Annotated in this window: 224 protein-coding genes and 1 tRNA gene (2 of these 225 only partly in view); 92 read left to right on the forward strand and 133 right to left on the reverse strand. The window is 72.6% G+C overall.

All coding sequences use genetic code 11. The annotated features are described in order from the left end of the window. Positions 1-264: the 3' portion of a hypothetical protein gene (locus MRBLML1_RS00775; RefSeq protein ID WP_364509990.1), read on the forward strand. 180 nt of this gene lie to the left of the window's left edge; only the last 264 of its 444 coding nucleotides appear in the window; the start codon falls outside the window, past its left edge; it ends in the stop codon at positions 262-264. A 269-nt stretch (positions 265-533) separates the two neighbouring features. Here MRBLML1_RS00775 and MRBLML1_RS00780 read toward each other — a convergent pair whose 3' ends face one another. From MRBLML1_RS00780 to MRBLML1_RS00825, 10 genes are all read right to left on the reverse strand, one after another. Continuing rightward, a complete protein-coding gene (locus tag MRBLML1_RS00780) occupies positions 534-1,091 on the reverse strand; it encodes a lytic transglycosylase domain-containing protein (protein WP_364509991.1) in 558 nt (185 codons plus the stop codon). A 346-nt stretch (positions 1,092-1,437) separates the two neighbouring features. Then, the gene (locus MRBLML1_RS00785) at positions 1,438-2,763 is read right to left on the reverse strand and encodes a PhoH family protein (RefSeq protein WP_364509993.1); all 1,326 of its coding nucleotides are present in this window, start codon (positions 2,761-2,763) and stop codon (positions 1,438-1,440) included. A 192-nt stretch (positions 2,764-2,955) separates the two neighbouring features. Further along, on the reverse strand, positions 2,956-3,684 hold the full coding sequence (gene trmB / locus MRBLML1_RS00790; RefSeq protein ID WP_364509995.1) for a tRNA (guanosine(46)-N7)-methyltransferase TrmB: 729 nt from the start codon (positions 3,682-3,684) through the stop codon (positions 2,956-2,958). A 113-nt stretch (positions 3,685-3,797) separates the two neighbouring features. Continuing rightward, entirely contained in the window at positions 3,798-4,991 is a 1,194-nt protein-coding gene (gene tuf / locus MRBLML1_RS00795) for an elongation factor Tu (protein ID WP_364509997.1), read from the reverse strand. 70 nt (positions 4,992-5,061) lie between these two features. Next, positions 5,062-7,185, reverse strand: coding sequence for an elongation factor G (fusA, locus tag MRBLML1_RS00800; RefSeq protein ID WP_364509999.1), 2,124 nt, complete (start codon positions 7,183-7,185; stop codon positions 5,062-5,064). 74 nt (positions 7,186-7,259) lie between these two features. Continuing rightward, entirely contained in the window at positions 7,260-7,730 is a 471-nt protein-coding gene (gene rpsG, locus MRBLML1_RS00805) for a 30S ribosomal protein S7 (protein ID WP_028654596.1), read from the reverse strand. 1 nt (position 7,731) lies between these two features. After that, entirely contained in the window at positions 7,732-8,106 is a 375-nt protein-coding gene (gene rpsL / locus MRBLML1_RS00810) for a 30S ribosomal protein S12 (protein ID WP_056708632.1), read from the reverse strand. Between the two features lie 211 nt (positions 8,107-8,317). Then, complete coding sequence (locus tag MRBLML1_RS00815; RefSeq protein ID WP_364510004.1) at positions 8,318-9,775, reverse strand: NCS2 family permease; 1,458 nt, start codon at positions 9,773-9,775, stop codon at positions 8,318-8,320. Beyond that, on the reverse strand, positions 9,772-11,163 hold the full coding sequence (locus MRBLML1_RS00820; RefSeq protein WP_364513080.1) for an MFS transporter: 1,392 nt from the start codon (positions 11,161-11,163) through the stop codon (positions 9,772-9,774). Before MRBLML1_RS00820 ends, MRBLML1_RS00815 begins: the two co-directional genes overlap by 4 nt. Next, positions 11,067-11,516, reverse strand: a complete 450-nt coding sequence (locus tag MRBLML1_RS00825) for a MarR family transcriptional regulator (protein ID WP_364510006.1) — start codon at positions 11,514-11,516, stop codon at positions 11,067-11,069. The genes MRBLML1_RS00820 and MRBLML1_RS00825 overlap by 97 nt, the downstream gene beginning before the upstream one ends. 81 nt (positions 11,517-11,597) lie before the next feature. Between MRBLML1_RS00825 and MRBLML1_RS00830 the strand changes: the two genes are divergently transcribed. Together MRBLML1_RS00830 and MRBLML1_RS00835 are read left to right on the forward strand one after the other, a co-directional pair. Further along, a complete protein-coding gene (locus MRBLML1_RS00830; protein ID WP_364510009.1) occupies positions 11,598-11,885 on the forward strand; it encodes a DUF2530 domain-containing protein in 288 nt (95 codons plus the stop codon). Continuing rightward, positions 11,878-12,513 carry a class I SAM-dependent methyltransferase gene (locus MRBLML1_RS00835; RefSeq protein ID WP_364510012.1) on the forward strand — a complete coding sequence of 212 codons (636 nt, stop codon included), beginning with the start codon at positions 11,878-11,880 and terminating at the stop codon, positions 12,511-12,513. Before MRBLML1_RS00830 ends, MRBLML1_RS00835 begins: the two co-directional genes overlap by 8 nt. Here MRBLML1_RS00835 and MRBLML1_RS00840 read toward each other — a convergent pair. Beyond that, entirely contained in the window at positions 12,485-13,261 is a 777-nt protein-coding gene (locus tag MRBLML1_RS00840; protein ID WP_364510014.1) for a DUF3027 domain-containing protein, read from the reverse strand. The two genes, MRBLML1_RS00835 and MRBLML1_RS00840, sit on opposite strands and share 29 nt — an antisense overlap. Positions 13,262-13,331: 70 nt before the next feature. On the opposite strand from MRBLML1_RS00840, the gene MRBLML1_RS00845 reads away from it, so the two are divergent. After that, the gene (locus MRBLML1_RS00845; protein ID WP_364510017.1) at positions 13,332-14,750 is read left to right on the forward strand and encodes an MFS transporter; all 1,419 of its coding nucleotides are present in this window, start codon (positions 13,332-13,334) and stop codon (positions 14,748-14,750) included. Between the two features lie 13 nt (positions 14,751-14,763). Here MRBLML1_RS00845 and MRBLML1_RS00850 read toward each other — a convergent pair whose 3' ends face one another. Beyond that, positions 14,764-15,159: a cold-shock protein gene (locus MRBLML1_RS00850; protein ID WP_364510020.1), complete on the reverse strand. Its 396-nt coding sequence runs from the start codon at positions 15,157-15,159 to the stop codon at positions 14,764-14,766. A 123-nt stretch (positions 15,160-15,282) separates the two neighbouring features. Here MRBLML1_RS00850 and MRBLML1_RS00855 point away from each other — a divergent pair, with 123 nt between their 5' ends. After that, a complete protein-coding gene (locus MRBLML1_RS00855) occupies positions 15,283-15,870 on the forward strand; it encodes a GNAT family N-acetyltransferase (protein ID WP_364510022.1) in 588 nt (195 codons plus the stop codon). Between the two features lie 4 nt (positions 15,871-15,874). On the opposite strand, the gene MRBLML1_RS00860 is transcribed toward MRBLML1_RS00855, so the two are convergent. The 3 genes from MRBLML1_RS00860 to MRBLML1_RS00870 are packed head-to-tail and all read right to left on the reverse strand — an operon-like array spanning position 15,875 to position 19,556. After that, positions 15,875-17,080: an RDD family protein gene (locus tag MRBLML1_RS00860; protein ID WP_364510025.1), complete on the reverse strand. Its 1,206-nt coding sequence runs from the start codon at positions 17,078-17,080 to the stop codon at positions 15,875-15,877. Positions 17,081-17,106: 26 nt separating this feature from the next. After that, complete coding sequence (locus tag MRBLML1_RS00865) at positions 17,107-18,711, reverse strand: FHA domain-containing protein (RefSeq protein ID WP_364510027.1); 1,605 nt, start codon at positions 18,709-18,711, stop codon at positions 17,107-17,109. Further along, complete coding sequence (locus MRBLML1_RS00870) at positions 18,708-19,556, reverse strand: PP2C family protein-serine/threonine phosphatase (RefSeq protein ID WP_364510030.1); 849 nt, start codon at positions 19,554-19,556, stop codon at positions 18,708-18,710. The genes MRBLML1_RS00865 and MRBLML1_RS00870 overlap by 4 nt, the downstream gene beginning before the upstream one ends. 189 nt (positions 19,557-19,745) lie before the next feature. On the opposite strand from MRBLML1_RS00870, the gene MRBLML1_RS00875 reads away from it, so the two are divergent. Continuing rightward, entirely contained in the window at positions 19,746-21,878 is a 2,133-nt protein-coding gene (locus MRBLML1_RS00875; protein WP_364510033.1) for a helicase-associated domain-containing protein, read from the forward strand. A 9-nt stretch (positions 21,879-21,887) separates the two neighbouring features. Further along, positions 21,888-23,552: a DNA repair helicase XPB gene (locus MRBLML1_RS00880; RefSeq protein WP_364510035.1), complete on the forward strand. Its 1,665-nt coding sequence runs from the start codon at positions 21,888-21,890 to the stop codon at positions 23,550-23,552. On the opposite strand, the gene MRBLML1_RS00885 is transcribed toward MRBLML1_RS00880, so the two are convergent. From MRBLML1_RS00885 to MRBLML1_RS00905, 5 genes are all read right to left on the reverse strand, one after another. Further along, a complete protein-coding gene (locus MRBLML1_RS00885) occupies positions 23,535-24,077 on the reverse strand; it encodes a Uma2 family endonuclease (protein ID WP_364510038.1) in 543 nt (180 codons plus the stop codon). The two genes, MRBLML1_RS00880 and MRBLML1_RS00885, sit on opposite strands and share 18 nt — an antisense overlap. 164 nt (positions 24,078-24,241) lie before the next feature. Further along, the gene (gene lon / locus MRBLML1_RS00890) at positions 24,242-26,578 is read right to left on the reverse strand and encodes an endopeptidase La (RefSeq protein WP_364510041.1); all 2,337 of its coding nucleotides are present in this window, start codon (positions 26,576-26,578) and stop codon (positions 24,242-24,244) included. A gap of 67 nt (positions 26,579-26,645) precedes the next feature. Next, on the reverse strand, positions 26,646-26,918 hold the full coding sequence (locus tag MRBLML1_RS00895) for a DUF2087 domain-containing protein (RefSeq protein WP_364510044.1): 273 nt from the start codon (positions 26,916-26,918) through the stop codon (positions 26,646-26,648). 29 nt (positions 26,919-26,947) lie between these two features. Next, positions 26,948-27,250, reverse strand: coding sequence for a chorismate mutase (locus tag MRBLML1_RS00900; protein WP_364510047.1), 303 nt, complete (start codon positions 27,248-27,250; stop codon positions 26,948-26,950). Further along, the gene (locus tag MRBLML1_RS00905) at positions 27,247-27,672 is read right to left on the reverse strand and encodes a ribosomal protein L7/L12 (RefSeq protein WP_364510049.1); all 426 of its coding nucleotides are present in this window, start codon (positions 27,670-27,672) and stop codon (positions 27,247-27,249) included. Before MRBLML1_RS00905 ends, MRBLML1_RS00900 begins: the two co-directional genes overlap by 4 nt. Before the next feature lie 46 nt (positions 27,673-27,718). On the opposite strand from MRBLML1_RS00905, the gene MRBLML1_RS00910 reads away from it, so the two are divergent. The 6 genes from MRBLML1_RS00910 to MRBLML1_RS00935 all read left to right on the forward strand — a co-directional run bounded on the left by MRBLML1_RS00910 (position 27,719) and on the right by MRBLML1_RS00935 (position 32,578). Beyond that, positions 27,719-29,071 carry a TrpB-like pyridoxal phosphate-dependent enzyme gene (locus tag MRBLML1_RS00910; protein WP_364510052.1) on the forward strand — a complete coding sequence of 451 codons (1,353 nt, stop codon included), beginning with the start codon at positions 27,719-27,721 and terminating at the stop codon, positions 29,069-29,071. Positions 29,072-29,075: 4 nt separating this feature from the next. Then, positions 29,076-29,558, forward strand: a complete 483-nt coding sequence (locus MRBLML1_RS00915; RefSeq protein ID WP_364510054.1) for a GNAT family N-acetyltransferase — start codon at positions 29,076-29,078, stop codon at positions 29,556-29,558. A 94-nt stretch (positions 29,559-29,652) separates the two neighbouring features. Beyond that, positions 29,653-30,834 (forward strand): RtcB family protein, encoded by a 1,182-nt coding sequence (locus MRBLML1_RS00920; RefSeq protein ID WP_364510057.1) that lies wholly within the window; start codon positions 29,653-29,655, stop codon positions 30,832-30,834. A gap of 49 nt (positions 30,835-30,883) precedes the next feature. Further along, positions 30,884-31,498, forward strand: coding sequence for a hypothetical protein (locus tag MRBLML1_RS00925; protein ID WP_364510060.1), 615 nt, complete (start codon positions 30,884-30,886; stop codon positions 31,496-31,498). A gap of 38 nt (positions 31,499-31,536) precedes the next feature. Further along, entirely contained in the window at positions 31,537-31,911 is a 375-nt protein-coding gene (locus MRBLML1_RS00930; RefSeq protein ID WP_364510062.1) for a hypothetical protein, read from the forward strand. A gap of 43 nt (positions 31,912-31,954) precedes the next feature. Beyond that, entirely contained in the window at positions 31,955-32,578 is a 624-nt protein-coding gene (locus MRBLML1_RS00935; protein WP_364510065.1) for an alpha-ketoglutarate-dependent dioxygenase AlkB, read from the forward strand. On the opposite strand, the gene MRBLML1_RS00940 is transcribed toward MRBLML1_RS00935, so the two are convergent. The 4 genes from MRBLML1_RS00940 to MRBLML1_RS00955 all read right to left on the reverse strand — a co-directional run bounded on the left by MRBLML1_RS00940 (position 32,575) and on the right by MRBLML1_RS00955 (position 35,324). Further along, the gene (locus MRBLML1_RS00940; RefSeq protein WP_364510068.1) at positions 32,575-32,973 is read right to left on the reverse strand and encodes a VOC family protein; all 399 of its coding nucleotides are present in this window, start codon (positions 32,971-32,973) and stop codon (positions 32,575-32,577) included. The genes MRBLML1_RS00935 and MRBLML1_RS00940 overlap by 4 nt on opposite strands. A gap of 4 nt (positions 32,974-32,977) precedes the next feature. Beyond that, a complete protein-coding gene (locus tag MRBLML1_RS00945) occupies positions 32,978-33,769 on the reverse strand; it encodes a 3'(2'),5'-bisphosphate nucleotidase CysQ (RefSeq protein ID WP_364510070.1) in 792 nt (263 codons plus the stop codon). A gap of 203 nt (positions 33,770-33,972) precedes the next feature. Continuing rightward, a complete protein-coding gene (pth, locus tag MRBLML1_RS00950) occupies positions 33,973-34,566 on the reverse strand; it encodes an aminoacyl-tRNA hydrolase (RefSeq protein ID WP_364510073.1) in 594 nt (197 codons plus the stop codon). 104 nt (positions 34,567-34,670) lie between these two features. Further along, positions 34,671-35,324 (reverse strand): 50S ribosomal protein L25/general stress protein Ctc, encoded by a 654-nt coding sequence (locus MRBLML1_RS00955; RefSeq protein ID WP_364510076.1) that lies wholly within the window; start codon positions 35,322-35,324, stop codon positions 34,671-34,673. A 266-nt stretch (positions 35,325-35,590) separates the two neighbouring features. Between MRBLML1_RS00955 and MRBLML1_RS00960 the strand changes: the two genes are divergently transcribed. Then, positions 35,591-36,763: an ATP-binding protein gene (locus tag MRBLML1_RS00960; protein ID WP_364510079.1), complete on the forward strand. Its 1,173-nt coding sequence runs from the start codon at positions 35,591-35,593 to the stop codon at positions 36,761-36,763. A 15-nt stretch (positions 36,764-36,778) separates the two neighbouring features. On the opposite strand, the gene MRBLML1_RS00965 is transcribed toward MRBLML1_RS00960, so the two are convergent. The 7 genes from MRBLML1_RS00965 to MRBLML1_RS00995 form a co-directional block, all read right to left on the reverse strand. Further along, a complete protein-coding gene (locus MRBLML1_RS00965; protein WP_364510082.1) occupies positions 36,779-37,759 on the reverse strand; it encodes a ribose-phosphate diphosphokinase in 981 nt (326 codons plus the stop codon). A gap of 34 nt (positions 37,760-37,793) precedes the next feature. Continuing rightward, positions 37,794-39,275: a bifunctional UDP-N-acetylglucosamine diphosphorylase/glucosamine-1-phosphate N-acetyltransferase GlmU gene (glmU, locus tag MRBLML1_RS00970; protein ID WP_364510085.1), complete on the reverse strand. Its 1,482-nt coding sequence runs from the start codon at positions 39,273-39,275 to the stop codon at positions 37,794-37,796. A 24-nt stretch (positions 39,276-39,299) separates the two neighbouring features. Then, positions 39,300-39,941 carry a response regulator transcription factor gene (locus MRBLML1_RS00975; RefSeq protein ID WP_364513082.1) on the reverse strand — a complete coding sequence of 214 codons (642 nt, stop codon included), beginning with the start codon at positions 39,939-39,941 and terminating at the stop codon, positions 39,300-39,302. Positions 39,942-39,952: 11 nt separating this feature from the next. Next, positions 39,953-41,185, reverse strand: a complete 1,233-nt coding sequence (locus MRBLML1_RS00980; protein WP_364510088.1) for a sensor histidine kinase — start codon at positions 41,183-41,185, stop codon at positions 39,953-39,955. Beyond that, a complete protein-coding gene (locus tag MRBLML1_RS00985) occupies positions 41,182-42,510 on the reverse strand; it encodes an ABC transporter permease (RefSeq protein ID WP_364510091.1) in 1,329 nt (442 codons plus the stop codon). Before MRBLML1_RS00985 ends, MRBLML1_RS00980 begins: the two co-directional genes overlap by 4 nt. Then, positions 42,507-43,256, reverse strand: a complete 750-nt coding sequence (locus tag MRBLML1_RS00990) for an ABC transporter ATP-binding protein (protein ID WP_364510093.1) — start codon at positions 43,254-43,256, stop codon at positions 42,507-42,509. Before MRBLML1_RS00990 ends, MRBLML1_RS00985 begins: the two co-directional genes overlap by 4 nt. A gap of 100 nt (positions 43,257-43,356) precedes the next feature. Further along, positions 43,357-44,013, reverse strand: a complete 657-nt coding sequence (locus MRBLML1_RS00995) for an enoyl-CoA hydratase-related protein (protein WP_364510096.1) — start codon at positions 44,011-44,013, stop codon at positions 43,357-43,359. A gap of 33 nt (positions 44,014-44,046) precedes the next feature. On the opposite strand from MRBLML1_RS00995, the gene MRBLML1_RS01000 reads away from it, so the two are divergent. Next, positions 44,047-44,955, forward strand: coding sequence for an NAD(P)H-binding protein (locus MRBLML1_RS01000; RefSeq protein WP_364510099.1), 909 nt, complete (start codon positions 44,047-44,049; stop codon positions 44,953-44,955). A gap of 3 nt (positions 44,956-44,958) precedes the next feature. On the opposite strand, the gene MRBLML1_RS01005 is transcribed toward MRBLML1_RS01000, so the two are convergent. After that, positions 44,959-45,648: a type II CAAX endopeptidase family protein gene (locus MRBLML1_RS01005; RefSeq protein WP_364510102.1), complete on the reverse strand. Its 690-nt coding sequence runs from the start codon at positions 45,646-45,648 to the stop codon at positions 44,959-44,961. Positions 45,649-45,685: 37 nt separating this feature from the next. Between MRBLML1_RS01005 and MRBLML1_RS01010 the strand changes: the two genes are divergently transcribed. The 3 genes from MRBLML1_RS01010 (at position 45,686) to MRBLML1_RS01020 (ending at position 48,842) form a co-directional block, all read left to right on the forward strand. Beyond that, on the forward strand, positions 45,686-46,705 hold the full coding sequence (locus MRBLML1_RS01010; RefSeq protein WP_364510104.1) for a hypothetical protein: 1,020 nt from the start codon (positions 45,686-45,688) through the stop codon (positions 46,703-46,705). An 81-nt stretch (positions 46,706-46,786) separates the two neighbouring features. Then, positions 46,787-48,697 carry a hypothetical protein gene (locus tag MRBLML1_RS01015; RefSeq protein WP_364510107.1) on the forward strand — a complete coding sequence of 637 codons (1,911 nt, stop codon included), beginning with the start codon at positions 46,787-46,789 and terminating at the stop codon, positions 48,695-48,697. 70 nt (positions 48,698-48,767) lie between these two features. Next, positions 48,768-48,842: transfer RNA gene (locus MRBLML1_RS01020), tRNA-Gln, on the forward strand. Positions 48,843-48,903: 61 nt separating this feature from the next. On the opposite strand, the gene MRBLML1_RS01025 is transcribed toward MRBLML1_RS01020, so the two are convergent. From MRBLML1_RS01025 to MRBLML1_RS01055, 7 genes are all read right to left on the reverse strand, one after another. Beyond that, a complete protein-coding gene (locus MRBLML1_RS01025; RefSeq protein ID WP_364510110.1) occupies positions 48,904-49,398 on the reverse strand; it encodes a hypothetical protein in 495 nt (164 codons plus the stop codon). Between the two features lie 86 nt (positions 49,399-49,484). Further along, the gene (locus MRBLML1_RS01030; RefSeq protein WP_364510113.1) at positions 49,485-50,633 is read right to left on the reverse strand and encodes an acyl-CoA dehydrogenase family protein; all 1,149 of its coding nucleotides are present in this window, start codon (positions 50,631-50,633) and stop codon (positions 49,485-49,487) included. Between the two features lie 20 nt (positions 50,634-50,653). Further along, positions 50,654-52,162, reverse strand: a complete 1,509-nt coding sequence (locus MRBLML1_RS01035) for a metallophosphoesterase (protein WP_364510116.1) — start codon at positions 52,160-52,162, stop codon at positions 50,654-50,656. Between the two features lie 3 nt (positions 52,163-52,165). Continuing rightward, positions 52,166-53,143 (reverse strand): 23S rRNA (guanosine(2251)-2'-O)-methyltransferase RlmB, encoded by a 978-nt coding sequence (gene rlmB / locus MRBLML1_RS01040; protein ID WP_364510119.1) that lies wholly within the window; start codon positions 53,141-53,143, stop codon positions 52,166-52,168. Between the two features lie 77 nt (positions 53,144-53,220). Beyond that, the gene (cysS, locus tag MRBLML1_RS01045; protein WP_364510121.1) at positions 53,221-54,630 is read right to left on the reverse strand and encodes a cysteine--tRNA ligase; all 1,410 of its coding nucleotides are present in this window, start codon (positions 54,628-54,630) and stop codon (positions 53,221-53,223) included. A 192-nt stretch (positions 54,631-54,822) separates the two neighbouring features. Continuing rightward, positions 54,823-55,557, reverse strand: a complete 735-nt coding sequence (locus MRBLML1_RS01050) for an SDR family oxidoreductase (RefSeq protein WP_364510123.1) — start codon at positions 55,555-55,557, stop codon at positions 54,823-54,825. A 1-nt stretch (position 55,558) separates the two neighbouring features. Next, entirely contained in the window at positions 55,559-57,088 is a 1,530-nt protein-coding gene (locus MRBLML1_RS01055; RefSeq protein ID WP_364510125.1) for a molybdopterin-dependent oxidoreductase, read from the reverse strand. Positions 57,089-57,120: 32 nt separating this feature from the next. Here MRBLML1_RS01055 and ispF point away from each other — a divergent pair, with 32 nt between their 5' ends. After that, positions 57,121-57,612, forward strand: coding sequence for a 2-C-methyl-D-erythritol 2,4-cyclodiphosphate synthase (gene ispF, locus MRBLML1_RS01060; RefSeq protein WP_364510128.1), 492 nt, complete (start codon positions 57,121-57,123; stop codon positions 57,610-57,612). A 52-nt stretch (positions 57,613-57,664) separates the two neighbouring features. Continuing rightward, a complete protein-coding gene (locus MRBLML1_RS01065; protein WP_364510131.1) occupies positions 57,665-58,597 on the forward strand; it encodes an alpha/beta fold hydrolase in 933 nt (310 codons plus the stop codon). A gap of 10 nt (positions 58,598-58,607) precedes the next feature. Here MRBLML1_RS01065 and nirD read toward each other — a convergent pair whose 3' ends face one another. Then, positions 58,608-58,970, reverse strand: a complete 363-nt coding sequence (gene nirD / locus MRBLML1_RS01070) for a nitrite reductase small subunit NirD (protein ID WP_364510134.1) — start codon at positions 58,968-58,970, stop codon at positions 58,608-58,610. Between the two features lie 93 nt (positions 58,971-59,063). On the opposite strand from nirD, the gene MRBLML1_RS01075 reads away from it, so the two are divergent. Next, complete coding sequence (locus tag MRBLML1_RS01075) at positions 59,064-59,777, forward strand: IspD/TarI family cytidylyltransferase (protein ID WP_364510137.1); 714 nt, start codon at positions 59,064-59,066, stop codon at positions 59,775-59,777. A gap of 89 nt (positions 59,778-59,866) precedes the next feature. On the opposite strand, the gene MRBLML1_RS01080 is transcribed toward MRBLML1_RS01075, so the two are convergent. Both MRBLML1_RS01080 and MRBLML1_RS01085 read right to left on the reverse strand, forming a co-directional pair. Beyond that, entirely contained in the window at positions 59,867-60,451 is a 585-nt protein-coding gene (locus tag MRBLML1_RS01080) for a hypothetical protein (protein ID WP_364510139.1), read from the reverse strand. A gap of 33 nt (positions 60,452-60,484) precedes the next feature. Further along, a complete protein-coding gene (locus tag MRBLML1_RS01085; RefSeq protein ID WP_028654642.1) occupies positions 60,485-60,970 on the reverse strand; it encodes a CarD family transcriptional regulator in 486 nt (161 codons plus the stop codon). Positions 60,971-61,232: 262 nt separating this feature from the next. Here MRBLML1_RS01085 and MRBLML1_RS01090 point away from each other — a divergent pair, with 262 nt between their 5' ends. The 3 genes from MRBLML1_RS01090 to MRBLML1_RS01100 all read left to right on the forward strand — a co-directional run bounded on the left by MRBLML1_RS01090 (position 61,233) and on the right by MRBLML1_RS01100 (position 63,776). Further along, positions 61,233-62,237 (forward strand): UbiA family prenyltransferase, encoded by a 1,005-nt coding sequence (locus MRBLML1_RS01090; protein WP_364510143.1) that lies wholly within the window; start codon positions 61,233-61,235, stop codon positions 62,235-62,237. A 133-nt stretch (positions 62,238-62,370) separates the two neighbouring features. After that, a complete protein-coding gene (locus MRBLML1_RS01095; protein ID WP_364510146.1) occupies positions 62,371-63,030 on the forward strand; it encodes a hypothetical protein in 660 nt (219 codons plus the stop codon). Then, on the forward strand, positions 63,030-63,776 hold the full coding sequence (locus MRBLML1_RS01100; protein ID WP_364510148.1) for a phosphoglyceromutase: 747 nt from the start codon (positions 63,030-63,032) through the stop codon (positions 63,774-63,776). Before MRBLML1_RS01095 ends, MRBLML1_RS01100 begins: the two co-directional genes overlap by 1 nt. A 111-nt stretch (positions 63,777-63,887) precedes the next feature. Here the strand turns inward: MRBLML1_RS01100 and MRBLML1_RS01105 are convergent, their stop codons facing one another. After that, complete coding sequence (locus MRBLML1_RS01105; protein ID WP_364510151.1) at positions 63,888-64,442, reverse strand: TetR/AcrR family transcriptional regulator; 555 nt, start codon at positions 64,440-64,442, stop codon at positions 63,888-63,890. Positions 64,443-64,558: 116 nt separating this feature from the next. On the opposite strand from MRBLML1_RS01105, the gene MRBLML1_RS01110 reads away from it, so the two are divergent. Beyond that, positions 64,559-66,007, forward strand: a complete 1,449-nt coding sequence (locus tag MRBLML1_RS01110) for an MFS transporter (RefSeq protein WP_364510154.1) — start codon at positions 64,559-64,561, stop codon at positions 66,005-66,007. 24 nt (positions 66,008-66,031) lie between these two features. Here MRBLML1_RS01110 and phoU read toward each other — a convergent pair whose 3' ends face one another. Then, on the reverse strand, positions 66,032-66,685 hold the full coding sequence (gene phoU, locus MRBLML1_RS01115) for a phosphate signaling complex protein PhoU (RefSeq protein WP_364510157.1): 654 nt from the start codon (positions 66,683-66,685) through the stop codon (positions 66,032-66,034). Between the two features lie 122 nt (positions 66,686-66,807). On the opposite strand from phoU, the gene MRBLML1_RS01120 reads away from it, so the two are divergent. The 3 genes from MRBLML1_RS01120 to MRBLML1_RS01130 all read left to right on the forward strand — a co-directional run bounded on the left by MRBLML1_RS01120 (position 66,808) and on the right by MRBLML1_RS01130 (position 69,724). Then, positions 66,808-68,028: a sensor histidine kinase gene (locus tag MRBLML1_RS01120; protein WP_364510159.1), complete on the forward strand. Its 1,221-nt coding sequence runs from the start codon at positions 66,808-66,810 to the stop codon at positions 68,026-68,028. Further along, a complete protein-coding gene (locus MRBLML1_RS01125) occupies positions 68,025-68,702 on the forward strand; it encodes a response regulator transcription factor (protein ID WP_364510162.1) in 678 nt (225 codons plus the stop codon). The genes MRBLML1_RS01120 and MRBLML1_RS01125 overlap by 4 nt, the downstream gene beginning before the upstream one ends. A gap of 77 nt (positions 68,703-68,779) precedes the next feature. Continuing rightward, positions 68,780-69,724, forward strand: coding sequence for a DMT family transporter (locus tag MRBLML1_RS01130; protein ID WP_364510165.1), 945 nt, complete (start codon positions 68,780-68,782; stop codon positions 69,722-69,724). On the opposite strand, the gene MRBLML1_RS01135 is transcribed toward MRBLML1_RS01130, so the two are convergent. Then, positions 69,706-70,647, reverse strand: coding sequence for a DMT family transporter (locus MRBLML1_RS01135; RefSeq protein ID WP_364510168.1), 942 nt, complete (start codon positions 70,645-70,647; stop codon positions 69,706-69,708). The two genes, MRBLML1_RS01130 and MRBLML1_RS01135, sit on opposite strands and share 19 nt — an antisense overlap. Before the next feature lie 67 nt (positions 70,648-70,714). Between MRBLML1_RS01135 and MRBLML1_RS01140 the strand changes: the two genes are divergently transcribed. Both MRBLML1_RS01140 and MRBLML1_RS01145 read left to right on the forward strand, forming a co-directional pair. Further along, a complete protein-coding gene (locus MRBLML1_RS01140; protein ID WP_364510170.1) occupies positions 70,715-71,131 on the forward strand; it encodes a YciI family protein in 417 nt (138 codons plus the stop codon). 62 nt (positions 71,132-71,193) lie between these two features. Further along, entirely contained in the window at positions 71,194-72,372 is a 1,179-nt protein-coding gene (locus tag MRBLML1_RS01145) for a fibronectin type III domain-containing protein (RefSeq protein ID WP_364510173.1), read from the forward strand. 3 nt (positions 72,373-72,375) lie between these two features. On the opposite strand, the gene MRBLML1_RS01150 is transcribed toward MRBLML1_RS01145, so the two are convergent. Together MRBLML1_RS01150 and mshA are read right to left on the reverse strand one after the other, a co-directional pair. Then, the gene (locus MRBLML1_RS01150) at positions 72,376-72,891 is read right to left on the reverse strand and encodes a YbjN domain-containing protein (RefSeq protein ID WP_364510175.1); all 516 of its coding nucleotides are present in this window, start codon (positions 72,889-72,891) and stop codon (positions 72,376-72,378) included. Further along, on the reverse strand, positions 72,888-74,171 hold the full coding sequence (gene mshA / locus MRBLML1_RS01155) for a D-inositol-3-phosphate glycosyltransferase (RefSeq protein ID WP_364510178.1): 1,284 nt from the start codon (positions 74,169-74,171) through the stop codon (positions 72,888-72,890). Before mshA ends, MRBLML1_RS01150 begins: the two co-directional genes overlap by 4 nt. A gap of 83 nt (positions 74,172-74,254) precedes the next feature. On the opposite strand from mshA, the gene MRBLML1_RS01160 reads away from it, so the two are divergent. Continuing rightward, positions 74,255-74,995: an SDR family oxidoreductase gene (locus tag MRBLML1_RS01160; protein WP_364510180.1), complete on the forward strand. Its 741-nt coding sequence runs from the start codon at positions 74,255-74,257 to the stop codon at positions 74,993-74,995. Here the strand turns inward: MRBLML1_RS01160 and MRBLML1_RS01165 are convergent. Continuing rightward, entirely contained in the window at positions 74,949-76,103 is a 1,155-nt protein-coding gene (locus MRBLML1_RS01165; protein ID WP_364510183.1) for a nucleotidyltransferase family protein, read from the reverse strand. The two genes, MRBLML1_RS01160 and MRBLML1_RS01165, sit on opposite strands and share 47 nt — an antisense overlap. A gap of 241 nt (positions 76,104-76,344) precedes the next feature. Here MRBLML1_RS01165 and MRBLML1_RS01170 point away from each other — a divergent pair, with 241 nt between their 5' ends. Genes MRBLML1_RS01170 through MRBLML1_RS01180 form a run of 3 tightly spaced genes read left to right on the forward strand, consistent with a single transcriptional unit; the run spans position 76,345 to position 77,954 of the window. Continuing rightward, positions 76,345-76,776: a lasso peptide biosynthesis B2 protein gene (locus MRBLML1_RS01170; RefSeq protein ID WP_364513085.1), complete on the forward strand. Its 432-nt coding sequence runs from the start codon at positions 76,345-76,347 to the stop codon at positions 76,774-76,776. A 1-nt stretch (position 76,777) separates the two neighbouring features. After that, positions 76,778-77,683, forward strand: a complete 906-nt coding sequence (locus tag MRBLML1_RS01175) for a hypothetical protein (protein ID WP_364510186.1) — start codon at positions 76,778-76,780, stop codon at positions 77,681-77,683. Beyond that, entirely contained in the window at positions 77,667-77,954 is a 288-nt protein-coding gene (locus tag MRBLML1_RS01180) for a PqqD family protein (protein ID WP_364510189.1), read from the forward strand. The genes MRBLML1_RS01175 and MRBLML1_RS01180 overlap by 17 nt, the downstream gene beginning before the upstream one ends. A 12-nt stretch (positions 77,955-77,966) precedes the next feature. Here the strand turns inward: MRBLML1_RS01180 and MRBLML1_RS01185 are convergent, their stop codons facing one another. After that, positions 77,967-78,656, reverse strand: coding sequence for an aspartate/glutamate racemase family protein (locus MRBLML1_RS01185; RefSeq protein WP_364510192.1), 690 nt, complete (start codon positions 78,654-78,656; stop codon positions 77,967-77,969). 67 nt (positions 78,657-78,723) lie between these two features. Here MRBLML1_RS01185 and typA point away from each other — a divergent pair, with 67 nt between their 5' ends. Then, positions 78,724-80,631, forward strand: a complete 1,908-nt coding sequence (gene typA, locus MRBLML1_RS01190) for a translational GTPase TypA (RefSeq protein WP_364510195.1) — start codon at positions 78,724-78,726, stop codon at positions 80,629-80,631. Positions 80,632-80,841: 210 nt separating this feature from the next. Beyond that, entirely contained in the window at positions 80,842-81,924 is a 1,083-nt protein-coding gene (locus MRBLML1_RS01195) for a hypothetical protein (RefSeq protein WP_364510198.1), read from the forward strand. A gap of 297 nt (positions 81,925-82,221) precedes the next feature. Here MRBLML1_RS01195 and MRBLML1_RS01200 read toward each other — a convergent pair whose 3' ends face one another. Then, positions 82,222-82,707, reverse strand: coding sequence for a hypothetical protein (locus MRBLML1_RS01200; RefSeq protein ID WP_364510201.1), 486 nt, complete (start codon positions 82,705-82,707; stop codon positions 82,222-82,224). A gap of 19 nt (positions 82,708-82,726) precedes the next feature. Beyond that, positions 82,727-83,068 (reverse strand): DUF2200 domain-containing protein, encoded by a 342-nt coding sequence (locus MRBLML1_RS01205; protein ID WP_364510204.1) that lies wholly within the window; start codon positions 83,066-83,068, stop codon positions 82,727-82,729. A 256-nt stretch (positions 83,069-83,324) separates the two neighbouring features. Here MRBLML1_RS01205 and MRBLML1_RS01210 point away from each other — a divergent pair, with 256 nt between their 5' ends. The 5 genes from MRBLML1_RS01210 to MRBLML1_RS01230 all read left to right on the forward strand — a co-directional run bounded on the left by MRBLML1_RS01210 (position 83,325) and on the right by MRBLML1_RS01230 (position 88,292). Continuing rightward, complete coding sequence (locus MRBLML1_RS01210) at positions 83,325-84,947, forward strand: flavin-containing monooxygenase (protein ID WP_364510207.1); 1,623 nt, start codon at positions 83,325-83,327, stop codon at positions 84,945-84,947. Position 84,948: 1 nt separating this feature from the next. Continuing rightward, on the forward strand, positions 84,949-86,151 hold the full coding sequence (locus MRBLML1_RS01215; RefSeq protein ID WP_364510210.1) for a CaiB/BaiF CoA transferase family protein: 1,203 nt from the start codon (positions 84,949-84,951) through the stop codon (positions 86,149-86,151). After that, positions 86,144-87,070, forward strand: a complete 927-nt coding sequence (locus MRBLML1_RS01220) for an alpha/beta hydrolase (RefSeq protein WP_364510213.1) — start codon at positions 86,144-86,146, stop codon at positions 87,068-87,070. Before MRBLML1_RS01215 ends, MRBLML1_RS01220 begins: the two co-directional genes overlap by 8 nt. Before the next feature lie 60 nt (positions 87,071-87,130). After that, complete coding sequence (locus tag MRBLML1_RS01225) at positions 87,131-87,871, forward strand: FadR/GntR family transcriptional regulator (RefSeq protein ID WP_364510216.1); 741 nt, start codon at positions 87,131-87,133, stop codon at positions 87,869-87,871. Positions 87,872-88,007: 136 nt separating this feature from the next. Then, entirely contained in the window at positions 88,008-88,292 is a 285-nt protein-coding gene (locus MRBLML1_RS01230) for a GIY-YIG nuclease family protein (protein WP_364510219.1), read from the forward strand. 216 nt (positions 88,293-88,508) lie between these two features. On the opposite strand, the gene MRBLML1_RS01235 is transcribed toward MRBLML1_RS01230, so the two are convergent. The 4 genes from MRBLML1_RS01235 to MRBLML1_RS01250 are packed head-to-tail and all read right to left on the reverse strand — an operon-like array spanning position 88,509 to position 92,403. Further along, entirely contained in the window at positions 88,509-89,312 is an 804-nt protein-coding gene (locus MRBLML1_RS01235) for an amidohydrolase family protein (RefSeq protein WP_364510221.1), read from the reverse strand. A gap of 16 nt (positions 89,313-89,328) precedes the next feature. Beyond that, positions 89,329-90,078: an SDR family NAD(P)-dependent oxidoreductase gene (locus MRBLML1_RS01240; protein WP_364510224.1), complete on the reverse strand. Its 750-nt coding sequence runs from the start codon at positions 90,076-90,078 to the stop codon at positions 89,329-89,331. Then, the gene (locus tag MRBLML1_RS01245; protein ID WP_364510226.1) at positions 90,078-91,205 is read right to left on the reverse strand and encodes an acyl-CoA dehydrogenase family protein; all 1,128 of its coding nucleotides are present in this window, start codon (positions 91,203-91,205) and stop codon (positions 90,078-90,080) included. Before MRBLML1_RS01245 ends, MRBLML1_RS01240 begins: the two co-directional genes overlap by 1 nt. A 43-nt stretch (positions 91,206-91,248) precedes the next feature. After that, positions 91,249-92,403, reverse strand: coding sequence for an acyl-CoA dehydrogenase family protein (locus MRBLML1_RS01250; RefSeq protein WP_364510228.1), 1,155 nt, complete (start codon positions 92,401-92,403; stop codon positions 91,249-91,251). 101 nt (positions 92,404-92,504) lie between these two features. Between MRBLML1_RS01250 and MRBLML1_RS01255 the strand changes: the two genes are divergently transcribed. From MRBLML1_RS01255 to MRBLML1_RS01270, 4 genes are read left to right on the forward strand one after another with little or no spacing between them, the layout of a single operon-like run. Beyond that, positions 92,505-93,701, forward strand: a complete 1,197-nt coding sequence (locus MRBLML1_RS01255; protein ID WP_364510231.1) for a thiolase family protein — start codon at positions 92,505-92,507, stop codon at positions 93,699-93,701. Positions 93,702-93,724: 23 nt separating this feature from the next. Further along, complete coding sequence (locus MRBLML1_RS01260; RefSeq protein WP_364510234.1) at positions 93,725-94,483, forward strand: SDR family NAD(P)-dependent oxidoreductase; 759 nt, start codon at positions 93,725-93,727, stop codon at positions 94,481-94,483. Then, positions 94,480-95,268 carry a crotonase/enoyl-CoA hydratase family protein gene (locus tag MRBLML1_RS01265; protein WP_364510237.1) on the forward strand — a complete coding sequence of 263 codons (789 nt, stop codon included), beginning with the start codon at positions 94,480-94,482 and terminating at the stop codon, positions 95,266-95,268. Before MRBLML1_RS01260 ends, MRBLML1_RS01265 begins: the two co-directional genes overlap by 4 nt. A 16-nt stretch (positions 95,269-95,284) precedes the next feature. Further along, a complete protein-coding gene (locus MRBLML1_RS01270) occupies positions 95,285-96,241 on the forward strand; it encodes a zinc-binding dehydrogenase (RefSeq protein ID WP_364510240.1) in 957 nt (318 codons plus the stop codon). A 101-nt stretch (positions 96,242-96,342) separates the two neighbouring features. On the opposite strand, the gene MRBLML1_RS01275 is transcribed toward MRBLML1_RS01270, so the two are convergent. From MRBLML1_RS01275 to MRBLML1_RS01315, 9 genes are all read right to left on the reverse strand, one after another. Beyond that, positions 96,343-97,359, reverse strand: a complete 1,017-nt coding sequence (locus tag MRBLML1_RS01275; RefSeq protein ID WP_364510243.1) for a hypothetical protein — start codon at positions 97,357-97,359, stop codon at positions 96,343-96,345. 166 nt (positions 97,360-97,525) lie between these two features. Next, positions 97,526-99,493 (reverse strand): FAD-dependent oxidoreductase, encoded by a 1,968-nt coding sequence (locus MRBLML1_RS01280; protein WP_364510247.1) that lies wholly within the window; start codon positions 99,491-99,493, stop codon positions 97,526-97,528. Next, positions 99,490-99,957: a MaoC family dehydratase gene (locus tag MRBLML1_RS01285; RefSeq protein ID WP_364510250.1), complete on the reverse strand. Its 468-nt coding sequence runs from the start codon at positions 99,955-99,957 to the stop codon at positions 99,490-99,492. Before MRBLML1_RS01285 ends, MRBLML1_RS01280 begins: the two co-directional genes overlap by 4 nt. Beyond that, positions 99,957-101,123, reverse strand: a complete 1,167-nt coding sequence (locus MRBLML1_RS01290) for an acyl-CoA dehydrogenase family protein (protein ID WP_364510253.1) — start codon at positions 101,121-101,123, stop codon at positions 99,957-99,959. The genes MRBLML1_RS01285 and MRBLML1_RS01290 overlap by 1 nt, the downstream gene beginning before the upstream one ends. Then, entirely contained in the window at positions 101,120-102,412 is a 1,293-nt protein-coding gene (locus tag MRBLML1_RS01295; RefSeq protein WP_364510256.1) for a hypothetical protein, read from the reverse strand. Before MRBLML1_RS01295 ends, MRBLML1_RS01290 begins: the two co-directional genes overlap by 4 nt. 56 nt (positions 102,413-102,468) lie before the next feature. Beyond that, on the reverse strand, positions 102,469-103,512 hold the full coding sequence (locus MRBLML1_RS01300) for a zinc-binding dehydrogenase (RefSeq protein WP_364510259.1): 1,044 nt from the start codon (positions 103,510-103,512) through the stop codon (positions 102,469-102,471). Next, positions 103,512-104,393, reverse strand: coding sequence for an HpcH/HpaI aldolase/citrate lyase family protein (locus MRBLML1_RS01305; RefSeq protein ID WP_364510262.1), 882 nt, complete (start codon positions 104,391-104,393; stop codon positions 103,512-103,514). Before MRBLML1_RS01305 ends, MRBLML1_RS01300 begins: the two co-directional genes overlap by 1 nt. After that, positions 104,393-106,060, reverse strand: coding sequence for an AMP-binding protein (locus MRBLML1_RS01310; protein ID WP_364510265.1), 1,668 nt, complete (start codon positions 106,058-106,060; stop codon positions 104,393-104,395). The genes MRBLML1_RS01305 and MRBLML1_RS01310 overlap by 1 nt, the downstream gene beginning before the upstream one ends. Beyond that, the gene (locus MRBLML1_RS01315; protein ID WP_364510267.1) at positions 106,057-106,851 is read right to left on the reverse strand and encodes an enoyl-CoA hydratase/isomerase family protein; all 795 of its coding nucleotides are present in this window, start codon (positions 106,849-106,851) and stop codon (positions 106,057-106,059) included. Before MRBLML1_RS01315 ends, MRBLML1_RS01310 begins: the two co-directional genes overlap by 4 nt. Before the next feature lie 93 nt (positions 106,852-106,944). Between MRBLML1_RS01315 and MRBLML1_RS01320 the strand changes: the two genes are divergently transcribed. Further along, entirely contained in the window at positions 106,945-108,021 is a 1,077-nt protein-coding gene (locus tag MRBLML1_RS01320; protein ID WP_364510269.1) for a zinc-binding dehydrogenase, read from the forward strand. A 141-nt stretch (positions 108,022-108,162) separates the two neighbouring features. Here the strand turns inward: MRBLML1_RS01320 and MRBLML1_RS01325 are convergent, their stop codons facing one another. From MRBLML1_RS01325 to MRBLML1_RS01410, 18 genes are all read right to left on the reverse strand, one after another. Continuing rightward, positions 108,163-108,558, reverse strand: coding sequence for a Zn-ribbon domain-containing OB-fold protein (locus MRBLML1_RS01325; RefSeq protein WP_364510272.1), 396 nt, complete (start codon positions 108,556-108,558; stop codon positions 108,163-108,165). Between the two features lie 5 nt (positions 108,559-108,563). After that, positions 108,564-109,724 (reverse strand): thiolase family protein, encoded by a 1,161-nt coding sequence (locus MRBLML1_RS01330; protein WP_364510275.1) that lies wholly within the window; start codon positions 109,722-109,724, stop codon positions 108,564-108,566. Continuing rightward, positions 109,721-110,200 carry a hypothetical protein gene (locus MRBLML1_RS01335; protein ID WP_364510277.1) on the reverse strand — a complete coding sequence of 160 codons (480 nt, stop codon included), beginning with the start codon at positions 110,198-110,200 and terminating at the stop codon, positions 109,721-109,723. The genes MRBLML1_RS01330 and MRBLML1_RS01335 overlap by 4 nt, the downstream gene beginning before the upstream one ends. After that, on the reverse strand, positions 110,197-110,793 hold the full coding sequence (locus MRBLML1_RS01340; RefSeq protein WP_364510279.1) for an FAS1-like dehydratase domain-containing protein: 597 nt from the start codon (positions 110,791-110,793) through the stop codon (positions 110,197-110,199). Before MRBLML1_RS01340 ends, MRBLML1_RS01335 begins: the two co-directional genes overlap by 4 nt. Then, a complete protein-coding gene (locus MRBLML1_RS01345) occupies positions 110,790-112,013 on the reverse strand; it encodes a CaiB/BaiF CoA transferase family protein (protein WP_364510282.1) in 1,224 nt (407 codons plus the stop codon). The genes MRBLML1_RS01340 and MRBLML1_RS01345 overlap by 4 nt, the downstream gene beginning before the upstream one ends. Then, positions 112,010-113,236 carry a CoA transferase gene (locus tag MRBLML1_RS01350; protein WP_364510285.1) on the reverse strand — a complete coding sequence of 409 codons (1,227 nt, stop codon included), beginning with the start codon at positions 113,234-113,236 and terminating at the stop codon, positions 112,010-112,012. Before MRBLML1_RS01350 ends, MRBLML1_RS01345 begins: the two co-directional genes overlap by 4 nt. After that, on the reverse strand, positions 113,229-113,444 hold the full coding sequence (locus MRBLML1_RS01355; protein ID WP_364510287.1) for a ferredoxin: 216 nt from the start codon (positions 113,442-113,444) through the stop codon (positions 113,229-113,231). The genes MRBLML1_RS01350 and MRBLML1_RS01355 overlap by 8 nt, the downstream gene beginning before the upstream one ends. Next, positions 113,444-114,643 (reverse strand): cytochrome P450, encoded by a 1,200-nt coding sequence (locus MRBLML1_RS01360; RefSeq protein ID WP_364510289.1) that lies wholly within the window; start codon positions 114,641-114,643, stop codon positions 113,444-113,446. The genes MRBLML1_RS01355 and MRBLML1_RS01360 overlap by 1 nt, the downstream gene beginning before the upstream one ends. Before the next feature lie 34 nt (positions 114,644-114,677). Further along, positions 114,678-116,186, reverse strand: coding sequence for a TRAP transporter large permease (locus tag MRBLML1_RS01365; RefSeq protein ID WP_364510292.1), 1,509 nt, complete (start codon positions 116,184-116,186; stop codon positions 114,678-114,680). After that, positions 116,183-116,791: a TRAP transporter small permease gene (locus tag MRBLML1_RS01370; RefSeq protein WP_364510295.1), complete on the reverse strand. Its 609-nt coding sequence runs from the start codon at positions 116,789-116,791 to the stop codon at positions 116,183-116,185. Before MRBLML1_RS01370 ends, MRBLML1_RS01365 begins: the two co-directional genes overlap by 4 nt. Positions 116,792-116,851: 60 nt before the next feature. After that, a complete protein-coding gene (dctP, locus tag MRBLML1_RS01375; protein WP_364510298.1) occupies positions 116,852-118,135 on the reverse strand; it encodes a TRAP transporter substrate-binding protein DctP in 1,284 nt (427 codons plus the stop codon). 121 nt (positions 118,136-118,256) lie between these two features. Then, a complete protein-coding gene (locus MRBLML1_RS01380; protein ID WP_364510301.1) occupies positions 118,257-120,593 on the reverse strand; it encodes an arylsulfatase in 2,337 nt (778 codons plus the stop codon). Next, positions 120,590-120,850, reverse strand: a complete 261-nt coding sequence (locus MRBLML1_RS01385; RefSeq protein WP_364510304.1) for a DUF202 domain-containing protein — start codon at positions 120,848-120,850, stop codon at positions 120,590-120,592. Before MRBLML1_RS01385 ends, MRBLML1_RS01380 begins: the two co-directional genes overlap by 4 nt. Before the next feature lie 6 nt (positions 120,851-120,856). Beyond that, positions 120,857-121,231: a YidH family protein gene (locus MRBLML1_RS01390; RefSeq protein ID WP_364510307.1), complete on the reverse strand. Its 375-nt coding sequence runs from the start codon at positions 121,229-121,231 to the stop codon at positions 120,857-120,859. Beyond that, entirely contained in the window at positions 121,228-122,013 is a 786-nt protein-coding gene (locus MRBLML1_RS01395; RefSeq protein WP_364510310.1) for an SDR family NAD(P)-dependent oxidoreductase, read from the reverse strand. Before MRBLML1_RS01395 ends, MRBLML1_RS01390 begins: the two co-directional genes overlap by 4 nt. 17 nt (positions 122,014-122,030) lie before the next feature. Then, the gene (locus MRBLML1_RS01400; protein WP_364510312.1) at positions 122,031-124,154 is read right to left on the reverse strand and encodes an acetate--CoA ligase family protein; all 2,124 of its coding nucleotides are present in this window, start codon (positions 124,152-124,154) and stop codon (positions 122,031-122,033) included. 3 nt (positions 124,155-124,157) lie between these two features. Then, positions 124,158-125,024, reverse strand: a complete 867-nt coding sequence (locus tag MRBLML1_RS01405; protein ID WP_364510315.1) for an SDR family NAD(P)-dependent oxidoreductase — start codon at positions 125,022-125,024, stop codon at positions 124,158-124,160. Then, positions 125,021-126,472 carry an aldehyde dehydrogenase gene (locus MRBLML1_RS01410; RefSeq protein ID WP_364510318.1) on the reverse strand — a complete coding sequence of 484 codons (1,452 nt, stop codon included), beginning with the start codon at positions 126,470-126,472 and terminating at the stop codon, positions 125,021-125,023. Before MRBLML1_RS01410 ends, MRBLML1_RS01405 begins: the two co-directional genes overlap by 4 nt. Before the next feature lie 110 nt (positions 126,473-126,582). Here MRBLML1_RS01410 and MRBLML1_RS01415 point away from each other — a divergent pair, with 110 nt between their 5' ends. The 3 genes from MRBLML1_RS01415 to MRBLML1_RS01425 all read left to right on the forward strand — a co-directional run bounded on the left by MRBLML1_RS01415 (position 126,583) and on the right by MRBLML1_RS01425 (position 129,464). Then, positions 126,583-127,812 carry an NAD(P)/FAD-dependent oxidoreductase gene (locus MRBLML1_RS01415; RefSeq protein ID WP_364510321.1) on the forward strand — a complete coding sequence of 410 codons (1,230 nt, stop codon included), beginning with the start codon at positions 126,583-126,585 and terminating at the stop codon, positions 127,810-127,812. Further along, entirely contained in the window at positions 127,809-128,261 is a 453-nt protein-coding gene (locus tag MRBLML1_RS01420) for a nuclear transport factor 2 family protein (protein WP_364510323.1), read from the forward strand. Before MRBLML1_RS01415 ends, MRBLML1_RS01420 begins: the two co-directional genes overlap by 4 nt. A 177-nt stretch (positions 128,262-128,438) precedes the next feature. After that, complete coding sequence (locus MRBLML1_RS01425) at positions 128,439-129,464, forward strand: type IV toxin-antitoxin system AbiEi family antitoxin domain-containing protein (protein WP_364510326.1); 1,026 nt, start codon at positions 128,439-128,441, stop codon at positions 129,462-129,464. A 152-nt stretch (positions 129,465-129,616) separates the two neighbouring features. Here the strand turns inward: MRBLML1_RS01425 and MRBLML1_RS01430 are convergent, their stop codons facing one another. Then, a complete protein-coding gene (locus MRBLML1_RS01430; RefSeq protein ID WP_364510329.1) occupies positions 129,617-130,630 on the reverse strand; it encodes an LLM class flavin-dependent oxidoreductase in 1,014 nt (337 codons plus the stop codon). Between the two features lie 72 nt (positions 130,631-130,702). Here MRBLML1_RS01430 and MRBLML1_RS01435 point away from each other — a divergent pair, with 72 nt between their 5' ends. Next, positions 130,703-131,146: a nuclear transport factor 2 family protein gene (locus MRBLML1_RS01435; RefSeq protein WP_364510333.1), complete on the forward strand. Its 444-nt coding sequence runs from the start codon at positions 130,703-130,705 to the stop codon at positions 131,144-131,146. 16 nt (positions 131,147-131,162) lie between these two features. On the opposite strand, the gene MRBLML1_RS01440 is transcribed toward MRBLML1_RS01435, so the two are convergent. From MRBLML1_RS01440 to MRBLML1_RS01450, 3 genes are read right to left on the reverse strand one after another with little or no spacing between them, the layout of a single operon-like run. Then, a complete protein-coding gene (locus tag MRBLML1_RS01440) occupies positions 131,163-131,984 on the reverse strand; it encodes an SDR family NAD(P)-dependent oxidoreductase (RefSeq protein ID WP_364510336.1) in 822 nt (273 codons plus the stop codon). Positions 131,985-131,992: 8 nt separating this feature from the next. Further along, on the reverse strand, positions 131,993-133,105 hold the full coding sequence (locus MRBLML1_RS01445; RefSeq protein ID WP_364510339.1) for an NAD(P)H-dependent flavin oxidoreductase: 1,113 nt from the start codon (positions 133,103-133,105) through the stop codon (positions 131,993-131,995). Between the two features lie 2 nt (positions 133,106-133,107). Next, positions 133,108-135,153, reverse strand: a complete 2,046-nt coding sequence (locus tag MRBLML1_RS01450; RefSeq protein ID WP_364510342.1) for an acyl-CoA dehydrogenase family protein — start codon at positions 135,151-135,153, stop codon at positions 133,108-133,110. Between the two features lie 94 nt (positions 135,154-135,247). Between MRBLML1_RS01450 and MRBLML1_RS01455 the strand changes: the two genes are divergently transcribed. Then, positions 135,248-137,200 carry an FAD-dependent oxidoreductase gene (locus MRBLML1_RS01455; RefSeq protein ID WP_364510345.1) on the forward strand — a complete coding sequence of 651 codons (1,953 nt, stop codon included), beginning with the start codon at positions 135,248-135,250 and terminating at the stop codon, positions 137,198-137,200. Positions 137,201-137,299: 99 nt separating this feature from the next. Here the strand turns inward: MRBLML1_RS01455 and MRBLML1_RS01460 are convergent, their stop codons facing one another. Next, positions 137,300-138,064: an SDR family oxidoreductase gene (locus MRBLML1_RS01460; protein WP_364510348.1), complete on the reverse strand. Its 765-nt coding sequence runs from the start codon at positions 138,062-138,064 to the stop codon at positions 137,300-137,302. Positions 138,065-138,105: 41 nt separating this feature from the next. Between MRBLML1_RS01460 and MRBLML1_RS01465 the strand changes: the two genes are divergently transcribed. The 6 genes from MRBLML1_RS01465 (at position 138,106) to MRBLML1_RS01490 (ending at position 145,409) form a co-directional block, all read left to right on the forward strand. After that, the gene (locus MRBLML1_RS01465; protein ID WP_414691226.1) at positions 138,106-140,016 is read left to right on the forward strand and encodes a 2-oxoacid:acceptor oxidoreductase subunit alpha; all 1,911 of its coding nucleotides are present in this window, start codon (positions 138,106-138,108) and stop codon (positions 140,014-140,016) included. Beyond that, the gene (locus MRBLML1_RS01470; RefSeq protein WP_364510354.1) at positions 140,013-140,981 is read left to right on the forward strand and encodes a 2-oxoacid:ferredoxin oxidoreductase subunit beta; all 969 of its coding nucleotides are present in this window, start codon (positions 140,013-140,015) and stop codon (positions 140,979-140,981) included. Before MRBLML1_RS01465 ends, MRBLML1_RS01470 begins: the two co-directional genes overlap by 4 nt. Beyond that, on the forward strand, positions 140,978-141,625 hold the full coding sequence (gene npdG, locus MRBLML1_RS01475; protein WP_364510357.1) for an NADPH-dependent F420 reductase: 648 nt from the start codon (positions 140,978-140,980) through the stop codon (positions 141,623-141,625). The genes MRBLML1_RS01470 and npdG overlap by 4 nt, the downstream gene beginning before the upstream one ends. Positions 141,626-141,795: 170 nt before the next feature. Next, positions 141,796-143,013, forward strand: a complete 1,218-nt coding sequence (locus tag MRBLML1_RS01480; RefSeq protein WP_364513088.1) for an MFS transporter — start codon at positions 141,796-141,798, stop codon at positions 143,011-143,013. A 7-nt stretch (positions 143,014-143,020) separates the two neighbouring features. Further along, on the forward strand, positions 143,021-144,055 hold the full coding sequence (locus MRBLML1_RS01485; protein WP_364510360.1) for a TIGR03617 family F420-dependent LLM class oxidoreductase: 1,035 nt from the start codon (positions 143,021-143,023) through the stop codon (positions 144,053-144,055). A gap of 10 nt (positions 144,056-144,065) precedes the next feature. Beyond that, positions 144,066-145,409, forward strand: a complete 1,344-nt coding sequence (locus MRBLML1_RS01490; RefSeq protein ID WP_364510363.1) for a class I adenylate-forming enzyme family protein — start codon at positions 144,066-144,068, stop codon at positions 145,407-145,409. Between the two features lie 132 nt (positions 145,410-145,541). On the opposite strand, the gene MRBLML1_RS01495 is transcribed toward MRBLML1_RS01490, so the two are convergent. From MRBLML1_RS01495 to MRBLML1_RS01515, 5 genes are read right to left on the reverse strand one after another with little or no spacing between them, the layout of a single operon-like run. After that, entirely contained in the window at positions 145,542-146,321 is a 780-nt protein-coding gene (locus tag MRBLML1_RS01495; RefSeq protein WP_364510366.1) for an enoyl-CoA hydratase-related protein, read from the reverse strand. Beyond that, positions 146,311-146,901, reverse strand: a complete 591-nt coding sequence (locus tag MRBLML1_RS01500) for a rhomboid family intramembrane serine protease (protein ID WP_364510369.1) — start codon at positions 146,899-146,901, stop codon at positions 146,311-146,313. Before MRBLML1_RS01500 ends, MRBLML1_RS01495 begins: the two co-directional genes overlap by 11 nt. After that, the gene (locus tag MRBLML1_RS01505; RefSeq protein WP_364510372.1) at positions 146,898-147,368 is read right to left on the reverse strand and encodes a hypothetical protein; all 471 of its coding nucleotides are present in this window, start codon (positions 147,366-147,368) and stop codon (positions 146,898-146,900) included. The genes MRBLML1_RS01500 and MRBLML1_RS01505 overlap by 4 nt, the downstream gene beginning before the upstream one ends. After that, positions 147,365-148,180: a dihydropteroate synthase gene (gene folP, locus MRBLML1_RS01510; RefSeq protein ID WP_364513091.1), complete on the reverse strand. Its 816-nt coding sequence runs from the start codon at positions 148,178-148,180 to the stop codon at positions 147,365-147,367. Before folP ends, MRBLML1_RS01505 begins: the two co-directional genes overlap by 4 nt. A gap of 38 nt (positions 148,181-148,218) precedes the next feature. Next, complete coding sequence (locus MRBLML1_RS01515; RefSeq protein ID WP_364510375.1) at positions 148,219-149,109, reverse strand: glucosyl-3-phosphoglycerate synthase; 891 nt, start codon at positions 149,107-149,109, stop codon at positions 148,219-148,221. A gap of 134 nt (positions 149,110-149,243) precedes the next feature. Between MRBLML1_RS01515 and MRBLML1_RS01520 the strand changes: the two genes are divergently transcribed. Then, positions 149,244-149,423: a hypothetical protein gene (locus tag MRBLML1_RS01520; protein ID WP_364510377.1), complete on the forward strand. Its 180-nt coding sequence runs from the start codon at positions 149,244-149,246 to the stop codon at positions 149,421-149,423. Here the strand turns inward: MRBLML1_RS01520 and MRBLML1_RS01525 are convergent. From MRBLML1_RS01525 to rfbA, 3 genes are read right to left on the reverse strand one after another with little or no spacing between them, the layout of a single operon-like run. After that, the gene (locus MRBLML1_RS01525) at positions 149,395-150,228 is read right to left on the reverse strand and encodes an N-acetylmuramoyl-L-alanine amidase family protein (RefSeq protein WP_364510380.1); all 834 of its coding nucleotides are present in this window, start codon (positions 150,226-150,228) and stop codon (positions 149,395-149,397) included. The two genes, MRBLML1_RS01520 and MRBLML1_RS01525, sit on opposite strands and share 29 nt — an antisense overlap. Next, positions 150,225-151,229 (reverse strand): UDP-glucose 4-epimerase GalE, encoded by a 1,005-nt coding sequence (gene galE, locus MRBLML1_RS01530; protein WP_364510383.1) that lies wholly within the window; start codon positions 151,227-151,229, stop codon positions 150,225-150,227. The genes MRBLML1_RS01525 and galE overlap by 4 nt, the downstream gene beginning before the upstream one ends. Positions 151,230-151,255: 26 nt before the next feature. Further along, entirely contained in the window at positions 151,256-152,131 is an 876-nt protein-coding gene (gene rfbA, locus MRBLML1_RS01535; RefSeq protein ID WP_364510386.1) for a glucose-1-phosphate thymidylyltransferase RfbA, read from the reverse strand. 64 nt (positions 152,132-152,195) lie between these two features. On the opposite strand from rfbA, the gene rfbB reads away from it, so the two are divergent. From rfbB to manA, 3 genes are read left to right on the forward strand one after another with little or no spacing between them, the layout of a single operon-like run. Further along, positions 152,196-153,194: a dTDP-glucose 4,6-dehydratase gene (gene rfbB / locus MRBLML1_RS01540; RefSeq protein WP_364510389.1), complete on the forward strand. Its 999-nt coding sequence runs from the start codon at positions 152,196-152,198 to the stop codon at positions 153,192-153,194. A 2-nt stretch (positions 153,195-153,196) separates the two neighbouring features. Beyond that, positions 153,197-154,585, forward strand: coding sequence for a bifunctional dTDP-4-dehydrorhamnose 3,5-epimerase family protein/NAD(P)-dependent oxidoreductase (locus tag MRBLML1_RS01545; RefSeq protein ID WP_364510391.1), 1,389 nt, complete (start codon positions 153,197-153,199; stop codon positions 154,583-154,585). Between the two features lie 4 nt (positions 154,586-154,589). After that, positions 154,590-155,771: a mannose-6-phosphate isomerase, class I gene (gene manA, locus MRBLML1_RS01550; protein WP_364510394.1), complete on the forward strand. Its 1,182-nt coding sequence runs from the start codon at positions 154,590-154,592 to the stop codon at positions 155,769-155,771. Between the two features lie 96 nt (positions 155,772-155,867). Here the strand turns inward: manA and MRBLML1_RS01555 are convergent, their stop codons facing one another. From MRBLML1_RS01555 to MRBLML1_RS01565, 3 genes are all read right to left on the reverse strand, one after another. Continuing rightward, entirely contained in the window at positions 155,868-156,170 is a 303-nt protein-coding gene (locus tag MRBLML1_RS01555) for a DUF2516 family protein (protein WP_364510397.1), read from the reverse strand. Between the two features lie 91 nt (positions 156,171-156,261). Next, positions 156,262-156,852 carry a hypothetical protein gene (locus MRBLML1_RS01560; protein WP_364510399.1) on the reverse strand — a complete coding sequence of 197 codons (591 nt, stop codon included), beginning with the start codon at positions 156,850-156,852 and terminating at the stop codon, positions 156,262-156,264. Between the two features lie 4 nt (positions 156,853-156,856). Beyond that, complete coding sequence (locus tag MRBLML1_RS01565; protein ID WP_364510402.1) at positions 156,857-157,288, reverse strand: helix-turn-helix domain-containing protein; 432 nt, start codon at positions 157,286-157,288, stop codon at positions 156,857-156,859. Positions 157,289-157,444: 156 nt separating this feature from the next. Here MRBLML1_RS01565 and cysC point away from each other — a divergent pair, with 156 nt between their 5' ends. Further along, positions 157,445-159,304, forward strand: coding sequence for an adenylyl-sulfate kinase (gene cysC / locus MRBLML1_RS01570; protein ID WP_364510405.1), 1,860 nt, complete (start codon positions 157,445-157,447; stop codon positions 159,302-159,304). Continuing rightward, positions 159,301-160,296 (forward strand): sulfite exporter TauE/SafE family protein, encoded by a 996-nt coding sequence (locus MRBLML1_RS01575; RefSeq protein WP_364510408.1) that lies wholly within the window; start codon positions 159,301-159,303, stop codon positions 160,294-160,296. The genes cysC and MRBLML1_RS01575 overlap by 4 nt, the downstream gene beginning before the upstream one ends. Before the next feature lie 203 nt (positions 160,297-160,499). Here the strand turns inward: MRBLML1_RS01575 and MRBLML1_RS01580 are convergent, their stop codons facing one another. Both MRBLML1_RS01580 and MRBLML1_RS01585 read right to left on the reverse strand, forming a co-directional pair. Next, positions 160,500-161,666 (reverse strand): nucleotide sugar dehydrogenase, encoded by a 1,167-nt coding sequence (locus tag MRBLML1_RS01580; protein WP_364510410.1) that lies wholly within the window; start codon positions 161,664-161,666, stop codon positions 160,500-160,502. A gap of 96 nt (positions 161,667-161,762) precedes the next feature. Beyond that, the gene (locus tag MRBLML1_RS01585) at positions 161,763-162,539 is read right to left on the reverse strand and encodes a DUF4143 domain-containing protein (protein ID WP_364510413.1); all 777 of its coding nucleotides are present in this window, start codon (positions 162,537-162,539) and stop codon (positions 161,763-161,765) included. A gap of 100 nt (positions 162,540-162,639) precedes the next feature. Here MRBLML1_RS01585 and cysD point away from each other — a divergent pair, with 100 nt between their 5' ends. Together cysD and MRBLML1_RS01595 are read left to right on the forward strand one after the other, a co-directional pair. Further along, positions 162,640-163,554, forward strand: coding sequence for a sulfate adenylyltransferase subunit CysD (gene cysD / locus MRBLML1_RS01590; protein WP_364510416.1), 915 nt, complete (start codon positions 162,640-162,642; stop codon positions 163,552-163,554). Then, entirely contained in the window at positions 163,554-164,813 is a 1,260-nt protein-coding gene (locus MRBLML1_RS01595) for a sulfate adenylyltransferase subunit 1 (RefSeq protein ID WP_364510418.1), read from the forward strand. Before cysD ends, MRBLML1_RS01595 begins: the two co-directional genes overlap by 1 nt. Positions 164,814-164,864: 51 nt before the next feature. Here the strand turns inward: MRBLML1_RS01595 and MRBLML1_RS01600 are convergent, their stop codons facing one another. From MRBLML1_RS01600 to MRBLML1_RS01615, 4 genes are all read right to left on the reverse strand, one after another. Then, positions 164,865-165,809 (reverse strand): YgfZ/GcvT domain-containing protein, encoded by a 945-nt coding sequence (locus tag MRBLML1_RS01600; protein ID WP_364510421.1) that lies wholly within the window; start codon positions 165,807-165,809, stop codon positions 164,865-164,867. Continuing rightward, the gene (locus MRBLML1_RS01605) at positions 165,806-166,273 is read right to left on the reverse strand and encodes an adenylyltransferase/cytidyltransferase family protein (RefSeq protein WP_364510424.1); all 468 of its coding nucleotides are present in this window, start codon (positions 166,271-166,273) and stop codon (positions 165,806-165,808) included. Before MRBLML1_RS01605 ends, MRBLML1_RS01600 begins: the two co-directional genes overlap by 4 nt. Continuing rightward, on the reverse strand, positions 166,270-166,671 hold the full coding sequence (locus MRBLML1_RS01610) for a Fur family transcriptional regulator (protein WP_364510427.1): 402 nt from the start codon (positions 166,669-166,671) through the stop codon (positions 166,270-166,272). The genes MRBLML1_RS01605 and MRBLML1_RS01610 overlap by 4 nt, the downstream gene beginning before the upstream one ends. A 118-nt stretch (positions 166,672-166,789) precedes the next feature. Continuing rightward, positions 166,790-167,284, reverse strand: coding sequence for an FABP family protein (locus MRBLML1_RS01615; RefSeq protein ID WP_364510430.1), 495 nt, complete (start codon positions 167,282-167,284; stop codon positions 166,790-166,792). 55 nt (positions 167,285-167,339) lie between these two features. On the opposite strand from MRBLML1_RS01615, the gene MRBLML1_RS01620 reads away from it, so the two are divergent. The 4 genes from MRBLML1_RS01620 (at position 167,340) to MRBLML1_RS01635 (ending at position 172,070) form a co-directional block, all read left to right on the forward strand. After that, entirely contained in the window at positions 167,340-168,449 is a 1,110-nt protein-coding gene (locus MRBLML1_RS01620; protein ID WP_364510432.1) for a nucleotidyltransferase family protein, read from the forward strand. After that, entirely contained in the window at positions 168,446-170,113 is a 1,668-nt protein-coding gene (locus tag MRBLML1_RS01625; RefSeq protein WP_364510435.1) for an ABC transporter ATP-binding protein, read from the forward strand. Before MRBLML1_RS01620 ends, MRBLML1_RS01625 begins: the two co-directional genes overlap by 4 nt. 120 nt (positions 170,114-170,233) lie before the next feature. After that, a complete protein-coding gene (locus MRBLML1_RS01630) occupies positions 170,234-170,362 on the forward strand; it encodes a hypothetical protein (RefSeq protein ID WP_364510438.1) in 129 nt (42 codons plus the stop codon). A gap of 10 nt (positions 170,363-170,372) precedes the next feature. Further along, positions 170,373-172,070: an asparagine synthase-related protein gene (locus tag MRBLML1_RS01635; protein WP_364510440.1), complete on the forward strand. Its 1,698-nt coding sequence runs from the start codon at positions 170,373-170,375 to the stop codon at positions 172,068-172,070. Here MRBLML1_RS01635 and MRBLML1_RS01640 read toward each other — a convergent pair. From MRBLML1_RS01640 to MRBLML1_RS01650, 3 genes are read right to left on the reverse strand one after another with little or no spacing between them, the layout of a single operon-like run. After that, the gene (locus MRBLML1_RS01640) at positions 172,067-172,900 is read right to left on the reverse strand and encodes a hypothetical protein (protein ID WP_364510443.1); all 834 of its coding nucleotides are present in this window, start codon (positions 172,898-172,900) and stop codon (positions 172,067-172,069) included. The genes MRBLML1_RS01635 and MRBLML1_RS01640 overlap by 4 nt on opposite strands. Beyond that, complete coding sequence (locus MRBLML1_RS01645) at positions 172,897-173,157, reverse strand: PqqD family protein (RefSeq protein ID WP_364510446.1); 261 nt, start codon at positions 173,155-173,157, stop codon at positions 172,897-172,899. The genes MRBLML1_RS01640 and MRBLML1_RS01645 overlap by 4 nt, the downstream gene beginning before the upstream one ends. Then, on the reverse strand, positions 173,154-173,576 hold the full coding sequence (locus tag MRBLML1_RS01650) for a lasso peptide biosynthesis B2 protein (protein WP_364510449.1): 423 nt from the start codon (positions 173,574-173,576) through the stop codon (positions 173,154-173,156). Before MRBLML1_RS01650 ends, MRBLML1_RS01645 begins: the two co-directional genes overlap by 4 nt. 43 nt (positions 173,577-173,619) lie before the next feature. Between MRBLML1_RS01650 and MRBLML1_RS01655 the strand changes: the two genes are divergently transcribed. The 3 genes from MRBLML1_RS01655 to dtd all read left to right on the forward strand — a co-directional run bounded on the left by MRBLML1_RS01655 (position 173,620) and on the right by dtd (position 175,488). Next, entirely contained in the window at positions 173,620-173,982 is a 363-nt protein-coding gene (locus tag MRBLML1_RS01655; protein ID WP_364510451.1) for a DsrE family protein, read from the forward strand. 115 nt (positions 173,983-174,097) lie between these two features. Further along, complete coding sequence (locus MRBLML1_RS01660; protein ID WP_364510453.1) at positions 174,098-175,042, forward strand: class I SAM-dependent methyltransferase; 945 nt, start codon at positions 174,098-174,100, stop codon at positions 175,040-175,042. Positions 175,043-175,059: 17 nt separating this feature from the next. Beyond that, on the forward strand, positions 175,060-175,488 hold the full coding sequence (gene dtd, locus MRBLML1_RS01665; RefSeq protein WP_364510456.1) for a D-aminoacyl-tRNA deacylase: 429 nt from the start codon (positions 175,060-175,062) through the stop codon (positions 175,486-175,488). A 79-nt stretch (positions 175,489-175,567) separates the two neighbouring features. On the opposite strand, the gene MRBLML1_RS01670 is transcribed toward dtd, so the two are convergent. The 6 genes from MRBLML1_RS01670 to MRBLML1_RS01695 form a co-directional block, all read right to left on the reverse strand. Beyond that, positions 175,568-176,011, reverse strand: coding sequence for a DUF4395 domain-containing protein (locus MRBLML1_RS01670; RefSeq protein WP_364510459.1), 444 nt, complete (start codon positions 176,009-176,011; stop codon positions 175,568-175,570). Next, positions 176,008-176,457 carry a TlpA family protein disulfide reductase gene (locus MRBLML1_RS01675; protein ID WP_364510462.1) on the reverse strand — a complete coding sequence of 150 codons (450 nt, stop codon included), beginning with the start codon at positions 176,455-176,457 and terminating at the stop codon, positions 176,008-176,010. Before MRBLML1_RS01675 ends, MRBLML1_RS01670 begins: the two co-directional genes overlap by 4 nt. A gap of 66 nt (positions 176,458-176,523) precedes the next feature. Then, complete coding sequence (locus MRBLML1_RS01680) at positions 176,524-176,832, reverse strand: DUF1416 domain-containing protein (RefSeq protein ID WP_364510465.1); 309 nt, start codon at positions 176,830-176,832, stop codon at positions 176,524-176,526. A gap of 3 nt (positions 176,833-176,835) precedes the next feature. Further along, positions 176,836-177,684 (reverse strand): sulfurtransferase, encoded by an 849-nt coding sequence (locus tag MRBLML1_RS01685; RefSeq protein WP_364510467.1) that lies wholly within the window; start codon positions 177,682-177,684, stop codon positions 176,836-176,838. Positions 177,685-177,822: 138 nt separating this feature from the next. Continuing rightward, positions 177,823-177,975 (reverse strand): putative leader peptide, encoded by a 153-nt coding sequence (locus MRBLML1_RS01690; RefSeq protein WP_364510469.1) that lies wholly within the window; start codon positions 177,973-177,975, stop codon positions 177,823-177,825. Between the two features lie 15 nt (positions 177,976-177,990). Next, entirely contained in the window at positions 177,991-179,826 is a 1,836-nt protein-coding gene (locus MRBLML1_RS01695) for a DUF4012 domain-containing protein (RefSeq protein ID WP_364510472.1), read from the reverse strand. 111 nt (positions 179,827-179,937) lie between these two features. Here MRBLML1_RS01695 and MRBLML1_RS01700 point away from each other — a divergent pair, with 111 nt between their 5' ends. Continuing rightward, on the forward strand, positions 179,938-181,329 hold the full coding sequence (locus tag MRBLML1_RS01700) for a polysaccharide biosynthesis tyrosine autokinase (RefSeq protein WP_364510475.1): 1,392 nt from the start codon (positions 179,938-179,940) through the stop codon (positions 181,327-181,329). Positions 181,330-181,377: 48 nt separating this feature from the next. Here the strand turns inward: MRBLML1_RS01700 and MRBLML1_RS01705 are convergent, their stop codons facing one another. After that, positions 181,378-182,160, reverse strand: coding sequence for a class I SAM-dependent methyltransferase (locus MRBLML1_RS01705; protein WP_364510478.1), 783 nt, complete (start codon positions 182,158-182,160; stop codon positions 181,378-181,380). A 104-nt stretch (positions 182,161-182,264) separates the two neighbouring features. Here MRBLML1_RS01705 and MRBLML1_RS01710 point away from each other — a divergent pair, with 104 nt between their 5' ends. Beyond that, complete coding sequence (locus MRBLML1_RS01710; RefSeq protein WP_364510480.1) at positions 182,265-183,116, forward strand: TylF/MycF/NovP-related O-methyltransferase; 852 nt, start codon at positions 182,265-182,267, stop codon at positions 183,114-183,116. Positions 183,117-183,180: 64 nt separating this feature from the next. On the opposite strand, the gene MRBLML1_RS01715 is transcribed toward MRBLML1_RS01710, so the two are convergent. The 3 genes from MRBLML1_RS01715 to MRBLML1_RS01725 form a co-directional block, all read right to left on the reverse strand. Further along, entirely contained in the window at positions 183,181-183,921 is a 741-nt protein-coding gene (locus MRBLML1_RS01715; RefSeq protein ID WP_364510483.1) for an SDR family NAD(P)-dependent oxidoreductase, read from the reverse strand. Further along, on the reverse strand, positions 183,918-184,154 hold the full coding sequence (locus tag MRBLML1_RS01720; RefSeq protein WP_364510486.1) for a hypothetical protein: 237 nt from the start codon (positions 184,152-184,154) through the stop codon (positions 183,918-183,920). The genes MRBLML1_RS01715 and MRBLML1_RS01720 overlap by 4 nt, the downstream gene beginning before the upstream one ends. Positions 184,155-184,224: 70 nt before the next feature. Further along, entirely contained in the window at positions 184,225-185,070 is an 846-nt protein-coding gene (locus tag MRBLML1_RS01725; protein ID WP_364510489.1) for a methyltransferase domain-containing protein, read from the reverse strand. Positions 185,071-185,132: 62 nt separating this feature from the next. Here MRBLML1_RS01725 and MRBLML1_RS01730 point away from each other — a divergent pair, with 62 nt between their 5' ends. Then, entirely contained in the window at positions 185,133-185,828 is a 696-nt protein-coding gene (locus tag MRBLML1_RS01730) for a hypothetical protein (RefSeq protein ID WP_364510492.1), read from the forward strand. A gap of 43 nt (positions 185,829-185,871) precedes the next feature. Then, positions 185,872-186,855, forward strand: a complete 984-nt coding sequence (gmd, locus tag MRBLML1_RS01735; RefSeq protein ID WP_364510497.1) for a GDP-mannose 4,6-dehydratase — start codon at positions 185,872-185,874, stop codon at positions 186,853-186,855. Between the two features lie 42 nt (positions 186,856-186,897). Here gmd and MRBLML1_RS01740 read toward each other — a convergent pair whose 3' ends face one another. Next, positions 186,898-187,551 (reverse strand): CatB-related O-acetyltransferase, encoded by a 654-nt coding sequence (locus MRBLML1_RS01740; RefSeq protein WP_364510500.1) that lies wholly within the window; start codon positions 187,549-187,551, stop codon positions 186,898-186,900. Positions 187,552-187,649: 98 nt separating this feature from the next. On the opposite strand from MRBLML1_RS01740, the gene MRBLML1_RS01745 reads away from it, so the two are divergent. The 6 genes from MRBLML1_RS01745 (at position 187,650) to MRBLML1_RS01770 (ending at position 193,785) form a co-directional block, all read left to right on the forward strand. Beyond that, positions 187,650-188,459: an FkbM family methyltransferase gene (locus MRBLML1_RS01745; RefSeq protein ID WP_364510503.1), complete on the forward strand. Its 810-nt coding sequence runs from the start codon at positions 187,650-187,652 to the stop codon at positions 188,457-188,459. After that, positions 188,456-189,658: a glycosyltransferase family 61 protein gene (locus tag MRBLML1_RS01750; protein ID WP_364510506.1), complete on the forward strand. Its 1,203-nt coding sequence runs from the start codon at positions 188,456-188,458 to the stop codon at positions 189,656-189,658. Before MRBLML1_RS01745 ends, MRBLML1_RS01750 begins: the two co-directional genes overlap by 4 nt. A 103-nt stretch (positions 189,659-189,761) precedes the next feature. Next, positions 189,762-190,745, forward strand: a complete 984-nt coding sequence (locus tag MRBLML1_RS01755; protein ID WP_364510509.1) for an NAD-dependent epimerase/dehydratase family protein — start codon at positions 189,762-189,764, stop codon at positions 190,743-190,745. After that, positions 190,745-191,938 carry a glycosyltransferase family 4 protein gene (locus tag MRBLML1_RS01760; protein WP_364510511.1) on the forward strand — a complete coding sequence of 398 codons (1,194 nt, stop codon included), beginning with the start codon at positions 190,745-190,747 and terminating at the stop codon, positions 191,936-191,938. The genes MRBLML1_RS01755 and MRBLML1_RS01760 overlap by 1 nt, the downstream gene beginning before the upstream one ends. 134 nt (positions 191,939-192,072) lie before the next feature. Continuing rightward, a complete protein-coding gene (locus MRBLML1_RS01765; protein ID WP_364510514.1) occupies positions 192,073-192,777 on the forward strand; it encodes a sugar transferase in 705 nt (234 codons plus the stop codon). Between the two features lie 12 nt (positions 192,778-192,789). Further along, a complete protein-coding gene (locus MRBLML1_RS01770) occupies positions 192,790-193,785 on the forward strand; it encodes a GDP-mannose 4,6-dehydratase (protein ID WP_364510516.1) in 996 nt (331 codons plus the stop codon). On the opposite strand, the gene MRBLML1_RS01775 is transcribed toward MRBLML1_RS01770, so the two are convergent. Then, positions 193,762-194,832: a glycosyltransferase gene (locus MRBLML1_RS01775; protein ID WP_364510519.1), complete on the reverse strand. Its 1,071-nt coding sequence runs from the start codon at positions 194,830-194,832 to the stop codon at positions 193,762-193,764. The two genes, MRBLML1_RS01770 and MRBLML1_RS01775, sit on opposite strands and share 24 nt — an antisense overlap. Positions 194,833-194,952: 120 nt before the next feature. Between MRBLML1_RS01775 and MRBLML1_RS01780 the strand changes: the two genes are divergently transcribed. Further along, complete coding sequence (locus tag MRBLML1_RS01780; protein WP_364510521.1) at positions 194,953-195,630, forward strand: methyltransferase domain-containing protein; 678 nt, start codon at positions 194,953-194,955, stop codon at positions 195,628-195,630. Between the two features lie 64 nt (positions 195,631-195,694). Here MRBLML1_RS01780 and MRBLML1_RS01785 read toward each other — a convergent pair whose 3' ends face one another. Together MRBLML1_RS01785 and MRBLML1_RS01790 are read right to left on the reverse strand one after the other, a co-directional pair. After that, entirely contained in the window at positions 195,695-196,891 is a 1,197-nt protein-coding gene (locus MRBLML1_RS01785) for a hypothetical protein (RefSeq protein ID WP_364510524.1), read from the reverse strand. 10 nt (positions 196,892-196,901) lie between these two features. Next, positions 196,902-198,203 (reverse strand): oligosaccharide flippase family protein, encoded by a 1,302-nt coding sequence (locus tag MRBLML1_RS01790; protein ID WP_364510527.1) that lies wholly within the window; start codon positions 198,201-198,203, stop codon positions 196,902-196,904. Positions 198,204-198,327: 124 nt separating this feature from the next. Between MRBLML1_RS01790 and MRBLML1_RS01795 the strand changes: the two genes are divergently transcribed. Further along, positions 198,328-199,215: a sulfotransferase domain-containing protein gene (locus MRBLML1_RS01795; protein WP_364510530.1), complete on the forward strand. Its 888-nt coding sequence runs from the start codon at positions 198,328-198,330 to the stop codon at positions 199,213-199,215. A gap of 22 nt (positions 199,216-199,237) precedes the next feature. On the opposite strand, the gene MRBLML1_RS01800 is transcribed toward MRBLML1_RS01795, so the two are convergent. The 4 genes from MRBLML1_RS01800 to MRBLML1_RS01815 form a co-directional block, all read right to left on the reverse strand. Further along, positions 199,238-200,134 carry an FkbM family methyltransferase gene (locus tag MRBLML1_RS01800; RefSeq protein ID WP_364510533.1) on the reverse strand — a complete coding sequence of 299 codons (897 nt, stop codon included), beginning with the start codon at positions 200,132-200,134 and terminating at the stop codon, positions 199,238-199,240. Positions 200,135-200,173: 39 nt separating this feature from the next. Beyond that, entirely contained in the window at positions 200,174-201,553 is a 1,380-nt protein-coding gene (locus tag MRBLML1_RS01805) for an O-antigen ligase family protein (protein WP_364510536.1), read from the reverse strand. A gap of 50 nt (positions 201,554-201,603) precedes the next feature. Further along, positions 201,604-202,389, reverse strand: a complete 786-nt coding sequence (locus MRBLML1_RS01810) for an FkbM family methyltransferase (protein ID WP_364510538.1) — start codon at positions 202,387-202,389, stop codon at positions 201,604-201,606. Between the two features lie 138 nt (positions 202,390-202,527). After that, entirely contained in the window at positions 202,528-202,803 is a 276-nt protein-coding gene (locus tag MRBLML1_RS01815) for a MoaD/ThiS family protein (RefSeq protein WP_364510541.1), read from the reverse strand. A 133-nt stretch (positions 202,804-202,936) separates the two neighbouring features. On the opposite strand from MRBLML1_RS01815, the gene MRBLML1_RS01820 reads away from it, so the two are divergent. Beyond that, positions 202,937-203,671 carry a response regulator transcription factor gene (locus MRBLML1_RS01820; RefSeq protein WP_364510544.1) on the forward strand — a complete coding sequence of 245 codons (735 nt, stop codon included), beginning with the start codon at positions 202,937-202,939 and terminating at the stop codon, positions 203,669-203,671. A gap of 18 nt (positions 203,672-203,689) precedes the next feature. Here the strand turns inward: MRBLML1_RS01820 and MRBLML1_RS01825 are convergent, their stop codons facing one another. Then, on the reverse strand, positions 203,690-205,237 hold the full coding sequence (locus tag MRBLML1_RS01825; protein WP_364510547.1) for an FMN-binding glutamate synthase family protein: 1,548 nt from the start codon (positions 205,235-205,237) through the stop codon (positions 203,690-203,692). 67 nt (positions 205,238-205,304) lie between these two features. Between MRBLML1_RS01825 and mshD the strand changes: the two genes are divergently transcribed. From mshD to MRBLML1_RS01840, 3 genes are read left to right on the forward strand one after another with little or no spacing between them, the layout of a single operon-like run. Then, positions 205,305-206,174, forward strand: a complete 870-nt coding sequence (gene mshD / locus MRBLML1_RS01830; protein WP_364510550.1) for a mycothiol synthase — start codon at positions 205,305-205,307, stop codon at positions 206,172-206,174. 30 nt (positions 206,175-206,204) lie between these two features. Further along, positions 206,205-210,899, forward strand: a complete 4,695-nt coding sequence (locus MRBLML1_RS01835) for a hypothetical protein (RefSeq protein WP_364510553.1) — start codon at positions 206,205-206,207, stop codon at positions 210,897-210,899. Then, on the forward strand, positions 210,881-211,468 hold the full coding sequence (locus tag MRBLML1_RS01840; RefSeq protein WP_364510556.1) for a hypothetical protein: 588 nt from the start codon (positions 210,881-210,883) through the stop codon (positions 211,466-211,468). The genes MRBLML1_RS01835 and MRBLML1_RS01840 overlap by 19 nt, the downstream gene beginning before the upstream one ends. Before the next feature lies 1 nt (position 211,469). Here the strand turns inward: MRBLML1_RS01840 and MRBLML1_RS01845 are convergent, their stop codons facing one another. Continuing rightward, positions 211,470-212,501, reverse strand: coding sequence for an alpha/beta hydrolase (locus tag MRBLML1_RS01845; RefSeq protein WP_364510559.1), 1,032 nt, complete (start codon positions 212,499-212,501; stop codon positions 211,470-211,472). A 78-nt stretch (positions 212,502-212,579) separates the two neighbouring features. Here MRBLML1_RS01845 and MRBLML1_RS01850 point away from each other — a divergent pair, with 78 nt between their 5' ends. The 3 genes from MRBLML1_RS01850 (at position 212,580) to MRBLML1_RS01860 (ending at position 216,557) form a co-directional block, all read left to right on the forward strand. Beyond that, a complete protein-coding gene (locus MRBLML1_RS01850; RefSeq protein WP_364510562.1) occupies positions 212,580-214,739 on the forward strand; it encodes an RNA degradosome polyphosphate kinase in 2,160 nt (719 codons plus the stop codon). Between the two features lie 164 nt (positions 214,740-214,903). Further along, positions 214,904-215,521, forward strand: coding sequence for a DUF47 domain-containing protein (locus tag MRBLML1_RS01855; RefSeq protein ID WP_364510565.1), 618 nt, complete (start codon positions 214,904-214,906; stop codon positions 215,519-215,521). 7 nt (positions 215,522-215,528) lie between these two features. Further along, positions 215,529-216,557 (forward strand): inorganic phosphate transporter, encoded by a 1,029-nt coding sequence (locus MRBLML1_RS01860; protein WP_364510568.1) that lies wholly within the window; start codon positions 215,529-215,531, stop codon positions 216,555-216,557. Between the two features lie 9 nt (positions 216,558-216,566). Here the strand turns inward: MRBLML1_RS01860 and MRBLML1_RS01865 are convergent, their stop codons facing one another. The 6 genes from MRBLML1_RS01865 to MRBLML1_RS01890 form a co-directional block, all read right to left on the reverse strand. Next, the gene (locus MRBLML1_RS01865; protein ID WP_364510571.1) at positions 216,567-217,307 is read right to left on the reverse strand and encodes a response regulator transcription factor; all 741 of its coding nucleotides are present in this window, start codon (positions 217,305-217,307) and stop codon (positions 216,567-216,569) included. Positions 217,308-217,357: 50 nt separating this feature from the next. Next, complete coding sequence (gene pstB, locus MRBLML1_RS01870; protein WP_364510574.1) at positions 217,358-218,137, reverse strand: phosphate ABC transporter ATP-binding protein PstB; 780 nt, start codon at positions 218,135-218,137, stop codon at positions 217,358-217,360. Between the two features lie 11 nt (positions 218,138-218,148). After that, positions 218,149-219,207, reverse strand: coding sequence for a phosphate ABC transporter permease PstA (pstA, locus tag MRBLML1_RS01875; protein ID WP_364510577.1), 1,059 nt, complete (start codon positions 219,205-219,207; stop codon positions 218,149-218,151). Beyond that, positions 219,204-220,172, reverse strand: a complete 969-nt coding sequence (gene pstC, locus MRBLML1_RS01880) for a phosphate ABC transporter permease subunit PstC (RefSeq protein ID WP_364510580.1) — start codon at positions 220,170-220,172, stop codon at positions 219,204-219,206. Before pstC ends, pstA begins: the two co-directional genes overlap by 4 nt. Before the next feature lie 93 nt (positions 220,173-220,265). Then, positions 220,266-221,360: a phosphate ABC transporter substrate-binding protein PstS gene (locus tag MRBLML1_RS01885; protein ID WP_364510583.1), complete on the reverse strand. Its 1,095-nt coding sequence runs from the start codon at positions 221,358-221,360 to the stop codon at positions 220,266-220,268. A gap of 157 nt (positions 221,361-221,517) precedes the next feature. Further along, a complete protein-coding gene (locus MRBLML1_RS01890) occupies positions 221,518-222,387 on the reverse strand; it encodes an NUDIX hydrolase (protein ID WP_364510586.1) in 870 nt (289 codons plus the stop codon). A 53-nt stretch (positions 222,388-222,440) separates the two neighbouring features. Here MRBLML1_RS01890 and MRBLML1_RS01895 point away from each other — a divergent pair, with 53 nt between their 5' ends. Continuing rightward, positions 222,441-222,877: the 5' end (the start) of a hypothetical protein gene (locus MRBLML1_RS01895; protein WP_364510588.1), read on the forward strand. Its footprint extends 634 nt past the window's final position; the window shows 437 of its 1,071 coding nt (coding positions 1-437); it begins with the start codon at positions 222,441-222,443; its stop codon lies off the right edge, out of view.

Here is a 222,877-nt window from a genome sequence, read left to right on the forward strand (position 1 = left end):
TCGCAGAAGAACGGCTTCGCCCAGGAGATGACCGTCGCCATCACCTTCCCCAGCGCCACGTTCGAGGCGGAGGCGCTCCTCGCCACCGCTCGCGCCGTGTGCGGTGCGGTCGACCGCACCGACACGGTGTTCGTCGAGGTCGCCGACGCCCCCACCGGCCATCCCCTGGACCTGGCGCCGCTCGTCGCGGGGACCCCGCTGGACACGCCGTACGACCCGACCGCGGTGCGGATCGAGGTCACCGACGACTGCCCCGCGCTCTGAGCGCGCCCCGGCGGGCGGTGCCCCTACGCGAGCCGATCGCAGGCAGGGCTGAGCGAAGACACGTGCGTGCCCAGGGCGCTCCAGCCGGCTTCGCGGGAATCACGGGCGCCGCAGCGCAGGGAGCGACGCAGGAGCGACCGGAGCGCAGGCGGACGGGACTTCGCGCGGGACGGCAAGTCTTGCCGCCAGGCGGACGGCACCACCTACGCAAGCCAACCGCGGCGCGGCAGCGTGTCAAGCGAAGCGCCGACACGCTCGCGCCATCCAGCTCAGTACCAGTTGTGGCTCTCGCTGTGGCCCCACGCGCTGCAGGGCGAGCCGTAGCGGCTCTGGATGTAGCCCAGCCCCCACCGGATCTGGGTGGCGGGGTTGGTGGCCCAGTCCGCGCCGGCCGACGACATCTTCGAGCCGGGCAGGGCCTGCGGGATGCCGTAGGCGCTGGAGCTCGGGTTGTCGGCGTTGACCCGCCAGCCGGACTCGCGGGTCCACAGCGAGTCGAGACAGCTGAACTGGTCGGCGGAGAAGCCGAACTCCGAGAGCAGCGCGCGGGCGATGTCGCGCGGGTCGGAGTCGGAGAGCTTGCGCTCGTCGGTCATCGCGGAGCCGGTGGCCTGGGCGAGGCTGGCGGTCTTGGCGGGGTCCGCCTCGGGACGGCGGTCCGAGCGGGACACGACGGCGTCACGGCGCTCGGTGCTGGCCGCGGGGACGGTCTGCCCGGCGGTGCCGACGGCGTCGATGTCAGCGCTGGCGGCCGGCGCGGTCGTGCCGTTGCCGAGGACACCGGCGGTCACCGAGACACCGGTGACGGCGACGGCCACCGACGACATGACGACCACGTTGCGGGCTGCCTTGCGAGGGGCTTCGGCGAGATGGGCATGCTTCGGCGCTCCGCGGTGCTTGGGCGCGGGCTTGGCGTGCTTCGACAAAATTCTCGACTTCGGGCTCGACGTCAGGACTCAGGTCACCGCCCGATCGGGCCCGACTTCCTCGTCGTCACCGCCGGCGACCAGCGTCCACCATGCCTGAGCCCCTGGCGAGGTGCAAACCGAACCGCGACATCGGTCCGCCTTGTTTCGACATTCCGCATCCCGTCCGTCCCACGCGTCACATCCGCCCCGCGACGTACGACGCCCCGGCGGACCAGGTCCGCCGGGGCGTTCGTGCGCGGGTGGGTCAGACCACCACGTTCTCCAGCATCTCGGTGACCAGCGCCGCGATCGGCGACCGCTCGGAGCGGGTCAGCGTGACGTGCGCGAACAGCGGGTGCCCCTTGAGCTTCTCCACCACCGCGACGATGCCGTCGTGCCGCCCGACCCGGAGGTTGTCGCGCTGCGCGACGTCGTGGGTCAGCACCACCTTGGAGTTGGCGCCGATCCTGGAGAGCACCGTGAGCAGCACGTTGCGCTCCAGCGACTGCGCCTCGTCGACGATCACGAACGAGTCGTGCAGCGAGCGCCCACGGATGTGCGTCAGCGGGAGCACCTCGAGCATCCCCCGGTCGAGGATCTCGTCGACCACGTCGCGGGAGGTGAGCGCACCGAGGGTGTCGAACACGGCCTGGCCCCAGGGCGACATCTTCTCCGACTCGCTGCCGGGCAGGTAGCCCAGCTCCTGCCCGCCCACCGCGAAGAGCGGGCGGAACACGACGACCTTCTTGTGCTGCTGGCGCTCCATGACGGCCTCCAGACCGGCGCACAGGGCCAGCGCGGACTTGCCGGTGCCGGCCCGGCCGCCGAGCGAGACGATGCCGACCTCGGGGTCGAGCAGCAGCTCCAGCGCGACCCGCTGCTCCGCGCTGCGGCCGTGGATGCCGAATGCCTCCCGGTCACCACGGACCAGGTGCACCTGCTTGCCCGGGCCGACCCGGCCCAGCGCGGTGCCACGCTCGGACAGCATGACCAGGCCGGTGTGGCAGGGCAGGTCCCGGGCCTCGGCGAGGTCGAGCGTGCCGTCGTCGTACAGCTCGTCGAGGTGGTCGGCCGACACGTCCACCTCGGTCATGCCGGAGTAGCCGGTGTCGGAGTCGCTGATCGCCTCGCCGCGGTACTCCTCGGCGTCCAGGCCCACCGCGGACGCCTTGATCCGCATCGGCAGGTCCTTGGAGACCAGGGTGACCCGGTGCCCCTCGTCGGCGAGGTTGCGCGCGACAGCCAGGATCCGCGTGTCGTTGTCGCCCAGCCGGAAGCCGGAGGGCAACGAGGCCGCATCGGTGTGGTTCAGCTCGACGCGCACCGAGCCGCCGTCCTCACCCACGGGGACGGGCGTGTCGAGGCGGCCGTGGCTGACCCGCATCTCGTCGAGCATCCGCAGGGCGCTGCGCGCGAAGTACCCGAGCTCCGGGTGGTGCCGTTTGCCCTCCAGCTCCGTGATCACCACGACGGGGAGGACGACCTCGTGCTCCTCGAAGCGCCGGAGCGCCGCGGGATCGGCCAGCAGGACGCTGGTGTCGAGGACGTAGGTACGGCGCTGCGTGCTGGCCTGGGCCTTCGTGTTCGCCACGATTCACCTCACCGGACCGCGCGCCCGTCAGGGCCGCCCGGCCCTATCCCTTGAAGACGGACCGGGTTGCGCAGTCGTGATGGTTCACGTCGGGCCTCCCGATGTGGCCGGCTTCCCCACCTGCCACTGACTCGGAAGGTACGCCCGCCGCCGGGCCGGGACGGGCGCCACGCCGCACCGCGGAGGTTAATGTCAGATGACGCGCCGGTACGCCAGGTCGGTGATGACGCGGTCCTTGGCACGCCCCTTGCGCTCGAACTTGGTGACCGGCCGCTCGGCCCACCGCTCCACGACGCCGCCCTCGAGCAGCGGCTCCGCGTCGAGCACCTCGACCATCTGCTCGGCGTACTCCGCCCAGTCGGTCGCCAGCCGCCACAGTCCGCCGCCCGCGAGCCGCGAGGCGAGCAGCCGCGCGTTCTCCTCGTTGACCAGGCGGCGCTTGTGGTGCCGGGCCTTGTGCCACGGGTCGGGGAAGAAGGTCCACAGCTCCGCGACGTCCTGCTCGCCGAACAGGTGCTCCAGCGTCCACACGGCGTCGACGCTGCAGAAGCGCACGTTGCTCGCTCCGGCCTCGCCCACCCGCCACATGCTCTCGGCCACGCCGGGCACCCAGACCTCCAGCGACAAGATGTTGTACGACGGACGCGCGGCGGCCAGCGCCGCCGTCGCCTCCCCGACACCCCCGCCGATCTCGACGATCATCGGGGCCTCGCGGCCGAACCACCGCGACCAGCTGAAGTCGTCCGCCTCGACCGCCTCGTCCGGGATCACCCACTCCTCGGCGTGCTGCGCCCAGCCCCGCTCCTGGCGGGGCGAGGAGAGCCGGCTCCCGCGACGGGCGTAGGTCAGCACCTCGCGCACCGGCCGGCCGTCGTCGGTCAGCTTGTGGTGGGGGCGGGCGGGGCGTACTCCGTCGTTCACCCGCCCATTCTCCCGGCACGGGCACCGCGCTCAAAAAGCAGGAAGCCCCACCGCCCGAAGGCAGCGGGGCTTCCCCGAAGCAGGTCAGATCCGGTGGATCGGGCCTGCCGAGATCACTTGGTGATCTTCGTGACCCGGCCGGCGCCGACGGTGCGGCCACCCTCACGGATCGCGAACTTCAGGCCCTCGTCCATGGCGATCGGCTGGATCAGCTCGACCGTCATGTCCGTGTTGTCGCCCGGCATGACCATCTCCGTGCCCTCGGGGAGGGTCACGACGCCGGTCACGTCGGTGGTCCGGAAGTAGAACTGCGGACGGTAGTTGTTGAAGAACGGCGTGTGACGGCCGCCCTCCTCCTTCGAGAGGATGTAGACCGAGGCCTCGAAGTTGGTGTGCGGGGTGGTGGTGCCCGGCTTCACGACGACCATGCCGCGCTCGACGTCCTCGCGCTTGGTGCCGCGCAGGAGCAGACCGACGTTCTCGCCCGCCTGGCCCTCGTCGAGCAGCTTGCGGAACATCTCGACGCCGGTGACGGTCGACTTGATCGCGGTGTCGCGGATGCCGATGATCTCGACCTCCTCGTTCACCTTGACGATGCCGCGCTCGATGCGACCGGTGATGACGGTGCCACGACCGGTGATCGTGAAGACGTCCTCGACGGGCATGAGGAACGGCTTGTCGATCTCGCGCTCCGGCTGGGGGATGTACTCGTCGACGGCCGACATGAGCTCGGCCACCGAGTCGCCCCACTTGGCGTCGCCGTTGAGGGCCGGGAAGGCCGCCACGCGGACGACCGGGACGTCGTCACCCGGGTACTCGTACTCGGAGAGGAGCTCGCGCACCTCCATCTCGACGAGCTCGATGAGCTCCTCGTCGTCGACCATGTCGCACTTGTTGAGCGCGACGACCAGGGCGGGGACGCCGACCTGGCGCGCGAGCAGCACGTGCTCACGGGTCTGCGGCATCGGGCCGTCGGTCGCGGCCACCACCAGGATCGCGCCGTCCATCTGCGCGGCACCGGTGATCATGTTCTTGATGTAGTCCGCGTGACCGGGGCAGTCGACGTGCGCGTAGTGGCGCGCCTCGGTCTGGTACTCGATGTGCGCGATCGAGATCGTGATGCCGCGCTGGCGCTCCTCGGGAGCCTTGTCGATCTGGTCGAACGGCGAGGCCTCGTTGAGGTCCGGGTACTTGTCGTGCAGAACCTTCGAGATCGCCGCGGTCAGCGTCGTCTTGCCGTGGTCGATGTGACCGATCGTCCCGATGTTCACGTGCGGCTTGGTCCGCTCGAACTTCGCCTTAGCCACTGGGGGCTCCTCCTGGTGTGGTTGTTACTTGACTCGTACTAAAGGGGTGGTGCCGAGGGCCTGCGGGAGATTACTCGCCGCGCGCCTTCTTGATGATCTCGTCGGCGATGTTCGTGGGAACCTCGGCGTACGAGTCAAACTCCATCGAGTACGACGCCTGACCAGAGGTCTTGGACCTCAGGTCGCCAACGTACCCGAACATCTCGGACAGCGGCACGAGGGCTGCCACGACGATGTCGCCGTGACGCTCCTCCTGCGCGCGGATCTGGCCGCGACGGCTGTTGATGTCGCCGATGACCGTGCCGAGGAAGTCCTCGGGGGTGGTCACCTCGACGGCGAACATCGGCTCGAGGAGGCACGGGTTCGCCCGGCGGGCGGCCTCCTTGAACGACTGGATGCCGGCGATCTTGAACGCGAGCTCGGAGGAGTCGACGTCGTGGTAGGCGCCGTCCTCGAGGGTGAACTTCACGTCGACCATCGGGTAGCCGGCGAGCACGCCGAACTCCATGGCCTCCTGGCCGCCGTTGTCGACGGACGGGATGTACTCGCGCGGGACGCGGCCACCGGAGACGTTGTTGACGAACTCGTAGCCCGCACCGAGACCGGTCTCGGGGTCGGTGTTCGGCTCCAGCGAGATGACGACCTTCGCGAACTGACCCGAACCACCGGTCTGCTTCTTGTGCGTGTAGCTGTGGTTCGACACGGTGCCGCGGATGGTCTCGCGGTAGGCGACCTGCGGCTTGCCGACGGTGGCCTCGACCTTGAACTCGCGCTTCATCCGGTCGACGAGGATCTCCAGGTGGAGCTCGCCCATGCCGGAGATGATGGTCTGGCCGGTCTCCTCGTCGGTCTTGACGACGAAGGTCGGGTCCTCCTCGGCGAGACGCCCGATGGCGACACCGAGCTTCTCCTGGTCGGCCTTGGTCTTCGGCTCGATGGCGACCGAGATCACCGGCGCCGGGAAGGTCATCGACTCCAGCACGACCTGCTTGGACGGGTCGGAGAGCGTGTGCCCGGTGCGGGTGTCCTTGAGGCCCATCACGGCCACGATCTGGCCGGCGCCGACCGACGCGATCTCCTCACGCTTGTTGGCGTGCATCTGGTAGACCTTGCCGATCCGCTCCTTGCGGCCGTTGCTCGCGTTGAGCACGGTCGCGCCGGCCTCGAGCTTGCCCGAGTAGACGCGGACGAAGGTCAGCTTGCCCAGGTGCGGGTCAGCGGCGATCTTGAACGCGAGCGCGGACAGCGGCTCGTCGCTCGACGGCTGGCGGACGACCTCGTTCTCCTCGGTCTCCTCCGCGCCCGGCTTGTGGCCGACGATGGCGTCCACGTCGAGCGGCGAGGGGAGGTAGTCGACGATCGCGTCGAGCAGGGGCTGGACGCCCTTGTTCTTGAACGCGGTGCCGGTGAGGATCGGGTTGACCTTGTCGGCGAGCGTCGCGCGACGGATGGCGGCCTTGAGGGTCGGCACGTCGAACGTGTCGCCGTCCTCGAGGTAGACCTCCATGATGTCGTCGTCGGCCTCGGCCAGCGTCTCGACGAGCTTCTCGCGGTACTCGGCGGCCTTGTCGGCCAGGTCCGCGGGGATCTCCTCGACGACGTAGTCCTCGCCCTGGGCGGTCTCGCCGCGCCAGACCTTGGCGTTCATCTCGACCAGGTCGACGACGCCGATGAAGTCGCCCTCGGCACCGATCGGGATCTGGAGGATCAGCGGGGTGGAGTTCAGCTTCTGCACGATCGAGTCGACGACACGGTAGAAGTCCGCACCGGTCCGGTCGAGCTTGTTGACGAAGCACATCCGCGGGACGGCGTACTTGTTGGCCTGGCGCCACACCGTCTGCGACTGGGGCTCCACACCGGCGACACCGTCGAAGACCGCGACGGCACCGTCGAGGACGCGCAGCGAGCGCTCGACCTCGACCGTGAAGTCGACGTGCCCGGGGGTGTCGATGATGTTGATCTGGTGCTTCTTCCACCAGCAGGTCGTCGCGGCGGACGTGATCGTGATGCCGCGCTCCTGCTCCTGCTCCATCCAGTCCATCGTGGCGCCGCCGTCGTGGACCTCACCGATCTTGTAGGTGATGCCGGTGTAGAACAGGATGCGCTCGGTGGTGGTGGTCTTGCCGGCGTCGATGTGCGCCATGATGCCGATGTTGCGGACGACGTTCAGGTCCGTCGTGATGTCGACTGCCACGTTGGTCAGCGTTCCTTAGGTTTGGGATGGGGTGACGGGACGGGCACCGCCTGTGGCGGGCCCGCCCCGGAAGATCACCAGCGGTAGTGGGCGAATGCCTTGTTGGACTCGGCCATCTTGTGCGTGTCCTCGCGCTTCTTCACCGCGGCACCGAGGCCGTTGGCGGCGTCGAGGATCTCGTTCTGCAGGCGCTCGGCCATGGTCTTCTCGCGACGCTCCTGGGCGTAGCCGACGAGCCAGCGCAGCGACAGCGTGGTGCCGCGGTTGCCCTTGACCTCGACCGGGACCTGGTACGTCGCACCGCCGACGCGGCGGGACTTGACCTCGAGCGCGGGGCGCACGTTGTCGAGCGCGCGCTTGAGGGTGATGACCGGGTCGGTGCCGGTCTTCTCGCGGGTGCCCTCCAGAGCGGCGTACACGATCCGCTGAGCAACCTGCTTCTTGCCGTCCTGCAGCACCTTCGAGACGAGCTGGCTCACCAGCTGCGACCCGTAGACCGGGTCGACGTCGATGGGGCGCTTCGGCGCGGGGCCCTTGCGCGGCATGTCAGCTCTTCTCCTTCTTGGCGCCGTAGCGGCTGCGAGCCTGCTTACGGTTCTTCACGGCCTGGGTGTCCAGCGCGCCGCGGATGACCTTGTAACGAACACCGGGCAGGTCCTTCACACGACCGCCACGGACGAGCACGATCGAGTGCTCCTGCAGGTTGTGACCCTCACCCGGGATGTAGGCGGTGACCTCGACGCCGCTGCTCAGCCGCACACGGGCGACCTTGCGGAGGGCGGAGTTCGGCTTCTTCGGGGTGGTGGTGTAGACGCGGGTGCACACACCGCGTCGCTGGGGCGAACCCTTCAGGGCAGGCGTCTTGCTCTTGGACACCTTGTCCTGGCGGCCCTTGCGGACCAACTGGTTGATGGTGGGCACCTGGTGGTTCCCTTTCGGTTTGTCTGCACGGCTCGGCGACCTGCCGGGCTCGGGATGATGCTTGCTGCGTGCCGGATGTTGATCCCCGTGGCAACGCCCGGAACCGGGCTCTGACCTGAGGGCATGCTCGACGTGCCGGGTAGCCCCAGACACGAGAATCGAGATTACCGGCCGCTCAAAGGAGGGTCAAAATGCCGGAGCGGCCGGGATCTCAGGTCAGCCAGCGGGTGATCGGGTCGATCGCGAAGTAGATCACGAACAGGGCGGCGACGCCCCACAGCAGCGGGTGCAGCTCGCGGGCCTTGCCACGCACGACCTTGAGGAAGACGTAGGCGACGAAGCCGGCGCCGATGCCGACGCTGATGGAGTAGGTGAACGGCATCAGCACGATGGTCAGGAACGCCGGGATCGCGATCTCCAGGTCGGTCCAGTCGATGCCGGTGATCTGCTGCATCATCAAGAAGCCGACCAGGACCAGCGCCGGGACGGCGGCCTCGGACGGGATCATCGCGACGAGCGGCGCGAGGAAGATCGTGACCAGGAAGAGCAGACCGGTCACGACCGAGGCGAGCCCGGTCCGGGCGCCCTCGCCGACGCCCGAGGCCGACTCGATGTACGACGTGTTCGACGAGACGCCCGCGGCGCCGCCGGCCACGGCGGCGATCGAGTCGACGACCAGGATCCGCTCGGCGTTCGGCGGCATGCCCTCCTCGTCGAGGAGGTCGGCCTCGGCGCCGATGGCGGTCATCGTGCCCATGGTGTCGAAGAAGTCGGCCAGCAGCAGCGAGAAGATCAGCAGCAGGACGGTGACCACGCCCGCCTTGTCCCAGGAGCCGAGCAGGTTGAACTCCCCCAGCGTCCCGAAGTCGGGGGCGTGGAAGTCCTTGGGCCACGACGGCACGGTGAGCGCCCAGCCGCCCGAGCGCTCCGCGGCCCGGCCCAGGTCGCCGATCGCCTCGACGACGACCGCGACGACGGTCATGGTCACGATGGAGATCAGGATCGCGCCGCGCACCTGGCGCACCCACAGGGCCAGCATGAGCAGCAGGCCGCCGACGAAGACCAGCACCGGCCAGCCGTTGAGGTTGCCGTCGGCGCCGAGCTGGACCGGGACGGTGGTCTGGGCGGCGTCCGGGATCCGCTTGACGACGCCCGCGTCGACGAAGCCGATCAGCGCGATGAACAGGCCGATGCCGACCGAGATGGCGACCTTGAGCTGGGCGGGCACCGCCCGGAAGACCGCGGTCCGGAAGCCGGTGAGCACCAGCACCAGGATCACGATGCCCTCGATCACGATCAGGCCCATCGCGTCGGCCCAGGTCATCTGGCTGGCCACCGAGAAGGCCACGAAGGCGTTGAGCCCCAGGCCGGTCGCCAGGGCGAGCGGGTAGTTGGCCACCACGCCCATCAGGATCGTCAGCACCCCGGCCACCAGCGCCGTGCCGGCCGCGATCGCGGCCAGGTTGGGCTGGTCGCCGCCGCCGAGGAACTTGCCGTCGACGTCGACCGCGTAGCCGAGGATCAGCGGGTTCAGCACCACGATGTAGGCCATCGTGAAGAAGGTGACCAGGCCACCGCGCAGCTCCCGGCCCACGGTGGAGCCGCGCTCGGAGATGCGGAAGTAACGGTCGAGGGGGCTGCGGTGCGGGGTGAATTCGGCCGTGCTCACGAAGGAAGCATGGCAGGCTCCGGGACCGCCCGGACCGGGGCGTCCCGCCCTGCGAGCCGCCGCACGACCACGGCCAGGCCGACACCGACCAGCACCAGGGCACCGCCGAGGACGAGGGTCCAGCGCGCGCCGTACTGCTCGCCGATCCAGCCGATGAACGGCGAGCCGAGCGGGGTGCCGCCCATCACGATCGTCATGTAGATCGCCATCACCCGCCCGCGCAGGGCCGGCTCCGACTCGGTCTGCAGCAGTGCGTTGCAGGAGTTGAGCACGGTGATGACGGACAGGCCGAGGAAGGGGCACAGCGCCACGAAGAGCAGGTACGACGGCGCGAGGCCCGCCGCGATCTCTAGCGCCCCGAAGGCGACCGCCGCCCCCATGAGCAGCCGCACCCGGACCCGCACCCGGCCGGCGGCCAGCAGCGCGCCGCTGAGCGAGCCGATCGCGAGGACCGAGCCGAGGATGCCGTACTCCTCGGCGCCCTTGCCGAAGACCTCGGTCGCCATCAGCGCGGAGGTGAGCTGGAAGTTCATCCCGAAGGTGCCGACGAAGAAGACCAGCACCAGGATCATCAGCATCTTCGGCTGGCCGCGCAGGTAGCGCATGCCGGCACGCAGCATGCCGGGCTCGCGGCCGACCGGCCGCGGCGAGTGCAGGGTCTCGGGGTCCATCCGCCGCAGCTGGTAGATCACCGCGGCGTACGACAGGGCGTTGACGAGGATCACCCAGCCGGTGGCGCGCATCCCGCCCCCGAAGGCACCGATCAGCAGCCCGGCGATGCCGGGGCCGATCATCCGCGCGGTGTTGAAGGCGGCGGAGTTGAGGCTGACCGCGTTGGCCACGTCGTCGGTGCCGACCATCTCCGAGACGAAGGCCTGCCGCGCGGGGGCGTCGAAGGCGGCGCCGATGCCGAAGACGAACGCGATGACGTAGACGTGCCAGGTCTCGGCCGCGCCGAAGGCCGCGACCAGGCCGAGCAGGAGCGAGGCGAGCGCCATCAGCGCCTGGGTGAGCTGGAGCAGGCGGCGCTTGGGGAAGCGGTCGGCGATCACCCCGGCGTACGGCGAGAGCAGCAGGACCGGCAGGAACTGGAGGCCGGTGGTGATGCCGAGGGCGGCGCCGCCGTTGCCGGGGATGGTCAGGACCAGCCAGTCCTGGGCGACGCGCTGCATCCAGGTGCCGACGTTGGAGACGAGGCTGCCGGCGAAGTAGAGGCGGTAGTTGGGGTGGGCGAGGGATCGGAAGCGGGGGCTCGTGGTGGGCTCCTTCGGGTCGGGCGGGTCGGTCGTGGTCAGTCGGCGGCGGCGATGCGCTGCAGGATCGGGGCGGCCTGGCGCAGCACGTCGCGCTCGGCGGGGCTGAGCTCCTCGAGCCGGCGCGAGAGCCAGCGGTCGCGGCGGGCGGCGTCGGCGTTGACCACCGCGCGCCCCTCGTCAGTCAGCCGTACGACGACCTGCCGGCCGTCCGTCGGGTGCGGCTGCCGCTCGACGAGGCCGCCGTCGGCGAGGCAGTTGACGGTGCGGGTCATGCTCGGCGGGCGGACCTGCTCGCGGGACGCGAGGGCGCCGACGGTGAGGTCGCCGAAGCGGTTGAGCGCCCACAGCACCGCCATCGCGGAGAGGCTGAGGTCGTTGTCGGGGTGGCGCTCGCGCACCAACCGTCGGCGCAGGCGCATCACCGAGAAGCGGAGCTCGGTCGCGAGCCCCACCGTCGTGCGCACGTGCTTCTCCTGGGTCGGCATGTCGTTAGCCTAACTCATTACCTTGGGCAACTATTCCGGTCGGCCTGGCCGGGGTCCGGGCGCGCGCCGTACGATCGGGGTGTGGAGCTCCGCGACGACCAGCCGACCCAGCACGAGATCGGCAGCCGGACCTACCTCATCGCGCCCGTCGAGCCCCTCGACGTCGACGGCGTGCGCACCGTCCAGGTCGGCACCGCGCTCTTCGCGCTCGCCTTCCTCGGCCTGCTGCCGTTCTACGGCCGCCTGGAGGAGGACGACCGCACCTGGCTGCTGTGGATGTGCCTCACCGGCGTCGGCCTCGGCCTGCTCGGCATGGAGTACTGCAAGCGCCGCCGGCTGGTCCGCGCCGAGCGCGACCACGATGAGTGAGCTCCCCCCGACCCGCTGGGCCCTGGGCGGCGCGAGGAACGTCGGCTACGGCGAGCGCTTCGCGCAGCTGATCGAGCGCGGCGAGGACGTCGACGGCGAGGCCCGGCTGGCCGATGCCATGCTGCCGCGCGGTGCCGCGGTCCTCGACGCCGGTGCGGGCATGGGCCGGGTCGGGGCGTACCTGCACGACCGGGGCCACCGGGTCGTCGCGGCCGAGCCGGACCCGGCACTGGTCGCCCAGGCCCGTCGTACCTATCCGGGGCTGGTGGTGCTCCCCCACGAGATCCTCGCGCTCACCCCCGCGGCGCTCGCCGACGCCGGCGCACCGGCGGCCTACGACCTCGTCGTGTGCGTGGGCAACGTGCTGACCTTCCTCGCCGAGGACACCGAGGTCGCCGTGCTCACCCGGCTCGGCGAGCTGCTCGCCCCCGGCGGGCGGGTCCTCGCCGGCTTCCACCTGCGGGGTGGTCCGGCGTCGGCGCGCTCCTACGCGCCCGAGGACTTCGTCGCCGACGTCGAGGCCGCGGGCCTGGTGGTCGAGCAGCGCTTCGGCGGCTACGACCTGCGTCCGGTGGACGAGGACTACGCGGTGTGGATCCTCAGAGGGTCTCGAGCTCGTCCGAGCTGACCGTGTCCAGGACGGGCGGGGCCGGCGGCAGCGGCTGCTGGCGCTTGCTCAGCCGGACCTCGGAGTGGCCGCCGCAGCCGTGCTGGTAGGCCACCACCCGGCCGTCGTCGTTGGCGTCGCCGTTGGCGCACACCCCGAACATCTCCGAGAGCGGGCCGTTGAGCCGGACCAGGAAGCCGCAGGAGTGGCAGTGGTGCGGCGCGGACTTGGCGATCGGCGCGTCGGGGCCGGCCTCGCCGTCGTACCAGCGCTCGGCGGCGGCGTCGCGACCCTCCGGGGAGAGCACGCGGACCCGGCCCAGGCCGAGGTCCTTGGCGACCTCGCGGACCTGCGCCTTGTCGTCGGTGTCGAGCGGGTCGTCGCCGAAGGAGTACGTCGGCACGAGCCGCGGGTCCTCGTCGTCGACCGGCAGCAGGTCGCCGGGCGACATGTCACCGGGCTGGAGCCGGTCGCGGTAGGGCACCCACGCCGGGGCCACGATCGCGTCCGGGCCGGGCAGCAGCACGACCTCGACCACGGTGACCTTGCGCTGGCGCGAGGCGCGGGTGAGCGTGACGGCCCACTGCCAGCCGACGTAGCCCTTGCGCTGGCAGGCGAACAGGTGGGTGACGACGCGCAGCCCGTCGACCTGGTGGCCGAGGTGCTCGCCGACGTCGGCGGCGTCGACCTCGTCGAGCAGCGCCGCGCGGGCATCGTCGACCGCGTCGGCGGTGGCGGCGTCGGTCAGCTTGCGCTCGAGGGTGGACACGGGGCACAGCATTCCTCATCAGGGCCCCGCTCGTCACGCCGGGGCGCGGCGGTCAGGCAAGATAGGAGAGGTGAGCACCGACGGACCCGACCCGCGCCTCCCGGGCGCCGACGCGCCCGACGACGCCCTGAACGAGACCGGCTCGATCCGCGCCGCCAAGGCGACCGCGCGGGGGGTCAAGGGCTTCGCCCGGGTGACCGGGCGCGCCAGCGCCGCCACGGTCCGCAGCGCGCGCAAGGCCGCCGGTGCCCAGGGAGCCGAGCGCTCGGGCCTCAACCGGCTGATCGAGCTGCACGCCGCGAACGCCGCAGGCGACTCGGCGTTCGCGATCGCGCTCGCCGGCACCGTCTTCTTCGCCGGCGCCACCAGCGGCCAGCGCGGCCCGGTGCTGCTCTTCCTCGGGCTGACGATGGTCCCGTTCGCGATCGTGGCCCCGCTGATCGGCCCCTTCCTCGACCGGTTCAGCCACGGCCGGCGCTGGGCGATCGGCGCGACCTTCGCGCTGCGCGCGTTCCTGTGCTGGGTGCTGGCGGGCACGTTGAGCGACGGATCGCCGTGGTTCTACGTCGCCGCGCTCGGCGTCCTCGTCTCCTCCAAGGCCTACGGCGTCGCCAAGGCCGCCGCCGTCCCCCGCCTGGTCCCGCAGGAGATCACCCTCGTCAAGGCCAACGGCCGGGTCGCGCTGGCCGGCGTGGTGGGGGCGTGCGTGTCCGGCCCGCTCGCGGGCGCGGCGTACTGGATCGGGCCGGAGTGGGCGTGCCGCTACGCCTTCCTGGTCTTCACGATCGGCACCGTCGCCGCGATCCTGCTGCCCGGCCAGGTCGACGCCTCGGGCGGCGAGGAGTCGATCGACGGTCCCCGCGACGGCGTACGACGCAACGGGCTGCCGCCGCGCGTCTCCTTCGCGCTGCGCGCCAACTGCGGCCCGCGGCTGCTCTCGGGCTTCCTGACCATGTTCATGACCTTCGTGCTGATGACCGAGCCGTTGGAGGGCTGGGACACCAAGACCAAGGCGACGCTGAGCGTCGGGCTCGTGGTCGGCGCGGCCGGGCTCGGCAACACCGTCGGCATCGTGGTCGCCTCGCTGGCCCGCAAGATCAACCCGGCCGTGATGGTGGTGGTCGCGCTGCTCGCCGACATCGCCGCGCTGGTCTTCGCGACCCTCTTCTACGGGCTGGTGCCGCTGATCGTGCTGGGCCTGACCGTCGGCCTGATGCAGTACCTCGCCAAGGTCTCCCTCGACTCCACGATCCAGTCCTACGTGCCGGTGCGGGCGCACGCCAGCGCCTTCGCCAAGGGCGACACCACGCTGCAGCTCGCCTGGGTGGTCGGCGGCTTCCTCGGCGTGATCCTGTCCTACCCCGCGGTCAACGGGATCGGGCTCGGCTTCGCCGCGGTGCTGCTGAGCGTGTGGGCGGTCTTCGTGCTGCGCACGCGGCCGGCCAAGCGCGCCAAGGAGCGCGCCGAGCGCACCGTCACCGTCGGCTGAGACCCGGGACGGCTCAGGACTCCAGCTCGTCGGCCAGGGCGCGCAGCAGCTTGGCGACCGGCTGCGACGTACGACGCTCGGGGTGGCGGCCGTGCCGGTAGGACTCGCCGACGCCGTCGAGCAGGCGGATCAGGTCCTCGACGATCGGGACCATCTCCTCGGGCTTCTTGCGGCGCGCGTCCTTCTGGTTGCGCGAGACCGAGGCGGGCGCGTCGAGCACCTGCACCTGCAGGGCCTGGTCGCCGCGGCGCCCCTGGGCGATCCCGAACTCGACCCGGGTGCCGGCCTTCAACGTGGTCACGCCCTCGGGCAGCGCGTCGGAGCGGACGTAGACGTCCGGCCCGTCGGTCTGGGAGAGGAAGCCGAAGCCCTTCTCCGCGTCGTACCACTTCACCTTGCCAGTCGGCACGGTCTCGACCTTCCTCGTCGCCTGCGCACGCCGGTCGGACGCGCGAACGGCACATCGTAGGACATCGGATCACCGCGCTGGAAAGGAGTTTGCCCCCGCCGGGCGCGGCACTAGGTTCGGCACGTGGGAATCCCCGTCGTCACGCCGCCCCTGCCCCTGCGCACCGAGCGGCTGGTGCTGCGCACCGTGCGGCCCGGGGACCGCGCCGCGATCGGCGCCTACTGCGCGGACCCGGAGGTCACCCGCTACCTGCCCTTCCCCGCCCTCGACGAGGAGGGCCTGGACGGGCGGATGGAGCGGATGCTCGGCGGCACGGCGCCGGCCGAGGTCGGCGAGATGCTCTCCCTGGCCGTCGAGCACGAGGGCACGCTGGTGGGCGACCTGATGCTGCGCCTCTCCGCCGCCCACGGACCGGACCTGCCGCCGTCGATCGCCGAGCTGGGCTGGGTCTTCGCACCGTCGTACGCCGGCCGGGGGTTCGCCACGGAGGCGGCCCGGGCGCTGGTGGACCTGGCCTTCACCGCCTACCCCCTGCACCGTCTGATCGCCCAGCTCGACCCGCGCAACACCGCCTCGGCGCGGCTGTGCGAGCGGCTCGGGATGACCCACGAGGCGCACACCCGCGAGGACTACCCCGACCGGGACGGCGGGTGGAGCGACACCGCGGTCTACGGGCTGCTGCGCCGCGAGTGGGAGGCCGCGCGGGCCTAGCCGCTCAGCCCTCGCGCTCGACCGTCATCGTGCGGTCCCCGAACCGCACCTCGTCGCCGGCCAGCAGCGTGCTCGGTCGGCCGGCGGTGAGCGCCTTGGACATGCCGCGGCGCACGACGTAGGAGCCGTTGGTCGAGCCGCGGTCCATCACGACCAGGGCGCCGTCGGGCGCGACCTGGAACTGGGCGTGGGTCTTGGACAAGGACATGTCCGAGGAGCGCAGCGGGACGACGTGCCGGACCGGCTCGCCCGGCCGCGGCTCGGGGCGCCGGCCGACCAGGGCCAGGCCCTCGACGACGAACTCCTCGCCCGTGTCGAAGGCGACCTTCCAGCGCACGGCCGGCCCGGTCGCCGGCGGGGCGGCGGACGGCGGCTCCGCCGAGGGGCGGATCCGGGTCTGCTCGACGGGCGGGCGAGGCGCCACGGGGTCGGGCGCGCGGTGGGCGCCGCCGGCCGGGGCGGGTGCGGGAGCCGGCGCCGGCGCCGGCGGGGCGGGGGCCGGCGTGGGGGCCGGCGGCGTGGGGGCCGGTGCGGGGGCTGGTGCGGAGGGCGCGGGAGCCGGCAGGGCCGGGGCCGGCGGCGCGGGCGCCGGGACCGAGGCGCGCACCGGGGTGGGCGCCGGCTGCGGCGTCGGGGTCGGGACCGAGATGACCTGCTCCGGCGGCGCGACCGGCATCAACCGCATCGCGGTCAGGTTGACGATCTGCTGCGGCCGGTCGTCGGCGACGTCGTCGATGAGCGGCACCGGGCGGACGTCGACGACCGAGGCGTCGCCGATCCGGTCGTGCAGGCCGCGGCGCTCGCGGGTCGGGTCGGCCGCCACCGTCCAGGCCAGCGTCGCCAGCCCCATCCCGATGGTGGGCAGGCCCGCGACACCGAGGACGGCGTAGCGGCCCAGGGCGGGGCCGACCCCGATCGACCGGCCGTCGGAGCGGCGCACCACCCGCAGCCCGGCGAACGCCTTGCCGGGCGTGACCCCGGTGCTCCCGACGAGCACCGCGAGCACGATCCCGATCAGCACGTCGCAGCCCAGGGCGACCAGGATCGCGACGGCCGCGCTGGTGCCGGCGAGCTCCCACACGGCGTACCCGACGGCGGCGGAGACGCCCCACGCCAGCAACCGGTCGATCACGAACGCCGTGAACCGGCGGTCGAGCTCGGCGGCCGGGAAGAGCACCGGCTCGGCGGCGGACGGGAGGACGTGGGACATGGCAGGGGGCTCCGAGTAGCGGCCGGTCAGGGCCGGGTGACCTGGATGGTGATCCCGTCGCCGAGGTTGATGATCGCGCCGGGGATCAGCTGGACCGCGATGCCGGGCTTGAGGTCCTCGGGCCCGAGGCCGGGCTGGACGAGCACGGTGCCGTTGGTCGATCCCATGTCGGTGACGACCGCGGTGCCGTGGTCGGCACCGGTGCCCGGGCGGATCTCGATGTGCGTGGAGGAGATCTCGTGCAGGCGGCTGGGGACGGTGACCAGCGTCGGCTGCTCGGAGGAGGTGAACCGGCGGGCCTCGGGTGCGCGGCCCACGAGCACCGCGCGGTCGACGACGACGGTCTGGCCGTCGGAGACGAGCAGCTTCGCCACCGGCTGGGTGACCGCCGGCGCCGGGGGCTGGCCGGGGATGCCCGGAGCCGCGGGGGCGGGCACGCCGGGGCCGGCACCCGTGATCGTCTGGCCGTCGTGGTCCGGGTCGAACGCAGCGGGCTCCGGCGCGGCCGGCGCCCCACCGACGGGCTCCCAGGAGCCGACCGGCAGCGGCGGGGCGTCGACGACACCGGGCGCGGACGGCGGCGGGGGCGGCACCCAGCCCGCGGCGGGCGGGACCTCGGTCGGCAGCGACGGCACCGCGGGGGTGTCCGGGTCGGCGTCGAGGCCGGTCGCGGGCTCGGACCCACCCTCCACGCCGGTCTCGCGCTCGGCCTCCCCCTCGGCCTCGGGCTCGGCCTCGGGCTCGGCGGGCTGCTCGGCGGGGCTGTCCCACGGGGTCACCCAACCGTCGGGGGTCGCGGACGGCGGGGCCGGCGGGGTGGGCGGCAGCGGCGGCACCGGCGGGACCGGCGGGACGGGCGGCACGGACGGGACCGGCGGGAGCGGGTCGCTCAGCGGGTCACCGACGACCTCCATCACCTCGGTCGCCGGGCTGTCGTCGAGCGGGGACGCCTCCTCGATGGGCTCGATGGGCTCGATGGGCTCGACGGGCTCCTCGACCGCGGGCTCGGGCTCGACGACCGGCGGGACGGTGGGCTCGTCGGGCAGGCCCTCGGGAACGGCCTCCTCGGCCAGCACGTCGATCGCTTCCACCGGCTCGGCGGCCAGGGGCGCGGGCTCCGGCTCGGAGGCGACCGGGACGGCCGCGGCAGTCGGCGCAGCGACCGCGGGGCGGTCGATCCGCGCCACCCGGACCAGGCCGGTGACGATCGGCAGGTCGGCCGACCCCTCGGCCTCCTCGGCCTCCTCGGCCGGCGGCAGCTGCACGGTGAGGCCGGTGACGCCCTCGACGGAACGCTCTACCCAGGTGTGGCTGGCCGAGCCGTCGAGCGCGACCTCCTCCTCGGCGGTGGTCAGCGCGGCGGTGACGCCCTGGCCGCGCAGCAGCACCCGGGTCGGGCCGGCGTCGGTGCTCACCAGGACGAAGCCCGGGATCCGGCTCAGGCCCGAGGCGAGCAGGCCGTCGAGCACCTCGTCGAAGGCCGCGCCACCGTCGACCAGCGCCCAGAGGGCGACGACCTGGTCCTTCTGGGAGGCGGGCAGCAGCACGGTGGCGTTCGTACCGAAGACGGCGAACCAGTCGCCGGTGCGGTAGGACCAGGCGCCGGACGTGCCGGTCGCGGTCTCGCTCATGGCAGGGCTCCCAACTTCTGCTCGAGGCTCAGCCGTTGCGCGTCGGCGTCGTACGGCTCGGTGTGGACCAATCCCACCACATCGACGACGACAGCCGTCGCGTTGTCGTGCCCGCCGGCCGCGACGGCAGCCGCCACGACCTTCTCGGCGGCGTCGCGCGGATCCTCGTGGTCGGCGAGGATCGCGCCGATCTGCTCGTCGTCGAGCATGCCGCTGACGCCGTCGGAGCACAGCAGCAGCCGCTCGGCGGCGGCGAGCGGCAGCAGGAAGTAGTCGGCCTCGCCGCTCACCCCGCCAGGGAGCGCCGATCCCCCGAGGGCGCGGGTGATGACGTTGCGGTTGGGGTGGACCGCCGCGGCGGCCTGGCTGATCTCGCCGGCCTCGACGAGCTCCTGGACCAGGCTGTGGTCGACGCTGACCTGCTCCAGCTCGCCCTCGTTGAAGCGGTAGATGCGCGAGTCGCCCACGTTGGCCAGCAGCCAGACCGGCCCGGACACGGAGTCGGCGAGCAGCGCGACCACCGCCGTGGTGCCGGCGGAGAAGTCGGCGTCCGCGCCGTTGGCCCGCTGCTCGGTGTCGAAGGCCAGGATCCGCTCCTGGACGGCGTGCAGGGTGGCCGCGACGACCTCCGCGCCGTGCTCGGCGTCGTAGCCCTCGCTGGCGAGCCGGGCGAACTCCTCCACCACGATCGCGCTCGCGACATCACCCCGGTCGTGCCCGCCCATGCCGTCGGCGACGACGAAGACGGGCGGGTCGGCGAGGTAGGAGTCCTCGTTGGCCTCCCGGACCCGGCCGACGTCCGTCGCGGCGCCGTGGTGCAGCTCGACCTTGCGGACCTCGGTCATGCGACCCGGTCCCCCGGTACGTTGTGCTGCGTGGGAGCAGGACCGAACGGGCACCGGTCGTTGGCCGACCAGCTGCGGTCGTGGCCCGACGAGCGGCTCCAACGCCTGCTCACTGATCGTCCCGACCTCGCCACTCCTGCCCCTCACGACTTCGGTCAACTCGCCTCCCGCGCCGCGGTGAGGAATTCGGTGGCACGCGCACTGGACGGCCTCACCCGAGGCGAGCTCTCCGTGCTTGATGCCCTGGTGGTGGCCGGCCAAACCAACGAATCCGAACTGGTCCCGCTGGTCGCCGCCGACCCCGCTTTCGTGGTCGAGACCGTACGCCGTCTGCTCGACCTCGCGCTCGCCTGGGAGTCCCCCGAGGGCCTGCGCGCGCTCAGCGTGGTCGGCGACAGCATGGTCGGCGGCGCCGAGGCCGGGGTCAGCGGGCTGCGGCCGCGCTCGGCCGACCCGCGCCCCGCCACGGAGCTGCTGGCCGTGATCGAGACGCTGCCGCCGGCCGCGCGGGCGCTGCTCGACCACGTCGTCGACGGCGGCAGCACCGCGAAGTCCGGCTCCGCCCGGATCGGCCTGCGCCCCGAGGACGCCGAGTCACCGGCCGAGCTCCTCATCGCGCACCGGCTGCTCGTGCCGGCGGGCTCGCTCTCGCCCGGGCTGCTCAGCGTGCCCGGGGAGGTCGGCCTCGCGCTCCGGGGCGGCCGTACGACGACCGAGCCCGTCGACCGGCCGCCCGCCGTCGCCGCCGAGCCCCGCCCGGCCCGGCTCGCGGTGAGCGCGGCCGTGGGCGCGGCGACCGACGTCGTACGACGGGTGGGGGTGCTGCTCGAGTGGTGGTCCACCCGCCCGGCCGCGGCGCTGCGCACCACCGGCCTCGGGGTGCGCGAGCTGCGCGCGACCGCCGCGCACCTGCAGGTCAGCGAGCCGGAGGCCGCGCTGGTCGTCGAGGTCGCGGCCGAGGCCGGCCTGGTCGGGACCCGCGCGGACGCCGACGGCAACCCGGTGTGGGTGCCGACCGACGAGTCCGACCGGTGGCGCGACCTGCCCACCGCCGAGCAGTGGACGGTGCTCGCCCGTGCCTGGCTCGCCAGCCCCCGGCTGCCGTCGTTGGTCGGCGAGCGCGGACCGGACCAGAAGCCGTGGAACGCGCTGAGCCCCGAGCTGTCCGCCGCCGGGATGCCCGAGGCGAAGGCGATGGTGCTCGCCGCGCTCGCGGCACTGCCCGAGGGCGAGGGCCTGGCCGCCGGCACCGGGCTGCCCTCGCTGGTCGCACGCCTCGGCTGGGACCGGCCGCGCCGGCCGCGCACCCGGCCGGACCTGGTCGCGTGGGCGGTGGGCGAGGCGGCCGTCCTCGGGCTGACGGGGGCGGACGTGCTGGCGCCGTACGGCCGTGCGCTGGTGGCCGGCGAGGACCCGACCCCCGTGCTCGCGGCCCTGCTGCCGCCGCCCGTGGACCACGTGCTGCTCCAGGCCGACCTCACCGCGGTCGCGCCGGGCCCGCTGCAGCCCGACCTCGCCCGCCGGCTCCAGCAGGTCGCCGACGTAGAGTCCCAGGGCGCGGCCACGGTCTACCGCTTCACCGCCGACTCCGTACGACGCGCGCTGGACGCCGGCTGGACCACCGCCGAGGTGCACGCCTTCGTGACCGCGGCCTCGCGCACGCCGGTCCCCCAGCCGCTGACCTACCTCGTCGAGGACGTCGCCCGCGGCTTCGGCCGGCTCCGGGTCGGCGCGGCCACCGCGTTCATCCGCTCCGAGGACGAGGTCGCGCTCGCCGAGCTCGTCAACCACCCGCGCGCCGGCAGCCTCGGCCTCCAGTGGCTCGCCCCGACCGTGCTGGTCTCCTCGCTGCCGCTCGACGTGCTGCTCCCCCGCCTGCGCGAGCTCGGCACGGCGCCCGTCGTCGAGGGCCCGGACGGCGTCGTCCGGGTGGGGGCGAGCGAGGGCCTGCGCGCGCGCACCCCGCGCACCCGTGAGACCGCCGACGGCGCCCGCGCCGCGGCCCGCCAGGCCGCGCACGTCGCGGCCGCCGTGCGGACGATCCGCCAGGGCGACGAGGACGCCCGCACCCGGCCGCCCTCGGCCTCCGCCCCCGGGGGCGGGGTGCTCTCCGCGCTGCGCGACGCCGTCGAGCGGCGCGGTGCGGTCCTGATCGGCTTCACCGACAACCAAGGCGTCGTCAGCGAGCGTGCCGTCCGCCCGCTCGTCGTCGACGGCGGTCAGCTCACCGCGCGCGACCTGGACGCGGACGACGACGACCCGGACGCGGAGCGGCGCTACGCGGTGCACCGGATCACCCGGGTCGTCCCCACCGGCACGTAGGATCTCTGGGTGACCGAGGGACCTCTGATCGTGCAGTCCGACAAGTCGCTGCTGCTGGAGGTCGACCACGAGCAGGCCGCGGAGTGCCGCAAGGCCATCGCGCCGTTCGCCGAGCTGGAGCGCTCGCCGGAGCACATCCACACCTACCGGCTGACCCCGCTCGGGCTCTGGAACGCCCGCGCCGCCGGCCACGACGCCGAGCAGGTCGTCGACACCCTGCTGACCTACTCGCGCTACCCGGTCCCGCACGCGCTGCTCGTCGACGTCGCGGAGACGATGTCGCGCTACGGCCGGCTGCGCCTGGAGAAGCACCCCACGCACGGGCTGGTGCTCGCCTCCAACGACCGGCCGGTGCTGGAGGAGGTGCTGCGTGCCAAGAAGGTCGCCGGCATGCTCGGCAACCGGATCGACGACGACACCGTCGCCGTCCACCCGTCCGAGCGCGGCAACCTCAAGCAGGCGCTGCTCAAGCTCGGCTGGCCCGCCGAGGACTACGCCGGGTACGTCGACGGCGAGGCCCACCCGATCGACCTCGCCCAGGACGGGTGGGCCCTGCGTGCCTACCAGGCCGAGGCGGCCGAGTCGTTCTGGCACGGCGGCTCCGGCGTCGTCGTGCTGCCCTGCGGGGCCGGCAAGACGATCGTCGGCGCGGCCGCGATGGCGGAGGCTCGCGCGACCACGCTGATCCTGGTGACCAACACCGTGAGCGCCCGGCAGTGGAAGGACGAGCTGGTGCGTCGTACCTCCCTGACGGAGGACGAGATCGGTGAGTACTCCGGCACGGTCAAGGAGATCCGCCCGGTCACCATCGCGACGTACCAGGTGGTGACGACCAAGCGGAAGGGCGTCTACCCGCACCTGGAGCTGTTCGACGCCCGCGACTGGGGTCTCATCGTCTACGACGAGGTGCACCTGCTGCCCGCGCCGATCTTCCGGATGACCGCCGACCTGCAGGCGCGTCGCCGCCTGGGCCTGACCGCCACGCTGGTCCGCGAGGACGGGCGCGAGGGCGACGTGTTCTCCCTCATCGGCCCCAAGCGGTACGACGCCCCGTGGAAGGACATCGAGGCGCAGGGCTGGATCGCGCCGGCCGACTGCATCGAGGTGCGGGTCTCGCTGCCCGACGCCTCCCGGATGGCGTACGCGACCTCGGAGCCGGAGGAGCGCTACCGCCTGGCGGCGTGCACACCGGAGAAGGTGAAGGTCGTGCGCGACCTCGTCGACCGGCACCGCGGGCAGCCGACCCTGGTGATCGGGCAGTACCTCGAGCAGCTCGAGGAGCTCGCCACCGCGCTGGACGCCCCCGTCATCACCGGGCAGACCCCGGTCAGGGAGCGGCAGCGGCTCTTCGACGCGTTCCGCTCCGGCGAGGTCGGCCTGCTGGTGGTCTCCAAGGTCGCGAACTTCTCCATCGACCTGCCCTCGGCCGAGGTCGCGATCCAGGTCTCCGGGTCGTTCGGCTCGCGCCAGGAGGAGGCGCAGCGCCTCGGCCGCCTGCTGCGGCCCGGCGAGCCCGGTCCCGACGGGGAGCGCAAGGTCGCGCACTTCTACACGATCGTCTCGCGCGACACCGTGGACGCGGAGTTCGCCCAGAACCGGCAGCGGTTCCTGGCCGAGCAGGGCTACGCCTACCGGATCATCGACGCGGAGGACCTCTCAGCGGGCCAGGTCTGAGGGGACGACGGTGACCTCGAAGGGGACGGTCGCTGACCACTCCTCGTCGCCGCCGACCGCTGCGAGGGCTGCGTAGCGGCCCTCGCGTAGTTCCCAGGCGGTCATCGAGACGTCGTCGTCGGCGTCGCCCGGATCGACCACCCAGTACGACGCCACGCCGGTGCGCTCGTAGAGCCGCTTCTTGCGCACCAGGTCGAGGCTGCGGGTGCTGGGCGAGAGGATCTCGACCGCCAGCAGCGGTGCGGTGGCGAGTCCACGCTCGCCGAGCGCGCTCTCGTCGAACACGATCAGGTCGGGCTCGACGACCGAGTGCTCCTCGAGCTGCACGTCGAGCGGGGCGAAGAGCACCATCAGGCCCGGCGGGCAAGCATCGTCGAGCAGGCGGAACAGGCGCGCGAGCACCACCTGGTGCCGGGAGCGGGGCGAGGGCGCCACGACGATCTCACCCTCGATCAGCTCGTACCGGTTGCCGTCGTCCGGCATCCGGTCGAGGTCCTCGCGCGTCAGCATCTCCACCGCGGCCATGCTGCCCATGGTGCCTTGCGACGCAGCGGAGCGCGAGGAAGGAGCGCTCCGCGTGGGCGTCGAAAGATCGAGCAAGCGGCACGACCGAGCTTGCGAGGTCGCGTCGGCGCGTCGAGATCCGTCGCTGGTCGCGGCGGACTCGTCCACCGCGACCAGATCGGCACTCACGCCGCGACGACCCCCTCCTGCGTCGCCTCCAGCGCCCGTTCGAGGATCTCGGTGACCCTGCCGACCGGGGTGACGGTCAGTGCGGCGAGGATCTCCTCGGGCACGTCGTCGAGGTCCGGGCGGTTGCGCTCGGGGATGAACACCTCGGCGACACCGGCCCGCTGCGCGGCGAGCAGCTTCTGCTTCACCCCGCCGATCGGCAGCACCCGGCCGGACAGGGTGACCTCGCCGGTCATCGCGATGTCCGAGCGGACCGGGCGACCGGTCAGCAGGGAGACCAGCGCGGTGACCATGGTGACACCGGCCGACGGCCCGTCCTTGGGCACGGCGCCCGCCGGGAAGTGCACGTGGATCGACTGCTCGAAGGCCGCGGCCGGGATGCCCAGCTCGCCGGCGTGCGAGCGCACCCACGACAGCGCGATCCGTGCCGACTCCTTCATCACGTCACCGAGCTGGCCGGTGACGGTCAGGCCGGCCTCCCCCGCGGCGGCGGACGTCTCGACGTACAGCACGTCACCGCCCATGCCGGTCACGGCGAGGCCGGTCGCGACGCCGGGGACGGAGGTCCGCTCCTCGACGTCCGGGGTGAAGCGCGGCCGCCCGATCAGGTCGACGAGCCCGTCGACGTCGATGTCGACCCGCTCCACCGCACCGGACGCCAGGCGCGCGGTCGCCTTGCGGAAGGCCTTGGCGAGCAGCCGCTCCACCTGGCGCACGCCGGCCTCCCGGGTGTAGTTGGCCGCGATCTCGCGCAGCGCCGCGTCGCTGATGCTCACCTCGTCGGCGCTCAGCGCGGCCCGCTCCAGCTGGCGCGGGACCAGGAAGTCGCGGGCGATCGCGACCTTGTCCTCCTCGGTGTAGCCGTCGATCGAGACCAGCTCCATGCGGTCCAGCAGGGCGGGCGGGATCGAGCCGATGTCGTTGGCCGTGGCGATGAAGAGCACGTCGGACAGGTCCAGGTCGAGCTCGAGGTAGTGGTCGCGGAAGGTGTGGTTCTGTGCAGGGTCGAGCACCTCCAGCAAGGCCGCCGCGGGGTCGCCGCGGTAGTCGGAGCCGACCTTGTCGACCTCGTCGAGCAGCACGACCGGGTTCATCGAGCCGGCCTCCTTGATGGCGCGGACGACGCGACCGGGCAGCGCGCCGACGTACGTCCGCCGGTGGCCGCGGATCTCCGCCTCGTCGCGCACGCCGCCGAGCGCGACCCGGACGAACTTCCGCCCGAGCGCACGGGCGACGGACTCACCGAGCGAGGTCTTGCCGACGCCCGGAGGCCCCGCCAGCAGCACCACGGCGCCGGAGCCCCGTCCACCGACGACCTCCAGCCCGCGCTCGGCGCGGCGGGCGCGGACGGCGAGGTACTCGGTGATCCGGTCCTTCACCTCGTCCAGCCCGTGGTGGTCGGCGTCGAGCACCGCCCGGGCGGCGATGACGTCGGTGTCGTCCTCGGTCGTGACGTTCCACGGCAGGTCCAGGACGGTGTCCAGCCAGGTCCGGATCCAGCCGGCCTCGGGGTTCTGCTCGCTGGAGCGCTCCAGCTTGTCGACCTCGCGCAGCAGCGCCTCACGCACGGCGTCCGGGACGTCGGCCGCCTCCACCCGGGCGCGGTAGTCGTCGCTGCCCTCGGGGTCGCCCTCGCCGAGCTCCTTGCGGATCGCGGCGAGCTGCTGGCGCAGCAGGAACTCGCGCTGGTTCTTCTCCAGCGACTCCCGCACGTCGGCGTCGATCTTGTCGCTGACCTCGGACTCGGCGACGAAGTCGCGGGTCCACTCGACGAGCAGCCGCAGCCGCTCGGCGACCTCGGGCGTCTCCAGGAGCTGGCGCTTGCGGTCCTCCGACAGGTACGGCGCGTAGCCCGCCGTGTCGGCCAGCGCCGCGGGGTCCTCGATCCGGGTCACCTGGTCGGCGACCTGCCATGCCTCGCGGCGCTGCAGCAGCCCGACCACGAGCTTGCGGTAGTCCTCCGCGAGCGCCCGCACGTCGTCGTCCACCACGCCGCCGTCGGCCTCCTCGACCTCGACCCACAGGGCCGCGCCGGGACCGGACACACCGCTGCCGATGCGGGCGCGCCCGCCGGCCTTGAGGACCGCCGCCGGCTCACCCGCGGCGAAGCGGCCCACCTTCTCGACGCTCGCCACGACGCCGTACGACGCGTAGCGGTCCTCCAGCCGCGGCGCGACCAGGACACGGGCGCTCTCGCCGGTGTCGCGGGCGGCCAGCTGCGCGGCGTCGATGGCGGCACGGGCGGGCTCGTCGAGCTCGACCCGTACCACCATCCCGGGCAGCACCACCACGTCGGAGAGGAACAGCACTGGGAGGTTGATCGGGTTCGTCATGCCCGCTCAATGCATCGCCGACCGGCGATGTTCCGGCGTTCGCCGACGGCGAACCGGGGAACTTCCCTCAGACCTCGAACGTGCCGCCGCTGCGCCAGTAGACGTCGTCCTCGCGGGTCAGGAAGCCGTCGTCGACCAGGTAGCGGCGCAGCGCCGCGTGGTCGGGGTGGATCTCCTTGAGGATCGCGTCGACCTCGCGCCAGTCGTAGCGACGCCCCGGCTCGAACCGCTGCGCGATCCGGTCGAGCACCACGCGCCGCTTGAGGTGGCGGGTGGGCAGGTCGAGCAGCCGGCCCTCGGGGGTGAAGAACCGTCTCAGCGTCTGCCGCTCGTCGCTCACGAGTCCCTTGCCACCAGCGCGAACGCGGCTCAGGCCTCGACGTCCTCGGCGAACTGCTCGTGGTTGCGGATGACCTCCGCGATGATCACGTTCAGGATCGACTCCGCGAAGTGCGGGTCCAGCCCCGAGCTCTCCGCCATCGACCGCAGCCGCGCGATCTGCACCGCCTCGCGGGCGGGGTCGGCGGGCGGCATCCCGGCACGGGCCTTGAGCCGGCCGACGGTCTCGGTGCACTTGAACCGCTCGGCCAGCAGGTGCACCAGCGCGGCGTCGAGGTTGTCGATGCTCGACCGGAGTCGGTGGAGCTCGGCCCGGGCTTCGTCTGCGCTCACACCCCGAATCCTGCCCTACCGCCGGGCGTCTCGACGACGGCGACCGCTCCGCAGCGCTCCAGCTCGGCGCACAACCACTGCGCCGCCTCCTCCGAGCGGACGACGAAGCGGGCCGGCTCCCGGTCCAGTTCGGTCTTCACCGGGACCAGGCCGAGCCCGGTCGCGCCGCGGACGGCCTTGACCACCTCGATCCACCGGCTGCCGACGACATCGATGCGGACGACCGGGCCGGCCGAAGGGTCCTGGCTGACCGGTGGCCGGCCGTCGCGGACGAAGGCACCCAGCGCGACGGTCACCGCGAAGGTCGTGACCACGAACGCGAGCACCGCGCTCCACCACTGGTCCACCCAGCCGTCCAGCACCCAGCAGGCCGCGACGACCACGATGCAGAACGCGACGGTCCGCAGCCCCCTCCACAGCATGCGCCGATCCTAGGATCCGAGCACACCCCCCGACGAGAGGACCCGCATGAGCGAGCAGGTGCTGTACACGCTCGACCCCGACGAGCAGCCGACCCACTGGTACAACATCGTGGCCGACCTGCCGACGCCGCCGCCCCCGCCGCTGCACCCGGGCACCCGCGAGCCGGTCGGGCCCGACGACCTGGCGCCGCTCTTCCCGCCGGAGCTGATCGCGCAGGAGGTCACCACCGAGCGGTACGTCGAGATCCCGGAGCCGGTCCTCGACGTCTACCGCCAGTACCGCCCGAGCCCCCTCTACCGCGCCCGCCGCTGGGAGCAGGCGCTCGGCACGAGCGCCCGGATCTACTACAAGTACGAGGGCGTCTCGCCGGCCGGCTCGCACAAGGTCAACACCGCGGTCCCGCAGGTCTACTACAACAAGGTCAACGGCATCACCCGGCTCACCACCGAGACCGGCGCCGGCCAGTGGGGCACCGCCCTGTCGTACGCCGCCGCGCTGTTCGGCGTGAGCTGCGAGGTGTGGCAGGTGGGCCACTCCTTCGACACCAAGCCGCAGCGCCGCACGCTGATCGAGGTGTTCGGCGGCACGGTGCACCGCTCCCCCAGCCGGCTCACCGAGTCCGGAAAGGCGTTCGCCGAGGACCACCCCGGCTCGCTGGGCATCGCGATCTCCGAGGCGGTCGAGGTGGCGGCCCAGGACGACGCGGCGAAGTACGCCCTCGGCTCCGTGCTCAACCACGTCCTGCTGCACCAGAGCGTGATCGGCGAGGAGGCGCTGCGCCAGCTCGCGAAGGCCGGCGAGACCGGCGCCGACCTGGTCGTCGGCTGCGCGGGCGGCGGGTCCAACTTCGCCGGGCTCGCGTTCCCCTTCCTGCGCGAGAAGCTCGCCGGCAACCAGGCGCCGCGGATCCTCGCCGTCGAGCCGAGCTCGTGCCCGACGCTGACCCGCGGCGAGTACCGCTACGACTTCGGCGACACCGCCGGACTCACCCCGCTGATGAAGATGCACACCCTCGGCCACGACTTCGTCCCCTCGCCGATCCACGCCGGCGGGCTGCGCTACCACGGCATGGCGCCGCTGGTCTCGCACGCGGTGGACCAGGGGCTGATCGACGCGGTCGCCCTGCACCAGAACGAGTGCTTCGACGCGGCGGTCGAGTTCGCCCGGACCCAGGGCGTCGTCCCGGCTCCCGAGTCGTCCCACGCCCTGGCCCAGGTACGACGCGAGGCGCTCGCCGCCGCGGAGACGGGAGCCGAGCCGGTGATCGTCGTCGGCCTGTCCGGCCACGGCCTGCTGGAGCTCGGCGCCTACGCGACGTACCTCTCCGGCAGCCTGGAGGACGACCCGCTGTCCGACGAGGCGCTCGCCGAGGCGCTGGCGAACGTGCCGGTGGTCTGAGGCCGTGCCCGTCACCGTCCGTCCCGCGACGGCCGCCGACGTCGACGGTATCGTCGCCGTGGGGCACGCCGCCTGGCCGCCGGCGTACACGGCGGTGGCGGGCGCGGACTACGTCCGCCGCGGGCTCGCCCAGTGGTGGTCCGTCGACCACATCGCCCAGGCCGTCGCCGACGGGCTCGCCCTGGTCGCGGTCGACGGGCCGCGGGTGGTGGGCGTGGCGACGTACTCCCTCGACGGGGACGTGGTCGACGTCTGGAAGCTCTACGTGCTGCCCTCGGAGCAGGGCCGGGGCATCGGCCGGGCCCTGCTCCGGGCGGTGGCCGAGGGCCCCGGCGCCGACGCCGGCGCGATCCGGCTCGCGCACCTGGCGGGCAACGCTCCGGCGCGGGCGTTCTACGAGCGGCAGGGCTTCACCGAGACGCACCGGACGACCAACGACGAGGGCGGCCCGGATCACGTGTGGCTGCGGCTATCCCTGCGGAAATAGCGCGCGCAAGGCATTTCCGGCGACGTAGCGTCCTCGATCGGCCCGCACCCGGCGGGCCCTCGTCACGAGAAGGGCCACGACGCAGGACACCACGATGGACAAGATCACCCCGAAGCTCCTCAGCTGGGCTTCCATCCTCGAGCAGGGCACCCGCGAGCAGGCGATGACCACGGCGAGCATGCCGTTCATCCACCCGCACCTCGCGCTGATGCCCGACGCCCACCTGGGCCTGGGTGCGACGGTGGGCTCGGTCATCCCGACCCTCGGCGCGATCATCCCGGCCGCGGTCGGCGTCGACATCGGCTGCGGCATGATCGCCGTCCGGACCCAGTACGTCGCCGAGGAGCTGCCCACCGACCGGCGCCCGCTGCGCGAGGCCATCGAGCGGGCCGTCCCGCTCTCGGCCGGCGCCGCCAACCGCAAGATCTCCCGCGAGCACACCGTCCGCCGGATCGCCGAGCTCACCGAGTCCGCCGAGCGGGCCGGCTTCGACCCGGGCCGCTACGCGAAGCAGTGGGAGCTGCAGCTGGGGACCCTCGGGTCGGGCAACCACTTCATCGAGGTGACGGTCGACGAGCAGCGCCGGGTGTGGCTGTTCCTGCACTCGGGCTCGCGCGGGGTCGGCAACCGGATCGCGCAGCACCACATCACGATCGCTCGCGACCTGTGCGAGAAGTGGTGGGTCCCGCTGCCGGACGAGGACCTCGCCTACCTGGCCGAGGGCACCGACGAGTTCTGGGCCTACATCCGCGAGATGCGGTGGGCGCAGCACTACGCGCTGCTCAACCGCGAGGAGATGATGGACCGCGTGGTCCGCCAGTTCGCGGAGTGGGTGGGCCTCGGCTCGGCCGACGAGGTCGAGCGGGTCGAGGAGATCAACTGCCACCACAACTACACCGAGCAGGAGCACCACTTCGGCCGGGACGTGTGGCTCTCCCGCAAGGGCGCGATCAACGCCGAGCGCGGCCGGCCGGGGCTGATCCCGGGCTCGATGGGGACGGCGTCGTACGTCGTCAGCGGGCTCGGCAACCCCGTCGCGCTCAATTCGGCGCCGCACGGCGCGGGGCGGGAGTACTCCCGCTCCAAGGCCCGCCGGACGTTCACCCGCGACCAGCTGCGGGAGGCGATGGTGGGCATCGAGTACCGCGACACCGACGCGTTCATCGACGAGATCCCGGCGGCGTACAAGGACATCGACCGGGTGATGGCCGACGCGGCCGACCTCGTCGAGGTCCGGCACACGCTGCGCCAGGTCGTGAACGTCAAGGGCGACTGATCGGCACCCGTCGGTGACAGGGGCCGGGGCGGTCGGTTTGAATGGACGCATGGAGGACGACCATCCCGACCTGCCCTGGCCCCTGAGCGGGGCCGACGCCCTGCGCGCGGAGCTGCTCGCGGCGTACGACGACCCGAGCCGCGGCCACCACAGCGTCCGCCACCTGCGCGAGGTGCTCACCCGGCTCGACGAGCTGGCCAGCGCCGGCGCCGGCTTCGACCGGACCCCGGTGCAGCTGGCCGCCTGGTTCCACGACGCGGTCTACGACGGCGAGCGCGACGCCGAGGAGCGCTCCGCGTCGTGGGCCGAGGAGGCGCTGGCACCGCTCGTGGACGCGACCACCCTGGCCGAGGTGGTGCGCCTGGTGCGGCTCACCGAGCACCACCGCCCCGAGGCCGACGACGCCAACGGCTGCGCGCTGAGCGACGCCGACCTGTCCATCCTGGCGGCGCCGCCCGAGCGCTACGAGGAGTACGTCGCGGCGGTCCGCACGGAGTACGCCCACCTGCCCGACGAGGTGTTCGCCGCCGGCCGGGCCGACGTGCTGCAGCAGCTCGCCGCGAAGCCGCAGCTCTTCCACACCGAGCACGGCATCGCGTCCTGGGAGGCGCCGGCGCGCAACAACATCGCCGCCGAGCTGGAGAAGCTGCGGCCCTCGCGCTGAGGCGCCGCCCGGTTGGTCGCGGCACGCACAATGGGGCCGTGGACGACAGCGTGATCTACACCGCACGAGCGCAGGTGCTGGCCGACCTGGCCGCCCGCGCACTCGACACGCCGGCGTCGGTGACCCTGCTCGAGGACGCCTGCTCCGAGCGCCGGTGGTGGTTGGCCCAGTGGGCCGAGGGCGCGCCGTACATCGCGGGACTGATCGCCCAGGACGTCCAGGACGCGCTGGCCGACCAGTTCGGTCGCGACCAGCGCGACGGCCTGTGGCCGGTGTGCTCACGCTGCGAGAAGGGGCCCGTGCACGCGCTGCACGTGGACCCGGACCTCGGCGGCCCGGACCCGCAGTGGGTGTGCGAGGAGACCGGCACGCCGGTGGCCCCGCTCGGGCACCTGGCCGACATCGGCGCCTAGCGGGATCCGAACACCTGTTCGATCGGTGCGCTAGGCTGGGGCCATGTCGGTGGACTTCCAGAGCAGCCTGTTCGACGCCCCGGCCGCCGACCGGGCGAGCACCCTCGAGCGTCGCCCGCTGAGCAGCGGCGCCTGGGTGGACGTGGCGCGCAACTGGCTGCCCGAGGCCGACGAGGTGTTCGCGACGCTGGTCGCCGAGGTGCCCTGGCGCGCGGAGCGGCGGGCGATGTACGACCGGGTCGTCGACGTGCCGCGGCTGGTGCACACCTACGTCATCGGCGACGACCTGCCGCACCCGCGGCTGACCGCGGCCCGCGACGAGCTCAGCGCCCACTACGCCGCCGAGCTCGGCGAGCCGTTCCGCACGGCCGGCTGCTGCTTCTACCGCGACGGGCGCGACAGCGTCGCCTGGCACGGCGACACCATCGGCCGCGGCTCCACGCACGACACGATGGTCGCGATCATCTCGCTCGGCGACCCGCGCCGGCTGCACCTGCGCCCGCGCGACCCCGAGCGGCGCGCGGAGGCGTTCGCGGTGGAGATGGGCCACGGTGACCTGGTCGTCATGGGCGGGTCCTGCCAGCGCACCTGGGAGCACGCCGTGCCCAAGGTGGCCGTTGCCGGCCCGCGGATCTCGGTGCAGCTCCGGCCGCTGAACGTCTTCTAGGCCTGCTCCGCCAGCTCGTCCAGCGAGCGGACCACGCAGAACTCGTTGCCCTCGGGGTCGGCGAAGGTCACCCAGCCGGAGCCCGGGCCGTGGATGCCGCGATGGTCCGCGACCTCGGCGGCGCCGTACTCGCGCAGCCAGGCGATCTCCTCGTCCCGCGTGCGCTCACGCGGGCGCAGGTCGAGGTGCACCCGGTTCTTCACGGTCTTGGCGTCGGGGACCTCGACGAACAGCAGCTGGTGGCCGGTCTCGGGGTCGCGGATCATGCACTCGACGTGGCCGGGCAGGTTCGGGTCGCCGTCGAGGTCGACGTAGCCGAGCACCGGCTTCCACCACTCCGAGAGCTCGTAGGCGTTCGCGCAGTCGAAGGTGGTGTGCGAGACGAACGACGCCACGGGCTCAGTCCGTCCCGTGCGCCGCGACGAAGGCGAGGATCTGCTCGGACAGCTCGGGACGGCACACGATGACGTCGGGCAGGTAGACGTCGGCCTGGTTGTAGACCAGCTCGCTGCCGTCGACCCGCGACGTGAACAGGCCGGCCGCTCGGGCGACGGCGACCGGTGCGGCCGAGTCCCACTCGTACTGCCCGCCGGCGTGCACGTAGGCGTCCGCCACGTCACGCACGACCGACATCATCTTCACCCCGGCCGAGCCCATCGGCACCAGCTCGGCGTCCAGCTCCTTCGCCAGCGCCTCCACGAAGGCCGGCGGCCGGGTGCGCGAGACCGCGATCCGCGGCCGGCTCGACGTGCGGGGAGGTACGACGGGCGGCGTCCCGGTGGTGAACGTCTCCCCCAGCTCGGGCTGGGCCACCGCACCCGCGACCAGCGTGCCGGCCTGCCACAGCGCGACGTGCACCGCCCAGTCGTCGCGCGGCGGCTCGGAGAACTCCCGGGTGCCGTCGAGCGGGTCGACGATCCACACCTTCTCGGCCGTGAGCCGGGCGTCCTTGTCGGCGGCGCTCTCCAGCGCCTCCTCCGAGAGCACCGCGTCGTCGGGACGGTAGGTCGCCAGCAGGTCGGTGAGGAGCAGGTGCGCGGCGCGGTCGCCGGCGTCCTTGAGCTCCTTGCCCTCCAGGCCCTCGCCGCGGACCTCCAGCAGCCGGCGCCCGGCGGCCTCGGCCAGCCAGGCGGCGAAGAGGTGGTCGTCGGAGACGACGTCGGGGGCGGGGGCACCAGGCTCGAAAGTCACCCGGTCACCCTAGCGACGCGCGGCCGGCCCGCGCGGGACGGTGCCGGCCCGGAGCCGGAGGAAGCGAGGAACGAGCGCCTGGAGGCGGAGGGAGGCACCGTCCCGCGCGCCGGTGGGCTTGCCGCCAGGCGGCCGCGGGACCTACGCGACTCGACTGCGAGCGCGGCAGCGCGGCGCGAGGGACGAGCGACGCGCTCGCGCCATCAGGAGTTGAAGCGCTGCTGGGTCCGATCCAGGCCGTCGGCGATCAGGGACTCCACGGCGTCGGCGGCGGAGTCGACCTGGAAGGGCAGCTCCTTGCGCTCGGTCGTCGAGTAGTTCGACAGCACGAAGTCGGCGACCTCCTGGCGCCCGGGCGGGCGGCCGATGCCGGCCCGCACCCGGAAGAAGTCGCCGGTGCCGAGGGAGGAGCGCATCGACTTGAGGCCGTTGTGGCCGTTGTCGCCGCCGCCCTTCTTGATGCGCAGCGTGCCGAAGTCGATGTCGAGCTCGTCGTGGATCGCGATCACCCGCTCGGCGGGCACCTTGTAGAACGTGGCGAGCGCCTTGACCGGGCCGCCGGACTCGTTCATGTACGAGCGGGACTTCGCCAGCACCACCCGCGGGGCGGGGACACCGGGGGCGCCGAGCCGGCCCTCGACGACGTCGGCCCGGCCGGACTTGTGGGCGCGGAAGGTGGCGCCGATGCGGCGGGCCAGCTCGTCGACGACCAGGTAGCCGATGTTGTGCCGGTGGCCGGCGTACGACGTCCCGGGGTTGCCGAGACCCACGACGAGCCACACGTCGGCGTCGGTCACGTCATCGCTCCAGGGGTGCTCGGCGGGAGATGCGGAGCTCCCCGGCGCGGAGGACCGCGCCGGGGAGATCAGTCGGCCCAGGAACCACCTGAGCCGGCTGAGGGTCACTCGCTGTCGCCATCCTCGGCGGCCTCGTCGGACGCGGCCTCGGGCTCGTCCTTCTCGATGCCGGCCTCGGCCTCGGCCTCCTCCAGCTCGGCCTCGAGGGCCTCGGCGGTGGGCGCGGCGGTCACGTTGACGACGAGGGTCTCGGCGTCGGTGAGCAGGGTGGTGCCGGACGGCAGCTCGATCTGGCTGGCGAGGAACTGGGTGCCGGCCTCGGCGCCCTCGACGGAGATCTCGAACTGCTCGGGGATGTGGGTGGCCTCGGCCTCGACCTGGACGGTCGCGTTCTCGGTGACGACCAGGGTCTCCGGGGCGGCGTCGCCGACGGTGACGACCGGGACGTCGACGGTGACCTTCTCGCCGCGCTTCACCGCGACGAAGTCGACGTGCTCGAGCACGCGGCGGACCGGGTCGACCTGGACCTGCTTGGTCAGCGCGAGCTGCGCGTCGCCGTCGATGTCGAGCTCGAGCAGGGCGTTCGCGCCGCCGTGCTTGATCGCCATCATGGTGTCGTGACCCGGCAGGGTGAGGTGGATCGGCTCGTTGCCGTGGCCGTAGACGACGGCGGGGATCTTGTGCTCGCGGCGGATGCGGCGGGCGGCGCCCTTGCCGAACTCGGTGCGCAGCTCGGCCTTGATCTTCTCGGTGCTCATGGGGAATCTCCTGGGTTCGTCGGGGCGGTGCGCGGCCGCGGAAGAGGAAACGCCGCGCTTCCCTGGCCCGATGACCGGCAGGCGCGCGGCGTCGTACGAGACGAACCGGCCCAGTCGATCACGGAGTCACAGAAGCGGGAGCTCCCTCGCCGAGGCAACCGGGAGAGACTACCCAACCCGGGGCACTCGAAGAAAATCCGGAGCGGGTCTTTATACGGGTTTATACTTCTGGGAAGTATAAAGATGTATCAACCCCGGGAGACCCCATGTCCCGCAACCCGTACACCCCCGGCCAGGTCCCCCGGATCCTCGCCGGGCGCACGGTCGAGCTGCGTCGCATCGAGAGCCTGCTCGCGCGCGTGGTCACCTTCGGCGAGCTCGGCGGGCCGCTGCTCGTCTTCCACGCACCCCGCGGCATCGGCAAGACCTCGCTGCTGCGGGCCGGGCAGCAGCGCGCGGCGGAGTCCGGCTTCGTCACGGCGTGGGTGGCCTGCAGCCGCCAGCAGCCGGTGCTCGCCGAGGTGGCGCACAGCATCGGCCGCGCGCTGGAACGCGCGGACGCCGTACCGTCCGGGGCGGCGGGCCAGCGCTGGCGCGGCCAGCTGGAGCGGCTGACCGTGGAGGTCGGCGTCCCCGGCGCGCGGGTCTCCGCCCAGGTCGCGCGGCGCGAGGACGCGGCGCCGCCGCACGCGGCCATCGGGATGCTGGAGAACCTGCTGCACGACGCCGCCGCGGCCGTGCGGCAGCGGGGCGGGGCGGGGCTGCTGCTCCTGCTCGACGAGCTGCACACCGCCTCCGCCGACGAGATGTCGGTGCTCCTCAACACCCTGCAGAACCTCGACGGCGAGCGCGCCGACAACCCGCTCGCGGTGGTCGCCGCCGGCCTGCCGGTCACCCCCGAGGCGCTCACCCGGGCCGCGACCTTCGGCGAGCGCAGCACCTACATCTCGCTCGACGTCCTGTCCGACGACGACGCGCGGGCCGCCTTGGTCGGGCCCGCGCGGGCCGAGGGCGTCGGGTGGTCAGCGGCCGCGCTCGCGGCCATCGTCGAGGAGTCGCACGGCTACCCGTACCTGCTGCAGCTCCTCGGCAGCACCACCTGGGAGGCCGCCGAGCCCGCCGACGGCGAGCAGCTCACGCTCACCGCCGTCAAGCGCGGCCTGCCCGTCGCCCGCGACCAGCTCGCCGCCATGCACCGCGCCCGCTGGGGCGCGGCGTCCCGCCTGGACAAGCAGTTCCTCAGCGCGATGGCCGCCGCCGGCGACGGCAACGTCACCCGGGCCGCGATCGCCGCCGGGATGGGCGTCGACTCCCGCGCGATCAGCGTCCCGCGGGAGCGGCTGATCGACCGCGGCGTGATCGAGCCGGTGGGGCACGGGCTGGTCCGCTTCACCCTGCCGGGCTTCGGCGCGTTCGTCCGCTCCCTCGACGAGGAGTGAGGAGCACCCGACCGGTCAGGCGTGCCCGTCGAACATCGAGGTGACCGAGCCGTCCTCGAAGACCTCGCGGATCGCCCGGGCGACGAGCGGCGCGATCGACAGCGTCGTCAGCTTGTCGAACTGCTTCTCCGGCGGCACGGGCAGCGTGTTGGTGATGACGACCTCGGTGGCGGTGCTGTTCTTCAGCCGGTCGACCGCCGGCTCGGAGAGGATCGCGTGGGTCGCGGCGATGATCACGCCCGCGGCACCGTCGGCCATCAGGGCCTCGGCGGCCTTCACGATGGTGCCGCCGGTGTCGATCATGTCGTCGGTCAGCACGCAGATGCGACCCTTGACGTCACCGACGACCCGGTTGGCGACGACCTCGTTGGCCACGTCGGTGCGACGCGTCTTGTGGATGAACGCCAGCGGGGCGCCGTCGAGGCGGGCCGACCAGCGCTCGGCGACCTTGATCCGGCCGGCGTCCGGCGAGACCACGGCGAGCGGCTGGTCGCCGTACTTGTCCTTGATGTAGTCGGTCAGCAGCGGCAGCGCCATCAGGTGGTCGACCGGGCCGTCGAAGAAGCCCTGGAGCTGGTCGGCGTGCAGGTCGACGGTGATGATCCGGTCCGCACCGGCGGTCTTGAACAGGTCGGCCATCAGCCGCGCGGAGATCGGCTCGCGACCGCGGTGCTTCTTGTCCTGGCGGCTGTAGCCCCAGAACGGCATGACCACGGTGATCCGCTTGGCGGAGGCGCGCTTGAGCGCGTCGACCATGATCAGGTGCTCCATGATCCACTCGTTGATCGGAGTGGTGTGGCTCTGGATGACGAAGGCGTCGCACCCGCGCACGGACTCGGCGTAGCGGATGTAGATCTCGCCGTTGGCGAACTCGCGGGCCTCGGTCGGCACGAGCTGCTGGTCGAGGATCTCCGCGACCTGCTCGGCCAGCTCGGGGTGTGCCCGGCCGGAGAAGACCATCAGGTTCTTCTCTGTCGTCTTCTTCAGACCGCTCACGAGCGTGACTCCCCTGGGTCGACGGAGGTGATGCCTACGATTCTGCCCGGTCCGTGGGGCCGTCCCCAAGTCCCCGTCCGTTTTCGGCCTGTTCACCCGGTACGGCGGCCGCCGCCTCCGCCTGCGCGGTGCCCTCCCGGTTGCGCGCGACCCAGCCCGGCAGGTTGCGCTGCGGGCCGCCGCTGACCGCGAGCGCACCCGCGGGGACGTCGCGGCGCACGACCGTGCCACCGCCGGTGGAGGCGCCGTCGCCGATCGTGATCGGGGCGACGAAGGTGTTGTTGGAGCCGGTCTTGGCGTGCTTGCCGACGACCGTGCGGTGCTTGTTGACGCCGTCGTAGTTGGCGAAGATCGTGCCGGCGCCGATGTTGGTGCCCTCGCCGATCTCGGCGTCGCCGACGTAGGACAGGTGCGGGACCTTGGCGCCGTCGGCGATCTTCGCGTTCTTGGTCTCCACGAAGGTGCCGATCTTGCCGTCCTTGCCGAGCAGGGTGCCGGGCCGCAGGTAGGCGAACGGCCCGACGCTCGCGCCGGCGCCGATGACGGCGAGCTGGCCGTGGGTGCGCACGACGCGCGCGCCGGCGCCGATCTCGCAGTCCTCCAGGGTGGTGTCCGGCCCGACCACGGCGTCCTCGGCGACCACGGTCGCGCCGAGCAGCTGGGTGCCGGGCAGGATCGTGACGTCCGGCGCGAGGACGACGTCGGCGTCGATCCAGGTGGTCGCCGGGTCCATCACGGTGACACCCTCGCGCATCCACCGGGTGACGATGCGGCGGTTGAGCTCCTTGCCGAGCGCGGCGAGCTGGGCGCGGTCGTTGGCACCCTCGGTCTGCAGCGCGTCCTCGATGGCGTGCGCGGCGACGCTGCGTCCGTCACCGCGGGCGATGCCGACCGCGTCGGTGAGGTAGTACTCGCCCTTGAGGTTGTCGTTGCCGATCCGGCCGACGACCTCGGCGAGGAAAGCGGCGTCGAAGGCGAGGATGCCGGAGTTGATCTCGGTGATCGCGCGCTGCTCGTCGGTGGCGTCCTTCTCCTCCACGATCGCCTCGACGCCGCCGGCGGCGTCGCGCACGATCCGCCCGTAGCCGTGGGGGTCCGCGACGATCCCGCTGAGGATGCTGACCGCCGCGCCGGCCGCGCGGTGCGACTCGGCGAAGGCCCGCAGCGTGTCGCCGGCCAGCAGCGGGGTGTCGCCGGCCGCGACGAGGACGGTGCCCTCGCGCGGCGGGCTGTCGAGCGCCTCCAGCGCCACCCGGACGGCGTGGCCGGTGCCGAGCTGCTCCTCCTGGACGGCGAGCACCGCGTCGGCGCGCACCTCGGTGACGTGCGGCCCGACCAGCTCGCGCTGGTGGCCGACCACGGCGACCACCCGGGCCGGGTCGAGGGTCCCGACGGCGGTCAGCACGTGACCGATCATGCTGCGCCCGCCGATGCGGTGGAGCACCTTCGGGGTCTTCGACTTCATCCGGGTGCCCCCGCCGGCGGCGAGGACGATGACGGTCAGCTGCTCACTCACGCCCGCCACACTAGACCGGCGTGCTCAGCGTCCGTCGAGCCAGGCCAGCACGGCCAGCACCCGCCGGTTGTCGTCGGAGGCCTGCGGCAGGTCGAGCTTGGTGAAGATGTTGTTGGTGTGCTTGCCGACGGCCTTCTCGGTGACGACCATCCGGGCCGCGATCGCCGCGTTGGAGCGGCCCTCGGCCATCAGGGTGAGCACCTCCCGCTCCCGCTCGGTGAGCCGGTCGAGCGGACGGCTGCGGGCCGAGACCAGCGCCGCGACCACCTCCGGGTCGAGCACCGTGCCGCCCTCGGCGACCTGCCGGACGGCCGCGAGGAAGGCGTCGACGTCGGCGACCCGGTCCTTGAGCAGGTAGCCGATCGCGCCCTCTCCCCCGGCCAGCAGCTGGCGCGCGTACAACGGCTCCACCCACTGGCTCAGCACCAGCACCGGGAACGCCGCCCGCTCCGCCCGGACCGTCGTCGCCGCCTCCAGCCCCTCGGTGGTGTGCGTCGGCGGCAGCCGTACGTCGACCACGGCGATGTCGATGTCGGCCCGGGTCAGCGCCCGGGCCAGCGAGGGAGCGTTGTCGACCGCCTCGACGACCTCGATCCCGCCGGCCTCCAGGATCCGGGTGAGGCCGACGCGGAGCAGGGCCTGGTCCTCGGCGAGGACGGCGCGCAGGGGCGGGGCGGTCACGGGGTGGTCCGGCACGGCACCTCCAGCTCGACGAGGGTGGGACCACCGGCGGGGCTGAGCACCCGCAGGTCGCCGTCGAAGGCGTCCAGCCGCCGCGCGACCCCGGTCAGGCCGGAGCCGCTGGCGTCGGCGCCGCCGCGGCCGTCGTCACCGACGGTGATCCGGAGCCGGTCGCCGTCGTAGCGGCCGGTGACCCAGGCGCGCCCGGCCCGGGCGTGCTTGACGGTGTTGGCGAGGCACTCGGCGACGGCGAAGTAGGCCGCGGACTCGACCGGCGCCGGCAGCCGCGGGACGTCGACCGCGACCGAGGTCGGGACCGGCAGGGCCACCGCCAGCGCCTGGATCGCGCCGGCGAGCCCGCGGTCGGCGAGCACCGGCGGGTGGATCCCGCGGACCACGCTGCGCAGGTCGTCGAGGGCGTCCATCGTGGTCTCCCGGGCCTCGCGGAGCAGCGCCGCGGCGGCGTCGGGGTCGGTGGCGATCAGCTTCTCGGCGAGGCCGACGTTCATGCCCACCGAGGCGATCCGGGCCTGGGCCCCGTCGTGCAGGTCGCGCTCGATGCGTCGTACCTCGGCGGCGGAGTGGTCGAGGGTCTCGGCCCGCGACTCCTCCACCTTCTCGACCCGCTCCTCCAGCCGCGCGACCCGCGAGCCGCCGAGCATCGCGCGCTCGGTGAGCGCCCGGGCCCGCACCAGCGGCGGGGTGACGAACCACCACGCGACCAGCGCCGGGCCGCTGAACAGCAGCAGGAGCAGCCACACGAAGCCGGCGCCGCTGAGCGCGAGGACCAGCCAGGTGATCGGCACGGTCAGCAGCGCGACCGGCAGCAGCGACATCGCGAAGCCGCCGGACGCGGAGAACCACAGGAAGCCGACGTTGCGCCACCGGGCCGGGTCGCGCATCCAGCGCACGCCGTTGGCCGCGGTGGCGTAGCGGGGCTCGATGGTCGTGCCGAGCAGGCGGCCGCTCACCTCGCGGTGCGCCCGGGTCAGCCCCGCCGTCGCCGGTACGACGGCCTGCGCGAGCAGGATGCCGATCCCCAGCGCCGGCCCGAGGGCCAGGCAGAGCACGGTGCCGATGGCGAGCACCAGGCTGGGCACGAAGGACAGCGCGTACCCGGCCGAGACCAGGGTCAGCCGCAGCCGGTCGAGCAGGCCCTCGACCGTCACGTCCTGAGGCCGCCCGAGGCGGACCGGCGCGAGCATCTCCATCGTCGCGAAGTCTGTCATCGCTGCACCGCCGTCGCCATCTGCGCGCGCACCGAGGTGCGCGCAGCGCCGAGCGTGATCGCGACGACCCCGGCGACGACGGCGGGGACGAGCCACAGCCCACCGTCCGGGACGACGCCCTCGTGCCGCGCCACGGCGAAGGGCACCACCGTCGTCAGCGCCGCCAGGGTGCCGAGCACGACGCCGACCGCGGCGACGATGCCGGCCTCGGCGACCACCGAGCGCTCGACCTGGCGCGGGGTCGCGCCGATCAGGTGCAGCCGGCGCAGCTCGCCACGGCGGTGCGCGATGGTGGCGACGAAGGCGTTGACGACCATGATCGCGGCGAACAGCGCGAGCATCCCGACGACCACGTTGTTGAGCAGGTTGATGGTGCCGCTGTCCGGCGTACCGGCGGGCAGGGTGCGGCCGTCGATGTTCACCAGCAGCAGGGTGCCGACCGCGGCGGAGGTCAGCACGATCACCGGGGCGAGGACGCCGGCGAGCAGGTGCGCCCGCCGCGCGGTGTTGTACGACGCCAGGTGCCCGCTCGCGCTGCGGCCCACCAGCAGCCCGGCGGGTGCGGCCAGCCGGCGCAGCAGCACCGGGGCGAGCACGGCGAGGCCGACACCGACCAGGATCGAGCTGGACCCGCTCGTCGACATCGCGGCGTAGGGGTCGTCGTCGTGCGCGGTGACGGCGACGGTGATCACGGCCATCGCGATGCCGTAGCCGACGAGCAGCACCGCGGCGCCGATCCGCCACCACCGCATGCGGCCGGCCTCGGCGCCGGCCTCCCGGAGCAGCACCCCGGCCGGGCCGCGGGTGGCGCGCCGGGCGGCGAGGACCGTGGCGAGCGCGGAGACGAGCAGCACGAGCAGCGCGGCGGCACCGACGGAGGCCGGTCCGGCGTCGTACTCCGCGGCGGAGGTGACCAGCCCGCCCGAGCGGATCAGCGCGAACAGCCCGTGCCCCGAGACCGAGGCGAGCAGGGCGCCCAGCGCCGCGGCGAGGCCCGCGACGGCCGCGGTCTCACGGACCACGAGCCGCCGTGCCTGGAGGGGCGTGGCGCCGATCGTGCGCAGCAGCCCGATCTCGCCCGCGCGCTGGGTGGTGGTGATGCCGACGGTCGAGGCGACCGAGAAGAGCACGATCACCGCACCCCAGCCGCCGACGACGGCCCCGAGGACGACCAGGGTGTCGGCATCGGTGCCGTGCGCCCCGAAGGCGGACTCGGTGAGGGTGGCGAAGGAGCCGATCAAGAGCGTGCCGAGCAGCACGGCGAGGAAGGTGGCGGTCGCGGCGAGCGGGCGGTGCCGCAGGCTCCGCCAGGCGAGCGCGGTCACCGGGCCACCACCAGGTCGTCGAGGTGCGCCATCTGGCCGGCGACCGCGTCGGCGGTGGGGTGGGTCATCCGGCCCGCGACGCGGCCGTCGACGAGGAAGACCACCTCGTCGGCGTACGACGCCGCGACCGGGTCGTGGGTCACCATCACCACGGTCTGCCCCATCTCGGTGACACTGGCCCGGAGCAGGGCGAGGATCTGGCGCGCGGTGGCGGAGTCGAGCGCACCGGTCGGCTCGTCGGCGAGCACGACGTCGGGGTCGGTGACCAGCGCCCGGGCGATGGCGACCCGCTGCTGCTGACCGCCGGACATGCTGCCGGGCAGGTGGTGCGCGCGCTCGCCGAGACCGACCCGCTCCAGCAGCATCCGGACCCGCGCCCGGTCGGGCCGCTTGCCGGCGAGCCGGGCGGGCAGGGCGACGTTCTGGGTGGCGGAGAGGTAGGGCAGCAGGTGGAAGCCCTGGAAGACGAAGCCGATCTGCTGACGGCGCAGACGGGTACGCCGCTCCTCGTCCCAGTCCGTGACGTCCTCGCCGCCGACGAGGACCCGGCCGGCGGTGGGCCGGTCGAGGCCGGCGGCGCAGGAGAGGAAGGTGGACTTGCCGGAGCCGGAGGGCCCCATCACGGCGGTGAAGGTGCCGCGGGCGAAGGCGAGGTCGATGCCGCCGAGGGCGGTGATCGTGGCGTCGCCGGTGCCGTAGGTCCGGCTCAGGCCCTGCACCTCGAGGGCCGGGGAGGTGGTGCTCATCTGCGCTCCTGGGGAGTGTCGGAAGTGATGTCTCCGACGCTAGGAAGCGCGGCGGGCGGCCGCGATGGGCCTGGTCCGCCGAGCGGGGGTGGGGTTTTCCCTACCCCGCGCTCCCTCGCAGCAGCGCGAGCGCGGGGCCGAACATCGTCTCCTTGATCGCACCGAGCGCGGTCCGGTCCTTGCCGGCGAGCGGTGCGACCCTGGCGATCGCGTCGGCGACCAGGCTCTCCTCGGTGGCGGTGCCGTCGACGATCCCGGCCGCGGCGGCGTCGGTGCCGCCGAAGCGCGCACCGGTCGTCATCGTGTCCACGGCGGCGCGCGGGGTCAGCTTGGCCTGCACCAGCGCGGCCATGCCGGGCGTGAACGGCAGCGCGATGTCCACCTCGGGCAGGCAGAAGAAGCCTCGGTCGGCACGCATCAGCCGCCAGTCGTGGGCCAGCGCGACCAGCCCGCCGCCACCGAAGGCGTGGCCGTTGACGGCCGCGATCGTGGGCACCGGCAGCGCGAGCACCCGGGCGAGCAACGCCTCGACCCGCGCGACGTACGGCACGAAGTCGTCGGGGTGCGCCTGGGCCCACTCCAGGTCGAGGCCGTTGGAGTAGAACTTCCCGGCGCCGACGGTCACCAGCGGCGTCCCGGCCCCGGCCACGGTGTCGAGCGCCGACTCGACCTCGTCGAGCCAGTGTGGGGAGAAGCGGTTCTCGTCGTCGCCGAGGGTGAGCACGGCGACGCCGTCGGTGGTGGTCAGATCAGGCACGGCGCCATCATGCCCCTCGTTAGGCTCGGGCCCATGAGCTCCCCCACCGTCCTGGTGACCGGCGCGACCGGATTCGTCGGCCGCCGGCTCGTGCCCGAGCTGGTCGAGCGCGGGATAGACGTGCGGGCGATGACCCGCCACCCCGAGCGGTACGACGGCCCCGGCACCGCCGTCGGTGCCGACGTCGGCGACGAGGAGTCCCTCGCCGCGGCGCTGGCGGGCGTGGACGTCGCGATCTACCTGGTCCACTCCCTGGACCACGCCGACTTCGAGTCCCGTGACGCCGACGCCGCCCGGCGCTTCGGGCGGCTGGCCGCCGAGGCCGGCGTGCGCCAGATCGTCTACCTGGGTGGGCTCGGCCGCGAGGACGAGGACCTCTCCCCGCACCTGCGCTCGCGCCGGGAGGTCGAGGGCCTGCTCGGTGCCGGCGGCGTGCCGGTCACCGTGCTGCGCGCCGCGATCGTCGTCGGCCACGGCGGCATCTCCTGGGAGCTCACCCGCCAGCTGGTGAAGAACCTGCCCGCGATGGTGGTCCCCAAGTGGACCGCGACCCGCACCCAGCCGATCGCCGTCGACGACGTGATCCGCTACCTGGCCGGGGTCATCGACCTGGAGGGCGCGATCGGCCAGGTGCTGGAGATCGGCGGGCCCGAGGCGATGACCTACCGCGACATGCTCGACATCGCCTCCGACGTGACCGCGGGGCACCCCGTGCCGACCGTGACCGTGCCCGTGCTGACGCCCCGGCTGTCGTCGTACTGGCTGGCGTTGGTGACCGACGTCGACGTCACCACCGGGCGCAACCTGATCGACTCGATGAGCACCGAGGTGGTGGTCACCGACAACCGGATCCGCACGCTGGTGCCGGGCGAGCCGATCAGCTATCGCGAGGCCGTACGACGGGCGCTGGCCGAGCGCCTGCGCGAGGGCGACGAGGTCTGAGCCTCAGCCGAACAGGGCCGGCAGCGCGAACAGCATGGTCAGCGACCACGAGCAGTGCGTGATGACCGGTCCGAGGATCCCGCCGGACGCGCGCCGCTCCAGGCCGACGACCACCCCCAGGACGATCGCCGCGAACGCCAGCATCACGTTGCCGGTCGCGAGCGTCGCCAGCACGTAGGCGATCGAGGTCCAGGTCACCGGGTGGCGGGGCAGGGCGGCGTAGGCCGCGCCGCGGAAGAAGAGCTCCTCGGCGATCCCGTTGACCAGCGTGACCACGACGAGCAGCGGCACCGAGCCCTGGTCGGCGAAGTCCACCACCGAGCGCACCTGCCGGTCGAGCCAGTCGATCTCGCGCACCACCAGGCCGCCCGCGACGAACACCGCCGCCAGCCCCAGGCCCACCAGCAGGGGCGCCAGCACCGGTCGCACCAGCGCGTCCCCGCGCCGGATCCGGCCCAGGTGCAGCGGCCCCGCGGCGAAGGCGCCGACCGTCCACAGCGCGGCGAGCGCCAGCGTCGCGGGGTAGAACCAGGTGCTCCCCGGCTCGATCCGCAGGGACACCCCGAGCAGCACCGCCCCGAGCAGCACGACCGCCACCGTGACCAGCTGCCGGCGGCGCAGCGCCGCGTCGCTCTCACGGTGGTCACGGGGCACGACGTCCCACAGCGATCGCCGGACCCAGCCACGCACCATGCCTCGAACCTACGCGGCGGGCCACTACGCTCGCGCCATGACCTCCGCCTCCCGGTCCGAGCGCCTCCTCGACGCCCAGGTCTCCTGGCTCCTCGGCCGGCTCACCGGTGACGAGCTCGACGCCCTGGTGACCGCCGACGTCGACGCCCTGCTCGGCCTCGGCTCCCGGATCCGCCTGGCCGAGGTGATCGACCCGGCGCTCGTCCAGCGGCTGGCGCGCGAGCTCCTGGCCGTCGTACCTCCCAGTGCGGGGGCGAGCACCCTCGTCGCGATGGCCGCCGACGCGCTGTACGACGGCCCCACCGACACCTTCAGCCTCGCCGACGTGCTCGACCGCGAGAACGCCGAGCGGATCACCGACGAGGTGCTCGCGAACACCGACGTCCTCGCCGCCGCGCTCGACGACCTCACCCGCAGCCCGATGGTGACCTCGCTGGCCTCCCGCTTCGTCACCCGGATCGTCGCCGACGTGGTGCAGACGAACCGCGCGATGGCCGAGAAGATCCCCGGTGTCGGCTCCCTGGTCTCCTTCGGCGCCAGCGCCGCGGGCAAGGTGGTCGGCGCCGCGGACAAGCAGCTCGAGGCCGTGCTCGGCGACACCGCGGCCAAGGGCGCCGCGTTCGCGATGCGCCGGCTCAACAAGATCGTCGTCGAGACCCTGCGCGACCCCGCCACCAAGGCCGCGGTCCTGGAGGTCTTCGACCTGTACGCCGACCAGCCCATCCCCCACCTGCGCGACTCCGTCGAGCGCGAGGACGTGCACCGGGTCGCCGGGCTGGTCCAGGACATCGTGCTCGCGGGCGCCCCCACCGAGCCGGTGCACGCCCTGGTCGACGTGCTGGTCGACGGGCTGCTGCGCACCTACGGCGCCGAGCCGGTCGCGACCCTCGTCGAGGACCTGGGCATCGAGCGCGACCTCCTGGTCGAGCACGCCGTCGCGCTCGCCGGCCGGGCGGTCGCCGCCGCGCACGCCACCGGCGAGCTGGAGCGGCTGGTCCGCGAGCGGCTGGCGCCGTTCTGGGAGCTGCCCGAGGTGCGCGCGATCCTGGATTCCTGAAAAGACCGCAGGAGTGGCCGTCCGGGGCCGACTCTCCTGGCGTCGGCCGCGACCAGGCGGCCACTTTTCTGAGGATCCCCCATGCATCGATCCCCCCGGCGACTCGCCGCCGGCCTCGCCGCCGCCGCCGTCGCCACCGCCGGTCTCGCCTGCCAGGGCGCCGCCTTCGCCGTTCCGGCCGCCTTCCCCCACACCCTCGCCTTCACCCCGACCGACCTGGCCGCGAGCGCGGACGAGGTCTACGCCGTCGGCTACGTCGGCGTGGACACCGACGACGACTTCCAGCTCGACCAGGTCGACGGCTACGTCGAGGCGGTCGGCGCCGGCACCAAGATCACCCTCGGTGACGGCAGCTGGCCGACCGCGGCGAGCATCAGTCCCGACGGCGAGACGCTGTCGGTCGTCGGGAGCGTGCGCACCTCCGACGGTGGCTACGTGCCGACCGGCTGGACGGTCGACACGAGCGACCTCACGGTGACCGGCCACGCGCCCCTGGAGGTGTCCAACGCCGCCGACGTGGCCAGCGACGCCAGCGGCGCCTACCTGGCCGCCACCGGCACCGGCGGCGGCCAGGTGATCCTGCCCGGCGGCGCCGTCGTCGGCCTGGGCGCGGACGCCCAGCCCTCGCGGCTGGCCCTGCTGCCCGGCGCGTCCGGCACCGACGTGGCGGTCGCCGGCGTGGACTGGCAGGACGGCGGCGCGCGCAGCGTCGCGACCCTGCGCACCGTGCACGACGGCACGGCGAGCGCCCCCGTCACCCTCGGCGCGGAGGGCACCCCCGACCAGTGGGTCACCGGCCTCGCCGTCGACCCCGTCCACCATCTGACCTACGTCGTCAGCGGGCGCGACGTGAGCGACGGGCCGCAGGAGTACGGCCTCAACGTGATCGGCGCCGGCACGGACCTCTACGTCCCGCTGTCCAGCCCGGTCTTCACCCTCGGGGTCTCCCCCGACGGCGGCACGGTCTACCTGCCCGGCACCGGGGTGGCGGCCTACGACGCGGACGCGCTGAGCTCCTACACCGAGGAGGACCCGGCGCCGTCGGCCTACCTCGGCGGCTCGGGGTTCATCAGCATCGCCGACGTCGCGCCCTCCGGCCGGGTCTACGCCGTGCAGGACGTCGACACCCCCGACGGCTCGCAGACCCAGGTGCACGCACTGGAGGCACCCGACGCACCCACCGGGCTCATCGTCGCGGCCTCGGAGTGGGACGACCTGTCGTACGTCGCCACGTGGACGGCGCCCGCCAGCGCCGGCGGTGCCGACCCGACCTCGCTGACCTACCGCACCACGCTGCAGGACCAGGCAGGCGGCGAGCCGATCGCCTTCGACGGCTTCCTCACCGAGCAGGACCTCGGCGCCGTGCTGCCGGGACACACCTACACGGTCAGCGTGAGCGCCACCAACGGCGTCTTCACCTCTGCGCCCGCCACCGCGACCCTCACCGCGGCCGCACCCGTCGGGCACCCGAGCGCCGTCGCCGTCACCGGTCGCGCCGCGGTCGGCACCCGGCTGGCCGTGGGCAGCACCGGCTCCTGGGCGAGCGGTACGACGCTCGCCTACGCCTGGCGCACCGACACCGGCGTCGTGGTGGCCCGCACCTCGACGTACGTCCCGACGCCCGGGGCCCTCGGTCGCCGGCTCCGGGTCGAGGTCACCGGCACCAAGGCCGGGTTCGCCCCCGCCACGGTCACCAGCGCGCTGAGCGCCAAGGTCGTCGCCGGCACGCTCGTCGCGCCGGTCCCCGCGGTCACCGGCACGGCCAAGGTCGGCCGCACCCTCACCGCCGTCACCGGCACCTGGACGGCCGGCACCCGGCTGACCTACCGCTGGTCCGCGAACGGCAGCGTGATCCGCGGGGCGACGGGCCGCACCTTCAAGCCGGCACGCGCCCAGGCGGGCAAGCAGCTGCGGGTCGTCGTCACGGGCACCAAGGCGGGCTACACCACCGTCCTGCGGACCAGCCGGCCGACGGCGAAGGTCGCCCGCTGACGGCTGTCACTTGGCCGCCCGACCGCCCGCGCCCGTAGAGTCGGGCCGTCGCCTCCCCGCGAGGCGGCGTTCCCCGGTTGCTCTGCTGGCACGGGCGGCTGGACTTTGAATCCAGAGGTCGTTGGTTCGATTCCAACCCGGGGAGCCGACGAACACGAACGCCGGCCCGGACCAGGTGGTCCGGACCGGCGTTCGGCGTCGGTGCGTCAGGCGTTGGGCACCAGGCAGAGCGTGGTGTCGCGCTTGGGGTAGGCGAGCGGCTGGGACTGTCCGCCACACTTCGCCTTGGCCTTGCCCACCGAGGTGACCCGGAGGACCGAGGAGGTCTTGCTCGAGGCGCAGGGCACCTTGGACTCCTCCTGGATGTCGAAGCAGTCGCCCTTCTTGGCGTCCAGCACCATGCACAGCTCGACGATCGCGTCGGAGGTGCTGCCCCCGCGGGTCACCTGGTAGGTGGTCTCGTTCTCGCCACACTTGCCGCTGTCCCCGACGACCTTGTGGCTCGACTTGTCGCTGCCGCAGCTGGCGTCGACCGGCTTGTCGTTGGTGCCGTCCTTCTTGAAGTAGACGCACTCACCGACGTCCGGGGCCTTCGACTGCTCGACCTTCTCCTCGCCCTTGGACCTGACGACGAAGAAGACCAGTGCGACGACGATCGCGATCGCGACGCCGCCGAGCTTCTTGAGGATTGACGTTCCCACCTTGTGTCCCTTTCCGAGCAAGGGGGACCGGTGTCCACCCTCAGCAAATTTTCAGGATCACCCTAGGGGCAAACCGTCCCGGCGCGTCAGCGGAGGAGATCACGACCGATAACCATCCGCTGGATCTGGTTGGTGCCCTCGAAGATCTGGGTCACCTTCGCGTCGCGCATCATCCGCTCCACGGGGTACTCCCGCGTGTAGCCGTTGCCGCCCAGCACCTGCACCGCGTCGGTCGTCACCCGCATCGCGGCGTCGGTGGCGGTGAGCTTGGCGATCGAGGCCTGCCGCGAGAACGGGCGCCCGGCGTCCTTCAGCCGCGCCGCCTGGAGGTACGACGCCCGGGCCCGCTCCACCTCGGCGGCCATGTCGGCGAGCAGGAACTGCATGCCCTGGAACTCCCCGATGGCGCGGCCGAACTGCTGGCGCTCCTTGGCGTAGTCGACGGCGTAGGCCAGGGCACCCTGGGCGATCCCGGTGGCGACCGCGGCGATGCCGAGCCGTCCGGCGTCGAGCGCGGAGAGCGCGACCCGCATGCCGGCGCCCTCCTCCCCGATCAGCTGGCTGGCCGGCACCCGGGCGCCGTCGAAGAGCACCTGGGTGGTGACGTCGCAGTGCAGGCCCATCTTCTTCTCGGGGGCGCCGAAGGTCATCCCCTCGGTCCCGTCCGGCACGACGAACGCCGACAGCCCGCGCTTGGGGTCCTCGGAGGTGCGGGCGAAGAGGATGTAGTAGTCGGCGCAGGAGCCGTTGGAGATCCACTGCTTGGTGCCCTTGACGACGTAGTCGTCGCCGTCGAGCACCGCGGCCGTGCGGATCCCGCTGACGTCGGAGCCGGCCTGCGGCTCGGAGAGGCAGTAGGCGCCGAGCCAGTCGCCGGACAGCATCTTCGGCAGCCACTCCTCGCGCACCGCGTCCGAGGCGTTCGCGGCGAGCACCGTCGCGGTGAGCGCGTGCACGCTGGTCCCGACGCCGACGCTGGGCCAGGCGGTGGCGATCTCCTCGACGACCTGGAGGTAGACCTCGTAGGGCTGGCCCCCGCCGCCGTACGCCTCGTCGAAGGGCAGGCTGAGCAGGCCCGAGCGGCCGAGCAGCCGGTAGGCCTCCGCCGGGAACACGGCCTGCTCCTCGGCGGCCGCGACCTGCGGAGCGAGCTCCTTGGTGGCGATCTCGCGGGCCAGGCCGAGCAGCTCCTCGGCCTCCTCGGTGGGCAGGAGACGGTCGACGGTGGTTCCCATGCTGGCAACCTAGCGGGACCTCAGTAGGTGAGCTCCACCCAGGGATCGACGTCGTAGCGGCCGTTGGTCTGCAGGGTCACCGACTGGATGCCGACCGGCCGGCCGTCGCGGTAGGTGATCAGCGCGACGCCCGCGGCCCGCCGCAGCTTGCTGCCGATCGCGATGGCGTACGCCGCCCCGCCCGTCGTGCCCACGGTGTAGGTCCAGCCCTTGCGCCCGCCGGTGCCGGTCACCTCGGTCGGACCGCTCTGCACGTGCACGTGCCCGCCGACGACGAGGTCGACGCAGCCGCGGGCCAGCGCCTGGTCGCCGAAGTCGGCGTCGTGCAGGAGCAGGGTGTTGACCCGGTCACCCTTCTCGTCGGCGTCGCACACGGCCTCGGTGAGCCGTTCGGCGACGTCGGCGGAGGACAGCCCCTTCTCGTCACGCCAGTTGCCGAGCCCGCTGGAGCGAGGGTCGTCGACGCCGAGGATCCGGGAGCCGCCGGGGCCGTCGAGCACGGTGCCGTCGAAGTAGCGCCAGCCCTCGTCGGACATGTGGGCGCGGACGAAGGAGCCGTTGTCGTGGTTGCCGGCGACGGCGAAGCGGTCGTCGACGTCGCGGAAGGCGGCGGTGACCGAGTCCAGGGAGAACGCCTCCCAGCGCTCGCCGGTGGAGGTGTCGTCGCCCGCGTCGTAGACCGCGGTGGCGCCGGCCCGGTCGCCGATCGCCCGGGCGACCTTGTCCATGCCGACGTTGAGGTGCCGGTCGGAGACCAGCAGCGCGACGGTCTCGTCCTCCGCCGGCTCGCGCAGGTCGAGGTCCGCGGCGTCGTCGGCCGCCTTGGAGTAGAACGCCTGGCCCTGCTGATAGCTGCTGACCGCGCTCGCGATCAGGCGCTTGGTCTCCTCGGTGGTGACGTCGCCCATGATCTCGACCTTGCGGGCCTCGTCGGGCAACGGGATGTCGTCGCCGACGTACGCCCCGAGGGTCATCCAGCGCTGCGGCAGCGGGTCGCGCCGGCCCCAGGTCAACGGCGCGACCAGCGCGACGACCAGCACCGACGCCGTCAGCACGACGACGAAACCCTCCCCCGTCGGCAGCGCCCGCAGCAGCGCGCGACGACGCTCGGCGCCGATCGCCGCCCACACCGCGAACGGCAGCGCGGCCAGCGCCGCGCCCTGCACCAGGGCGGCGACCGCCATCGTCCTCACCGCTCGCTCCACGACGTCGACCTGGCCGTCGGGCTGCGAGGCGATGGCGGCGTAGCGCGCCGTCAGCTCCTGCAGCGAGGTCGTGTCGGTCTTGCCGAGCTCGATGTCCAGCCCCAGGCGGGAGCCCGAGTCCGCCCGCAGGTCGGGCAGCACCGGACCGGTGCGCAGCACGATCTCGCCCGAGAAGTCGGGGCTGACCGTCGCCTCGTGGCTGGCGAGGTCGATGGTGCGCTCGCTGCCGGCGAAGATCACCGCCGCGATGCCCAGCGACAGGACGACCCAGGCCACGCCGCCGAGCGCGAGCCGCAGCAGCCGGAGCGGGATGCCAGGTGCCATGGGCTAACGGCGCGCGCGGGCCTCGGCCACGGCGTACAGCGCGACCGAGGCGGCCACGCCGGCGTTGAGCGACTCCAGCACACCGGCCATCGGGATCGACAGCAGCCGGTCGCAGCTCTCCGCCACCAGCCGGGAGAGCCCGTCACCCTCGGAGCCGACCACGACGACGAGCGGCCCGAGGGCGAGGTCGTCGTCGGCCACCAGCTCGGGCAGGGTCAGGTCGCCGTCGGCGGCGAGACCCACGACGAAGCAGCCCGCCTCCTGGTAGGCCTTGATCTGGCGGGTCAGGTTGACCGCCTGCGCGACCGGGCAGCGCGCGGCGGCGCCGGCCGAGGTCTTCCACGCCGAGGCCGTCATCGAGGCCGCGCGGCGCTCGGGGATGACCACGCCGTGCGCCCCGAAACCGGCGGCGCTGCGCACGATCGCGCCGAGGTTGCGCGGGTCGGTGATCGAGTCGAGCATCACCACGAGCGGCTTCTCCCCCGCCTCGTCGGCGGCGTCGAGCAGGTCGTCGGGGTGGGCGTACTCGTACGGCGGGATCTTGGCCGCGAGGCCCTGGTGCACCGCGCCGTCGGTGAGCCGGTCCAGCTCGCCGCGGCTGACCTCGAGCAGGCCGACACCGTGCTCCGCGGCGATCTTGAACACCTCGCGGAGCCGGTTGTCGCGCTCGGCGCCCTCGGCGACGTAGACCGCGGTGACCGGGACGCGCTCGCGCAGCGCCTCCACCACGGAGTTGCGCCCGGCGATCCACTCGGCGTCACCGGGCTTGCGGCGTCCGCGCGGGCCGCTGCTGCGACCGGCGCGCTTGTCGGCGCGCTTCTTGGCCTCGGCGATCTTGTGCGCCTTGTGGTACTCCCGCTCCGTCGCCTTCGGCGTCGGGCCCTTGCCCTCCAGCCCGCGGCGGACCTGTCCGCCGGAGCCGCCGGCGTTCTTCTTGCTCTGCTTGCGCACCGCGCCGCGGCGCGACGAGTTTCCAGCCACGTCAGTGTCCTTGCTCTCGGTGGTCGGGCTGCCCGTCGTGAGGGACGAACGGCGGGCGTGTCGAGACCCCAGCCATGTCAGCCCACCGTCCAGGTCGAGCCGTCGGGGGTGTCGGTGACCTCGATGCCGGCCGCCTTGATGCGGTCCCGGATCGCGTCCGCACGCGCCCAGTCCTTGTCCGCACGCGCCTGTGTGCGCTCCTCCAGCAGCCCGGCGACGAGCGCGTCCACCGCCGCCGTGAGCCGCTCCTCGCCGTCCGAGCGGCCCATGCCCGCCCAGGCGGGGTCGGCCGGGTGCACGCCGAGCACGTCGAGCATCGCCGCGACCGCACCCGCGGTCGTGGTGGCGTCCTCGCCGGCGGCGAGCTGGCGGTTGCCCTCGCGCACGGTGTCGTAGAGCACCGCGACCGCGGCGGGCGTACCGAGGTCGTCGTCCATGGCCGCGGCGAACGCCTCGGGCAGCTCGCCCGCCGGGCTCGTCGAGCCTGCCGAGACACCGGCGCGCTCGAGGAAGGCCTCGATCCGGCGGTAGCCGACGGCGGCCTCGTCGAGGGCCTCGAAGGAGAACTCCACGTGCGAGCGGTAGTGCGCCGCCACGACGTAGAAGCGCAGCTCGGCACCGCGGTAGCGCTCGAGGATCGCCGGGATGGAGAGCGTGTTGCCGAGCGACTTGCTCATCTTCTCGCCGGCGGTGGTGATCCACGCGTTGTGCATCCAGTACGACGCGAACGCGCCGCCCGCCGCGCGCGACTGCGCCTGCTCGTTCTCGTGGTGCGGGAAGCGCAGGTCGACGCCGCCGCCGTGGATGTCGAACGCGTCGCCGAGGTACTTGCCGGCCATCGCCGAGCACTCGATGTGCCAACCCGGACGGCCCGCGCCCCACGGGCTCGGCCACGACGCGGTCTCCGGCTCGCTGTCCTTGCGGCCCTTCCACAGGGCGAAGTCGCGCGGGTCGCGCTTGCCGCGCGGGTCGGCGTCGGCGGCGGGCTCCATGTCGTCGACGCCCTGGTGGGTCAGCTCGCCGTACGACGGCCAGGAGCGGACGTCGAAGTAGACGTCGCCGCTGCCGTCGGCCGCCGGGTAGGCGTGCCCGCGCTCGATGAGCCGCTCGATCAGCACGATCATCTCGGGGATGTGCCCGGTGGCGGCCGGCTCGTAGGTCGGCGGGGCGACGTTGAGCGCGGCGTAGGCCTTGTCGAGCTCGATCTTCATCGCGTAGGCGAGGTTGTACCAGGGGCGGCCCTGCTCGGCGGACTTGACCAGGATCTTGTCGTCGATGTCGGTGATGTTGCGGATGAAGGTGACCTCGTAGCCGCGGTGGCGCAGCCAGCGCTGGAGCACGTCGAAGTTGACCGCGGAGCGCACGTGCCCGACATGCGGCTCGCTCTGCACGGTCAGGCCGCACACGTACAGACCCGCCTTGCCCTCCTGCAGGGGCACGAAGTCTCGGACTTCGCGGGTCGCGGTGTCGTAGAGCCTGATCGTCACCGGGCCAGTCTAGGGATCCGCGGCGCGGGCCCGCGCATCGTCGGCCCGCGCCCCTTGTAACTACGTGTTCAGACCTCTACCAGGGTGGTAGACCACCCGGGTAGATGCCACAACACCCGGGTAGATGCCGTCAACGCGCAACGCGAACGCGCAGCGCGAGCCGCGAGCCGCGGGCCGGGCCGCCGCGCATCCTCAGACGCCGTAGCCGCCGTCGACGTCCAGCTTCTGCCCGGTGACGAAGCTGGCCCGCGGGGAGGCCAGGAAGCACACCGCCTCCGCGATGTCGGCCGCGCCGCCGAAGCGCCGCAGCGGGATGTTGCCGCGGGTCACCTCCAGCGCTCGCTCGTCCAGCTCGCCCGTGGCGATCAGCCGCTCGGCCATCCCGTCGGTGAGCATGCCCGGTCCGACGGCGTTGACCCGGACGCCGTACCGACCCTCCTCGGCGGCGAGCCCGCGCACCAACGCCTCGACGGCGGCCTTGGGCGCGGCGGACAGCCCGTCGCGCACCGGGAAGCGGGTGGTGGCGGCGGTGGTGACGGCCGTGAGCGAGCCGTGCGCCTCGCGCAGGAAGGGCAGCGCCGCGTGCGCCACCGCGAAGAAGCCGGCCGCGTCGACGGCGAGCTGGGCCGCCAGGTCCGCGGGCGGCACGCGGGAGAGGTGGACCATCGGCACGTGCGGACCGGCCGCGTGCACGACGGTGTGCAGGCCGCCGAGCTCGGCCGCGGCGTGCCCGACGACCCGGGCGACCTCGTCGGTCTCGGCCAGGTCCAGGCCGTACGACGCGACGCCGATGTCGACCGGGTGGGAGCGGTGGGTCACCGCGACCCGGGCGCCGCGCTCGACGAGCAGCTCGGCGATCGCGCGGCCGAGACCGCCGGAGCCGCCGACCACGAGCGCACCGCCCGGCAGCTGCGAGAAGTCGTCCATCTCAGGCCTGCGCCGTCACGTCGATGGTGTGCCAGCCGGTCGCGCCGTCGGGCAGCACGTCGGCCACGACACCGGTCTGCGGCGTGCCCTCGCGGTCGACGGCGCGGACCCGGATCCGGTGCTCGCCCTCGTCGACCTCGACCACCCGCCGCCACTGCACCCAGGTGTCGGCGCTCGCGACGTTCGCCAGCTCGGCGTCCAGCCACGCGCCGCCGTCGACCTGCACCTGCACCGCGGAGATCCCGGAGTGCTGGAACCACGCGACGCCGGCGACCACCAGCTCGCCGGCGGGGACGTCCTGCCCCGAGCGGGGCACGTCGATGCGCGAGGCGATCTTGACGGGCCCGCGCTCGCCCCAGCCCTTCTCGGTCCAGTACGCCGTGAACCGGTCGAACGTCGTGACCTCCATGTCGACCACCCACTTGGTGGCCGAGACATAGCCGTAGAGCCCGGGGACGATGGTGCGCACCGGGAAGCCGTGCTCGATCGGCAGCGGCTCGCCGTTCATCGCCACGGCGAGCATCGCGTTCCGTCCGTCCATCATCGGCGCGAGCGGGGTGCCGCAGGTCCAGCCGTCCTCGGAGGTCTGCAGCACCGCGTCCGCGTCGGGGTGCGGGCCGGCCTCGGCGAGGATCGGCGCGAGCCGGACACCGCTCCACCAGGCGTTGCCGACGAGGTCGCCGCCGATCTCGTTGGACACGCAGCCGAGCGTGATCCAGTCCTGGGTGATCTCGCGGGCGACCAGGTCGCGGTAGGTCAGCGTGATCTCGCGATCGACCATGCCGTGGATCCGGATCGACCACTCGGTCGGCTCGATGGCCGGCTTGATGAAGGCCGTGTCGATCAGGTAGAACGCATCGCTCGGCGTCTCCCAGGGCGTCACGCCCTCGACGCCCAGCTCCACCCCGTCCGGTACGGCGGGCGCGGTCACCCCCTCGATCCGCAGCAGCCGCCGGCTCTCCTCGGCCCGGCGCCGGGCCGAGCCCGCGATCCGGCCGAGCAGCCCGGCCACCGCGGCCAGCGCGGCCGCACCGCCGACCGCCACCAGGAACTGCCGCCGGGTGTGCGCCGGGTCCGGCCCCTGGCCGTCCTCGACCTCCCACCGGCGCAGCACCTCGGCCAGCACGGCGAGCACGGTGACCCAGGACAGCAGCCCGACCACGAGCGGGACGTAGTCGATCAGGGCGGGGGTGGGCTTGGTGGCGACGGCGAGGAAGGCGATGCCGGCGAGCACGACGTAGCCCGCCACGGCGAGCCACCACTGCCGCCGCGCGACCCGGCCGATCAGCGCGAAGACGAGCGTCAGCAGCACGAGGATGCCGACGACGAGGACCTTCTTGTCGTCGCGGTCGAAGGTGTTGATCGCCCACTTCACCACCGCGCCGGGCGTCAGCGCGGTCACGCCCTCGGCGACGGCGACGACCGGGGACTCGCGCACGTGGAGCAGCGCCGCGGCGGCGTAGCTCATGGCCAGACCGAGCGCGCCGGCCACGATGCCGGACAGCGCCCACCAGCCGCGGGAGGTCCTCACACGGGTGATTGTTCCTCAGGCATGATTCGCCCGTGAACATCACGGGCCTCCGGGTCGGCATCGGCTCCGACGTGCACCGCCTCGTCCCACGGGCGGCGGACGCGCCGCCGCTCGCCCTCGGCGGGCTGCTCTGGCCCGAGGAGGAGGTCGTCCTGGAGGGTCACTCCGACGCCGACGTGGCCGCCCACGCGGCCTGCGACGCGCTGCTGTCGGCGGCCGGGCTGGGTGACCTCGGCAGCAATTTCGGTACGGCGGAGCCGGAGTGGTCCGGCGCCAGCGGCGCCGCGCTGCTGGGCGAGACCCGGCGCCGGGTCGAGGCGGCCGGTTTCACCATCGTGAACGTGGCCGTCCAGGTCATCGGCAACCGGCCCAAGGTGGGCCCGCGGCGCGCCGAGGCCCAGGAGGCGCTCTCGGGCGTGCTCGGCGCCCCCGTGACGCTGTCCGCGACCACCACCGACGGCCTCGGGCTGACCGGGCGCGGTGAGGGAGTCGCCGCGATCGCGACCGCGTTGCTCGGCTCCTGACCGTAGTGCGACACGCTGTCGCAGACGCCCTTGCGCGTGGCAAGGTGGCCGGGTGAGCGAGCACAACGTGATCACCGAGGACGGCCTCCGCATCCACGTCAGCGTGCGCGGGCGCGAGGACGCGCCACTGACCGTCCTGCTGGCGCACTGCTGGACCGCGGAGGAGTCCGACTGGCACTACCAGGTCACCGACCTGCTCGCGCGCTACGGCCGCGACGTACGGATCATCACCTGGGACCACCGCGGCCACGGCCGCTCGGACCGGGCCCGCGAGTCGCAGTGCACGATCCCGCTGCTGGCCCGCGACATGGGCCTCGTGGTCGACACCTACGCCCCCGACGGCCCGCTCGTCGTCGCCGGCCACTCGGTCGGCGGGATGACGATCACCGCCCTCCCCGAGGAGCGCCCGGACCTGGTGCCGCGCATCGTCGGCGCGCTCTTCGTCAGCACCACCAGCGGCGAGCTCCGCAAGGTCACCCTCGGCCTGCCCGCGGCCGCGGGCGCGCTGATGCGCGACCGCCTGCCGTTCATCCTCGCCAACCGGTCCCGGATGCTCAGCCGCACCCGCCGCGAGAAGTACCCCTTCATCGAGCGCCAGATCGCCCGCCGCTTCCTGTTCGGCACCCCGGCCCGCCCGCGCGACGTCGGGCACGTCGTCGACCAGCTCGTGCACGCCTGGCCGGAGACCATGTCGGGCTTCTTCCGCGACATGATGGAGCACGACCGGGTCGGCAACCTGTCGGCCTTCGACGACATCCCGACCACGGTCCTGGTCGGCACCCGCGACCTGCTCACCCCGCCCGAGCACGCCGGCAAGATCGCCCAGGGCATCCGCGGCGCGCGCCTGCTCGTCGCCCCCGGCGCCGGGCACTACCTGCCCTTCGAGCGCCGCGAGCTCGTCAGCGAGGAGCTGATCGCCCTCGTCGACCGGGCGCTGGCGCGCTCCACCCGGCGCGGGCGGCACCGCGCGAAGGCGACCGGCTAGGCAGGCCCCGCTAGGCCGCGACCTTCCGGCCGCCGACCAGCACCACGCCCTCGACCACCTTGACGTCGTACGCCGGCACGGTGACGTGGCTGTCGTCCAGGCACCGCCCGGTGCGCAGGTCGAAGGCGTGGCGGTGCGCCGGCGAGGCCACGAAGGGCGTCTCCCCGCGGCGGCCGACGATCCCGCGGGAGATCCCGCCGGCGGTGTGCCGCGCGAACGGGTCGTGGTTGCCCAGCGCGTAGACCGCGTCGTCACCGGTGCGGAAGATCGCGATGGCCTGACCGTGCACGAGCGCGGTCACCCCGCGATCGACCGTCAGCTCGACCATCCGGCAGACCGGCCGCCACTCCTCCGCGGCCCCGTGACCCGTCATGCAGCGAACGTAGGGTCGCGCTGTTCTCGGCGACGTTTCGGCGTGTAACAGCCGTGAAAACCATTGCTCTCGGGATCGCTAGGCTGCTGGCTCGTGAGCACCTCCCCCACCGCCGCCGTCGTGGTGCTCGGCGCCGGGAGCGGCACCCGCGTCGGCGCCGAGGTCAACAAGGTGCTGCTGCCGCTGCGGGGCACCCCGCTGCTGGCCTGGTCGGTGCGCACCGCGCTGGAGGTGCCGGGCGTGGACCCGGTCGTGGTGGTCTGCCGCCCCGGCGAGCGCGCAGCCGTGGCGGAGGCACTGATGCCGGTCGTCGGCGAGCGCGAGGTGCTGCTCATCGACGGCGGTGCCACCCGCCAGGCCTCCGAGCAGGCCGCTCTCGACCTGCTCGCCTCCCGGGTCGCCGCCGGGGAGGTCGACGTCGTCGCGATTCACGACGGCGCCCGGCCGCTGGCCGGCGTACCGCTCTTCCAGGCGGCCCTCGCCACCGCCCGGGCCCACGGCGGCGCCGTCCCCGCCCACGAGCTGCCCGGCCTGCTGCCGCGCGACCCCGCCGGCGTACCGGCCCCCGGTGGTGCGGGCACCCGCCTGGTGGGCGTGCAGACGCCCCAGGCGTTCCGGGCCGCGCCGTTGTTGGCGGCGTACGACGCGGCCGGCGCCGCCGGGTTCGACGGCACCGACACCGCCGGGGTCTTCGCGGCGTTCGCGCCCGGCCCCGGCCTGGAGATCCACGCGGTCCCCTCGGGCCCGGACAACCTCAAGGTGACCTTCGCCGAGGACCTCGCGGTCGCCGAGCACCTGCTGGGCTGAGTCCTCACCGGGGATAGTCCCTGACGAAAAGCACGGCTTCGGGGCCGAAATCAGTGCTTTTCGTCAGGGACTACCCCGGAGCGGCCTCCTCAGCGAGGGTCGGTCAGCGCCTCGAGCACTGCGATGTCGGCGTCGGAGGCGACCCGGCGGGCCTCGGGAGGAGCCTCGGCGAGCACGACCCGGTCCTCGCCGTACCGCTCCCGCAGGGCGGTCACCAGCGCCACGAAGTCGGTGGCGGGCAGGCCGTCGAGGTCGGCGACCACGGAGGCCGGCAGCACGACGGGCGAGCACACCGCGACCAGGGCGTCGCGGTCGACGGTCGCGCCGAGGACGTCACCGGTGACCTCCTTGACCGTGTCGGTCACCGGGCGCGCGCCCACCACGACCACGTCCTCGACGGCGGCACGGTCGGCGCAGCGGGCCAGGAAGGCGGGCGGCGTCATCGGGCACAGCGGGTCGTGCAGGACCAGCGCCTCGCCGCGCTCGGCCAGTCCGGGCCAGGACACGGTGAGGTCCGCGAGCTCGACCCCGGCCTCGCCGGCGGCCCAGGCGGCGGCCGCGACCAACGACTCGCCGTGGATCAGGTGGAAGGGCAGGGCACCGCGGCCCTCCTCCACGACGATCCCGGAGACCGGGACCGAAATGTCGACGACGTCATACGGATGCGGGTTCATCAGAACCCCACCGTATGACGTCGTCGATCTGCCTCAGGAGGCGAGGACCTCGTCGAGGATGGTCTCGGCCTTGTCCTCGTTGGTGTTCTCGCACAGGGCGAGCTCGGAGACCAGGATCTGGCGGGCCTTGGCGAGCATCCGCTTCTCGCCGGCCGACAGGCCACGGTCACGCTCGCGGCGCCACAGGTCGCGCACGACCTCGGCCACCTTCATGACGTCGCCACTGTGGAGCTTCTCGAGGTTCGCCTTGTAGCGCCTCGACCAGTTGGTCGGCTCCTCGACGTGCTCAGCCCGCAGCACGCCGAACACCCGGTCCAGCCCGTCCTTGTCCACGACATCCCGAACACCCACGAGATCGAGGTTGTCGGCCGGCACGCGGACCACGAGGTCCTGCTGGGCGACAATCCGAAGCACGAGGTACTGCCGTTCCTGGCCCTTGATCGTCCGCATCTCGATGTTCTCGATGACTGCGGCCCCGTGATTGGGGTACACGACCGTTTCGCCGACGGTGAAAGTCATATGAGCAAAACCCCTTCCTAGGGCACCTATCCTACCACGCTCCAGCGGCGGCTCAGAAAGCGTTTGCGCAGGTCAGGGCCGTTATCAGCGGCTTGACAACCCCGGTGAGGTGTGGTTCCCGCGCACGGTGGGCCTGTGGGGCACATCACCCGGCGGGGGTACGGCGGCGCCGCCGGCGCCGTCCGCGTCGTACCGATGTGGGAAGGGGACCGATCGGCGGGCCCGCCCCCGCGGGGCGCGCCGGTGTTCCATACTGCTCGCCATGGCAAAGATGCAGCGCTGGCGGCGCGGCCGCTCTGCCGGGGAGGGAAGCACTCCGGTCACGGAGGTCGAGGAGGAGACCGCCGGGCTCGTCGAGGAGGACGACGGGCTCGCGGCCGAGCTCGACCCGGACACGGAGACCGACCTGGACCCGGACGAGGCGGCCGAGCCCGACGAGCCCGACGACGTCGAGGACGGCGAGGACTCCGCGGATGCGGAGGAGGAGACCGACGACGACGAGCTCGATGACGACCTCGACGACGTACCGCCCGCGCTGCCCGCCGCGACCCGCAAGGGCTTCCTCGACGGGAGCGTCGCGGTCCAGCTGCTGCAGGCCGCGCACGCCAAGCAGGCGATCACGACCGCGCTGGCGATGGCCCTGGCCGCCGCCGTCGCGGGCCGGGCCGCGCGCGAGACCGCGGTGGTCCTGGTGACCGTGCTGGTCGGCCAGACCATCCTGGGCTGGCACAACGACATCGTCGACCGCCAGCGCGACAAGGCGCACGGCCTGACCGGCAAGCCGGTCGCGATGGGCCGGCTCAGCACCGACACGCTCTGGTACGCCGTGCTCGTCGCGGCCCTGCTGCTCGTGCCGCTGGCGATCACGACCGGCATCAAGGCCGGCTGCCTCTACCTCGCCTCGGTGGCGGTGGGCCTGCTCGGCAACGTCGTGCTGCGCACCGGGCTGCTGTCGTGGTGGTCGTGGGCGGTCTCCTTCGCGCTGCTGCCGGCGTACCTCTCCTTCGGGGGCTGGGGCGGCCAGGCCGAGGGCAACCCCCCGGAGACCTCGATCGTCGTGCTGGCCGCGCTGCTCGGCGTCGGCGTGCACTTCACGCGCGCCGTGTGGGGCCTGGTGGCCGACCACGAGGACGGCTGGACCTACCTCCCGTTGAAGCTCGGGTTGAAGCTCGGCGCGACCCGCCTGCTGGCCCTCTCCACGCTCTACACCGTCGTCATCGTGGTGCTGCTGGCCGTGATGGGCGCGAAGGTCGGCCTCAGCCGCTGACCGGTCCTCGTCCCGGGGCGGTGTCCCGGGGCAGCCCGGGCCGTCGGCGACCGCTAGAGTGAGGCCGCTCGACCACCCGGTTCCACCGGCCGCCCCGCGGCCGAACCCGACAGACCAGCGGAGGCCTGCCGACATGCCCCACCTGCGCCCGACTGCGATCGCCGGACTGCTCCTGGCAGCGGTCTCGTCCGTGACGCTCTCGTCCTGCGGCTTCCACTACCCCACCGACCGGGTGAACACGATCGCCGCGGGCGTCAACAACCGTGACCACTCGGTCGACGCGCTCGGCATCCGGGTGCTGGCCACGGCCAAGGGCGAGGGACGCCTCATCGGCGCGCTGTCCAACAGCAACGACGAGGACGCCTCGCTGGAGACGGTGACCTCGCCGGACAACGCCTTCACCTCCGCGAAGTTCAAGCCCGTCAAGATGGCGCCGGGCGCCGCGGTCAACCTCGCCGAGATCGCCCCGATCGAGCTGACCGGCGACTTCACCGCCGGCAACTTCATCACCGTCGAGCTCGGGTTCAGCACCGGCGAGACCGCCAGCCTCGACGTGCAGGTCGTCAAGAACTGCTTCCAGTACACCCAGGTCCCCACGCCGACGCCGTCCGCCGAGGACGACGCCACGGCCGAGGAGCCCGAGGGCGAGGCCACCGACGAGGCCAGCGACCAGGCCACCGAGGAGGAGACCTCCGCCGCGGGCGAGGAGCACGCCGACGAGCACAGCGAGGACGGCGACGCCGCCTTCACCTGCGCCGACCAGGCTCCCGTGCCCGGCGGCGGGGAGCACTGATGACGTTCACGCTCGTCCTGCTCCGCCACGGCGAGAGCGAGTGGAACGCCAAGAACCTCTTCACCGGCTGGGTCGACGTCGCGCTCACCGAGAAGGGCCGCGGCGAGGCCGTCCGCGGCGGTGAGCTGCTGCGCGAGGCGGGTCTGCTGCCCGACGTCGTGCACACCTCGCTGCAGCGTCGCGCGATCAACACCGCCGCGCTCGCCCTCGACGCCGCCGACCGGCACTGGATCCCGGTCCGCCGCTCGTGGCGGCTCAACGAGCGCCACTACGGCGCCCTGCAGGGCAAGGACAAGAAGTCCATCCGCGACGAGTACGGCGAGGAGCAGTTCATGCTCTGGCGCCGCTCCTTCGACGTACCCCCGCCACCGCTCGCCGACGACAGCGAGTTCTCCCAGGCCGACGACCCGCGCTACGCCGACCTCGGCGACGAGCTGCCCCGCGCGGAGGCCCTCAAGCAGGTCATCGACCGGCTGCTCCCCTACTGGGACGCCGGCATCGTGCCCGACCTGCGGGCCGGCCGGACCGTGCTGGTCGCCGCCCACGGCAACAGCCTGCGCGCGATCGTCAAGCACCTGGACGGCATCAGCGACACCGAGATCGCCGGGCTCAACATCCCCACCGGCATGCCGCTGGTCTACGAGCTCGACGAGGACACCCTGGCGCCGACCGTTCCCGGCGGCCGCTACCTCGACCCCGAGGCGGCTGCCGCGGCGGCCGCGGCCGTCGCCAACCAGGGCCACTGAGCTGTCCGGTTTCACCACCTAGGTGGTGAAACCGGGTCCGGGCACACGAAGTTTCGTGCGCTCGGAACAAGTTTCGTGCGCCCGGTACGGCGTCAGCCGGCCAACACGCCGTCAGCCGGCCAGCACCCCGTCGGCCACCACGGCCAGCATCGAGGACGCCGCGGCCGGCTCCAGCTCGCTGTTGTCGACCACGGCGGCGACCCCGCCGACCAGCCGGCACAGCTGCATCGCGTCGACGTCGGCGCGCAGCGCGCCCTCGGCGGCCAGCGTGTCGATGATCCGCTGGTTGGCGCTGAGGTAGGTCCGGCACTTGGCCGCGAACGGCGAGCCCTCGTCGCCGAGCGCGCTGGTGATCCGCCAGGCCGCGCCCTTGTGCCGGGTGAGGAACTCGACGTACGCCTCGAACCAGGTGAGCAGCCGTTCGCGCGGGCTGCCCTCGCCGGCGAGGGCCTTGTCGGCGGCGGCGTTCACGGTCTCCACCCAGGCCTGGATGGCGGCGTCGTAGAGCGCCTCCTTGGTCGGGAAGTGGCGGTAGAGCGTGCCGACACCCACGCCGGCGCTCTTGGCGACCTCGTCCATCGAGACGGCGTCGTAGCCCTTCTCGCGGAAGAGCTGGCGAGCGATGTCCGCGATGCGCTCACGGTTGCGGACGGCGTCGGCGCGCAAACGAGATCACCTTTTCCCTTGCTAAACGGAGACACCCTCCGTATCGTGGTGGATAACCGGAGTCACCCTCCGATAAAGAGTACCTCGGCCTCCCCGGCCAGAACAGGACACCACCCTTGTCTTCTTCCACGCTTCCCGCCGCACCGGCCCGGGCGACGACCCGGACCACCTCCGTCGGCATCCTGATCGTGCTGCTCGCGCAGCTCATGCTCGTCCTCGACTCCGCCGTGATGAACGTCGGGCTCCCCCACATCGCCACCGACCTCCACTTCGGCGCCGCGTCGCTGTCGTGGGTCCTCAACGCCTACGCGCTGGCCTTCGGCGGCCTGCTGCTCCTCGGCGGCCGGCTCGGCGACGTCTTCGGCCGGCTCTCGGTCTTCTGGATCGGGCTGGCCGTCTTCACCCTCTTCTCGCTGCTCGGCGGGCTCGCCACCGAGCCGTGGATGCTCGTCGGCGCCCGCGCCCTCCAGGGCGTCGGCGCGGCCATCGCGGCGCCCTCGGTGCTCGCCCTGATCACCACCTCCGCGCCCGACGAGGCCGCCCGCAACCGCCGGCTCGCGCTCTTCACGGCCGTCTCCTCCGGCGGCGCCGCGCTCGGCATGCTGCTGGGCGGCGTGCTCACCGACCTGCTCTCGTGGCGCTGGACGCTCTTCATCAACATCCCGATCGGCCTGGCGGTCCTGCTCACCGTGCGCCGGTACGTCGCCGACACGCCCCGCCGCCCCGGCCGCTTCGACGTCGTGGGGGCGATCACCTCCACCGGCGCCGCCGCCACCCTGGTCTGGACGCTGATCAAGGCGCCCGAGCACGGCTGGACCTCGCCGCAGACCGTCCTCGGCCTGGCCCTCGCCGTCCTGCTCGCCGCCGCGCTGGTCGTCACCGAGCGCCGGCACAGCCACCCGCTGCTGCGCCTGGGCCTGCTCCGCAGCCGCACCCGGGTCGCCACCCTGGTCACCATGGCCGCGCTCTACGGCGGCATGCTCGCCACGTTCTTCCTGATGGTGCAGTTCTTCGAGGAGGACCGCGGCTACGGCCCGCTGCAGACCGGGCTCGCCTTCCTGCCGATCCCGCTCAGCGTGTTCACCATGTCGCGGATCACCCCGCGCCTGGTCGCCCGCTTCGGCCAGCCGCCGATCATCGCGATCGGCACCGTCGGTGTGCTCACCAGCTTCCTGCTGCTCACCCGGCTGACCGAGGCCACGAGCTACTGGAGCGGCGTCTTCCCGGCCCTGCTCATCATGGGCATCAGCATGGGCGGCAGCTTCATGCCGATCACCTCGCTGGCCCTGCTGGGCGTCGAGCCCGAGCACGCCGGCTCCGCCTCCGGCCTGCTGCAGACCATGCAGCAGCTCGGCGGAGCGGTCGGCCTGGCCATCATCGCCTCGGTGTACGCCGACCACGCCGTGCCCGGCGACTTCCTCGCCGGTGCGCACGCCGGCCTCGCCGCCGCGGCCGTGATCGCGGCGATCGGGCTCGTCAGCGCGGCCACCCTGCTGGCACGGCCGCGGGCGGCCGTCGTACCGGCGCCGGCACACGAGCCGGTGGCGGTCGACGCGGCCGCCTGAGACCGAGGCGCGGCCCGGGCCGGCTCAGGCAGCCGGCTCGGGCTTGTGCCCGGTGACCACGAAGATGACCCGGTTGGCGACGGAGACCGCGTGGTCGGCGATCCGCTCGTAGTAGCGGCCCAGCAGCGCGATGTCGACGGCCGCCTCGACCCCGTGGGCCCAGTCGTCGGAGAGCAGCTCGGTGAAGCTGGTACGACGCAGCTGGTCCATCTCCTCGTCGTCGCGGCCCAGCGCGATGGCGGCCTCGACGTCGCGTCCGGCGATCACCTCGGTGACCCGGGAGACCATGTCCTCGGCGACGGTGGCCATCCGCTGCATGGTCGGCCGGACCTCCTCCGGCACCGCCACGTCGGGCACCCGCAGCCGGGCGACCTTCGCGACGTGCACGGACAGGTCGCCCATCCGCTCGAGCTCGGCGACCATCCGCAGCGCGGCCACGATGGTGCGCAGGTCGCCGGCGACCGGCTGCTGCAGCGAGAGCAGGCCGAAGGCGTTGTCCTCGACCCGCTCGCGGGCCTGGTCGATGGCGGCGTCGTCGCTGATCACCCGCTCGGCGATGGAGGAGTCCCCCGTCATCAACGCCTGGGTGGCGTCCTTGACCGCGACCTGGACCCGGCGGCTGATGCCGGCGAGGTCGTCGAAGATCGCATCGAGCTGGTCGGTGTACGCGTCACGCATGGTCCCCAGGCTAGGGCGCAGAGGTGTCGGCCGGGCGCCCCACGGTGAACGCAGGGTGAACATCGCGAAGCCCGGCATTCTCGATTCCGAGACAGCCCGGCGGGTCGCCGTACGATCGTGGCGTGGATCCGACGACGCAGGCCTTCCTGGCCGCGCTCCTCGGCGCCGTCGTCGCTGGTGGCGCCATGCTCGCCTGGCACCTCAGCGACCGTCAGCAGAACCTCTACAAGGCTCCCGAGGAGCCGATGGTCCCCGACGGCGTCGCGGCCGTGCTCTCCGTGCTGCGCAGCAGCGCGGTCGTCGTCGACGAGTCCGACGCCGTCCTCAAGGCCTCCGCGCCGGCGTTCGCGATGGGCTTCGTGCGCGGCTCCCAGCTGCTCTCAGACGAGCTCGGCACCCTCATCCGGCAGGTCCGGCGCGACGGCCAGATCCGTGAGACCGAGCTGATCGTGCCGCGCGTCTCCGGCAGCCCCCGCCACGTCACCGCACGGGTCGCGCCGCTGGGCTCGCGCCTGGTGCTGGCGCTGGTCGAGGACCGCACCCGCGAGCGCCAGGTCGACGCCGTACGACGCGACTTCGTCGCGAACGTCAGCCACGAGCTGAAGACGCCGGTCGGCGCGATGCGGCTGCTGGCCGAGGCCGTCCAGGACGCCTCGGACGACCCGGACGCCGTCTACCGCTTCGCCTCGCGGATGCTCACCGAGAGCGACCGCCTCTCCCGGCTGATCCAGCAGATCATCGAGCTGTCCCGGCTGCAGGGCGACGAGCCGCTGGAGTCGCCGGTCCCGGTCTCCATCGACGACGTGGTGGCCTCCGCGGTCGACTTCGTCTCGATGACCGCCACCGCGAAGGACATCTCGGTGATCGCGGAGGGCGAGGAGGGTCTCAAGGTCCTCGGCAGCGAGAAGCAGGTCGGCGCGGCGGTCAGCAACCTGGTCGCCAACGCGGTGGCCTACTCCGAGCCGAACGCGCGCGTCGTGGTCACCCGCAAGCGGGCCGGCCACTTCATCGAGATCTCCGTCATCGACCAGGGCATCGGCATCCCCGAGGCCGAGGTCGAGCGGATCTTCGAGCGGTTCTACCGGGTCGACCCGGCCCGGCACCGCTCCACCGGGGGCACGGGCCTCGGCCTGTCGATCGTGAAGCACGTCGCCGCCACCCACGGCGGGGACGTGCGAGTCTGGTCCGTGGAGGGCCAGGGCTCCACCTTCACGCTGTCCCTCCCCCAGCACCCGCACCACGACGAGGGGTCGCCCTTCCTCGGGCTGGCCTCGCTCGCGACGGCCTCGGACACCGACCGCCGCAAGCACGACCACATGGAAGACCAGGAGGACCGCCCGTGACCCGGGTACTTGTCGTCGAAGACGAAGAGAGCTACAGCGACGCGCTCGCCTACCTCCTCCGCAAGGAGGGGTTCGAGGTCGCCATCGCGGCCGACGGCAACGAGGCGCTCAAGGAGTTCGACCGCAACGGCGCGGACATCGTGCTGCTGGACCTGATGCTCCCCGGCATCCCCGGCACCGAGGTCTGCCGCACGATCCGTCAGACGTCGAACGTCCCGGTGATCATGGTCAGCGCCAAGGACGACGAGGTCGACAAGGTGGTCGGGCTCGAGCTCGGCGCCGACGACTACGTCACCAAGCCCTACTCCCCGCGCGAGCTGGTCGCCCGGATCCGCGCGGTGCTGCGCCGCGGGGCCGGCGAGGAGCTGCTGCCCGACACCCTCGAGGCCGGGCCGGTGCGGATGGACGTCGAACGGCACGTGGTGACCGTCGACGGCACCGAGCAGCGCCTGCCGCTCAAGGAGTTCGAGCTGCTGGAGATGTTCCTGCGCAACCCCGGCCGGGTGCTGACCCGCGGCCAGCTCATCGACCGGGTCTGGGGCTCCGACTACGTCGGCGACACCAAGACCCTCGACGTCCACGTCAAGCGCCTGCGGGCCAAGCTGGAGCCGGAGCCGAGCGAGCCGAAGTACCTCGTCACGGTGCGCGGCCTGGGCTACAAGCTCGAGGTCTGAGCAACGCGGCAGGAAGTCGTCGTACGACGACCGAAAACCGCGCGACCGGAGCGGTGCGCGCCCCCTAGCGTGGGGGCGTGCCCGACTCCCCCCGCGCGTCCGTCCTGCCCCTGCTCGCCGTCGGGGTGACCCTGGTCCTGTGGGCCAGCGCGTTCGTCGGGATCCGGCACCTGGCCGGCGACTTCTCCCCCGGCGCGCTCTCGCTGGGCCGGCTGCTGGTGGGTGCGCTGGCGCTCGCGCCGGTGGCCCTGCTCCAGGGCCTGCCGCGCCCGGACCGCCGCCAGTGGGGCTCGATCGTCGTCATCGGGGTGCTCTGGTTCGGCGTTTACAACCTGGCTCTCAACGCCGGTGAGCGCCGCATCGACGCCGGCACCGCCTCGATGCTCATCCAGGTCTCGCCGGTCCTGATCGCGCTGCTGGCGGCGACCTTCCTGCGCGAGCGCTTCACCCGCCAGCTCGCGGCCGGCCTGGCGCTGGCCTTCGCGGGCGTGGTGGTCATCGCCCTGGCGACCTCCGGCGGGGAGACCAGCGGCGACCTGCTCGGCGTCGTGCTCTGCCTCGTCTCCGCGGTCGTCTACGCCGTCAGCGTGATCCTCCAGAAGCCGCTCGTCGCGCGGCTCTCCGCCGTCCACGTCACCTGGCTGGCGTGCACGATCGGCATGGTCACCTGCCTGCCGTGGGCCGGCCAGCTGGTCCGCCAGGCGGGGGACGCGCCGCTGTCGTCGAGCCTGTGGCTGGCCTACCTGGGGGTGTTCCCGACGGCGATCGCGTTCACGACGTACGCCTTCGCGCTGCGGCACATGTCCGCCTCCGCCCTGGGCGTGACGACCTACCTGGTGCCGCCGATCACGATCCTGCTCGGGCTGGTGCTGCTCGACGAGGTCCCGCCCCCGGTCGCGTACGCCGGCGGTGTGCTCGCGCTGCTCGGCGTCGGGATCGCACGCCGCTCCCCCACGAAGCCCGCGGCCACCGCGGCGCCGGCGGCCCCGGCCCAGGAGCCGGATCAGGAGCCGGCGGCCTGAGGGTCGCAGTCGACCTCGACGACCACGTCGGCGGCCGGCTCGGTGCTCGCGACCGTCGTGCCGTCGGCCTCGGCGGTCCGGCTGCCCGCGGCGACGAAGCAGCCGACGAGGATCAGCGGGAAGCCGACGAGCATGCCGGTGGTGACCTTCTCGTCGAGCAGCAGCACGCCGAGCACGATCGCGACGGCCGGGTTGACGTAGGTGATGATCGTCGACCGGGTCGGCCCGGCCTCGCGGATCAGCTCCAGGAAGACCACGAACGCCAGCGCGGTGCAGACCAGGCCGAGCACGACGATGCTGCCCCAGGCCTTGCCGGGCAGGTCGGTCGGCGGGTCGGCGATCCCGAACGGCAGGTAGACCAGCGCGGTCAGGGTCAGCGCGCACGCCATCACGCCGAGCCCGGAGACGTCGGAGAACGAGCGGGTCAGCACCAGCGGCCCGGCGGCGTAGCAGACCGCCACGCCCAGCATCTCCGCCACCGCGAGCAGGTCGACGTGGTCGAGGTCCAGCCCGACCAGGCAGGCCACCCCCGCGAAGCCGAGCACCAGGCCGGCCGTCTGGGCGCGGGTGAAGCGCTCCGCGTGCCGGGTGACCAGGAAGGCGAGCGCGCCGAAGAGCGGGACCGCCGCGACCAGGAGACCGGCCAGGGAGGAGGAGATCCGCTGCTCGGCGTGCCCGAGCAGCACCCACGGGATCATGATCTCGATGAGGGCGAACAGGGCCAGGGGGCGCCAGCGCCTCAGCACCGGGCCGACGTCTCCACGGGCCAGGGCCAGCGGCAGCAGGACGAGCGCGGCGAGCGCCGTACGGAGGAAGACCAGGCCGGCCGGCGACACGTGCTCGACGGCGATCCGGATGAACAGGTAGGGCAGGCCCCAGATCACGCACATCGCCAGGAACAGGCTCCACCCGCGCTTCGTCACGACAGCACTGTAGGGACGCGGACCGACAACCGGGCAAGATGGGACTCTCGGACCCTGAGGAGCGCACATGGCGAAGTACCTGCTGCTGAAGCACTACCACCGCAACCACGGCCCGGCGCCGGTCCCCGGCACCGACGTGCCGATGGACGAGTGGACGCCGGAGGAGGTCGCCGCGCACGTGCAGTTCATGCGTGACTGGGCCGACGACGTCCGCTCCCGCGGGGAGTTCGTGGACGCCCAGGCGCTCGCGCCCGAGGGCGCCTTCGTCCGGTACGACGGCGAGGGCCGCCCGCCCGTCACCGACGGCCCGTTCCCGGAGGCCAAGGAGCTGATCGCCGGCTGGATGGTCATCGACGTCGACACCCCGGAGCGGGCCTACGAGGCGGCCGCGAGCCTGTCCGCCGCGCCCGGCATCGGCGGCGAGCCGATCTCGGAGTGGATCGAGGTGCGCCCCTTCCACGAGGAGCCGCCCGCCGGCGACTGAGCGAAGGTAAAGAATCCGGCGATCCGCCGCCGGTCGCGCGGGCGCGGGGCGACAGTGAGCCCATGCGTCGTCGTGCCGGTCTCGTGGGTTCCATCGTGCTGCTCGGGGCGTCCCTGGTGGCCGTCGTCGGCGTCTCCGCGCCGCCCGCGCGGGCCGACTTCGCCGAGCGCTGGTGCGGCACCCCGCTCATCACCCCGTGCATCCAGTCGTTCACCATCAACGGCGTGGCGCAGACGTCGAGCAGCCCGACCGAGCTGGTGCTCGACGGGCCGATGTCCCACACGGGCTACCGCGAGATCAACCTCGAGACGCAGGGCGTCGCGCCCGCGCTCACCGACGACCTGGTGGTGGTCATCAACACCGGCAAGTCGTTCGACCCCCAGCGCATGCTCGGCACCATGCGGCTGGCCGACGTCGACCGGGGCGTCGACGCCTCCGGCAACCACCTGATCCGGATCGCCGGCAAGCCGGTGCGCTGGGCGCTCGGCTGCAACTTCGACGTGTGGCCCTGGGCCTGCCCGGCCACGGCGACCAGCGACGCGGTCCGGTTCGGCGGCGACATCGCCCAGCTCAGCGACCCGGCCGACACCAGCATCGGGATGTACGTCGGCACGAACGCCTACTACAACGGCATCTTCTTCGAGGAGCAGCCCGACGGCTCGCACGCGCTGACGACCGACATCGCCGCGCCGCACTACTACGCCGACGGCAGCACGGTCATCACCGGCTCGATCCGGTTCCGGGTGTCCTACGACCTGATGCGCACCGACATGGGGATCCCCAACCCGGAGACGCTGACCTCGACCAGCCTGGCGGGCGTGGTGAAGACGCCCACCGGCGCACCCGCGGCCGGGAAGTTCATCACCTGGCACGACCCCGACGGCGGCGGCTTCTTCATCGAGGCCTCCGGGTTCACCTTCTCCCGCAAGCAGCTGCTCGTCGACGCCGCTCGGATCACGCCGACCCGCCCGGCGCTCGCCCGCACGGCCCGCAAGACCGCCCGCCGCGGCGTGCTGGTGCACACCAGGGCGTTGCCGCGCGGCGCCCGCGTCACGTCGTACGCCGCCTACTGCCGCAGCGCGTCGGGACATGTCGTACGCGGCAGCGGTCCGGCGGGCTCGTCGGTCGTCGTGGTGACCGGGCTGCGCCGCGGCAAGGCGTACACCTGCAAGGTGGCGGCGAGTTCCAAGGCCGGACGCGGCGCCTGGAGCGCGCCGCGGACCCTGCGCGCGCGCCCCTGAGGCTCAGGCCCCGGGCGGTCCCGGCTGCTCGTCCTGCTCCAGCCAGCCGCGGAAGGCCTCCAGGTTGGCCGTCGACTCACCGCGGTCGTTGCGCCACTGCCACTCCTTGCGGATGGAGGACTCGAAGCCCAGCTCGAGGATCGTGTTGAACGACTCGTCGGCGTAAGTCAGCACCGAGCCGAGCAGCCGGTCGAGGTCCTCGGGCGTGACCGAGGAGAGCGGGAGCCGGGCGTCGAGGTAGATGTCGCCGTGGTGGTCGATGCCGAACGCGACGCCGTACATCTTCATGTTCCGCTCCAGCAGCCAGCGGTAGACCCGCTCGAACTCCTCGTCGGGGCGGCGGCAGACGAAGGCGTGCACGCCCAGGGCGTGCGGGCCGAGGTCGAGCCGGACCGGGGTCTGCAGCTTCTTCTCGCCGGGCAGCGCGAAGCTGAAGACGCCGTCGGTCTCCTCGAACTCGATCTCGTTGGCGGTGAGGTGCTCGCGCACCACCGCGCCCGGGTCGAGGGGCTCGGTCATCGCAGTGCTCCCGCTTCCTCGCGCATCAGGGAGTGTGCGCGTTCGTAGACGGCCAGGGTCTGGGCGGCGGTGGCCTCCCAGGTGAACTGCTCTGCCTGCACCAGCGCACCGGCCGCGAGCCGGTCGCGCAGGTCGGCGTCGACCACGACCCGCTCCAGGGCCGAGGCCCACTCGCTCGCGTCGTGGCTGTCGACGAGCAGGCCGCTGTGGCCATCGCGCACGACGGTGGTCAGGCCACCGACCGCGGCCGCGATGACCGGGGCGCCGGCGGCCTGGGCCTCGGCGGCGACCAGCCCGAACGACTCGTTGTACGACGGCACGGCGACCAGCGACGCGGCGGCGTACCAGCCGGCGAGCTCGCTCTGGGGCACCGGCGGCACGAACCGGACCACGTCGTCGATGCGCAGCTCCGCGGCCAGCTGGGCCAGCGCGGTCGGCCGCTCCAGGCCGCTGCCCGACGGCCCGCCGACCACCGGCACGACGAGCCGCGAGCGCAGCTCCGGGCGGCGGTACAGCAGCTCGGCCACCGCCCGGAGCAGCACGTCAGGGGCCTTCAACGGCTGGATGCGGCCCGCGAAGAGCAGCACCAGCGCGTCGTCGGCGAGGTCCCGCTCGCGGCGGGCACGCCGCCGCTCCGCGGGCGAGAACGGGCGGAACACCGAGGTGTCGACACCGGGGTGGACGACCTCGACGCGCGCCGGCTCGGCGTCGTAGAGGTTGATGAGCTGCTTGGCCTCGAGGTCGGTGTTGGCGATGAGGACGTCGGCGGCCTCGACCACCTGCTCCTCGCCGATCACCCGCTCCAGCGGCTCGGGGGTGTCGCCCGCCGCGAGCGCCTCGTTCTTGACCTTCGCCATCGTGTGCATCGAGTGCACCAGCGGGACGCCCCACCGGTCGCGGGCGAGCGCGCCGACCTGGCCGGAGAGCCAGTAGTGGGAGTGCACGACGTCGAAGTGGCCCGGCGGGTGCGCGGCCTCGGCGCGCAGCACCTCACGGGCGAAGACGCAGAGCTGGCCGGGCAGCTGCTCCTTGCTCAGCCCCTCGAAGGGACCGGCGTGCACGTGGTGCACGGTGACCTGGTCGGAGACCTGCACGACCGGGTCGAGGGCGGAGCTGGTGGCCCGGGTGAAGACGTCGACGTCGATGCCGCAGTCGGCCAGGCGGCGGGCGACCTCGACGACGTAGACGTTCATGCCGCCCGCGTCCCCGGTGCCCGGCTGGTCGAGCGGTGAGGTGTGCAGGCTGATCATGGCGACGCGCCCGATCCGGGACTCCCCCATCCGCCCTCCTTGCGTCCGACTCCTGGCGAACGCCTCAACCCTCTCAGTGTGCCCGGCATTCCCTACCGGGAAAGATGGTGTCCATGAGCACCCGGATCGCAGTCGTGACAGGAGCCTCCAGCGGGATCGGCGCGGCCACCGCGCGCCACCTGGCGGAGGCCGGCTTCGAGGTGGTGTGCGCAGCGCGTCGTACCGACCGGGTCGAGGCGCTCGCCGCCGAGATCGGCGGCCGGGCGGTCGCGTGCGACGTCACCGACGCCGCGCAGGTCGCCACGCTCGCCGAGGAGGTCGGACCGCGCCTCGACGTGCTGGTCAACAACGCCGGCGGGGCCTTCGGGCTCGCCCCCGTCGCGGAGTCCGACCCCGACGACTGGCGGCGGATGTACGACGTCAACGTGCTCGGTGTCCTCAACGTCACCCAGGCGCTGCTGCCCGCCCTGGTCGCCAGCGGCGCGGGCGTGATCGTCAACGTCGGCTCCACCGCGGGCCGACTGGTCTACGAGGGCGGCGCGGGCTACACCGCCGCCAAGCACGGCACGAAGGCCGTCACCCAGACCCTGCGCCTGGAGCTCTTCGACCAGCCGGTGCGGGTCAGCGAGGTGGCGCCCGGGATGGTGCACACCGAGGAGTTCTCCCTGGTGCGCTTCGACGGCGACCAGGCGAAGGCCGACGCGGTCTACGCCGGCGTGCCCGACCCGCTGGTGGCCGACGACGTCGCCGACGCGATCACCTGGATCGCCACCCGCCCGCCGCACGTCAACATCGACGAGCTGGTCATCAAGCCGCGCGCCCAGGCCGCCCAGCACAAGGTCCACCGCGTCTGACCCGGCTGCGCACCAGCGTGCGCAACCGCAGCGCGAGCGCCCGCGGGACCCCGGTCCAGGCGGTGCGTGAACGGACGGGCAGGGCCGCGTGCGCCGGCAGCACCAGGGTGACCGCCGCGTGCCGCAGGTCCGCTGTCGTGCTGAGCGAGGCCAGCCGGTGCCGGAAGGTCAGCGCGCTGCCGGCGCCACCGCCGAAGGAGGCCGGCACGGCGTCACGGTGGTAGCCCAGCGCCCGGTCCACCACCGCGGCCGGCACGCGGTCCAGCCGGTCGTGCACGTGCGCCGGGACGCTGTCCGGCAGCCCGACCGTGGCCCGCGCGATCGCCAGCGAGGCCAGGGCGACCGGGCGCAGCCCGCCGTCGAGGACGGCCGGGTCGCGGGCCAGGCGGCGCAGGTCCACCAACGTCCGCAGCCACACCCAGCCCTCGCGGTGGGCCGCGGAGTGGCGCAGCGCGTCGGACGGGCTCAGCGTGGGCAGCCGGGCCCCGCCGAGCGACACCTCGGCACGGCGGGCGTGCAGCACCGCGAAGTCCGGGTGCGCGCCGGGGCTCGCCTCCAGCCGCCAGTGCAGGTCGACGTCGGCGCCGTGGCCGGCGTACGTCAGCGCGTTGCCCCATCGGCTCACGTACTCCCACGCCCAGGTGCCCGGCTCCACCCGGCCCTCCTCGCGCAGCGCCCAGCCGCCGGCGAGCAACGCCCGGTGCGCCGCCACGACCCGCTCCGGCGGCACCAGCAGGTCCACGTCGCCGGGACCGCGGGCGTCCGCGCGGCCGGTCGTCTGGACCGCCAGCGCCTGGCCCTTGAACGCCAGCACGTCCACGCCGTGCTCCGTCAGCAGCGCGCAGGCGCGCACCGTCTCCATCGCCTGCAGGAGCAGCCGGGGGCGGGCCAGGTCGCGCCCGGCGTCCAGGCCGGCGACCAGCTCGCCCGGCAGGGCGAGCACCGGCGCGGAGGTGCGCAGGAGCTCGCCGACCCGGTGCCGTCGTACGACGGCCAGCAGGGCGGGCACGTCCACCGCACCGAGGTCGGCGGCCCCGACGGGCTGGCCCTCCTCCGCCGCGAGCGCGTCCCGGACCAGGCTCCGGAGCAGGTCGAGGGCGGCGGTCACGGCGCGAGCGTCGCACGCGGCGAACGGGCCGGCAGCGAAACAGAGTTAAAACTCGCCGGCGCCCCGTTCCCTCCCGCGCGGGTCCGCGTTGTGCCAGTGACGACGGTCCTCCCGTCCGCCGTCCGACCCCCTCAGGAGCGCGCATGAAGCCGACCTACGCACCACCCGTCCTCGAGTCCCTCAGCCTCCGGGCCACGCAGGACATCGAGATCGACCTCGACATCAACCTCGGCATCGGCAGCTGACGAACCGAGGCCGGCTCGCCCTCGCGGCGACCTGGGTGCTGCTGGGCCTGACCCGGCTGCTGACCCTGGTGCTGCCGTTCCGGGTGGTCCGACACCTGCTCGGTGACCACCGGGCTCCTCGCACGGCAGCCACGCTGCCACCCGCCGGTCCACGGGAAACCGGCCGGGCGAGGCGCATCGGCTGGCTCGTGCAGGTCGCGGCGACGCGTACGCCGTGGCGTTCCGACTGCTACCCGCAGGCGCTGAGCGCCCGGCTGCTGCTGCGCGCACTGCGCGTCCCGCACCGCATGACCTTCGGCGTACGCCGCGACGAGTCCGGCACGCTCAAGGCCCACGTGTGGGTGTCGGCCGGCGGGGTCACCGTCACCGGTGGCTCCACCCGCGACTGGGCCGAGGTCGGCGCGTTCGTCTGGGTGCCGCGACACTGAGATGCACTTCTCCTGCTACGGCCTCGTCCTCGACAGCGAGCTCCCGCTGCCGGAGCTGACGCCTGCGCCCGCGGCCGTGGCCGACGTGGTGGTCCGGGTGGGCCCGGTCGCCACGCCCGGCCCGGCCGCGGTGCGGGTCCCGCTGGGGATGTGGGTCGACGGCGAAGCGACCGGGGTCGACGTGCCGGAGGTGGGGCGGTTCCTCGCCGAGCGCGGCTCGCTCCTCACCGTCCAGCCGTACGACGGCGTCGACCCCGCCACCGTCCGGCTCTTCCTGCTCGGCACCGCCCTCGGCTGCCTGCTCGTGCAGCGCGGGCTGCTGGTGCTGCACGGCAACGCCTTCCGGGTCGGCTCGGCCTGCGCCGTCGTGCTCGGCCACTCCGGCGCCGGGAAGTCCACGCTCGCCGCCGAGATGCACCGTCGTGGCCTCGACGTCCTCAGCGACGACGTGGTGCCCGTCGACGCCACCGGCCACGCACTGCCGGGCTTCCCGCGGATCAAGCTGTGGCAGGACGCGCTCGACCGGCTCGGCGTGGGCTCGGCCGGCCTGGCCCGGGTCCGCGACGAGCACGACAAGTTCCACGTGCCGATCGAGCGGGCCGCGCTGGCGCCCTTGCCGGTGCGCTGGCTCTACGTCCTGGACCGCCACGACGGGCCGCTGCGGCTGGTCCCGGTGCGGGGCGCGGAGGTCTTCAACGCGCTGCACGAGCACGCCTACCGCAACGAGGTGCTCGTCGGCGCGCACCGTCGTACCCACCTGGTGCGCAGTGCCGCGCTCGCCGCCACCGCCCGGCTCACCCGCGTGGACCGCCCGCGCGGCGTGGACTCGGTGGCCGCCTCGGCCGAGGCGATCCTCGCCGACATCGACGCGACCGAACGGGAGGAACGCCATGCGTGGACGGCCTGAGCGAGCCGAGCGCTGGGTCCGCGCCCCCGGCTGGGAGGCGGTCGAGATGGGCGGTGAGTACGTGATGATGAGCGTCGAGGCCGGGGAGTACTACGCCGTCAAGGGCGTCGCCGCCACGCTCTGGCAGGCGCTGGCCCAGCCGCACGACCTCGACGGGCTGACCGCGCTGGTGGCACAGGAGTACGACGTCACGGCCGAGGACTGCCGCGCCGACGTCATCGCCTTCGTCGAGCAGCTGCGCGGCAAGGGCATGGTCCGGCCCGCCGGCTGAGCCCGCGCGCGGTCAGGCGAGCGCGCGGTCCAGCGCGGCCGCCACGTGCAGCGCGGTCGAGGGGAAGACCGGCAGCTCGGAGTCGGCCTGGCGCACCAGCAGCTCCAGCTCGGAGCAGCCCAGGATCACGCCGCCCGCGCCGGCGTCCCACAGCTCGCTGATCATGCCGACGACGGCCCGGCGGGAGTCGTCGAGGACCTTGCCGTGCACCAGCTCGTCGTAGATGATGCGGTTGAGCTCGTCGTGGTGGCCGGTCTCCGGCACCAGGACGCCCAGGCCGTGGCTGGCGATGCGGTCGGTGAAGAAGGTGCGCGACATCGCGAACTTCGTCCCCAGCAGCGCCACCGTCTCCACGCCCTGCTCCTTGCACGCCTCGGCGACGACGTCGCCCAGGTGGAGCAGGGGGATCTCCACGGCGTCCTGGACCTGCTCGGCGACGCGGTGGAAGGTCGTCGTGCACAGCATCAGGAAGTCGGCGCCGGCCCGCTCGACCGACTGCGCGGCGTCGCGCAGGATCGCGGCCACGCCGTCCCAGTCCTCGGCCTCCTGGAGGGCCGTGACCTCGGCGAAGTCGACGGAGGCGAGGACGCTCTTGGCGGAGTGGTAGCCGCCCAGGCGGTCCTCGACGCCACGGTTCAGTGCCTCGTAGTAGGCCGCGCTGCTCTCCCAGGACATGCCGCCGACGAGCCCGATGGTCTGCATGGAGGGAGTCTAGGGGCGCACGCGACGATGCGAGGCGGAAGGTCCGGCGCCAGTAGGCTGAACCCTCGTGTCCCAGACTCGTCGTACCGATCTCCGCAACGTCGCCATCGTGGCCCACGTCGACCACGGCAAGACGACCCTCGTCGACGCCATGCTGCACCAGGCCGGCGCGTTCAGCGCCCACCAGGCCGAGGGTGTCGCCGAGCGCGTGATGGACTCCGGCGACCTGGAGCGCGAGAAGGGCATCACGATCCTCGCGAAGAACACCGCGGTGCACTACCGCGGCCCCTCCGCGCAGGAGCTCGCCGACGGCGACATGGTCATCAACATCATCGACACCCCCGGCCACGCGGACTTCGGTGGCGAGGTCGAGCGCGGCCTGTCGATGGTCGACGGCATCGTGCTGCTCGTCGACGCCTCCGAGGGCCCGCTCCCCCAGACCCGCTTCGTGCTGCGCAAGGCGCTCAACGCCGACATGCCGGTGATCCTGGTCGTCAACAAGACCGACCGCGGCGACGCCCGCATCGACGAGGTCGTCGACGAGACCTACGAGCTGTTCATGGACCTGCTCGACGACTCGCACTCCCAGGACGCCCTGGACTTCCCCGTCGTCTTCGCCTCCGGCAAGGCCGGCATCGCCTCGCTCACCAAGCCCGAGAACGGCACCCTGCCCGAGGGCAGCGACCTCGAGCCGCTGTTCCGCACCATCCTGGAGACCATCCCCGCGCCGGTCTACGACGAGGGCGCGCCGCTCCAGGCCCACGTCACCAACCTCGACGCCTCCCCCTTCCTGGGCCGCCTCGCGCTGCTCCGCATCAAGCAGGGCACGCTCAAGAAGGGCCAGCAGGTCGCCTGGATGCAGCGCGACGGCGGCGTGAAGAACGTCAAGATCACCGAGCTCCTCGTCACCGAGGGCCTCGAGCGCAAGCCCGGCGAGTCCGCCGGCCCCGGTGACATCGTCGCCGTCGCCGGCATCCCGGACATCACCATCGGCGAGACCCTCGCCGACCCGGAGACCCCGGTCGCGCTGCCGCTCATCCACGTCGACGAGCCCGCCATCTCGATGACGATCGGCACCAACACCTCGCCCCTGGTCGGCAAGGGCGGCAAGGGCCACAAGGTCACCGCCCGCCTGGTCAAGGACCGCCTCGACTCCGAGCTGATCGGCAACGTCTCGCTCCGCGTCCTGCCCACCGAGCGTCCCGACGCCTGGGAGGTCCAGGGCCGCGGCGAGCTCGCCCTCGCCATCCTCGTCGAGCAGATGCGCCGCGAGGGCTACGAGCTCACCGTCGGCAAGCCCCAGGTCGTCGTCCGCGAGGTCGACGGCAAGACCCACGAGCCCTTCGAGCGCCTCACCATCGACGCGCCCGAGGAGTTCCTCGGCACCATCACCGAGCTGCTCGCCAACCGCAAGGGCCGCATGGAGGGCATGACGAACCACGGCACCGGCTGGGTGCGGATGGAGTTCGTCGTACCGGCTCGGGGGCTGATCGGCTTCCGCACCGACTTCCTCACCGAGACCCGCGGCACCGGCATCGCCCACTCCATCTCCGAGGGCTACTTCCCCTGGGCCGGCGAGATCCGCTCCCGCCAGTCCGGCTCCCTCGTCGCCGACCGCTCCGGCGCCGCCACGGCGTACGCCATGACGTCGCTGCAGGAGCGCGGCGTGCTCTTCGTCGAGCCCGGCACCGAGGTCTACGAGGGCATGATCGTCGGCGAGAACTCCCGCGCCGACGACATGGACGTCAACATCACCAAGGAGAAGCAGCAGACCAACATCCGCTCTGCCACCTCCGACAACTTCGAGAAGCTCATCCCGCCGAAGAAGCTGTCGCTGGAGCAGTGCCTGGAGTTCTGCCGCGAGGACGAGTGCGTGGAGATCACGCCTGAGACCGTCCGGATCCGGAAGGTGAACCTGGACGCGAACGAGCGGGCGAAGATGGCCTCTCGGGCGCGGAAGGCGAACAAGAGCTGAGTGCTTGATGCGAGAGGCCCGTCCCTGGTGGGGCGGGCCTCTGGCATTTCGTCTCGTACCGGCGCGTCATTCCGCCCAGACGGATGCGGGCCCGTTTGCCGGAAGTTCGTTCCCGCCACGTCAACCGGAAGGGCTGAGCGTTGGCGACGACCACATCCGGGTCGTTCAAATCGATGGGCCTCGGAGCGCTAGTAGCGGCAGGATTACCCCGTGAGCACGGAACCCGAGTTCAACGAGCCCGAACTGGATATCGAAGCTCTTTTCGAGCAGCTCCAGCGAGGCGGCAGGGAGCGCGAACTAGTGGCTTCGAAGCGCCCCACATCCTCCGAACTGGCCGACGCCCTTCGCCAGTTGGCTGACCTGATCTACAGCGGGTTCGACTTTGAGCGGGTTAACGCATGCGCTGCGAAGGGAATAGGTCCGCGAGACACCTACTCCTGGCAACCCAGAGCGGGGTCAAGAGCCGAGCAGGACGTGACCTTCGTCGACGACTTGCTAGGTACCTTCGTCGCCGATCATGACCTAGTCACTCTCGAGTTCGCCGAAACCAACCCGTTCAGGAATTCGATCGTCTGGGGGATCGGTCTTCTTGCTCAGGCGGTTCAAACAGCGGTCGACCATATGCACGGGATCGCGGACTCGCTCGAATCGGGGCAAACGATCCGCGCACCGCTAACAATGTCACGAACGGTGCTCGAGGCAGCTGCAACGGGTTGCTTCATCTCGGACGCGACTGCCGACAGTCGCGAGCGGTTGAGGCGAACACACAACCTTCGGATGGAAGACATGAAGGAGGGCGCAAACCACCGCTCCGACGACGAGAGCGAGGACTACTTGACTGGCCTTGAAGAACTGGTTGCATTCGCCAGCGCCTCCGGTTTCGAGGTTCGCCAGCCCAGACTCTCCCACTTGGCACCGACCGTCCCGGCCCCTGAGGGCGAAAGAGAAGCCGTCCGATACCTAGTCGAGCGGATCCTCCCAGGCGTTGGTCTATCGACGTATCGCACGCTCTCGACTGTCGCCCACTGCCGTCCAAACGTTGGAGACGTCCTGCCTGACGACTATTCACTCCCGCACGAGATCGACGTCTGGCGCAAGGCAGAGAAGATCGCGTCGTACGCTATTCCCGCCCTAATAGCAGTTCGAGAAATGACAGAACGAGTGACCGCGTATCTCGGCTGGGACGACCACGAGATTGGCACAACGATCTACGAGGTCTTGGACTTCATCTCCGTGGGCGCTGGCTGGAAGGACGCCCAGATCCGCGAGCATCTGGGGCTCCCGCCGACCTGACCGAATCAGTTCGTCAGGTGACGGACGGCGGTGGAAGCGTGGCAGTTTCGGCTACGGGAAACGCCCGGGCTGAGACGCACGCCAGTCCCGACACATCCTGACCCGCCAACCGCAAGTTGCTTCAGCGATCTAGGTGGCGCTCGGCATCACGCGCAGCGGATCGATGAACGAACGCGACCAAGCGATGCCCGACATCGCCAGATGGTTCGTCATCGAGGCGGCTCTCTGGGCGACAAGGTTGAGTTCGACCCTCCGGGGCTTCCCTCAATAGGGGTCGCCCCCCCAGCAGAGCTGGCGTCAGCCGAGCGTGACGTTGGCATCCGTGATCGCGTCGGCGGCCGCCTGGTGCACCCGTGTCAGCACGAGCTCCCCCGCTCGGTTCTGCCGCACCCCCACGTTGTCGATCAGCGCATTGGCGACGCCCAGCGCAAGCCCCGCCGCAGCCATCCCGAGAAACAGCCCGGCGAGCTCCTTGCCAGAGGCAATGCTGATGACGGCGAGGACGAAGCCGCCTCCGCCGATGAGCCATGCGAGGCGGTTGCGGCGGCGCCAGCGGTCGTGCACCTCGTGCAGGAACGGTACGTCGATCCGGTAGCGCCGGGAGGAGCCGCTGGTTGCGACCAGCCAGCTCAGGAAGCTGAAGATGACGAGGAAGTCGACCCAGCCGGGGGTGGTGCTGCCGCGGAGGGTGACCTGCTGAGTGGTGGGGCGGCCCGTCTTGACGCAGACGCCGGTGTCGACGTTCACCGTCGTACCGACTCGTCCGACCACCACCCTCGCCATGGCAGCAGCGTAGGCGATCTCAGCCGCGGAGGACCTTCTCCATCGGCCGGCCCTTGGCGAGCTCGTCGACCAGCTTGTCGAGGTAGCGGATCTTTTGCATCAGCGGGTCCTCGACGTCCTGGACCTTCACCCCGCAGACCGAGCCGGTGATGAGCGAGGCGGCGGGGTTGAGCGTGGCGACGTCGAAGAAGTCGAGGAAGGTCGTCTCGGCGGCCAGATGCGCGGCCAGCTCGGACTCGGAGAAGCCGGTGAGCCAGCAGATGACCTCGTCCAGCTCCGCCTGAGTGCGGCCCTTGCGCTCCACCTTGGTCACGTAGTGGGGGTAGACCGAGGCGACGCTGGTGGTGAAGATCCGGTGCACGGTGACACGGTACGACGGATGGTCTCGACAGGCTCGACCAGCGCGGCTTGGGCCTCGACAGGGGCGACCAGCGCGGCTTGGGCCTCGACAGGGGCGACCGGCGGGGCTTTGGTCTCGGCAGGCTCGACCAGCGGGGCTTGGGTCTCGGCGGGGTCGACCGGCGGGTGGTCTCGACAGGCTCGACCAACGGCGCCTTGTGACCCGCCTCACCACAATGCTAATATTCATGAGCATTGTTTACGGAGAGGACCGAACGTTGCGTGCGACACCCCCGGCCGAGCTCGACGTCCTGGTCGTCGGAGCCGGCTTCTCCGGGCTCTACAGCCTGCACCGCCTGCGCACCCTGGGCCGCACGGTCCACGTCATCGAGGGTGACGACGACCTCGGCGGCGTCTGGTACCGCAACCGCTACCCCGGCGCGCGGTGCGACATCGAGAGCGTGGACTACTGCTACTCCTTCGACGACGCGATCGTGCAGGAGTGGACCTGGACCGAGCGCTACCCGGCGCAGCCGGAGATCCTGCGCTACATCAACTTCGTCGCCGACCGGCTCGACCTGCGCAGCGGGATCACGTTCGACACCCGGGTCACCGCGATGCACTGGGACGCCGAGGCCGCGCACTGGCGGGTGACGACCGACCAGGGCGACCGCCTCGTGGCGCGGCACGTGATCATGGCGAGCGGCCAGCTCTCCAAGCCGCAGCTGCCCGCGATCGACGGCATCGCCGACTTCGAGGGCGTCCTGGCGCACACCGGTGACTGGCCGCGCGAGGGCGTCGAGCTCAGCGGCAAGCGGGTCGGCGTCATCGGCACGGGCTCCTCGGGCGTGCAGACCGTGCCCCAGGTGGCCAAGCAGGCCGGTCACCTGACCGTGTTCCAGCGGACCGCCCACTACGCGATCCCCGCCCGCAACCACGACCTCGACCCGGCGTACGTCGCGGACCTCAAGTCGCGCTTCCAGGAGTACCGCGAGATCGCCCGTCACCACCCCGGCGGTACGCACCGCCACATCGGCACCGAGTCCGCGCTGGACGTCGACCCGGCCGCGCTGGAGGAGACCTTCCGCGGGCACTGGGAGCGCGGCGGGCCGGACATCCTCGCGGCCTACCGCGACTTCCGCACCGACGAGACGGCGGCCGAGAAGGCCGGGGAGTTCGTCAAGCAGCGCATCCGCGAGATCGTGCAGGACCCCGAGACGGCGGAGCGGCTCTGCCCGAAGGGCTACCCGTTCGGCTCCAAGCGGCTGGTGCTGGAGATCGACTACTACACGACCTTCAACCGCGACAACGTCTCGCTCGTCGACGTCGCCGCCGACCCGATCACCCGGGTGGACGGCAGCGCGATCGTGCTGGAGAGCGGTGCCCGGCACGAGCTCGACGTACTGGTGCTCGCCACCGGCTTCGACGCACTCACCGGCCCGCTCTTCGCCATCGACATCCGCGGCACGGACGGCCGCACGCTGCCGGAGGCGTGGGCCGACGGGCCGCGCACCTACCTCGGCATCGGCACCCACGGCTTCCCCAACCTGTACGTCGTCGCGGGCGCCGGCAGCCCCTCGGTCATCAGCAACGTGCTGATCTCCATCGAGCAGCACGTCGAGTGGATCACCGACTTCATCCAGCACCAGTTCAAGAACGGCATCGTCAGCGCGGAGGTGGACACCGACGCCCAGGACCGCTGGACCCAGGAGGTCTACGACGTCGCCGCGCCCACCCTCTTCATGAAGGGGAACTCCTGGTACCTCGGCGCCAACGTGCCGGGCAAGCCGCGGGTCTTCTCCCTCTACCTGGGCGGGGTCGGGCACTACCGCGACATCTGCGACCAGGTCGCCGCCGACGACTACGCCGGCTTCACCCTCACCGACGCGAAGGACGCCTGACATGACCGCCTCCCAGGGACCTCTCGCCGGCATCCGCGTGATCGAGGCCGGCTCGATGTACGCCGCCCCGACGGCCGGCCGCATGCTGCGCGACTTCGGCGCCGACGTGATCAAGATCGAGGACCCGAGCGTCGGCGACTTCGCCCGCCAGTGGCAGCCGGCCCACGAGGGCACCGCGATCGGCTTCGCGCGGCTGAACTCCGGCAAGCGCTCGGTCGGCATCGACATGCGCCGCCCCGAGGGCCGCGACGTGCTCAAGCGGCTGGTGGCCGACGCGGACGTGCTGATCGAGAACTTCCGCCCCGGCCGGATGGAGGCCTGGGGCATGTCCTACGACGAGCTCAAGGCGATCAACCCCGGTCTGGTGATGACCCGCGTCAGCGGCTTCGGCCAGACCGGCCCCTACCGCGAGCGCCCCGGCTTCGGCACCGTCGCGGAGACCGCCAGCGGCTACGCCTTCCTCAACGGCTGGCCGCACACGCCGCCGACCGCCCCGCCGTTCGGCTTCGCCGACTCGATCGCGGGGATCTCCGCGGCGTACGGCACGGCGATGGCGCTCTTCAACCGGGGCCGCACCGGCCTCGGCAGCGAGGTCGACGTCGCGCTCTACGAGCCGCTGATGTTCATCCTCGGCGACGCGGTGCTCAACTACACCTCCTCCGGCGAGATCATGCAGCGCCACGGCAACGCGTCCGGTGCGGCCTCCCCGCGCGGGATCTACCAGGCCGCGGACGGCGGCTGGCTCTCGATCGCCGGCTCCAACCAGGCCATCGCGATGCGGCTGTTCGAGGCGATGGACCGCCGCGACCTGCAGACCGACGAGCGCTACGCCACGAACGTCGCGCGGATGGCGAACAACGAGGCCCTGCAGGCGATCGTCATCGACTGGGTCCGGCAGCGCCCCCGCGACGAGGTGCTCGCGATCCTCGACGAGCACGAGGTCGTCGCCGCGGCGGTCAACGACTCCAGCGACATCGTCGCCGACCCGCACTTCACCGAGCGCACGCTCACCGCGCTGACCGGCAGCAAGCTCGGCGGCGACGCCCTGGTGCCCGGCCCGATCCTGCACGTGCGCGAGTACGACGGCCCGTCGTACGACGGCGTGCCGGCGGTCGGCGAGCACACCACCGAGGTGCTCACGGCGGCCGGCCTGAGCGCCGACGAGCTCGGTGCGCTGGCAGCCGACGGGGTGGTCAGTGGCTGACCTGGAGGCCGGCCTCGCGGCGCTCCGGGACGCCGCTGCGGGCAACACCCCCATGGTCAGCCTCTCCCCCGCCGAGGCGCGCGAGCGCGTCGTCCTCGGCAACCGGCTGTGCGCCGACGGGCCCGACGTGAGCGTCACCGACCTCCCCGCCGGCGACGGCCGCCCGGTCCCGGTGCGGGTCTACGAGGGCGACCAGGCTCTCGTCACCCTCGTCTACGCGCACGGCGGCGGCTGGGTCACCGGCGACCTCGACTACGCCGACGAGCTGCACCGCTTCCTCGCCGCCGAGGCGGACGTGCGCGTGGTCAGCGTCGACTACCGGCTCGCGCCCGAGCACCCCTTCCCCGCAGGCCTCGACGACCTCGCGGCGACCTGGACCTGGGTCGCCGCGACGTACGACGAGCCGCTGGCCCTCGGCGGTGACAGCGCCGGCGGCAACCTGGCCGCGGCGCTCGCGGTGCGCGGGCCGCAGCCCGGGCCGTCGTTCCTGGTGCTGGCCTACCCGGTGCTCGGGCGGCCGGGCGGGACCGCGTCGTACCGGCGCCGGGCGGGGGCGTTCCCCACGGGTGCCGCGGACATGCGCTGGTTCTTCGAGCACTACCTCGCGGGGCAGGAGCCGGGCGACGTATCGGATCTGGTGCCGATCTCCGCGCCGGATCTCGTGCACCTGCCACCCACCCACGTGGTGGTCGCCGGGCACGACCCGCTGCACGACGAGGGCGCGGCCCTGGTCACCGCGCTCGACGCCCTGGGCGTGCCCGCCACGCTCAGCGACCACGAGGACCTCTGCCACGGCTTCCTGCGCTTCACCGCGGTGTCGGAAGGGGCCCGTTCGGCCCGCTCGGCGCTGGTCGCGCAGGTAAAGAGGCTCGCCGCAGGTGCGGCGATCCCTGCCGAACGGACGAATTCATGCCTATGATTCAGCAGCCCTACCCGCCGATCCTCGGTGACGGGATCCGGCGAAACCAGAGGTGAAGCGATGAGTTCCACTCCGATGCGGCCCCAGAAGACCGCGATGCTGCTCGCGCAGCGCATCGTCGGCGACATCAACCGGCGGGGCAACACCGTCGGCGACCGGCTGCCCCCCGAGCGGATCATGCTCGAGGACTACGAGGTCGGCCGGGGCACGCTGCGCGAGTCGCTGCGCTTCCTGGAGCTGCAGGGCGTCATCTCGCTCAAGCCCGGCCCCGGCGGCGGCCCGGTCGTCCAGCACCCCGACGCGGCCAGCCTCGCCACCTCGCTCACGCTGCTGCTGCAGTTCGCCAACGCTCCCTTCCGCACGATCGCCGAGGCCCGCGGCGGCCTGGAGCCGATGATGGCCCAGCTCGCGGCCGAGCGGATGACCGACGAGCAGCTCGCCTCGCTCAAGGCCAGCGTCGACAACATGCACGACCACCTCGACGACCAGACGGTCTTCCTGGAGGAGAACAAGCGCTTCCACGACGTCATCGCGCACGGCTCCGGCAACGCGATGTTCGGCTACCTCGTCGACGCGCTGCTCGGCATCCTCGACGGCTCGGCGATCGGCATCGACTACCCCGAGGTACGCCGCTCCGCGGTCCACAAGGCGCACCTCAACATCTACGAGGCGATCGCCCAGCGCGACCCCGCCGCGTCGGCCGAGGCGATGCAGGACCACATCCAGCAGTACCTCAAGTACGCCGAGAAGAAATTCCCCGACGTGCTCTCCGCCCCCATCGTGTGGGGCAACGGCTCCTAACCCCGCCGGTCGAGACCCCCGCCGGTCGAGCCTGTCGAGACCAGAAACCATCCACAGGCCCGTCGGACACCCTCAGTTCTCCACAGGCGAGCCAACGTCGTTCGACACCCGCGCGCCCGGGTCTGATCCTGGCGGCATGAACGCCTACTGCTACATCCTCGAGTGCTCCGACGGCTCCTACTACGTCGGCAGCACCCTCGACCTCGAACGCCGCGTCTCGCAGCACCAGCTCGGCCTGGGCGCCGCCTACACCAAGCGTCGGCTCCCCGTCCGGCTGGTCTGGTACGAGCACTTCACCCGGATCGATGCGGCATACGCCCGCGAGAAGCAGGTCCAGGGGTGGGGGCGGGCGAAGCGTCGAGCATTGATCGAAGGGCGGACCGGCGACCTGCCGATGCTGGCGCGGTGTCGGACGGAGTGAGGTCTCGACAGGCTCGACCCACGGGGCTCGACCCACGGGTGGTCTCGACAGGCTCGACCCACGGGTGGTCTCGACAGGCTCGACTCACGGGTGGTCTCGACAGGCTCGACCTGCGTGATGGTCTCGACAGGCTCGACCTGCGGGGGCTCGACCAGCGGTGGTCTCGACAGGCTCGAGCAGCGGGGGTCTCGACAGGCTCGACCAGCGGGGCTCGACCTACGGCGCCCAGGGCGAGTCGATCCCGAGCAGCCCGGCGAGCGTCCCGCCCAGCACCTTCTTGGTCTCGTCGTCGGACAGGCCGAGTGAGTCGATCGCCTCGATCTCCTCGGCGGGGCTGGTCATCGGCCAGTCGGAGCCGAAGACGATCCGCTCGGCGCCGTGCTTGCGGATCAGGTCGCGGACCCGCTCGGGCCGCAGGGCGCTGAGGCTGGGTGGCCAGCTGGTCTCCAGCACCACGTCGGCGCCGGCCAGCATCTCCTCGGCGTCGTCGAGGATCTTGTAGCCGCCGAAGTGGCAGGCCATCAGCCGCAGTGCCGGGAACTGCTGGGCGATGTCGCGGATCATGGCCGGGCTGGAGAGCTTGTTGGCCTCGGGCGAGCCGCCCTCGCCGACGTGGGTGATGACGGCGAACTCGTCACCCATCGCCTCGAAGATCTCCCACAGCCGCGGGTCGTCGAGGCCGAAGCCCTGGAAGAGCGGGTGGATCTTCACCGCGCGCACGCCGTGGCGGCGCAGGCTCGCGAGGTTCTCCTCGGCCGACAGCTCGACGTGCACGGTGCCGAAGCCGAAGCGCTGCTCGGAGGTCAGGCCGGCGACGAAGCGGTTGACCGAGTCGACGTGCCGCGCCTCGTTGGCGATGCCCAGGCAGCAGCTGATCTCCACGCCGCTGGCGGCCATGTCGGCGGTGAGCCCGTCGACGGTGCCGTCGCCGCGGGCGTTGAGGTCGGGCAACCGGTTGGCCGAGAGCGCGATCTCCGCGATCTTGTCGGGCCAGACGTGGGCGTGGGCGTCGATGATCACGCGGTCTCCTCGGGGATCAGAGCTTGCCGGACTCGCCACCGTCGACGACGAACGTCGCCCCGGTGGTGAACGCCGACGCGGGCGAGACGAGCAGGCAGGCCAGCGGCACGATCTCCGACGGGTCGGCCATCCGGCCCGCAGGGATCTTCGCGATCCGCTTGGCGTGCAGCTCGGGCGACTCGGTGACCGCCTTCTGCGCCTCGGTGACGAAGGCGCCGGGCGCGATGCAGTTGACCTGGACGTTCTTGGCGGCCCACTCCGCGGCCAGTGCCTCGGTGAAGCGGACGACGGCGCCCTTGGAGGTGGAGTACGGCACCAGGAAAGGCTTGCCACGCAGGCCGGTCGTGGAGGCGACGTTGACGATCCGGCCGGCGCCCTGCTCGATCATCCGTACGCCGGCCGCCTGGGCGAGCAGCATCGGCGCGACCACGTTGACGGCGAGCGCGTCCTTCCAGATCGCCGGGTCCTGGGTGGCGAACTTGCCCGCCGGCGCGATGCCGGCGTTGTTGATCAGCCCGTCGATCCGGCCGTGCCGGGCGATCACCTCGGGCACGAGCGCGGCGACGGAGTCCTCGTCGCGCATGTCGGCCTCGACGGTGGAGATCCGGCCGGCGCCCTGGGCGGCGACCTCGGCGAGGCTGTCCTTGGAGCGGGCGGCCGCGACGACGTACGCCCCCTCCTGGGCGAGCGCGATCGCCATCGCGGCGCCGAGCCCGCGGCTGGCGCCGGTCACGAGGACGACGCTGCCGGTCAGTCCGAGGTCCATCAGCGCGCGCCCTTCGCGAGCCGCCGCGCGAGGGAGTCGAGGAGCACCTCGGTGGCCCCCTCGTAGACGCGCAGCGGCCGGGCGTTGCGGTAGAGCCGCTCGATCTTCGAGCCGCGGACCAGGCCGAAGCGGCCCATCGTCTGCAGCGAGCGGTCGACCACGGCGGCGGCCGCCTCGGTGGCGTGCACCTTGGCCATCGAGGAGTAGTCGAGGTGGCCCAGCGGGTCGTTCTTCGCCAGCGCCGCGGCGCGGTAGACGAACGCCCGCGCCGCCTCGACGTCGGTCCAGGACTGGGCGAGCTTCTGCGAGACGGCGCCGAGCTCGATGAGCGGCTTGCCGAACTGCTCGCGTGCCAGCGCGTGGTCGCGCGCCTCGTCGAGCGCTGCCTGGGCGAGACCGACCCCGGAGGCGGCGACGGTGACCCGGAAGACCGCCAGGGTCTGCAGCATGAGCGAGAACGCCTTGCCCGGTACGCCGAGGCGGTGGTCCGCCGGCACCCGGACGTCGGTGAACGTCAGCTCGCCGAGGATGTGCGGCGCGATCAGGTCCGCGCCGCGCTCGATCGTCAGCCCCGGGGAGTCGGCCGGGACCAGCACCATCGACCAGCCCTCGCCCTCGCGGACGAGCGTGCAGTAGAAGTCCGCCGCGCCACCGTTGGTGATGAAGGACTTGCGGCCGTTGACGACCATCTCGTCGCCGTCGGCCACAACCGTGGTGGTGACCGCGCGCAGGTCGGAGCCGACGTCGGGCTCGGTGAGCGCGAGGCCGGCGATCGCCTCCAACGAGGCGACCTTCGGCAGCCAGTGCGCCTTGAGCTCCTCGGAGCCGCCGGCGGACAGGGAGTAGCTGCCGACGCCCTGCATGCCGAACATCGAGTCCAGGTGCGCGGAGGAGTACATGAGCGCCTCCCGCACGACCGCGATCGTCAGCGGGTCGAGCACCTCCGAGACGCCGCCGTGCTCGGCGGTGACGACGTGGCGGGCCAGCCCGCTCTCGGCGAGCAGGCTGCGCACCTTGGGGTGCACCTCGACGTACTCGTCGGCCTCGTCGGCGAAGGGCTCGACGGCGGCGGCGAGCTCGCGCGCGCGGGCCTGGATCTCCCGGTGCTCCGGGCTGAGGTCGAACATGGCTCCATCCTCCCTGCCGCGGTCGCGGCAGTCACGGGTCGCCTCAGCGACGCTGGTCGAACTTGCGGCCGAGCACCTCGGACACGATGCGGATGCGCTGCATCGTGGGCGTGCCACCGGCGATCGCCCAGCCGTGGGCGTCGCGGTGCAGCCGCTCGAGGCCGTACTCCTCGGTGTAGCCGTTGCCGCCGTGGATCTGCATCGCCAGGTCGGTGACCCGCTTGGCCATCTCGTTGGCGGTGCACTTGGCGAGCGAGACCTTGAGCGGGTCGGGCATGCCCTTCGCGTCGACGGAGTCGGCGGCCTGGTCGCGCAGGAGGCGCGCGGCCTCGACCTGGAGGACCATGTCGGCGAGCATCACCTGGATGCTCTGGAACTCGATGAGCGGCTTGCCGAACTGCTCGCGCTCCTCGACGTACTTGAGCGTCTTGTCGAGCGCGGCCTGGCCGATCGCCAGGCTCATCGTGGTGTTGCCCATCCGCTCGATGGAGAAGACGCCGAAGAGCTTCCCGAAGCCGCCGGCCGGTACGACGATGTTCTCCTCGGGCACCTCGACGTTGTCGAAGTAGAGGTCCGCCGAGGGGATGCCGCGGAAACCCATCAACCGCTCGGAGGCGCCGAAGGAGAAGCCCGGCGTCTCCTTGTCGACGACGACCGCACCGATCCCCTTCGCGCCCGGGGCGTCGGAGAGGCGGCAGTAGACGACGTACTGGTCGGCCTCGCCACCGTTGGAGATCCAGCGCTTGTTGCCGTTGATGACGACGGTGCCGTTGGTGACCTTCGCGGTGGTGCGCATGTCGGTCGCGGCGGAGCCGGCGTCGGGCTCGGAGATGCCGACCGCCATGGTCTTCTCGCCGGAGATGATGGCGGGCAGCCAGCGCTGCTTCTGCTCGGGCGTGCCGAGGTGGTTGATCACCTGCGCGGGACCGGTGTTGGCCTCGAAGACCTGGAAGGCCGCCGGACGGCACACCTTGCCGAACTCCTCGACGACGGCGAGCGCCTGCGCCAGCGGGGCTCCGGAGCCGCCGTACTCCTCGGGATGGGCGATGCCGAGGAACCCCAGCTCGCCCAGCTGCCTGCGCTGCTCGCGGGAGACAGGCGTGCGGTGCACGTCCATCGCCTCCGCGACCGGTCCGTAGACCTCGCGGGCGACCCGGGCAGCCAGCTGCCTGATCTCCGCGTACTCGTCGTTCGCCACGACATCCTCCTCCACAGTTGTAATCATTATCCTAGATTCACTGCCAGGGTGGCTGTCAAGCGTTCCGTGACACTTGATGAATATCATGATAAGCATTAGGTGTGACTGGACCCACTCCCTCCGACGTCGTGATCGTCGACGCCGTGCGTACGCCGAGCGGGCGCGGCAAGGCCGGCGGCGCCCTCGCCGACGTCCACCCCGTCGACCTGCTGGCGCAGACCATCGAGACCCTGCTCGGCCGCTCCCCCGCGCTCGACCCGGGCACCGTGGACGACGTGATCGTCGGCTGCGTCTCCCAGGTCGGCGAGCAGTCCGCGACCCCCGGCCGGATGGCCTGGTTGGGCGCCGGCTTCCCCGCGCACGTGCCGGCGACGACGATCGACCGCAAGTGCGGCTCCAGCCAGCAGGCGATCCACTTCGCCGCGCAGGCGATCGCGAGCGGCCAGGCCGAGGTCGTCGTGGCGGGCGGCGTGGAGTCGATGAGCCGCGTGGTGATGGGCTCGGCGCGCATGGGCGCCGACCCGTACGGCGCCCGGGTGGCCGAGCGCTACGCCCCCGGCCTGGTCTCCCAGGGTGTCGCCGCCGAGCTGGTCGCCGCCCGGTGGAAGCTCTCCCGCGGCGAGCTGGACGAGTACTCCGTGCGCTCGCACGAGCTCGCCGCCGCGGCCCAGGACTCCGGTGCCTTCGATCGCGAGGTGATCGCGATCGACACCCCGAACGGCCGGGTGGACCGCGACGAGACCATCCGGCGCGGTACGACGACGGAGAAGCTCGCCGGCCTCAAGGCGGTCTTCGAGAGGCCCGACCTGAGCGCCCGGTTCCCCGAGGTGGACTGGTCGGTGACGGCCGGCAACTCCTCCCAGATCACCGACGGCGCCAGCGCCCTGCTGGTCATGTCGGCCGCGCACGCCGAGCGGCTCGGGCTCACCCCGCGCGCCCGGATCCACAGCATGGCCGTCGTCGGCGACGACCCGATGCTGATGCTGACCGGCCCGATCCCCGCCACCCACAAGGTGCTCGCCCGCAGCGGGCTGAGCATCGGCGACATCGAGCACGTCGAGCTGAACGAGGCCTTCGCACCCGTGCCGCTGGCCTGGCAGGCCGAGTTCGGCGTCGACCCCGCGCTGCTCAACCCCCGTGGCGGCGCGATCGCGCTCGGCCACGCGCTGGGCGCCTCCGGTGCCCGCCTGATGACCACCATGCTCCACGCGCTGGAGGACAACGACCAGCGCCTGGGTCTCCAGCTCATGTGCGAGGCCGGCGGCATGGCGAACGCCACCATCATCGAGCGGCTCTGAGCCGCCCCCACGAAGGAGAAGCAGTGGACCTCACCGGAGCCTCGGCCCTCGTCACCGGCGGTGCGTCCGGGCTGGGCGCGGCGACCGCGCGCCGCCTGGCGCGCGCGGGTGCGCACGTCGTCGTACTGGACCTGAACGAGGCGCTCGGCAAGGAGCTCGCCGAGGAGAACGGCGGGTCGTACGCCGCCGCCGACGTCACCGACCCCCAGGCCGTGGACGCCGCGCTGGACGTCGCCGTCGAGCACGGCCCGCTGCGCGCGCTGGTGCACTGCGCGGGCAAGGGCGGCACGGTGCGCCTGGTCGACCGGGACGGCTCGGCGGGCGACCTCGACCTCTACCGGCAGCTGATCGACATCAACCTGGTCGGCACCTTCAACGTGCTGCGCCTGGCCGCGGCCCGGATGGCCACCAACGAGCCGCTCGACGGCGAGCGCGGCGTGTGCGTGCTGACCGCGTCGGTCGCGGCGTGGGAGGGCCAGGTCGGCCAGATCCCCTACGCCTCGGCCAAGGCCGGCGTCGTCGGGATGACCCTGGTCGCCGCGCGCGACCTCGCCACCAAGCAGATCCGGGTCAACACGATCGCCCCCGGCGTCTTCGACACCCCGATCCTGGCCCGCTTCTCGCAGGAGATCCGCGACGGCCTCGGCGCCCAGGTGCCCAACCCGGCGCGGCTCGGGCAGCCCGACGAGTTCGCGATGCTCGCCCAGCAGGTCGTGGAGAACCCGTACCTCAACGGCGAGACGATCCGCCTCGACGGCGCGATCCGGATGAGCCCCCGATGACCGAGGAGACCGCTGTGACCGACCAGCCCGACCTGCTCGTCGAGGAACGCGGCCGCGTCCTCGTGCTGACGATGAACCGGCCCGAGGCCAAGAACGCCATGTCGATGGCGATGGCGCACCAGATCGCCGACGCGCTCACCCTGCTCGACGAGCGCGCCGACCTCAGCGTCGCGGTGATCACCGGCTCCGGCGGCACCTTCTGCGCCGGGATGGACCTCAAGGGCTTCGCCCGCGGCGAGCGGCCGGTCGTGGAGGGCCGCGGCTTCGCGGGCATCGTGAAGCAGCCGCCGACGAAGCCGGTGATCGCGGCCGTCGAGGGCTACGCCCTGGCCGGCGGCTTCGAGATCGTGCTGTCCTGCGACCTGGTCGTCGCCTCCTCGGCCGCGAAGTTCGGCCTGCCGGAGGTCAAGCGCGGCCTCACCGCCGCCGCGGGCGGCCTGCTCCGCCTGCAGCACCGGATCCCGTACCACCTCGCGATGGAGCTGGTCCTCACCGGCCGGATGTGGCCGGCCACCGACGCCGCCGACGTGCACCTGGTCAACCGGCTCACCTCGCCGGGGGGCGCGCTGGAGGCCGCGCTGGAGCTGGCCGAGGAGGTCGCCGCCAACGCACCGCTCGCCCTGGCCGCCTCCAAGCAGGTGATGGTGCGCTCGGTCGACTGGCCGCTGGCGGAGAAGTTCGAGCGGCAGGAGTCGTTCGTGAACCCGGTCCGCGAGTCGGCCGATGCCAAGGAGGGCGCACTGGCCTTCGTCGAGAAGCGTGCGCCGGAGTGGACGGGTGCCTGAGCCGGTGCCTGATCCGGTGCCTGATCCGGTGCTGCGCTCGTGGCAGATGACCGGGACCGGTGAGCCGCTGCTGCTCACCCCGGTGTCCCGCCCCGAGCCCGGGCCGGGGCAGGTGCTGGTCGCCGTCCAGGCCGCCGGTCTCTGCCACACCGACGTCGGCATCCTCGACGACGCCACCTGGACCGCCCGGGTCGGCCCGTTCCCGCTCACCCTCGGCCACGAGGTGGCCGGCGTGGTGGCCTCGCTCGGTCCCGGGGTGACCGGTTGGTCGCCCGGCGACCGGGTCGCGATCAACCCCGCCGGCACCAGCCGCCCCGGCCTGGGCCGCGACGGTGGTTACGGGCCGTACGCCGTCGCTGATGCCGCCGACCTCGTCCCGGTGCCCGACGGGCTGTCCATCGAGCTGGCCGCTGCCGGCACGGACGCCGGCCGGGCGCCGTACCGCGCGGTGGTGGTGCGGGGCGAGGTCGGCCCCGGCGACAAGGTCGGCATCATCGGCCTCGGCGGGCTCGGCCAGGTCGGCGCCCGGATCGCCGTGCTCCGCGGCGCCGAGGTGTACGCCGCCGAGCCCAAGGAGTCGCTGTGGCCGATGGCCCGCGACCTGGGCGTGCACGCGGTGGCGACCGACATCTCCTCGTTCGGCGACGTCGGTCTCGACGTGGTCGTCGACTTCGCCGGCTTCGGCTCGACCACCGCCGCGGCGATCGAGGTCGTGCGGGAGCACGGCCGCGTCGTACAGGTGGGGATGGGGCGGCTGGAGTCGACGATCTCCACCAACGCCCTGATCCTCAAGCAGGTCACCCTGATGGGCTCGCGCGGCGGCACGGTCGAGGACATCGCCGCGGTCTACGACATGTTCGCCTCCGGCGACCTGTCCCCCGCGCTCGAGCTGATCGGCTTCGACGACATCCCCGCCGCCCTCGACCGGCTGCGGGCCGGTGGGGTGACCGGGCGGCTCGTCGCCCGCTACTGACGGGCGCTGTCCGGGGCCTCGGCGGTGTAGTCCCTGACGAAAACCACTGATTTCCGGCCCGAATCAGTGCTTTTCGTCAGGGACTACCCCCGATGCGCGGTTCAGGCAGCCCGGTAGCGAAGGAAGCGGGCGCGCTGGTCGCCCGTCAGGGACCGGCGGCGGGCGACGGTGGTCGTGGGTGTCCACCACGGCGGCGGTACGACGGTGCAGGCGAGCGGCGTCATCCGGGCCTCGGTGCGCCGGTACGCCGCGAGCAACCTCGCCCGGAAGCTGTCCACCGGGTCGCCGGCGAGCCACCGGACCACCTCGAGCCCGTGCTGGCGGTACCGCTCCTCGGCGCGGACGTCGGCGAGGCGCCGCTCGCGAGCGAGGTGCACCGCGCCGTCGTACTCACCGACGACGCCGGCCCGCGGGTCCAGGAGGTCGGGCGTGCCGAGGTGACGGCCGGTGAGGTCGAAGAGCGGGCGGTTGGCCAGCGGCGCCGGGAGGCCGGTGCCGTCGGTCCAGGCGAGGCGCATCACGGTCTCTTGCGGCGACCAGGAGTTCTCGCTGGCGAGCGCCAAGGCCGCGCGGGCCTGGGGCACGCCGGTCCACGAGCGCTGCCCGGCGATGATGGAGGCGACCTCCGCCAGCGAGACCAGGTCGTCGTACGCCGCCATGTCGAGCGCGACCACGGCCTGCACGAGGGAGACTGCGCGGCGCATGAGGAAGGCGGTGGTCCAGGCCGGGTCGGTGACGCGCACACCGTCGACGTCGATGATGCGATCGGGCGAGGTGCCCTCGCCCGAGAGCTCGATCCCTGGCTGCGGCCGGATGTCGAAGGTGCTGATCAGGATCGTCACGGGAAGCGGCGCGGCGGCCGTGCCGGTGCCGCTGAACCAACGGGCGCCCTGCCAGCGCGCCGCAGCCCAGCCGGTGATCCCCATTCCACGAGGGACGACCACCGATGCCTCGAGGATCCGCTGCTCGACGTCGGCGGCGTCGACGGAGGCGGGGACGTAGAAGCCCCGGCTCGTCCGGCGCCACGCACGCGTGCGCGCCTGCCACCGCGTCGGACCGGAGAGTCCGAGCGGGTCGAGCCGCACCGGACGTACGAGCCCGGGCCGAAGGTCGTGCACCCGGCGAGGATGCAACAGAACGCCGGATCGGCGCGGAAGTTATCCGCAGGGGTGCCTCCTGCGGGGGTAGTCCCTGACGAAAAGCACTGATCCGGGCCGGAAATCAGTGCTTTTCGTCAGGGACTACCCCCGGGAGACGACCACCCCACGGCCCCGCCGCGCCCACCTACAGCAGGGCCTCGGCGAGGGCGTAGGCCTGCCGGGTGGCGAAGGAGAGGCGGCGGGGGGCGTAGGCGTCACCGAGGACGTGCAGCTCGGGGACCCGCCCGACGAGCTCGCCGTACAGGGCGGCGTCGCTGTCGGCGCCGCAGGCGAGCACCACGCTGTCGAAGCCGTCGAGCGTGGCCGGCTCGAAGGTGTAGACGTGACGGACGTCGACCCCGTCGGGGCGGATCGCGCGGACCTCCTCCAGGTGGCGGAAGGCCACGCCGCGGCGGTGGAGGCGGGCCAGGATGCCGCCGAGGATGTAGCGGCCGAGCAGCTGGCCGGGCTGGGCGGCGCCGTAGACGAGGGTGACGTCGTGGCCCTGGCCGGAGAGCAGGTCGGCGACGGTCAGCGGCGGGAGGTGGTCGTCACGGGCGATCACCAGCACGCGCGCACCCACGGGCGCACCCTCCAGCACCGCGGCCGCGTCCAGCACGTGCGGCAGGTCGACGCCGGGCAGCGCCGGGCGGTGCGGGCGGGCACCGGTGGCGATCGCGACCACGTCGGCGCCGGCGGCGACCACGTCGTCGGCGGACGCCCGCACCCCCAGCCGTACGTCGACGCCGAGCCGGTCGAGGCGGGCGGACTGCCAGGCGAGGTACTCGGCGTACCTCTCGAACGTCGGCGCCTGAGCGGCCGTCGCGAGCTGGCCGCCGATCCGGTCGGTGGCCTCCCACAGCCGCACCCGGTGGCCGCTCTCTGCGGCCAGGGCGGCGAGCTCCAGGCCCGCTGGGCCGGCGCCGACGACGAGCAGGTCGCGAGCGAGCGCCGCGACACCCCATCCGTCCAGCCCCCACCGCCCCGACACCTCGGTCTTCACGTGCGGGTTGACCGCGCAGCCGAAGGGCAGGCCCTCGGCGTACTGGCGGCTGATGCAGTCGTTGCCGCCCACGCACGGACGGATCTCGATCGCGCGGCCGGTGCGGGCCTTGGTGAGCAGGTCCCGCTCGGCGAGGTAGGCCCGCGCCATCCCGACAACGTCGGCGTGGCCCGCGGCGAGCACCTGCTCGGCGACCTCGACGGTGTTCACGCGGCCGGCGTAGACGACGGGCAGCGAGACCTCCTTGCGGACCCGGCCGGCGAGCTCGGCCCACTGCGCGGGACCGTAGTACTGCGGCTGGATGTAGCTCGGGTCGCCCCACGGGGAGCCGACGACGGCGTGCAGGTAGTCGACCAGGCCGGTCGCCTCCAGGAGCTGGGCGACCTCGACGCCCCCGGACTCGTCGTAGCCCTCGGGCATCTCCTCGCGCAGGTTGAAGCGCACCCCCACGGTGAGGTCCGACCCCACCGCGTCCCGTACGGCGCGCAGCGACTCGACAGCGAACCGGGCCCGGTTCTCCAGGGACCCGCCGTAGGCGTCGGTGCGGTCGTTGGTCAGGGGCGAGAGGAACCACTCGAGCATGTCGTCGTGGTTGAGGTGCAGCTCGATGCCGTCGAGCCCGGCCTCACGGGCCCGGGTGGCGGAGTAGCGGTACTCCTCGACGTACTCGGCGATGTCGGCCAGGGACATCACGTGCGGCCGGGCGTTGGTCAGCGGCGAGCTGAGCACCCGCCCGGGCGACTGCGGGACGCCGCCGATGACGGTGAGCTGCGAGGTGACGACGGCGCCCGCGCGGTGCAGGCGCGTGGCCAGCTCCTGCACCCGCTCGACGTAGTTGGGCTGGCGGTAGTTGCCGATCGTCTCCGCACCGTAGCCGCCGGTCTCGAAGCCGGGGATGACCGGGTTGCGCACCCGGCCGCGGACGCCGTCGATCCACGCGGCACCGTCGAGCGCGCGCGACTCCCAGTAGGCCATGTGCGTCTCCGCCTCGGCCTCGGTGCCCCACAGGTTGCCGATGCCGGAGCCGTGCGGCGGCACCATCACCCGGTTGCGCAGGCGCATCGTGCCGATCGTGATCGGGTCGAAGACGTGCGGGAAGGCCTCGGTCACGACGCGGCCTCCTCGGCCGGCGCGAGCAACATCAGCCCGGCCCGCTTGCAGGTCATCACCAGCACGTCGTCCTGGTTGTAGCCGCGGTGCTCGAACCACACGACCCCCGAGTCGTCGCGGCTCGACGACAGCCGCTTGTCGACGATCGTGGTCTCCCCGCGCAGGGTGTCGCCGTGGAAGACCGGCGCCGGGAAGCGGACGTCCTCGTAGCCGAGGTTGCCGAGCGTGGTCCCCATCGTCAGCTCGGGCACGTGGAACGCGCCGATCAGGGCGACGGTGAAGAGGCTGTTGACCAGCGGCCGCCCGTGGATCGTGGTCTTGGCGTACTCCGCGTCCAGGTGGATCGGCGCGACGTTCATCGTCAGCGACGTGAAGAGCACGTTGTCCGCCTCGGTGACCGTACGACGGAAGGCGTGCCGGTAGACCTTCCCGACCTCGAACTCCTCGAACCACAACCCGCGCATCAGTAGCTCCTCGGCAGGCCGAGCACGTGCTCGGCGACGTAGTTGAGCACCATCTCCTGGCTGATCGGGGCGATCCGCATCAGCCGGGCCTCGCGGAAGTACCGCTCGACGTGGAACTCCTTGCTGTAGCCCATCCCGCCGTGCACCTGCAGCGCGACGTCGGCGGCGTAGTAGCCCGCCTCCGCGCACAGCCACTTGGCGTAGTTGGCCTCCGCCCCGCACGGGCGCTGCTGGTCGACCAGCCAGGTGGCCTTCTGCAGCACCGCGTCCGCGGCCTCGATCCGGATCTTGGCCTCGGCGAGCTGGAAGGACAGGCCCTGGTTCTGCCCGATCGGGCGACCGAAGACCACCCGGTCCTTGGCGTACTGCACCCCGCGCCGAAGCGCGGCCTCGCCGATGCCGAGCATCGCGTTGGCCGCGACCACCCGCTCGGCGTTGAGGCCGGTGAGGATCACCTGGAACCCGCGGCCGACCTCGCCGACCACGTCCTCGTCGGCGACGAAGAGGTCGTCGATGAACAGCTCGTTGCTGTCGACGGAGTTGCGGCCCATCTTGGGGATCGGCCGGATGGTGACCCGCTCCCGGTCCACGGGCGCGAAGAACACCGTCAGCCCGTCGGTACGACGCGCGCACTGCTCCTTCGGCGTGGTGCGTGCCAGCAGCAGCATCCGCTCGGCCTGCTGGGCGTTGGAGATCCAGACCTTCTTGCCCGAGACCAGCCACCCGCCGTCGACCTTGCGCGCGAAGGTCGACAGGTTGGTGGTGTCGGTGCCCGCGTCCGGCTCGGTGACCGCGAAGGAGATCTGCAGGTCGCCCTTCGGGACCCGCGGCAGGAAGCGCTGCTTCAGGTCCTCGCTGCCGTGGTGGAGGATCGGCTCGAACCCGAAGATCCCGATGTGCACGGCGCTGCAGCCGCCCATGCCCGCGCCGGAGGCGGCGATCTCCCGCTCCACGATGGCGGCCTCGGTGACGCCGAGCCCGCCGCCGCCGTACTCCTCGGGGATGGTGAGGCCGAGCCAGCCGTGGTCGGTGATCGCGCCGTAGAAGTCCCAGGGGAACTCGTGGCGCTCGTCGCGCTCGGCCCAGTAGTCGTCGGGGAATTTCGCGCAGAGGTCGCGCATCCCCTGCCGGATGTCCTCGTGGACGGGGTCGCTGTCGTAGGTCACGCGGGACGCCGCTCGCCCATGGCGCCGTCCCACAGCGCGTCGAAGTAGGGCTGGAGGTCCGGGACGCCCTTCGCGTACCAGTCCGCGAAGTCGTCGTACGACGTGCCGACGCCGTCGATGCCGAGACCGTCGATGCGGGTGGCCCAGTCGGCCTCCGCCTTCTTGGCGGCGTCGACCAGGGCCTGGCCGTCGGAGACGGCCTCGCTCGCGGCGACCTTCTTCTCCACCCCGTCGTGGACGGCGGTGAGCTCGGCGACGACGTCCTCGTCGAAGGGCGCGATCTCGCCCTTCGCCTTCTGGACGGCCGCGACGGCGGCGGCGGTGTTCTCCCAGGCGCCCTCGAAGTTGGCCTGGAGCAGCACGTCGAGGCGGTCGAACATCAGCTGCTGCGCGGCGAGCGGGAGCTCGTTCCAGCGGGCCAGGCTGATCGCGATGGTGCCGGCCGGGGAGTTGAAGCCCTCGTCCTCGGCGAAGGCGACGTGCGGGGCGGCGGGGATGAAGCCGCCGAGCGCGGCGCCGGTGACCGTGCTGAACGCGCAGTCGATGACCCCGCGCTCCAGGCCCTCGAACATCTCGGCGTAGCTGATCGAGCTCGGCGTGAGGCCGAGCGCGTCGGCCTCGGCGTTCTGCACCTTGCTCTGGCTGGCGACCCCGCGTCCCTTCAGCGCCTTCGCGGAGGTGCCGGAGTCGGTGCAGTAGGGCATGTAGGCGCCGGAGCCGAAGGCCGGGAGCAGCAGCTTCATCCCGTGCTTCTCGTACTCGTCGTCGACGTCGGACGTCGACGCCGCCATGTCGAGCATGATGCCGTGCCACTGCAGCATCCAGTCGACGGGCGTCTGGCGGCCGAGGTGGCTCAGGTCGCCCATCGCGTTGGCGGCGGGCAGGTCGTCGGGCACCAGCGCGGGCATCACCGAGCCGATGTCGAGGCGGCCGTCGGCGAGCGCGAGGTGCACCTCGTCGGGCGCGGCCATGCCGTTGGAGTAGGTGAACTCGAAGGAGATCTTGCCGCCGGACCACTCCTTCACGGCCGCGGCGTAGTCCTCGAAGCGGCGCCCGGTGGCGGAGCCCTTGGGGCCGGTGGACTGGATGGCGAGGGTGACGGGCTGCATGTCGGCCAGCGCGTCGACGTACGCCGACTTGGGGGCGCCGTACTCGATGCTCACCCCGCCCGCGTTGGTCTCCTCGGTCGCCGACGAGCCGGAGCACCCGGCGAGGGCGAGGGATGCCGAGGCGAGCACTGCGACGAGGGCCGTGCCACGCGGCCGCCCTCTCCTGAGACCTGCGAGCATGGACGGCCGCCTTTCATTGCGATGATGATCGATATAATCCTTATCAGTGATTTCGATCACCGGTCAAGGGCCGGCACCATCACCGCGCGGCCCGGGACCGTGCCCGCGGCCAGCCGCGCGTAGGTGTCGGCGACGTCCGCGAGCGCGACCTCCTCGACCTCGACCCGCACCTCGCCGGCGGCCGCCAGGTCCAGCAGCGCGGCCAGCTCCGGCCGGGTCCCCCAGAACGGCAGGTCGGTGCGCACGCCCAGCGGCAGCGCGTGCATGCCGACCTGCAGCCGCCCACTGCCCACGCCCACCACCGACACGACGCCGTTGACCGCCACGAGCGCCGCGGCCTGCGCCACGGTGGCGGGCGAGCCGACCAGGTCGAGCACCACGTCGGCGCCCCGGCCCTCGGTGAGCACCCGCACCGCGGGCTCCAGGTCCTCACCCGGCGCGAGCACGACGTCCGCACCCAGCCGGGCGGCGAGCGCTCGCTTGGCGGGCACCGGGTCGACGGCCACCACCCGGGCGCCCGTACGACGAGCGAGCTGCACCGCGACGTGCCCGAGCCCGCCGATCCCGACCACCACGACGCTCACCTCGGCGGGTGGCAGACCGAGCGCGCCGAGCGCCCGGCCCAGGGCGTGCGCCGCGGTGAGCCCGGCGTCGGAGAGGGCCGCCCCCTGCGCGGGGTCGACGCAGGGGGCGGCCAGCAGGTGGGTGGCGTCCACGGCGACGTGGTCCGCCAGGGCGCCCTGGGCCCCGAGACCCGGCGGGAAGCGGGGCCCGGGGGCCCGGCAGTAGTTCTCCGCGCCGGCCGCACAGGTCGTGCAGCGGCCGCACCCGCGCGGGCCGTAGCCGACCACCGGGGTGCCGACGGACAGCTCACCGGGCGCCACCCCGGGCCCGAGCTCGACGACCGTCCCGGCGAGCTCGTGGCCCAGCACGAGGGGCAGGGCGAAGGGGTGGGCACCGGGATCCCGTCCGGCCAGGGTGAGGTCGGAGTGGCAGAGCCCGGCGGCCGTCGTACGGACGACGACCTGGCCCCGGCCCGGGCGCGGGTCGGGGACGTCCATGAGGCCCCACCCGTCCCGGTCCAGGACGAAGGCGCGCATCAGTCGCGGCGGACCAGGCGGGCGTGCGCCAGCCAGTCGCGCGCCTTGTCGGCGTGCGCCAGGTCGACGTGCTGGCCGCGGAAGCGGACCGCGCCCTCGCCGCGGGCGACCGCGGCGTCGACGGTGGCGACCAGGTCCTCGTAGTAGGCGACCTCCTCGTCCGAGGGCGTGAACACGTCGTTGATCACCGGCACGTGGCTCGGGTGGATCGCGATCATGCCGCGGAACCCCAGCTGGAAGCCGTAGTCGGCGAACTGGTGCAGCCCGTCGAGGTCGCCCAGGTCCTCCCACAGTGCGGTGAGCGGGTGGAGGCCGAGCTGGCGGCAGGCGAGCAGGATCCGGCTGCGCAGGTAGAGCGTCTCCGAGCCCTCGCGGGACTGCCGGAAACCCACCGCGCGGGCGATGTCGGCGTGCTCGGAGGTCGGCCCGATCATCGCGCCGACGCGCGGCGAGGCGGCGGCGATCTCGAAGCAGTTGGTGATCGCGTCGACCATCTCGACCGGGACGATCATCTCCAGGCCGGAGGCACCGTTGCGCGCCTCGAACCAGTCGATCAGCGTCTCCCAGCGCAGCACGTCGGTCGCGTCCTTGATCTTCGGCGCGAAGATCCCGTCGAGCTCGGGGCACACGACCGCCTCGAGGTCCGCGCCGGCCAGCGTGGTCGCGAGTGCGTTGGGGCGGACGAAGAGGCCGACCTCCGGGCGCTCGGCGCGCAGCCGGGGCAGGGTCTCGCGGACCGTCGTACGGGCGCCGGGCTTGAGGTCGTGCGGGACCGAGTCCTCCAGGTCGAGCACCACGCAGTCGGCACCCGAGGCGAGCGCCTTGAACGCCCACTCCGGCTTGTGCGCGGGGACGAACAGGACGGTGCGGTAGGGATGCATCAGGCCTCCCGGTCGTGGGTGTCGGCCGTGACGCCGAGGCTGCGCAGCTTGGCCTTCTGCACCCGCTGCGACGGCGTCTTCGGCAGGTCCTCGACGAAGCGCAGGTAGCGCGGCACCGCGAACGACGGGATCCGGCCGTCGCAGTGCTCCCACAGCTCGGCCGCCGTCGGCTCGGGGGCGTCGCCGCCGAAGATGACGTAGGCCATCACCTCGTCCTCGCCGGCCTCGCTGGACGCGGGGACGGCGATCACCGCGCACTCCACGACGGCCGGATGGGCGAGGATCGAGGTCTCGATCTCGTAGGAGCTGATGTTCTCCCCGCGGCGCCGCAGCGCGTCCTTGAACCGGTCGACGAAGTAGAACCAGCCGTCCTCGTCGCGGCGCAGCGCGTCGCCGGTGTGGAACCACAGGTTGCGCCAGGCCTCCACGGTCTTGTCGGGCATCCCGAAGTAGCCCATCGAGCAGATGAAGGGCACCTTCGGGCGGACGACGAGCTCGCCGATCTCGCCGGTGGCGACCTCCTCGTCGGTCTCCGGGTCGACCAGCCGTACGTCGAACCACTCGTCGGCCGCGAGCCCGGCCGCACCGGCGGGCCGGTCCTCGCCGTACGGGGAGATGATCGGGGCGGAGGTCTCGGTCAGGCCGAACACCTCGACGAACGCCTCGATGCCGTAGCGCTCCTTCATCGGCCCCACCAGGGTCGCGGCCGTGGGCGCCGCGAACACCACGCGCAGCGGGTTGTCGGCGTCGTCCGCGCGCGGCTCCTGCTTCCAGATGAAGTCCATCATCACGCCGATGAAGTTGGTGACCGTCACCCGGCTCTCGCGCAGCTGGTCGACCCAGCGGCTCGCGGAGAACCTGCTGCGGGTGACGAAGCGGGCGCCCGCGACCAGGGTCGGGTACGCCGCCATGAACTGCGCGTTGCCGTGGAACAGCGGCGTCACCGACATCCACGCGTCGTCGGGGGTGAGCCGGACCAGGGAGACGCACTCGTCGGCGAAGAAGTACATCTGCGCGTGCGGCATCGCCACGCCCTTGCTCGGGCCGGTGGTGCCGGAGGTGAACAGCACCGACGCCAGGTCCTGCGGTCGTACGTCGGGCAGCGCGATCGTGCCGTCCACGACCTCCGGGGCGGTGGCGTCCTCGTCGAGCTCCTCGAAGGGCGCGGCCTCCCAGCCGGCAGCGCGCAGGGTCGCCATCGCCTCCTCGCGCGAGCCGGTGTCGATCACCCAGAACTTGCGGATCGACTTGGCGGCCTCGGCGATCGCGACGAAGCGCGCGGCGTAGACGTCGTCGACGACGGCGAGCGTGGCCTCGACGGTGCTGACCTGGTGGGCGAGGAAGTCGTGCTCGTAGGCGGTGTTGATCGGCACCTCGACCAGGCCGGCGACCGCGGTGCCGACCCAGGTGCGCACGAACGACGACGAGTTCTGGGCGACCAGGACGACCCGGTCACCCTGCTCCGCGCCGGCGTGCAGGAAGCTGCGGCCCACCCGCTCGGCGGCGGCCAGGGTCTCGGCGAAGGTCCACGTGCGCGCCTCCTCCGGGCAGTCCAGCCACACGGCGCCGGGCCGCTCGGCCGCGTGGTGCCGGAGCACCGTGGGGAGCGCCCACTGGCCGCGGTCGGCGAAGGTGGGCTGGAGGTCGCGGTAATGACGGAGGCTCACTGGTCGTCCTTCTCGGTCTGCTGGGCGCGCCGCGCGGCGCGGAAGTCGGGCTTGCGCTTCTCCAGGAAGGCGTTGGCTCCCTCGAGCATGTCCTCGCTGCCGATGGCCTGGATGAGCATCCCGAGGCCGGCGTTCATGTTGTCCTTCGACTGGTTCCACCACTGGTTGGAGCTGATCTTGGCGATCTCCAGGTAGCGCGGGCTGAGCCGGGCGATCTCGCCGAGCCAGCGCTCGACGGCCTCGACCAGCCCGTCGTCCGGCGTCACCTCGTTGACCAGGCCCATCGCGAGCGCCTGCTGCGCGGAGTAGCGCCGGCACAGCATCGCCATCTCCTTGGCCCGCTTCTCGCCGATCTGCACCGCCATCAGGTTGGTCGCGCCGAGCACCGGCGCGGAGCCGACCTTGGGGCCGGTCTGGCCGAAGGTCGAGCGCTCGGTCGCGATCGCGAAGTCGCAGGCCACGACCAGCTCGTTGCCGCCGCCGGCCGCGGGGCCGTCGACCGCCGCGATGACCGGGCGCGGGCAGGCGCGGATCGCGTCTACCAGGCGCAGCGAGCCGGTGAAGAGCGCGCGCAGCTGTTCGGGGTCCGGCTCGCCGAGCTGGTCGAGCGCACCGCCGGCGCAGAAGGCGCCGCCGGCGCCGGTGAGCACGACGGCGTCGTACGGCGCGGCGTCCTCGAAGGCGGCGATGAGCGTGCGCGCCATCTCCAGGTCGTAGGCGTTGAGCCGCTCGGGGCGGTTGATCGTGATCCAGCGGACGTTGTCCCTGGTCTCGACGTCGATCCCGGCCACGCGTGTGTCCTCTCCTCAGCCCAAATCCATGGTTTTGATGATCAGCAATCTACGGTAACGTCCGTCACACAGGCAAGAGAGAGGGGCCCACCGGTGAAGGCTGCCGTGCTGCACCAGTTCGATCAACAGGTCGTCCTCGAGGACATCGAGGTCGCGGCGCTCCAGCCCGGCGAGGTGCGCATCCGCACCGCCGCCACCGGCATCTGCCACTCCGACCGCCACGGCCAGACCGGCGGCAACCCGGCCCTCGGCCTGCCGACCGTGCTCGGCCACGAGGCGGCCGGCGTCGTCCTCGAGGTGGGCGCCGCGGTCAGCGGGATCGCGCCCGGCGACGCGGTCGTCGTCGCCCCCGCCGGCTCCTGCGGCACCTGCACCTGGTGCAGCCAGGGGCTCCCCCAGCACTGCACGAACCTGGTCCGGGTCCGCGCCGACGGCACCCCGCGGCTGACGCTGGACGGCGCACCCGTCACCCAGTTCGTCGGCATCGGCAGCTTCGCCGAGGAGATGCTGGTGCAGGCCTCCAGCATCGCCCAGGTCCCCGCCGGGATGCCGCTCGACAAGGCCGCCCTGCTGGGCTGCGCCGTCATCACCGGCCTGGGCGCGGTGCGGCACAGCGCCGCCGTACGGGTCGGCCAGAGCGTGGCCGTCGTCGGCTGCGGCGGCGTCGGGCTCAGCGCCGTGCAGGGCGCCGTCCTCGCCGGCGCCTCACGGGTCGTCGCGATCGACCGGATGCCCGAGAAGCTCGACCTCGCCCGGCGGCTCGGCGCCACCGACGTCGTGAACGCCGCCGAGACCGACCCGGTCGCCGCCGTCCGCGAGCTGACCGGAGGCGTGGACCACGCCCTGGAGATGGTCGGCCTGCCCGCCACGATCCAGCAGGCGTTCGCGATGCTCGGCACCCGCGGCACCGCCACCGTGGTCGGCCTCGCCCGGCCCGGCGACACGATCGAGATCCCCGCCACGGACCTGCTCGCCGAGAAGCGGCTGCAGGGCTCGCGCCTGGGCGGGACGCGGCTGCGGGTCGACGTACCGCTCTACGCGGAGATGTACCTCTCCGGCCGGCTCGACCTCGACGCCCTCCAGGGCGCGACCGTCTCGATCGACGGGCTCGCCGACGCGCTCGACGGGATCGACAGCGCGACCGCGGCCCGCACGATCGTCACCTTCTGAGGGCTCCGGTCGGCGTAGTCCCTGACGAAAAGCACGGTTTCGGGCGCCAAATCAGTGCTTTTCGTCAGGGACTACCCCCGCCCGGGCCCCCTCAGGCCCGGACTCCGCGCCAGAGTCCCCCGCGACTACGCCGAGCGGACCTCAGCCCAGCACACCCACCGGCAGGTGCTCGGAGCCCTCCGGCCGCACGAAACGTACGACGACCGGCGCACCGACCCGGAGCAGGGAGACGTCCGCGTCGGGCAGGAGCAGGGTGAGCCAGGGTCCCTCCTCGGTCTCCACGATCCCGATCACCGTGTCGACCGCGGGCTGGCCGTCGACCGGCCGGCCGGGCTTGATGGTCCAGGAGACGAGGGAGCCGCGGCCCGAGGCCTCGCGCCACTCCAGGTCGTCGGCCTGGGTGAGCGAGCAGAACCGGGCGGCGGGCTCGGACCACTCGCCGCTGGAGGGCGAGTAGCGCAGCAGCAGCCGGCCCTCGGCGGATGCCTCGAAGAAGGGGGCGGAGAAGTCGTCACGGACGACGGGAGCCAGGGACATCGCGGTCACCTCGTCTTCGGGTGGGGGCTGAGCACGAGCGTGGAGTGGAAGTCGAGGACACCGCCGTTGCCGCTGACCATGACCAGGTCGTGCTTCTCGACCTGGCGCTCGCCACCTTGGCCGCGGGCCTGGACGACCGCCTCGGACAGCGGGGTCATTCCCCACATGTAGTACGACGACAGCTCGCCGCCGCCGGTGTTCGTCGGGTGCGATCCGCCGGGGGCGATCGCGCCGCTGGCGACGAACTCGCCGCCCTCGCCCTTCCCGCAGAAGCCGTAGTCCTCCAGCGTCACCAGGGTCGTGTAGGTGAAGCAGTCGTAGAGCTCGCGCACGTCGATCTCCTCGACGCCGACCCCCGCCATCTTCAGCGCGTCCGCGCCGGACTGGGCGGCACCGGTGACGAGGCCGAACTCGCTGTCGCGCCGGTTGACGTAGCCCGGGTGCCCCTGGCCCCAGCCCCACACGTGCACGGGCGGCTGCCGCAGGGTCGCCGCGCGCTCGGCGCTGGTGACGATGATCGCGACCGCGCCGTTGCTGACCAGGCAGCAGTCGAGCAGGCGCAGCGGGTCGGCGATCATCCGCGAGGACTGGTGGTCCTCGAGCGTGATCGGCTCGCGCATCTGCGCGGCGGGGTTCATCGCGGCCCACTCGCGGGCGGCGACGGCGACCGCGCCGAGCTGCTCGCTGGTCGTGCCGTAACGCTCCATGTGACGGCGCGCGGCGACGGCGTACCGCTCCGGCGCGGCCTTGAGGCCGGCGGCGAACGGCAGGGAGCCGACGCCCTCCATGGCCCGCGCCTGGCCCGGGTACGACGCACCGGCCCGCTTGCCCTCCTTGAGCGGAGCGTCGGCGTAGACGCACGCGACGACCTCGGCCATGCCGGCGTCGATCGCCATCGCGGCGTACTGCACCATCTGGCCGGCGGAGGAGCCGAAGCCCTGGATCGTCGCCAGCAGGCGGGTGTTGCGCATCTGCAGGGTGGACTGCAGGCGCAGGTCCGTGTCGTTCTTGACGCCCGGGTTGACGTACAGGCCGTCGATGTCGGCCAGGCCCAGCCCGGCGTCGGCGGCCGCCTTGGTGATCGCCTCGACCGCGAAGTCGGTGGCGCTGCGGCCGTAGATCTTGCCCATCTCGGTCATCCCGAGCCCGGCGATGGCGACGCTCACGACGCCTCCTGTCCCTCGTTGGTACGACGCGGCAGCACGACCTCGACCGTGCCCGGCCCGACGCTGACGCCCTTGCTGTTCTCGCAGCGGATCGCGATCTCCACGACGCCGTCCGCACCGTCGAGGCGGGTCGCGCTCACCTCGGCGAGGACGCGGAGCGTGTCGCCGACGTAGTTGAAGGAGCGCATCCGGAAGCCGCGGATCGAGCGGATCCGGCCCGAGAGCCCCATCCAGTCGCGCACGCTGCGCTCCCAGGAGCTCATCAGGAAGGAGGTGTTGGCGTACATCTCCTCCGCACCGGTGGTGCGGGCGTACTCCGTGTTGTGGTGGATGGAGTTGAAGTCCCGGTTGGCGCCGGCGGCCATCACGAGGCGGTAGACGGTGAGCGGCAGCTCGACGACGGGCAGCTGCTCGCCGGCCTCGACGTCCTCGAAGCGGCGGCCCTCCAGACCGGCCAGCCCAGGCGATGTGGTCACGACGCGTCCCTCTTCTGCTCGTGCGGGACGTAGGCGTAGGTGCCGATCCGGATCCGGCCGACCAGGTCCCCGGTCTCGGTGACGATCTCGCTCTCCCAGGTCAGGAAGGCGCCGCGCCCGACGCCGGTCTCCTTGGGCGTGCAGGCGACCAGCCGCTTGCCACGCCGGCCGATCCGCTCCCCCGCGACGACGTCGCGCAGGAAGTCCACCTCGATGTCGGTGCCGAAGAAGCCCGTGGTGCGCGGGCCGAGCGTCATCCCGGCGTTGTTGATCGCGCTGTGCACCGGCTGGGCGTCGCGCTCGGCGCTGTCGAAGAGCACCTGCCCGGGCGTCCACGCGGCGGGGATGGTCCAGGCGATGACGCCGGTGGCCGGCATCGTGACGTCGGCGTAGCCCGCCGCACGGGCGGTCCCGGGGTCGGTGTGCAGCGCACAGTCGAGCTCCAGCGGCTCGAGGTAGCGGCGGATCCCGCCGCGCTCGACGGCATCGCCTCCCCACGTGACCGCGCCGTCGGCGAAGTCGCGGCCGATCGCGTCGACCACCTCCTGCCAGTCGGCCTTCCAGTCCTGGTCGGTGTCCGCGGCGGCGGTCATCGCAGGATCCCTCCTTCGGTGAGTACGGCGATCCGCTCGGCGTCGTAGCCGAGGATGTCGGTGAGGACCTGCTCGTTGTGCTGGCCCAGCGTCGGTGCGGCCGCGCGCGGGCGGCCCGGTGTCTCGGAGAGCGCGTAGCGCGGGCCCTCCACGACGGTCGTGCCGTGCGTCGGGTGCGGCAGCTCGACGAGGTGCCCGCGGTGCGCGAGCTGCGTGTCGGTGGGGTAGTCGTCGCTGTTCACCGCGAGGTACGACGGCACGCCCACCCCCTGCAGCAGCTCCTCCACGTCCGTGGCGGACCGGCCGGCGGTCCAGGCGGCGATGGCCTCGTCGATCTCGGCCTCCGCCACCCGGCGGCCGTCGGCGTCGGCCAGGTCGGCGCGCTCGGCGAGGTCGGGACGGTCGATCGCGACGGCGAGCGCACGCCACTCGGAGGTGTCGCGCGCGGCCACCGCGACGAAGCGGTCCTTGCCGTCCTCGGGGCGGCACGCGAAGACGCCGTGCGGGACGTGCTGCGCGTCGGCGTTGCCGTGCCGCTCGGCGATCGTGCCGTCGTAGCCGAAGTGCGCGACCTGGGGCGAGAGGAAGAAGATCCCCGCCTCCACCTGGGCGACGTCGATGTAGGCGCCCTCGCCGGTGCGGCGCCGGTTCTCCAGCGCCGCGAGCAGGGTGACGAGCGCGAGCCGCGGGCCGACGTAGTCGGTGTAGGGACCGAAGGTGCCCATCGGCAGGCGGTCGGCGTAGCCGGTGAGGTGCTGGAAGCCGCTGAGCGAGGAGCCGACGTTGCCGAAGCCGGCGAGCGTCGACCACGGGCCGTGCTGTCCGGCGATCGAGGTGCTCAGCATGACGAGGTCGGGCTTGCCGGCTCGCAGGCTGTCGTAGTCGAGACCCCACTTGGCGAGCTGGCCCGGCGAGAACGACTCGACGACGACGTCGGCCCAGGCCACGAGGTCGCGGACGACCTGCTGGCCCTCCGGGGACTTCAGGTCGAGAGTGAGACCGAGCTTGCCGGCGTTGCAGTTGCCGAAGAGCGCGGAGCCCTCCTTGTCCTGCACGCCGCCGTGGAAGGGCTGCATCAGCCGGGCGGTCTCGACCCGCACGCTCGACTCCACGCGCACCACCTGGGCGCCGAAGTCCGCGAGGGTGCGGCCGATGAGGGGCCCGGCGACGACCCACGAGAGGTCGAGCACCTTGAGCCCGGCGAGGGCGTCGGTGGTCATGCGCGTCCCAGCCATTCCTTCAGTACGACGTCGTTGTGCTCTCCCAGCGCCGGGGCGCGGCCACGCACCCGCGGGCCCTCGGGGCCGCGCACCTGGGCCATCCGGCCCGGGATCCGCACGTCCCTCTCCCCCACGGCGACCTCCCCCCAGAAGCCGCGCTCGGCCAGGTGCGGGCTGCCCGCGATGTCGGCCATGTCGAAGATCGCCATGCACAACAGCCTGCGCCCGATCGCGGCGTCGAGCACCTCCGCCTTGGTCTTGGTGAGCAGGAAGGCCCGGACGGCGGCGCGCGCCTCGTCGAGGTCGTCGTGGGTGAGCTCTCCGGAGACCAGCCGCTCGGGCAGCACCCGCCAGTCCCAGGCAGCGATCTCCTCGGAGACCGCGCTCTCCTGGGCCAGCCAGGCGAAGAGGTTGTTCGTGAAGCCACCGGCCGCCGGGCCCATCGACAGGTGCAGCTCGACCATGCCGTCGGCGCAGTGCCACTTCTTCAGGCTGTTCGGCGTGGCCGCGCCGCTGCCGCTCTGGTCGGTGCGTCCGGTGCGCACGCCCGGCGTGGTCTGCCACTCGGGGTGGTCGTCGCCGACCGCGGTCGCCAGCACCCGGGCCAGGGTCGCGACGCCGACCGCCTCCTGGGCGCTCACGTCGACGACCTGCCCACGGCCTGTCGTGCCGCGCGCGAGGACGGCCAGCATGGTGCCCGCCGCGGCGTCGGCAGCCGCGTGCAGGAAGGCCTGCGGGACGCTGATCCGCAGCGGCGGAAGGTCACCGTCGCGATGCGGGGCCAGCGGTCCACCGGCCGCCCAGACCACCAGGTCCGTGTCGGCGTACGACGCCTTGGGGCCGTCCCAGCCGAACGCGCTCACCACGGTGCAGATCAGCTCGGGCCGGTCGGCGCGGAGCGTCGCCGGGTCGAGCCCGAGGCGCTCCAGCAACGCACGCGGCCACGAGGTGACCACGACGTCGGCCACCGCGGCCAGCCGGCGCAGGTCGGCGACGTCGCCCTCGGCGTCCAGGTCGAGGGCGACGCCGCGCTTGCCGGCGGCGTAGGCCTCCCAGAACATCGACGTCGCTGTCGCTGCTCCGGGAAGAGGGGGTGCCTGCCGGGCGGAGGACCCGCCGGCGGGCTCGACCTGCACCACGTCCGCGCCGAGGTCGGCGAGGAGTCGTCCACAGAGCAGGCCGCGCTCGTCGGTCAGGTCGAGGACACGGAGGTGCTCAAGCATCGGCCGGCGCGGTCTCCGTGACGACGATCGCGCCCTCCGGGCACGCGTCCGCGGCGTCCTGGGCCTGGCCGACGAGGTCGGCCGGGATCTCCCAGCAGCGGCCCCGTTCGGCCACGAAGCCCTCGTCGTCGTCGGTGAGCAGGTCCGGCGCGACGGCGTAGCACCGGCCGTGGCCCATGCACTTGTCCTCGTCGATGGCGATGAACATCAGACCGTCCACTCCAGCGGGAGGGAGGACATGCTCAGCTGGACGCCGCGCTCGCGCAGCTCGGTGCCGGGCTTGATCCGGTACTCCGGGATCCGCTGGTGCCACTCCTCCAGCACGACCTTCAGCTCCAGGCGGGCCAGGTGCATGCCGAGGCAGCGGTGCGGACCACCGCCGAACGCCAGGTGCTGGTTGGCGTTGTGCCGGGCGATGTCGAACTCGTCGGGCTTCTCGAACTTGCGCGGGTCACGGTTGGCCTGCGCGACCCCGAGCCAGACCACGTCGCCCTTCTCCAGCTCCAGGCCGTTGAAGTCACCGGCCTCCTGGACCTCGCGGCCGGCCTGGAAGACCAGCGGGTAGAGCCGCAGGAACTCCTCGACGGCCTTGGGGATCAGCGCCGGGTCGTCGATGATCGCCTGCCGGTCGGCGTCGTGCTGGGCGAGGTGGGCGTAGATGTAGCCCAGCGCGCTGCGCGTGGTGTCGAGACCGGCGAGCATCAGGGTCAGGCAGATCGTGAGGATCTCGTCGTGGGTGAGCGCCTCGTCGTCGATCCGCGCCTCGACCAACCGGGAGACCATGTCCTCCTTCGGGTCGCGCGGGTTCGCGCGCCGCTCGGTCACGGCCTCGTCGAAGTACTTCATGATGCTGGTCTTCGCCGCCTCGGCGCGGCCGGGGTCACCGGCGAGCAGGGCGCCGAAGTAGTCGTCGGACCACTCCAGGAACTGCTCCCCGTCGCTGACCGGCAGGCCGAGCAGGGCGAGGAACATGTCCGTGGGGTAGCGGATCGCGAACTCGCGAACGAAGTCGCACTCCCCCGCCTCCTTGACCTCCTCGATCAGCTCGATGCAGCGCTGCTTGGCCAGCGGCTCCATCCGTCGTACGGCGGCGGGGGCGAAGAACTGGTTGAGGATGCGGCGCAGCTTGACGTGCGGCTGCCCGTTGAGGTCCTGCGGCAGCAGCGGCTCGCCCGTCTCGGGCCGCAGCGCGCTGCGCACGGCGGTCGTCCAGGTCTCGTGCTGCTGGAAGCCCTCCTGCACGTCGTCGTAGCGCTGCAGCATGAAGAAGCCGCGGTCCGTGGTGTCGTTGAAGAGGAAGCGTGCCTCCTCCCGGTCCGCGTCCAGCAGCCCGTAGTGGCTGAGGATCGGGGCGTGCCCGGTGAAGTCGGTGTGGCTCACCGGACAGCCGCGGTGCGTCTCGGTCATGGGGTCGATCGTCCTTCCGTACGTCGGGCCGGGGTCAGCTGCCGGAGGCCATGTCGGGCAGCCAGGTGCTGATCTCCGGGAAGAAGATGAGCACCACGGTCACCACGACGGCCATCGGCATGAACCACCAGCACGCGTTGAACACGTCGTTGAGGCGGATGTCCTGGCCCTGGTTGACCTCCGGCTCCTTCGTGATCTGGTGGATGATGAAGGCGAGGATGCCGACCGGCGGCGTGACCACCGCCAGCTCGCCCATCAGCACGGCGAAGGCGCCGTACCAGAGCAGCGAGACGTCGAGCGAGATGAGCGTCGGCATCAGGATCGGGATGGTGAGCACCATCATCGGCAGCGGCTCCATGAAGGTGCCGAGCACGATGTAGACGACCATCATCATCAGCAGGAAGGTCACCCGGTTGAGGTCCATCGACTCGACCAGCTCGGCGAAGCCGGTGCTGATGCCGGTGAGGGTGAACATCCGGGAGAGCGCCTCGACGCCGACCAGCATGAAGAAGATGCCACCGACGCTGGAGACGGTCGCGACGGAGGCGTCCGCGATGGCCCGCATCGGGCCGTTGCCCCACTTCCAGATCACGGTGATGCCGAGCGAGACGACGGCCGCCACGGCGCCGGCCTCGGTCGCGGTGAAGGTGCCGGAGAACATGCCCCACACGATGACCACGATCAGCAGCGGCACCGGCCAGATCTTCGCCAGGCTGGCGAAGCGGTCTCCCCAGGTGACCGTGCCCTGGGACGCCTGCTCCTCGGCCACGCTGGGGGCCCAGCGCTTGGCGAAGAGGACGATCATGACGGTGAACAGGATCGCCACCAGCACGCCCGGGCCGATGCCGGCGAGCAGCTGCGGGCCGATCGGCACCTCGGCGATGCCGGCGTAGATGACGAGCATGATGCTCGGCGGGATGAGCTGGCCGGGCAGGCCGGCGACGATGACCGCGCCGATGGCGAGGCGCTTGTCGTAGCCCGCCTTGAGCATCTCGGGGATGCCGATCCGGGCCAGCGCGTACGCCGTGCCGACGGACGATCCGCTGACCGAGGCCAGGCCCGCGCCGGCCAGGTTGGTGCCGACGGCCAGGCCGCCGGGCATCCAGCCGAGCCACTTGCGGCCCGCGACGTACAGGCTCTCGGTGAGGCCGGCCCGCCACAGCAGGAGGCCCATCAGGATGAACATCGGGACCACGCTCAGGGTCCACTCCGCGACCTGGCCGTAGGGCAGGGTGCGGAAGGTGCTCTCGACCAGCAGCTCACCGCGCAGGGCGTAGGAGCCCAGCAGGGCCGGCACGATCATGGCCAGCGCGACCGGGAGCCGCAGGAAGGTCAGGCAGAGCATCAGCACGATCGCGGCGATGCCGATGGCCTCGGGAACCAGCGGCAGGAACATCGCGACCGTGGATCCCACGAGCAGGACCATGGTGATGGCGAAGACGGCCCAGGAGCCGTGCGAGCCGGACGGCGGCGCCGTCGGGGCGGTGGTCGAGCCGTCGTCGACGGTGCTGTCGAGCGGCGCGGCGGCGGTGTCGGCGGTCATCGCGACACCTCCTTGTCCTTGTCGGTGGGCCGGTCGTGGGCCTCGTCGTGGGCGGCCATCTCGTCGAGCTCCTCGAGGAGCAGGACGTCGTCGGGGTCGGTGACGACGTGCGAGTGGTCGCCCTTGATGAGGGTGTGCCCGGCGGAGTAGAGGAACTGGACGACCAGCACGCCGAAGGCGAGCGGCACCAGGAAGTACGGCGGCCAGGCGACCACGTCGCTCACGCCGGCCGTCTTGCCGATCTCCCGCGCGTGCACCGCCTCGCCCCAGCCGTACCAGGCGAAGCCCAGGCAGACCACGGCGGCGAGCACCGAGAGGACGGCGAGCACGTAGCGCTTGGTGACCTCGGGGAAGCGCTCGTAGATGAGGTCGGCGGCGATGTGCTGGCCGCGGGCCTGGGCGGCGATGAAGCCGAGGAAGGCGATGATCGGGAGATACCAGTACTGGGTGATCTCCAGGGTGTTGGGGAGGGGCTCGTTCTTGAACGTCCGCAGCAGGGCGTTCGCGGTGATGTGGACCATCATCACGAACGTGACCACGACGGCCGGGATCTCGATCAGCAGCTGGGGCTTGAACCAGCCGCGGCGGCTTGCTGCGTTGCTCATCTCATCCTCCTGGACGAGGGGGTCGGTGGCCCGGGCCGGAGCCCGGGCCACCGCTCGGGGTCAGGACGGACGGTGGGCGGAGAGGATGTCCTCGGTGACCGCCTTGGTGTAGTCCGTCATGTCGATGGAGTCCTTGTTCTCGGCCCACCAGGTGCCGAAGTCGGCATAGCTGACGTCGTCGAGCCCGAACCCGGCGACCTTGTCCTGCCAGGACTGGTTGTCGTCCTGCATCTTCTTCAAGAAGGCGTCGCCGTCCTTGATGGCGTCGGTCTTCACGATCTCCTTGAGGAGCTTCTCGTTCTCCTTCTGCAGCACGCCGCGGGCGTCCTCGTCGAAGGGCGCGATGGTGCCCTTCGCCTTGGCGACGGCCTCGGCCATCGCCGCGTTGTTGACGAAGATCTTCTCGCCGATGTTGGCGTCGACGAAGATGTCGAGACGGTCCCACAGCAGCTGCTGGGCCACGAGCGGGAGCGACTCCCAGGTGGTCTTGCTGAAGACCAGCGAGCCGGGGGCCAGCGCGAAGCCGGCGTCCGGGTCGACGGTCACGTTGGGCGCGGACTCGATGAAGCCGCCGAGCACGGCCACGGTCGGGCTGGAGACCGTGCAGTCGACCACGCCGCGCTGGAGGCTCTCGTAGAGCTCGGTGTAGGGGATCGACGACGGCGAGCCGCCGAGCGCCTCGACCTGCGCCGACTGCGCCTTGCCGCCGGAGCCGACCGAGGTGCCCTTGAGGTCCGCGACGCTGGTGCGCGGGTCGGAGCAGAAGAGCGCGTTGGCGCCGGAGTTGTAGATCGGGACGAGCGGGACCAGGCCGTGCTCGTCGAACTCGTCCATGATCTCGTCGGTGTCGAAGGCGACCTGGTTGGGCCACGCGTTCGAGCTCAGCACGCCGTTGATGGCGCTCTGGTCGGAGATGAAGCCGGCCTCGATGAGGGCCGCGTTGGCGGGGTACTCGCTCGGGTCGTAGATCGGCAGCACCGAGCCGATGTCGAGACGTCCGTCGTTGAGGGCGTCGTCGGCCTCGGCCGGCTCGGCCACGGCGTTGGAGTAGGAGATGTCGAACTTGATCTTGCCGCCCGACCACTCCTCGACGGCCTCGTAGTACTTCTCCTGGGGCAGGCCGGTGACCGACCCCTTGGGAGCGGGCGTCTGGGTGAGGAGGGTGATCTGGTCGACGTCCTCGAACGCCTTCTGGTAGTCCTCCATCGTGGCGCCGGCATCGACGCCGTCACCGCCCGCACTGCCCGCGCCGCCCGATTCGGCGCATCCGGCGAAGGCCGTGGCCCCCACCATCATGGTCGCGGCGAGAAGTCCCACTCGCCGCACGCTCAGCACTCCAGTCATGAGCCTGAATCTCCGTCCCTGCTGTTGCGCCCTTCATCGGGCCTGCCATCGTGACGCGCGTCACGACTTGCATAATCATTAACCTAGATTGCGCGGCCGTCAAGAGATCATGCGCATCATTTCACTGGAGTCCGAGGCCGAGCTCCCGGGCCTGCTCCGCCCGGGCCGCCAGCTGCACCCAGCTGTCCGGGTCCGGGCGGTAGGTCACTGCCTGCAGTACCCCCGTGAACGGGAAGGTACGACGGCGCTGGAACAGCTCCCACGACACCGGCGAGCGGCGGCACACGCCCACGTCGATGCCCTCGAACGGCAGGAAGCTCAGGAACCGGACGAGGTCGGGCGCGACCAGCCGCTCCTCGCCGTCGACCAGGACGCGGGCGGTCCACCGGTTGCCGGTCACCTCCATGTCCAGCCGCAGCGCGGAGGACGGCGCGTCGAGCGGGACCGGGCCGAAGCGGCGCGGGTCGCCGTACTCGTTGTGCTCCAGGAAGAGCCCGCCGTCCTCGACCCACAGCTGGTAGCCGCCCGCCTGGCCGCCGTGGGCGAGCACGATCCCCTCGTCCCCCGGCCGGTAGTCCCACTCCACGTCGACCGACCAGCGGGTGCCCTGGATGAGCATGCTCGCGTGGTGCCGCTCCAGGGTGGGCGTGCCGGCCAGGATCCGCAGCGGCCGCGGCGCCGGGCGAGGCGGGTGCTGGAGGTGCTTGAGACCAGAGCCCTCGTCCAGCGGGTAGACCTGGTTGGCCCAGGCCGCGTCGTCGAAGGCCTGCCGCAGCTCGGCGAGCCGCTCGGGGTGCTCGGCCGCGAGGTCGTGACGCTGCGTGGTGTCGTCCGGGGCGAAGAGCTGCCACAGCTCCTCGCTGAACGGGACACCCGGGCGTCGTACGGTCGCCGCCTCCCAGCCGTCGCGGTAGAACGACCGGTTGCCGACGCACTCGGTGTACTGCTCGCGGTGCGCGCTCGGGGCGTCCGCGTCGCGCACCGTCGCCGCGAAGCTGGCCCCGGCAAGGGCGGCGGCGGGCCGGCCCTCGCGCTGGGTGGGCAGCTCGAGGCCGATCAGGTCGACGAGCGTCGGCAGCACGTCGGTGATGTGGGTGTACTGCCGCCGGACCACCGAGCCACGGTCCTCGATGCCGGCCGGCCAGGACAGGATGAACGGCGACTGCTGGCCGCCGCGCAGGGTGCTGAACTTGTAGAGCCGGAACGGGGTGTTGGAGGCCATCGCCCAGCCCCGCGGGTAGTGCGGCCAGGTGGTCGGTCCACCCAGCGCGTCCAGGTTGTCCGGCAGCCGCTCGTCCACTGCAGGTACGACGCCCGGGGACTGCATGTAGCCGAAGTAGGTCGCCGTGCCGGTGTCCGGGTTGCTCGCCCAGGAGGGCAGCGGCCGGGTCGAGTCGGTGAGCCGGGCGGCGCCGTTGTCGCTGCTGAACACGATCACGGTGTTCTCCAGCTCGCCGAGGTCGGCGAGCAACGCACGCAGGCGGCCGATGCTGCGGTCCATGGCCTCCACCATCGCGGCGTAGACCTCCATCTGGCGGGCGTGCACGGTGCGCTCGGTGTCGTTGAGGTCCGCCCAGGGCTGGACGTCGTGCCCGGCCTCGGCGTTGCGCGGCGGCAGCTCGGTGCCCGCGGGCATCACGCCGAGCTCGACCTGGCGCGCGAGGCGCCGCTCGCGCACGACGTCCCAGCCCTCGTCGTACCGGCCCCGGTGACGGGCGATGTCGTCGGCCTTGGCGTGCATGGGGGCGTGCACGGCGCCGTGGGAGAAGTAGAGGAAGAACGGCTTGTCCGCGTCGGCCGCGCGGACCTCGCGGATCATCCGCTCCGCGCGGTCGGTCAGGTCGTCGGTGAGGTAGTAGTCCTCGGGGTACTCGTCCACGTGCACCACCGAATTGCCCTCGTAGAGCCGGTGCGGGTGGTGGAAGTCGGTGAGCGCCTCCAGGAAGCCGTAGAACTGGTCGAAGCCCCGCTGCAGCGGCCAGTTGTGCCGGCTGCCGGCCTCGGTGAAGTCGTCCTCACGGCACAGGTGCCACTTGCCGACCATCATCGTGGCGTAGCCGTTGGCGCGGAACACCTCCGGCAGCACCGGCTGGTCGAGCGGCAGCTCGGAGACGTAGCCCGGGAAGCCGGGATCGATCTGGGTCGGGAAGCCGATGCCCGCCGCGTGCGCGTTGAGCCCGGTCATCAGCGCCGCACGGGTCGGTGAGCACAGCGGGGTGACCCGGAAGTTGGTGTAGCGCAGGCCGTCCTCCGCGGTGCGGTCCAGGTGTGGCGTGGGGATCTCCGAGCCGAAGCAGCCGAGGTCGGAGAAGCCGAGGTCGTCGGCCAGGACCACGATCACGTTGGGGCTGCCGGGCCTGGCGCGCGGGCGCCGCTCCGGCCAGGCCGGCTCGGACTCGGCCATCGTGGTGCGCGCGGTGCCGTGCCAGTCGCGGTAGGGCTCGAACGGGTCGGTCATCGGGTTCCTCCAGGGGTGAGGGCGGTGGCGAGGGCGAGGGTGCAGTCGAGACCGACCACGACGACGGCCAGGAGCGGCAGCCGCTGACGGGCCAGGACGGCCGTGAGGACGGCGAGGGCGGCCACGGCGACGAGGCCCGGCACGCCGACCGTGCGGCCGAGGTCGTGCAGCGGGACGAGCGAGAGCAGGGTGGCGGCCAGCACGGTGCGCTGCCACGAGAGCTGGGTGCGGTCGGCCGAGCGGCTCGGGTCGGGCACCATCGCTCAGCGCGCCCCCAGGGCCAGCAGGACGGCGCCGGCGGCGACCACGCCCACGACGACGGTGACCGCCCACGGGCCGCGGGTGCCGATCGGCAGCCCGGCCCGGGTCGCGGCCTCCACCGCATGCCAGCGCACGAGGGCCCAGGTGACGGCGGCCAGCCCGCCGGCGGCGAGCAGCACGGCGAGGGCGGTGCGGACGGCGGGAGCGCCCTCCCGCACTAGCTGGGTCACCGCGACCGAGGCGGCGGCGCCGGCCAGCGCGGTCCGGGTCCAGGCCAGGAAGGTGCGCTCGTTGGCGAGGGTCACCCGGTAGTCGACCGAGCCACCGGTGGGGCCATCGGCGGGGCCACCGGCCGGGCCGGTGCGCGGAGCCGTCACCGCAGGCCGCGCCAGGCCGTCGTCCCCCCGTCGACGGGGAGCACCACGCCGGTCAGGAAGGACGCGTCGTCGGAGGCGAGGAAGCAGACCACCTTGGCGACCTCCTCCGGCGTACCGAACCGGGGCAGGAGGTGGGCACCGGTCATCCGGCGCAGCTGCGCCTCCGGGTCCTCGGCGTTGTCCAGCACCGCGCGCGACATGGGCGTCTCGATGGTGCCGGGGGCGAAGGCGTTGACCCGGACCTCCGGTGCCAGGGAGATCGCCGAGGCACGGGTGAGCTGGATGACCGCGCCCTTGCTGGCGGCGTACGCCGGCGTGGCGTAGCCGGTCATCCCCGCCACCGAGGCGGCGTTGATGATCGACGGTCCGCGCCCGGACGCCCGCAGGTACGGCGTCGCCGCCTTCGTCGCGAGGTAGACCGCGGTGAGGTTGACCGCCATCACCTGGTGCCACACCTCTTCCGGCAGCGTGTCCACTGTGGCGTCGGGGGTGAGCATGCTGTCGATGATCCCGGCGTTGTTGACCAGCACGTCGAGGCCGTCGCCGGCCTCGGCCGCACGGTCGACCATCGCGGTGACCTCGGCGGAGACCGTCAGGTCGACCTGGAGCGCGAGCCCCTCCCCGCCGGCCGCACGGATGTCGGCGACGGCGTCCTCGGCGCCGGCCAGGTTGCGGTCGGCCACGGTCACGAACGCCGCGCCCTGGCGGGCCGCCTCGACCGCGATCTCGCGTCCCATGCCCTGCGCGGCGCCGGTGACCAGCACCCGCTTGTCGGTGAGCATCGCTGCTGGTTCCTCTCTCAGTGGGTGTCGCCGGACCAGGTCACCAGCGCGTCGAGCGCCTCGACCGTGCCGCCGTCGACGCGGAGCGGGTTGACCTCGAGACCGTCGAACGCGGCGCCGTGGGCGGCTCCGATGGCCTCCGCCAGCCGGCCGATCCCGGCCACCGCGCTCGCGATGGCGGCCCGGTCCGCGGCCGGCCGGCCGCGCACGCCGTCCAGCAGGGCTCCGCCCCGCAGGCCGGCGAGCATCCGCAGCACCGTGTCCTCGTCGGCCGGCAGCGGAGCCAGCGCGACGTCGTCGAGCACCTCGACGAGCACGCCGCCGAGCCCGACCGCGAGCAGCAGCCCCCAGTCGTCGTCGCGGGTGACCCCGACGAGCAGCTCCGTTGCCGGTGCACGCATCGGCGAGACGAGCGCGCCGTCGAGCCGGGCGTCGGGACGAGCGGCGGCGCAGGTCGCCAGCAGGTCGTCGTACGTCGCGGCGGCGCTGCCGGGCTCCACCCCCAGCCGCACGCCCCCGATGTCGCTCTTGTGGCCGATGTCGGCCGAGACGATCTTCATCGCGACCGGGCCGCCCGCGTCGGCGGCGGCCTTCGCGGCCTCGTCGGCGGAGTGCACGTGCCAGGAGGGGACGTTCGGCACGCCGGCCGCGTCGAGCAGCCCACGCGCAGCCGCCTCGGACAGCGGCTCCCCCGGCACCAGGGCGTCGACCTCGGCGAGGCGCAGCGTCGTGGCGGCGGGCCGGGCGCGCAGCCGGCGCTCGGACCACTGGGCCACCCGCGCGACGCCGTCGACGGCGAGCCGGAGCCCGGGGACGACGTACCCGATCCGGCCGTGGGCGAGGACCTCTCGCACCTGCGGGCCGATCGGCTGGCTGGTCTGGGTGACGTAGAGGACCGGTACGTCGCTGCGCGCGGCGCCGATCGCGTCCACGAACTTCTGCCCGTAGAACGGCTTGCCGTCCTCACGCCACGGCAGGCTGTTGATCGCGAGCACCGCGCCGATCGAGGGATCGGTGCCGACGGCGCTGATCGAGTCGGTCCACAGGGTGGGGTCGATGATCGCCGCACCGGTGATGTCGAGGGGGTTGTGCGCGTGGCCGAAGTCCGGCATCCGCTCCCGCAGCGCGGCGGTCGTCTCCTCCGAGAGCTCGGGCAGCGCGGCGCCGACGACGTCGGCGAGGTCCGCGACGATGTCGCAGGCACCGCCGGAGATGGAGACGACGCCCACGCCCGGACGGGCCAACGGCCCCGTGTGGGCGGCGATCCCGGCCGTCACCAGCATCTCCTCGATGGTGTCGACGCGGATCACGCCGAGGTCTCCGAGCATCGCGTCCACCACGCGGTCGTCACCGACCAGGGCGCCGGTGTGGGAGGCGGCGGAGCGCGCGGCGAGCTCGCTGCGGCCGGCCTTGAGCACGACGACCGCCTTGCCGGCCTCGGCGGCACGGCGAGCGGCGGCGCCGAAGATCTCGGGCTGCTTGATGCTCTCCATGAAGATCGCGACCGCACGCACGGCCGGGTCGTCGACGAGCGCGTCGACGAGGTGCCCGACGGTCACCATCGCCTCGTTGCCGACGGTCAGCACGTGCGAGAGGCCGACGCCGGCCATCGCGGCGTACTCCTTCATCGCGCCACAGCTCGCGCCGCTCTGCGAGATCAGCGCCACCGGCCCGGGCTCGGTCGGCGGGTCCGAGAGCGCCATCGCGGGGATGCCGGCGCCGACGTTGACGAGGCCGAGCACGTTCGGGCCGAGCATCGCGATGCCGAGGTCCTCGGCGAGCGCCACCAGCTCGTCCTGGCGGGCCCGTCCCGCGGAGCCGGTCTCCGACCACCCGGAGCTCAGCACCACGGCGGCCTTGGCACCCGCGGCGGCGGCGTCACGCAGCGCGTCGGGCGCGGCGGCCGCCGGCACCATCACGTGCACGAGGTCGATCGGACGGCCCACCGCGACACAGCTCGGGTACGTCGACCGGCCGTGCACCTCGGCGCTGCGCGGGTTGACCAGGAAGGTGTTCTCCCGGTGCCCGGCGGCCACCAGGTTGGCGTGCAGCAGCGAGGAGAACGTCGACTTGTCGCTGGCGCCGATCAGCCCGAACGTACGGGGGTTCAGCAGGGCGTCGACGGACTCTCGGGTGACCACGGGTCATTCCTCCTCGGGGCTGGGGTGCTCGCCGACCCGGCGGCCGGCCTCGCGGCGGCCGGCCTGGTCGGCGTACTTCTCGTGGGCCATCGGCGACGGACCACCGGCACCGGTCATCCCGGCGTCCACCGGGAGCACGACGCCGGTGACGAAGGCCGCCTCGTCGCTGGCCAGGTAGACGACGCCCGCTGCGACGTCGGCGGGCTGCAGCGGTCGGCTCATGTAGCGCGAGCGGTCGAGCGCCGCCTCCGCGCCCTCCAGGTCGTCCGCGTCGCCGGCGACCAGGTCGGCGGTCATCTGCGAGACGACCGCACCGGGGATCACCACGTTGGCGCGGATGCCGAAGGGGCGCAGCTCGGCGGCCACCGAGTTGGACAGGCCGATCACGCCGGCCTTGACGGCGCTGTAGACGTGCGCGCCGACCCCGCCCATCACACCCGCGGGGCTGGACGTCGAGATGATGACGCCCGATCCCTGGGGCTTCATCACCCGCGCGGCGTGCTTCATGCCGAGCAGGACGCCGCGCAGGTTGATCGCGATGGTGAGGTCCGCGTCGTCCATCCGGGTGCGGTCGATCGGGCCGACCGCACCGATGATGGCGGCGTTGTTGAACATGACGTCGAGCCGGCCGAAGTGCTCGACGGCCGCGTCGACGAGCTCGCGGACGGAGTCCTCGTCGCTGACGTCGGTGCGACGGAAGAGCACACCCTCGCCCAGCTCGGCCGCCAGCGCCGCGCCCGCCTCGGCCTGCACGTCGGCGACGACGACCCGCGCACCCTCGGCGTGGAAGGCCCGGACCGTGCCGGCGCCGATGCCGCTGGCACCGCCCGTGACGACGGCGACCTTGCCCGCGAGTCGCCCAGCCGTCACAGGCCCACCGCGATCGACTTGGTCTCCAGGAAGGCGGCGAAGCCCTCGGGGCCCATCTCGCGGCCGATGCCGGACTGCTTGTAGCCGCCGAACGGCGAGCCGTAGGCCTGCGGGCGGCCGTTGATGCTGACCATGCCGGTGCGCACCCGGCGGGCGACCTCGATCGCGCGGCCGTCGTCACCGGACCAGACCGAGCCGGAGAGGCCGTAGACCGAGTCGTTGGCGATGCGCACGGCGTCCTGCTCGTCGTCGTAGGCGATGACGGCGACGACGGGTCCGAAGATCTCCTCCTGCGCGACGCGCATGCCGTTGTCGACACCCGCGAGCAGGGTCGGCGGCACGAACCAGCCGCCCTCCAGCTCCGGCGGCAGGGTCAGCGTCTCGCCGCCGGTGACGACGCGGGCGCCCTCGTCGCGGCCCAGGGTGATGTAGCCCGCGACCCGGTCGCGCTGGCGCTCGCTGACCATCGGTCCGATCTTGGTGTCGGCGGCCATCGGGTCCCCGACCTTCTGCGCCTTCATCGCCTCGGCGAAGGCGTCGACGAACTCCTTCTCGCGCGAGCGCGGCACCAGCACGCGGGTCTGCGCGATGCAGGCCTGGCCGTTGACCATCATCGCCATCGGCAGCAGCGCCGGTACGACGGTCGACACGTCCGCGTCGTCGAGCAGGATCGCGGCCGACTTGCCGCCCAGCTCCAGGGTGACCCGGGCGACCCGCTCGGCGGCGGAGGCCATGATCTTCTTGCCCGCCAGGCTGCTGCCGGTGAACGCGATCTTGTCGACCTCGGGGTGGGCGACGAGGTGCTCGCCGGCCTCGCGGTCGCCGGGGATGATGCTGAGGACGCCCTCGGGCAGGCCGGCCTCCAGCAGCGCGTCCGCGAACGCGTACGCCGTCAGCGGGGTCTCCGGCGGCGGCTTCAGGACGACCGAGCAACCGGTCGCGAGGGCGGGCGTGATCTTGAGCGAGGGGGTGCTGAGCGGGCCGTTCCAGGGGGTGATCGCGCCGACCACGCCCACCGGCTCCTGGGTCACCAGGCTGCCGTTGCGGCCGTCGGAGCGCAGCTCGTCGTAGGCGAAGGTGCGGGCCATGTCGGCGTAGTAGCGGGTGTGCCGGATCGGGTTCGGCACGTGCGCCATCTCGCTGAACCACAGCGGGCAGCCGAGCTCGGAGGTGATGCTGACGGCGAGCTCGTCGGCGCCCTTCTCCAGGTGGTCGGCGGCGCGGTGCAGCACCTCGGCGCGCTCCTCGGGCGACGTACGCGACCAGACGCCGGAGTCGAAGGACTCCCGGGCCGCGGCGACGGCGGCGTCGACGTCGTCGCTGGAGGCCAGGGCGGCGGTGCCGACGAGCTCCCGGGTGGCCGGGTTGCGGACCTCGATCACCTCGCCGCCGCGCGGAGGCTGCCAGGTGCCTCCGACGAAGAGCTCCGGCCGGTCGGTCATCGACATGGGGGTGCCTCCTCCGGCGAACAGGTCGCCTCGCGGACGTCTATTGCTGATAATGAAACATAACGTATTGTTCGACGTGACGCCAGCCACAATCCGAAGGAGTGAGACCCATGGAACCAGCCCGAGTCGTGATCGTCGGCGCCGGCCTCGCCGGCCTGCGGACGGCCGAGCGCCTGCGCCGGGGCGGGTACGACGGCACGCTCACCCTGGTCGGCGCCGAGGCCCACCTCCCCTACGACCGGCCCCCGCTCTCCAAGGCGCTGCTGGCCGCCTCGGACGAGCCGGCGACCCCGCTGCTACGGGCCCGCGAGCGGTACGACGAGCTCGCGCTGGACCTGCGCCTCGGCGTCCGCGCGGTGTCGCTGGGCGAGGGCGTGGTCACGCTCTCCGACGGCAGCGAGGTCGGCTGGGACCAGCTGGTGGTCGCCACCGGCCTGGTCGCGCGGACCGTGCCCGGCTGGGCTGGGACCGCCGGCGTGCACACCCTGCGCACCTTCGACGACTGCCTGTCCCTGCGCGCGGCAGCCGCCGGCGCACGGCACGCCACGGTCGTCGGGGCGGGCGTCCTCGGCAGCGAGATCGCCGGCAGCCTGCGCGCCCGCGGCCTCGACGTGGCCCTCGTCGACCCGCTCCCCCAGCCCCTGTGCCGGGTCGTGGGCGAGGAGGTCGGCGCCGTCGTCGCGGACCTGCACCGCTCCGCCGGGGTCACCCTGCACCTCGGCCGCTCCGTCGCCTCGCTCTCCTCGTCCGAGGGCCGCGTGTCCGGCGTGGTCCTGGACGACGGCTCGTCGTGGGCCACCGACCTCGTCGTGACCGCCGTCGGCGGCGCACCCGACCTCGACTGGCTCAGCGGCTCCGGGCTCACCCTGGACGACGGCGTGGTCGTCGACGTCCACGGTGCCGCGTCGGTCCCCGGCGTGTGGGCGGTCGGTGACGTCGCCGCCGTCGCCGACCCGCGCGGTGCGGGCCGCCTGCGCATCGAGCACTGGACCGCCGCCGGCGACCTCGCCGCGACCGTCGCCGCCAACGTGCTCGCCACCCTGCGCGGCGAGGCGCCCAAGGCACACACCGAGCTGCCCTACATGTGGAGCGACCAGTACGCCACGAAGGTCCAGTGCCTCGGCCTCCCCCGGCCCGGCGACGAGCTCGTCGTCCTCACCGGCGCGCTCACCGACGGTGCCTTCCTCGCCGCCCACGTGGCCGACGGCCGGGTCCGCGCCGTCTCCGCCGCGGGGATGCCGGCGGCGCTGATGCGCTGTCGTGGCGCGGTGGCGGCCGCCGTACCGGTCGAGGAGCTGGTGGCCCTCGCTCCCTGGGAGCGCAAGAAGGTGTCGGCATGAGCGACCTCGACGCCCTGCTCGCCCGGGTCGCGCGGCTGGAGGAGGCGGAGCTGGCGCGCAACCTGCTGCACGCCTACGCGGAGGAGCTCGACGACCCGACCCCCGAGGCGGTCGCCGACCTCTTCACCGAGGACGGGATGCTGTCCGTGCCGGCAGGCGACTTCACCGGCCGCACGGGGATCACCGCGTTCTACCGCGACCGACTGGGACCGGGGTCCTCGGAGAAGCGGCACTTCATCATGAACGTCCGCACCCGGTCCCTGGGCCCGGGCGTGGTGGAGGTGGCGTCGTACTTCGTCTTCACCGCCCGCGACCCCGACGCCAGCGGCCTGGGCTGGGGCACCTACCTCGACGTCGTGGAGGTCGCCGACGGCACCGCCCGGTTCCGCAGGAAGACGATCACCCCGCACGTGAGCACCGACCTCGCTCGCGGGTGGCCGCGCTTGTAACTACGTGTCCAGACCTCTACCAGGGTGGTCTACCACCCTGGTAGATGCCACAACGCCCGGGTAGATGGCGCCGCCACGCCGCCGAGCGGATCCGCCGGGAGCGCGCCGCCAGCGGGTTATCCACAGGTGGCGATCTCGGCCTGGTGCGAGGCGCGATCTCCAGGCAGCGTGCAGCCCATGGACCCTCGTCTCGCGGCCGTGATCACGACCCAGGGCTTGATCACACGCGGCCAAGCGCTCGACCTCGGCCTGAGCCCGGGTGAGGTACGCCGGCTGCTGCGCCACCGCGAGTGGCTGCCGCTCCGTCGCGGCATCTACACCACCCGTGCGCACTGGGAGTCCCTCGACGTGCACGTCGGGCGGCCGCGCCTCCTCGCCGTCGCCGCCGGGATGGCCGCGACCCGCGGCTGGGTGCTGAGCCACGACTCGGCCTGCCACCTGCTCGGGCTCCCCGTGCTGCGTACCGAGCCGACGCTGGTGCACCTGACCCGTCCGGGCTGGACGAACGCCTGGACCGAGTACGGAATCCGCCATCACCTCGCCGGCTTCGAGCAGCACCAGGTCGTGGAGGTCGACGGCGTCCGCGCCCTCGACCTCGCTCGGACGGCCGTCGACATGGCGCGCGAGCACGGGTTGAAGGCGGGCCTCGTCTCGTGCGACGCGGCCATGAGGAGGGGCGTCACGACTCGCGACCTGGAAGCGGCGTACGCCCGGATGACGAGCTGGCCGGGCATCCGAACGGCCCGTACGGCGGTCGACCTGGCTGATCCCGGCGCCGAGAGCCCGCTCGAGTCGTTGGCCCGCGAGCTGGTCGTCGAGGCCGGCATCGGGATCCCCGACACGCAATTCCCGGTGAAGACGAGCCGCGGTCTCTACTGGGCCGACCTGCAGGTCGGCAACCACGTCGTCGAGGCCGACGGCGAGATCAAGCTCCGCGCGGTCACCGATGGCGGCGTGGCCGGCGACCCGCGCCGCTCGCTGCACGAGGAGAAGCTTCGCGAGCGTGCCCTCGCCGACCGTGGTCTCGTCGTGACGCGGGTCGTCTGGGAGGACATCTGGGGGCGCCGCCGCACGGAGGCCATCACGCGCCTGCGGCGCGACCATGCCGAGTCCGTCGAGCGGTTCGGGCCGGCCGTGAGCCCTGGGCTCGCACAGGAGGCCGTCGAGCTCCGCCGGCGGTACGGCGACCGGCGGGGCGCCTGACCCACCCGCCCCGGAGCCCGGAGCCGGGGCACCGAGCCGGGGCACAGTCGTACCCGCTCGGCGACATCTACCCGGGTGTTGTTGTCTCTACCAGGGTGGTCTACCACCCTGGTAGAGGTCTGAACACGTAGTTACAAGCGGCGATGGCGCGCTCAGCTGAACGCGGGGAGCACCTCGTTCTTGAAGGTCTCCAGGGTCTGGAGCATCCGGTCCTGGGGCAGGTCGTACCACTGCATCCGCAGGATCACGTGGGTGATGCCGATGGCCTCGAGCTCCTTGAGCTGCTCGATGGCGGTGGCGGGGTCGCAGAACAGGTAGGACTTGTCGGCGACGTCGGCGAGGCCGTCCTGGCCCTTGAGGTGGCGGTAGCTGGAGGTCTGGTCGGGGGCCTCGAACTCGGAGTACTTGCGGGTGTTCTCGCCGCGGTAGTGCAGGCCGATCTCTCGGGCCTTCTCGGCGTCGGCGTCGAGCACCAGCTCGCGTCGTACGACGACCTCCTGGGCCGGTCCGCGGCCGAGCCGCTCGCGCTCCTCGGCGTAGAACGCGAGGATCGTGCGGAGCTTCTCGGCCTCCGCGTGGGGCGGCACGATCCAGGCGTCGCCGAGGGCGGCGGCGCGGCGGGCGCCGGCCTTGTGGACCCCGGCGCCGACCCAGACCGGCGGGCCGCCGGCCTGGACGGCGGGGATGCCGATCGACTCGCCCTTGAGGGTGAAGTGCTCACCCTCGAAGTCGACGACCTCGTTGCTCCACAGCCGGCGGAGCAGCTCGACGCCCTCGGTGTAGCGGGCAACGCGGTCGTCCATGGAGATGCCGAAGGCGTCGTACTCGTTGCTGCGGTAGCCCATCCCGAGGCCGGCCACGGCGTGCCCGTCGGTCACCTGGTCGAGGGTCGCGAACTCCTCCGCGACGGCGACCGGGTGGCGCAGCGGGAAGATGTACATGTTGGTGCCCAGGCGCATGTCGCCGGCGTGCTCGGCGAGCGCGGCGAGGGCGACGAGGGGCTGGAGGGTCTGCATGTTGCCGAGGAAGTGGTTGAGCATCCAGGCGGAGGTGATGCCGCTGTCCCGCGCGGCGCGGGTCTGCTCGCGCAGCTCGCCGATCCGGGCCGAGGGCGAGACGTGGGGCGGGAAGTCGTTCTGCAGCGCGAGGCCGAACGTCAACGCCATGGGTTCCTCCAGACAGTCGAGTGCGTCGAATACATACTATTCATATTCATGGTTGTTGGCTAGGGTACGACGGTGACCGCATCACCGGACCGGCTGCTCCGGCTGGAGGAGATCGAGGCGACGCGGAGCCTGCTCGCGTCGTACGCCCGGGCGGCGGACGCGGCATCGGTCGAGCGGATGCTCGCGCTCTTCACCGTCGACGGCGTGGTCGCCAACCGACGCGGGGAGCTCGCCGGCGCACAGGCGATCGGCCGCTACTTCCGCGACACCTGGGGCGCGGACCCCGTCGAGAAGCGGCACTTCGTCACCAACCTCGAGGTCACCTGGCACGGGCCGGGCGAGGTGCGCACGGAGGCCTACTTCCTGTTCGTCGCGCGCACACCCGCGGCCTCCACCCTCGGCTGGGGCCGGTACGACGCGGACGTCCGGGTCGAGGAGGGCACGGCGCGCTTCGCGCGGCTGCGGATGGACCTCGACGTGGCGACCGACCTCGCGGCCGGCTGGCCCGCCGGGTAGTCCTCCGGTCCCGGCCTCAGTCGAGGTCGACGTCCAGCTCTACGTCGTTCATCCCGCGCCAGGCCGTGGTCCCGCCGTCGACCGGGACGTTGATGCCGGTGAGGAAGGACGCCTCGTCGCTGGCGAGGAAGCAGACCACCTGGGCGATCTCGTTGACGGTGCCGCGACGCGGGATGAGGTGGGTGCCGTACATCGCCCGCGCCGTGGCCTTCCGGTCCGATGCGGCCGCCAGGTGGGAGTCGCCCATCGGCGTCTTGATCGCGCCGGGCGAGTAGCAGTTGGCTCGCACGTGCGGGGCGAGGTTGATCGCCGTGGTGCGGGTGAGCTGGATGACCGCGGCCTTCGTCGCGGCGTACGCCGCCATGCCGGCACCGGTCATCCCGGAGACCGAGGCGGCGTTGACGATGCTCGGGCCCCGGTCCGAGGCGCGCAGGTACGGCGCGGCGTGCTTCGTCGTCAGCCACACCGCCTTGAGGTTGATGTCGTTGACGGCGTCCCAGGTGTCCTCGTCGAGGGTGTCGACGCCGACCTTAGCGGCGTCGGTGAAGAGGTGGTCGAGCACGCCGGCGTTGTTGACGAGGACGTCCAGACCGCCCGCCCAGCCGGCGATGTCGTCGATCATCGCCTTGATCTCCGCCGACGAGCGGAGGTTCGCGAGCACCCCGCGGACCTCGGCGCCCTCCGCCCGCACGAGCGCCTCGGTCTCGGCGAGGCCGTCGGCCTCGACGTCGGTGAGACCGACGTGGGTGGCGCCCTGCCGGGCCGCCTCGAGCGCGATCTCGCGGCCCATGCCACGGGCGGCACCGGTGATCAGGACGCGCTTGCTGCCGAGGGTCATGACTTCTCCTAACGATCGAGGGATGCTGCGAGCGCACGCAGGCGTCGCTCGCAGCCGGTGACGAGGTCGGCGACGACCTCTGCCGTCGGGCGCAGCCGGTCGAAGCGGCCGACCACCTGCCCGACGAAGAACGACTCCAGCTCCTGCGCGCCGGCGGATCCCTCGTCGGCGGCGGCGTCGATGACCGCCCAGGCGTCCTTGGCGAGCAGCACCTGCAGCGGCATCGACAACGGCTCGGGGGCGCCGGGCGCCTCCCACGCGTCGTGCCAGGCGCTGCGCAGCTGGCGCGCGGGCTTCCCGGTGCGGGTGCGCGAGCGCACCGTGCCGTGGCTGGGCGCGGCGAGCAGCTTGCGCTTGACCGGGTCCGGGGTGATGTCCTCGGTCGTCGCGAGCCAGACCGATCCGCACCAGGCGCCGGCGGCGCCGAGCGCGAGCGCGGCCGCGAGCTGGTCACCCGAGGCGATGCCTCCCGCCGCCAGCACCGGTACGTCGCCCGCGAGCTCCACGACCTCCGGCGTCAGCACCATCGTGGCGATCGAGCCGGTGTGCCCTCCCGCCTCGGTCCCCTGGGCGACGAGCACGTCCACGCCCGCGGCGAGCTGTCGCTCGGCGTGCTCGCGCCGGCCGACGAGCGCGGCGACCGGGATCCCGGCGCCGTGCGCCCGCTCGACCATCGCCGGTGGGGGCGGACCGAGCGCATTGGCGACGAGCGCGACGGGATGCGCGAAGGTGACGTCGAGGAGGTCCTCGACCCCACCCGGCGCGATCGCCTGCGCGGTGTCGTCGGCACCTCGCGCGGCGGTGAGCCGGCCCGGGTCGATGCCGTGGCGTTCGAGCAGGCCCGCCACGAATTCCCAGTGCTGGGGCGGGATCCGAGCTCGCTGGTCGGCCGCGACGTCAGCGGTCCCGGCGGGGACCAGCAGGTCGACACCGTACGGCGCGCCGGCGGTCCGCTCCTCGATCCAGCGCAGCTGGGCGTCCAGCTCCTCGGGCCGGTACGCCGTCGCGGCCAGCACACCGAGCCCACCGGCGCGCGACACCTCGGCCACCACGCCGGGCGAGCGGCTGAAGCCGACGAGCGGGTGCGCGATCCCGACGAGATCGGTGAACGCGGTCCGCACCGTCACTCCCGCGGCAGCCCGAGGCCACGGGCGATGATCCCGCGCTGGATGTCGTTGGTGCCGCCACCGATGACGTACATCGGCGCGACCCGGATCGCGTCGTCGTACCGTCCGGCGAGGGCGGCCTCCGGGCCGAGCACGTCGAGACAGGTGCGCCCCAGCTCCTCGGCCAGGTCGCCGCTGAGGACCGCGGCCATCGGGCCCGCGATCCGCGCGTCCCCGCTCCCGTCCATCGACCGGGTCGCGCGCAGCACCAGCGCCCGCGCGGCCTGCAGCCGGGCGCCCGCCCACGCGACGCGGTCCCGGTCGAGCGCGTCGACCTCGTCGCGGCCGCGGAGCACGGCGAGCATCTCGTCGTAGTGGCGGCGCAGGGTGGCGGCGACGCCGCCCATCACCACGCGCTCGGCGGTGAGCGCGTCGGTGATCACCTTCCAGCCGCCGTGCACCTCACCGACCCGCATGGAGTCGGGGACCCGCACGGCGTCGTAGAAGACGGTGCAGGAGATCTCGCCGGACAGCGCCACGTGCTGCTGCACGGTGATGCCCGGTGTGTCCATCGGGAGCAGGAAGATCGTGATGCCGGCGTGCCGCGGTGTCGCGTCCGGATCGGTGCGCACGGCCAGCCACACGTGCGAGGCGGTGTGCCCCCTGGTGGTCCACAGCTTCTGCCCGTCGATCATCCAGTCGTCCCCGTCTCGCACCGCGCGGGTGCGCAGCGAGGCCAGGTCCGAGCCGGCCTCGGGCTCGGAGTAGCCCAGGCAGAAGGCCATCCGGCCGGCGTGCAGCAGCGGCAGGAACTGCGCCTTCTGCTCCGGCGTCCCGTGCCGCAGCAGCGAGTGGCCGATCAGCATGGTGGCGCTCATCGCGCGGTCGACCGGGCCGCCGGCGTACTTCATCTCCTCGTGGAGGACGACCTGCTCCTCCACCGACGCGGGCCGGCCGCCGTGCTCGGCGGGCCAGCCGAGCGCGAAGAGCGCCTGGTCGTCCATCTCCCGGCGGAGCCCCTCGACGTCGTACCCGGCCGCGGTGGTGTGGCGACCCAGCAGCTCGCGCACCTCGGCGCGGAAGGCCTCGGCACGCTCGCCGAGGTGGAAGTGCGGCAGGTCCTCGCCCGCGAGCAGGCGCCCCGCCACCCCGTCGGTACGACGGTCGTCGAGCCCGCCGTGCCCCAGGTGAGTCAGGTCGGTGTGCACCCGGCGGAAGAGCCAGGCGGCCTCGTGCTCCTCGAAGAAGCCCACCGCGCCGAGCGTGTGCTGTGCCCCGGCGAGGACCCGCTCGGCGGCGGTGCGCGCGTGGCGGGCGGCCAGCGCGGCGGCGAGGGGCGCGTCCGGGCGCGCGGCGAGGAGCGCCTCGACGGCCTCGTCGACCAGCGCCTCACTCGCGGAGAGGTCGACCTGACAGGCGGCGACCCGTTGCTGCACGGCACCGAAGCCGCCGATCGACTTGCCGAACTGCCGGCGTACCTTCGCGTGCTCGACCGCCAGCTCGTGCGCGCGGCCGGCCGCGGCGACGGCGCGGGCGGCGGTCGCCAGCCGGAGCACGGCGACCGCGTCGGCGACCTCGACCGGCGTGACCGGGCGCTCCGCGACGACCCGGCCGCGGGTGATCCGGCGCCAGGCGGGGCGGGCCAGCCCGTCGACCTCGGCGGCCTCCTCGATCTCGTGCAGGACGGCCGTGGCGGCGGAGGAGTCGACGACGAGCACGTGGGAGGTCGTGCCGGCGTCGTCGACGACCAGGAGGGTGGTGGCCGGGTCGACCACCACGGCGGGGCGCAGCCCACCGGCCCCGATCGCGTCGGCGTGCTCGGGCAGCAGCCGGGCGGCGACGTAGGCGTCGGCGAGCGGGAGCGGGCAGGCCCGGCGCCCCAGGGTGCGCACGGCGGCGACGAGGTAGTCGGCCGCACCCTCGGGCCCCAGCTCGAACCAGCCCTGCTGAGCGGCGGCCTCGGCGACCTTCGTGCCGTCGGCGGTGGGCACGTCGACGGCGGCGGGCCAGAGCCCGTCGAGCACTCCGGCCACCGCGTCCCGGAAGTCCTCCACCTCGGCCATCGTCCGTCCCCTGTCCCTTGCCGACTGCGTCCTATCTATGAATACCATATTCATGATCGAGGCCACACTGCCACGTCCAGGAGAGCGAGCCGCCATGACCTTCCCGCACCTCTTCGCGCCCGTCCGGATCGGCTCGCGCACGCTGAAGAACCGGGTGGTCCTGCCGCCCCACGCGCACGTCGTCTCGACGCTGTGGGGCAGCGAGCAGGACGCCGAGCGACACCTCGGCTACTGGGCGGCGCGCACCTCCGCCGGCTGGGTCGACGGGGTCTCCGCACACGTGCGCAACTCGCTCATCCCCGGCTTCGAGCCCACCGGCGTCGGAGCCCAGTACGACGGCCACTTCCGCCAGCCCTACTTCCTCGACCGCGTCGGCCGGCTCGCCGAGATCCTGCACGCCGACGACACCATCCTCACCGTGCAGATGATCCTCCAGGGCGGGATGCCGCACGGCGCCTCGCCCGCGCTCAGCGGCCCGGTCGTCAACCAGGTGCCGCACGGGCTGACCCGCGAGGAGATCGACTGGTTCGTCGCGGAGTACGCCCACGGCGCCGAGCAGGTCGCCGCGGCCGGTGCCGACGGTGTCGAGCTGCACCTCAACCACGACGACATGCTGGAGTACTTCCTCTCGCCGCTGACCAACCACCGCGAGGACGAGTACGGCGGCGACCTCGACGGCCGCCTGCGCTTCCCGCTGCGCATCCTGGCCGCCCTGCGCGCGGCGATGGAGCCGGACCGGATCGTCGGCGTCCGGCTCAACCTGCGCGAGGAGGAGCCCGGCGGCTACGGCATCGACGGCCCGGACGGCGCGATCGCCATCGCCCGCGCGCTCGAGGCCAGCGGGCACGTCGACTACCTCTCCTGCGCGATCGGCAGCCCCTGGGGCAACCCGAGCTACATCCAGTCCCACCACCACCGTCCCGCCGAGTGGTCCGCGCTCGCCGGGAAAGTCCGGGCCGCGGTGGGCGTCCCGGTCGTCTACACCGGCCGGGTCACCGGGCCCGAGGTCGCCGAGGCGCTGCTCGCCGACGGGCACGCCGACCTCGTCGGGATGGCGCGGGCGATGATCGCCGACGGCGACCTGCTGGTGAAGGCGCGCGAGGGTCGCGCCGACGACATCCGCCCGTGCGTGGGCGGCAACGAGTGCATCAGCCGCCGCATCGTCGAGGGCACGCCCTTCTCGTGCGCGGTCAACCCCGGCGCCGGCAAGGAGGCCGACCAGGCCGTCCGGCCCGCCGAGGTACGCCGGCGGGTGCTCGTCGTCGGCGGCGGACCCGCCGGCATGGAGCTCGCCGGCATCGCCGCGGAGCGCGGCCACGAGGTGAGCCTGTGGGAGCGCGAGGACGTCCTCGGCGGACAGCTCCGGGTTGCCGCGCTCGCACCGCGCCACGACGACCACGCCGCCTACCTGTCCTGGCAGGCTCGTCGCCTCGCCGCCGCCGGGGTGGAGGTCGAGACCGGACGCGCCGCCACGGCCGCCGGCGTCGCGGCCTTCGGCGCCGACCGCGTGGTGCTCGCGACCGGCGCCGTGGCCCGGCGCCCCGACCTGCCCGGCATGGACCTGCCGCACGTGCACACGGCGGTCGACGTGCTGACGGGTGCGGCGGGCGCACTGGGCCCGCAGGTCGTCGTACTGGCGCAGGACGACCACCTGCCGCCGCTGTCGGTCGCCGACTTCCTCGCCGAGCGCGGGCACGAGGTGACCCTCGTGCACGGCACCGCGGGGCCGGCTCCCCTGGTCAGCCGCTACCTCCTCGGCTCGGTCCTCGGCCGGCTCGACGCGGGTGGCGTCGTGCTGCGCGGCTCGGAGGCGCCGGTGCGGATCGACACGGGATCGGTGACCGTGCGCCACGTCTACTCGGGGCGGACCGCGGCGATCGAGGGGGTCGACAGCGTGGTGCTGTCCTGCGGCGCCGTACCGGTGACGGGGCTGGGCGAGGACCTGCGGGCCGCCGGCATCACCGCGGACCTGATCGGTGACGCCTACGCCCCGCGCCGCCTGGTGTTCGCGACCAAGCAGGCCCGTGCCCTGGCGATCACGCTCTGAGGGCTCCGCTGGGGGTAGTCCCTGACGAAAAGCACCGTTTCCGCCCCGAAATCAGTGCTTTTCGTCAGGGACTACCCCGCCGGGACCCCCGCAGAGGGGTCAGCCGTAGTAGGAGCGGCCCTTCGCCGCGAGCACGTCGTCGCCGCCGTCGACGACGAGGCAGGCGCCGTTGACGCGGGGCGCGGCGGCGAGGAAGAGAGCCGCCTCGGCGACGTCGTCGGAGGTGGTCGGCACGCCGGAGGAGGAGGCCGCCGCCAGCCGCCGGTACGGCGTCGCCAGGTCGTCCACGTCGCCCATCAGCGCCGCCGACAGCGAGCTCACCGTGCCACCGGGCGCGACCGCGTTGATCCGCAGCCCGTACGGCGCCACCTCGACCGCGACCGACTCCACGAGCCCCTTCACCGCGTGCTTGGCGGCGGTGTAGACGTGCGGCCCGAGGCCGCCGCGCAGGCTCGCCACGCTGGCCGTGCACACGATGGCGCCGCTGCCTTGGGGCCGCAGCACGCGGACGGCGTGCTTGACGGTGAGGAAGACGCTGGTGAGCAGCAGGTCCGTCGTACGACGGAAGTCGGCCAGCGCGGTCTCCTCGATCCGTCCGGTCACGCCGACCACGCCGGCGTTGGCGAAGACCGCGTCCACCTGGCCCAGGGCAGCGGTGGCGTCGAGAGCGCCGGCCACCTGGCCCTCGTCGGTCACGTCGCAGCGCACGAACCGGGCGCCGCCGCCGAGCCGCTCGACGAGCCCGAGTCCCGCCGCCTCGTCGACGTCGGCGACCACGACCCGCCCTCCGCCGGCGACCACCCGCTCGGCGATCGCGGCGCCGATGCCACGCGCTCCTCCGGTGACCAGTGCGACCTGCGGCATGGGACTCCTCCTCGATTGACACTCGTGGTGACCGACATTACATTGCATTCATTATCAGAGATAGGAGCACCGTGTCCTCGACCGTGACCGAGCTCGACCGGGTCGTGATCCGCTTCGCCGGCGACTCCGGCGACGGCATGCAGCTGACCGGCGACCGCTTCACCCAGGAAGCCGCCGTCTTCGGCAACGACCTGTCGACGCTGCCCAACTTCCCCGCCGAGATCCGCGCTCCCCAGGGCACCATCCCCGGCGTCAGCAGCTTCCAGCTGCACTTCGCGAACTACGACATCCTCACGCCCGGCGACCGCCCCGACGTCCTGGTCGCGATGAACCCGGCCGCGCTCAAGGCCAACGTCGCGGACCTGCCCCAGGGCGCCACCGTCATCGTGGACACCCACGACTTCACCGCGCGCAACCTCGCCAAGGTCGGCTACGACGCCAGCCCGCTCGACGACGAGTCGCTGGCCGGCCTCGCGGTGCACCCCCTCGACCTCACCGGGATGACGGTCGAGGCGGTCAAGGACTTCGGGCTGTCGCGCAAGGACGCGGCCCGCTGCAAGAACATGTTCGCGCTCGGCCTGGTCTCCTGGCTCTACGGCCGCGACGTCGCCGGCACCGAGGCCTACCTCGGCGCGAAGTTCGCGAGCAAGCCGACCATCCGCGACGCGAACGTCGCCGCGCTCAAGGCCGGCTGGTACTTCGGCGAGACGACCGAGACCTTCGCCGTCTCGTACGTCGTGAAGCCCGCCCCCGCCGCACCCGGGCGCTACCGCAACATCACCGGCAACACCGCGCTGTCCTACGGGCTCGTCGCCGCCGGGCAGCTCGCGGACCTCCCGGTGCTGATGGGTGCCTACCCGATCACCCCGGCCTCCGACATCCTCCACGAGCTGAGCAAGCACAAGCGCTTCGGCGTGACGACCTTCCAGGCCGAGGACGAGATCGCCGCCATCGGGGCGGCCGTCGGCGCGTCCTTCGCCGGCGTGCTCGGCGTCACCGCCACGTCCGGGCCGGGCGTCGCGCTCAAGTCCGAGGCGATGGGCCTGGCCGTGATGACCGAGCTGCCGCTCCTCGTGGTGGACGTCCAGCGCGGTGGGCCGTCGACCGGCCTGCCGACGAAGACCGAGCAGTCGGACCTGCTGCAGGCGATGTACGGCCGCAACGGCGAGGCGCCGATGCCGGTGGTCGCCGCGCAGTCGCCGGGTGACTGCTTCGACGCGGCCATCGAGGCGGCGCGGATCGCGGTGACCTACCGGACGCCGGTGATGCTGCTGTCCGACGGCTACCTCGCCAACGGCTCCGAGCCGTGGGCGATCCCGGAGGTCGCGACGCTCCCACGGATCGAGGCCGACTTCGCCACCGGACCGAACAAGGTCTCCGCGGGCTCGACCAGCGACGAGCCCGACGAGTTCTGGCCCTACCTGCGCGACGAGGAGGCCCTGGCCCGCCCGTGGGCGGTCCCCGGGACGCCCGGCCTGGAGCACCGGATCGGCGGCCTGGAGAAGGGCGAGGGCCACGGCAACATCTCCTACGACCCGGCCAACCACGACCGCATGGTCCGCATCCGCGCCGAGAAGGTGCGCCGCATCGCCGACGGCCTCCCCGCGCTGGAGGTCGACGACCCGTCCGGCGCCGCCCGCACGCTGGTGATCGGGTGGGGCTCGACGTACGGCCCGATCGGCGCCGCCTGCCGCCGGGTCCGGGCCGCGGGCCACGACATCGCGCAGGTGCACCTGCGGCACGTCAACCCGTTCCCGAACGACCTCGGCGACGTCCTGCGCCGCTACGACCGGGTGGTGTGCCCGGAGATGAACCTGGGGCAGCTCTCCCGGCTGCTGCGCGCGGAGTACCTCGTCGACGTACGACCGATCACCACCGTGCGTGGCCTGCCCTTCGGCGCCGAGGAGCTCTCCCGTGACCTGCTGGCCCACGTGACCGAGGAGGCCGCATGACCACCGTCGACCTGCCCGCGCCGAGCCTGACGGCGAAGGACTTCTCCTCCGACCAGGAGGTGCGCTGGTGCCCCGGGTGCGGCGACTACGCCGTCCTCAAGGCCGTCCAGTCCTTCCTCCCCGACCTCGGCCTGCGCCGCGAGAACATCGTCTTCGTCTCCGGCATCGGCTGCAGCTCACGCTTCCCCTACTACCTCGACACCTACGGGATGCACTCCATCCACGGGCGTGCGCCCTCGATCGCCACCGGCATCGCGACCGCGCGCGAGGACCTCTCCGTCTGGGTCGTGACCGGCGACGGCGACGCGCTGTCCATCGGCGGCAACCACCTCATCCACGCCCTGCGCCGCAACGTCAACATGACGATCCTGTTGTTCAACAACCGGATCTACGGACTCACCAAGGGCCAGTACTCCCCCACCTCCGAGGTCGGCAAGGTCACCAAGTCCACCCCCGCCGGCTCCCTCGACCACCCCTTCAACCCGGTCTCCCTGGCCCTCGGCGCCGAAGCAACCTTCGTCGCCCGCACCATCGACTCCGACCGCAAGCACCTCACCGCCGTCCTCGCCGCAGCCGCCGCCCACCGCGGCACCAGCCTCGTCGAGATCTACCAGAACTGCCCGATCTTCAACGACGGCGCCTTCGAGGACCTCAAGGGCCCGCAGGCTGCCGACCACCTGCTGCGGCTGGAGCCCGGCCTGGAGGTCACCGTGGACGGGCAGACCTGGACGCACGACCCGGCCGACCCCAACCCGACCCGGCAGTTCGCGCTCTCGCGGCTGGACGGCGACCCGGACTCCCCGGTCCCGGTGGGGATCTTCCGCCAGGTCCCCCGGGCGACGTACGACGACGGGGCGCGCCAGCAGGTCGCGGACGCCGTCGCCCAGCAGGGCCCCGGCAGCCTCCAGGAGCTGCTGGACCGCGGCGACACCTGGACCGTCAGCGAGAACGGAGCACCGGCATGAGCACCCAGGGGACGATCGGGATCATCGGCGGCACCGGCCCGCAGGGCCGCGGCCTGGCGACCCGCTTCGCGGCGAGCGGGCTGAAGGTGCTGCTCGGCTCGCGTGACGCGGGCCGCGCGGCCGAGGCCGCCGCGACCATCGACGGCGCCGTCGACGGTGACACCAACGAGGAGGTCGCCCGCCGCGCCGACGTCGTCCTGGTCACGGTGCCGTGGGAGGGCCACGGCGACCAGCTCGCCGGGCTCGCCGACGCCCTCGCCGGCAAGGTCGTCGTGGACTGCGTGAACCCGCTCGGCTTCGACAAGCAGGGGCCCTACCGGCTCGACGTCGCCGAGGGCAGTGCCGCGCAGCAGGCCGCCGCGCTGCTGCCGGGCTCGACTGTCACCGCCGCGTTCCACCACCTCTCCGCCGTCGTCCTGCTCGACCCGGAGGTGACGAGCATCGACGCCGACGTCCTCGTCCTCGGGGACGACCGGGCGGCGACTGATAGCGTCCAGGCGCTGGCCGGGAAGATCTCCGGCTGCCGCGGCGTCTACGCCGGACGGCTCCGCAACGCCGGCCAGGTCGAGGCCCTCACGGCCAACCTGATCGCGATGAACAAGCGCTACCGCGCGCACGCGTCGGTGCGGATCACCGACGTCTGAGGAAAGGACCGCGTGAGCGAGGCCGAGGACCGCTGGCTGTTCGCGACGCTGGTCGCGGTCACCACCGTCACCGCGGTGGTCAGCAGCCTGGGCGCGCCGCTGGTGCCTAGCATCGCCAGCCGGTACGACGTACCGCTCGCCACGCGCAGTGGATCCTCACCGCGACCCTCATCACCGCGGCCGCCGCGACGCCGGCGCTCGGACGGTGGGGCAGCGGCCGCCTGCGCCGCCCGGTGGTGCTCGGCAGCCTCGGCGTGGTCCTCCTCGGCGCGGTCCTCGCGGCGCTCCCGCTCGGCATGGGCGCGCTGATCGTGGGGCGCGCCTGCCAGGGCATGGGCCTGGCCGTCGCCCCGCTCACCCTCGCCGTCGCGCGCGACGTGTGGACCGGCGAGCGGCTGGTCTCGCGGCTCTCCCTGCTGTCCATCGCGACGGTCGCCGGGGCCGGGCTGGGCTACCCGTTCACCGGGTTCGTCGCGCAGCACGCCGGCATCGGCGGGGCCTACGGGCTGGGCGCGGTGCTGGTGGCGGCCAGCCTGGTGCTGGCCGCCCGGTTCCTGCCGCGGCAGGCGGACGGCGTACCCCAGCGGGTGGACGTGGTCAGCGTCGTCCTCGTCGCCGCCGGGATGGTCGCGGTGCTGCTCGCCGTCAGCCAGGGCGAGGCGTGGGGCTGGCTCTCCCCGCTCGTGGCGGCCCTGGTGGGCGGCGGTGTCGCGCTGCTGCTCACCTGGGTGGCGCGCACCCGCCGCATCTCCCGCGCCGGTGGCCAGCCGCTCGTCGACCTCCGCCTCGCCGCGCGTCCCGGCGTGCTCGGGCCGAACGCGGTGGCCTTCGCGCTGGCCATCGGGATGTACGGCCTGCTCACCGTCGTCGTGCTGCTCGTCCGCGGCGACGGCAGCGCCGGCTGGGGCCTCGGCCGCGGCGCCACGGCCGCCGGGCTGGTGCTGGTGCCCTACGCCGTCCTCAGCGTCACCGGCAGCCGGATCGCGCTCCGCGTCGCCCGCCGCTTCGGCGCCCACCTGCTGCTGCCGATCGGCTCCACCGTCTTCGCCTCGTCGATGGTGCTGCTGGCCCTGCGCCACGACAGCCTCACCCAGGCACTCGTCGCGATGGCGGTCGGCGGCATCGGCAGCGGGTTCACCTTCTCCTCGCTGCCCGGCCTGATCGTGCCGCACGTGCCGGCCGCCGAGACCGGCAGCGCGATGTCCTTCAACCAGCTGCTGCGCTACCTCGGCTTCTCGGTCGGCTCAGCGGCGAGCGTCGCCCTCCTCGACGTCTACGGCGGCCACGAGGCCGCCTTCCGCGCGACCACCCTGACCATGGCCGCGATCTGCTTCCTCGCCGGCCTGGGCGTCGCGATCGGCGGACGCCGGGCGGTGGATCCGCTTTGATGGCCCCGTGCTCGTCGACCTGCAGCTCGATGCCCGTCCCGACCGCGCCCTCGGCCGCGCCCGGGAGCTGACCGAGGCCGGCGCCGCCGGGCTGTTCACCTTCGAGGGGCCGCACGACGTCTTCCTGCCGCTCGCCGCCGTGGCCGGCCAGGTCGAGGCGGACCTGATGACGAACGTCGCCATCGCGATGCCGCGCTCGCCGATGCACCTCGCGCACACCGCCTGGGACCTCCAGCTGATGACCGGGGGCCGGTTCCGGCTCGGGCTGGGCTCGCAGATCCGCCCCCACATCGAGAAGCGGTACGGCGCCACCTGGTCCCCGCCCGCCGCCCGCATGCGCGAGGTGGTGGTCGCCGTGCGGGCCATCCTCACGTCCTGGCAGGACGGCACCCGGCTCGACTTCCGCGGCGAGCACAGCACGCACACGCTGATGCCGCCGACCTTCGTCCCCGGGCCGAACCCGTTCGGCCCACCGCCGATCCTGCTCGGCGCGCTGGGCCCGCTGATGACCCGCACCGCCGCCGAGGTCGCCGACGGCCTGCTGGTCATGCCGTTCCACAGCCACCGCCACTTCCACGAGCGCACCCTGCCCGCCGTCGCCGAGGGGCTCGCCCGCGCGGGCCGCGCCGTCGCCGACTTCTCGGTGTTCCCGCAGGCGATCGTCGCGATGGGCCGCACCGAGCCCGAGCTGGACGCCGCGCGGGCCGGGGTGCGCGGGCTGCTCGCCTTCTACGGCTCCACACCGGCGTACCTGCCGGTGCTGGAGGTGGAGGGCTGGGCAGACCTCCAGCCCGAGCTCAACCGGCTCTCCAAGACCGGCGACGTCGCCGCGATGATGGGCCTCGTCGACGACACCATGCTGGCCACCCTCGCGGTCACCGGGACCCCCGAGGAGTGCGCGGCCGAGATCGCCCGCCGCTTCGGCGGCGTACCAGGGGTGGCGGACCGGGTCTGCTGCTACTTCCCGGGCTACGACCCGCCCGCCGAGCAGGTCGCCGCTCTCGTCGCGGACTTGGGGACGGGGCACCCGCACCGACGCTAAGGTGCGGCTCATGTACGAGCTGCTCGACGCCGCGACCCGTGCCCGCCCCGACGCGGTGGTGGTCACCAGCCCCGGCGGGCAGACGACGTACGCCGAGCTGAGCGCCTCCGTGCAGGCCATCGCGACCGCGTTGGTCGAGCGCGGTGAGCGCCGGATCGCCGTGCTGCTGACCGAGCCCGCCGAGGTGCTGGCCGTGCTGGCCGCGTGCTCCCGGATCGGCGTCGAGGCGTGCGTCTACCCGCTCGCCGCCACCGACGAGGCCGTCGACGAGATGGTCCGCCGCTTCGAGCACGAGGTGGTCGTCACCGACCGCACCGGCCTCGGCTCCCCCGTCGTCGCCTTCGGCGCGCTGACCTCCGTCGCGCCCGGTCCGCTGCCGGAGCTGCCGGAGAGCCGGCCGATCATGGCGATGACGACCGGCACCAGCGGCTTCCCGCGCGGCGTACGGCACGAGTGGGACCGGCTGCTGCGCGCGGTCCGCAAGATCAAGCCGGCCCCCGACCACCGCTGGCTGCTGGCCTACGGCCTCAACCAGTTCGGCGGCCTCCAGATCCTCATCCACGTGCTCGCCGCGCAGGCCCAGCTCGTCGCCGCCACCTCCTTCCAGCCGCGCGACGCGCTCGGCGCGATGCGCGAGTCCGGCGTCACCCACGCCAGCGGCACGCCGACCTTCTGGCGCTTCCTGCTCGCCGAGATGGCCTCCGACGGCGGCCCCGTCCCCGGCCTGCGGCAGGTCACCCTCGGCGGCGAGGCCGTCCCCGGTGCGCTGCTGGACCGGCTGCGCGAGCGCTTCCCCGACGCCCACCTGTCGCAGATCTACGGCGCCACCGAGTTCGGCCAGAACGTCACCGTCCGCGACGGCCGCCCCGGTCTGCCGATCTCGATGCTGGAGCCCGGCGGCGACGTGCAGTTCAAGGTCACCGACGGCGAGCTGTGGGTCCTCTCCAAGGCCTCGATGCTCGGCTACCACGGCGAGGAGGCCGTGCCCGAGGGCTCCTGGCGTGCCACCGGCGACCTCGTCGAGGTGGTCGGCGACCGGATCGAGTTCCGCGGCCGCAAGACCGACGTCGTCAACGTCGGGGGCGTCAAGGTGCACCCGATCCCCGTCGAGGACCGGGTCAGCAAGGTCGCCGGGGTCTCCCTCGTGCGCGCCTACGGCCGCCCCAACCCGATGGTCGGGCACGTGCTCGCCGTCGAGATCGTCCTGGAGCCGGGCTTCGAGGAGTCCGTCGTCGCGCGCGAGGTCCGCGAGGCCTGCGCCGACCTGCCGCCCCCGGCCCGGCCGCGGAGCATCAAGTTCCTGGAGACGATGAGCACGACCGGCAACAAGATGCTGCGCGGCGCCGCGCGCTGAGCGCTCTTGTAACTACGTGTTCATGCCTCTACCAGGGTGGTAGACCACCCTGGTAGATGCCACAACACCCGGGTAGAGGTCTGAACACGTAGTTACATGTTCTCCGCGTATGGCCATACGACGCGAGCCGGATCAGCGCCCGAAGGCAGGCTTCTCCTTGGCGAGGAAGGCCCGCACACCCTCGGCGAAGTCGGGGCCGCCGTAGACCTCGCGCAGCAGCGCCTCCTCGTCCGGCGGCGACGCCTCGGCGGGCTGGGCGCGGGTGAGCAGCTGGTGCTTGGTCGTCTCGATGGTGACCCGGGAGGCCTGCGCGATGCCCGCGGCCAGGTCGGCGACCTCGGCGTCCAGCCCGTCCGCGTCCGGTACGACGGCGGCGAGCGCGCCCACGCCGTGGGCCCGGTCGGCGGCGACCAGCCGCGAGGCCAGCAGCATCTCGCGGGTCAGCGACTCCCCGAAGATCGCCTGGCAGCGGTAGAGCACCGAGCCGGAGAGGGCGTTGCCGAGGGTCCGCGCGATCGGGTAGCCGAAGCGCGAGCCGGCGGTGGCGACGCGCAGGTCGCAGTGGGTGGCGACGGCGAGGCCGCCGCCGACGCAGACACCGTCGATGGCGGCGATGGTGACCTGGGGCAGCGACCAGAGCCGGTCGAACATCTCCCGGATCCAGTTCTCGTACTCGACGGCGTCGGCCTCGAGGAAGTCGCTGATCTCGTTGCCCGCCGCGAACGCCTTGCCGCCCGCGCCGCGCAGCACGACCACGCCCACCGACCGGTCGGCGGCGGTCTGCTCCCACAGGGCGCGCAGCTCGCCGTACATCGCCTTGGTGAAGGCGTTGCGGCGCTCGGGACGGTTGAAGGTCACCTCGAGGACACCGGGGCCGAGGCGGTCGCGATCGATCAGCAGGTCAGCGGTCACGACGGTGAGGGTAGCGGCCCGCCAGCCCCCGCTCGCTGACGACCACCGCGGCGAGGACGCCCGCGATCGCGCCGAACAGGTGGCCCTGCCAGGAGACGCCCGGCGTCCCGGGCAGCACGCCCCACAGCACGCTGCCGTAGACGACCAGCACGACGAGCCCGATCAGGATCTCCGCGGGCTTGCGGTCGACGAAGCCCTGCACCGCGAGGTAGGTGATCCACCCGAAGATCAGCCCGGACGCGCCGATGTGCACCGACCCGCTGCCCGCGACCAGCCACACGGCCAGCCCGCCGAGCAGCCAGATCACGGCGGTCGCGGCGAGCCCGCGGGCCACGCCGGTGGCGAGGGTGAGGAAGCCGAGGACCAGCGCGGGGACGGTGTTCGCGGCGAGGTGCTCCCAGCCGCCGTGCAGCAGCGGCGCAGCGAGGATCCCGAGCAGTCCCTCGCCGTCGCGCGGCCGGATGCCCCAGCCGTCGAGCCGGTGCGAGGCGGCCACGTCGAGGACCTCGATCCCCCACAGCAGCACGACGAACGCCGCCGTCGCCACGCCGGCGACCTGCCACGGCGGCCGGGTCGTCACGCGGTCCTCCAGACGGCGACCCAGTACTGCACGCCGAAGGGTGCGTCGTCGTAGAGCACCTCCGCCTCTCCGAGCGGCGGCAGCTCCCCCAGGCAGGCGGTGTCGGCCCACAGCTCCGCGGCGAGGGCGGTGTCGATGCCGGTGAAGGTACGACGGAGCGCGGCGTCGAAGCCCGCGGCCCGCTCGTCGAGGTGACCGGGTGCCTTCTCGGTGCGGGTGGCCGAGCCGTTGCCGACGACGAGCACCCCGGTCTCGTCGTCGTCCACGACGGCGCCGCCGCTGGCAGCGACCAGCGCGGCCGCGACCCGCAGCCCGGAGGGACCGGAGGCCCGCACGCGCACCCGCGCCCCGAGCCGGCCGACGGCGTCGAGGCAGGCGGCACGCAGGTCGGCGACCGGGTCCTCCAGCGAGGCGTACGACGGGAGCAGGGCCGGCACGCCCGGCACCAGCGCGACCGGGCCGCTCACTGGATCCCCCGGATCGCGCGCAGCGGCGGCCGTCGTCCGGCGATCGACCACACCATGTCGACGGTCTGCCGGGTCTCGACGACCTGGTGGACGCGGTAGATGCGGGCCCCGGCGAGCGCGCAGACCGACGTCGCGGCGAGGGTGCCGACCAGCCGCTCACCGACCTCGAGGCCGAGGGTCTCGCCGACGAAGTCCTTGTTGGACAGCGACACCAGCACCGGCCAGCCGGTGGCGACCATCTCGCCGATCCGGCGGGTCACCTCCAGCGAGTGGAAGGTGTTCTTGCCGAAGTCGTGGGCCGGGTCGATCACGATCGACTCGCGGGCGACGCCGGCGGCCAGCGCCCGCTCGGCGTAGGCGACGGTGTCGGTGACGGCGGCGGCGACGACGTCGTCGTACTCGATCCGGTAGGGGCGGGTCCGCGGGGTCACCCCGCCGGTGTGGGTGCAGATGATCGCCACGTCGTGGGCGGCGGCGACGTCGACCAGCTCGGGGTCCGCACCGCCCCACGCGTCGTTGAGGACGTCCGCGCCCGCCGCGCACACCGCGTCCCCGACCTCTGCGCGCCAGGTGTCGACGGAGATCACCAGCCCCGGGTACGACGCCCGCACCCGCGCCACGAAGTCGACCACCCGCGCCTTCTCCTCCGCGGGCGAGATCTCCACGCCGGGCGCGGCCTTGATGCCGCCGATGTCCACGATCTCGGCGCCCTGGGCGACCACCTCGGCCACGCGCGCGAAGGCGGCGTCCTCCGCCCAGGTGGCGCCCTTGTCGAAGAAGGAGTCGGGGGTGCGGTTGACGATCGCCATCATCAGCGCCTCGTCGTCACCGAAGTGCTGGCGTCCGAGTCTCACAGGTGGGCCTCCGCGGGCGGTCGTTCGAGGGTGGGGACGACCTGCTCGACGGGCTCCAGGCCGCGCAGGTACTGCCGCAGCACCGCCTCGTCGCCGGCCCCCGGCACACCGGAGCGCGCCAGCGCGGCCGCGATGATCTGGGTCGCCATCCCACCGAGGTCGCGCAGCGCCTGGTGCCGGTGGGCGCGGACGCCGAGCCCCACCTGCGCGATCGCGGACGGACCGGCGGCACGGAGGGTGTCGACGAGCGCGGCCAGCTCGACGGCGTACCCGGTCGGCACGGCCAGGCCGGCGAACCACGAGCGCCGTACCGCCCACTCCCCCGCGAGCGGCTGCACCAGGGAGCCGAGCTCGGGGAAGAGCAGCGCGATCAGCGGCCGGGCGACCAGCTCGGTGACCCGCCCGCCCTCCAACGGCCCGTCCACCCCGGGGCGGTCGTAGAAGCCCTTGACCAGCCGCACCTCGGGCGAGGTCAGCAACGGGCCGAGCAGGCCGGGCACGAAGTGGGTGTCCCAGTCGTGCAGGTCGGCGTCCATGAAGACGACGAGGTCGCCGGTGGTGACGAAGAGCGACTTCCACATCGCCTCGCCCTTGCCGGGGTGGCTGCCGAGGTCGGGGCGGATCTCCGCCGAGCGGTGGACGCGGGCGCCGGCGGACTCGGCGACGGCGTAGGTGTCGTCCACGGAGTCGCTGTCGATGACCACGATCTCGTCGACCAGGTCGACGGTCTCCATGAGCGCGGTGCGGACCCGGGACACGACGGCGCCGACGGTGGCCGCCTCGTTGCGGGCCGGTACGACGAGGCTGACCCGCTGCCCCAGCCTCCCCTTGGCCACCAGCAGCCCCTCGAGGCTCCAGTCGTCCCAGGAGGCGGCGCGGATCCCCATGTCCGTCAACCTACCGGCTGCCCGGATCGGTCCGAGTTTGCCGTCGTTCCCGGTCCGAAACCGGGTGCGCGGTGCTACCGTCGAAATCTCTCGGGAAGTTCGGTGGGCGCTCCCTCCCCCCTGGAGTTCACGACATGGCATTTCGACGGTGGCGACGCAAGGTCCGTTGCCTGCTCAAGCACGGCCCGCGCGGCTGCCCGCACATCGAGCGGCACTCCCGCCGGCCCCGGCGCCGCAGACGGCAGCTGGAGGAGGACAGCGGTCGTCACCTGCCACCGGTGACGATCATCGACCCCGCGGACCTGGTGCGCTGAGGAAGGCCCGCGCCCCGGCGACCAGCGCCCGCGCGTAGCGCCGCTGCCCGGCGGCGCTCTCCATCACGGCCGCCTCGCCGGGGTCGCGCATGTTGCCCAGCTCCACCATCACCGCCGGTACGTCGGACAGGTTCAGTGTCCCGAGGTCGCCGCGCACGTCGATCCCCCGCACGCCCCGGTACGACGACGGCCGGAAGCGCGCGTCCACCAGGGCGTCGCGCACCGCGGCGGCCAGCCGGCGCGAGGGCCGCACGATGTCGTCGGTCCAGCCGTCGATCCGCTCGGGGCGGATCACGTGGAAGCCGCTCGCGCCGCCGTCGGTCACCCCGTCGGCGTGGATGCTGATCCGCAGGTCCGCGGTGGGGCCGGGCCGGCCGGGGTTGCCGATCCGGCCGCGCTCGTCGACGCACGGGCCCCACTTCTCGTCGGAGTCCGAGCCGCGGGTGAGGACCACCCGGGCGCCGAGTCCCTCCAGCGACCGGCGGGCCTGCTCCGCGACCCGCCAGGTGAAGGTCGACTCGGGGAAGCCGTCCTCGGTCGACGTACCGGTGGTGTTGCACTCCTTCTCGAAGCCGCCCGCGTCCACCGGCGCGGCGATCTCCGCGCCGTGGTGACGGTTGCCGAGCTGGTGGCCCGGGTCGAGCACGACCACCTTGCCCGCCAGCGGCCGGCCGGCCGCGGTCGGGGACGGCGCCACCGACGGGCTCGCCGACGTGCTCGGCCGCGCCGGTCCGGGCTCGCCTGCCGAGCAGCCGGCCGCGAGCGCCGCGACCAGCAGCAGGGACGCGGCCCGGCGCACGGTCATGCGTAGCCCAGGACGTCCTTGCGCTTCTCGCCCCAGGCCAGCGCGGACGCGATCGCCTCGTCCAGGGAGAGCTCGGTCCGCCAGCCCAGCAGCTCGCGCGCCTTGTCGGCGTTGGCGAAGGCGCCGGCCGCGTCGCCCGGGCGCGCGGGCGCCTCGGTGACCGGGACCGGCTTGCCGACGACCCGCTCGACCGCGGCCAGCAGCTCACGCACGGTGACGCCGTCGCCGGAGCCGAGGTTGATGTAGGTGTACGTCGCGTCCACCTTCGCCAGCACGCCGTCGAACTCCTCGACCGCGCGCACGTGGGCGCGGGCCAGGTCCCAGGCGTGGATGTAGTCGCGGATGCCCGTGCCGTCGCGGGTCGGGTGGTCGGTGCCGGTGAGGGTGAAGGTGTCGCGGAAGCCGAGGGCCGTCTGCGCCATCAGCGGCACGACGTGCGTGGCGTCGCGCAGGTGGTAGCCGGTCTCCAGGTCCGGGTCCGCGCCGATCGGGTTGAAGTAGCGCAGGATGATCGCGCGCAGCGCGGTGGCCTTCGACAGGTCCTCCAGCACCTCCTCCATCATCCGCTTCGTGCGTGCGTACGGCGAGGTCGGCTCGACCGGGTCGTCCTCGGTGACCTCGAAGTCGGGCTTCAGCGCGTAGAGCGAGGCGGTCGAGGAGAAGATGATCCGTGTCTTGCCGAGCGCGGTGAGCTCGTCGAACATCTCCAGCGACTTCGCCACGTTGTCGCGGTAGTACTCGTACGGCTTCTCCACCGACTCCGGCACCACGATCCGCGCGGCCATGTGGATGGTCGCGTCCAGGTCGGGGTGCTCGGCCACGATCCGGCGCAGCAGCGCCCGGTCGGCGATGTCGCCCTCGTAGAAGATCCGGTCGCCGGCGTAGGCCCGCGGGCCGGTGAGCAGCGAGTCGAGGACGACCGGGACGTGCCCGGCCTGCTCCAGGGCCTTGGCGGTGATCGAGCCGAGGTAGCCGGCGCCGCCGGTGACGAGGACCTTCATGGCAGAGGACCCTAGCCGGAGGGTCCTCAGCCGCTGTGCTTCTCGTCGAGCAGGGCCAGCAGGTAGCGGCCGTAGCCGCTCTTGAGCAGGCCCTCGGCCCGGGTGGCGAGCTGCTCGTCGCTGATGTAGCCCAGCCGCCAGGCGACCTCCTCGGGCGCGCCGACCTTGGTGCCCTGGCGTGCCTCCAGCGCCCGGACGTAGTTGCCGGCGTCGTTGAGGTCGTCGAAGGTGCCGGTGTCGAGCCAGGCCGAGCCACGCGGCAGGACCTCGACCTGGAGCCGCTGCTCGTCGAGGTACATCCGGTTCAGGTCGGTGATCTCCAGCTCGCCGCGGGCCGAGGGCTGCAGCGCCTTGGCCTTGTCGACGACGTCGGGGCCGTAGAAGTAGAGCCCCGGCACGGCGAAGTGGCTGCGCGGCTTCTCCGGCTTCTCCTCCAGGGACAGCGCCCGGCCCTCGTCGTCGAACTCCACCACGCCGTACGCCGTGGGGTCGGCCACGCGGTAGCCGAACACCGCCGCGCCGTCGAGGTCGCCGAAGCGCCGCAGGCGGGTGCCCATCCCGGGCCCGTGGAAGATGTTGTCGCCGAGCACCAGGCCGGCACCGCCGCCGGCGAGGTGCTCCTCGCCGATGAGGAACGCCTGGGCGAGCCCGTCGGGCGAGGGCTGCACGGCGTAGCTGATCGTGATGCCGAACTGTGCCCCGTCGCCGAGCAGCCGCCGGAACTGGTCGGCCTCGTGCGGGGTGGTGATCACCAGCACCTCACGGATCCCGGACAGCATCAGGGTCGAGAGCGGGTAGTAGATCATCGGCTTGTCGTAGATCGGCATCAGCTGCTTGCTGATCGCGTGCGTGATGGGGTGCAACCGGCTTCCGGTGCCTCCCGCGAGGATGATCCCGCGCATCGTGATCCCGCTCCTTGTCGATATCGGGGACGGCGGCGCCATTGTCCTCCATAGACTCCTCCCCGTGCAGCGCATCCTCGTCACGGGCGGCGCCGGCTTCATCGGCTCCAACTTCGTCCACCACCTCGTCCGGTCCACCGACGCCTCCGTCACGGTCCTGGACAAGCTCACCTACGCCGCCTCGCGGGAGTCCCTCGACGGCCTGCCCGCCGAGCGGGTGCGCCTGGTCGTGGGCGACGTCGCCGACGCGACCGTGGTCGAGCCGCTGGCCGGTGAGCACGACGCGGTCGTGCACTTCGCGGCCGAGTCGCACAACGACAACTCCCTCGACGACCCCTCGCCGTTCATCCGGACCAACCTGATCGGCACCTTCACCCTGCTGGAGGCGGTCCGCAAGGCGGGCGTGCGCTTCCACCACGTCTCCACCGACGAGGTCTACGGCGACCTGGAGCTGGACGACCCGAAGCGGTTCACCGAGGACACGCCCTACCAGCCGTCCTCGCCGTACTCCGCGTCCAAGGCGGGCTCGGACCACCTGGTCCGCGCCTGGGTGCGCTCCTTCGGCGTGCAGGCGACGATCTCCAACTGCTCCAACAACTACGGCCCCTGGCAGCACGTGGAGAAGTTCATCCCGCGCCAGGTCACCGAGGTCATCGACGGGCGCCGGCCCAAGCTCTACGGCTCCGGCGAGAACGTCCGCGACTGGATCCACACCGAGGACCACTCCTCCGCCGTGCTGGCGATCCTGGAGCGCGGCCGGATCGGCGAGACCTACCTCGTCGGCGCCGACGGCGAGAAGTCGAACCTCGAGGTGGTCCGGCTGATCCTGACCCTGATGGGGCGCGACGCCGACGACTTCGAGCACGTCACCGACCGCGCGGGCCACGACCTGCGCTACGCCATCGACTCCGGCAAGCTGCGCACCGAGCTCGGCTGGACGCCCCGGTACGCCGACTTCGAGGCCGGCCTGGAGCAGACGGTGCGCTGGTACCAGGACAACCAGGAGTGGTGGCGCCCCGCGAAGGCGGCCACCGAGGCGGCGTACGCCGCGAAGGGCCAGTGACGGTGACGCAGGGCGTCGAGACCACGCCCGTCCCGGGCCTGGTCGTGCTCCGGCTGGCCGTGCACGGCGACGCGCGCGGCTGGTTCAAGGAGAACTGGCAGCGCGAGCGGATGGTCGGCCAGGGCCTCCCCGACTTCGGCCCGGTGCAGAACAACATGAGCCTCAACGTCCGCCGCGGCACGACGCGGGGCATCCACGCCGAGCCCTGGGACAAGCTCGTCTCGGTGGCGACCGGCAAGGTGTTCGCCGCGTGGGTGGACCTGCGCGAGGGCGAGAGCTTCGGGGCGACGTACTGGCTGGAGATGGACGAGGGCGTCACCGTCTTCGTCCCGCGCGGGGTGGGCAACTCCTACCAGGCGCTCGAGGACGGGACGGTGTTCTCCTACCTCGTCAACGACCACTACGTGCCCGGCACGGTCTACCCGGCGCTGCACCTGGCCGACGAGAGCGCCGCGATCCCCTGGCCGATCCCGCTGGCCGACGCCGACGTGTCCGACAAGGACCGGGCCAACCCGCGGCTCGCCGAGGTCACCCCGATGGCCCCGCGCCGCCCGTTGATCACCGGCGCGAAGGGCCAGCTCGGCCGCGCCCTCGCCGCACTCCACCCCGACGCGACGCTCGTCGACCTCGACGAGCTCGACCTCACCGACCCGGACGCGCTGGCGGCCTGGCCGTGGCAGGACCACGACCTGATCCTGAACGCCGCGGCCTACACCGCCGTCGACGCGGCCGAGACGCCCGAGGGCCGCGCCACGGCGTGGGCGGCCAACGCCGCCGCGCCGGCCGCGCTCGCGGCGATCGCGGCCCGGCGCGGGATCCCGCTGGTGCACTACTCCACCGACTACGTCTTCGACGGCCGCGAGGTCGAGGGCGGGCACCGCGAGGACGAGCCGTTCGCGCCGCTGGGCGTCTACGGCCAGACCAAGGCCGCCGGCGACCTCGCCGTCGCCACCGCGCCGAAGCACTACGTCCTGCGCACCTCGTGGGTGATCGGCGAGGGCCACAACTTCGTGCGGACCATGGCCAGGCTCGCCGCCGACGGCGTCGACCCGGCCGTCGTGGACGACCAGGTCGGCCGGCTCACCTTCGCCACGGAGCTGGCCCGGGCCACCCGGCACCTGGTGGACACCGCCGCGCCGTACGGCACCTACCACGTCACCAACGGCGGCACCCCGCGCTCGTGGGCCGACTACGCCCGCCGGGTCTTCGAGCTCACCGGCCACGACCCGGCGCGGGTCAGCACGACCACGACCGAGGAGTACGCCGCCGGCAAGCAGCTCTCCCCGCGGCCGCTGCACAGCACGCTGTGCCTCGACAAGCTCGCCGCCACCGGGTTCGAGAGCACTGATGCCGATCAGGCCCTCACGGACTACCTCGCCCATCTAGGCTGACGTCGTGCTTGCGCTGACCTGCCCCACCCAGTCGTACGACTGGGGCTCCACGCACGCGATCCCGACCTTCCAGCGCACCGAGGCGGACGGCCGGCCGGTCGCCGAGGTCTGGGTCGGCACGCACCCGCTCGGCACCGCACGGGTCGCGGACGGCACCGGGCAAGGCCGCGCGCTGACCGAGGTGGCCGGCGAGCTGGGCTTCATGCTCAAGGTGCTCGCCGCCGACCGCCCGCTGTCCATCCAGGTGCACCCGGACGCCTCCCGCGCCGCCGCCGGCTACGCCGACGAGGAGGCCGCGGGCGTCCCGCTCGGGGCACCGCACCGGGTCTTCAAGGACCCCTTCCCCAAGCCCGAGATGGTCTACGCGCTGACCAGCTTCGACACCCTGGTCGGTCTGCGTCGTACGTCGGAGGTGATGCGGGTCCTGCACGCCATCGAGCACCCGCTCGCCGAGAGCCTGATGGCCAGCCTCGTCGAGCGCCCCGGCTTCGCCGGCATCGTCCGGTTGATCGAGGGCCTGCTGGAGTCGCCCCCGCCGCCCGCCACGGTCACCGAGGTCGCCGCCGCCTGCCAGAAGGCGCTCGACGGTGGACGCGACGTCAAGCGCGCCTTCGAGACCGCGGTCGAGCTCGCCGACGCCTGCCCCGGCGACGTGGGCGTGATCGTCTCGCTGCTGCTGAACCGGCTCACGCTGCAGCCCGGCGAGGCGGCGTACCTCGCCACCGGGATCATCCACGCCCACCTGCGTGGGCTGTGCCTGGAGGTGATGGTCTCCTCCGACAACGTGCTGCGTGCCGGGCTGACCACCAAGCACATCGACGCCCCCGGCCTGGTCCGCTGCCTGGAGGAGGGCACCTCGCGCGCGGCGCGGGTCGAGCCGATGGTCTTCAACTACTCCACCGACGTGTTCAGCCCGTGCGGGGACTTCGCGCTCTCGGTCACCCAGAGCTCGCCGGCCGACCCGGCCGGCGTGGTGCTGCCCGCGCACGGACCGCGGCTGCTGGTCTGCACCGGCGGCGAGGTCGCGCTGGTCAACCACCGCGACGAGGTGCTCCGCCTGGGCCGGGGCGAGGTGGCCTACGCCGACGACAGCGACGGCGAGCTGCGGGTCGCCGGCACCGGTGAGGTCGCCCAGGCGTTCGTGCCCGCCCCCGACGCCCGCGGCCAGCTCTTCGACCTGCTCTGAGCTGAAGGGGCCGAGCGGGTCTTCGGGGCGTGGTGAGGGCAGCAAGCTGCGGCGACGCCCCTCCCGCCGCGCTGCCGGCCGGGAGTCAGCGTCTCCTCAGCGGCGGCGGCGCAGCCCCGCGAGCGCGGGTCGTACGTCGACGAGGTAGACGAACGCCGCGACGGTGAGCACCAGGTTGACGATCCCGATCGGGATCGGCAGCACCTGCAGCAGGACGCCGATGCCGAGCAGGGCGCACCAGGTCACCTTGTTGAGCTTGTCCGCGGCGTCGTAGGACTCCGCGGAGTAGAGCAGCGCGCTGACCAGCGCGAAGATCTTGACGACGAGCAGGGCGAAGGCGATGCCGAGGTTGACGTACGCCTCGATGTCGCTCGCCGGCAACACCCATCCTCCACCCATGGGCATGGATCCTAGCCAGTCCCCGGTGACGCAAATGACCGCGACCCCGGGGCCGGTGGCCTCGGGGTCGCGGTACGACGAGCGGGTGCGCTCAGCTGGCGGTGGCCTTCTTGGCCGGCGCCTTCTTCGCGGTGGCCTTCTTGGCGGGAGCCTTCTTGGCCGGCGCCTTCTTCGCGGGAGCCTTCTTGGCGGCCGGGGCCTTCTTGGCCGGCGCCTTCTTGGCGGGGGCCGGGGTCTCACCGGTGCGCAGCTTCACCACGACGCCCTCGCCGCGCTTGGCGAGGTCGGCGTAGAGCGCGGTGGCGGTGGCGACGTTCTCGTCGTAGGCACCCTTGACGCTGGTCTGCACCTTGGCCGGCAGGGCCTTGGCGTCGGCCTGCAGGTCGGCGAAGGCGGTGGTGGCCTTGCCCTGCAGCGACTTCGGCTGGGGCAGGGAGAAGCCCTTGACGCTGGTCTGCACGTCGGCGACGCGGGTGGTGACGTCCTTCTGGACCTCGACGACGCGGGCGGTGACCTTGGTCTGCACGTCGGCGACGTAGGCGCGGACCTTCTCCACGGCGAGGTCGGTCGCACCGACACCGGCGTAGATCGGCTTGGCGGCGGCCGGGGGGAGGTCCGGCAGGTCGATCGCCTTGAGGTCGATCGAGGGGATCTCGAACTTGGGGAGGTCGAGCTTCGGCATTTCTTTACCCTTCGTTGGTGACACGCTGGACGCTGTCGGGAATCTCGGTCGGGATCGAGGCGTCGTCCTCGGCCGCGTCGGCCGCGTTGAGTGCGAGGAACGATGCGTAGACGTCGAGGAGCGACTGCTTCTGCCGCTCGGTGAGATGGGTGTCGCCGAGGATGGCGAGCTCCACCGATCCCCCCACGCCGTCGTCCGGGCTGAGGATCCCGGCCCGGATGTAGAGCTGCTCCGCGGAGATCCGCAGCGCCTTGGCGATCTGCTGGAGGACCTCGGCCGACGGCTTGCGGAGCCCGCGCTCGATCTGGCTGAGATACGGGTTCGAGACGCCCGCCTGGTCGGCGAGCTGCCGCAAGGAGAGACTGGCGGACGTGCGCTGCTCCTTGAGGTAGTCACCGAGCGACCCGACGGTCTTCCCGACCTTTCCCTTAGCCATGGGTCCATGGTGCTAGCAATAGTTAGCACGTTGCAAGCGCTGGGCTAGTGAAGTCGTTCACATGACCGGCACGACGGGTGGCCGGTACGCGGTGCCAGGTTCCACCTTTCAATGTTCAAATGGGATCAACTCACTCGACTCGGTACGATCACGTCCGTGTCGAGTCCCTCCGTGCCGCAGCACTGCCCCACGCCCCGGGAGCTCGACGACCTGGAGCTGCTGACGTCCGGGGCCGCCGGCCCGATCGTCGGGTTCAACGAGCCCGGCAGCCCGATCACCCTGGACCTGCCCGAGGCGCTGGAGAACCACCTCGACGAGGGCGCCGAGGTCGAGCTGGTCGATCCCGAGGGCCTGCCGCTCGCCCGGATCGGGCGCACCCTGCGCGGGCTCAGCGTCACCCCGCTGACGCACGCCCAGTTCGGCGCGTTCCGCTCGCTGCACGTCCCGCCCGACGTCGCCCGGGAGCGGTACGCCGGCCGCACCGTCGTCCCGGTCACCGACCTGGTCACCGACACCCAGCTCGAGCAGCTGCGCGGGCTCGGCCCGGTCCTGCTCGCCGCGCTGGTCGGCGCCGGCACCCCGGCGGTGAGCCCCGTCGGGCTGCTGCGTGCCACCACCAAGGTCGCCTCGATGATCGGTGCCGAGGTGGTGGCGATCCCGCTGACCGACCACGGCCCGGAGGCGGACGCCGCGGACACGGCGCTGCGCCAGTCCGTCCTGGCCTGGTACGCCGGCGCGGACGACCTCGTCGAGCTGGCACCGGGCGGGGCGACCCCGCCCGAGCTCGCCGACATCGAGGCCCGCGAGCGCCCCGCCCCGGTCGACCAGGGCCTGGTGCTCTTCTTCACCGGCCTGTCCGGCAGCGGCAAGTCCACCCTCGCCCGCGCCCTGATGGACCGCATCCTCGAGCAGGGCGCGCGCACCATCACCAGCCTCGACGGCGACGTCGTGCGCCGCAACCTCTCCGCCGGCCTCACGTTCTCGCGTGAGGACCGGGAGACCAACATCCGCCGGATCGGCTGGGTCGCGGCCGAGATCGCGCGCCACGGCGGGGTCGCGATCTGCAGCCCGATCGCGCCCTTCGACGAGACCCGCCAGCAGGTGCGGGCGATGGTCGAGCAGGCCGGCGGCCGGTTCTTCCTGGTCCACGTCGCCACCCCGCTGGAGGAGTGCGAGCGGCGCGACCGCAAGGGCCTCTACGCCAAGGCCCGCCGCGGCGAGATCCCCGAGTTCACCGGCATCTCCTCGCCCTACGAGGAGCCCGAGGACGCCGACGTCCGGGTCGACACCACCGGGCGGTCCATCGAGGACGCGCTCGACGACGTGGTCGCGGGCCTGGCCGAGTCCGGCCTGATGTACCTGCGCACCACCGACCCCGGCAGCCCGCCGCCCGCCGCGGTGGCCGCGACCGCACGCCGCTCCGCCGCGCGCCGCGAGGCCAACCGGCCTCGCCCGGCCGGCGCGGGGCCACTGCGCGTGCTCTTCGTCTGCACGGCCAACATCTGCCGCTCGCCGTACATGGAGCTGCGGGCCAAGGAGCTGCTCGGCGCTCGCGCCGACATCGAGCTCACCAGCGCGGGCACGCACGGCTTCCGGGCGCACCAGGTGGACCCGACGATGGCCGCGGTGCTCGCCGACCGCGGGGTGCCGGACGCCCTGGTCGAGGAGTTCGCCAGCCGGCGGCTGACCCGCGAGCTGATCCTGGAGGCCGACCTGGTGCTGACGGCGGAGGCCTCGCACCGCGCGTTCGTGCTGGAGGAGGTGCCGAGCGCGTTCCGCAAGGCCTTCACCCTCGGCCAGTTCGCCGAGTCCGTCGAGCGGGTCGACGCGAGCCTGACCGGTGCCGCGCTGGTCAACGCCGTCGGGCACCGGCGGGCCGGCGCGGTCGACGCGCACGACGTGCGCGACCCCTATCGCCGTGGCCGCTCGGCCGCGGAGGCCTCGGCCGACCAGATCGACGCCCTGCTCCACGCGGTCCTGCCGCGACTGAGCCCTTCCGAGACAGGCTCCGCATGACCGAGTGGTTCACCCTCACCGCGCTCTCCATCGCCGCCGCGGGCTTCCTCGTCGGCATCGTCGTCGGCCTCACCGGCATGGGCGGCGGCGCGCTGATGACGCCCGCGCTGATCTTCCTCGGCGTCGGGCACACCTCCGCGATCGTCACCGCCGACCTCACCGCCGCCGCGATCTACAAGACCGGCGGGGCGATCACGCACGCGCGAGAGGGCTCGCCCAACCTGCGCCTGGCGGCCTGGCTGGTCGCGGGCTCGGTGCCGATGGCCTTCCTCGGCCCCTGGCTGGTCAACGCGCTCACCGACGACCCGGCCGACCTGGAGAAGACCCTCAAGCTCTGCATCGGCATCGCGCTGCTGTTCGCCGCCTCGACCTACGCGCTGCGGCTCTACATCAACCTCCGCCGGGTACGACGCGGCGGCGTCGCCCCCGACGACGACCCGCGCATCCGCCCGCTGCCGACGCTCGCCGTCGGCATGCTCGGCGGCCTGCTCGTGGGCATCACCAGCGTCGGCTCGGGGTCGGTGATCATGATCGCCCTGCTCATGCTCTACCCGGGCCTGTCCGCCGTACGGCTGGTGGGCACGGACCTGGTCCAGGCGGTGCCGCTGGTGCTCAGCGCCGCGCTCGCCAACATCGCCATCCACGGCCTGGAGTGGGACCTGCTGGTGCCGCTGGTGATCGGCTCGGTGCCGGGCACCCTGCTCGGCTCGCGGATCGCCCCGCGGGTGCCGCAGTCGGTGATCCGGCGCGGCATCGTGATCGTGCTGACGATGTCCGGGACGGCGCTGCTCTTCAAGGCCGGCCTGCACCCGTTCGGCGAGGGCCACGAGACGCTGGAGGCGGTGCTGGTCGCCGCGATCGGCGTCGCGATGGTGCTGCTCGTCCCGCTCGTGTGGGGCCTGCTGCGCCGGCAGCACGGCCTGCCGATGTTCGGCGCGCCGACGGTCAGCGAGATGGAGCGGATGGAACGGCGGACCGCCCCCGAACGCTGAGGCTTCCGCGGCTCAGTGGCTCAGCGGCTCAGTGGCCGAGGCGGAACGACGCGTCGCGCGAGGCGGTGCGTGCCAGGCCGAAGGTCACCGCCGAGGCGGCGGCGACCCAGAGGGCTCCCAGCCCCAGCAGTGCTTCCATGCCTCCACGGTAGGCCGGTCACCGGGCTCGCCCCACCCGCAATTCGTCTGGAAGATCCGCGACTTTAGTCCCGCCCGTAGATGTCGCGGGTGTAGACCTTCCGGGCCACGTCGTCGAGGACGTCGGTGCGCCGGTTGGCGATGATCACGTCGGCCTTGGCCTTGAACTCGTCGAGGTCCTTCATGACCTTCGAGCCGAAGAAGCGCTTCTGCTCCAGCTCGGGCTCGAAGACGACGACCTTCACGCCGCGCGCCTTGATCCGCTTCATCACGCCCTGCACGGCCGACTCGCGGAAGTTGTCCGAGCCGGCCTTCATGGTCAGCCGGTAGATCCCGACCACCTTGGGCTCGCGGCGCAGGATGTCGTCGGCGATGAACTCCTTGCGCGTGGTGTTGGCCTCCACGATCGCGCTGATCAGGTTCTGCGGCACCCGCTGGTAGTTCGCCTGGAGCTGCTTGGTGTCCTTCGGCAGGCAGTAGCCGCCGTAGCCGAAGGACGGGTTGTTGTAGTGCCCGCCGATCCGCGGGTCCAGGCCGACGCCCTCGATGATCTGCCGCGTCTCCAGACCGTGGGTGGCGGCGTAGGTGTCGAGCTCGTTGAAGTACGCCACCCGCAGCGCGAGGTAGGTGTTGGCGAAGAGCTTGATCGCCTCGGCCTCGGTCGACCCGGTGAACAGCACCGGTACGTCGTCGTCGAGCGCCGCCTGGGTCAGCAGCTTCGCGAACAGCCGGCCCGGCTCGGTGTCGGAGCCGATCACGATCCGTGAGGGGTGCAGGTTGTCGTGCAGCGCCCGGCCCTCGCGCAGGAACTCCGGGCTGAACAGGATCGAGGCGCCGGGGTGCGCCGCGCGCAGGGTGTTGGTGTAGCCCACCGGCACGGTCGACTTGATCACCACGGTGGCGCCCGGGTTGGCAGCGAGCGCCTCGGCAGTGACCTTCTCGACGGTGGAGGTGTCGAAGCAGTTCGTCTCGGGGTCGTAGTTCGTGGGCGTGGCGACGACGACGAAGCTCGCGTCGGCGTAGGCCTCCTTGCGGTCGCGGGTGGCCTGCAACGCGAGGCCTCCCGCGGCCAGGTGCTCCTCGAGCTCGGCGTCCACGACGGGCGAGCGGCCCGCGTTGACGTCCGCCACCCGCGCGGCGCTGACGTCGAGCACGGTGACGTCGTTGTAGCGGGCCAGGAGCACGGCGTTCGACAGGCCGACGTACCCGGCCCCGACGACGGTGATCTTCATGCTTCGAGGCTGGGACGGCCGGCTGAACGGGCCCGGACGCCGACATGACGTCCAGGTGGCGGGTGGGCGGCGGGTCGCCCCGCACCCGGGCGGTGCTCAACCGCCCCAGACGGTCGCGATCGGCAGGCCCCACAGCCGCGGTCCGTAGGGGTGCCCCGCGCCCCCGGTCGTGAGCACCACGCCGCCGCGGAAGCGCGGCCCGGCCCGCCGGGCGAGCGCGCGCAGGCGGTCGAACTGGTGCGGGCGCAGGCTCGCCGCGGTGATCACCTCCAGGCCGTAGAGGGTGTCGTCGGGCAGCTCGACGACCAGGCCGACGGCGAGGCCGTTGCGCTCGCGGAGGTAGGCCACCCGGTGCTCCACGACGCTGGTCGCCTGCTGGCGCAGCAGCTCGCCGGCGACCATCGTGCGCAGCAGCGGCGCGAGCCGGCGCCGGCCGGAGAAGGCGGCCAGGTCCGCGGGCCGGTGGCCGGCCAGGTGCCGGGCCAGGGCGACGTCGGTGAAGACCACCTGCGGGCGGCCGATCGCCCGCTTGGCCGCCACCGAGCGGGCGCCGGGCAGCAGGCGGACGACCCCGGTCTCGACGAGCACGTCGACGTAGGGCCCGACGGTCGTCGGTGGGATGCCGGTCGCGGCGCCCAGGCGGGCGTGGTTGAGCTCGCCGAGCGGCGGGCTCGCGAGCGCGGTGAGCACCGCCCGCAGCCGGTCGGGGTCGGTACGACGCACCGACCGCGCCGCACGGGCGATCCGCCGCAGCTCGTCCTCGGTCACCTCACGGGCCGTCGCGGCGACGTACCGGTCGACGTCCCAGGGGCTGCGCACCTCGCCGGGGACGGTGCCCCGGGAGCCCAGACGGGCGACGAAGTCGGCGGCCACGGGACCGACCCTAGGTGGCTGCGGTGGAAAACTCGTCGATTTGTCTAACGAGCCCTTCGCGATGTCTCGGTGCAAGGCCGCGCATGGCACGATGCAGCCCATGTCCCAGACCCACAGCGACTACCGGCTGAGCCAGCTGGACCAGCTGGAAGCCGAGTCGATCCACATCTTCCGGGAGGTGGCCGCCGAGTTCGAGAAGCCCGTGCTGATGTTCTCGGGCGGCAAGGACTCGATCGTCATGCTCCGGCTGGCCGAGAAGGCCTTCTACCCGGCGAAGATCCCGTTCTCGATCCTCCAGGTCGACACCGGGCTGGACTTCCCCGAGGTGATGGAGACCCGCGACCGCTGGGTCAGCCGGCTCGGCGTCAACCTCGTGGTGGCGAGCATCGACGACGCGATCCGCGACGGCATCATCCCGGACGCGGCGAAGATCAGCCGCAACCGGCTGCAGATCCCGACCCTGCTCAACGCGATCGAGGAGAACGGCTTCACCGCGGCCTTCGGCGGCGGCCGGCGCGACGAGGAGAAGGCCCGCGCCAAGGAGCGCGTCTACTCCCACCGCGACGAGTTCGGCCAGTGGGACCCGAAGAACCAGCGTCCCGAGCTGTGGAGCCTCTACAACGGCCGCCTGCACGAGGGCGAGCACATGCGGATCTTCCCGATCTCGAACTGGACCGAGCTGGACGTCTGGGACTACATCGGCCGCGAGGGCATCGAGATCCCGAACATCTACTTCAGCCACCAGCGTCGCGTCTTCGAGCGCGACGGCATGCTGATGAGCGAGACCCCGCTCAACCCGCTGCGCGAGGGTGAGGTCGTCGAGGAGCGGACCGTCCGGTTCCGCACCTGCGGCGACATCACGCTCACCGGGTGCGTCGAGAGCACCGCGTCCACGATCGAGGAGATCATCGACGAGGTCTCGATCGCCCGCAAGACCGAGCGGGGTGCCACCCGCGGTGACGACCGGTTCTCCGAGGCTGCCATGGAGGACCGCAAGAAGGAGGGCTACTTCTGATGGCCGGGACCACCATGGATCTGCTCCGCTTCGCCACCGCCGGCTCCGTCGACGACGGCAAGTCCACCCTGATCGGGCGCCTGCTGCTCGACTCGAAGTCGATCTTCGAGGACCAGCTCGAGGCCGTCGAGGCGACCTCGCAGTCGAAGGGCTACGACTACACCGACCTCGCGCTGCTGACCGACGGGCTGCGCTCCGAGCGCGAGCAGGGCATCACCATCGACGTGGCCTACCGCTACTTCGCGACGCCCAACCGCAAGTTCATCATCGCCGACACCCCCGGGCACGTGCAGTACACCCGGAACATGGTCACCGGTGCCTCCACCGCCGACCTCGGCCTGGTGCTCGTCGACGCCCGCCAGGGCCTCACCGAGCAGTCCCGCCGGCACGCGGTGATCCTGTCCCTGCTCCGGGTGCCGCACCTGGTGCTCGCGGTCAACAAGATGGACCTCGTCGACTACGACCAGGCCACCTACGACAAGATCCACGCCGAGTTCACGTCGTTCGCGACCAAGCTCAACATCCCCGACCTCGAGGTCATCCCGATCTCGGCGCTGCAGGGCGACAACGTGGTGACCCGCTCCGAGAACATGACGTGGTACTCCGGCCCCACCCTCATGCACCACCTCGAGCACGTCCACGTCGCCTCCGACCGCGACCTGATCGACGCCCGCTTCCCCGTCCAGTACGTCGTGCGCCCCAAGTCCGACGAGTTCCACGACTACCGGGGCTACGCCGGCCAGGTGGCGGGCGGCGTCCTCAAGCCGGGCGACGAGGTCGTCGTGCTGCCGTCGGGGATGACGTCGAAGATCGCCAAGATCGACCTGTTCGACAAGGAGATCACCGAGGCGTTCCCGCCGATGAGCGTGACGGTGCACCTCGAGGACGACGTGGACGTCTCCCGCGGCGACATGATCGCCCGGGTCAAGAACGCCCCCACTCCGAGCCAGGACATCGACGCGATGGTCTGCTGGATGACCAATGCCCCGCTGCAGCCGCGGCAGAAGCTGGCCATCAAGCACACCACGCGGACCGGCCGGGCGCTGGTGAAGGACATCCAGTACCGCCTGGACGTCAACACCCTGCACCGCGACCAGGAGACCAAGGAGCTCGGCGTCAACGAGATCGGCCGGGTCACCCTGCGCACGACCGTGCCGCTGCTGGCCGACCCGTACTCCAAGAACCGCACCACCGGCTCGTTCATCCTGATCGACGAGGCGACCGGCGTGACCGTCGGCGCCGGCATGATCAACGGCTGAGGCCGGTACGACGAACGCCCGCCCCCGGTCCGGGGCGGGCGTTCGCGCGTCTCAGCGCCGCGGGCGGAAGTGCAGCCCGACCTCGGGGTCGACGACGACCTCCTGCGCGGCGGGCAGCCCGTCCACGACGAGCGGCGCGGCGACGTCGGTGTTGCGCTTGACCAGCGCCAGCGCGATCGGGCCGAGCTCGTGGTGGCGGGCCGAGGAGCCGACGAAGCCGGCATCGCGCCCACCCGCCGCCGGCACGACAGCCGAGCCCGCCGCCGGCAGGCGGTTCTCGGAGCCGTCGAGGTGCAGCAGGGTCAGCCGCCGCGGGGGCTTGCCGAGGTTGTGCACGCGAGCGACGGTCTCCTGGCCGCGGTAGCAGCCCTTGTCGAGGTGCACCGCCCCCCACGGCTGGTCGGCGATCCAGCCGACCTCGTTGGGGATGGTCCGCTCGTCGGTGTCGACGCCGAAGCGCGGCTCGCCGCGGGCGATCCGCAGCGCCTCGAAGGCCCACAGCCCGGCGGCGGGGCCGGCCGCCTCGGCGTACGCGGTCAGCTGGTCGCGGGGCACGAGGTCGTAGCGTCCGGGCCGCCACGCGACCGCGACCTCCGGGGTCACCTCACCGACCTCGACGCGGGTCATGAACTTCATCCGCTCGAGGAAGGCGATCAGCGCCGCCGCGGCGCCGGGCTCGGTGTGCGCGGTGAAGGCCTCGCCGTCGTCGACACCGGTGAAGGCGTGCTCGACGTGGCCCTGCGGGGACAGCACGAGCGCGGAGACCCACTGCCCGGGGGCCAGCCCCTCGAAGTACTGCGTGGTCAGCGAGTGCAGCCAGCTCAGCCGGTCCGGGCCGGCGACGCGGAGCACGTCGCGGTGGGAGAGGTCGACGAAGCCCTCGCCGGCCTCCAGCGCCTTCTGCTCGCCGAAGAGGCTGCCGTAGTGGGCCGCCACGCCGGCGTCGGTGCCGTCGCCGGCGACGGCGCCGGGGAGTTCGAGAAGAGGTGAGGTCATGTGAGGTCCCGGTAGTGCTCGAGGAGGCGGGTCAGGGTGCCGAGCGCGGTCTGCATCTCCTCGATGTGGACGGGATCCAGGGTCCGGAGCATCTCCTTGATCTCCGTGCTCGAGACCCCCGAGGTGCGAGGCAGGTACCGCACCTCGCAAACGTCGGAGAGCTCGTCGAACTTCCCGGCCCAGTCGTCGCCCATCACGAAGACGTCCACGCCGTGCTCGACGATGTCGGCGCGTTTCTGCTCCCAGCTCCGCTCCGGGAGCACCAGGTCGACGCCCTTGATGGACTGCACGATGGCCGCCCGGTCGTCGTAGGACACCACGGAGCGCTTGCCCTTGCCGGCGTTGAACTCGTCGGTGGAGACGCCCACGACGAGCCGGTCACCCATCGCGGCGAGCCGCTCGATCAGCCGCAGGTGCCCGATGTGGAACAGGTCGAAGGTGCCGTAGGTGAGCACGGTGGTCATCGGGATTCTCCTTCGCAGTCGGCGCAGCGACCGAAGACGGTCAGGTGGCCCAGGTCGGGCGCGAAGCCCTTCGCGCGCAGCACCTCGACGAACGGTCCGGCCTCGGCGGCGTCCACCGAGGTCACCGCGTGGCAGCCGCGGCAGACGAGGTGGAAGTGCTCGTGCCCGCGCACCGAGTGGTACGTCGGCGCGCGGTCCGAGAGGTGCGCGTGGCGCACCAGGCCGAGCTCCTCCAGCACCTCCAGGGTGCGGTAGACGGTCGAGGCGTTGACCGTGCTCGCGGTCTCCTGGACCTTCGCCAGCACCTCGTCCGGGGTGGCGTGGCCGAGCTCGTCCACGGCAGCGAGGATCAGCTCGCGCTGCGGCGTGAGCCGGTAGCCCTTGTCGCGCAGGGCCACCCGCCAGTCCTTGGTCTCGAGACGCGCCTCGCGGCCTCGTTCCTCGCCCGCGGCGCTCCTCGACCTCCCCGCCTGGTCCGGGGTCTCCCTCGTTCCTCGGGATTCCCCGGGGCGGTGATCAGGCACGCTTGAGCCTCGCCCAGAGGTGCGGCTGCAGGGCCTGGCCCATCGCGGCCATGTCGAAGGCGTAGAGCAGGTCGCCCTCGACGTTGCCGTAGAGGCGCTTGCCGGCGACGTACTCCTTGGCGGTCTCGGTGCGGGCGACGGCGTCGGTGGTCCACTCGAACTTGCCGTTGTCGGCCGTGCCCTCCCAGACCTCGGCGATGCCGGTGTTGTGGGTCAGCAGGATCTCGAACTTCCCCTCGCCCACGGCGCGGATGAAGCCGGTCTCGATGGCGGCGTCGCGGACCTTCTCGTTGGCGTCGTCGACGATCCACGAGCGCGCCATGTAGTGGAAGAACGGGCGGCCGTCGTGGGTGAAGATCAGCTCCTGGCCGAACTGGAACGCCTCGATCGTCGGGTAGTCGCCGTGGCCGTTGCCGCGCCACGTGCCGAGCATCCAGGCGATGGGTCCGCAGTCGGGGTGCAGGTTGTCGGGGAGTTCGAAGGCCACGGGCAGAAGTCTAGTTCCGCCGGGTGCCGGACGCCGCTGCGGCAGACTGTGGCCCGTGCTGACCCCCGCCGCCGTGTCCGAGCTGCGGCGTGCCGTGCGCGCAGCACTCGCGGCCGAGGCCGGTGCGGAGCCGGGCTGGCGGTGGCGGGGCGCGGTCCCCACCGACGACTTCCTGGACGCGGCCGTGCGGCACCGGGTAGAGATCCTGCTCGCGGGACGGGTGAAGGAGCTCGACCTCCCCGGACCCGTCGCGGCGGAGCTCGGCGCGCTGCGCGACGCCGACCGTCGTACGGCGATGGCACGGATCCTCACCGTGGGCCAGCTCGGCGACCTGCTGGCCGGCATCGACCACCTCGTGCTCAAGGGCCCGGCGCTCGCCGTGCAGACCACCGGTGACCCGACGGCGCGCGGCGGCGGCGACGTGGACCTCCTGGTCGCGCCCGCCGACGTGGAGCCCGCGCTGGACCGCCTGCTCGCGGCCGGCTGGGCCTGTCGCGCAGGGAGCACGGTGGACCGCGCGGCGTGGAGCTGGCGGCACCAGCTGCGGCACGGCAACGAGCTCTCCCTGGCCCGCCCGGACGCCGTCGTCGACCTGCACTGGCGCCTGGACACCACCCAGGACGGCGCGCCGGGCTTCGCCGCGCTCTGGTCCCGGCGGGCGTACGCCGACCTGGGCCCGGTCACGGTCGCGACCCTCTCCCCCGCCGACGCCCTCGACCAGGCCCTGCGGCACAGCGCCCGCGACGGCTGGGACACCCTGCGCAGCCTGGTCGACGTGCACCGCCTGGCCCGCGACCCAGCCGCCTGGCCGGCCGCCCCGGACCGGCTGGCGCGCGCCAGCCTCAGCGTGGTCGCCGCGACCGTCGGCCTCCCGCCCGGTACGCCGGGCTTCCGCGCCACCCGCGCCGGCCTCCCCCGCGCACGCTCCCTGCAGGCGCTGGAGATCAACGCCCGCCGGCACCCCGGTGACCAGGTCGTCCGGTACGTCACCTGGGCGCTCGCCGCCAGCCACTCCCCCCGCGACGTCGCCGGCACCGCGGTCACCGCTCTGCTCCCGCCGCAGCAGCTGGCGGAGGTGGGCGAGCGGACCGCAGGGCGCGCGATCGCGGTCGGGCTGGGGCGCCGCGCGCGTCGTACCCTCGCCCGGCTGCGGGAGGTGCGATGACCTCCCGCGCCCGGGCCTACCTGGCCGCCGCGGCCGACGCCTGCGGGCGCCCGGCCCTGCTCCTGTTCCAGCTCACCCTCCTCGCGAGCGCGGTGCTGGAGGCGGTCGCGCTGCTGCTGCTCGTGCCGCTGGTGCAGGTGCTCGCCGGGGCCGGCGCGGTCGACCTGCCCCGGCTGCACCTGGAGGTGGACGCCCCGCTCGCGGTCGGCGCGCTGCTGGTCGTCGCGCTGCTGCGGGCCGGCTGCGGCTGGCTGACGGCGGTGCAGGGCACCGGCATCCAGATGCGCACCGCCGACCGGGTCCGGCTCGGCGCGCTGGGCGAGCTGCTGCACGCCGAGTGGCCGTTCCTGGCGCGCCAGCGCACCAGCGACGTGGTGCAGGCGACGACCACCCAGATGGAGCGCTTCGAGGCCGCACTGGCGCTGCTGCTGCACACGGCGGTCAGCGCGGTGACCCTCGGCGCCACGGTGGTCGCCGCGCTGTGGATCTCCCCGGTGCTCGGCGGCACCGCGATCGTGGTCCTGGCCGTGGTGGCGCTGGTGAGCCGCCGCGTCGTACGGCGCAGCGTGGACCTGGGCGTCGAGGGCTTCCACCGCAGCACCCTCTTCGGCGCCGCCGTCACCGACTCGCTCTCCTCGCTGCGCCTGGTCCGCGCGCACGACGCCGCCGGCCGCTGGATCGACCTGCTCCGCGACAGCGCGGTGGCGAGCCGCCGGATCGAGCGCCGGTACGTCGAGCTGACCGCCGGCTACCAGTCCGTGCTCAGCGTCGTGGGGGTCGTCGCGGCGCTGGCCCTGGTGCTGGCCGGCCGGGCGCTCGACCTCGGCGTGGCCGAGCTGATCACCCTGGCGGTGGTGATGAACCGGGCGATGACCCTGGCCCGCACCTCCGTGCAGGGCGCGCAGGCCTTCGCCCACGACGCCCCCGCGATCGACGCGGTCTCCGAGATCGCCGCCTCCGCCCGCGCCCACGCGGAGCCGGCCGGCGACGTCTCGGCGCACGCGCCGGTCACGGCCGCGCCGGCGCTCACGATCACCGCGCTCACCGCCGGCTACGGCGAGGAGCCGGCCCTGCGCGGCCTGGACGCCACCATCCCCGCGGGTGCCCTGGTGGCCGTGGTCGGGCCGAGCGGTGCCGGGAAGTCCACCCTGCTCGACTGCGTGCTCGGGCTGCTGACGCCGACCGCGGGCGCGGTGCTCGCCGACGGGGCGCCGCTGCCGCCGCCGTCGGTCTGGCGGGCCGGGCTGGCCTACGTGCCGCAGCTCGCCGTCCTCGTCCCGGGCAGCGTCCGGGCGAACCTGACCTGGGCCGCCGGGCGCGAGGTCGCCGACGAGGAGCTGTGGGAGGTGCTCGAGACGGCGTGCGTCGCGGACGTCGTACGACGGCTGCCGGCGGGGCTCGACACGGTCCTGCACGACGTCGCGCAGCTCTCCGGGGGAGAGCAGCAGCGGGTCTGCGTCGCCCGCGCGCTGGTCCGGCGCCCGCACCTGCTGGTCCTCGACGAGGCGACCAGCGCGCTCGACGAGGACACCGAGCGCCGGCTGCTCGCGGCGGTCCGGGCGAGCGGCGCGACGGTCGTCCTGGCCACCCACCGCGGCGCCGTCACCGCCGCCGCAGACGTCGTGATCCGGGTCACGGGAGATTCGCAAGTCAACACGCCGTGACTTGTGGGACGGTTGGTCCGTTATCGGATCGTCATGCGTCCGGATTGCAACCATCGGTTCCGCCCGGCCATGATGTCTCGTACGATGGTTGTCAGCCGACACACTGAGGGAGATGTGGCGATGGAGAAGAAGACGTGGGTTGCGCCCACCGTCGCGCCGTTGAGCGCCGCGAAGGACGCTCAGGCGAGCCTCATCGGCACGGTCGGCGACGGCACCAGCAACCGGAGGCAGATCAAGCTCGGCAGCTGACCTGCCGCGCGTGACGTCCGGAGCCGCCCGCGCGCGGCTGGTCGGACGTTGGTCGGATCTCGGTGACGGGATCTCGCTGCACACCGGGCCCGGCCCGGTCGACATCACTGCCCTGCGCGCCTGGCTGCGCCGCGACCTGACCGGTCCGGTGCCCCTGCGCCAGGGCTTCGCCGTCGCCCGGCACGGTCCGGACGGGTCGCTCCTCGTCGCGACCAGTCCCCGCTGGGAGCAGGCCGCGCTCTACGCCGTCGACGGCGACACCCTCCTCGTCGGCACGCACCCCCGCGAGCTGGTCGGCGCGCTGGCCGCGCCACCACCCCTGGACGTCGGCAAGCTGGCCGACCTCGTCGCCCTCCACGACGCTCCCGAGAGCACCGTGTTCACCGGCGTCAGCCGGCTCCCGCTCGGCCACGCCCTCACTTTCGCGCCGCACCAGGCCCTCCGGGTGCGCAGATGGTTCCATCCTCCGACCGAGCCGGACGCCGCCCTGCGGCGCGCCGCACCCGACCTGGTCCGCGCCACCGTCGCCGAGGCGGTCGCGGCCTCCCTCCCCCCGGCCGGGGACGTCGGCGCCACCCTCTCCGGCGGCCTCGACTCCACGACCGTGGCCGCCCTCGCCGCCGGCATCCTGCACCCGGACGGCCGCCGGGTCGACGCCCTCACCCACGTCCCATTGCCCGGCGCGGTCGACGACCACCCGAGCTGGGAGCCCGACGACAGTCCCTACGTGCGCGCCCTCGTCGCCGCCGTCCCCGGCATCCGGGCGGCCGAGGTCGTCAACACCGCGCGGGTGCGGCCGGTCCAGGCCGAGGCCTGGTTCCACGAGCGCACGTGGCACCCCTCGGGCAACCCCGCCAACCAGGCGTGGCTGAACGAGATGGTGCGGCGCACCGAGGCCGCGGGTCACCCCCTCCTGCTCACCGGCACGGCCGGGAACGCCACCTTCTCCCGGCCCCGCCAGGGCATCGTCCGCGAGCTCGCCGCGCGGCACGCCTGGCCCGCCCTCCTGCGCGAGGTACGCCGCCGCCACGCCGACGGGCTCCCCCACCGCCGGGCCGCCCGGGAGGTGCTGCGCGACGCGCTCCCGCCGCGGGTGCTCGCCCGGCTGCGCGGGTCCACGCCCGCCGCCTCGGGCCCCGGGCCTGCGGACCTGCCGCTCGTGGCCGACTCCCTGAGCGAGGCCGCCCGCGCCGACCTCGCCACCTGGGAGCGGCTCGCCACCGCCCCGCCCACCCGAGCCGACTGGCTGGCGATGCTGCTCGGCGACGACTCCCGCATCGACATGGCCCAGCACATGTCCGAGACCGTCTGGGTCAGCGACCCACTCTCCGACCCCGCCCTCATCACCCTCGCGGCGCGCCTGCCCGAGGAGGCCTGGTTGACCGGCGGCCGGTCCCGGGGGCTGGCCCGGGCCGCGACCGCCGGCCTGCTGCCCGACCCCGTCCGCCTGCGCCGCACCTACGGCAGCCAGGGCGCCGACATCGCCGAGGTCGTGCGCGGCCACGAGCAGGACTACCGCGACCTGCTCGACCGCTTCCGCGCCTCCCCCAGCGTGCCGGGCTTCGTCGACCTCGACGCCCTGGAGCGCTCGCTCGGCCCGGACCTGGCCGACCCGCTGCGCGCGATCTACTGGCACGGCGTGCACGGGCGCGCGTTCTCGTACGGCCACTTCGCGGTCTGGTACGAGGACGAGGTGCTCGGGCGCTAGGCCAGCCCGGTCACCACGTCCGCCACCTCGCCGACGGTGTCCCGCCCCGCCGGGCGCTCGACGTGCCACAACGGCACCGTGCGCGCCAGCCAGGTGGTCCAGTCGTGGAAGGCGGCCCGGTGGGCGGGCAGCCGGCAGATCCCGTAGCGGTCCGCGGACCAGGCCAGCACGGGCAGCGCCTCCAGGCCCGGCACCTCTCTCGCGACGACCTCGCCGGCCCCCTCCCGCTCGGTGAGGACCACCAGCCCGGCGAGCGGGCGCGGCGCCAGGTCGGCCGGGGCGTCGTACGCCCGCTTGTCGCGCTCGGGCAGCCACCGGCCCTGCTCCACGTCCGCGCCGAGCGCCCGCGCAGCCGGGTCGGAGAGGTGCAGCGGCCGGGCGACCGGCAGCGCCAGCGCACCGTCCGGGCCGGGCACCACCTCGGCGATGTCGTCGCTGGCGAGGGTCCAGCCGCGTCGTACCAGCTCGACGGCGGTCGTCGACTTGCCCGCCGTCGACTCCCCGAGCAGCGCCCACGCACGGCCGTCGGGCGCCACGACCAGCCCGCCGTGCAGGTTGAACCGGTGACGCAACGACAGCAGGGCGCGGGTCGCGGTGGCGTAGAGCAGCCAGTCCATGGACGCCCGCTGGCCGGCGTCCGGGGTGTCCAGCACGACACGGTCGGCGGTGACGTGCACGGCGGACCCGAGCGCACGGAAGAGCAGCTGGCCCTGGTCCGCCCACAGGTGCGGCGGCTCGGCGATCGGCGCGTCCCACGGCGCCGGCGCCGTCCCCTCCTCGACCGGCACGTCGAGGACCTGCCGGGTCAGCCCCGGCGCCCGGAGGATCATCCCCGGTCGACCAGGCCGTGCTTCTCGAGCGCGTCGAGGAAGCGGGCGACGTCGGTGCGGCACTGCGCATCGCTGACGTCGTACTCCGCGGTGAGCATCGCGACCAGCTCGTCGAGGTCGCTCGGCTGGGCGAGCAGGTCCCAGACCCGCTGGCCGACCTCGTCGAGGCCGAGGTACTCCAGCTCCGCGTTGAGCAGCACCCGGACCTCGTCGAACTGGGCCTCGACGACGCCGGAGGTGCGGGCTACGGAGCTCATGGGCGCGAGGATAGCGGTCCGAACTGCGACGCCGGGCGGAAGCCGTCCATCACGTCCTCGCCGGTGACGACGAGTCCGGAGGCGCCCACGAACCACGCGTGCGGCACCGCGTCGGGCCGGCGCGCGTCGAGCCCGACGACCACGACGCCGGGGCGGCGGCGTACCCGCATCATCACGCTGGCCGCCACCGCCTGCTCCAGGCAGTTGGCGCCGGTGCGCGCGGCCGCCGAGCGCAGCGCGACCGCGACCCGGACCTCGGCGCCGTCGAGCCGGCCGAGCACGGGCGCCGTCCGCGCCGGGCCGGTCGGGCCGAGCAGCGCCGACCAGCGGCGCATCGGGACGTGGCGACGCAGCACCCGCGCGAGCAGCACCAGGACCAGCGCCTCGACGACGCGCAGACGGTGCCGCAGCCTGACCACGGGCCCAGGGTCGCACAGCGGCGGGCTCCCGTACGCTCGCCGCATGGCGCGTGGACTCGTGGTGAAGGTGACCTGCGGCGCGGACGAGCCGGAGCGCTGCAACCAGGGCTTCACCGTCGCCGGTACGGCGGCCGCCTCGGGAGTGGCGGTCTCGCTCTGGCTCACCGGCGAGGCGGCCTGGCTGGCCGTGCCCGGCCGGGCGGCAGAGCTGGAGCTGCCGCTGGCCACCCCGCTCCCCGACCTGGTCGACGCGGTGCTCGCGACGGGCACCGTCACCGTGTGCGCACAGTGCGCCGCGCGACGCTCGCTGGGCGAGGCCGACCTGCTGCCCGGCGTACGGATCGCGGGGGCGGCGGTCTTCGTCGAGGAGGCGCTCGCGGAGGGTGTGCAGGCGCTCGTCTACTGAGGATTTTTTCCTTGGTACGGGGCGCCAGGTCCCAGAAGTCGGCCTAGGGTGGGCTCACACCGCCGTGCATCCCCCTTTCCGACTACGCCACGGCGGTCCGGAGGCTCCACCGGCAATGTCCGTCACCGCATGCCCAGCTTGTGGCTCGCAGAACCTGAAGAACTACCGTCCCTCGCGACGGACCGGGCGGAAGAACTTCCGCTGCCGGTCCTGCGGCCTGCTCGGCTGGTCCGACCGGGCCGACCTCGTGCTGCCCGACACCGTCGGCCTGGAGGACATCAGCGTCGAGGAGCGCGCGGCCTGGGTGGCCAGCAAGCGCAGCCACGCCGCGGAGGCCGCCCAGGTCGAGGTGCTCGACGAGCTGGGCGCCCGCCTCGACGGCGGCCCGCAGGACCGCAGCCTCTACGACATCGGCACCGGTGACGGCCAGTTCCTCTCCGTCGCCGGGGGCCGCGGCTTCCAGGTGCGCGGCAACGACCTGATCGAGGCCAACGTCCACCTCGCGGCCCGCTCGCACGGCGTCGAGGTGGACCTCGGCGACCTCGCGGCGCTCGACGTGCCCGAGCACGACGCGGTCACCATGTGGTGCGTGCTCGCCCACGTGGCCGACCCCGAGGCGCTGCTGCAGAGCTCCTTCGACCTGCTCAAGCCCGGCGGCACGCTCTTCCTGCAGACGCCCCGTCGCACCCGCATCGACACGGCGGCCGTCGCGCTCACCGCCGCGGCGGGCGGCCGGATGTCGCACTGGGTGGACCGCCGGATCGCCCCGCACCACTGGCACCTGCACACCGCCGAGTCGATGACCGCCGCGCTGCGGGCCGTCGGCTTCGTCGACGTCGAGGTCATCCCACGGGCCCGCTACTCCCTCAACTCCGGCACCTACCTCGCCTCGATGGGCGTCCCGCCGCGCGCCGCGCGTGGCATCGGCCGCGCCGCGGACCGCCTGATCGACCGTGGCTGGGCGCCGCGGATCGTGCTGGAGGCCTACGCCCGCAAGCCCGGCGCGCTCGCGCCGGCCGTCGCCCAGCAGCAGGACCGGGCCCGCCCCGCCGCCGGCTGAGACGGCAGGATGGCGCCATGCGCGCCGTCCTGCAGCGAGTCTCCTCCGCGTCCGTGGTCGTCGACGGTGCCGTGGTCGGCGCCCTCGACGTCCCCGGCCTGCTGGTCTACCTCGGCATCACCCATGACGACGGGCCGGCCGAGGTCACCTGGATGGCCCGCAAGATCCGGGACCTGCGGATCCTGCCCGGCGAGCGCTCGGTCGCCGACGAGGGCGCGCCCGTGCTGGTCGTCTCCCAGTTCACCCTGTACGGCGACGCCCGCAAGGGCCGCCGGCCCACCTGGACCGCGGCCGCGCCCGGCTCCGTCAGCGAGCCGCTGTACGACGCGGTGTGCGCCGCGCTGGAGGCGGCCGGGACGCACGTCGAGCGCGGGGTCTTCGGCGCCGACATGGCCGTCACCTCGGTGAACGACGGCCCGCTCACCGTGCTGCTCGAATCGCCGTAGGCGTCCCGGCGCCGTCGCGACCTCACCCGTGCCGACGGTGCCGACCGATCGCGCGCGGTGGCCCCGTCATCGTCGAGGCTCAGGCCGGGCGTCCGCGCAGCCGCGCGCCGAGCAGGTACATCTCGCAGCCCAGGCAGAACCCGAAGACCGCGTTGAGGAAGGCCGCCACGAAGGCGAAGCCGGCGAAGACTTGGCCGAGCAGCACCGCGCCGGTGGCGAAGCCGATCGTCGCGACGACCGCGAACACCAGGCCGACCGCCTGGGCGAAGCGCGGCGGGGCGGGGTCCTCCAGCTCGGCGGGCGGGGTGAGCCGGGGCCGGACCACCGAGCGGAAGAAGAGCCCGGTCGGCGTCTTCTGCACGCCGAGCCCGGCACCGATCGCGAAGAGCGCGGCCTGCACGCCGGTCAGCACGGCGGCGACGCCCGGCGCCGCGTCGGAGAGCAGCAGGGCCACGGCGAAGACGACGAGGGTGACGGTCGCGGTGAAGCGAGGGCCGCGGGGGTCGATACCGGTGGCGGTCATCGGGTCTCCTCAGAGGTGGGGAGCGCGGCGAGCACCTGCTCGCGGCGCGGGGCACCGGCGGCTCGGGTGAGCTCGCGGCCGGCGGGATCGAGGATCAGCGTGGTGGGGGTACGACGGACGTCGAGCTCACGCACGAGGTCGAGGTGCTGCTCGGCGTCGATCTCCAGGTGCGCCACCCCGTCGTACCGCTCGGCGACGTCGGCGAGCACCACCCGGGTGGTGCGGCAGGGGGCGCAGAAGGCACTGGAGAACTGGACCAGCGTGGCGCGCTCCCCCAGCTCGGCCTCGGGCAGCGCGGCGGCGACCGAGGTCCACACGGTCTCCTCGGCGGGCTGCGCGGGAGCGGCGGGCGCGCCGGCGAAACGCCCGTCGACGCGCCGGCGGTGCAGCCCGAAGCCGACCGCCACGACGACGGCCAGCACCAGGATGAGGAGTCCGGGGTTCACATCCGTCCTTCAACGCCGACGGCGGCCCCCGGATTCCGGGAGCCGCCGTCGTCGCGCATCAGGGCCTCAGATCGAGATCTGGACCTCGGCGACCGAGCCGGTCTGCGCCTGCACGGCGCGGTCGACCGGGTCGGCCTTGGGGGCCAGGGTCCGCAGGGTCCACTGGCCGTCGCCCGCGAAGAAGCGGAAGTGGCCGGTCGCCGAGGTGGGCACCTCGGCGGTGAACTCACCGGACTGGTCGAGCAGCCGCACGTAGGCGCCCGGCACCGGGGTGGCGTCCTCGCCCTGGCCGCGCACGACCTGGCCCTGGATCACCGCCTCCTTGGCGACGTTGACGCCGTCGAGGGAGAGACCTCCCACCTTCGCACCGCACATGGCTCAGGCCTCCCCGGGCTCGTCGCCGAGGGCGATCGGGACACCGACGAGCGAGCCGTACTCGGTCCACGAGCCGTCGTAGTTCTTGACGTTCTTCTTGCCGAGCAGCTCCTGGAGCACGAACCAGGTCAGCGAGGAGCGCTCACCGATGCGGCACAGCGCGATGGTGTCCTTGTCCTCGTCGAAGCCGACCTCGTCGTAGAGCGCCTTCAGGTCCTCCTCGGACTTGAAGGTGCCGTCGTCGTTGGCGTTCTTGCTCCACGGGACGTTGACCGAGGTCGGGATGTGGCCGGCGCGCTGCGACTGCTCCTGCGGGAGGTGGGCCGGGGCGAGCAGGCGGCCGGCGTACTCGTCGGGGCTGCGCACGTCGACCAGGTTCTGCGTGCCGATCGCGGCGACGACGTCGTCACGGAAGGCGCGGATCGAGCGGTCCTGGTCCTTGGCGACGTAGGTGGTCTCCGCGCGGGTGGGGACCTCGTCGGTCAGCTCGCGGCTGTCGAGCTCCCACTTCTTGCGGCCGCCGTCGATGAGCTTGACGTCCTGGTGGCCGTAGAGCTTGAAGTACCAGTAGGCGTAGGCCGCGAACCAGTTGTTGTTGCCGCCGTAGAGGACGACGGTGTCGTCGTTGGAGACACCGCGCGAGGACAGCAGGGCCTCGAACTGCTCCTTGTTGACGAAGTCGCGGCGGACCTGGTCCTGGAGGTCCGTGGTCCAGTCGAGCTTGATGGCGCCCTTGATGTGGCCCTTGTCGTAGGCCGTGGTGTCCTCGTCGACCTCGATGATGACGACGCCGGGGGTGTCGATGTTGTCCTCGGCCCACTGGGTGGTGACGAGGGAGTTCTCGCGACTCATGGGGATTTCCTTACTTGCGCGGTGGTGGTGGGTACGTACGGCTGCTGCTGGCAGCGCGAGGGCGCACAGGACGAAGCCTGGGCGCGAACGCGCCACGGAGGCGACGGGGAGACGGCGGAACGCCGGATCAGAGACCCGTCAGCAGGGTCGACACAGCGCCGAGCTGACGCGGCAGTTGTCCACCGCGCGCCGCTTGGTCAGCAGCAGGGTCGTCGACATGGGCAAGAGCCTAGGCGCGAAATCCCGCCGAACCCATTCGCCCTCCCGAATGGCGAGACGGGTGTCCGTCATGTGAGAACGGCAGGCTCAGCGCACCGTGCAGGAGCTGGGGACGGTGCGGTTCGGGCTGCCCGCCGAGGCGCCCGGCGTCACCGAGAGCCGTACGTCGCCGGTCTGCCCGGGCCCGGCCTTCATCACGAACTCGATCCGGTGCCGCTCCTGGGGCGCGAAGGTGAGACCCACCCGCGCCAGCTGACGCCCGGCCAGCGCCTCGACGACCGGCTTGCCCACCCGCTGACCGTCGATCGACAGCTCGTCGATCTCGCCGCCGACCGGCGAGGTCACGTAGATGACCAGCAGCTGGTCCCCCGGCGCGACGCGCTGGTCGGGATAGCCGGCACCGGTGATCGCGGCGGGCAGCCCGCGCGGGTTCGCGGGGGTGTCGCTGAGCAGGTCGATCGACCCGTTGAGCAGCTGGCGGTCGCCGACGCAGGAGCGCGGGATCACCGTGGCGTCGTACTTCAGGTAGTACTGCATCTTCGTCGGTCCGCCGTCGTTGATGTAGATCCCGACGCCGGGGTCGTTGCTGGCCTTGTCGGAGAACTCACCGGCGATCATCGTTCCCGCGATCTCGGCCTGGTCGTCCGGCTCGAAGCTGTGCATCCGGATCCGGCCCTCGAGCACCGCGGTGACCAGCCCGCGGATCGACTCGGCCGTGTCCCCGCGACCGGCGGCGAAGGCGTCGAACACCGCCTCCGCGACAGCCTGCTGGTAGTCCGAGTGGATCTCGCGGTCGTTGGTGAGCCGGTAGATCTCGTTCTCCACCGCCTGCACGACGTTGGCGGCGTCCACCGGGCGGTACTTCGGCACGTCGACCGGACCCGTCCCGCGCAGCAGGTAGGACACCGCGACCGGGTCCACGAAGAACATCCCGTCCAGCCGGCCGCCCTTCTCCCGCTCCCAGCGCGCCCGGATGATGTCGGCCGAGCGCTGGAAGTCCGGGGTGAGCGTGGCGTCCACGGCGGCCAGGCCGAGGATCCGGCCGAAGATCCGGTCCTCCTCGGCGGTCAGCGTCACCACCGGCCGGGTGTCACGGCCGAGCTCGGACATGTCGGCCTGCTCGACGATGTCCACCTTGCCGTCCTGCATCCGCACCAGCGACAGTGCGCCCGGCAGCCCGCCGCCGCTGCGCAGCTCGGCGTTGTTCTGCATGACCATCAGGTAGTAACGGGGGCGGTCCGTGCCCATCATCCGCGGGATCATCCGGGCGGCGCGGTACGTCGACCCGAGGGTCGAGCGCGCGTCGGTGACCAGCGTCTCGAGCTTGCCGAACTGCTCGCGGACCGGGCCGAGGAAGCTGTCGGTGTCGACCTTGCCCAACGTGGTGGCGGCCTCGTCGAAGGCCTTCTCGCTCTGCTCGGCCGGAGCGACCATCGCCGCGATCCGGTCCACGGGGAAGCGCCCGCCGACGGGCTGGAAGGTGTCGGCCGTGACCAGGTCCGCGGCGTCGGCGATCGGCGGGAGGCCGTCGCGGCCGATCCCGTCGAGCACCTCGGCGGCGGTCGCGATGCCCTCGGCGTCGTCGCCGAGGAGCGGCACGGCCTCGAACAACCCCCAGGTCAGCCCCGAGGTGCGGTCGTGGGCGGAGGCGGCCGCCTCCTGGTAGTCCGCCATGGCCCGCCGGGCGCTGTCGGCGTCGGCGCGGACCAGCGCCGCCCGCATCACGGTCGCGCTCTCCCGGACGTCGGCGAGGTCGTGGCTGGCCGCCCGCAGCACCCAGGCCGACCAGGCGAGGCCGAGCAGCACGACGACGCCGATGCCGGCCAGGACCAACCGGCGCGGGTGCTCGCTGCGCAGCTCCTTGAGGCGGCGGACGAAGCGGCGGCTCGGGGTGGAGCGGCGACGGCGGCGTACCTCAGGCACGGACGACGCGCCTTGACCGGGTTTGCGCCCTCCGCCACGGAAGCCCACTGTTGTTGACTAGGATCACCTCACTTGTCCGTGGCACACGGTACCGACAGCAAGGGTTGGGTCTTGGACTTCAAGCAGTTTCTGGTCGTGCTGCGCCGTCGCTGGTTGAGCGTCCTGCTCATCGTGGCGCTCGCGCTCGGTGTCTCCGCGGCGATCACGTTCACGCGTACGCCGATGTACGAGTCGAAGGCGCAGGTGCTCCTCACCGTCGACGTCCGCGACACGACGGACGCCTACGCCGCGAACCTCGCCATCACGCAGCGCGCCGCGACCTACGCGCAGATCGCCAAGAGCACCGAGCTCGCGGACCTGATCATCAAGGCCGGCGGCTTCGACATGAGCCCGGAGAAGCTCGCCTCGCGGATCGCCGCCGAGGTCGTCGAGGGCACCTCCCTCATCGAGCTCAAGATCCAGGACGAGAACGCCCGCGAGGCGCAGAAGATCGCCAACGTCACGGTCGCCGAGTTCGCCGACTACATCCAGAACCTCGAGCAGGTGACGGGTGCCGACAACACCGTGCTGGTCAAGAAGACCGACGAGGCGACCTACAACCCGAGCCAGGTCAGCCCGACGGTGCTGCTCAACCTGGTCGTCGCCGGCCTGATCGGCCTCCTGCTGGGCATCGGCCTCGCGGTCACCCGCGAGCTGCTCGACCGCACGATCCGCACCGCGGACCACGTCGGCGAGCTCACCGAGTCGCCGGTCCTGGCCAGCATCGGCTTCGACAACGACATCCGCTCCGCGCCGCTGCTCACCGACCTGGGCGGCTTCGCGGCGCGCACCGAGGCCTTCCGCCTGCTGCGCACCAACCTGCAGTTCATCGACCTCGACCACCAGCCGCGCTGCCTCGTCATCAGCAGCGCCGTGCCGGGCGAGGGCAAGACGATGACGTCGACCAACCTCGCCGTCGCGCTCGCCCAGACCGGCCGCAACACGCTGATCATCGACGCCGACCTGCGCCGCCCGCGGGTGGCGACCACCCTCGGGCTCGACCCGGCGATCGGTCTCACCACCGCGCTCGTCGGCAAGACCGAGATCCACGACGCGATCCAGGTGCACGAGGCCAGCGGCCTGCACGTGCTCGCCAGCGGCGCCAAGCCGCCGAACCCGACCGAGATCCTGCAGTCGAAGATCACCCACGACCTGATCCGGCGGCTCCGCTCGTCGTACGACATGGTGATCATCGACGCCCCGCCGCTGCTGCCGGTCGCCGACGCCTCGGTGCTCGCCAAGCTCGCGGACGGCGTGATCATCGTCGTGCGCCACGCCAAGACGACCAAGGACCAGGTCAACGAGGCCATCAACCGCCTCAACCAGGTCGGCGCCCGCCTCTACGGCGTCGTGGTCAACATGGTCGCCAAGCGCGCCGTCGGCTCGTATTACTACTACTACTACGAGGAGACCGCGCCGACCGGACGCGGCAAGGGCTCCTCCGGCGGGCGCCGCCGGGCCTGAGACGCAACGGAGGGGCGGGAGACCAGGTCTCCCGCCCCTCCGACTTCTTCAGCCCTTGCGGACGAAGACCATCCAGGTCGGCGCGAAGCGCGGCGGCGTGAGCCGGTCGACGAGCTGCGCGGCGCGCCACGCGGGCCGGGCCGAGCCGAAGTACGTCGGCTCCGACGCGTGGCCGTAGAGCACCAGCTCGTGCGCGGAGAACAGGCGCTCCAGGTCCTTGCGGGTGTTCATCGTGTAGCGGACCGGGAAGACGTCCTCCGCCTTGCGACCGGGCTGCAGCCGGGTCAGCACGCGGGTGTGCAGGTCGTTCGGGACCGCCCGGGCGCCGAGCCCGATGATCCCCCACTTGTTGGGCGTGCGGGCCGCGAACCAGCCGCCCGGCTTGAGCACCCGCATCACCTCGTCGGCCACGACCTGCGCGTCCTCGGCACCCACGTGCTCCAGGACGTAGTCGGCGATCACGACGTCGAAGGTCTCGTCGTCGTAGGGGATCGGGCCACCGGGCTCGATCAGCTTGGCCTCGGCCAGCGACTCGTTCTCGAGCACCACCGGGTCCACGTCGACGCCGACCACACGGTCGACCCACTGCTCGACCGCCCGCAGCTTGCGGTGGTACGGCGCGAGCGGCTCGAACTGCCACGCCCCCCGGCCCGCGCCGAAGTCGAGCACCACGCTGTCCTCGTCGAGGAGGGCGTTGACCCGCGAGTAGAACTCGACGAAGCCGTCGTACCGGGTGAAGCCTCCGGCCTCGACCTCGGGGTAGAGCCGCGCCCGCAGGCCGGCGACCTCCTCGCTGGCCCGGTCCTGCTGGATGTCCGGCTGGTTGTCCATTCCCATGCGCCCTTTCGGCCACCGCGGAAGAGGGATCGCGGGGCGGTCCAGACAATATTCGCCGACGCCGGATTTGGGGCGAGAACCCCTGCTATCTTCGCCCGGTGACGACGACCCCCGACGAGCTGCGCGAGCTCTACCTCGACCTGATGAAGCGCACCCTGACCGGTGCTCTGATGGAGGACAACGACTCGATCCTGGGTGGGGTGCGGACGGCCGGATCGCCGTCCCTGAAGAAGAAGGCGGCCAACGCGGCCGGCTCGCTCGCCCAGCGGTTCGGGTTCGAGATCGCCTACAAGAAGCCCTACGACCCCGCCCTGCGCGAGACCGGCAGCGACTGGCCGGCGCGCTCGGAGTCGATGATCGGCCTCAAGCGGATGCAGAACATCCAGGACGCCATCACGGCGATCATCGAGGACGACGTCCCCGGCGACTTCATCGAGACCGGCGTGTGGCGCGGCGGCGCCTGCATCTTCATGCGGGCCAACCTCAAGGCCTGGGGCGACACCAAGCGCACCGTCTGGCTGGCCGACTCCTTCCAGGGCCTCCCGGCGCCCAACGTGAAGGACTTCCCGGCCGACCAGGGCGACACCTTCTACCTGCAGACCGGCCTGTCGGTCGGCGAGGCCGCGGTGCGCCACAACTTCGAGCGCTACGGCCTGCTCGACGACCAGGTCAAGTTCCTGGTCGGCTGGTTCAAGGACACCCTGCCGACGGCTCCCGCCGAGCAGTACTCCCTGATCCGCCTCGACGGCGACCTCTACGAGTCGACCATCCAGGCCCTCGACGCGCTCTACCCCAAGCTGTCGGTCGGTGGCTTCTGCATCATCGACGACTACGGCACGCTGCCCGACCAGGCCGGCAAGGCGGTGCACGACTACCGCGCGCAGCACGGCATCACCGACGAGATCGTCGACGTGGACGGCAACGGCGCCTACTGGCGCAAGTCCTCCTGATCTCCACCTCGTACGACGAAGGGCCCGGGTCGTTCGACCCGGGCCCTTCTCGTTCGTGCGGCGCTCAGCTGGAGAGGCCACCGTCCACGACGAGCACCTGGCCGGTCATGAACTTGTTGTCGGGCGAGACCAGGAAGGACACCACGCGGGCCACGTCCTGGGCGTCACCGAGCCGCCCCAGCGGCGTACGGCGCTCGATCTGCTTGAGCTGGTCCTCGTCGAGGCCGTGGCTCATCTCGGTGCGCAGGTAGCCCGGCGCGACGCTGTTGACGGTGATCCCGCGCGAACCGAGCTCGCGAGCGAGGGAGCGGGTCATCCCGTCGAGGGCGGCCTTGGTGGCGCTGTAGACCGACAGCCCGCGGTAGCCAGAGAGCCCGACCACCGAGGAGATGTTGACGATCGCGCCGCTGCGGCGGGCCAGCATGGTGCGGCTGGCGGCCCGGGTGACGTAGAGCGTGCCCTTGATGTTGAGGTCCACGACGCGGTCGATGAGGCCGTCGTCGGTGAGCGCGATCATGCCCTCGCCCGCGACGCCGGCGTTGTTGACCAGCACGTCGATGCGGCCCCAGCGCTGCACCACGTCCTTGACGTAGCGGGTCGCGTCGGCCTCCACCGACACGTCCGCGCTCAGGAACGAGAAGCGGTCGGGGAACTCCTTCTCCCACACCTCCACCTGGTCGGTGCGCGAGCGGGAGCAGGTCGCGACGGCGTAGCCCTGCGCCAGCAGGTCCTCGACGATGCCGGCGCCCAGCCCGCGGCTGCCGCCGGTGACGAGCGCGACGCGCGCCTCGATGGGCGCCGTCATGCGGCGTCGTAGAACGCCAGGACCTCGCCCACGGTCTCCGGGAGCACGTCACTGGTCGAGAACGGGTCCGACCCGAGCTCGTCCTCGAGGAGCGCCGACAGCTCGGCGGCCTCCAGCGAGTCGAGCTCGAGCCCGCCGCCGTACAGGCTGAGGTCATCGGTCAGCTCGCCGTACTCCTTGTTGGCGCGCTGGAGGAACTCCACGATGACTGCCCGGGCACGGTCCACGGTCACTTCGAATCCTTTCGACACGGATGAGGTCACCCACCCAACGCGGTGGGCAGGGTCAGGTCACGATGATGGGTCACTTGGTGGCCTTCAGGATGCCGTACCCGAAGGTGCGGTCGTTCCAGAACGCCTCGAGCACCTCGGTCGAGCGGACGTACTCGTCCAGCCCGTCGGCGCCGATCAGCCGGGTGATCTCCTCGGCGTGCTCGTCGCAGTTGGCCCGCCAGGCGGCGAACGTCGGCAGGGTCTCGTCGCTGATGTCGGTGAGGTCGTCGACGGTGAGCCCGACCTCGGTCAGCATCGCGGCGTACTCGTCGAGCGGGAGCATGTGCGCGTCGCCGTAGACCGCCCGGAGCAGGGCGAACTCCTCGCGCCGCTCGCGGACCTCCAGGAACGGGATCTTGCGCCGGCTGATGATGTCGCACAGGACCAGCCGGCCGCCGGGCACGAGCACCCGCGCGCACTCGGCGAGCAGCGCCTTGCGGTCGCGCATCAGGTGCGAGGACTCCAGGGCCCAGGTCACGTCGAAGCTCGCGTCCGGCAGGCCGTTGTCGGTGCCGTCGCGCTGCTCGAAGCGGGCGCCGTCGAGGCCGCGGGAGGCGGCGAGCGCGGTCGCGGCGGCCACGCCGGTGCCGCTGGTGGTGATGCCGAGGACCTGGGCGCCGTGCTCCGCGGCGAGCTTGCAGGACTGGTGACCGGTGCCGCAGCCGATGTCGAGCACCCGCTCGCCCGGCTGGATCTCCGCTCGCGCCAGCATCTGCGCGGTCAGCGCGGCGGCGGCGTCGGCGAGGCCGATGCCCTCGGGGCGGAAGTAGCCGTAGTGGAACTCCTCGCCCAGGATCAGGCGCCACGCCTCGTGCACGCGGTCGTAGTGGGCGTCGGGCTGGTGGCTGACCGACGGCCCGGCGTCGCTGGTTCCCATGCTGGTCCCTTCAAAGGTCGATAGACTCCCCCGCCGAATCCAACCACTTCCTGAGGGTCTCCATGAGGCGAGTTCTCGCACTGCTCCTGATCTTCCTCCCGCAGCGGCTCAAGCACGCCGTCGCCAACCGCTTCCTGGGGTGGGACATCCACCCGACGGCACACATCGGCCGCAGCCTGGTCGTGGTCGGCAAGGTGACCATGGGCCCGGGCGCCCAGATCGGCCCGCTCAACGTGATCCGCGACCTCGACGAGCTGCGGATGGCGGAGGGCGCCAACATCTCCTCGCGGAACTGGATCATCGGCGTCCCGTCGTCGTGGGGGATCTATCCCGACCCCAAGCGCGACCCGTCGCTGGTCATGGGCGAGTACGCCGTGATCACCACCGGCCACGAGCTCGACGTCACCGACCGGATCGAGCTCGGCAAGCAGGCCGCGATCGCCGGCTTCCGCTCCGCGATCCTCACCCACAACCTCAACCTGGTGAACGACCGCTTCGGCAGCAGCAAGGTCACCCTCGGCGACTACGGCGTGCTGATGTCGGGCTGCACCCTGCAGAGCGGCACGAACGTCCCGGCCCGCTCGATCGTCTCCGCCGGCTCGGTGGTCGCGACCAAGCTCAAGGCCGAGCTCACCCTCTACCGCGGCAACCCCGCCGAGCCGGTGCGCGAGCTGCCCGAGCGGCTGGCCTTCTTCCACCGCGAGGGACGGCAGGCCCAGATCGAGGCCGAGGTGCGTCGCTGGCTGGACAAGTCCTGATCTCCCGGCGCGACCGGCCCTCCGACCACTAGGCTTCCCGCCCATGAAGCGCGCGCTCATCACCGGCATCACCGGCCAGGACGGTTCCTACCTCGCCGAGCTCCTGCTCAGCAAGGGCTACGAGGTCCACGGGCTGGTCCGGCGCCACTCCACCCTCAACCGGGCGCGGATCGACCACCTGGGCGGCACGGAGAACCTCCACCTGCACTACGGCGACCTCACCGACGGGGTCAGCCTGGTCAACCTGGTGCACGCGATCGAGCCGCACGAGGTCTACAACCTCGGCGCGCAGAGCCACGTGAAGGTCTCCTTCGAGCTGCCGGAGTACACCGCCTCGACCGACGCGGTCGGCACGCTGCGGCTGCTGGAGGCGATCCGGGCCTCGGGGATCGACTGCCGGTTCTACCAGGCCTCGACCTCGGAGATGTTCGGGGCGACCCCGCCGCCGCAGAGCGAGAACACGGTGTTCTACCCGCGCTCGCCGTACGGCGCCGCGAAGCTCTACTCGCACTGGGTGACGGTCAACTACCGCGAGGCCTACGACCTCTTCGCCGTCTCCGGCATCCTCTTCAACCACGAGTCCCCCCGCCGCGGCGAGTCCTTCGTGACCCGCAAGATCACCCTCGGCGTCGCCTCGATCAAGCTCGGCATCACCGACCACCTCGACCTCGGCAACCTGGACGCGGTCCGCGACTGGGGCTTCGCGCCCGAGTACGTCGAGGGCATGTGGCGGATGCTGCAGCACGACGAGCCGCAGGACTACGTCCTCGCCACCGGGGTCGGTACGACGGTGCGCGAGTTCTGCCAGGAGGCCTTCTCGCACGCCGGCCTCGACTGGGAGGAGCACGTGCGCTACGACAAGTCCTACGAACGCCCCACCGAGGTCGACGCGCTGATCGGGGACGCCTCCAAGGCGCGCGAGGTGCTCGGCTGGGAGGCCACGACCGACGCCACGGCGCTCGCCCGGCTCATGGTCGACGCCGACATCGAGCAGCTCGGCCGGCTGGTCCGCAACCGCTCCGAGTGACCCGCCGGGCCCCCTCGCGGGTGGGGGTTCGTGCAAGCCCCGTCAGGACCGGACCGGCACCTTGCCGGCCGCCTGGCGCTCGCGCGCGTAGGCGATGAAGCCGTCGATGTCGTCGGTCGTCAGCAGCGGGACGGCGGCCTTGACCTCCTCGTCGGGCCACTCCCACCAGGCGATGTCGAGCAGCGCGGAGATCTGCTCCTCGGTGGCCCGGTAGCGGATCACCCGCGCCGGGTTGCCGCCCACGATGGCGTACGGCGGGACGTCCTTGGTGACGATGGCGTTGGCCGCGACGACCGCGCCGTGCCCGATCTTCACCCCGCTGCGGATGAAGGCGCGCTGGTAGACGACCACGTCGGAGCCGATCCAGGTGTCCGCCGAGGGCACCGGGTTGCCGTCCTTGGTGGCGCCGGGCATGCCCCAGTGGATCCGGAACGGGAAGTGGCTGACCGTGTTGTTCGGGTGCTCGCCGCCCAGCATCACGATCGCGGTCTCCGAGACCGGGCTGTACTTGCCGATGGTCAGCTTGGTGTTGTCGTGCTCGTAGAACTTGATGGTCGGGATGGCGTAGGAGTGGTCGCCGATCTCGAGCCGGCCCATCCGCTTGAGCCGCGCCGCGACGGCCTGGTTCGGGCCGATGATCGCGTCGTGGGCGCGCAGGAGGTTGAACTTCAGCCACCGGAGCAGGTACATCACCATGGCTCCATCCTTGCGCACCGCCGGGCGGATGCGGAGGGAATCGCGACGACCTTCCGACTTCGGGGGTGGTGCGCCGCGCCACGTCCTATCCTCGTCCCGTGACCGCGCTCCGCAGCACCGGCTACCTCGCCAAGCGAGTCCGCCAGACCCCCGCTCTCTTCCGCAACTTCCCCGCGGTGTTCGCCGACCTGGCCCTGGGCCGGACCCGGCTCGCCCGCCCGGAGATGACGCTCCGCCTGCGCAACGGGCTGACGATCACCACGCCGAACGTCGACGGTGCGCGCTTCCCGGTCTACGAGATCTTCGCCGACGACATCTACCGGATCGCGGAGCTGACCAGCGGCGTCGACGCCGACGCGACCATCGTCGACGGCGGCGGGCAGGTCGGCTGCTTCTCGATGGCGCTGGCGCACGCGCTGCCCACCGCGAAGGTGCACGTCTACGAGGCCTCGCCGACCAGCGCGTCGTACGTGCGCCGCAACGTGACGGGCAACGGCTTCGGCGAGCGGGTCACCGTGCACGCCAAGGCGCTCGCCGGTGAGGCCGGCGAGTTCACCTTCGTCGACAGCGGCACCGCGAGCAGCCACAACGGCCTGACCGCGCCGGAGGACTCGGGCCAGGAGGTGACCGTCCCGGCGGTGACCTTCGACGACGCGGTGCGCGACGCCGGCGGCTCGGTGCAGATCGTCAAGCTCGACATCGAGGGCGCGGAGTACGACCTGGTGCTGCAGAGCAAGCCGGAGTCGTGGCGCGAGGTGCGCAAGGTCGTCATGGAGTACCACCCGGTCACCGGGCGCGACGTGCAGGAGCTCGTCGACTTCTTCGCGGGAGTCGGGCTGGTGCCCGAGCGGCTCGACAAGATCACCGAGACCGGCCTCGGCACCCTCTGGCTCCACCGCGCGGCGTGAGCCGGGTCCCGCCGCAGCTGCAGCGGTTCTGGCCGCTGATCAAGCGCGGCCACCGGTACGGCGCCCGGGTGGCCGGTGCCGTCGGCCGACACACCGGCGGGCCGGCCCGCGGCCTGCCCCGGAGCGCCTCGCCGACCGCGCGCGAGACGGTGCGCCGGGAGCCGGTGGGCACCCGGTTCCACGCCCTCGCGCCGGCGTACACCCTCGACCGGCCGATGCCGGTGGGCGAGCCGGCCGACCATCCCTACTTCGCGGCCCGCGCGCGCCAGGAGGTGCCCGAGCGCTTCGTGCTGGACCTGCGCGACGGGCTGCTGCTCGGCCGCCACCTCGCGACGGTGACCGCCGGGGGCATCCTCGACAGCGAGACCAGCCACTACTGGGGCATCCACCGCTGGCAGGAGCACCCGGTCTTCTGGAACCCGCGGCCCGGCCCGGTCCGCCACGTCGCGGGCACCGTGGGCGCCCTGTCCGCGCGCGGCACGGGCGGCAACTACTACCACTTCCTCATCGACGCGCTGCCCCGCTGGGAGGCGGTGCGCACCGTGCTCGGCGGGGCCGACCCGGACTTCTGGGTGGTCGACCACGCCACCCGCTACGAGAAGGCCTACGTCGAGCTGATGGGCATCGACCCGGCGAGGATCATCACCCCGGGGCCCGGCTTCGCGCTGCGCGCGGACCGGCTGCTGGTGCCCTCGCTGCCCAACGTGGAGACCCTCGTCGAGCCCGGTACGACGACCTGGCTGCGCGAGCGCTTCCCCGCCGGCGACCTGAGCCTGCTGCCCGAGCGGGTCTACGTCACCCGCGGCGACGTGCCGAACACCCGGCGGGTGGTCGGCGAGGACCGGTTGTTCGCGGCGCTCGCCGAGCGCGGGTTCGCGCGGATCGACCCGGGCGCGCTGAGCGTGCAGCAGCAGGTCGACCACTTCGCCGCGGCGCGGGTGATCGTGTCCCCGCACGGCGCGGCGCTGACGAACCTCGTCTTCGCCCGGCCCGGCGTACGGCTGCTGGAGCTGTTCGCGCCGGGCTACGTCAACGGCGGGTACTGGTCGATCGTGGGCAACATCCCCGACGCCCGCTACCGCTACCTCGTCGGGGACGGCGACCCGGGCCGCAGCCGTCCCGGCGCCGAGCCGGTGATGCAGGACATCGAGATCGACCCGGACCGGGTGCTGGAGGCACTCGACGAGCTCGAATTGTGACCAATTCCGATACCCGAGACGTCGCGTGACGCAAGATGGACGCACTCGTTGGACCGGCACATCGCTGGGGGGCGACCATCACCATTTCCTGGAGGAGAACAGCATGAACGCGGGCCCTGTAGACGTCCTCGTCGCCGGCGGCGGCGGCTTCATCGGAGGTCACCTGGTCGCCGACCTCCTGGCACAGGGCAAGACCGTGCGCTCGGTCGACGTCAAGCCCCTCGATGAGTGGTACCAGGTGCACCCGGACGCGCAGAACAGCGTCGGCGACCTCTCCCTGCTCGAGCACGCCGACGCCGCGACCCAGGGCGCGCGCGAGGTCTACATGCTCGCCGCCGACATGGGTGGCATGGGCTTCATCGAGAACAACAAGGCCCTGTGCATGCTCACCGTGCTGACCAGCACGCACATGCTCCAGGCCGCGCAGAAGCACGACGTCGAGCGCTTCTTCTACTCCTCCTCCGCGTGCGTCTACGCCGCCGACAAGCAGACCGACCCGTCGGTCACCGCGCTCAAGGAGTCCGACGCCTACCCGGCCATGCCGGAGGACGGCTACGGCTGGGAGAAGCTCTTCACCGAGCGGATGGCCCGTCACTTCCGTGAGGACTTCGGCCTCACCACCCGGATGGCGCGCTACCACAACGTCTACGGCCCCGAGGGCACCTGGACCGGCGGCCGCGAGAAGGCCCCCGCCGCGGTGTGCCGCAAGATCGCCGAGGCGGTCATCTCCGGCAAGCACGAGCTGGAGATCTGGGGCGACGGCGAGCAGACCCGCAGCTTCATGTACATCGACGACTGCGTGAAGGGCTCCCAGATGATCCTGGCGAGCGACCACGTCGAGCCAATCAACCTGGGCTCCGCCGAGCTGGTCTCGATCAACCAGCTCTACTCCATCGTCGAGGACATCGCCGGCATCACGTGCAAGCGGAACTACGACCTCTCCGCGCCCCAGGGCGTGCGGGGCCGCAACTCCGACAACACCGAGATCAACGAGGTCTTCGGCTGGGAGCCGTCGATCAGCCTGGCCGACGGACTGGCCAAGACCTACGCGTGGGTCTACGACCAGGTCAAGCGCGCCCAGGGCTGATGCGGGTCCTCGTCCACGACCACAGCGGACATCCCTTCCAGGCCGAGCTCAGCCGTGAGCTGGCCCGGCGCGGCCACGACGTCACCCACTCCTACGTCGAGGGCTACGTCTCCGGCAAGGGCAAGCTGGAGGCGCTGCCCGGCGAGACGATCACCTTCGAGGGGATCGGTGGCAGCAAGCAGATCGACAACCAGCGGATGCTGCAGCGCCTGGTGCGCGAGACGCTGCGCGGGTTCGAGCTGGTGCGCCACGTCCGGAGGGTCGGCCCCGACGTCGCGATGATGTCCAACGTGCAGATCCCGACCCTGGTGATCTTCGCGTTCTTCATGGCCGTGCTGCGGCGTCCCTGGGTGCTGTGGCACCAGGACGTGTACGCCGTCGCGGTGCGCTCGTTCGCCGGCAGCAAGCTGCCGAAGCGGTTCGCGGTGGTCGCCTGGGCCTTCGAGGTCGCCGAGCGCTGGTGCTCGCGCCGGGCGGCGGCGATCGTGGTGATCGCGCCCTCCTTCGTGCCGGTGCACGAGGCGTGGGGGACGGCCGACAAGGTCACCGTGATCCCGAACTGGGCGCCGCTGGAGGAGATCCGGCCGACCGAGCGCAAGAACGACTGGGCGACCGAGCACGGCCTCGACGACGTCCAGACCCTGGTCTACTCCGGCACCCTCGGGCTCAAGCACAACCCGGCCCTCCTGGTCCGCCTGGCGAAGGCGACCATCGACGCCGGCCGCCCGGTGCGCCTGGTCGTGGTCAACTCGGGGCCTGCGGTCGAGGTCCTGCGCGAGGAGGCGGCCCGGCTGGGTGTCGAGGTCACCCTGCTCCCGTTCCAGCCCTACGACCGGCTGCCGGAGGTGCTCGGCACCGGCGACCTGCTGGTCGTGCTCCTGGAGCAGGAGGCAGGTGCCTTCTCCGTCCCGTCCAAGACGCTGTCCTACCTGTGCGCCGGCCGGCCGGTGCTCGGGCTCATGCCCGCGGAGAACCTCGCCTCCGCGCTGGTCGAGCGCGCGGGGGGAAAAGTTCTCCCACCGGCCGACGCCTCGTTGCCTGAAGCCGGTCGTTGGATTGCTAACGTGCTCGCGGACGACGAGCTCAGGGTCGAGCTCGGAGAGGCCTCGCGGGACCTGGCGGAGCAGGAGTTCGCGCTCGAGCGGCTGGCCTCTCGGTTCGAACACCTGCTCGGCTCCACGGCGCGCCGGTGAACCGATTCGGAACTTCTGGATGTAACACGTATCTCTTTCCACGGTCGCTCGTTGGCTTGCATGAGCGGGTGTCCCCCATCCCGCCGATTGGGTGACCTAGGGCTCGGCTTGGTCCTCGACAGGAGGTTTGCAGCTTGCGCAAGCGCGTTTTCGACGTCGTCGTCATCTGCCTCGCCGCCGTCGTCTGGATGCCGGTGGTGGCCCTGTCGGGCCTCGCCGTCCTGATCTTCTCCGGCCGCCCGATCTTCTACCGCTCGCGCCGCTGGGTCGGCGCCGGCACCGCCATCGAGATGGTGAAGCTGCGGGTCATGATCCGCGACGCCAACAAGGTGGTCGCCCCGATCGAGGCCGGCCGGTTCCTCAACACCCCGGCCGACTCCCCGCTCTACACCAAGGTCGGCCGGATCCTCGACGGCCTCGGCCTCAACGAGATCCCCCAGTTCGTCCACGTCCTCAAGGGCGAGATGAGCATCGTCGGCGCCCGTCCCCTCACCGACGTCGTCCGCGACGCGCTGATGGAGCAGCACGAGGAGCTCGACGGCCGCTGGGACACCCCGGCGGGCCTGACCGGCCTCCCGCAGCTCGTCGGCCGCCAGGACCTCACCGACGCCCAGCGCCTGCACCTTGAGGCGTCCTACGCCCGTCGTACGGCCGCCACCCCGAGCATCCGGCTCGACTTCATGATCCTGCTCAACACGGTGCTGATCACCTTCGGGCTCCGGAAGCCCATGACCTACGACGCCGCGCTGGAGCTGGTCGAGGGCCGCAAGACCCGGGTGCGTCAGCTCCGGGCGCAGTCCTACCCCGCCACCGCCGCGGACGCCGACGCCGTCGCCTGACAGACTCCTCGGGTGGAGTCTCCGCGCGCGCTCGTCACGGGCCTCACCGGCCAGGACGGCATCTACCTGGCGCGGCACCTGCTGGCCGCGGGCTGGCAGGTCACCGGCACCTGCTCGCCCGGCTCGACCGGCGCCGAGCGGGCCGCTCGCTACGTGCCGGGTGCCCGGGTGGTCCCGGTCGACCTGCGCGACGGCGAGGCGATGGCCGCGCTCCTCGAGGCCGAGGAGCCGGACCACGTCTACAACCTCGCGGCGCTGACCTCGGTCGGGCGGAGCTGGTCGGAGCCGGAGGACACCGCGGCGACGAACGGCACGGCCGTCGTACGGCTGCTGGACGCGACGGTGCGGCTGCAGGAACGGCTCGGCCGCGAGGTCCGGTTCTTCCAGGCCTCCTCGGCGGAGGTCGGCGGCACCGCGGCGGACAGCCCGTACGCCAAGGCCAAGGCCGAGGCCGAGCAGGCCATCGTCGCGCGCCGCGAGCAGGACGGGCTGTTCGCCTGCTTCGCCGTGCTGCACAACCACGAGAGCCCGCTGCGCAGCACCGCCTTCGTGACCCGCAAGATCACCCGCGGCGCGGCCCGGATCGCGGTCGGGGCCGAGCGGGAGCTGGTGCTCGGCAACCTCGACGTGAGCCGGGACTGGGGCTTCGCCGGTGAGTACGTCGACGCGATGCACCGCATGCTCGGCACCGAGACCCCGGTCGACCTGCCCCTCGGCACCGGCGTCGCGCACACCCTGGGCGACCTGATCGTGGCGGCCTTCGCCGCCGTCGGCATCGAGGACCCGTGGCCGCACGTGCGCCAGGACCCGGCCCTGCTGCGCCCGGCCGACACCGCGCACATCGTCGCCGACCCGGAGCCCGCTGCGGCCGCGCTCGGCTGGCGGGCGAGCGTCGGCTTCCGCGAGCTCGTCGAGCACATGGCCCAGGTGGACCTGGCCCGGGCCCGCAGTGGCGTCGAGGACGACGCCGACTACCTGCTGCCCTCAGCGACCGTCCGCGGCCAGTGAGTCGCGCACCGCGGCGGCAGTGGCCCGCCAGGTGAAGTCCGCGATGTGCGCCTGACCGGCGGCCAGCTCCTCCGGGGTGCAGGCCAGCGCCCGGGCCATCGCGTCGGCGAGGTCCTCGGCACCCGTGCTGGCGGTGACCGCGGCGTGCCCGCCCGTCACCTCCGCCAGCGCCTCGTCGGCGGAGACCACCAGTGGGATGCCCAGGCGCAGCGCCTCGGCGGCCGGCAGCCCGAAGCCCTCGAAGTCCGAGGGGAACACGATCAGCCCGGCGCCGGCGAAGCAGCGCTGGAAGGCCTCGTCGTCGAGCCAGGGCATCAGCTCCACGCGGTCCGCGATCCCGAGCCGGGCGAGCTCCTCCTCGACCGCCGGCCGGCCGGCCTTCCCGAGGCCGACCACGCGCAGGGTCATCTCGTCGTTGCTCGCGCACCAGCGCGCCCAGCCGGCCAGCACCGCGCCGGCGTTCTTGTTGGAGAAGTGCCCGAAGGTCAGGGCGTAGGGCGGCACCGCCCGCTCCGTCGGCGGCCAGGCGTCCACGTGGTCGGCCCCCAGCCGGGCGACCACGCCCTTGCGGGCCGGGCCGGGGTGGAGGCGGCGCAGGTCGTCGTACGTGCGCTGGGAGATGCAGAAGATGTGGTCGGTGTTGCGCATCGCCAGGCCCCACGAGACCCGGCGCGCGGCGCGGCGGCTGCGGGGGAACTGGTGGGGCCGCAGCTCGTGGCGGAAGTCGTACATGATCAGCCCGTGCGGACAGCCCGGCGGCACCAGGGCGCTCGCCGGCACCCCGGAGAGCACGGCGTCGGCGCCCAGCCGGCGGGCCTCGCGTCGTACGGCGAAGGAGCGGAGCCAGGCGGTGCGCAGCCTGCCCCCGGCGGGCGAGCCGACCTGCACCACCGCGGCGCCCGGCGGCGGGGTGAGCTCGAGGTCGCCGTCGGCGAGGACGGTGATCCGGTCCGCGGGCGCGAGCCGCGTCCAGCCGTGGAGCAGGTGCTCGACCACGATGCCGGCGCTGCCGGCCCGGACCGCGAGCGCGTCGACCACAAGGTGCACGCCGCGACCCTATCGGGAGCGGGGCGGCCGGGTCCGCGGAACCGGCTCCACGGGAGCGAGGCGACCGATAGGCTGCCGCTGCAGGAAACTCCCTCCCGACGGATCGTTCGAAGGACGCTCGTGAGCAACAAGATGATCGACCCGGCCGACTGGCCCGACGGTGTGCTCCTCAACCTCGGCTGCGGGCACCACGCGCCGAAGACCTGGATCAACATCGACCGCTCCCCCATGATGATCCTCCGCCGCTTCCCCGCGGTCCGGAAGACCCTCAAGAAGGTCGGGGTGCTGACCAACGACCACATGGGGACCTGGCCCGACAACATCCTGCGCCGCGACCTCTCCAAGCCGCTGCCGCTGCCGGACGGCACCGCCGACGCGGTCTACTCCTCGCACATGCTGGAGCACCTCTTCCTCGAGGACGCCCGCGCGTTCCTCGCCGAGTGCGCCCGCGTGCTCAAGCCCGGCGCGCTGATCCGCCTGGCCCTGCCGGACGCCGAGCAGTTCGCCAAGGACCTGCTCGCCGCCGCCGAGGACCCCGAGGGCAAGGCCGGGATCATGTACGGCCAGATGCTGCGCGCGCACCCCGAGTCCAAGCCCACCGGCAAGCGCCTGGTCACCTTCGTCGGCGGCTCCAACTGGCACCGCTGGCAGCCGACGCGTGGCCTGGTCAAGTCGCTGCTGGCCGAGGCCGGCTTCGCCGACATGAGCGAGCACACCTTCCGCGAGGGCAAGCTGCCCCACCTCGCCGACGTCGAGCAGCGCGAGGACTCCTGGTTCATCGAGGCCGTGCGCTCCTGAGCTCGCTGCACCGTACGACGAAGGGCCCCTGCCAGCCGGCAGGGGCCCTTCGTCGTGGCGGGCCTCAGCCCCAGATGCCGGACTTGCCGACCATCTTGCCGCGCACCCCGGAGACCAGCCGCGGGAAGCGCTCCTTGACGTAGACGAACTCGTCGACCAGCGTGATCCGGGCGCCCTTCGCGGCGTCGCCGCCGAGCTCGCGCCCCACCGTCTTCCACGCGGCCCGCTTCCAGGCCTTCCACGCCTCGGCCTCCTCGGGGAGGAAGGGCAGCGGCAGGTCGGCACCGGCGCGGGCCTGCACCCGCCAGGCCCGGCGGATCAGCCGGGGGATCCGCTTCCCGGCGGTGTCGTGGTTGTAGCGGTAGGCCGGGGCGGGCGGGAGCTTCTCCGAGCACGCGAGCACCGCGGCGGCGTACTCCTCGGCGAGGGCGCGGATCGTGGAGTCCTCGGTGAGCGAGTGGACCGGCGACTCCGACCAGCGCACCGACATCAGCTCGGGGCGCTGCGGGTCGAAGGCGTGGAAGTGGAACAGCCGCAACCGCTCGTCCTTGCCGACGATCGCGTAGCCCTTCTCGTCCTGGGCGAGCGGGCGCTCGTGGACGTTCATCACCGACACGTTGTAGCCGTGGTGGCGCAGCGCGCGGGCCCGGAACAGGTCGGCGCCGATGTCCATCCACTTCTGGTCGACGAAGAGGCCGTTGAGGGCGTCGACGATGCACTCCCAGCGCAGCCGCTCCCACCACCAGTCGAGCGCCTCGATCGCGCGCCGGTCCCAGCCGCCGAAGCCGAGGTTGTAGATGCCGACCATCACCTGGTGGCCCTCGTTGACGGGCGCACCCGGGGGCAGCGGGTGGAGGAAGTGCGAGGTGAGCAGGATGCCGCCCTCGCTGGCCTGCAGCTCGCCGGAGAGCTCCTCCATCGGCTCGGTCACGTAGGTGTCCGGGTCGAGGTAGAAGACCTGCTCGGTCTCCTCCAGCAGCCGCTTGAAGAGCACCGGCTTGATCGCGGTGGCGAACTCGACCAGCTCGTAGCGGGTCGTCATGCCGAGCAGCTCGCGGCGGTCGAGGCCGAGGAAGTCCGTGCCGAGCAGCCGGATCGGCAGGTCCGCGGGCAGGTCGTGGTCGGTGGAGGTCTCCGCGTCGATCAGCAGCACGACCAGCCGGGCGCCCATCTGCCGCTCCAGGCTCTCGGCGAGCGCCAGGGCCTTGGGCAGGTAATTGGTCGCGAGGACGGTGCAGTAGGTCACCGTGGGGGTCGGCATGGGCGTCACCTTACTGAGCGGAAGCGGGCTGGGAGCCGGAGTCGCCGGACTGGCTCTCGGAGTCCTCGGCGGCGCGGCCGCCGACCTGGTCCTCCGGGCGGTGACGCAGGTACGTCGTCCACCAGATCACGTTGCAGACGGCCTGTCCGGCGACCAGCGCCCAGTAGGCACCGGTGACGCCGCCGACCACCACGCCGACGCAGATCGCGGCGGTGAGGATGACCGTCGTGGCGATGTCGATGCGCACCGTCTTGTGCACCGCGCGCATGCCGAGCAGGCCCGCGCGGGTGCCGCAGATCGCGCCGTAGAGGACCATCTGCACGGTCGCCGGCAGCAGCAGCGCCTGGGTCGGCTCCCAGACGTCCTTGAGCACCAGGCGACCCACCGAGTCGGGCAGCAGGAGCAGCACGGCCATGTTGACGACCGAGGCGACCACCGTCAGCAGGGTCGTACGACGGACGTGGCGGCGCACCTGCGCCGAGCCGGGCTCCAGCCGGGAGATCTCCGCGGTGCCGGCGGCGACCGACGCCAGGTGCACCAGCCCGACCGGGCGGGTGATGAGGACGGTGCCACGCACCGCGCCGAGCGCGTCCGCGCCGGCGGCCACCCCGACCACCACGGAGCTGGAGAGCGAGGCCATCTGGGTGGAGGCGAAGCCGATCAGGTAGCGCCAGGAGAACGACCAGGTCTCGCGCAGCCAGTTGAGGGAGACGTGCAGGTGGCGCAGGCCGAACCGGGTGAAGACGAGCATCCCGGCCAGCGCGCCGGAGCCCGCCCAGGCGGCGACGAAGGTCACCAGGCTGCTGTGGTCGAGCATGGCCAGCAGCACGATGGCGGCGATCATCAGCACCAGCCAGACCGTGTCGATCATCAGCGAGAACGACGGCCGGTGGGTGGTGAAGCCGAGGTAGCGGCCCAGGTCCTGCAGCGCGATCAGCGGCATGCAGACGCCGAGCACGATGAAAGAATTCGCCAGCTCGCCGTGCCACAGGTGGGTGACCAGGCCGGCCAGCACGAGCAGGACGCCCGCACCGAGGCCGAGCAGCGTCGTCGTACCGATGGCGTCGCCGGGGCGCTCCTCGGCCTCCTCCGGGTGCACGAGCAGCGGCTCGCACAGCAGCGCGCGCAGGCAGCCCTGCACCGTGACGAAGGCGGTGAAGACGATGCCGTAGAGGCCGAACGCCTCGACGCCGAGCACCTGCGCGGCGAGCACGAGGATGAGCACGTTCGACGCACCGGAGACTGCTTGGTCGACGGTGATGACGCGCAGCCGGCGTCCAGCCGACGACACACCCTTGTCCACGAAACCCACCGATGCTGTCGTAAGTCGCCCAAGCAGGTCTAAGGTAGCCCACCAGGGGGCAGCAGGGTGTGCGTTTCGCGCGCACCGTCGAAGGACGCATGGGGCGTCCGCTGGTACCCGAGGGAGCTCCCAAGTGAACAACGAAATCTCAGTCGGCGACCGCTCGAAGCAGAAGGCGATCGAGTGGGCCACCGCGACCGTGTCCTGGGGACCGGCCCGGCTGGCGCTGAAGAAGGGCGCGCACCAGGCGGCGCGGGCCCGGGGCCGGGCCATGGAGCGCCGCGGCGAGCTCCCGGCGATCGCGAACATCTACACCGCCTCCACCCCGAAGGCCGGCAGCCAGTGGATGCGCGCCGTCTTCAACCACCCGGTGGTGCGCGCGCAGACCAACCTCTTCACGGTGCCGCAGCTCAACTACCAGGACAAGCCCGAGCGCGGCCTGCCGCTGGCGAGCTACGTGCCCGGCCTGTACGTCCGCTACGACGAGTACCGCCGCATCCCGCACCGCCACCCGCACCGGGTGGTCTACATGTTCCGCGACCCGCGCGACGTCGTGGTCTCCGGCTACTTCTCCGCGGTCAAGACGCACCAGAACACCTACAACGCCTACGTCGAGCAGGTCCGCGACGAGCTGCGCGCGATGCCCTTCGACGAGGGCCTGCTCAAGCTGATCGAGGAGGCCGCGCCGCGGCTGCAGGAGATCGCGACCTGGGCCGGCATCGAGGACCCGAACGTCGAGGCGTTCAAGCTCGAGGAGGTCTCCGCCGACCCCGAGCCGCACGTGCGCCGCATGCTGGCCCACTGCGGGGTCGAGCTCTCCGAGGCCGACCTCGCCACGCTGCTGGCCGACACCTCCCGCGAGAGCCTCCAGGCCAAGGACCTCGCCAAGCGCGAGGCCGGCGCGGAGTCGCACTACCGGGTGGACCGCAAGGGCTACCGGGACCTCTTCCAGCCCGAGCACTACGCGGCGGTCGAGAAGGCCGTGCCGGGGCTGGTCGCCCAGCTCGGCTACCCCGACTGAGCCCCAGGGCCGCCCGGCCCGGTCAGCCGACGCGCGCGGCGTCCTCGAGGGCCTTCAGGCCCGCGGGGTCGTCGCGGTGCGCGACGGCGACGTCCCAGAACGAGTAGCCCCGCTCCTCCTTGGTCGTGCGCTCCAGCTCGGCGGTGCGCTCGACCAGCTCGGTCGTCGCGAAGGACCCGATCAGCCGGCCGCCGTTGTCCCACAGCACCGCGCGCTCGTAGCCGCGCTCGTGCAGGGTCGGCCAGAGCTCGCTCGGGGTGACCTCCGGGTTGACGATGCGGGTGGGCACCGGGTCGAACTCGAAGAAGATGACCGGCATCGAGGACAGGAAGGCCGCGGACACCGCGGTGACCAGCTGGACGTCGTAGCCGTCGGTGTCGGACTTGACCAGCCGGACGTTCTCCAGCTCGGGGTACTTCTCGCGCAGGGCGGTGGTGGTGATCGTCGGCAGGCCGTCCTCCAGCGAGGTGCGCTCGACGATGCTGCTGCCGAGCTCGGCACGGGCGATCTTGAGCCCGGTGGTCTGGTCGGTCTCGGGAGAGACCAGGACGGAGTGCTCGACGGCGACGTTGGCCATCGCGCCGACGTTCGACTGCAGGTAGTCGTTCCAGTGCGGGTCGGGCTCGACGCAGACCGCGCGGCCCGGCGCCGCGTCGAGGACGACGAGCGCCGTGTCACCGACGTTGGCGCCGATGTCGAGCAGGGTGACCTCGCCCTCGGAGCCCGCCAGGGACTTGGCGAGCGCGACCAGGTTGTCGAAGTACACCGAGCCCGGGTGGGTGAAGTACGGCAGCGCGTGACCGCGCGGCAGCACCATCTCGATGCCACGGACCTTGCGCTTGACGGGCTTCACCGACAACCGCGAGTCCAGCATCAGCCGCGCACGTGCCGCGACCTTGCCGAGGGGGGGAAGGGACACCGGGAACCTCTCGTGACACGCCACCAGGACGCGCCGATGCTATACGCCCGGCGGCGCCGCCACAGGCGTTGTGGAAGGTACGTCGGAATCAGTGTCCGCCGCCTCCCCGTCGCCCTCCTCCGAGGAGGTCCCCGCGGTGGTGGTGACGACCGCGACGACGCTGAGCGCGATCGGTGCCCAGACCCCGCGGTCGTAGAGGCTCGGGACGATCGCGCCCCACCCGATGTAGGTCCACGCGGCGTAGCAGAGCCGGCGGTAGCGGCTGTCGCCGAACAGCGGCCGGGCGAAGGCGAAGAGCACGAAGAGATAGGCCAGCAGCCCGAAGATGCCGACGCCGACGGCGACCTCGAGGAAGTTGTTGTGGATGTCGAACAGGTCGATCAACCCGTCGCCGAACCACGGACTGTGCCAGAACCGGTCGATGCCGGACTCCAGGCCGTTGGTGCGCGCCTCGTTGGAGCCCGACGCACTGCCCTGGCCCAGGATCCGGTCGATCGCGGAGGTGCCGGAGCCGACCTCGACCACCAGCGGCAGGGCCGCGAGGAAGATCGCACCGGTGATCGCGAAGATGAAGCCGGTCACCGCGGAGCGCTCGACCACGGGGATCATCAGCACCAGCACGGCGGCCACCGCGGTCGCGCCGCGGCTGCCGCTCAGCAAGATGGTCACGCCGCACAGGCCGATCGCGCCGAGCGTGGCCGCGCGCATCACCGGGGTCTTGTAGTGCCACAGCAGGTAGAGCAGCAGGCTGATCGACATGATCGCGGCCTGGCCGAAGTAGTTGGGGTGCGTCGTCAGGCCGAAGTAGCGCCCGTCGGCGGTCACGCCGCCACGCGCCATGCCGCCGATCCAGCTGACCATGTGCCCGGCGACGTAGCTCCACGCGAGCAGCTCGATGATGCGGTCCGAGGGCATCCACAGCGCGAAGGCGAGGGGCAGCGGCACCAGCACGATCAGCCACAGGACGAGCGCGAAGAAGCTGAGGAAGGACTGCTCGGACAGCGTCGAGGCGATCGCGCCGAAGATGGCGATCCCGGAGACACCGAAGACATAGCTCATCGGCATCGTGATCCGGCGGTTGATCACGTGCGGCAGCAGCAGCGCGAAGCCGACGACGAAGAGGGCGTCGGTGGGCGTGATCTGCTGTCCCTCCGGCGCCAGGCCCTTGTACATCGGTGCCGTCGCGAAGGCGCCCATCAGCGTCAGGGTCGCCGTCTTGAGCGAGCCGAGCACCGCGAGCAGCACGATGAAGCCGGCGACCAGCACGCCCGCGGCGAGGCCGAGCAGGCCCTGCGTCGCGGCGAGCGCGACGAGGCCGGCCGTCAGCACGACGTACCCGACGACGATGGCCGCGCGCCAGCCGTTGCCCGGCGCCGCACCCAGGACGCCAGTGCGCCCGGCGGCTGCCGTCTGCTGCACGAAGGACCCCTTTCCGGTGGATCGCGCAGGAGTCTACGGCCTGAGGGGCCTCACCCGGCGCGGGACAGCCAGATCACGCCGAGCCCCGGCATCGGGCCGTGCTCGTGGCGGGTCGGAGTCAGCCCGAGGGCGGCGAACCAGTCGAGCAGGTCGTCGAGGCTCCGGCCCGGCATCGGGTGGTACTCCATGACGACCTTGCGCACGTCGGCCCAGGACGCGGGGCTGCTGCTGAGCACGATGTCGTACTCCGCGCCCTCGACGTCCATCTTCACCACGCGCACCGGGCTCTGCGCCGCCGCGACCGCCTGGTCGAACTCCTCGGCGTCCACGGTCACCTCGTGCCCACCGTTGGTCAGCACCAGGCCGGTGAGCCCGTTGTGCCCGCTGCCGGTGCCGCTGTCGGTGAAGGTGAACCGGCCGGCCCGGCCCGCCATCGCCACCGGTCGTACGTCGACCTGGTACATCAGCCCGTTGCGGCGCACGTTGCGGCGGATGAAGCCGGCACTGGTCGGTGAGGCCTCGTAGACGCGGACCTTCACGTCGGGCCGCGCGCCCGCGACCGCCAGCGAGAAGCAGCCGATCTGGCCGCCGATGTCGAGCACGGTGTCCCCCGCCTCGACCCCGTCGAGCAGCTCGTCGAGGTGGTAGGCGTCGTCGGCGAAGATCTCGTAGAGCGGGAACCGCGCACCGTCTGCATTGGGGCACGCGACGACGTAGCCGTTGCGCATCCGGAAGGTGATCTCCGGGCGGCGCCACTGGGTGCGTGTGCTGCCGAGGTCGAAGAAGACCTGCAGGTAGTTGCTGAACAGTCGCGGCGTCTGCCGCACCCTCGTCATCGTGTGGCTCCGTGCCCGCACGCGCACAGCGGTCATTCCGCCGTCCCTCCCCGTCTCCCCCCAGGTCGCGATAAGGGCACCCTGGCACAGGACCAAGGTCCCGGGTCGGTTTTGGCGAAGGTTCGCGGTAAAACTCTCTCAGCCGCCCGCGAAGGGCGGCAGGAACTCCACCGTGTCCCCCGGCTGGACGACGACCTGGCCCGGGTCGCCGGAGGAGACGGGCTGCTCCCCGACCAGCACCGAGCAGACGCCGACGACGTCCGCGAAGGCACCGCCGGGGTGCCGCGCCACGACCGCCGAGCGCAGCTCGGTGAGGGTCAGCGGGCCGGTGACGGCGACGTCCTCCTCGGCCACACCCGCCGCGGAGCGCGCGGCGGCCCAGTAGCGGACCCGGATGACCTCGGTCTCATCCACCGTCGATTCCCTTCCCCGTTGCGCGATCGTTTCGCTATCCTTCCCTACACGAAAACCGGCCGGGGCCCAGCGTTGCGTTTCGGTCTCTCGACACGGCCCCGCGGATCCTGCGGGTGCCAGTGAGGAGACCCAAGTGAGCACTCTCCTGCTCCTGACCAGCGCCCTCCAGCCCTCCGCCGAGGTCCTGCCCGGACTCGCGCTGCTCGGCCACCAGGTGAAGATCCTGCCCGCCGAGGGCAGCGCCCTGCTCGAGGCACCCGAGGCCGACCTGCTGCTCGTCGACGGCCGACAGGACCTGGCCGGGGCGCGCGACCTGTGCCGGCTGATCCGGACCACCGGCACCGACGTACCGGTCCTCCTGGTCGCGACCGAGGGCGGCCTCGCCGTCGTCAACCACGACTGGGGCATGGACGACGTCGTGCTGCACACCTGCGGCCCGGCCGAGCTGGAGGCGCGGATCAAGCTCGCGATCGGCCGGCTCGCCGCCGCCCGGGACGCCGCCGACCCCGAGGCGCACGTGATCCGCTCCGGCGAGGTCGTCGTCGACGACGCGACGTACACCGCGAAGGTCGGCGGGCGGGTGCTCGACCTGACGTTCAAGGAGTTCGAGCTCCTCAAGTTCCTCGCCCAGCACCCGGGTCGCGTGTTCAGCCGCCAGCAGCTGCTGCAGGAGGTGTGGGGCTACGACTACTTCGGCGGCACCCGCACCGTCGACGTCCACGTACGCCGCCTGCGCGCCAAGCTCGGCCCCGAGAACGAGACCCTCATCGGCACCGTCCGCAACGTCGGCTACCGCTTCGTGCTGCCCTCGAAGGACGCCGCCGCCGAGGCCGACGCGGCGCGGGTGGCGGAGCGCACCGACGCCTGACCTCCCCGCCACCCGGGCTCAGGACGTGCGGCCCTGCTCGTCGAAGTGGTCGCTGGTGTGCATCAGCCGCACCACCTCCTCGCGCAACCGGGGGCCGAGCTCGCCCCAGCCCTCCTTGTAGCCGTAGACCGCGGCGAGCGAGCGGGCGTCGTAGTCGCCGTTGAAGATGTCGACGTCGGCGGTGGTGATCAGGCCGGGGTGCGCGACCCCGACGGCTGCCGACACCCGGGTCAGCTCCTTGCGCAGGGTGCGCAGGTAGACCGCGCAGCGCTCGGCCTTCGACACCGGGTCGAGACCGCGGACCAGCCAGGGGTTCTGGGTCGCGACGCCGGTCGGGCAGTGGTCGGTGTGGCACTTCTGCGCCTGGATGCAGCCGATCGAGAGCATCGCCTCGCGGGCGACGTTGACCAGGTCCGCGCCCAGCGCGAAGGCGACGATCGCGTTGTCCGGCAGGCCCAGCTTGGCCGAGCCGACGAAGGTGACGTCGTCGGTCAGGCCGAGCTCGGCGAAGGTGCCGTAGACCCGCGAGAAGCCCATCCGGTAGGGCAGCGCGACCGAGTCGGCGAAGATCAGCGGCGCCGCGCCGGTGCCGCCCTCGCCGCCGTCGACGGTCACGAAGTCCACGCCCCGCTGGCGCGGCGCCATCAGCCGGGCCAGCTCCTCCCAGAAGTCCATCGCGCCCACCGCGGACTTGATGCCGACCGGCAGGCCGGTCTCCGCCGCGAGCAGCTCGACGAAGTCGAGCATCGAGTCGACGTCGCGGAAGGCGGTGTGCCGCGACGGCGAGGCGCAGTCCCGGCCCTCCGGGATGCCCCGGATCTCCGCGATCTCCGGGGTCACCTTCGCCGCCGGCAGGAGCCCGCCGAGGCCGGGCTTCGCGCCCTGGCTGAGCTTGATCTCGATCGCCCGGACCGGGGCGGAGGCGACCATCTCCTTCAGCCGCGGCAGCGAGAAGGAGCCGTCGTCGTCGCGGCAGCCGAAGTACGCCGTACCGATCTGCAGGACGAGGTCCGCGCCGTTGCGGTGGTACGGCGAGATCGCGCCCTCACCGGTGTTGTGCAGGCAGCCCGCGGCCGCGGCGCCCTTGTTGATCGCGGTGATGGCGTTCGAGGACAGCGAGCCGAAGCTCATCGCCGAGACGTTGACGACCGAGCCCGGCCGGAACGCCTTCTCCCGCCCGCGCGGGCCGCCCAGCACCTTCGCGCTCGGCAGCGTCCAGCTGGCGTCGTGGTCGCTCGGCAGCTCGTCGGCGAAGGTGCGCGGCTTGATGTAGGCGTGGCCCTGGGTGTGCTCGACGTCCATGTCGGTGCCGAACCCGAAGTAGCTGTTCTCCTCCTTGCTGGAGGCGTAGATCCAGGTCCGCTGGTCGCGGCTGAACGGCCGCTCCTCGTCGTTGCTGGTGACGATGTACTGCCGCAGCTCCGGCCCGATCTTCTCCAGCCAGTAGCGGGCGTGGCCGATCACCGGGAAGTTGCGTTGCAGCGCGTGCCGCTTCTGCAGGATGTCGCGCGTCGCGACCGCGCCGAGGGCCACCGCCGCCCCACCCACCGCGTGGCTGAGCTTCATGGGGAAGGTCTACCCGGGGCACCGCGTCGCATGCAACGCGCGGATCCGCTCGCGATAGCGTCGAGGCGTGCCCCCCGAGGACTTCCTGACCGGCCCGGCCGCGCTCGCCGCGATCGAGGCGGTGAGCGCCGCGGCGGCTGCCTCCGACGGGGCCGAGCCGCTCGACGAGGCCGCCCTGCTGCGGCTGCGCCACCACGGGCTCGACGGCGCGCAGGCGTGGGTGCTGGCCGACGGCTTCGCGCTGCGGCGGGACCGCGAGCTGGACCTCGTCGTCGCGCCGGCCGCCCGTGGCGCCGGGCTCGGCGGCCGGCTCGCCGACCTGGCCGTCGCGGCGCCGGGCGAGCTGACGGCGTGGTCGCACGGCGACGACCCGGCGGCCCGCGCGCTCGGCGAGCGCCGGGGCTTCGGCCGCGACCGGGAGCTGTGGGTGATGCGCCGGCCCACCGCCGTACCGCTGCCGGGGCTGGCGGTGCCCGACGGCGTCACGATCCGCGACTACGGCGACGGCGACGCCGACTCGCTGCTGGCCGTCAACGCCGCGGCGTTCGCCACCCACCCCGAGCAGGGCGCGCTGGACCGGGCCGGGCTGGCGGAGCGGATGGCCGAGCCGTGGTTCGACCCGGCGGGCCTGCTCCTCGCCGTCGACCCCGACGGCACGCTGCTCGGCTTCCACTGGACCAAGCAGCACGACGCCGCGACCGGGGAGGTGTACGTCGTCGGGATCGCCCCCGAGGCCCAGGGCCGCGGGCTCGGCCGGGTGCTCACCCTCGCCGGCCTGCACCACCTCGCCGCGCGCGGGGTGGCCGAGGTGATCCTGTACGTCGAGTCGGACAACGCCCCGGCGCGCCGGCTGTACGACGGACTGGGCTTCACCCACGCTCCGGCCGACACCCATGTGCAGTACCGCCGGGCGCACTCTGTGGAACATTCCGCGTAACCCCGCGATCCGTGAGTAGATTTACCTTCCATGAGCTCTGTCACCGACGACGGGCCGGAGTCCGAGGACTCCCGGCTCGACGAGTCGCGCGCCGAGCGCGGCAAGGGACGCCGGGGGCGGCTGTGGCGACGCCACGACAAGGACGCCCCCGTCGTCGGTGAGCTCGACGCCGAGGACCTCGAGGAGCTGCTGCGCCGCAGCCACACCTCCGCGGTGGTCGAGGGCGAGGACGAGGCGCCCGAGCCGAGCACGCCCGCCGTGCACGAGGCGCCCGAGGACCTGCTCGCCGAGGACGACCCCGACAACATCGCCGCCCGGGTCGGGTCCCGGACCGGGCCCGCGCCGGAGGTCGACCACGACGACGTCGACTGGGACGCGGTGCTGACCTCGGGCGAGGAGCCGGAGACCGAGGTCGCGGCGGACGCTGATCCCGAGGAGACCGACGAGCCGGCGGCTCAGGTCGAGGAGCCGGCGGCCGACGAGGCCGAGGTGGAGCAGACCGAGCCGGTCGAGGAGCCCGCTGAGGAGCCCGCTGAGGAGCCGGCTGCCGAGTCCGAGGCGGACTGGGCGGCGCTGATCGACCGCGCCGTCAGCCGCGACGAGAGCGTGCCCACCGAGGGTGGCCTGGCCGCGCGGATGGCACGGGTGCGCGAGGAGCCGGAGGTGGCGGAGTACGCCGGCGAGGCTCCCGGCGCCTGGGACGGCAGCGACGACTGGTCCGCGATCATCTCCCGCGCGACCCGGCAGGGTGACCCGCTGAGCGACCCGATCGAGGACGAGCCGGACGTCGTCGCCGAGGCCGAGCCCGCGCCGGAGCCGGAGCCGGAGCCGGAGCCCGCGCCGGAGCCGGAGCCCGAGCTGGAGGCCGAGGAGCCTGCCACCGAGGAGCCCGCCGCCGAGGAGCCCGCCGCCGAGGAGCCCGCCGCCCCGGCCGGCCCCACCGGGGAGATCGGCGACCACCACACGACCGACGAGGAGGCCGGCCAGCGGATCATCGCGGCCGCCATCGACGGCGGCTTCGCCGAGCCGATCCCCGCTCCGGCGCCCAAGGGACTCGCCCGCCTGCGCCGCCGCAACGGCCCGGGGGCGGCACCGAAGCCGGAGGCGCGACCGCTCGCCGACTTCGTCGAGCCGCCGCTGCTCGAGGAGCCCATTCCCGACATCGACCGGTCGAACGACGTCCCGCGCCGCCCGGCGGAGGTCCTCGCCCAGGCCCGCGCGGAGATCGAGGCCGAGCTGGCGCCGGCGGTCGAGCCGGAGGCGGACGCCGACGTACCGACCGAGGCACCGGCCAACGCCGAGGTCGTCGCCGCGCTGGCCGCGCGGCTGCGGCGCGACGCCGAGATGGCCGCGGCGACCCAGGCCGCCGAACGGCTCGCCGCCGAGGAGGCCGCCCAGCGGGCGCACGAGGCCCGCGCCGAGGCCGACCGGCTCGCCCAGGAGCAGGCACAGACTGCCGAGATCGCGCACCGCGCCCGCGCCGAGGCCGAGGAGCTGGCCCGTGCCGAGTCGACGGCCCGGGAGGCCGCCGAGCGCGCCGCCCGTGAGCGCGCCGAGCTGGCCGACGCCGAGTCCGCGCGCCGTGAGGAGGCGGAGCGGCACGCGGTCGAGCAGGCCGAGCGCGCCGCCGCCGCGCATGCCGAGCGGGAGGCCGCGGAGGCCCGCGCCCAGGAGCAGATCGAGCTCGCCGCCGCCGCGGCCACCGCCCGGCAGGAGGCCGAGACGGCCGCCAGCAGCTACGCCGACGCCGCGCGCCAGGCCCACGAGGAGCGCGCCGCCGCCGAGGACCGGGCCCGGGTCATGGCCGAGGCCGCCGCGGTCAGCGCCGCCGAGCACGCCGAGTTCGCCCGGCGGATGCTGGAGGAGCGCGAGGCGGCGGAGCGTACGTCCGCCGAGATCGCCCAGGCCCGCGCCCTCGCCGAGGACGCCGCACGCCAGCAGGCCGCTCTCGCCCAGGAGGCGCACCGCGCCGCCGAGGCCGCCGAGGAGCGGGCCCGCCTGCTCGCGGAGCAGGCCGCCGCGAGTGCCGAGGAGCACGGCGCCCTGGCCCGCCAGGCCGTCGACGAGCGTGCCGCCGCCGAGACCGCCGCCGCCGAGCACGCCCGGCTCGCGACCGAGGCCCACGAGGCCCGGGCCGCCGCCGAGCAGGCCGCCCTGGAGCAGGCCGAGCTCGCCCGGATCGCCCTGGAGACCGCCGAGGCCGCCGAGCAGCGCTCCGAGGACGCCGCCGCCCGCGCCGCCGAGCAGGCCGCCGCTCGCGTCGCCGCCGACGAGTCCGCCGCCCAGCAGGCGCAGCGCGCCGAGGAGGCGCACGAGGCCCGCCGGCTCGCCGAGGAGGCCGCCCGCGAGCAGCTGGAGCTGGCCCGCGAGGCACAGGCCGCCGCGGCCGCCGCCCACGACTCCGCCGCCGCCCTGGCCGAGGAGAAGAAGGCCGCCACCGAGGCACTCGCGCTCGCCGCCGAGTTCGCCGCCGAGGCCACCCACGCCCGGACCGAGGCCGAGGCCCGCGCCACCAGCGCGCTCGCCGAGCTCGAGAAGGCCGCCGACGCCCACGTCCACGCCCTCGAAGGCCTCCAGACCGAGCTGGTCCAGGCCCGCGAGACCGCCCTCGAGCACGCTCGTGCCCGGGTCGAGGCCGAGGCTGCCGCCGCCGAGCAGGCCGAGGCCCGCGCGGCCGCCGAGGCCCGCGCGATCGAGCTCGCCCAGGAGCGGGAGCGCGCCCTCACCGAGGCGACCCGCGCCCGCGAGGCCGCGGAGGCCCACGCCGCCGAGCTCGCCCAGGAGCGCGAGCGCGCCCTCGCCGACGCCACCCAGGCCCGCCTCGACGCCGAGGCCCGCGCCGCCGCCGAGGCCGACGCCCGCGCGCAGGCCCTCGCCGCCGCCACCCAGGCCCGCCTGGAGGCCGAGGCCCGCGCCGCCGAGCAGGCCGAGGCCCGCGCCGCCGCCGAGACCCGCGCCCACGAGCTCTCCCGCGAACGCGAGGAGGCCCTCGCCGAGGCCGCCCGGGCCCGGGCCGCCGCCGAGGCGAACGCCGCCGACCTCGCCGACCAGGTCGCCCAGATCCGGGCCCGCCTCGACGCCCAGCCCGAGCCTGCTCCGGTTGCCGCGCCCGCGCCCGCGCCGACCGTGGCACCGGTGTGGCCGGCCGTGGTCGCACCGATCGCGGCAGTGGTGGCCGCGCCGGACGCGGAGCCCGTCGACGAGCAGCCGGACGACGCGCCCGAGCCCGAGCCGGTCCTCGAGCCTGAGCCCGAGCCCGAGGCAGTCGTCGAGCCTGAGCCCGAGCCCGAGGCAGTCGTCGAGCCTGAGCCCGAGCCCGAGGCAGTCGTCGAGCCCGAGCCCGAGCCCGAGGCAGTCGTCGAGCCCGAGCCCGAGCCCGAGGCAGTCGTCGAGCCCGAGCCCGAGCCCGAGGCAGTCGTCGAGCCCGAGCCCGAGCCCGAGCTGGTGGCGACCGAGCACGAGCCCGAGCTGGTGGCGACCGAGCACGAGCCCGAGCTGGTGGCGACCGAGCACGAGCCGGCCGCCGCCGTACCGGAGGTCCTCGCCGTCGCCGCGGCCGAGGCCGAGGAGCCCGCGACCGAGCCGGAGCCGGTCACGGCCGACGAGGTCGAGGCGGTGCGCGAGCACTACCTGCTCTCCTCCGCCGAGGACGACCTGTCCGACGTGGGCGTCGTGGAGGCTGACGAGGAGTACCTCGTGTCCTCGACCGAGACCGGGGAGCACGACCTCTCCGCGGTCACCGCGCCTGCCACCACCGCACCGACCGCTGCCGACGTGCTCGCCGCCGCCGAGTCCGCGCCGGCCGAGGAGCCCAGTGACATCGAGCGGGCGCCCTCGCTCGTCGAGCAGTGGCGCGCGGGCATCGAGCCGGCGGACGGCGAGGACGCCCCGCCCGTCGCGGCCGAGCCCAGCCTGGCCGCGCTCTGGCGTGCCTCCGCCGACGCCTCCGACGGCGCCGACGAGACGGTGGACCCGATCACGGGCGAGGACGAGGCCGTGGCCGCCGAGCTCGCGCCGCTGCGCGACTTCGACGAGCCGGAGCCCGAGCCGGAGCCGGAGCTGGAGCCGGAGCTGGAGCCGGAGCTGGAGCCCGAGCCGGACCCCGAGCCGGAGCCCGAGCCCGAGCCCGAGCCCGAGCCGGAGCCCGAGGCGCCCAGCACCACGGTGATCGACGTGGAGCCCGAGCCCGAGCCCGAGCCGGAGCCGGCCCCGCACCGTCCCTCGGCCACCGAGGCCGGCCGGGCGACCGTGGCCGCGCTGGCCACCGACACCCCCACCGGTACGACGACCGGCACCAAGCACGCCTTCCACTCCAAGCGCGGCACCTCCAGCCTCGCCTTCGTCGCGCTGCTGATCGCCGTGGCGTGCGCCGCGGTGGTCGGCCAGCAGGCGATCAAGGGCCGGATGCTCGACGACATCCCGTTGAACGCGACGCTGACGGTGGTCGCGGCGGGCCTGCTCCTCTTCGCGCTCCGTGCGCTCGGCAACACTCGCACGGTGGCGATCGACGAGCAGGGCATCCTCAAGGTGACGGTCGGCGACTTCAACAGCACCTTCGACCTGACGAGCCCGAACACCAAGATCGAGCAGACCGGCACGCCCGGCTCGCGCAACTGGCGCGTCAACATCCTGCGCCGCAGCATGTCCCCCGTCGCCGTCGACAGCCGGATGGTCGAGTCCCACAGCTTCCTGGAGGCGCTGCGCCAATGGCGACCGGACCTCTAGAGACCGACCTCGCGCACCTGCGTGCCGAGCGCGACGCCCTGGCCCTCCGGGTCGAGACGTTGAGCGAGGAGCTGGCGCGGGCGCAGGCGCGGATCACCGCGCTGGAGGCGGAGGAGGACGGCCCGCTGGCCCTGTTCGACGGGGGCGAGGACCGGCTGACCGGCGACGGCAGCGACCCGCGGGTGCTGTCGATGGTGCTCGGCGCGACCGCGGTCGTGGCGGGCATGGTGGCGTTGCTGGCCCTGCTCAACGGCAAGCTCGGCACGCCCTTCGGCGTGGTGATGATCGCGCTGACGATCCTGCTGGCGTGGGGCGCGGTGCGCACCCGGGTGGTGCCGGTGGAGGTCAGCGTGGTGCGCGGGATGGTCTACGTGCAGCAGGGCGAGACGTCGTACCGCTTCGAGGTGCGCAAGCCCGAGACCGACGTGGAGATGGTCGGCCAGCCGGGCGACCCGGGCTGGCAGGTCCGGTTCGGGCGGCGGGGCCTGGACCCGTTCGTGGTCGACGCCTCGATGGTCGACGCCCACGACTTCGTGGCACGGCTGCGGGAGTTCCGCCCCTCCTTGTGAGTCAGCGCAGGGCGGTCCGCAGCCGCCCGGCGATCTCGAGCACGGCCGCGCGACTGGTGCGCCCGGCGCCGACGATGTTGAGGAAGCCGTGGATCTGGTCCACGAAGCGCCGCATCTCCACCTCGACGCCGGCGTCGGCGAGCCGCCGCGCGTAGGCCTCGCCCTCGTCGCGCAGCGGGTCGAAGCCCGCCGTGACGAGGTACGCCGGCGCGAGACCCGCCGGGAGGTCGACGTCGAGCAGGTTGACGCGCTCGTCGGCCTTGGCCTCCGGCGTCGGCAGGTAGATCCGGTCGACCGTCGTGATCGACTCCTCGGTGAGGTAGAGGTCCTTGCCGAACAGGCGCAGGCTCTCGGTCTGCCGGTCGGCGTCGACGCAGGGGTAGACCAGCAGCTGGAAGGCGAGCGGTACGCCGGCGCGGGCCGCCTCGATCGCCGTCCAGGCCGCGATGTTGCCGCCCGCGGAGTCACCGGAGACCCCGATCCGCGCGGGGTCGGCGCCCAGCTCGTCGGCGTGGTCGTGGACCCAGCGCAGCGCGGCGAAGGCGTCGTCGAAGCCGTCGGGGAAGGGGTTCTCCGGACCGAGCCGGTACTCCACCGACAGCACCGGGACGCCGGACTCCTCGGCGAGCACCCGGCAGGGCGCGTCGTGGGAGTCGAGGTCGCCGTAGAGGAACCCACCGCCGTGGAAGAACAGCAGCAGCGGCTGGGCCTCGGTCGCGGGCCGGGCACCGTGCGGGAGGTAGTGCCGGGCGGGCAGGCCCGCCACGGTGAGCTCGCGGACGGCGCCGATCGGCTGGTCGCCGCCGACCATCCGCGCGCTCGTGAGCATCTCGGTGCGGCCGAGCGGGATGTCGGGGTTGGAGAGGTCGGCCTTGCGCGCGAGACGCTGCAGTCGCAGCATCACCTGCAGGTCGGTGGCGAGGGTCTGCCCGTCGAGCACGAGCGGGCGCCCGGCGACGGCCCGCAGGGCGGGGCCGGGCAACGCCATGAGCGTCTTGAGGGCGGCGGACTCGACGGTCGTGCGCAGGTTCACGCCGCCCAACCTACTCACCCGTAACCGGGCCGCGCGCGCGACACCTCCCGTTCACCGACGACTGCCACACTCGATTGCATGTCCACCGAGCAGCACGTCGCCGACGCCCCCTCCGACGCCGGCGAGCGCCCGGCCGCGGCGAGCGAGGCCGCGGCGTACGTCCCCGACCCCGCGCTGGTGGCGCACATCGAGTCGGTCGACAACCGGTTCGTGGACCGTGAGCTGTCGTGGCTGCGCTTCAACGAGCGGGTCCTGGAGCTGGCCGAGGACGAGAGCCTGCCGCTGCTGGAGCGGGCCCGGTTCCTGGCGATCTTCACGAGCAACCTCGACGAGTTCTTCATGGTCCGCGTGGCCGGTCTCAAGCGCCGGATCGCGACCGGCCTGGCGGTCCGGGCGGCCAGCGGGATGATGCCGCTGGAGGTGCTGGAGGCGATCTGGACCCGTGCGGACGAGCTCAGCCAGCGTCAGGCGAGCGTGTTCCAGGACAAGATCGTCCCCGCGCTGCGCGCGGAGGGCATCGCCCTGGTCCGCTGGTCCGATCTCGACCGCGACGAGCAGAAGACCTGCAAGAAGCTCTTCAAGGAGCGCGTCTACCCGGTGCTGACGCCGCTGGCGGTCGACCCGGCGCACCCGTTCCCCTACATCTCGGGTCTCTCGCTCAACCTGGCGGTGCTGATCCGCAACCCGAAGACGGGCAAGGAGCACTTCGCCCGGGTGAAGGTGCCGTCGAACTTCGACCGCTTCGTCGCGGTCGGCAACTCCCGCTTCGTGCCGCTGGAGGACGTGATCGGCGCCCACCTGGGCCGGCTCTTCCCGGGCATGGAGGTGCTGGAGGTGCACACCTTCCGGGTGACCCGCAACGAGGACCTGGAGGTCGAGGAGGACGACGCCGAGAACCTGCTCGCCGCGCTGGAGAAGGAGCTGCTGCGCCGCAAGTTCGGCCCGCCGGTGCGCCTGGAGGTCGAGGAGTCGATCGCGCCGTCCGTGCTGGAGCTGCTGGTCTCCGAGCTCGACATCACCGGCGAGGAGGTCTTCCGCCTGCCCGGGCCGCTCGACCTGCGCGGGCTGCACTCGATCGCCGACCTGCCGCGCGACGACCTCAAGTACCCCTCCTTCGTCCCTGCCACCCACCGCTGGCTGGCCGAGGTCGAGTCCGCCGCGCCGGTCGACGTGTTCAAGGCGCTGCGCCGCCGCGACGTGCTGCTGCACCACCCCTACGACTCCTTCGCCACCTCGGTGCAGCGCTTCATCGAGCAGGCCGCGGCCGACCCGCACGTGCTGGCGATCAAGCAGACGCTCTACCGCACCTCCGGGGACTCCCCGATCATCGACGCCCTGATCGACGCGGCGGAGGCCGGCAAGCAGGTGCTGGTGCTGGTGGAGATCAAGGCCCGCTTCGACGAGCAGGCCAACATCCGCTGGGCACGCAAGCTGGAGCAGGCCGGCTGCCACGTCGTCTACGGCCTGGTCGGGCTGAAGACCCACTGCAAGCTGGCGATGGTGGTCCGCGACGAGCCCGAGGGGATCCGCCGCTACACCCACATCGGCACGGGCAACTACAACCCCAAGACCTCGCGGATGTACGAGGACCTCGGCCTCCTCACCACCAACGAGACCATCGGCGAGGACGTCGCCCACCTCTTCAACAACCTCTCGGGCTGGTCCCGCAAGGCGACGTACGAGCAGCTGCTCGTCGCGCCCGACTCGGTGCGCAGCGGCCTGGTCGAGCAGTTCCACCGCGAGATCGAGCACCACCGCGCCGGGAGGCCCGCGGGCATCCGGATCAAGGCCAACTCGGTGGTCGACGAGGAGATCGTCGACGCGCTCTACCTCGCCGCCGCCGAGGGCGTCCCGGTCGAGCTGCTAGTGCGGGGCATCTGCGCGCTGCGACCCGGCGTGCCCGGCCTCAGCGAGAACGTCACGGTGCGCTCGGTGCTCGGCCGCTTCCTGGAGCACAGCCGGATCTTCTCCTTCGAGGGCGGCGGCGAGCCGACGGCCTGGATCGGCTCGGCCGACATGATGCACCGCAACCTGGACCGCCGGGTCGAGGTGCTGGTGCGGCTGCCCGAGCAGTCCCGCGACGAGGTACGACGCCTGCTGGACCTCGCCTTCGCCGAGACCACCCAGGCGTGGGAGCTGGGCGCGGACGCCCGCTGGACGCGGAACGCCGGCACCGAGCACCTGCAGGAGACGCTCATCGAGCGGCAGCGCCGCCGTCGCGACGACTCGCCGCGCTGACCTGCGCGAACAGAAAGGGCCGGCAGCACGGCGGGAGACGCGGCGACGGCAGCTCGCTGCCCCCACAGCGCGTCGGAGACGTGCTCGGCCACGACGGAATTGCGTTCACCACGTCGTGACCCCCTAGCATGAAGCCGTTCGTCTCCGCCTCAACGGGAGTCCATGTGGGTCTGCGTCTGCGTCCGGTCGACACCTCTTTCTACGACCTCTTCACCCAGTCCGCCCAGCACCTCGTGGGCGGCGCTGAGCTGCTGGCCGAGATGCTGGCCGACAACTCCGACAAGGCCTCGGTCGCCGAGCGCATGCGGGCCGCCGAGCACGCCGCCGACGAGACCACCCACGAGATCGTGAAGAAGGTCAACAGCACCTTCGTCACGCCCTTCGACCGCGAGGACATCTACGCGCTGGGCTCCGGCCTCGACGACGTGATGGACATGATGGACGAGGCCGTGGACCTGATCCTGCTCTACGAGGTCCAGGTGCTGCCGCCCGAGCTCTCCGAGCAGGTCGAGGTGCTGCGCCGCTGCGCCGAGCTGACCGCGGCCGCGATGCCCCGCCTGCAGTCGATGCAGTCGCTCGACGACTACTGGATCGAGATCAACCGGCTCGAGAACGCCGGCGACCGCAACCATCGTCGTACCCTCGCCAAGCTCTTCTCGGGTGAGTACAAGACGATCGAGGTGCTCAAGCTCAAGGACATCGTGGAGTCCCTCGAGGGCGCCATCGACGCCTTCGAGAAGGTCGCGAACACCGTCGAGCAGATCGCGGTCAAGGAAGGCTGACGGGCCTGTGAGCCTCACCCTGGCGATCGTGATCGCCGTGATCGTCATCGCCCTGGCGTTCGACTACACCAACGGCTTCCACGACGCGGCGAACGCGATCGCCACCTCGGTCTCCACGCGCGCGCTCACCCCGCGCATCGCGCTCACCCTCGCGGCGCTGATGAACTTCATCGGCGCCCTGCTGGGGCAGGAGGTCGCGAAGACCGTCGCGGACGTGATCACGATCGAGAACGACAGCGGCACCCTGCAGGTCGGGGTGCACCACGGGCTCGTCATCGTGATGGCGGGCCTGCTCGGCGCGATCATCTGGAACCTCATCACCTGGTACTTCGGGCTGCCCTCGTCCTCCTCGCACGCCCTCATCGGCGGCCTGGTCGGGGCGGCGCTGGCCGGTGGGGTGAGCGTCAAGTGGGACACCATCGTGGAGAAGGTGCTCATCCCGATGGTGGTCTCGCCGCTGTTCGGCTTCTGCGCGGCGTTCGTCGTGATGACCGCGATCCTGTGGCTGTTCCGCAAGGGCAACCCGCACCGGATCAACCGCGGCTTCCGCGGCATGCAGACGGTCTCCGCCGCGGCGCTCGCACTGGGCCACGGCCTCCAGGACGCGCAGAAGACGATGGGCGTCATCCTGCTCACCCTCGTCATCGCCTACCCCGGCTCCTACGACATCGAGACGCTCCCGCTGTGGGTCGTGCTGGCCGCGGCGACCGCGATCTCCGCCGGGACGTACGCCGGTGGGTGGCGCATCATGCGCACCCTGGGCCGCAAGATCATCCACCTCGACCCGCCGCGCGGCTTCGCCGCCGAGTCGGTGGGCGCGGGCGTGCTCTACACGACCGCGTTCGTGTTCCACGCGCCGATCTCGACCACGCACACCATCACCTCCGCGGTGATGGGCGCCGGCGCCACCAAGCGCTTCTCCGCGGTGCGCTGGGGCATGGCGCGCACGATCCTGGCCGCCTGGGTCTCGACCTTCCCGGCCGCCGCGCTCGCCGCGTGGGGCTGCTACGAGATCCTCAAGGTCGTCCTGTTGTGACCGACAGGCTCAGGCCGGGTCGATGGTAAGGCTGTAGCCCCGGCCCCGCACCCGTCGTACGACGGCCGCCGCGCCGAGCCGCGCGCGCAGCCGCGTGACGTGCATGGCGATCGTGTTGCCGCCCGGCCGGTGGCCGCTGGTGCCCCACAACGCGTCCCCGAGCTCGTCGTCGGTGACCACGCCGGGCGCGTGCAGCATGAGCGTGCGCAGCAGCTCGAACTCCTTGAGCGGCAGGTCCGCGATCCGCTGCCCGTCCACCCGCACGGTGAACGCGGTCGCGTCCAGCTCGATCGGCCCGACCTCGACCCGCGCGTGCTCGGAGACCGAGCGCGGCCCGTGCGCCATCAGCTCCCACAGGTGCTGTGGGGCGTAGGGCCGCAGCACCACCGCGGAGGCACCGGCGAGCATGAGCGAGCCGACGCCGTTCTCGGTGACGTCCTCGGTCCCCGCGATGACGTACGGCGAGCCGAGGCGCCGGATCACGCCGACGAACTCCTCCGCCGGGATCCCCGGCGCCTCCGGCACGACCAGCACCGCGTGCGGGTCGGTCCGGCCGAACTCCACGAGGGCGTCCAGGGTCGACCCGACCCAGGTCACGTGCACGCCGTGACCGGCCATCCCGTCGGCCAGTGCGCCCTCGTCCGGCCGCGGGTCGACCACCAGGAGCTGGGCTCCGGTGGTCTCCGTCCAGCGGTGGAGGTAGGCGCGCACGGACTGCCGACGGGCGTCCCGCCCGTCCCGCATCGCCATCTGTGCTCCGTTCCGATCTCCGTGCTGCATCCCGAGCGCAGCGGCGTCGATCAGCCGAAGCGACCAGAGATGTAGGCCTCGGTCGCGGGGTCGTCGGGGTTGGCGAACATCTTCTTGGTCGGGTTGAACTCCACCAGGTGGCCGGGCTCGCCGGTCGCCTTGAGGTTGAAGAAGCCGGTGTCGTCGGAGACCCGCGCCGCCTGCTGCATGTTGTGCGTGACGATCACGATCGTGAACTCGTCCTTGAGCTCGTGGATCAGGTCCTCGATGGCGGAGGTCGAGATCGGGTCGAGCGCCGAGCACGGCTCGTCCATCAGCAGGACCTGCGGCTCGACGGCGATCGCGCGGGCGATGCACAACCGCTGCTGCTGGCCACCGGACAGGCCCATGCCCGGCTTGTTGAGCCGGTCCTTGACCTCGTTCCACAGGTTCGCGCCGCGCAGCGACTTCTCCACGACCGCGTCGGCCTCGGACTTCTTCAGCTTGCCCGCGTTGAGCTTCAGGCCCGCGAGGACGTTGTCGTAGATCGACATCGTCGGGAACGGGTTGGGGCGCTGGAAGACCATCCCGACCTGGCGGCGTACGGCGACCGGGTCGACGCCCGGGTCGTACAGGTCCTGGCCGTCGACGACGATCTTGCCCTCGACCCGCGCGCCCGGGATCACCTCGTGCATGCGGTTGAGCGAGCGCAGGAAGGTCGACTTGCCGCACCCGGAGGGGCCGATGAACGCGGTGACCGCGCCGGCGCGGACCGACATGTTGACGCCCTCGACCGCGAGGAAGTCGCCGTAGTAGATGTTGACGTCGGAGACGTCGATGCTCTTGGCCATGGTGGTTCCTATCAGCCCTTCTTGGGGGCGAAGATCTTGCCGACGATGCGGGCGGTGAGGTTGAGCACCACCACGATGATGATGAGGATGAAGGCGGCGCCCCAGGCGATCGCCTCGGCGGGCGCGTCGCCGCGCAGGTTCTGCCCGTAGATGAGCACCGGCAGGGTGGTCATCGAGCCCTCGAACAGGTTCATGTTCGTGCGGTCGGTCGCACCGGCGATGAGCAGCAGCGGGGCGGTCTCGCCGATCACCCGGGAGATGGCGAGGGTGATGCCGGTGAGGATGCCGCCGAGCGCGGTCGGCAGGACGATCCGCACGATGGTCTTCCACTTCGGCGTGCCGAGGGCGTACGACGCCTCGCGCAGGTCGTCCGGCACGAGCATCAGCATCTCCTCGGTCGCCCGTACGACGATCGGGATCATCAGCAGCGACAGCGCCACCGATCCTCCGAACCCGGAGACGTACGCCGGCCCGAAGAGCAGCGTGAAGAGGGCGAAGGCGAACAGGCCGGCCACGATCGAGGGGATGCCCGTCATCACGTCGACCAGGAAGGTGATCGCCTTGGCGAGCTTGTTCTTCTTGCCGTACTCCACGAGGTAGATCGCCGCCATCACGCCGACCGGGACCGAGATCACCGCCGCCCCGAGGGTGATCAGCAGGGTGCCGATGATGGCGTGGTAGATGCCGACCGGCTGGTCGATCTGGGTCTTGAAGAACGAGTAGCTGAGGAAGGTGCCGTCGATCCGGTCGAAGCCCTTGGAGATCACCCGCCACAGCAGGGAGATCAGCGGGACGACGGCGACCAGGAAGGTCGTCCAGATCAGGCCGGTCATCAACCGGTCGGTCGCTCCCCGGCGGCCCTCGACGAAGAGCGACCACAGCGGCAGCGCCGCGAGGAAGGCGAGCACCCCGATCAGCACGGCGCCGACGGTGCCCGTGCCGAGGACGACCAGCAGCAGGGCGAGCGCGACGGCGATGCCGGCGACGATGAGCGGCGCCACGCGGGGCAGCCGCGGTTGGACGAGCGGGATGTGGGCCCGCTCCTGGACCTCGTGCGCGGTGGTGGTCATCGGGCCATCCGCCTCTCGCTGCGGCCGATGATCCACCGGGCCGCGAAGTTCACCAGGAAGGTCAGCAGGAAGAGCACCAGACCGGTCGCCACCAGGACGTTGAGCAGGTCGGCGCTGCGCTCCTTGTACTTGAGCGCGATGTTCGCGGCGATCGAGGTCGGGCTGGACGTCGCGATGATGTTCCACGACAGCCCGAAGCCGACCGAGAGCACCATGGCGACGGCCATCGTCTCGCCCAGCGCGCGGCCCAGGCCCAGCATGACCGCGGAGACCATGCCGGAGCGCGAGTAGGGGAAGACGGTCATCCGGATCATCTCCCAGCGGGTGGCGCCCAGCGCCAGCGCGGCCTCCTCGTGCAGGCGCGGCGTGCGGGAGAAGACCTCGCGGGTGATCGCGGTGATGATCGGCAGGATCATGATGGCCAGCACGATGCCGACGGTGAGCCACGAGCGGCCGGCCGCGTTCGGCTCGCCGAAGAGCGCGCCCAGGAGCGGCCAGGACCCGAAGGTCTCGTGCAGCCAGTTGTGCAACGGCACCAGCTTGCCCGCCAGGTAGAACGCGCCCCACAGGCCGTAGACGACCGAGGGCACCGCGGCGAGCAGGTCGATCACGAAGGCGACCGGGGTGGACAGCCACTTCGGTGCGTAGTGGCTGATCACCAGCGCGATGCCGAAGGCCAGGGGCACCGCGATGATCAGCGCGATGATCGAGACCGTGAAGGTGCCGACGAGCAGCGGCCAGACGTAGCCCAGGAAGCTCTCGGCGTGCGGTCCGTAGACCTCCGAGGCCTTGGTGAAGCCGGTGGCTCCCTTGGCCAGCAGGAAGATGAAGACGCCGGCGAGGGCGGCCAGGATCGTGAGTCCGGCGGCGAGCGCCGCTCCGGAGAAGATGCGGTCGCCGATGCCACCGCGAACGCTGGCCCACTCGGCGGGCGCGTCCTCGATCTCGGCGGTGGGGGCTGTCACTGGGTCACCTCAGGGTGCTCGGGATGGTGCGGGGGGAACGCGACGGGTGGAGGGGTGGGGACGGGCAGCACCCGTCCCCACCCCTCCGGGACGTCAGTTCGCGGAGATCTTCGCGACGATGTCCTGGGCCTTCTTGGCCGTCTCGGCCGAGAGCTTCGCCGAGCCGGCGTTCTCCGCGGAGGCCGCCTGGCCCTCGTCGGAGACGATGTACTTGAAGTAGCCCCCGACGTTCGCGGCCTCGGTCGCGTCGTCGTACTTCTCGCAGGCGATCAGGTAGGACAGCAGGATGACCGGGTAGGCGCCGGCCTCGGTGGTCTTGCGGTCCACGTCGACGGCGATGTCGGTCGCGTCGCGGCCCTCGACGACCGGGGAGACCTCGACGGTCTTGGCGGCACCCTCGGGCGACGGCGCGACGTACTCCTCGCCGACCTTCACCGAGACGTGCTTGAGGTCGCCGGTCTGGCTGGCGTCGGCGTAGCCGATGGTGCCCTCGGTGTCGGTGACCTGCTTGACGACACCCGAGGTGCCCTCGGCGGAGAGACCGCCGGACACCGGGAAGGCGTCCTCGGCCTCGTACTTCCACGCCTCCGGCGCGACCTTGTTGAGGTAGTCGGTGAAGTTCTTGGTCGTGCCCGAGTCGTCGGAGCGGTGGACCGGGGAGATCTTGAGGTCGGGGAGCTCGACGCCGTCGTTCTGGTCGGCGATCGCCTTGTCGTTCCACTTGGTGATCTTGTTGTCGAAGATCTTCGCGATCGTGGCCGCGTCGAGCTTGAGCTCGTCGACGCCGGGCACGTTGAACGCGATGGCGATGGAGGAGATGTAGGCCGGGACCTCGACGATCGTGCCGCCGCAGCGCTCCTTGGCCTTGGTCAGGTCCTCGTCCTTGATGTAGGAGTCGGAGCCGGCGAAGGACAGCGCCTTGCTGATGAACTGGCTGCGGCCGTCGGTCGAGCCGAGCAGGCGGTAGTCGATGGTGAGGCCGCTGTTCTTGCCCTGGAAGTTGGTCTTCCAGGCCTCCTGGGCCTTCTCCTGCGACGTCGCGCCACCACCGGTGAGGTTGCCGCTGAGACCGTCGGAGCTGTTGTCGTCGCTGCCGCCGTCCTCGTTGGACGCGCCGCAGGCGCTCATGAGCAGGGCGAGGGCGGCAACGCCGGGCACCGCGGCGCGGTGCAGGGACTTGAGCTTCAAGGAACTTGCCTCTCAGAGGTGAGGGGCGAGCTGAGAACGGCCCCTCGATTCGTACTGGACACCGGCAAGTTAGGGAGCGGCGGTAACACAACTCCCCGGCAGACCTGAACGGCCGGTGAACAGTGGCGGTCCGAGCGGCGCTGGTGCGTGTCCGCCGTTACACCGCTCGCGGGCGGTGCCGCTCGGCCGCCACCACCGCGCCCTTGCGCACGTGCAGGACCAGCATCTCGCCGGGCTCCAGCGCCTCGCCGTCGGGAGGCGCGGCGAGCCCGGCGGCGTCGTAGACCAGCGGCAGGACAGGACGGTGGGTGCACAGCACGCTGCCCTGCTCCTCGTCGAGCAGCTCCTCCACCAGCCTGGCGACCGCGCGCGGGGTGGCCCGCTCCTCGCTCAGCCGCGGGCGCAGGTCGAGGTCGAGGTCGGCCGTCTCGGCGTAGGGCCGCACCGTCTGCACGCAGCGGGTGCTCGTGGAGGTGGTGATCCGGGTGACGTCGTACGCCGCCAGCAGGGCCACCAGCCGGTCCGCCTGGTGCTCGCCGACCCGCAGCAAGGGGCGTGAGGCGTCGTCGCCGCGCCAGGTCTTGCGCGAGCGCGCCTGCCCGTGCCGCAGCACGACGACCGCGCGGGTCTTGCGGCGCACCGTCAGGGCCGCGGCGAGGGTGGTCCGGTCGTGCTCGTAGGTCAGCCGGACCATCGCCTCGTCGAAGGGCACCCAGGCGACGCCGTCGATCTCGTCGTTGGGCCGGTAGCCGCTGACGTCGTCGTCTCCCACGACCCGGCCGGTCCAGTAGTGCACGGTCTTCATCCGGCGCGCGACCGGGTAGCGCTGCGAGGGCAGCGGCGGGCCGAGCCGGACGTGCGCGCCGGTCTCCTCGGCGACCTCGCGGACCGCCGCGGCCACCGGGTGCTCGCCGCGGTCCAGCTTGCCCTTGGGGAACGACCAGTCGTCGTACTTGGGCCGGTGCACGAGCAGCACCTCCCGGCCGGGCCGGAAGACGACCACGCCGGCGGCGAGAATGTCGGGCACGGGCCTAGATTAGGGGCACCGCTCGCTCTCGGCCGACTGAGGAGATCCTCGCGTTGCTCCGCCTCCCCCGCTGGTCCGTCCGCCGCTGGCTCGTGCTCGCGGCCGCGCTCGCCGTCGTGGTCGCCGGCCTGGTCGTCGTGTGGGTGGCCCGCGACGGCGAGCGCACCCGGCTGGAGCGAGCGCTGGAGGTCGTGCCGGAGTCGACCCAGCGGTTCAGCTGGACCGACTGGACGGCGGTGCGCGACACGGTCGGCACGAACGTCGACGCCGGCTCCTCCGCCGAGGACGTCCGCTCCTTCCTGCTCACCGCCTACGACCGCGACCTCACCGCCACCACCGCGCTCGACGACTCCGGGCCGGCGATGCAGACGACGCTCGGGTTCTCCCCCGCCAGCCTGGACTGGGAGCTCTTCGCGCAGGGCTCGGACGGCGCCCTGGTGGCGATGGGCCTTCCCGAGGGGTACGACGTCGCGGCGCTCCGCGACCGGCT

The organism is Nocardioides sp. LML1-1-1.1, assembly GCF_040676175.1.
Classification (GTDB): domain Bacteria; phylum Actinomycetota; class Actinomycetes; order Propionibacteriales; family Nocardioidaceae; genus Nocardioides.

Excerpts from the sequence above, each read along its gene's own strand:
- MRBLML1_RS01825 (WP_364510547.1), bottom strand. The coding sequence starts at position 205,237 with ATGAAGCTCAGCCACGCGGTGGGTGGGGCGGCGGTGGCCCTCGGCGCG.
- MRBLML1_RS01725 (WP_364510489.1), bottom strand. The coding sequence starts at position 185,070 with ATGGGAACCAGCGACGCCGGGCCGTCGGTCAGCCACCAGCCCGACGCC.
- MRBLML1_RS01705 (WP_364510478.1), bottom strand. The coding sequence starts at position 182,160 with ATGGACAACCAGCCGGACATCCAGCAGGACCGGGCCAGCGAGGAGGTC.
- MRBLML1_RS01490 (WP_364510363.1), top strand. The coding sequence starts at position 144,066 with ATGTACGAGCTGCTCGACGCCGCGACCCGTGCCCGCCCCGACGCGGTG.
- MRBLML1_RS00905 (WP_364510049.1), bottom strand. The coding sequence starts at position 27,672 with ATGCTGTGGAGGGGGCTGCGGACCGTCGCGTTCTGCATCGTGGTCGTC.
- MRBLML1_RS01455 (WP_364510345.1), top strand. The coding sequence starts at position 135,248 with ATGACCTTCCCGCACCTCTTCGCGCCCGTCCGGATCGGCTCGCGCACG.
- MRBLML1_RS01655 (WP_364510451.1), top strand. The coding sequence starts at position 173,620 with ATGGCGCGTGGACTCGTGGTGAAGGTGACCTGCGGCGCGGACGAGCCG.
- MRBLML1_RS01240 (WP_364510224.1), bottom strand. The coding sequence starts at position 90,078 with ATGGACCTCGGACTGACCGGCAGCGTCGTCCTCGTGACCGGCGCCAGC.
- MRBLML1_RS01690 (WP_364510469.1), bottom strand. The coding sequence starts at position 177,975 with ATGACGGACACCCGTCTCGCCATTCGGGAGGGCGAATGGGTTCGGCGG.
- MRBLML1_RS01425 (WP_364510326.1), top strand. The coding sequence starts at position 128,439 with ATGGACCCTCGTCTCGCGGCCGTGATCACGACCCAGGGCTTGATCACA.
- MRBLML1_RS01370 (WP_364510295.1), bottom strand. The coding sequence starts at position 116,791 with ATGAGCAACGCAGCAAGCCGCCGCGGCTGGTTCAAGCCCCAGCTGCTG.
- MRBLML1_RS01215 (WP_364510210.1), top strand. The coding sequence starts at position 84,949 with ATGACCGCCTCCCAGGGACCTCTCGCCGGCATCCGCGTGATCGAGGCC.
- MRBLML1_RS01810 (WP_364510538.1), bottom strand. The coding sequence starts at position 202,389 with ATGACGAGGGTGCGGCAGACGCCGCGACTGTTCAGCAACTACCTGCAG.
- MRBLML1_RS01440 (WP_364510336.1), bottom strand. The coding sequence starts at position 131,984 with ATGACCCTCGGCAGCAAGCGCGTCCTGATCACCGGTGCCGCCCGTGGC.
- MRBLML1_RS00825 (WP_364510006.1), bottom strand. The coding sequence starts at position 11,516 with ATGCCGACCCAGGAGAAGCACGTGCGCACGACGGTGGGGCTCGCGACC.
- MRBLML1_RS01305 (WP_364510262.1), bottom strand. The coding sequence starts at position 104,393 with ATGCATCCCTACCGCACCGTCCTGTTCGTCCCCGCGCACAAGCCGGAG.
- MRBLML1_RS00780 (WP_364509991.1), bottom strand. The coding sequence starts at position 1,091 with ATGTCGTCGGTGGCCGTCGCCGTCACCGGTGTCTCGGTGACCGCCGGT.
- MRBLML1_RS01095 (WP_364510146.1), top strand. The coding sequence starts at position 62,371 with ATGCCCCACCTGCGCCCGACTGCGATCGCCGGACTGCTCCTGGCAGCG.
- MRBLML1_RS01460 (WP_364510348.1), bottom strand. The coding sequence starts at position 138,064 with ATGCCGCAGGTCGCACTGGTCACCGGAGGAGCGCGTGGCATCGGCGCC.
- MRBLML1_RS01350 (WP_364510285.1), bottom strand. The coding sequence starts at position 113,236 with ATGCTTGAGCACCTCCGTGTCCTCGACCTGACCGACGAGCGCGGCCTG.
- MRBLML1_RS01005 (WP_364510102.1), bottom strand. The coding sequence starts at position 45,648 with ATGGTGCGTGGCTGGGTCCGGCGATCGCTGTGGGACGTCGTGCCCCGT.
- MRBLML1_RS01555 (WP_364510397.1), bottom strand. The coding sequence starts at position 156,170 with ATGGGTGGAGGATGGGTGTTGCCGGCGAGCGACATCGAGGCGTACGTC.
- MRBLML1_RS01420 (WP_364510323.1), top strand. The coding sequence starts at position 127,809 with ATGAGCGACCTCGACGCCCTGCTCGCCCGGGTCGCGCGGCTGGAGGAG.
- MRBLML1_RS01200 (WP_364510201.1), bottom strand. The coding sequence starts at position 82,707 with ATGGCGAGGGTGGTGGTCGGACGAGTCGGTACGACGGTGAACGTCGAC.
- MRBLML1_RS00955 (WP_364510076.1), bottom strand. The coding sequence starts at position 35,324 with ATGAGCACCGAGAAGATCAAGGCCGAGCTGCGCACCGAGTTCGGCAAG.
- MRBLML1_RS00865 (WP_364510027.1), bottom strand. The coding sequence starts at position 18,711 with ATGAGCGAGACCGCGACCGGCACGTCCGGCGCCTGGTCCTACCGCACC.
- MRBLML1_RS01565 (WP_364510402.1), bottom strand. The coding sequence starts at position 157,288 with ATGGCTAAGGGAAAGGTCGGGAAGACCGTCGGGTCGCTCGGTGACTAC.
- MRBLML1_RS01515 (WP_364510375.1), bottom strand. The coding sequence starts at position 149,109 with ATGGGGATCCGCGCCGCCTCCTGGGACGACTGGAGCCTCGAGGGGCTG.
- MRBLML1_RS01470 (WP_364510354.1), top strand. The coding sequence starts at position 140,013 with ATGACCACCGTCGACCTGCCCGCGCCGAGCCTGACGGCGAAGGACTTC.
- dtd (WP_364510456.1), top strand. The coding sequence starts at position 175,060 with ATGCGCGCCGTCCTGCAGCGAGTCTCCTCCGCGTCCGTGGTCGTCGAC.
- mshA (WP_364510178.1), bottom strand. The coding sequence starts at position 74,171 with ATGGGGGAGTCCCGGATCGGGCGCGTCGCCATGATCAGCCTGCACACC.
- MRBLML1_RS01140 (WP_364510170.1), top strand. The coding sequence starts at position 70,715 with ATGGCGAAGTACCTGCTGCTGAAGCACTACCACCGCAACCACGGCCCG.
- MRBLML1_RS01150 (WP_364510175.1), bottom strand. The coding sequence starts at position 72,891 with ATGACCGAGCCCCTCGACCCGGGCGCGGTGGTGCGCGAGCACCTCACC.
- MRBLML1_RS01100 (WP_364510148.1), top strand. The coding sequence starts at position 63,030 with ATGACGTTCACGCTCGTCCTGCTCCGCCACGGCGAGAGCGAGTGGAAC.
- MRBLML1_RS01295 (WP_364510256.1), bottom strand. The coding sequence starts at position 102,412 with ATGCTCGCAGGTCTCAGGAGAGGGCGGCCGCGTGGCACGGCCCTCGTC.
- MRBLML1_RS01380 (WP_364510301.1), bottom strand. The coding sequence starts at position 120,593 with ATGACCGACCCGTTCGAGCCCTACCGCGACTGGCACGGCACCGCGCGC.
- folP (WP_364513091.1), bottom strand. The coding sequence starts at position 148,180 with ATGATGGCGATCGTCAACCGCACCCCCGACTCCTTCTTCGACAAGGGC.
- MRBLML1_RS01010 (WP_364510104.1), top strand. The coding sequence starts at position 45,686 with ATGACCTCCGCCTCCCGGTCCGAGCGCCTCCTCGACGCCCAGGTCTCC.
- MRBLML1_RS01325 (WP_364510272.1), bottom strand. The coding sequence starts at position 108,558 with ATGTCCCTGGCTCCCGTCGTCCGTGACGACTTCTCCGCCCCCTTCTTC.
- MRBLML1_RS01660 (WP_364510453.1), top strand. The coding sequence starts at position 174,098 with ATGTCCGTCACCGCATGCCCAGCTTGTGGCTCGCAGAACCTGAAGAAC.
- cysD (WP_364510416.1), top strand. The coding sequence starts at position 162,640 with ATGTCCCAGACCCACAGCGACTACCGGCTGAGCCAGCTGGACCAGCTG.
- MRBLML1_RS01355 (WP_364510287.1), bottom strand. The coding sequence starts at position 113,444 with ATGTTCATCGCCATCGACGAGGACAAGTGCATGGGCCACGGCCGGTGC.
- MRBLML1_RS01285 (WP_364510250.1), bottom strand. The coding sequence starts at position 99,957 with ATGCGCGGGTTGTGGTTCGAGGAGTTCGAGGTCGGGAAGGTCTACCGG.
- MRBLML1_RS00835 (WP_364510012.1), top strand. The coding sequence starts at position 11,878 with ATGAGTGAGCTCCCCCCGACCCGCTGGGCCCTGGGCGGCGCGAGGAAC.
- MRBLML1_RS01715 (WP_364510483.1), bottom strand. The coding sequence starts at position 183,921 with ATGACGGCGCCCATCGAGGCGCGCGTCGCGCTCGTCACCGGCGGCAGC.
- MRBLML1_RS01265 (WP_364510237.1), top strand. The coding sequence starts at position 94,480 with ATGACCGAGGAGACCGCTGTGACCGACCAGCCCGACCTGCTCGTCGAG.
- phoU (WP_364510157.1), bottom strand. The coding sequence starts at position 66,685 with ATGCGTGACGCGTACACCGACCAGCTCGATGCGATCTTCGACGACCTC.
- MRBLML1_RS01300 (WP_364510259.1), bottom strand. The coding sequence starts at position 103,512 with ATGCGCGCCTTCGTCCTGGACCGGGACGGGTGGGGCCTCATGGACGTC.
- MRBLML1_RS00990 (WP_364510093.1), bottom strand. The coding sequence starts at position 43,256 with ATGAGCACCACCTCCCCGGCCCTCGAGGTGCAGGGCCTGAGCCGGACC.
- MRBLML1_RS01000 (WP_364510099.1), top strand. The coding sequence starts at position 44,047 with ATGAGCTCCCCCACCGTCCTGGTGACCGGCGCGACCGGATTCGTCGGC.
- MRBLML1_RS01225 (WP_364510216.1), top strand. The coding sequence starts at position 87,131 with ATGAGTTCCACTCCGATGCGGCCCCAGAAGACCGCGATGCTGCTCGCG.
- MRBLML1_RS01580 (WP_364510410.1), bottom strand. The coding sequence starts at position 161,666 with ATGAAGATCACCGTCGTCGGGGCCGGGTACGTCGGCCTGTCGAACGCC.
- pstB (WP_364510574.1), bottom strand. The coding sequence starts at position 218,137 with ATGGCCAAGAGCATCGACGTCTCCGACGTCAACATCTACTACGGCGAC.
- npdG (WP_364510357.1), top strand. The coding sequence starts at position 140,978 with ATGAGCACCCAGGGGACGATCGGGATCATCGGCGGCACCGGCCCGCAG.
- MRBLML1_RS01030 (WP_364510113.1), bottom strand. The coding sequence starts at position 50,633 with ATGGGAACCACCGTCGACCGTCTCCTGCCCACCGAGGAGGCCGAGGAG.
- MRBLML1_RS01670 (WP_364510459.1), bottom strand. The coding sequence starts at position 176,011 with ATGACCGCCACCGGTATCGACCCCCGCGGCCCTCGCTTCACCGCGACC.
- MRBLML1_RS01865 (WP_364510571.1), bottom strand. The coding sequence starts at position 217,307 with ATGGCGATGCGGGACGGGCGGGACGCCCGTCGGCAGTCCGTGCGCGCC.
- MRBLML1_RS01600 (WP_364510421.1), bottom strand. The coding sequence starts at position 165,809 with ATGACCTCACCTCTTCTCGAACTCCCCGGCGCCGTCGCCGGCGACGGC.
- MRBLML1_RS01050 (WP_364510123.1), bottom strand. The coding sequence starts at position 55,557 with ATGGACGACTTCTCGCAGCTGCCGGGCGGTGCGCTCGTGGTCGGCGGC.
- MRBLML1_RS00925 (WP_364510060.1), top strand. The coding sequence starts at position 30,884 with ATGGAGGACGACCATCCCGACCTGCCCTGGCCCCTGAGCGGGGCCGAC.
- MRBLML1_RS01625 (WP_364510435.1), top strand. The coding sequence starts at position 168,446 with ATGACCTCCCGCGCCCGGGCCTACCTGGCCGCCGCGGCCGACGCCTGC.
- MRBLML1_RS01850 (WP_364510562.1), top strand. The coding sequence starts at position 212,580 with ATGTCCACCGAGCAGCACGTCGCCGACGCCCCCTCCGACGCCGGCGAG.
- MRBLML1_RS01345 (WP_364510282.1), bottom strand. The coding sequence starts at position 112,013 with ATGACCACCGACGCCCTCGCCGGGCTCAAGGTGCTCGACCTCTCGTGG.
- MRBLML1_RS01755 (WP_364510509.1), top strand. The coding sequence starts at position 189,762 with ATGAACGCGGGCCCTGTAGACGTCCTCGTCGCCGGCGGCGGCGGCTTC.
- MRBLML1_RS01685 (WP_364510467.1), bottom strand. The coding sequence starts at position 177,684 with ATGAGTCGCGAGAACTCCCTCGTCACCACCCAGTGGGCCGAGGACAAC.
- MRBLML1_RS01575 (WP_364510408.1), top strand. The coding sequence starts at position 159,301 with ATGACCGAGTGGTTCACCCTCACCGCGCTCTCCATCGCCGCCGCGGGC.
- MRBLML1_RS00960 (WP_364510079.1), top strand. The coding sequence starts at position 35,591 with ATGTCCCGCAACCCGTACACCCCCGGCCAGGTCCCCCGGATCCTCGCC.
- MRBLML1_RS01340 (WP_364510279.1), bottom strand. The coding sequence starts at position 110,793 with ATGACCGCCGCCGCGGACACCGACCAGGACTGGAAGGCCGACTGGCAG.
- pstA (WP_364510577.1), bottom strand. The coding sequence starts at position 219,207 with ATGACCACCACCGCGCACGAGGTCCAGGAGCGGGCCCACATCCCGCTC.
- MRBLML1_RS01180 (WP_364510189.1), top strand. The coding sequence starts at position 77,667 with ATGCGTGGACGGCCTGAGCGAGCCGAGCGCTGGGTCCGCGCCCCCGGC.
- MRBLML1_RS01680 (WP_364510465.1), bottom strand. The coding sequence starts at position 176,832 with ATGTGCGGTGCGAAGGTGGGAGGTCTCTCCCTCGACGGCGTCAACGTC.
- MRBLML1_RS01645 (WP_364510446.1), bottom strand. The coding sequence starts at position 173,157 with ATGAGCTCCGTAGCCCGCACCTCCGGCGTCGTCGAGGCCCAGTTCGAC.
- MRBLML1_RS01630 (WP_364510438.1), top strand. The coding sequence starts at position 170,234 with ATGGAGAAGAAGACGTGGGTTGCGCCCACCGTCGCGCCGTTGAGCGCC.
- MRBLML1_RS01450 (WP_364510342.1), bottom strand. The coding sequence starts at position 135,153 with ATGGCCGAGGTGGAGGACTTCCGGGACGCGGTGGCCGGAGTGCTCGAC.
- MRBLML1_RS01365 (WP_364510292.1), bottom strand. The coding sequence starts at position 116,186 with ATGACCGCCGACACCGCCGCCGCGCCGCTCGACAGCACCGTCGACGAC.
- MRBLML1_RS01035 (WP_364510116.1), bottom strand. The coding sequence starts at position 52,162 with ATGGCACCTGGCATCCCGCTCCGGCTGCTGCGGCTCGCGCTCGGCGGC.
- MRBLML1_RS01410 (WP_364510318.1), bottom strand. The coding sequence starts at position 126,472 with ATGTCGATGACCGACCGGCCGGAGCTCTTCGTCGGAGGCACCTGGCAG.
- MRBLML1_RS01090 (WP_364510143.1), top strand. The coding sequence starts at position 61,233 with ATGGCAAAGATGCAGCGCTGGCGGCGCGGCCGCTCTGCCGGGGAGGGA.
- MRBLML1_RS01730 (WP_364510492.1), top strand. The coding sequence starts at position 185,133 with ATGAGGCGAGTTCTCGCACTGCTCCTGATCTTCCTCCCGCAGCGGCTC.
- MRBLML1_RS01525 (WP_364510380.1), bottom strand. The coding sequence starts at position 150,228 with ATGACCGTGCGCCGGGCCGCGTCCCTGCTGCTGGTCGCGGCGCTCGCG.
- MRBLML1_RS01560 (WP_364510399.1), bottom strand. The coding sequence starts at position 156,852 with ATGCCGAAGCTCGACCTCCCCAAGTTCGAGATCCCCTCGATCGACCTC.
- MRBLML1_RS01145 (WP_364510173.1), top strand. The coding sequence starts at position 71,194 with ATGCGTCGTCGTGCCGGTCTCGTGGGTTCCATCGTGCTGCTCGGGGCG.
- galE (WP_364510383.1), bottom strand. The coding sequence starts at position 151,229 with ATGAAGGTCCTCGTCACCGGCGGCGCCGGCTACCTCGGCTCGATCACC.
- MRBLML1_RS01430 (WP_364510329.1), bottom strand. The coding sequence starts at position 130,630 with ATGGCGTTGACGTTCGGCCTCGCGCTGCAGAACGACTTCCCGCCCCAC.
- MRBLML1_RS01520 (WP_364510377.1), top strand. The coding sequence starts at position 149,244 with ATGGCATTTCGACGGTGGCGACGCAAGGTCCGTTGCCTGCTCAAGCAC.
- MRBLML1_RS01185 (WP_364510192.1), bottom strand. The coding sequence starts at position 78,656 with ATGCAGACCATCGGGCTCGTCGGCGGCATGTCCTGGGAGAGCAGCGCG.
- MRBLML1_RS01160 (WP_364510180.1), top strand. The coding sequence starts at position 74,255 with ATGAGCACCCGGATCGCAGTCGTGACAGGAGCCTCCAGCGGGATCGGC.
- MRBLML1_RS01840 (WP_364510556.1), top strand. The coding sequence starts at position 210,881 with ATGGCGACCGGACCTCTAGAGACCGACCTCGCGCACCTGCGTGCCGAG.
- MRBLML1_RS01760 (WP_364510511.1), top strand. The coding sequence starts at position 190,745 with ATGCGGGTCCTCGTCCACGACCACAGCGGACATCCCTTCCAGGCCGAG.
- lon (WP_364510041.1), bottom strand. The coding sequence starts at position 26,578 with ATGACGAACCCGATCAACCTCCCAGTGCTGTTCCTCTCCGACGTGGTG.
- MRBLML1_RS01595 (WP_364510418.1), top strand. The coding sequence starts at position 163,554 with ATGGCCGGGACCACCATGGATCTGCTCCGCTTCGCCACCGCCGGCTCC.
- MRBLML1_RS00870 (WP_364510030.1), bottom strand. The coding sequence starts at position 19,556 with ATGACCGAGGTCCGCAAGGTCGAGCTGCACCACGGCGCCGCGACGGAC.
- MRBLML1_RS01785 (WP_364510524.1), bottom strand. The coding sequence starts at position 196,891 with ATGCCGACCCCCACGGTGACCTACTGCACCGTCCTCGCGACCAATTAC.
- MRBLML1_RS00910 (WP_364510052.1), top strand. The coding sequence starts at position 27,719 with ATGAGCGAGCAGGTGCTGTACACGCTCGACCCCGACGAGCAGCCGACC.
- MRBLML1_RS01085 (WP_028654642.1), bottom strand. The coding sequence starts at position 60,970 with ATGACTTTCACCGTCGGCGAAACGGTCGTGTACCCCAATCACGGGGCC.
- MRBLML1_RS01640 (WP_364510443.1), bottom strand. The coding sequence starts at position 172,900 with ATGATCCTCCGGGCGCCGGGGCTGACCCGGCAGGTCCTCGACGTGCCG.
- gmd (WP_364510497.1), top strand. The coding sequence starts at position 185,872 with ATGAAGCGCGCGCTCATCACCGGCATCACCGGCCAGGACGGTTCCTAC.
- MRBLML1_RS01740 (WP_364510500.1), bottom strand. The coding sequence starts at position 187,551 with ATGGTGATGTACCTGCTCCGGTGGCTGAAGTTCAACCTCCTGCGCGCC.
- MRBLML1_RS00935 (WP_364510065.1), top strand. The coding sequence starts at position 31,955 with ATGTCGGTGGACTTCCAGAGCAGCCTGTTCGACGCCCCGGCCGCCGAC.
- rfbA (WP_364510386.1), bottom strand. The coding sequence starts at position 152,131 with ATGCGCGGGATCATCCTCGCGGGAGGCACCGGAAGCCGGTTGCACCCC.
- MRBLML1_RS01175 (WP_364510186.1), top strand. The coding sequence starts at position 76,778 with ATGCACTTCTCCTGCTACGGCCTCGTCCTCGACAGCGAGCTCCCGCTG.
- MRBLML1_RS01245 (WP_364510226.1), bottom strand. The coding sequence starts at position 91,205 with ATGTTCGACCTCAGCCCGGAGCACCGGGAGATCCAGGCCCGCGCGCGC.
- MRBLML1_RS00885 (WP_364510038.1), bottom strand. The coding sequence starts at position 24,077 with ATGGCCGCGGTGGAGATGCTGACGCGCGAGGACCTCGACCGGATGCCG.
- MRBLML1_RS00860 (WP_364510025.1), bottom strand. The coding sequence starts at position 17,080 with ATGTCCCACGTCCTCCCGTCCGCCGCCGAGCCGGTGCTCTTCCCGGCC.
- MRBLML1_RS01360 (WP_364510289.1), bottom strand. The coding sequence starts at position 114,643 with ATGACCGAGACGCACCGCGGCTGTCCGGTGAGCCACACCGACTTCACC.
- MRBLML1_RS00920 (WP_364510057.1), top strand. The coding sequence starts at position 29,653 with ATGGACAAGATCACCCCGAAGCTCCTCAGCTGGGCTTCCATCCTCGAG.
- MRBLML1_RS01395 (WP_364510310.1), bottom strand. The coding sequence starts at position 122,013 with ATGCTCACCGACAAGCGGGTGCTGGTCACCGGCGCCGCGCAGGGCATG.
- MRBLML1_RS01415 (WP_364510321.1), top strand. The coding sequence starts at position 126,583 with ATGGAACCAGCCCGAGTCGTGATCGTCGGCGCCGGCCTCGCCGGCCTG.
- dctP (WP_364510298.1), bottom strand. The coding sequence starts at position 118,135 with ATGACTGGAGTGCTGAGCGTGCGGCGAGTGGGACTTCTCGCCGCGACC.
- MRBLML1_RS01080 (WP_364510139.1), bottom strand. The coding sequence starts at position 60,451 with ATGAACCCGCATCCGTATGACGTCGTCGACATTTCGGTCCCGGTCTCC.
- nirD (WP_364510134.1), bottom strand. The coding sequence starts at position 58,970 with ATGACGGGTCACGGGGCCGCGGAGGAGTGGCGGCCGGTCTGCCGGATG.
- MRBLML1_RS01835 (WP_364510553.1), top strand. The coding sequence starts at position 206,205 with ATGAGCTCTGTCACCGACGACGGGCCGGAGTCCGAGGACTCCCGGCTC.
- MRBLML1_RS01605 (WP_364510424.1), bottom strand. The coding sequence starts at position 166,273 with ATGACCACCGTGCTCACCTACGGCACCTTCGACCTGTTCCACATCGGG.
- MRBLML1_RS01230 (WP_364510219.1), top strand. The coding sequence starts at position 88,008 with ATGAACGCCTACTGCTACATCCTCGAGTGCTCCGACGGCTCCTACTAC.
- MRBLML1_RS00980 (WP_364510088.1), bottom strand. The coding sequence starts at position 41,185 with ATGACAGACTTCGCGACGATGGAGATGCTCGCGCCGGTCCGCCTCGGG.
- MRBLML1_RS01015 (WP_364510107.1), top strand. The coding sequence starts at position 46,787 with ATGCATCGATCCCCCCGGCGACTCGCCGCCGGCCTCGCCGCCGCCGCC.
- rpsG (WP_028654596.1), bottom strand. The coding sequence starts at position 7,730 with ATGCCGCGCAAGGGCCCCGCGCCGAAGCGCCCCATCGACGTCGACCCG.